This is a genomic window from Streptomyces sp. NBC_00442 (assembly GCF_036014195.1).
Taxonomy (GTDB): domain Bacteria; phylum Actinomycetota; class Actinomycetes; order Streptomycetales; family Streptomycetaceae; genus Streptomyces.
In genome coordinates, this window is the sequence record NZ_CP107918.1 from 6,847,114 (window position 1) to 7,075,941 (window position 228,828).

A 228,828-nucleotide genomic window follows, 5' to 3' on the forward strand; every position below is an offset into this window, starting at 1 on the left:
CGTGCAGGGCCTCGGCGAGCAGCGGATGCGGGCCGAGCACATCGGTCAGCTCGGCGGCGGCACGGCTGTCCATGACGGCCTGCCGTATGCGGCGGATCAGGGCGCTGTCGGGACCCGCGAGCAGCGGCACGACCACGGCGTCGAGCCCGCCGGGCCCGGAGGTCTCGGCGCTCTCGCGGCCCGCCGCGCGGGCCTGCTCGGCGCGCGCGGCGCGCTCGGCGGCGGTGCGGGCGAGAACGGCGTCGAGCGTGGGGTACTCGGCGGAGTCGGCGTCGGTGCTGTCCAGGTAGCCGATGCGGGCGTGCAGGCCGGGCAGCTCCGAGCGGGCGATGCTGATGACCTCGTCGGCCAGGCTGCGCACGGCCGGGCCGGGGGCGCCGGGAACGGCGAGAACGAGCGCGGGTGCGCCCTCCGGAGCAACCACCGGTTCCGGGCGGCGGTGCCGGCCGGACTGGCGGGGTCGCGGCATTCGTACGGGCAGGCCGGATGCTGGCCCAGTGGGGGTGCTCATGGCGTCGCATGCTACTGGTTTTGCGTGGGCGGCTGTTCGGGGAGGGGACAGCTGAGCGGTATCTGTCCCGATTTACCCGGAGAGTGGCATAAAGATCAACTGTCCCGATCCGTCTCGGCCCCTACTCGGTCGCGATCCACAGCAGGCGCGGGTCGGGCGGAAGCCGCCATTCCCCTCCCGCGAGACCCTCCGCGATGACCAGGCAGCCGTCGAGCGGGTCCCCGGCCGCCTCGACCGTGCGCGCCTGCGGCAGGAGTCGCGCCAACTCCCGTCGCAACGGCGCGAGAAGGGGCTCACCCACCTTGAACAGGCCACCGGTGAGCGCCACGTGAGACGTCTCGCCCAGGCTCGTGGGGCAGACCGCGGCGGCGGCCCCCGCGATGTGCCGCGCCGCGTCCTCCAGGATGCCGGCGGCCACCGGGTCGGACCCGGCGCAGCCCGCGACCTCGGGCGCGAACGAGGCCAGCACCGCGGGCCGGTCGCCGCGCGGATACAGCAGGCCCGGCAGTTGTGCGGGCGGCCCGAACACCGCCTCCAGACGGGCCAGCAGCGGCGCGGAACCTCCCGGCCGTCCGTCGTGGTGGCGCAGGGCCGCGTCGAGACCGGCCCGCCCGATCCAGGCTCCGCCGCCGCAGTCGCCCAGCAGATGTCCCCAGCCGTCGGCGCGGCGCCACGTCGTCAGATCCGTGCCGAGCGCGATCATCCCGGTCCCGGCGGCGACCACCGCGCCGGCCCGCTGACCCAACGCGCCCGCGTAGGCGGTGACCGCGTCGGCCGCAAGGGCGAGCCTGCGCACCCCGAGCGCACGGGACAGGGCGCCCGGCAGTTCGGCCCGCAGGCCGTCGCCGAGGGTGGCCATCCCGGCCGCGCCCACCGCCGCCGCGGTGATCCGGACGGCCCCGGTGCTTTTCCTCAACTCCTCGACGGCCGGGAGCAGTTGCTCCAGAAGATGGCCGGGGTCGATCCCGGCGGGTCCGGTCCGTACGGGCTCCTTCGAGACGACCGTCGCGACGGGGCCGCCGGAGCGGTCGGGTTGGCCTGAGCGATCGAAGTGGTCGGACCGATCGGCGCGGTCGGAGTGCCCGGGGCGCCCGGAGTGCCCGGCGCGCGCGCCCGGCTCGGCCCGGCGCAGCGCGAACCGCACCCCCGATCCACCCGAGTCGACCCCGAGCACCCAGGGCGCACCGGCGTCCGTCACGGCAGTTGCCAGTCGACGGGGCGGGCGCCCTGCCGCTCCAGAAGTTCGTTCGTACGGCTGAAGGGCCGTGAGCCGAAGAACCCGCGGTCGGCCGACATGGGGGAGGGGTGCGCGGACTCGATCGCCGGGAGATCGCCCAGCAGGGGCCGCAGATTGCGGGCGTCCCGGCCCCACAGCACCGAAACCAGCGGGGTGCCGCGGGCGACCAGCGCCTTGATGGCCTGCTCGGTCACTTCCTCCCAGCCCTTGCCCCGGTGGGCGGCCGGTTTGCGGGGTGCCGTGGTGAGCGCCCTGTTGAGCAGCAGCACACCCTGCTTCGTCCACGGTGTCAGGTCACCGTTGGACGGGCGCGGGGCGCCCAGGTCGGAGTGCATCTCGCGGAAGATGTTCTCCAGGCTGCCGGGCAGCGGCCGCACCTCGGGCGCCACGGAGAACGACAGCCCCACGGCGTGCCCCGGTGTCGGATACGGGTCCTGGCCGACGATCAGGACCCGCACGTCGGCGAAGGGCTGCTGGAAGGCCCTGAGCACATGCGGCCCCGACGGCAGATAGGTGCGCCCCGCGGCGATCTCTTCGCGCAGGAAGTCGCCCATCGCGGCGACCTTTCCGGCGACGGGCTCCAGTGCGTCCGCCCAGCCGGGCTCGACGATCTCTTTCAACGGTCGTGCTGCCACGGGCGTCACTCTACTGGCGCAGCGACCGGCACGTTCGCCCGCCGCTCAACCGAGCACCGCCGCCCGCACGCACAGCACGTCCGGCAGATGGGAGGCGAGCAACTGCCAGCTGTCGCCGTCATCGGCGCTCGCGTACACCTCCCCGTTGCGGTTGCCGAAGTAGACGCCCGCGGGCTCGGCGTCGTCCGTGCAGAGCGCGTCGCGCAGCACCGTGCCGTAGTGCGCCTCCTGCGGCAGGCCCGCCGAGAGCGGCTCCCAGTTCCTTCCGGCGTCCTCGGTACGGAAGACCCGGCACTTGTTGTCCGCCGGGACCCGGTCGGAGTCGGCCGTGATCGGAAAGACGTAGGCCGTGCCCGAGCGCCGGGGGTGGGCGGCGGCCGCGAAGCCGAAGGTCGAGGGCAGGCCCGCGCCGATGTCCGTCCACTGCTCCCCGGCGTTGTCGCTGCGGTAGACGCCCCAGTGGTTCTGCAGATAGAGGCGGTCCGGGTCCACCGGGTCCTGGGCGACCTTGTGCACGCACTGCCCGAACTCCGGGTCGGGGTCGGGCAGAAAGACCGCCGAGACGCCCTTGTTGGCGGGGGCCCAGCTCGCCCCGCCGTCCCGTGTGCGGAACACCCCCGCCGTGGACACGGCGACCGTGAGGGCGCGGCTGTCGCGCGGGTCGGTGACGATGGTGTGCAGCCCCTCGCCTCCGCCGCCGGGGACCCAGCGGGAGCGCGTGGGATGCTCCCACAGCGGCCGTACGAGCTCGAAGCTCTCGCCGCCGTCCTCGGAGCGGAACAGCGCGGCCGGCTCCGTCCCCGCGTACACGACGCCCGGTGCCTCGGGCCCGGCCGGGCGCAGCTGCCACACGCGCTCCAGGGAGGCCCCGGTGAACTGGGGGAACTTCACGGCCGGTTGCTTCGGCTCGGTCCAGCTGCGGCCCAGGTCGTCGGAGTGGAACACCGACGGCCCCCAGTGCGCGCTGTCTCCGCCGGCCAGGATCCGGGGGGTGGCGGCCCGCCGGGTGTCGATGGCGACGGAGTACACCGCCTGGGCGTTGAAGTGGGGGCCGTCGAACGTCCACGTCCCGTCGCGCCTGCGGCCCAGAAAGAGCCCCTTGCGCGTACCCACAGTGAGCAGTACCTCGGTCATGCCGGTCCCTCCAAAACGCCGTTGTTCCGGATGTGGCCCAGTGTGCACCCGGCCACTGACAACAGCCTCCGCGGCGGGAAATTTCCAGCTCAGCCGGGGTCGTCCGCGGGTTCGGTCACCGCGTCGAGCAGGAACGGGAGGAACTGCCCCGCCAGCGCGCCGGGCGCGAGGACGTCCGGCTCCACATAACTCTGCCCGAGCGCACCCTCACGCAGCGCCACCACGACGCGCACCAGTTCGGCCAGGTCTCCGCGGGCCCGGAGTCCGGCGCGTGCCAGCAGGGCGCCGAGCAGGGCCGCAGCCTCCTCGCGCAACCGGGCGTCGTGCGCGGCGAGCCGGACGGCCGCCCGCGGATCGCGGATGGCGTACAGGGTGAACTCGGTGGTCACCAGGTACCAGGTGCGCTCGTCGGGTTCGACGTGCGCGAGCAGGGCGGCGATCCGCGCCACCGACAGGTCCCGGTCGTCGGTCCGGGCGGCCAGGCGTCCGATGCGCTCCAGTTCGCGCGCCGCGTGCGCGTCGAAGAGGGCGAAGAAGAGCTCCTCCTTGGAGGAGAAGTTGGAGTAGAACGCGCCCCGGGTGTAGCCCGCGCGCCGGCAGACTTCCTCGATCCTGGCCGCGCCGAACCCCGACTCCGCGAACACCTCGAGCGCGGCGTCGAGCAGCCGGGCCAGCGTCTGCGGCCGGCGCTTGGTCGTTCCCTTGGGCACTGACGACTCCCGGACCCTTGACAGCGCGGACGCGCTCGGAAAGCATCCAGGCGCGTATCGGATACGTGAATGTATCCGATGACCGCGCCCGCCCACCCCGTCACGCACCCCTTTGCCGCATCTCTCCGACGCGGCCCCCCGGGCGCGCCCCCCACTCCCTTCAGGAGGAACGCACATGACCGACCACGTCACGGCTCCCGCCCCCGCCGAGGTGATCGCGGGCGCCGCCGGCCCGGTGCCCGAAGGGGTCACGATTCCCATGCCTCCGGTCTTCGACGGCATCGAGGCCGAGCGCCGCTACCGCAAGGAACAACTCGCCGCCGGATTCCGGCTGTTCGGCCGCTTCGGGTTCTCCGAAGGCGTCGCGGGACACATCACCGTCCGCGACCCGGAACACCCCGACCGGTTCTGGGTGAACCCGTTCGGCATGAGCTTCGGCCGGATCAAGGCGTCCGATCTGATCCTCGTCGACCACGAGGGCAACCTCCTGTACGGGTCCCGGCCGGTCAACCGCGCCGCGTTCGTCATCCACGGCGCCGTCCACCAGGCCCGCCCCGACGCCGTCGCCGCCGCCCACTCGCACTCCCTGCACGGCAAGGCGTTCTCCTCCCTCGGCATCCCCCTGGACCCCATCACCCAGGACGCCTGCGCCTTCTTCGAGGACCACGGCCTCTACAGCGACTACCGGGGCGTCGTCAGCGACGCCGAGGAGGGCAAGCGGATCGCGGCCGCGCTCGGCGCGTACAAGGCGGTGATCCTCCAGAACCACGGCCTGCTCACCGTCGGCCACTCGGTCGCCGAGGCGGTGTGGTGGTTCATCACGATGGAACGCTCCTGCCAGGCCCAGCTCCTCGCCATGGCCGCCGGCACCCCCCGGCACATCGACCGCGAGACGGCCCTGCACACCCGGGGCCAGCTCGGCGGCCACTTCGCGGGCTGGTTCCAGGCCCAGCCGCTGTACGAGCAGATCGCCGACTCCGACCCGGACCACGTCAACTAGCCTGCTCCTCATGGGACTTCGGGCGGGGCGCGGCATCGCCGACATCACCGGGGAGGTCGCCGAGTGCGGCATGCTCGGCTACGGCAAGGCGGACCAGCAGAGCGCGGGCCTGCACACCCGGCAGCGAGCCCGCGCCTTCGCCTTCGAGGAGGGCGCGGTCCGGCTGCTCCTGGTGGTGTGCGAGCTGCCGCTGATCTCCGACGCGGTCGTGCGGGAGGTCCTGCGGCGGCTGCCCGAGGGGTACGGCGCCGCCCAAGTGATGGTGACCGCCACCCACACCCACTGCGGGCCCGGCGGCTACTTCCACCACGCCCTCTACAACGGCAACACCGGCGGCTTCCGTGAACTCACCTTCCGCGCGATCACCGACGGCATCACCGAAGCGGCCCGCGCGGCGATCGCCGACCTCGCCCCGGCCCGACTGAGGCTGGCGCACGGCGAGTTGACCGACGCCGGCGTCAATCGCTCACCGCGCGCCTTCGCGCGCAACCCGGCGGCCGACCGCGCGCACTTCCCGGACGCCATCGACCCCCGGACCACGGTGCTCGCCGTCGAACGCGACGGCAGGCTCGTCGCGGCCGTGAACTGGTTCGCCACCCACAACACCAGCATGACCAACCGCAACCGTCTCGTCAGCTCGGACAACAAGGGCTACGCGGCCCTGCACTGGGAGCGCACGGTCGCCGGCGTCGACCATCTCGCGGGCGGCACACCGCGGTTGGTGACGGCGTTCGCGCAGACCAACGCGGGAGACATCTCGCCGAACCTGGGGCTCGCGCCGGGCCGCGGGCCGACCGACGACCAGTTCGAGAACACCCGGATCATCGGGACCCGCCAGTACGAGGCCGCCGCCGCGCTCACCGGCGGCAGGCCGGTCCTCGGCGGGCTCGACGTCCGCACCACGGACATCCGCCTCTCCGCCGTGGACGTGGGCCCCGCGTTCACCGGCGACGGCCGCTCCCACCGCACCTCGCCGCCCGTCGCGGGAGCGGCCGCGTTCGCCGGCGCCCACGTCGACGGCCCCGGATTCAAGGGCTTCGGGGCCGGAGCCAATCCGCTGTGGGACGCGCTCTCGCGGCGGCTCGTCTACCCCTTCGCGCCGGCCCTGCGCGATGCCCAGCACCCCAAGGCGCTCGCCCTGCCCGCGGGCCCCGTCAACCGTTTCCTGCCCATGGTCCAGGAGCACGCCAGGGTTCAACTCCTGCGCATCGGACCGCTGTTCCTCATCGGTGTGCCCGCCGAGGTCACCATCACCGCGGGCCTGCGACTGCGCCGCACGGTCGCCGCGATCCTCGGCGCGGACCTGCCCGACGTCCTGGTCGCCGGATACAGCAACGGATACGTGCACTACGTGACGACGCCCGAGGAGTACGACGCCCAGGAGTACGAGGGCGGCAGCACCCTGTTCGGGCGCTGGGAGCTGCCCGCGCTCTGTCAGACCGTGGCGGGCCTCGCCACCGCGATGCGTGACGGCGTCCCGGTGGATCCCGGCACGCCGGAACCCGCGGTGCCGGCGCGCCCGCGCAAGCCCCGGCCCGCCGCACAGGTCCCGCACCCGGGCCGGCGGTTCGGCGACCTCCTGGACTTCTCCCTGATCGGCCGCCGTGCCACGGCTTCCTTCGTCGCCGCACACCCCTCCAACAACCTGCGCAGGAACGGCAGTTACCTCGCCGTGGAGCGTAGCGAGGACGACGGGCCGTGGAGGCGCGTCGCGGACGACGGGGACTGGGCCACGGTGTTCCGCTGGGCGCGCTCCGGCGGCGCGACCTCGATCGCCACGATCACCTGGAACATTCCCGCGGACACGGAGCCGGGCACCTACCGCCTCGTGTACCACGCGGACGACGCGGCGAAGGGCCCGTTCACCGGGGTGAGCGAGCCCTTCGGCGTCGGCTGAGCGTGCGGCCCAACGTCAGACGGCCCAGCCGTACGGGTCCGGTATCCGCACCTCGGCGCCCAGTTCGCGGGCCGCCCTGAGCGCCCATGACGGGTCGCGCAGCAGTTCCCGGCCGAGCAGGACCGCGTCGGCCTCGCCGTTGGCGAGGATCTTCTCGGCCTGTGCGGGCTCGGTGATCAGGCCGACGGCCGCGACCGCCACGGGGCTTTCGCCGCGCACCCGCTCGGCGAACGGCACCTGGTAGCCGGGCCCGACCGGGATGCGCACGCCCGAGGCGTTGCCGCCGCTCGACACGTCGATGAGGTCCACACCGTGCTTCCCGAGCAGCGCGGCCAGGCGCACCGTGTCGTCGGGAGTCCAGCCGCCCTCGGTGAGCCAGTCGGTGGCGGAGACGCGGAAGAACAGCGGCAGTTCCTCGGGCCACACCGCCCGCACGGCGTCGGCGACTTCGAGGGCGAAGCGGGTGCGGTTCTCGAACGATCCGCCGTACTGGTCGGTGCGCCGGTTGGAGTGCGGCGAGAGGAACTGGCCGATCAGATAGCCGTGCGCGCCGTGGATCTCGACGACCTTGAAGCCCGCGTCGAGCGCCCGGCGGGCCGCGTCCGCGAACTGACCCACGACGTGCTTGATGTGAGGGACCGTCAATTCCGTGGGAACGGTGTGCTTCTCGCTCCAGGCAACCGGGCTCGGGCCGACCGGCTGCCAGCCCTCCGCGCTCGCGGGGGGCAGCGGCGCGCCGCCGCGCCAGGGGCGGTCCGTCGAGGCCTTGCGTCCGGCGTGTGCGATCTGGATGCCGGGGACGGTGCCCTGGCTCTCCAGGAACGAGGTGATCCGGCGCAGCGGGGCGACCTGGGCGTCGTTCCAGATGCCGAGGTCCGCCGGCGAGATCCGGCCCTCGGGGCTGACGGCGGTGGCTTCGAGGAGGATCAGGCCGGTGCCGCCGGCCGCGCGGGCCGCGTAGTGCGCGAAGTGCCAGTCGCCGGCGACGCCGGCGTCGGGCCCGAAGACCTCGGCCGAGTACTGGCACATCGGCGCCATCCAGACCCGGTTCGGGATCGTCAGGGACCGCAGGGTGTAGGGCTCGAAGAGGGCACTCGCAGCAGACACGGCAGACTCCAGTCGACACGGCCCGGGGCGCCGGTGCGGCGCCGGGATCGCTTCGTACGATACTCGTCGTAGTACGGGAGGTGTCAAACTACGACGCTCCTCGTACAATGAGCTCCGTGACCACCACGACGAACGCCCGTGAACTCGCCCACCCGGCGCGCGAGGAGATCCGCCTGGACGGCGTCCTGCACGCCCTGTCCGACCCGATGCGGATGCGGGTGGTCCGGGCGCTGGCCGCCGGCCGGGGCGAGCTCTCCTGCTCGTACTTCGTGCTGCCCGTCACCAAGTCGACGACCACCCACCACTTCCGGGTGCTGCGCGAGAGCGGCGTGATCCAGCAGGCCTACCGGGGCACCGCCAAGATGAACGGGCTGCGCCGCGCGGACCTGGACGCGCTCTTCCCCGGCCTGCTCGACAGCGTCCTCGAGGCGGCGGACCGCGAGGCCCTGCGCCTGGGCGACGACTCCTGACTCCGCCCGGCGCGAGGCCCCGGCCCGCGCCGGGACCGCGGCCGCCCGCAGGGCTGCGCCGCCGTACCCGCGGCGGACGGACGCCCGCCGCCGGTCAGGGAGCGGGCCGCGGCGGCAGGCCCTGCTCCCAGTCGAGCCCGTAGCGCTGGAACAGCTCCGCCCGCAGGGTCACCGCGTCCATGGGGGCGCCCGGCAGGAGCGCGGCGAAGACGGCGCCCATCAGATTGGCGCGCAGCATCGGATACTCGTGCTCCACGTCCCGCGAGCCGTACCGCTCGATGGTGTCCCGGAGGAGGGCGGCCAGGCGCTGCTGCTCGGGGCACCGCACGAACCCCTGGGCCTGCAGGATGCCCGCCATGTGCGCCCGCATGAGGACCGGCTGGGAGTGGGTGAGACCGAGGATCGCGTCGATGGCGCGGGCCAGGCGCTCACGCCCGTCGGTGGTCCGCGGCTCGCGCTCCAGGCCCGCCTCCAGGGTCAGATGCATGAGGCGGTGCACGGCGGACTGGAGCAGCTGCCGCTTGCCCGGGAAGTAGTACGACACGAGGCCGCGGGCCGAGCCCGCCCGGTCCGCGATGGCGCCGAGCGTCGTCGATTCGTAGCCCCGTTCCGCCACCAGCTCCACAGTGGCCTGCAGCAGCCGCTCGCGAGAACGTCTGCGCAATTCTTCATTGACCGATGCGCTGCGCGGGGACATGCTGTAACTCCTGCGTTGACTGGCTCGGAGCCAATATACTCAGGCTGTCGCGGGGCGGTACCCCTTTCACGGGGTCTGACCTGCGCACGGGCTGCTCGTTCGGGGTGACGCGGGGGATCACCTCGGACGAGTGGCCCCTTTTCGCCCCCGCGGCGGCCCCCTCCGTGATCTCCCCCGCCGGCCCTCCCCGGCCCCGCTCGGCGGCCTTCGCCGACGCCGCTCAGCGGCCCTGCCCGGCCCCGCTCAGCGGCCTTCGCCGGCGAGCGCGAGCACCGCCCGCAGGCCGTCCGGGCGCTCCCGCACCGGCAGATGGTCCACGAAGTGCACCGCGCAGCCGAGCGCCGCGGCCCCGCCGTCCGCCCGGCGGTCGTCGCCCACCATCAAGACGCCGCCCGGAGCCTGCCCGAGCGCCTCGCAGGCCACCTGGAACAACCGCGCGTCGGGCTTTTGCACCCCGTGCTCGAAGGACAGCGCGTACGTGTCCACGAAGTCGTCCAGGCCGTGCGCGCGGAAGACGGGCCGCAGGTCCCAGCCGATGTTGCTCACCACGCCGATCCCGATCCCGCGCTCCCGCAGCCCGGCGAGGACCGGTCCGGCGTCGGCGTACGGACGCCAGGCGGCCGGGGTCATGTGACGGTCGTAGAGCAGGTCGTACAGGCGGGGGTCGGGCAGCCCCACCGTGCGGGCGAGACCCGTGTACGCGCGCCGGTGCAGTTCGCCGTCCCGGTCGCGCACGCTCCACAGCTCCGCGAGATGCGCGGGCACGCGCAGCGGGTTGGCGCCGCCGGGCAGCGCACCGGCCTCCTCCAACTCCCGCGCGCACCGGGCGAATTCGGCCTCCGGCAGCGTGATGGCGCAGGCGTCGAGCGCCGCGGAGAGCCAGTCGCCCACGGGCTCGACGCGAAAGAGGGTGCCGGAGAAGTCGAAGAGAACGCCCTTGATCGTCATGCCCGTGATCCTCGCCTGCTCAGCGTGGCCGGTTCAAGACCAGACGCTGATATGCCGCCGCGCTCAGCATGACGACGGCCACTCCCGTCAGCCAGCCGCCCACCACGTCCGAGAACCAGTGCACGCCGAGGAACAGCCGCGTGAACCCCACGCCCAGGGCGCTGACGACCCCCGCCGCCGTGACGGCCGCCCGCACCACGGGCCGGGCATCGTGCAGCACCAGGAGCCAGACGATCAGCCCGGACGCGACCGTCACGCCCAGCGCGTGCCCGGACGGGAAAGCGGCGTACGAGGCGGTGGCCACCGGGTCCGGCCAGTGCGGCCGCTCCCGGCCCACGGCCGCCTTCAGGCCCTGCTGCACGGCCGTGCCGCCCGCGCTCGTCGCGGCGACCCACAGCGCGAGCAGCCGCTCGCGGCGCCACAGCAGGAGCGCCACGACCGCCGCGAGCAGGGAGCGCATCGTCCAGGGATCCCACACCCAGTCGCTCAGCAGCCTGTTCGCATGGGTGAGTCCGGGGTCGGTGACCGCGCGCCGGTGCAGCGCATCGGCGACCGCCCGGTCCCACGCCATCAGCGGACCCCACTCGGCCGCCACCAGGATCAGCAGCAGCGCCGCGAGCGCGGCGCAGACGAGACCGGCGCGGAGCGGCGCGGTGGGGCGCGCGGAGACGGGAGCGGGAGCGAGCAGCATGCCAGTGATCCAACCCGATACCGAGTGGCCCGGCTAGCCCAGGGCGTGCAGGCCCGGTACGAGGGCCACGAGCAGCGGCACGGCCGGGACGAGAGCGGCGTACGCGGTCAGGCGCAGCCGGTGGCTCGCGGGGAGCCGTGGAGCGGCCGACAGGAGGCGGTGCACGCGCCGGGGGAGCTGGCCGTCCGGGGCGGGACAGGGCCCGAACACCCCGCGGTCCTCGTTGAGTTCGACCAGGGCGAGCGCGATCGTGAGGCGCCCGAAGCGCCTGGAGGCCACATCGTCGGCTGCCAGCTCCACCAGCCGGTGCATCTCGTCGCGGAACGCCGCGAACACCGGCACCTGCGGGAACCCGCGGGCGAGTGCGCCCGAGCAGTGCAGCAGCCAGTCGTGGCGGGCCCGCGCGTGCCCCAGCTCATGGGCGAGCACCGCATCGAGCTGACGGCCCTTCAGGCGTCGAAGTGCCGCGGTGGTGATGACCAGTTGGGGCATCTGGCCCGGCAGCCACCAGGCGTCGGGCCGCGCCGCCTCAAGGACCACGAGGCGCTCGCCCGACGGCTCCTCGCCGGGCAGCAGCGGAGAACGCAGGCGAAGCTCGGCGCGGCGCCGGCGCCGGCGCGCCCAGCTGTCCCTGATCTCCCGGGTGAGCATCGCTCCCGTCCAGGCCCCGCCGAGGAAGAGCACCACGGCGAGCGCCGCCGACCACGGGCCGTAGGGACCGAGCGCGTACGCCTCGACGACGGCCCGGGGTGCGGGCGCGAACACCTGGCCGCGCACGGTCCGCCACGCGGACGCGGCACTGAGGACCATCGCGAGGCCGAAGCACAGCAGGACCGCCGCCACCACGCACTGCCAGACCCACAACGCCACCACCGGCTCGCGCTCGACCCAGTCGGCACGGGCGAGCAGTCGCGGGGCGGCGACGGCGGACACCAGGCCGAGCACCAGCAACGCGAGGGAGACCGTCATGGTCTCAGCCTATGAGCGGGGCCGCCGTCATAGGTATGTCCGCGGGCACCAAGTGACGTACGCCACGACGCGCCACGGGCGGCGGGCTCAGACGGTCACCAGCATCGCGAGCATCGCGATCCCCATCGACAGCCGGCACGCCAGCGCCAGCTCCGGCCGGGCCCCCCACGGCACGGACGGCACGCCGCCCCCCGGTGCGCCGCCGCCCGCCGACGGCAGCAGCCGCGCCCCGGCCGACAGGACATAGCCCGCGAAGTACACCAGCAGCGCCCCCGTCAGCAGCGGAATGCCGCCCCCCGGATGCCCGGCATGCCCCGCGTGTCCCTCGGGGTGGGTGCTTCCCGGTGCCATCGCGAGCGCCATGTAGACCATCGCGAGCGAACCCACCACGTGGTGCAGATGGTGCGCGCCGCCCCGCGCGAGCCACAGGGCGCGCAGAGCGCCGCCGCCGAAGACCACCGCGTACGCCGCCGGCATCCACACCCCGGGCGGGGCGAACGCCGCCGGCACGGCCATCGCGGCCATCCCGAACCCCATCACCGCCTCGCCGCCCGCCGCCCTGCGAGCCGGCTCGGAGCCGCTGCGCAGGCGCAGCAGACAGTACGAGCCCGTCGCCGCGCACAGCGCGACGAGCAGCCAGCCGGGCACCACCGGACCGTGCACGGCGTACCTCCCCGCTCGATGTGACGCCTGCCGCCCAGTCGATGCCCATCCACGGGGCCGCATACGCGGGCGCAGGGACACACAGGGGGAGCGCGCGGGGGATCACCGCGGGCCGCCGCGGGGTGCCGGCCGGCCGGGGCCCGCGGCCTTCGGCGAGGACGGCCCCCAGGTCAGGGCCGAAAGCGCAGCGGATGATCGTCCGGGATCTCCACCACCACGATGCGGACCCCGTCCGGGTCCTCGATCCACATCTCGACGAGCCCCCACGGCTCGCGCACCGGAGGCCGCACGACGTCGACCCCGCGCTCCACCAGTTCCTCGTGGGCCAGCGCCACGTCGGCGACCTGGAGCCACAGCTGGAGCCCCGGCGCCGGCGGGCGGTCGGCGCGGCCGGACACCTCGAGGAATCCGCCGCCCAGGAAGTAGACCGTGCCGCGCTCGGGTCCCTTACCGAACTCGCGGTACACCGCGAGCCCCAGGTGCTCGCCGTAGAAGGCGCGTGAACGCTCGGGGTCGGTGGGGCGCAGAAGGGTCCGGCTGCTCAGTACGTGCACCATGGCAGAGGACCCTAACCGCCGGGATACGCTCCAAGGACCGCCCCGCACCACCGATCAGCAGGGAGACGCGCACGATGGACACCGCCGGACACGCCACCGCGGAGCTGAGCTACCGGGACGCCACGGAAGCAGACGTCGAGGCGCTCGTGCCGCTCATCGAGTCGGCCTATCGCGGGGACGCGAGCCGTGCCGGCTGGACCACCGAGGCCGACATCCTGCAGGGGCGGCGCACCGACCCCGAAGGGGTGCGCGCCGTCATCACCACACCCCGCAGCAAGCTGCTCACCGTGACACGGGACGGCGTGCTCGTGGCCTGCTGCCAGCTGGAACACCGGGGAGAGGCGGCCTACTTCGGCATGTTCGCGGTCTCGCCCGCCCTCCAGGGCGCGGGCCTCGGCAAGCAGATCATCGCCGAGGCCGAGCGCGTCGTGCGGGCCGAGTGGGGTGTGCGCGAGATGCACATGACGGTGATCTCGGTCCGGGAGGAACTCATCGCGTTCTACGAGCGGCGCGGCTACCGCCGTACGGGAAGGATGTCGCCCTTCCCGTACGGCGACGAGCGCTTCGGTGTGCCGCAGCGCGACGACCTCGAATTCGAGCTCCTGGTCAAGGAGTTGGGCTGACGGCGCGCCTTACGCAGTGAAGCGGCCGGTGCGGCGGATCTCCGGGTGGTCGGTCGTCGCGCCGTCCAGTTGCAAGGCCCGTGCCAGACGCAGATGGTCCTGGGTGTTCACGGTCCAGCCGATCACCTTGAGCCCGGCCGCGTGAGCCCGCTCGACCGTTTCCAGGGTGATCCGTTCGATGCTGAGCACCAGGCTCCGCGCGCCGACCGCACGGGCCCGGTCGATGAGGTCGGGCCCCCAGTCGTCGTCCACGAGCCCGGTGCGCACGCCGGGCACCAGCGTCGCGATCTCGGCGAGCGCCGTGTCGTGGAAGGAGATGACCTCCACCCGGCCCACCAGGTCGCGCCGCTCGATCACCTCGGCGAGCGAGCGGGCCGCGGCGACGTCCTTGATCTCTGCCTGGATCGGGGTCTTCACCGCGTCGAGGACCTCCTCGAACACGGGGATGCGCTCGCCCCGGCCCGCGTCCAGCTCCCGCAGCTCGGCGAGGGTCATCTCCCCGACGGGCCCCCTGCCGTCCGTGGTGCGGTCGACCTCGGCGTCGTGCAGGACGACGAGGGCGCCGTCCTTGCTGAGACGCAGATCGAGTTCGATGACGTCCATGCCCGCGCGTTCTGCGTGGACGAAGGAACGCAGGGTGTTCTCCGGCTCGACACCCATGACCCCGCGATGACCGATGGTGAGGAACGTCAAGACAGGCCTCGCTTCCGTCGACGGCGGTAGGCGTGCGCGACGCGGTCCCGTGCGCACGCGGCAGCCGCAGCCTAACGGCCCGCCACCGCTACGGACCCCGGCTCGCGCGGGCCGGCGGCGCGGTCCGTACGAGTTGACGCGATCCCGAGGACGAGGCCGGTGATCAGGGCTGCGACTAGGACGGCGCGGGTGCTCATGGGCGCGGCTCCGGGATGCGCTCGGGGGGCGGGGGAACTCCGTCCTACCTGTGCGCACCCGTCGCGGGCCACTTCGCGTCACCCGCCCGTGGGCGATTCCTCCGGGGCTTGACGCGGCTGACGCGGCGGCCTCATCCGGGGCCCGGCCACCCGTCGTGACTGTCCGGTTCTCCACCCGGCGGCGGCGCGAGACGGCCGAGGTCGGTCAGCATCGCCCGCGCCAGCTCCAGCTCGGCCAGCCCCCGCAGCTCGCTCCAGCGCAGCGCGATCCGCGGATGCGCCCACTCCTCGTTCTCCTCCGCGTGGACCAGCGCCTTTCTGATCTCCCTCAGCTCGGTCTCGGTGCGCACCACGTGGTCCTCGACGAGCGAGCGCAGCCGGTGCGGGGTGGCGAGGTGTCCCAGCCAGATCCGCAGCACCAGCGGATGCTTGAGGACCGGCGGCCCGCTCGTCTCGGCGGAGTCGGCCCATTCGGCGAGCGCGCTGCGGCCGGCCTCGCTGATCGCGTACCGCCGCTTGGCGCGTGGCTCCTCGGGCCCCGTGCGCCGCGAGGTGGCGTATCCCAGCGCCTCCAGGCGGCGCAGTTCGGCGTAGACCTGGCTGATCGCGGGCGACCAGTAGAAGAAGCGCAGCGACGCGTCGGCCCACTTCTTCAGCTCGTAACCGGTGCGCTCGCCGGGGAAGGAGAGCAGCCCGAGCACTGCCCATGCCGTCGCCGGCAACGGCCGCGCCGTCTCGTGTCGGTGGGGGGACTGACGACTGGTCATAAGGCGAATTGAAGTGAGCGGGAGGCGCCGCCACAACCCCAACCCGGCCCGTGAGAATCTCCGTGATCTTGAGATCGCGCTTGGTGGATCCCACCGCCGGGGTGCCGGGCCCCGCGCGGGCGGGGCACCCGCGTCCCGCGGCCCCGCCCCCGCGGGCAGTCTCCGTGCCTGCCGCGCTCGGCTCGCCATACCGCAGTCATCGCCGCACCATTGCACCAATGCAGGAAGAAGAGCGGTCCAACAGGAAGAGGGCAGGATAATTTACTGATCCCCCTCTTGAGCGAGAGAACCGAACACCGATACGGTGTCTTGACGCGAGGTTCTCCTGTGGAGGAAGTGACATGACGGAAATTCTTGTGCAGGACCCGGCCGTGGGGGGCGCAGTAACCGACCGGCGGGTGGTCGACCACCCCGCGTGGCCCGCGCTCAAGAATGCCGTCGAGGAGATCCGGCCCTGGCAGTCGAAGGACGGATCCATCGACTTCGACGCCGAGGGCGCCCCCGCGCGCGCCACCGTCGAGGCGACGCTGAGCCAGGTGATATCCGCGGTCGAGCAGCTCTCGCCGCTGCTCCCGCACGACGAGCCCTATCACCGCGCGCTCGTCGCCGACCTGCGCAAGTGGGCCGACAGCGCCTTCGACGTGCCGGACTTCCTGGACTCGCTGCTCCAGTTCCACCCGGCCGCCGACCGCGCCGACGGACTCCAGCGCCTGGTCGTCTTCCCCATGTACACGCAGAACGGCAACCCCGACCGCAACCTCGAAGCGGTCGTGCTGCGCATGGTGTGGCCCGAGTGGCTCGCCGAGCTCGAAGCCACCCGCTACGACAACCCGCTCTTCTGCGGCATCACCTTCGAGGACTTCACCGCGGGCTACGACACCCACTCCGCGGTCCTCTTCCCCGAGACCATCGCCGTGCGCGAGGCCCCCGAGCGCTTCACCTGGGGCGGCATCTTCTGCGACCGCGAGGCGGCCCGCTTCCGCGCCGTCACCGAAGCGTCCGTGGGTATCCTCGGGCTCGAACTCCCCCAGGACATCGGCGAGTTGGTGGCCGATCAGGAGCGCTGCGAGAAGGCCTTCGTGCTGTGGGACATGGTCCACGACCGCACTCACAGCCACGGCGACCTGCCGTTCGACCCCTTCATGATCAAGCAGCGCCAGCCGTTCTGGATGTACGGCCTCGAAGAGCTGCGCTGCGACCTCACCGCCTTCAAGGAGGCCGTGAAACTGGAGGCCGAGGGCAACCAGCACGGCCGCGACGTCCAGTACGCCGTGCTCTTCGACCGGATGTTCCGCTTCCCGGTCTCCGGCGACCGCGTCCGCAACTACGACGGGCTCGGCGGCCAGCTCCTGTTCGCCTACCTCCACAAGCACGACGTGGTGCGCTGGACCGACAACAAGCTGCACATCGACTGGGACCGCGCCCCGCAGGTCACCAACCAGCTGTGCGCCGACATCGAGAAGCTCTACCGCGACGGCATCGACCGCCCCAAGCTCGTCCACTGGTTCGCGGCGTACGACCTCGTCTCCACCTACCTCGCCCCGCACCCCGGATCCCGCTGGGCCAAGGGCCCCGACGCGCTGGACCTGACCCTCCCGCCGCGCAAGCTCGTCGACGACGTGCTTCCGGACGAGTTTCCGCTCAGCATGTTCTATGAGGCGCTCTCCAAGAAGCTGAAGAACGTGATCGCCTCCACCAAGGGGATCACCGCCGCTTCCGCTCCGGCCGGGGCCGCCGCGTGAGCTCTCGTACCGAAGGCTCGGAAGGTTCGGAAGGGGCGAGGAAAATGAACAACGGACCTCTCAACGGCGCCGTCGTCGCCGTGGCGGGTGCCGCGGGACCGGCAGGCCGTGCCGCCCTGCTGCGGCTCGCGGAAGCCGGCGCGGTCGTGGTGGGCGCCGACTCGGACGTCGAACGTCTGGCCTCGGCCGTGGACGCCGCGCGGTACGCGCACGGCGGGGCCACCGTCACCGGCGAGACGGTCGACCTCCTCGACCTGCAGGCGACGCGCGACTGGGCCGACCGCATCGAGAAGGACTTCGGACGCGTGGACGGCATGGTCCACCTCGTCGGCGGCTGGCGCGGCGCCACCTCCTTCCCCGAGACCGACCTGGCCGACTGGGAGCTCCTGGAAAAGCTGCTGATCAAGACGGTGCAGCACACCTCGCTCGCCTTCCACGACGCCCTGCTGCGCAGCGACCGCGGCCGCTTCGTCCTGGTCAGCCAGTCCGGCGCGCACAAGCCCACCGCCAACAACGCCGCCTACAACGCGGGCAAGGCCGCGGCCGAGGCGTGGACGCTGTCGCTCGGCGACGCCTTCCGCAAGGCGGGGGGCGAGGACGGCCCGCGGTCCGCTGCTGCGATCCTGGTGATCAAGGCACTGGTGCACGACGCGATGCGCGCCGAGCGACCCAATGCGAAGTTCGCGGGCTTCACCGACGTCACGGAGCTGGCCGACGCCATCGCCGGCGTGTGGGACAAGCCCGCCCAGGAAGTGAACGGACAGCGCCTGTGGCTGACCCCCAAGCCCTGAGGACGGACGCCCGAGCCCATCACGACCCGGCGGTGCGCGGCTTCGCCAGCGACAACTACGCCGGTGCGCACCCCGAGGTCCTCGCGGCCATCGCCCTCGCCAACGGCGGTCACCAGATCGCCTATGGCGAGGACGACTACACCGAGCATCTCCAGCGCGTCATGCACAGCCACTTCGGCGCGGGCGCCGAGGCCTTCCCCGTGTTCAACGGGACCGGGGCCAACGTCACCGCGCTCCAGGCGCTGACCGACCGCTGGGGCGCCGTGGTGTGCGCCGAGAGCGCCCACATCAACGTGGACGAGGGCGGCGCCCCGGAGCGGATGGCCGGGCTCAAGCTGCTCACGGTGGCCACCCCCGACGGCAAGCTGACGCCCGAGCTCATCGACCGGCAGGCCTGGGGCTGGGAGGACGAGCACCGCGCGATGCCGCAGGTCGTCTCGATCACCCAGAACACCGAGCTCGGCACGGTCTACACGCCCGCCGAGATCAAGGCGATCTGCGACCACGCCCATGAGCGCGGCATGAAGGTCCATCTCGACGGGGCGCGGATATCCAACGCCGCCGCCTCGCTCGACGTGCCGATGCGCACGTTCACCAATGCGGTCGGTGTGGACGTCCTGTCGTTCGGCGGCACCAAGAACGGGATGCTCTTCGGCGAGGCGATCGTCGTCCTCAACCCGGACGCGGTGCGCCAGATGAAGCACATCCGCAAGATGTCGATGCAGCTCGCCTCCAAGATGCGCTTCGTGTCGGTGCAGCTTGAGGCGCTGCTGGCCAAGGACCTGTGGCTGCGAAACGCCCGCCACTCCAACGCGATGGCCCGGCGCCTGGCCGAGGGTGTGCGCCAGGTCGACGGCGTGGAGATCCTCCACGAGGTGCAGGCCAACGCGGTGTTCGCGCGCCTTCCGCACGACGTCGGCGAACGGCTCCAGAAGCGCTACCGCTTCTACTTCTGGGACGAGGGGGCCGGCGATGTCCGCTGGATGTGCTCCTTCGACACCACCGAGGACGACGTCGACGGGTTCCTGATGGCGCTGAAGGAAGAAATGGCACGCTAGCTCCGACCCCGGGCAAGAGTGTACGAGTGCATGAATATGCGGTCGACCGTAAAGTCATTGACTTGCGGTCGACCGCATTCGTACGCTCCCGTGCCATGGAGCTCCTGCAGCACAACCCCCAACTCTCCGCCTATCTCGCGGCGGACGAGGTCGTCGACCATGAGCACCCCCTGGTGCGCGCCACAGCGACCCGGCTCGCCTCTCGCACCCACGACGCATACTCATACGCCAAGGCGGCCTTCGAGTACGTGCGGGACGAGATTCCGCACTCCTCGGACTCGGGGGAGCCGCGGGTGACCTGGCGCGCCTCCGACGTGCTCGCGCTGCGCACCGGGATCTGCTGCGCGAAGGCCCACGCCCTCGCCGCGCTGCTGCGGGCCGAAGGCATCCCGGCCGCGTTCTGCTACCAGCGCCTGACCGAGGAGGGCGCCGACCCGGCCCTGCACGGCCTCATCGCCCTCAAGCTGCCCGGCGCCCACGCCTGGGCGCGCCAGGACCCGCGCGGCAACGTGCCGCCGGGCGTGGACGCCCAGTTCTCCCTCGGTACGGAGCGGCTGGCGTGGCCCGTGCGCACGGAGTTCGACGAAGTGGACTACCCGGTACTTTTCGATAAACCGCACCCGGGGGTGGTGGCCGCGCTCAGGGCCGCTCCCGACCGGCCCTCGCTCTGGCCGATCTACCCGACCGAGCTGTGAGGCGCCACCGACCAGGAGTGGCGGTCGCGCCCGTACACCGACCGGCAGTGGCGGTCGCGCCCATACACCAGGAGTGACGATTCAGCCCGTCGCCTCGCGACTCTTCACCTGCTCGGGCGTCGGGGCCGTACCGCCGAGGTGCGCGGGCACCCACCAGGTGTCGGCCGCGTCCTTCGGCCGTACGGGATAGGCGCGCTGGGCCGCTTCGAGGAGCTCCTGGCAGCGCTCGCGCAGCCGCCGCGTGATGGCGCCCGCGTACTGGTCGGCCGGCGCCTCCAGGGGCTCGCCGACGCGGATGGTGACGGGAATGTGGCTGCGCTTGAAGTTGCGCGGCCGGCCCTTGGTCCACACCCGCTGGGTCCCCCACAGCGCCATCGGGATCAGCGGGACCCCGGCCTCCTGGGCCAGCCGCGCCGCACCGGACTTGAAGCTCTTCAGCGTGAACGACTGCGAGATCGTCGCCTCGGGGAACACGCCGATCACTTCACCGGAGCGCAGCGAGGCCAGCGCGTGCTGGTAGGCGTCCTCGCCCTGCTTGCGGTCGACCGGGATGTGCTTCATGCCGCGCATCAGCGGGCCCGAGATCTTGTGCCGGAACACCGACTCCTTGGCCATGAACCGCACGAGCCGCTTCTGCGGCAGCGTGACGAGTCCCGTGAAGATGAAGTCGAGATAGCTGATGTGGTTGCTGACGAGCACCGCCCCGCCGGTGCGCGGGATGTTCTCCGAACCCTGGGTGTCGATCTTCAGGTCGAGCGCCTTGAACATCGCGCGTGCGGCGCCGATGACCGGTCGATAGACGAGTTCTGCCATCTCAGGGGAGACCCTTCGTGTGCCCGGGGAGGGTGCTCCCGGAGAAATAAGTTACGCAGCCGTAGGTTTTAGGCTGTGGGCAGATGGTGCCCGATGCGCGCCGGGCTGGCCAGTCCTGGCACGGGGCCCGGGAGAGATTCTCATCACGTCTTCGCAGGCCGAGGACCTGGGAATCAATGCGGAGCGGTGCGCGCTGCAACCGTACGACAGTGCAGGTAGTGGCGGTGTGAAGAGGCGAGGGGGAGCGATGGTGGCGGGAGGCGGTGTGCGGGACGGAAGCGGGCGCAGGCTCGGCGAGGCCGAGTTGGGGATCCCACTGGGACGGCGGGCCACGCTGGTGCAGTTCTCCAGCGCCTTCTGCCAGCCCTGCCGGGCCACCCGGCGCACCCTGACGGAGGTCGCGGCGATGGTCGAGGGCGTCGCCCACGTGGAGATCGACGCCGAGGAACGGCTCGGTCTTGTGCGGGAGCTGGAGATCGCGAGCACCCCGACGGTGCTGGTCCTCGATGCGCGGGGAGCGATCGTGCGCCGGGCGAGCGGGCAGCCGCGCCGCGCGGACGTCATCGCCGCGCTGGGGCGGGCCGTGTGAGCCGCGCGTCGCCGGAGTCCTGTGTGAGCCGCGCGTCGGCAGTGGTCCGTGTGAGCCGCCCGTCGGGGGCCGGCCGCCGTGCGAGGGGTCCGGCAGTGAGGGATCTCCCACATCACGGAAGGCACTTGACTGGGAGCGCGCCGGATCGTCAGTCTGACGACGTGCCGACAGACCTCCTTCTTCACGGACGCGCCCACGTGGATCTCGCTCGCTGTGCGAGCGCGCGCTGTCCGGGCCGCTGAACACCCGCAGCCCCCGTCGCACTCACCGCAGAAGGACAGTTCCATGACGGCTTCGCCCGAGCTCGGTACCCCACAGACGGCCTCTCCCGACCTGCTCAAGTCGGTCTTCCGCCAGCACGCCGCGGGCGTCGCGGTGATCACCGCGCAGCGGGGCGGCCGCCTCGCCGGTTTCACCGCCACCTCCCTCAACTCCGTTGCCGCCGACCCCCCGTTGATCTCCTTCGGGATCGGCACCGGCTCCTCCAGCTGGCCCGTCGTCGCCGAGGCCGACCACATCGGCGTGCACATACTCGGCGAACACCAGCAGGAGCTGGCCGCCACGTTCGCCCGCAGCGGCGCCGACCGCTTCGGCCCGGCCACCGACTGGCGCACCGGGCCCGAGGGCGTCCCCGTCCTCGGCGGCGTGCTGGCCTGGCTGGTCTGCAAGGTCGTGGCCCGTGTCCCGGCCGGTGACCACCGCATCGTGCTCGGCCAGGTGGTCGTCGGCGACCCCGCGGGCGCCGGCCGCCCGCTGCTCTACCACCAGGGCCGCTTCAACGCGCTGCGCGACTGAAAGTTCCCTGATCGCGGCGATTACTCACCGTTGGCAACGTCACAGTTCAAAGCGCTTGCTTACTGGGAACAAGCTGGGTGTACTGACGAGTAATATTTCGTTCGGAGCGCCGGTCGCCCCGACCGGAAACCGCCCCATCAGGCGCCTATGCTGCGTGCATCAAGGCAGCCCAGAAATGACGATGCAGTAGGAGAGCCGGCGTGAGCTTGAGGATCGTTGTCTGTGTGAAGTACGTGCCCGACGCCACCGGCGACCGGCACTTCGCCGATGACCTGACCGTCGACCGCGACGACGTCGACGGCCTCCTTTCGGAGCTCGACGAGTACGCGGTCGAGCAGGCACTGCAGATCGCCGACGAGGCGGACGACGCGGAGATCACCGTGCTGACCGTCGGCCCCGAGGACGCCAAGGACGCGCTGCGCAAGGCGCTTTCCATGGGCGCCGACAAGGCCGTCCACGTCGAGGACGACGACCTGCACGGCACCGACGTGATCGGCACCTCGCTGGTCCTGGCCAAGGCCGTCGAGAAGACCGGCTACGACCTGGTCATCTGCGGCATGGCCTCCACCGACGGCACCATGGGCGTCCTTCCGGCGCTGCTCGCGGAGCGCCTCGGCGTCCCGCAGGTCACGCTGCTCTCCGAGGTCTCGGTCACGGACGGCACCGTGAAGGGCCGCCGTGACGGCGACGCCGCGTCCGAGCAGCTGGAGGCCTCGCTTCCCGCCGTCGTCTCGGTCACGGACCAGTCGGGCGAGGCCCGCTACCCGTCCTTCAAGGGCATCATGGCCGCCAAGAAGAAGCCGGTGGAGTCCCTGGACCTGGGCGACCTGGACCTGGAGGCCGACGAGGTCGGCCTCGAAGGCTCCTGGACCGCGGTCGACTCCGCGGCCGCGCGCCCGGCCCGCACGGCCGGCACGATCGTCAAGGACGAGGGCGAGGGCGGCAAGCAGCTCGCCGAGTACCTCGCGAGCCAGAAGTTCATCTAAATGCCCCGCCGGCCCGGGAACCTTCCCGGCCGACGCCGCATTTAGGGCTCGCCGAGCCCCTCAACCGCCCGCCGTTTCTTCGCACTTGCAGGAGATTGAAGTCCCATGGCTGAAGTTCTGGTCTACGTCGACCACGTGGACGGTGCCGTCCGCAAGCCCACCCTCGAACTGCTGACGCTGGCCCGCCGCATCGGCGAGCCCGTCGCCGTGGCGCTCGGCGCCGGCGCCGAGAACACCGCGGCCGCGCTCGCCGAGCACGGCGCGGTCAAGGTCCTCACCGCCGACGCCCCCGAGTTCGCCGACTACCTCGTCGTACCCAAGGTCGACGCCCTCCAGGCCGCGTACGAGGCCGTGTCGCCCGCGGCCGTGCTCGTCCCGTCCTCCGCCGAGGGCAAGGAGATCGCCGCCCGCCTCGCGCTGCGCATCGGCGGCGGCATCATCACCGACGCCGTCGACCTCGAAGCCGGCGACGAGGGCCCGGTGGCCACGCAGTCCGCGTTCGCCGCCTCCTTCACCACCAAGTCCCGCGTCTCCAAGGGCACCCCGGTCATCACGGTCAAGCCGAACTCGGCCGCCGTGGAGGCCGCCCCGGCCGCGGGCACCGTCGAGGCCCTCTCCGTCACCTTCTCCGAGCTCGCCTCCGGAACCAAGGTCACCTCGCGCACCCCGCGCGAGTCGACCGGCCGCCCCGAGCTGACCGAGGCCGCGATCGTGGTCTCCGGCGGCCGCGGCGTCAACGGCGCCGAGAACTTCGCGGTCATCGAGGCCCTCGCCGACTCGCTCGGCGCGGCCGTCGGCGCCTCGCGCGCCGCGGTGGACGCGGGCTGGTACCCGCACTCCAACCAGGTCGGCCAGACCGGCAAGTCCGTCTCGCCGCAGCTCTACATCGCCAACGGCATCTCCGGCGCCATCCAGCACCGGGCCGGCATGCAGACCTCGAAGACCATCGTGGCCGTCAACAAGGACTCCGAGGCCCCGATCTTCGACCTGGTCGACTACGGCGTGGTCGGCGACCTGTTCCAGGTCGTCCCGCAGCTGACCGAAGAGGTCAACAGCCGCAAGGGCTGACCTGCGAGTTCAAACCGGACCCGGGGCCGCGTGGTGATCTTCACCGCGCGGCCCCGGGCTGTTTCGGACAACCATTGACGCAGGAGGACCGGCCTATTAACTTCGCTATACGGATTGTTGATTCCGTGAAGCGGAAAAGTTTCGACCGTGTGGAGGATGCAGGATGGGTCAGCAGGAGCAGGTGGCAACGAGCCTCGCCGGCGTCGTCAGCGAGGAGATCAGTGCCTCGCTCGTCGCCGTGGACGAGGAACTCGCCCGCCGTTACCCGGGCGACCCCGGCACCCGCCAGCCCGTGCACACCGTCTACGTACCCGGAGACGTCTTCGACGCGGGCACCATCCGCTCCTGGGGCGACCAGGCACTGGCCGCCCTCGACGAGCACGCCCCCGACGCGGCCTCCTTCGCCAAGGTCCTCGGCATCTCCGACGAACTCGCCGGACCCGTGTACGACCGCGTCCGCGCCAAGCTCCAGCGCGAACCCATCGAAGACCTCCGCGTCGACTTCGAGGACGGCTACGGCCCCCGCCCCGACGCCGAGGAGGACGCCGACGCCGCCCGCGCCGCCCGCCTCATCGCCGAAGCCTTCGCCAACGGCACCGCCGCCCCCTACATGGGCATCCGCATGAAGTGCATGGAAGCCGCCGTCCGCGACCGCGGCATCCGCACCACCGACGTCTTCCTCACCACCCTCATGCACAACGGCGGCCTCCCCGACGGCCTCGTGCTCACCCTCCCCAAGGTCACCTACCCCGAGCAGGTCACCGCCTTCGTCCGCCTCCTCAGCGCCTTCGAGAAGGCCCACGACCTGCCCGAAGGCCGGCTCGGCTTCGAGATCCAGATCGAGACCAGCCAGTCCATCCTCGCCGCCGACGGCACCGCCGCCGTCGCCAAGATGATCGACGCCGCCCAGGGCCGCGCCACCGGACTGCACTACGGCACCTTCGACTACAGCGCCTGCGTCGGCGTCTCCGCCGCCTACCAGGCCAGCGACCACCCCGCCGCCGACCACGCCAAGGCCGTCATGCAGGTCGCCGCCGCCGGCACCGGCGTCCGCGTCTCCGACGGCTCCACCAACGTCCTGCCCATCGGCACCACCGAGCACGTCCACGAAGCCTGGCGCCTCCACTACGGCCTCACCCGCCGCGCCCTGGCCCGCGCCTACTACCAGGGCTGGGACATGCACCCCGGCCACATGCCGACCCGCTACGCGGCCGTCTACGCCTTCTACCGCGAAGGCCTGGAACAGGCCGCGGGACGCCTCGCCGCCTACGTCGCCAAGACCGAGGGCGACGTCATGGACGAGCCCGCCACCGCCAAGGCCCTCAGCGGCTACCTCCTGCGCGGCCTCGACTGCGGCGCCCTGGACACCGCCGAAGTGGCCCGACTCACCGGCCTGACCCGCACCGACCTCGAAGCCTTCGCCTCACCCCGCCGGGGCAGCCTCACCGTCACCGCCCCGTAGCCCAACCGGGACCGGGCGCACCAAGCCCCCTCACCCCCGCCCCGTACTCTGTACGCGACCACAATCGCCACAGGGGAACGGGGCAGCGGTGTCTACGGGGGAGAGCCAACTACTGGCCGGCCGGTACCGGATCGTCGAGCAACTCGGCCGCGGCGGCATGGGCGTCGTGTGGCGCGCCCACGACGAAGTCCTCGGCCGCGAAGTCGCCGTCAAGGAACTGCGCGCCTATAACGACGCCTCCGCACCCGAACTGGGCGACCTCTGCCTGCGGATGCAGCGCGAAGCACGCGCGGCCGCCCGCGTCCGCCACCCCTCGGTCGTCGCCGTCCACGACGTCACCGAACACGAGGGCCGCCCCGTCATCGTCATGGAACTCATCGACGGACCCTCCCTCGACGACGTCCTGAGCGAGCGCGGCGTCCTGGAGCCCACCGAAGCCGCCGCCATCGGCGCCAAGGTCCTCCAAGCACTCGCGGCCGCCCACCGCGCGGGCGTCCTGCACCGGGACGTGAAGCCCGCCAACATCCTGCTCGACGCCTCCGGCCGCGTCGTCCTCACCGACTTCGGCATCGCAGCCATGGACGACCCGGGCGACGGGGAAACCCCCCGCCCCCACAAGCTCACCCGCACCGGCGAACTCGTCGGCTCCCTCGACTACCTGGCGCCCGAACGTGCCCAGGGCCAGGACCCCGGCCCCGCCTCCGACATCTGGGCCCTCGGCGCCACCCTGTACGCCGCCGTCGAAGGCGCCGCGCCCTTCCGCCGCACCTCCACCTGGTCCACCCTCAACGCCATCGTCGTCGAACCCCTGCCCCAGGCACGCCGCGCAGGCCCCCTCGGCCCCGTACTGCTGCGCCTGATGGACAAGGACCCCGCCCGCCGGCCCGACGCCGAGACCGGCGCCCGGCTCCTCGCGGAGGTCACCGCGAACACGGGCACGACCGCGCCAACGGCCGTACGGACCGCGCAGATACGCGCCACGCCGGCACCGGGCACAGCCGCACCGGCCACCGCCGCCGCACAACCCGCCCAACCATCGCGCAGCGCGACCGTACGCGATGTCCTGCCGCACCGGCCCGAGGGCTTCGGACCGGCACCCGCAACCGCACCCCCCGCACGGCCCAGCACGGCCCCCCAAACGGCTCCCGCACCACCGTCCTCGGTGGACCATGACGAGGCACGGGGCGCGCAGACATCGCGTCACGACGGGTCGGGACCGGTCGTACGCGACATCGCCGAGCCGCGGCCGGCCCCGAAACGCGGGCGCCGCACGGCATGGATCGCGGCCGCGGCTGTCGCGCTCGCCGGCGGCGGTGCCGGATACGCGCTCCTCGGCCAGAGCGACACCGGCGACCGGCCGCAGGCCGCCGGAGCGCCGGCCGGCGCGAGCCCGGACGCGGCCGACGACCAGATCGGCTCCACCGGCCCGACCACACCGGGCCCCTCCGCGCGGACCGCCTCAAACTCGCCCGCACCAAGGGCGAGTTCTAGTACGAAACCGTCCCCCAAAAGCGACACGGGAAAGACGGACGACGCCAAGGCGGGGGCCACCGGAACGCCCGCCCCGAACAAGAGGACCCCCGGCGCCCCGGGCACGGCCACTCCCGGCGGCCCGGCGGGCGGCGCCGCGCCGCCCGCAGGCAGCTGCCGGCCCACCGCCGGCGGCAGGTTCGACTGCCAGGTGTGGCGCACCGCGAAGTCCACCCAGCGCGACGGCGCCCCGGCCGGCGTACTCAAGGCGGGCACCAACTACTTCTACTGCCAGACGAACCTGGGCCGCCGCGAGACCTACGGACAGTGGACCAACACCTGGTGGGCCAGGACCGACGACGACAGCGGCCACACCAACGTCTACGTCAGCGTGGTCTACGTGAAGGGCGGCGACAACAACCAGCCGGTACCCGGCCTCAAGGTCTGCTGACCCGGCTTCCCCCGCCCGGCCGCACCCCGAGCCCTACGCGTCCGGGGGCGGCGCGATCTCGCCCGAACCACGCCGGATCAGCACCGTCGGCAACACCACCCGGGCCGGCGTCCCGTCCGCGCCGTCGAGCCGCCGGAACAACAGCTCCGCCGCCGTACGCCCCAGAGTCGCGGCGTCCTGCGAAATCACCGTGATGCCCAGCAGATCGGCGAGCTCGATGTCGTCGAAGCCCACCAGGGCCACCGGACGCTCACGGCCCGCCAGGACCCGTACCGCCGTCACCGTCACCCGGTTGTTCCCCGCGAACAGCGCGGTCACCCCGCCAGGCCCCGCCAGCATCGCCTCGGCCGCGTCCCGCACCCGCTCGGGCCCGGTCGAACCGAGCGACACCCAGGAATCCTCCACCCGCAGCCCCGCGTCCGCCATCGCCGCGTGATAGCCCCGCAGCCGCTCCGTCGCCGTGTGGATGCGCGGCTGGTCACCGATGAAGCCGATCCGGCGGTGCCCGTGCGCGATGAGATGCGCCACCCCGGCCCGCGCCCCGCCGAAACTGTCCGACAGCACCACGTCGGCGTCGATCCCGCCCGCCGGCCGGTCCACGAACACCGTCGCCACCCCGGCCTTTATCTCCGGCTCCAGATAACGGTGGTCGGACCCCGCCGGAATCACGATCAGCCCGTCCACCCGGCGAGCACAGAACGCCAGAACCAGCTCCTGCTCACGATCCGCGTCCTCGGCACTCGACCCGTTGATGAGCAGCGCCCCGTGCTCCCGCGCGACCTCCTCCACCGCACGGCTGAGCGGCCCGTAGAACGGGTCGGCGAGATCTTCAAGGACCAGCCCGATCGAGGCGGTACGGCCCTTGCGCAGCACCCGCGCACTGTCGTTGCGGCGAAAGCCGAGCGCCTCGATGGCCTCCTGCACCCGGCGCTCGGTGTCGGGGGTCACCCCGGCCTCGCCGTTGACCACCCGGGACACCGTCTTGAGGCCGACTCCGGCGCGCGCCGCGACGTCCTTCATCGTCGGACGGTTGCCGTAGCGGGGCTCGGGGTGGCGGGCATTCTCGGCCACAGTGCGCTGTCCTGTCGTCGTCGGGAGCCGTCCGGCGCGCTCTGCTGCGCGGGCGGTAGGTGTGGCGTCGAGCATAGGCCCTGGACAACGTTGTCACATCCAGGGAGACTCTCATCTTGACCTGCTGTTACCCGTCTTCCGCCAGGAGATCCGTCCTCGATGCACACCGACCTCGTCGCCGCGCTCGACATCGGCGGCACCAAGATCGCCGGAGCCCTGGTCGACGCCGAAGGCCGCCTTCTCCTGCGCGCACAACGGCCGACTCCCGCCCATGCGGACGGCGACACGGTGATGGGCGCGGCCGAAGAGGTGCTGGCCGAGCTGACCGGATCCCCCCTGTGGGAGCGCACGAGCGCCGTCGGCATCGGCAGCGCCGGCCCCGTGGACGCGTCGGCGGGCACGGTCAGCCCCGTCAACATCCCCGGCTGGCGCGGCTTCCCGCTGGTCGAGCGGGTGCGCGCGGCAACCGGCGGACTCGACGTCGAACTCGTCGGCGACGGCGTCGCGATGACCGCCGCCGAGCACTGGCTCGGCGCGGCCCGCGGCTACGACAACGCCCTGTGCATGGTCGTGTCGACCGGAGTCGGCGGCGGTCTCGTACTCGGCGGCACACTGCACCCCGGCCCCACCGGAAACGCCGGCCACATCGGTCACATCAGCGTCGACCTCGACGGCGACCCCTGCCCCTGCGGGGCGCGCGGCTGCGTGGAGCGGATCGCCAGTGGGCCCAACATCGCCCGCCGCGCCCTGGACCACGGCTGGCGCCCCGGCCCCGACGGTGACACCTCGGCCGCCGCCGTCGCCGCGGCCGCCCGGTCCGGGGACGCGATCGCCCAGGCATCCTTCGAGCGCGCGGCCCAGGCGCTGGCCGCGGGCATCGCCGCGACCGCCACCCTCGTGGAGATCGAGATCGCCGTCATCGGCGGGGGAGTGGCGGGCGCGGGTGACGTCCTCTTCGCCCCCCTGCGCCGCTCCCTGCGCGAGTACGCCACGCTCTCCTTCGTCCAGGGCCTCACCGTCGCACCCGCGTCGATGGGTAGGGACGCGGGGCTGGTCGGAGCGGCGGCCGCGGCGTGGGCACGGCGCACCGAGCGCGGCGCGGCGGCGTTGCTCAAGTGACGGATGACGTCTGACAGTCGCGGACCGACAGCTACTGTCATCCGTCGCCGACGACGATGCCGGCGCTCCGACCACTCCTCGCCGTCCGTGCCGCACGGACCGTCCCGGGCCGCCTCGAAACGGCGAGCGTTTCCGGTAGGGCTTGTTGAAGTCTGTTGGAAGAGCGGCCGTAACGGTTGCTCGCCTTTGCGTCAAAACCCTTGACGGCACCCGGAGTTGGGGGTGTGATCCAAGCCTCGCGTTTGGTTGTGTTGGGTTGCACCCCGGAGGAGGGGGACATGGCGCAGTCATCGTTCAACGGTCCCGCCACGCCATGTGGCGTGAGCGGACATCGGATGTCCCGGCGAGGTCTTCTGCGGGGCGCGGCGGTCGGTGCCGGCGCGGTCGCCCTGCCCTCGCTGCTCACCGCGTGCGGCAGCGGACCCGGCGGCGACACCAAGACGGTCCGCCTCGGCTCCAACGCGTCGGACGCCGTGCCCAAGAAGGCGTTCGCCGACGCGTTCGCCGCGTACGAGAAGCAGTCCAAGGAAGGCCGGACCATCAAGGTCAACACCGTTGACCACAACACCTTCCAGGAGAACGTCAACCGCTATCTGCAAGGCAAGCCGGACGACGTCTTCATGTGGTTCGCGGGCTACCGCATGCAGTTCTTCGCCCAGAAGGGGCTGCTGTACGACATCAGCGACCTCTGGCAGGGCTTCCACGGGTTCTCCGACGCCCTGAAGGCGCAGTCCACCGGCGCCGACGGCAAGCAGTACTTCGTGCCGTACTACTACTACCCGTGGGCGGTCTTCCACCGCGCGAGCCTTTTCCAGGAGCACGGCTACACCGCGCCCAAGACCTTCGACCAGTTCGTCGACCTCGCCAAGCAGATGCGCAAGGACAAGCTCGACCCCATCGCGCTCGGCGAGAAGGACGGCTGGCCCGCCATGGGCACCTTCGACTACCTCAACATGCGGACCAATGGATACGAGTTCCACAAGAACCTGATGGCCGGCAAGGAGGCGTGGACCGACAAGCGGGTCAAGGACGCCTTCGACAGCTGGCGAAGGATCCTCCCGTACTGTCAGCAGGGCGCCAACGGACGCACCTGGCAGGAGGCCGCGCAGAGCCTGCAGAGGAAGCAGTCCGGCATGGCGGTGCTCGGACTGCCGCATGTGGGACAGCAGTTCCCCGCCGCCGACCAGGGCGACATCGCGTTCTTCCCGTTCCCCGAAATGGACCCGCAGTACGGGCAGGACGCCGTAGAGGCGCCCATCGACGGCTTCCTGCTCGCCAAGAACGCCAAGGAGCTCAAGAACAAGCAGTCCATGGCGAGCGCCAAGGACCTGCTCGCCTGGCTCGCCACCCCCAAGGCGGAGGACGCCTACCTCGCCGGAGACCCGAACAACATCGCGGTCAACAGCGGCGCCGACACCGCGACGTACACCCCGCTGCAGAAGAAGGCCGTCGAACTCGTCTCCGGGGCGCGGCAGATCTCGCAGTTCATGGACCGCGACACCCGACCCGACTTCGCGTCCACCGTCATGATCCCGGCGATCCAGAAGTTCATCGGCAACCCGAACGACGTGGACGGCCTCGTCAACGACATCGAGCGCCAGAAGAAGTCCATCTTCGCCTCCGAGGGCTGACGACACCGACGACGGCCGACGACGGCCGACAAGGGCCGACGCCGGCCGACAAGGGCCGATGACGGCCGGCGAAGGCCCCGCCAACCGACCGACTCCCGCTTCGACTTGGAGTACTCAGCCGTGGCGCTCACCACCGTGCGGCGCGCGGGGCGACGGCGCTCGGGGCGGTTCACCGCCCGCGACCTCGTCGTCCTCGGCCTGCTGCTTGGCCTGCCCGTCCTGCTCGACCTCGTCATCGTGTGGGGCCCGACCTTCGCCTCCGTCGTCCTGTCCTTCACCAGCTGGGACGGCGTCGGCGACATCACCTGGGTCGGCACGCGCAACTACACCGACCTCTTCACCAACTATCCGCCGTTCTGGCCTGCCGTGCGGCACAACCTGATGTGGCTGGGCGTACTCGGCTTCGTGGCAACGCCGTTCGGGCTGCTGCTGGCCGTCGTCATCGACCGGGGCGTCCGGTTCAGCCGGTTCTACCAGTCGACGCTGTACATGCCGGTGGTGCTCTCCCTCGCGGTCGTCGGGTTCATCGCCCAACTCGTCTTCTCGCGCGATCAAGGCGCGCTCAACGCCCTGCTCGGAGCCCGCGACAACCCGACGGACTGGCTCGGCGACCCCGACCTCAACATCTGGATGATCCTGCTGGCCGCGGCATGGCGGCACACCGGCTACGTGATGATCCTTTACCTCGCGGGCCTCAAAGCCGTCGACCCCTCCCTCAAGGAGGCGGCGGCCATCGACGGCGCGAGCGAACGCCAGACCTTCTTCCGGGTCGTCTTCCCGACCCTCCGCCCGGTCAACGTGATCGTCGGCGTCATCACGGTCATCGAGTCGCTGCGCGCGTTCGACATCGTGTACGCCGTCAACCACGGGCGCAACGGCCTCGAAGTGCTGTCCGTGCTCGTCACCGACAACATCATCGGCGAGGCCAGCCGCATCGGCTTCGGCTCGGCGATCGCGGTGGTCCTGCTGATCGTCTCCCTCGGGTTCGTCCTCACGTACCTGGTCCAGGAGATCCGAGGGGAGAAGAACCGGTGACCACCGACACGGCGCCCGCGCCCACGACCACCGTCCGCCGCCCGGCGCCCGCGGCCCGCAGGCGCCGCGTCCGGCCGGGACGCCTCGGCGTGCACGCCTTCCTGCTGACCGTCTCGCTCGCCTTCCTCGCGCCCCTGCTGCTCGCGGTCTACGCGTCGCTGCGCCCCTACGAGGAGACCTCGCGCTACGGATACTTCTCCCTCCCCAAGCACCTCTCCTTCGCCTACTACCGGCAGGCCTTCAGCGACGCGGGCATGACGAAGTACTTCGTCAACACGCTGATCATCGCGGTGCCCGGCGTGCTCATCGTGCTGTTCCTCGCCTCGTTCGTCGCCTTCGCCGTCTCCAGGCTGCGGCTGCGGGGCGCGATGGCCCTGCTGATGCTGTTCACGGCGGGCAACCTGCTGCCCCAGCAGGTGATCGTCACGCCCCTGTACGTCGTGTTCAACCGCATCCCGCTGCCCTACTGGATGTCCGACTCGCTGACGCTGTTCGACTCGTACTGGGCCGTCATCGCCGTGCAGGTCGGCTTCCAGCTCGGCTTCTGCGTCTTCGTGCTCGCCAACTTCATGCGCACCCTGCCGCTGGAGATCCTGGAGGCGGCGATCGTCGACGGCGCCGGGGTGTGGACGCAGTACTGGCGCATCACGCTGCCCCTGTGCCGGCCCGCGCTCGCGGCGCTGGCGACGCTCCAGTTCACCTGGATGTACAACGACTTCCTGTGGGCCCTGATCTTCATGTCCGACGGCGACAAGCTGCCCATCACCTCCGCCCTGAACAACCTCCGCGGCCAGTTCTTCACGGACTACAACCTGTTGGCCGCCGGATCGGTGATTGTCGCGCTGCCGACCCTGATCGTGTTCCTGCTGCTGCAACGGCACTTCATCGCGGGGCTGACCCTCGGGTCGAGCAAGGGGTAGCGGCAGTCGGCGCTGGACCCTCAAGGGCGCCACGGATCCGGCGTCAACTCCCGCTCCCATCCGACTCGTTGGCTGCACGAGCCGGACTCCTCACGCCCGCGACCAGGCATCGAGCACGGCTCGACCGGTGATCGAGCGTGCCTCAAGGCGAGCGTCACAAGGTCTGCGGCCTCAAGCAGATGCGCGCCTGCCGCGGGCCCGCCGTCGAGGCTCCCGCGCGGCTCGACTCCGGAGGCCACCATGACCGTCGAACTGCACGTCGCCACCGCTCTCCTGCACGACTTCGACACGGCACACCACTCGCTTCCCGGCCGCGAGGTCGCCCGCCGGCCCAGCCCCGTCGACCCCGCCGTCACCATCGTCGACCTGGACACCGCGGACGCCCCCGAAGGAGCCGCCCTGATCGACCCCATCTTCCGGCGCACGGGACCGCGCGCGTTTCGCATCACCGAGATCCGCTGGTACGACCGCGACGGCTACTTCATCGCCCCCAGCATCCCGCTCGCGGCCTGAACGGCCGCCCGCGCGGCGCCACTGGCGGCGAGGGCTCTCCCGGCTCGGCGACGGGCACCCGGCGCCGGCGGTTCGAGCGGCCGGCGGCCAGACCATAGCCGCAGCTCAGCCCCGTCGGCCACGGGTTTTCCGGTGGGCCGGGGCCCGATCGAAAATGGTTCGCCACGCGTCCGAGTACCGGTCAGGCTGCTGGGGAAAGCCCCCTTCCCAGGAGCACCCAGTGACCGACCTCGACCTTCTCGTTCCGCCCGCCGGCCTCGCCGCCGCCATCGACGCCGGGCACGTCGTCCGCAAGGCCCACCCCCAACTCCCGCTCTCCATCTACTCGTACAGCAGGACCTGCCAGTACGAGCAGGCGTGGAACGAGGTCACCACGCGCTGCCGGGGTCTTGTCGCCGACGACACGAGCGGGGCCGTGGTCGCGCACTGCCTGCCCAAGTTCTTCAACGTGTCCGAGCATGCCCTCGGCCGCCCCTACGCGCCGCCGCTGCCCGATGAACCCTTCGAGGTGTACGACAAGGTCGACGGCTCGCTCGGCATCGTCTTCCACTACGCCGGCCGCTGGCGGGCCGCCTCCCGCGGCTCGTTCACCTCCGAGCAGGCGACCTGGGCCACCGCGTGGCTCGACGCACGGGACTCCTCGGCGCTGCGGCCCGGCGTGACCTACCTGGCCGAGATCCTCTACCCGGAGAACCGGATCGTCGTCGACTACGGCGGCCGCCGCGACCTGGTGCTGCTCGCCGCGTACGACGCGAGCGGCGAGGAGCTCGCCCTGTCGCGCGCCGCAGGCCACTGGGCACGGGTCGGCTCCGTCGCGCGGACGTGGCCCGCGATGCCGCTCGCCGAACTCCTGGAGCACACCGGGGCCGACGCGCACGCCGACGGCCGTGCGGCACGGGGAACGGACGCCGAGGGCTATGTCATCCGCTACGCCTCGGGGCTCCGCGCCAAGGTGAAGATCAGCGAGTACGTGCGGCTGCACAAGGTGCTCACCGGCGTCACCGAACGGGACGTCTGGCGCTTCCTCGGCATCCGCCGGTTCGCCGGCGAGGACCCCAAGCGGGTGGCCCAGGCCATCGGCTGCGGCCCCGGCGAGATCGCCGAACTCATCGCGGACGGCGGCGACCCGCTGGACGTTATGCTGCGGCAGGTCCCCGACGAATTCGACGCGTGGGTGCAGGACGTGGCGGCCCGCCTCGACGGCCGGGCCGCCGAACTGGCCCGCCTCGCCGAGCGGCGGTTCGACGAGATCGCGCACCTCGCCCAGGACCGCGGCGCGTTCGCCCGTGCCGCCCGGCTGATCCCCGAGCGCACCGTGCGAGCCGCCGTGTTCCACCTGCTCGACGGCCGCGGCATCGACCTGATGATCTGGCGGGCCGTCAAACCGGCCGCCGCCAACCCGTTCACCAACGACGAGGAAAGCTGAATTCCCGATGCCCACCGTGCACGTCATGACCGGACTGCCCGCCTCCGGCAAGACCACCGCCGCCCGCAAGCTCGTCGAGGAATCGGGCGGCCAGTGCCGCCGCGTCAACCTCGACGACCTGCGCGGCATGTTCGACCCCGCGGGCCGCGGGCGCGAGCGGTCGCACACCGCCGAACAGAGCGTCCTCGCGGTCCAGGACTGCGCGGTGCGCGAGACGATCGCGGCGGGGTTCGACGTCGTGGTCGACAACACCCATCTCACCCCGCACATCCCCAAGCGGCTCAAGGCCGCCGTGGCGGGCCGGGCGCGGTTCGTCGTGCACGACTTCACCGATGTGACCGTCGAGGAGTGCCTGCGCCGTGACGCGGCCCGCGCGGAGCCCGTCGGCGAGGACGTCATCCGCCTCCTCGCGGACAAGCACGCCAAGGCCGTGCGGGGCGGCTGGCGGCTCACCGACGCCTGGCTCAACGACACCGTCGTGCTGGCCGAGGCCGAGCCGTACATCCCGGACGCGTCCCTGCCGAGCGCCGTGATGTGCGACATCGACGGCACGCTCGCCCTCAACGAGCACCGCAATCCGTACGACTTCAGCCGCTGTGAACAGGACGGCCTCAACGGCTCGGTCCGCGACGCCCTGATCGGTTTCCGGCAGGCGCACGGGGACACGATCGTGCTGCTGTCGGGCCGCGGCGAGGAGTTCCGGCCGCAGACCCGGGCCTGGCTCGCCGCGCACGACGTGCCCTACGACGAGCTGTGGATGCGGCCGGCCGGTGACGGGCGGCGCGACGACGTCGTGAAGGCCGAACTCTTCGACGCGCATGTGCGCCACCGGTTCCACGTGCGCGTCAGCCTCGACGACCGCGACCGGGTCGTCGCGGTGTGGCGCGCCATCGGCCTGCCCACCTGGCAGGTCGCCTACGGCGACTTCTGATCCGGCCGACACCCGGGGCGTGGGCAGGCCCGTTCCGGCACCCGGGGGCGTCAGCCGACGCGTTCCGGCACGGAGTGCGTGACGACGACGAGGAACGCGTCGCTCTCCAGGTCCATCACGACCTCCGCCGCGAGGCCTTCGTTCCTGCGCTCGTGCGCGAACGCCTCCGCGGGCCAGTGGCCGCGCGGATCGCCGGCCGGAAAGCGTTCCAATACCGTACGACGCATTTCGTCGCACCCCCTTGTTTCTCTCTTCGGGCACTCGCACAACGACGCTCGCGCCGCCGGCGTTACGGCCCCCCGTGGCCGGTGCTCACCGACCAGGACGCGGCGGGACGCCCGATGGTGGCACCCGGCAGGCAACAGCCCGGCCACAGTTGTGATGTGACCGAGGAGGCCCCGGGCCACCCGGGCGTTTCCGTGGCAGGGTGTTGCGGGCAGTCCACTGGGGGCTACGAAGAGGGGGAACCGTGATTGTGTGGATCAACGGTGCGTTCGGCGCGGGCAAGACGAGCACCGCGCGCGAGCTGATCGACCTGATCCCGAACAGCACGTTCTACGACCCCGAGGTGATGGGCGGGGCACTACGGCAACTGCTGCCGCAGAAACTCCTTGCACAGGTGACCGACTACCAGGACCTGCCGATCTGGCGACGCCTCGTGGTGGAAGGCGCCGCCGCGCTGCACGCCGAGGTCGGCGGCGTACTCGTGGTGCCGATGACGCTCCTGAGACAGGAGTACCGGGACGAGATCTTCGGCGGGCTGGCCTCCCGCCGCATACCCGTACGCCATGTGGTTCTCACCCAAGAGGAAACGATCCTGCGTGCGCGGATCGCGGCCCGCGTGGAGTTCCCCGACGACCCCGCGGCCGATGAACAGCGGGTCCGCAAATGGGCGTACGACCACATCGAACCCTTCGGGCGCGCGCTCGGCTGGATCGCCGCCGACGCCCACGCCGTCGACAACAGCGTGCTCACCGCGCGCGAGAGCGCCGAACGAATAGCCGGCGCGGTCCGCTCCGGAGCGGCCCGCGTCTGCGAGATCGTGCAGACCCCCGAACCCACCGCCGAGACGCTCGCCGCCGGGGTGCTGCTCTTCGACGAACACGACCGCGTGCTCCTGGTCGACCCCACCTACAAGCCGGGCTGGGAGTTCCCCGGCGGAGTGGTCGAACGCGGGGAGGCCCCCGCGAGGGCCGGGGTCCGCGAGGTCGAGGAGGAGCTGGGGGTCCGGCTCGACCGCGTACCACGGCTGCTCGTCATCGACTGGGAGCCGCCGAAGCCCCCCGGGTACGGGGGCCTGCGCCTGCTGTTCGACGGCGGCACCCTGGATGCCGCGGCCGCCGCGCAGGTGCTGCTGCCCGGCGCCGAGCTGCGCGGCTGGCGCTTCGTGAGCGAGCAGGAGGCGGCGGGGCTGCTGCCGCCCGCCCGCTTCGAGCGGCTGCGCTGGGCGCTGCGGGCGCGCGAGCGGTCAACCGTGCTCAACCTGGAGGCCGGAGTCCCGGTCGGCTGAGGCCGTCATGACGGCCGCCGCGTTCTCGGTCAGCGGGTCGCCGTGCCCGAAGCAGACGGTGTCCGCGCCGAGCGCGGCAAGACGGCGGAACGACGCGAGCGCCCGCTCCCGGTCGGTGTTGAAGACACCCAGCATCACCTGGCCGACCCCGGCCACACCGTCACCGGTGAACAGCACGCCGTGGTGCGGCAGATGGACCGCGATCGAACCGCCGGTGTGACCGGGACAGTGGATGGCGACCGCGCCGTCACCGAAGCCCAGCGCCTCCCCGTCGCCGACCTCGCGGTCCACCCGTGTCGGCGGCGCCTCGGGCACCGTCAACGCTCGTTCGTAGAAGGGGAGTTCCCACTCCAGGAGCACCGGCTCGGCCATCGGGGCCTCGCCCCGGATCGCCGGCGCGTCGAGCCGGTGCGCGATCACCTCGGCGCCGTGACGCGCGGCGAGTTCACCCGCCGCGCCGTAGTGGTCCCGGTGGCCGTGCGTGATCACGATCCGGCGGATCGCGGCGGGGTCGAGCCCGAGGCCGCGCACCGCCTCCTCGATCGGCGCCGCCGCGTTCACATCACCCGCGTCGACAAGGGTCAGTCCGTCCTCGTCGCGCCACAGATACGCCTGGCCGACCGGGAAGCGGAACATGTGCAGCCGGGAAGTGACTTCTACGAGATCCATGTCCATGCGGCGAACGTACGTCCGGGACGCCGGCCGCCGCACGGATCTACGCTCTCGGCGATGTCCGCCGAGCGCGCAACCTCGCTGACGGGCGATCAGCTCCGCTTGGAATGCGCGTAGTTGACCAGGAAGTGGGCCTCCGCGACCGACAGGCGCTCCAGCTCCTCGGGCGAAACGCTCTCGTTCACCGCGTGGATCTGCGCCTCGGGCTCGCTGAGGCCGATCAGGAGGATCTCTGCCTGCGGGTAGAGCGTGGCCAGGGTGTTGCACAGCGGGATCGAGCCGCCCATGCCCGAGGACTGCATCTTCTCGCCCGGGTAGGCCACCGCCATCGCCTCGGCCATCGCGGTGTACGCAGGGCTGTTGACGTCCGCGCGGAACGGCTGGCCCTGGCCGACCTGCTCGAAGGAGACCCGGGCGTTCCAGGGCACGTGCTTCTCGATGTGGGCGCGGAGCAGCTTCGTCGCCTCCGCGGCGTCCTGGCCGGGCGGCACCCGCAGACTGATCTGCGCGCGCGCACTGGCCGGGACGGACGGCGTCGCGCCGGCCACCGGGTGGCAGTCGATGCCGATGACCGTGACGGCCGGCCGGGCCCAGATGCGGTCGGCGACGGTGCCGGTGCCCGGCAGCTCCACGCCGTCCAGGACCTTGGCGTCGTGCCGGAACTCGCCCTCGGGATACTGCAGTCCGTCCCACTCCGAGTCCGCGGCGAGGCCGTCGACGACCGTCTGCCCGTGCTCGTCGCGCAGCGAGTCCAGGACGCGGATGAGCGCGGCGAGCGCGTCCGGTGCGGCGCCGCCGAACTGGCCCGAGTGCAAGTTGCCCTCAAGGGTGTCCACGCGCACGCGGATCATCGTCATGCCGCGCAGGGTCGACGTCACCGTGGGCAGGCCGACCCGGAAGTTGCCGGTGTCGCCGATCACGATCGCGTCGGCCGTCAGCAGCTCCGGGTGCGCCTCGGCGTACCGCTCGAGACCGCCCGTTCCCTGCTCCTCGGAGCCTTCCACGATCACCTTGACCGCGACGGGGACACCGCCGTTGGCCTTGAGGGCGCGCAGCGCGAGCAGGTGCATGATGAACCCGCCCTTGCAGTCCGCGGCGCCCCGTCCGTACCAACGGCCCTCACGCTCGGTCAGCTCGAACGGCGGGCTCACCCACGCGGACTCGTCCAGCTTCGGCTGCACGTCGTAGTGCGCGTAGAGCAGCACCGTCGGCGCGCCCTCGGGGCCGGGCAGCAGCCCGTACACCGACTGCGAACCGTCGGGGGTGTCCAGCAGCGCCACGTCCTGGAAGCCCTCGGTGCGCAGGGCGTCCGCCACCCAGTTGGCGGCCGCCTCGCACTCGCTCCTCGGCGCCACCGCCTCGTCCGCCACCGACTGGAAAGCGACCAGCTCCGTCAGCTCCGTCTTGGCGCGGGGCATCAGCGAGGCGACGGTCTCGGCGATCGGATGTGCGGTCATGGGCACGCTCCTCGTGGGTGCGACGTTGTCAGTACACATGCGTGAGTGCACATGTGTGTACGGCGGAGATATGGCCGATCCTCCCACAGCGGGCCAGGACGGCAGGTCGGGGCTACTGCACCGTAGGATGCGGTCGTCAAGAGGACACTGGTCTGATGGGGAGCACAGGCACATCGTGAGCAGCGAGAACACAGACGCCGGGACGGACGGACCCCTGGGCGGGCACGAGGGCGAGCCCAGCGCCGAGCCGACTGCCGAGTCCGCCGCCGAGGCGGTGACGGAGCCGGCGCCGGGGCTGGTGACGGAGTCGGCGACGGGGCCCGTCTGGGACGTCGTCGTGGTCGGCGCCGGGCCCGCGGGCGCCTCGGCCGCTCACGCGGCGGCGGACGCGGGGCGCACGGTACTGCTCCTGGAGAAGGCCGAGCTGCCGCGGTACAAGACCTGCGGCGGCGGCATCATCGGACCCTCGCGCGACGCCCTGCCCGCAGGCTTCGACCTGCCGCTCCAGGACCGGGTGCACGCGGTGACCTTCTCCCTCAACGGGAAGCTAGCGCGTACCCGCAGGTCGAAGAAGATGCTGTTCGGCCTCATCAACCGGCCCGAGTTCGACGCGGGTCTCGTGGCGCTCGCCGAGAAGGCCGGGGCCGTGGTCCGTACCGGCGTCACCGTCTCCAAGGTCGAGCAGCACGGCTCGGCCGTCCCCGACCGCCGCACCGTGGCCGTCGTCCTGTCCGACGGGGAGACAGTCCTGGCCCGTGCCGTCGTGGGCGCCGACGGCAGCGCCGGCCGCATAGGAGCACACGTCGGAGTCAAGACCGACCAGGTCGACCTGGGTCTCGAAGCCGAGATCCCGGTGCCGCCGAGCGTGGCCGAGGACTGGGCGGGGCGGGTCCTCATCGACTGGGGCCCCATGCCCGGCAGTTACGGATGGGTCTTCCCCAAGGGCGACACCCTGACCGTCGGCGTGATCTCGGCACGCGGCGAAGGTGCCGCCACCAAGCGGTACTTGGACGACTTCATCGCGCGGCTCGGCCTTGCGGGCTTCGAACCGGCCATCTCCTCGGGCCACTTGACGCGCTGCCGCAGCGACGACTCGCCGCTTTCCCGCGGCCGGGTCCTGGTCTGCGGCGACGCGGCGGGCCTGCTGGAGCCGTGGACGCGGGAGGGCATCTCCTTCGCGCTGCGCTCGGGTCGCCTCGCCGGCGAGTGGGCGGTGCGCATCGCCGAGTCGCAGGACGCCGTCGACGCGCGCCGTCAGGCCCTGAACTACGCCTTCGCCATCAAGGCCGGGCTCGGCGTCGAGATGGCGGTGGGCCGGCGGATGCTGACCCTGTTCGAGAAGCGCCCGCTGCTGCTGCACGCCGCGATCACCGGACTGCGGCCCGCGTGGAACGCCTTCGCGGACATCACCCGCGGCGCCACCACCCTGGCCGGCCTGGTCCGCACGCACCCGCTGGCCCGGCGCGCCCTCAACGCCGTCGACCGCTGACCCGCCCCGGCGGGGCCGGACACCCCTGGCCCCGCCGGCCCGGCGGCCTCACGGGGTGGGGGTGACGCGGAAGACGGGGTGGTCGGGGGCAATGCGGCGCAGCTCCGCGTCGCTGGAGTCGGGGCCCACGCCGTTGAAGAAGACGCCCACCTCCGCCTTCCAGCGCTTGAGGTAGGCGCGCAGCAGGGCGGGCTTGTCGTCGTCGGCGACCTCGACCGCGGTGAACACCTCGGTCTTCTTGCCGAGGTGCAGCTCGCCGCCGCCCGCCGCCCGCATGTTGTGCGTCCACTGGACGTGTCCGCGCGGAGCCACCAGATACCGCGCTCCGTCGACCGTCAGCAGGTTGACCGGGGTGCGACGCCACTCGCCGCTCTTGCGGCCGCGGACGGCGAGGACGCGCGAGCCCCAGACGCTGATACCGCGGCGGGTCACCCAGGCGACGGCCCGGTTGAGGACGTTGACCGTGAACCAGCCGGGCTTCTGGACGTGTGCGGATGAGGACATCGGGTGTCTCCCCTTGAAGCTGACGCGGTCGATGAGGCTGGAGGCCGAGAGAGCGGTGCTCTCGTTCGTGAGCAGTGTGCACTGAATCGGCGCTCTCAAGCAAGAGCGGCGCTCTCGAAAAGGCGCGGTGATCTGTTTTGTGTGCGGCGGTCGCGTTCGTGGTCGGTGCTCTCACACCTGGCAGACTGGTGCCATGAGCACCGGTCAGGGAGCCCGCGCACGGGCACGGATCGAAGTCACCGCGGCCATCAAGGACGAGGCGAGAAAACAACTGGCGGCCGACGGCGCGACCAAGCTCTCGCTGCGCGCCGTGGCACGCGAACTCGGCATGGTCTCGTCGGCGCTCTACCGCTACTTCCCCAGCAGGGACGACCTCTTGACCGCCCTCATCGTCGACGCCTATGACGCCGTGGGCGAGGCCGCCGAGCACGCCCTCGCCCAGCAGCGGAAGTCCGCGTCGCCCGCGGCCCGGTGGACCGCCGTCTGCCGCGCGGTGCGCGCCTGGGCCCTGGCGCACCCCCACGAGTACGCGCTCATCTACGGCACCCCCGTTCCCGGCTACACCGCGCCGCAGGCCACCATCGGCCCCGCCGCGCGCGTCGGGCTCGCCCTCCTGGCCATCGTCCGCGACGCCCATGAGGGCCGGGGCATCGCGCCGCCGACGCTCGCCGCACCCGTGCGCGCCGAGGCAGGTCGGATGGCCGCGGACCTCGCTCCCGACCTGCCCCCCGCCGCTGCCGCCGCCCTCGTCGCCGCCTGGGCGCAGCTGTTCGGGCTGATCTCCTTCGAGTCGTTCGGCCAGTTCCACCGGGTCGTGGAGGACCGGGAGGCGTTCTTCACGCACGCCGCTCAACAGCTCGCCCACTCCGTCGGCCTCGTACTCCCCGCGTAGTACGCGCGATCACCTCGTGCGGCGGACGACCGGGCCCACCGCTCCGGTCTAGCGTGGCCGGTATGGAAGAGCAGCAGGCGCCGCGCGCCGACCGCCGCGGCGGGCCGCCCCGGCGGCGGGAGGGCGCGGGACCGCCGTGGCCGCTGCGGCGCCGGGCGTGGAACGCCAAGGACACGGCGGACGCGAAGGACACGGCGGGCGCGAAGGACACGGCGGGCGCGAAGGGCGCTGCGGACCCGGCGGGCGAGGCGTCGCGGCTGCCGTGGGCGTCGACGGCGGCGCTCACCGTGTTCGTGCTGGTCGGCACCCACTTCGCCGCGCACGCCCAGTCCCACCGCACTCCGCTCGACGCCTTCGCGCAGGTGCTGCTCGTCGCCGGGTGCGCGGTGCTCCTGCTGCGTCTGCGCCATCCCGTCGTCGCCGTCTTCGCGACCTCGGCGGCCGCCCTGCTCTACCTCGGGGCGGGCTACCCCTACGGCCCGGTCTTCGTGCCCGTCGCCGTCGGCTGTTTCGCCGCGGTCGTCGCCGGCTGTCGTCGGCAGGCCTGGGCCGCGGTCGGCATGCTCTGGCTCGGACACCTCCTCGTCGCGCACTGGCTCTACCGATGGCTGCCGCCCGAAGGGGACGCCGCGGCGTCGTGGGGGCAGGAACTGGGCATCGCCGCCTGGGCGGTGGCCGTCGTCGCGGTCGCCGAGCTGCTGCGCGCCCGCCGGGAGCAGTGGGCCAGGGAGCGCTCCGCGCGGCTCGCCGCCGCCAAGCGGCGCGCGGACGAGGAGCGGCTGCGGATCGCCCGCGAACTGCACGACGTGCTCGCCCACAGCATCTCCGTCATCAATGTCCAGGCCGGCGTCGGCCTCGCCCTGATCGACTCCGACCCGGAGCAGGCACGCACCGCCCTGACCACCATCAAGTCCGCGAGCAAGGAGGCGCTCGGCGAGGTGCGCCAGGTCCTGGAGACGTTGCGCGCGCCCGGAGAGGCGCCGCGCTCCCCGGCTCCCGGCCTCGACCGGCTGCCCGAACTCGTCGAGCAGGCCGCGAGCGCGGGGCTCACCGTCACGACCACGACGAGCGGACGGCGAAGGGCGCTGCCGCCCGGCATCGACCTGGCCGCCTTCCGTATCGTTCAGGAGGCCCTCACGAACGTCGTGCGCCACTCCTCCGCACGCTCCGCGCACCTCACGGTCGGCTACGAACCGGACGCCCTGGTGCTGCGCGTCGACGACGGCGGCCCGCCGTCCGGCGGTGACGCGGGAGGCAGCGGCAGCGGCCTGATCGGCATGCGCGAGCGGGCCGCCGCGCTCGGTGGCACCATCGACGCGGGACCGGTCACGGGCGGCGGTTACCGCGTCGCCGCCAGGCTTCCGCTCGCCACCGGACCCGGCACCCTGCGGATGCCGGACGGCCGGCCAGCCACCCCGCCCCCATCGGCCGGCGACCCCGAGGAGGGGCCATGATCCGCGTACTGCTCGCCGACGACCAGATCCTGGTGCGCGCCGGGTTCCGGGCGCTGCTCGACGCGCAGGGCGACATCGAGGTGGTGGGGGAGGCCGCCGACGGCGCGCAGGCGCTCGCCCTGGTGCGCGACGCGCGGCCCGACGTGGTCCTGATGGACATCCGGATGCCGCGACTCGACGGCCTCGCCGCGACCCGGCGCATCACCTCCGACCCGGAACTCGGCGGCGTCAAGGTGGTCATGCTCACCACCTTCGAGCTCGACGAGTACGTCTTCGAGGCGATCCGCTCCGGCGCCTCGGGCTTCCTGGTGAAGGACACCGAGCCGCAGGAACTGCTGCGCGCGGTCCGTGCGGTGGTCGACGGCGACGCTCTGCTCTCGCCCGGGGTGACCCGGCGCCTGATCGCCGAGTTCGCCGCGCGCTCGAAGGAGCCGACGGCCGCCGACGCCCTGGCCGGACTCACCGACCGGGAACGGGAGGTGATGGCGCTGGTGGGCCTCGGGCTGTCCAACGAGGAGATCGCCCGTCGCCTCGTCGTCAGCCCGCTGACCGCGAAGACCCATGTCAGCCGCGCGATGGTGAAGCTCGGCGCCCGGGATCGGGCCCAACTGGTCGTACTGGCCTACGAGTCGGGGCTCGTACGCCCCGGCTGGCTCGGCTGACGCGGCCCGCGGCCCGAGCCGTGGGGAAAGCGCCACAGGACGTGCACGGTCCGCCAGACGAAGACGATGAGGGCGCAGCCGCCACCGAGCAGGAGCAGCACCCGCCGCAGCGGGTAGGGGAGTTCGAGCGCGTAGCCGGAACCGGCGATCGCGCCGAACACCACTGCGGCTGCGAAGAGGGCGCTGGCCAGCGCGTATGCGATCTCGATGGTGATGGCGTCCCGCTCGGCCCGACTCCGTGTCCCCATGCGCGAAGTCTCACAGCAGGGACGCCCGGGGAGCAACCGCCGCCCGTCGGCCGCGCCCGCGGAATTGGCCGAGGACGACCCGGCCGCATGCTCACTCGCCCCACCGCGCGGCTCACGTCCTGGAGTGGTACGCCGCCCACCGTGCACCGTGCACCGTGCCCGCCCCCGTGCACAGGTCATGTCCCCTGTGGCAGACCGCACGCGCCGCACCGTGCCCGCCGCCCCGCACAGGCCACGTCCCACCCGTCACTCCGCACGAGCCCGTGGCCCCGGGTCACCCGCCCATGTGCCGGACGCACACGTGCCGTCTGCCCATGTGCCGGACGCACACGTGCGCCACGCCTCCATGCCCCACGCCTCCATGCCCCACGCCCACATGTCCCGAGCCCACGTGTCACCCACCCTCGTACGGTCGGCACACGGACCACATGCCCCCGCACCACATGCCCCCGCACCACATGCCCCCGCATTGAATGCGCCCGCATTAAATGCGAGCGCATGAAAACCGGCCACCTCTGCTACGGTGCGGCCATGGCAGCTGAGAAGCCCGAGCGCCTGCTCGTGGAGGAATGGCGGGACATCCTCGCGACCCACGCGCGTACGACCTGCGAACTCGATCGGGAGCTGCACGCGTACGGGCTCTGCGCGAGCGATTTCGAGGTCCTCGACATGCTGGCCGAATTGCGCGAGGACGAGTCGGCCTGCGGGCTCCGCGTGCAGGAGCTGGCCTCGCGGATCCATCTCAGCCAGAGCGCGCTGTCCCGGCTGATCGGCCGGCTGGAGAAGGACGGCCTGGTCGTCCGGAGGATGTGCCGCGAGGACAGGCGCGGCGTGAGCGTGTCGATCACCGAGGCCGGCCGTTCCCGCCACACCGAGGTGCTGCCGTTGCAGCGCGCGGTGCTCGCCAGGATGCTGACGGCCCGGCCCGAGGCCTGACCAGTGGCGTAACCGCGGGGTCGCCCGCGCGGTGCGAGCCCCGCTGGCGGCGGTCGCATCCTCGCATCCCTTGTCCCTCCAGCCCCCAGCCCCCAGCCTCCTAGGCCGTCGCGTGGCGGGCGGTGCAGGCGATCAGCGAGGCGCCCGCCGCCAGCGCGGCGACCGTGGTCAGGGCGACCGGCAGGGAGGCCCATTCGGCGAGCAGCCCGATCGCGGGCGGGCCGAGAAGCATGCCGCCGTAGCCGAGCGTGGACGCCGCCGCGACACCGCCGGGGCCGGCGAGGGCGCCCGCCCGTGCGACGGCGACGGGGAAGATGTTGGCGAGCCCGAGCCCCATCACGGCGAAGCCGGCCAGGGCGAGCCAGATCTGTGGTGCGAGCGCTCCGAGCAGCATCCCGGCGCAGGCCGTGAGCCCGCCCACCACCAGGGTGCGGGTCTGGCCCAGCCGCTCCAGGAGGACGGTGCCGGAGAGACGGCCGGCCGTCATGGCGAGGGCGAACAGCGAGTAGCCGACGGCCGCGATGCCGGGCGCCGCCGCCAGGTCCTGCTCCAGGTGGAGGGCGCCCCAGTCGGCCATCGCTCCCTCGCCGTACGCCGTGCAGAGCGCGATCGCGCCGAAGAGCAGCACCAGCCGACGGGAGCGTCCGTCGAGGCGCCGGCCCCGTGCGTGCGGGGTGCTCGGGTGTACCGGAGCCGGATGCCGCAGCAGCACCCGCCCCGCCAGCGCGGTCACCAGGAGACCGAACCCCGTCAGGGCCATCAGGTGCGAGGTGGCGGAGAGGTTTCCGGCGACGAGCGCGCCGACCCCCGCGCCGACCATGCCGCCGAGGCTGAACGCCGCGTGGAAACTCGGCATCACCGGGCGGCGCAGCGCCGCGACCAGGTCGACGGCCGCGCTGTTCATCGCCACGTTGACGCCGCCATAGGCGGCACCGAACAGCAGCAGGACCAGGCCGAGCGCCAGGGCGGAGTGGGTCTGCGGAGGGAGCGCGATGGCCAGGGCCATGAGGCCGCCGCACGCCACGGTCACCCGATGGCTGCCGAAGCGGCGGCAGAGGCGGCCGGTGAGCACCATCGTCACCACGGCACCGGCCGAGACCCCGAGCAGGGCGAGCCCGAGCTCGCCCGCGGAGGCGCCGGTCTGCTGCTTGATCGCGGGGATACGGACCACCCAGCCGGCGAACAGGAAGCCGTCGAGGGCGAAGAACACGGTCAGGGCGGAGCGGAGGCGGAACAGGGTGGGTGTGGCGGTGTGTGAGCCATGGCCCCCCGGAACGGCCGTCCGCACTTTGTTTAGTAGCGGCACAAAGTCAGGATAGGGGTAGCTCGGGGCGCGCTTCAACCACACGGACGGCAGGAGGCGGACGGCCCGCGCCGCCGTGGCGCACGGCCTTCGGCGGAGGGACGGCTTCCGTCCGGGATCATGGGAGACTCGCCCCCATGAACGGCAAGGTGACCAGCACCCGGACCAGGCTCGACAGGGGCCGCGGCGCGCTCGGACCCGCCCTGGAGCTGGTGCACACCGGCCGCGCGCCCACGCGTGCCGTCCTCACCGCGGAGCTCGGCGTCACCCGCGCCACCGCGGGCGCGGTCGCCGCCGAACTCGAAGCGCTCGGCTTGATCCAGGTCGATTCCCGGCCCGCGGCGGCAGGTTCCCAGGGCCGCCCCTCGCACCGCCTCGCCGTCCACGAAGCGGGCCCCGTCGCGCTCGCCGCCCAGGTGCACGCCGACGGCTTCCGGGCCGCGCTCGTCGGCCTCGGCGGCGAGATCGTCGCCACCGACGCGGGTCGTGTCATCGTCTCCGCCGACCCGGCCCAGGTGCTTGGTGACGTCGTCGACGCGGGCGCGGCTCTCCTCAAGGGCAGCGGCCGGCGCTGTGTGGGTGCGGGTCTCGCCGTGCCCTCCGCCGTCGCCGAACCGGAGGGGACCGCGCTCAACCCGCTGCACCTGGCCTGGCCGGCCGGCTCGCCGGTACGCGAGATCTTCGCCGAACGGGTGCGCGCGGCAGGCATCACGGGCCCCGCCTTCACCGGCAACGACGTCAACCTCGCGGCGCTCGCCGAGCACCGTCACGGCGCCGGCCGCGGAGCCCGGCACCTGCTCTGTGTCGCCACCGGCCACCGCGGTGTCGGCGGGGCCCTCGTCCTCGACGGCCGCCTGCACACGGGGAGTTCGGGCCTGGCCCTCGAAGTCGGCCATCTCACCGTCAACCCCGACGGCCGCCCCTGTTACTGCGGAAGCCGCGGCTGCCTCGACGTCGAGGCCGACCCGCTCGCCTTCCTCGCCGCGGCCGGCCGCGCGCCGGGGCCCGAGGTCTCGCTCCTCGAACAGTCGCGGGCGCTGCTGCGCACCGAGTACGAGGACGTCGCGGTGCGGCGCGGCGCAGAGGAACTCATCGACCGGCTCGGCCTCGGTCTCGCCGGACTCGTCAACATCCTCAACCCCGACCGGATCGTCCTGGGCGGTCTGCACAAGGCGCTCCTGGAGGCGGACCCGGACCGCCTGCGCGCCGTGGTGGCCGACCGCAGCCTGTGGGGCCGGAGCGGCGGCGTCCCGATCCTCGCCTGCTCCCTCGACCACAACAGCCTGGTGGGAGCGGCCGAGCTGGCCTGGCAGCCGGTGCTCGACGACCCGCTGGGAGCGCTGGCTCACCAGGCGTAGACGCGCCCCGGATTGCTGACGAGGATCCGCTCCACCAGCTCGTCGCCCAGGGCGAGTTCCAGCCTCGGCCGCACCCGGCGCATCAGGTACGGCATCCCCGGCGTGTCCGGTGTCACGGTGTCCCCGCCGAGCAGCAGCCGGTCGGCGAACCCGGCGTCCGCCAGCGCCGCCAGCGCGTCGGGCATCCGCCAGTCCGTGGCGTGGTTGGCCCTGGACGGCCCGTCGAAGGCGAGGTACGCGCCCGCCTCGGCGGCCAGGCGGTGCACGGTGAAGTCGGGGGAGCGGTTGAGATGACCGAGGATCACCGAGCGGGGCGCCACCTCCAACTCCCCGCACAGCAGGTCCAGCACGTCCAGCGCGCCCGTGCCCAGCTCCAGATGGACGGCGATCGGCGCACCCGTGACGTGGTGCGCCTCGGCGGCGGCGCGCATCGTGCGGGTGGCGTGGTCGTCGAGCCCGTGGAAACCGCCCGCCACCTTGATCATCCCGGCCCGTACCCCGGTGTCGCCGATGCCCTCGGTCAGCTCGCCGACGAAGAGTCCGGTGAGACGGTCCAGGACGGAGCGGAGTACCTCGTCCGCGTAGTGGGCGGCTTGGTGCAGCCCGGTGGCGGCGACGATGTGCACCCCCGACTCCCTTGAGAGCGATGGGAGTTCGCCGGCCCGCCGGCCCATTCCGTACGGCGTCCACTGGACCACCGTGCCGCCGCCCAGCTCACGGAACGCGCCGAGCGCTTCCGCTGCCCGCCCGACGTCGTCCAGTTCCTGGCCCGGCAGTCGCGGGCTGCGGATGAAGAGGTGGTCGTGCGCGTCGACGGCACCGAGCGCGGCGGGCTCCACCCTGCCGAGGACCGTGCGTACCGCGCTCACCAGTGCCGTCCCGAGCGCAGCCCGGCGCGTCCGGGCTGCGACAGGTGCAGCACCTGGAACCGGTCGCCGGGCTCGGACGGATCGGCTTGTTCCCAGAGGGTGAACCGCACCAGCTCCCAACGGCTCGGGTCGATGGCCACGGCGCTCGCCACCACCCCGGGCGCGAGCGCCCTGTCGGCCTCCCGCGCCGCGAACGCGGCGGGTTCGACCCCGTCGGGGACCGGCACGCACAGACGGGTCGCGGTGGCCGGCACCGCCGAGGACGCGGGCCCTTCGGCGTAGGCGAGGCCGGCCCAGTGGCGTACCCGCGGCCGCCCGAAATCGTCGACGATGCCCTGGAATCCGGGGCCGCACAGGAAGGAGTTCATGCCGTCGGACGTGGCCCAAAGGTAGAACGGGGCATAGGAGTTGACCGGGGAATCGACTCCGCGCTCACGCATCAGATAGGCCTTGAGGCCGAGCCCGGGGAAGTCGTCCAGGAGGTGGCCCCGGGTGGCGACGCGCTTGCGGATGATCTCCATGTCGTAGTCGGCGGGCAGAGTGATCTCGTACTGCATGGCCTGCACGGCGTTCGTTCTCCTCGGGCAGCGGGCAGCGGGCAGCGGGCAGCGGGCAGCGGTCGCGGGGCCGGTGGGCGTCGGCTGCGGGTGGTCACCCGGGGGCGAGCAGCGAGAGCAGGCCGCGCACTCCCGCGTCGAACGCGTCCGGCGAACCGGATGCGCGCGCCAGCACGTAGCCGCCCTGGACCGTCGCCACGACGGCCGCGGCGATCTCGCCCGGCACCACGTGTGCGCCGAACTCGCCCTGATCCAGGCCCTCTTGGACGATGGCCGCGATGCGTCCGCGCAGCCAGTCGAGCGTCTCGTCGACGGGTGCGCGCAGCGCGGGGTCTGCGATGATCTCGGGGTCCATGGTGAGGCGTCCGACGGGGCAGCCGCGCAGCACGTCGCGTTCGCGCAGCAGATAGGCCGCGATGCGCTCGTACGCCGTGCCGTCGCCCCCGAAGGTGGCCTCGGCCGTGGCTCGCATCTCCTCGGCGGTGCGCCGGATCGCGGTCAGGGCCAGATCGGGCTTGCCGGCGAAGTGGTGGTACATGCTGCCCTGGCCCGCGTCCGCCCGCTGCTGGATCGCCTTGGGGCTCGTGCCCACGTATCCACGCTCCCACAGCAGCTCGCGGGTGGCGGAGATCAGACGCTCGGAAGTGCTCATGACATCAATGTACATACCAGTAGGTACAGAATCCAGTAGGTGCAGAATCCAGATCCAGGGCGGACGCCTCACGCGGCGAGCCGAAGGCGAAGGGCGGGGGCGAAGGGCGGAGGCCGCAGGCGGAGGCCGCAGGACGTGGGGCGGAATCCGGCTACTCCGGCGGGGGTAGCCCGACTGCCGCCCGCCGTACGACGACGCGCACCCCACGGCGGCGGGAGGCTCGAAGCATGAACCGGCCGTCCCGTCGAGGAGCGCCGGAGGACAACGAGGGAGCTGAGCGAGATGAACACTCTGGCCTACGCGGGGCCCGGACCCTGGATCCTCTTCTTCCCGCTGATCTGGGCCGCCGTGATCTTCACCGTCGTCACCGTGGCGCGGCGCGCCGGATGGCGGGGCCGTCGCGGTCCCTGGCGCCCGCCTCTGGACGACCGTTCACCCATCGCCGTGCTCGGCCGGCGGTTCGCGGCGGGCGAGATCGACGAGGAGGAGTACTGGCGCCGCATCTCCGTGCTCGAAGAGCACTTCGGGCGGACCGGCCTCACGGGTACGGGCAAGGGCGGCGCGCCCTGAGGCCGGGCCCGGCCGTGCGGGGCCGTGGCGGGGACCGGGTCCGCACGGCCGGAGGCCCTCCGCGCGGGATCGGCGCCGCGACGTGCGGCGCGTCCCTGCCCGGTCAGCCCGCGACGGACGACCTGGCGGCGGCCTTCACCCGCTCGCGCACCGGACGCGGACGGCTCTCCTTGAAGGCGGGCGTCGCCGTCGGTTCGTACAGCGGGTACGAGGAAAGGGGTGGTGCGGGCGAGGGGGCGGCGAGGGTGAACCACACGGTCTTGCCCAACTCGCCCTGTGGGCGCACCCCCCACGCCTCGCTGACCGCGGCGATCAGCGCGAGCCCGCGGCCGCCGGTGGCCATGGTGTCGGCCTTGCGCACCGCGGGGGGAAGCGTCGGATCGTGGTCATGGACGGAGATGGTGAGCCGGTCGAGCAGCAGCTCGATCTCCACCGTGCACATCTTGTCCGGCTCGGCGTGCCGGTGGACGTTGGTCAGCAACTCGGTGACGCCGAGCGCCGCCTCGTCTATCAACGGATCCAGATGCCAGTAGCGCAACTGCGCCGACACGATTCTGCGGACCTGTCCGATCCGCGACGGCAGGGCTTGGAGCTCCACCGTGCACTGCCTGTTTGGCTGGCTGATCACGGTTGCGACTCCCCGATTAGGTCCGGAAGTAGCTGTCTGGTCCGGCGGCCTTGCTCGGAGCGTCACCGCCGGTAAACCCTCAGTGATGTGACACCAGCGTGGACCAGGGGTGGGGAGTGCGCAACTCGCACCCGCCGGCGCACGCACGTTCAGTGCTGCGCTCCGTGCGCCGTCTGCCGCATGGCCTGCAGGAATCGCTGCGTCAGATCGGGTCCGCGCGAACGGCCGGGATCCTGGTCCATCGTCAGCCGGTAGCGGGTGCCGTTCAGCCGCGCCACCGTCCGGTCCTCCTTGGCGAGCCAGGGCAGCCAGGGTCGCGCCGTGCTGACCGCGTCGACGGGCGCGCTGTCGATCTCCCGCCCGTTGCTGGTGAGCAGGGCGAGCCGGCCGTCCTTGATGAGGACCTCGCCGGCTCTCGTCAGCGAGCGCGTCCACCGCTCGATCCGTACGCCCTTCGCACTGAACTCGGGTTCGGCCATGACCATCCGGCCCCCTTCGCATCGCTCCTGGTGGGCAGTCTGCACAACGTCGAGCCTACGCACCAGGGTGCGTGGGGGATCGGGTCCGGGCCAGCGCCGTCCGGTGCTCATCACCCGTCCCACAAGCCACTCCTATGGCTCCCCAAAGGCAACGTTTGTGCAGGTGAGAGCGGTATCGTCAGAAGCGGGGGCGGCACGCAGACACGACGAGGAGTGGCATGGAAACCATCGATGTGGACCGCAGCGATCCGCGGTACCGGGCCTGGCTGAAGGAAGCCGTGCGCAAGGTCCAGGCCGATGCCAACCGCTCCGCCGACACCCACCTCCTGCGCTTTCCGCTGCCCGAGGCGTGGGGCATCGACCTTTACCTCAAGGACGAGTCGACCCACCCCACCGGCAGCCTCAAGCACCGCCTCGCCCGTTCGCTGTTCCTGTACGGCCTGTGCAATGGCTGGATCCGGCCGGGCAAGCCCGTCATCGAGGCGTCCAGTGGCTCGACCGCCGTCTCCGAGGCGTACTTCGCCAAGATGATCGGCGTCCCGTTCATCGCCGTCATGCCCCGCACCACGAGCGCCGAGAAGTGCCGCCTGATCGAATTCCACGGCGGCCAGTGCCACTTCGCCGACGACTCCATGAAGATCTACGAGGAGTCCGCGAGGCTCGCCGCGGAGACCGGCGGCCACTACATGGACCAGTTCACCTACGCGGAGCGGGCCACCGACTGGCGCGGCAACAACAACATCGCCGAATCCATTTATCAGCAGCTGAAGTTGGAGCGCTATCCGGAACCGGCCTGGATCGTCGCCACCGCGGGCACCGGCGGTACCTCGGCCACCATCGCGCGCTACGTGCACTACATGCAGCACGACACGATGATCTGCGTGCCCGACCCCGAGAACTCCTGCTTCTTCGACGGCTGGACCCACAACAACCCGCTCGCCTCCAGCGACTGCGGCTCGCGCATCGAGGGCATCGGCCGGCCCCGCATGGAGCCGAGCTTCGTGCCCGGCGCCATCGACCGGATGATGAAGGTGCCGGACGCGGCGAGCGTCGCGGCCGTGCGCGCCCTGGAGAAGGCGATCGGCCGCAAGGCCGGCGGCTCCACCGGCACCGGCCTGTGGAGCGCGCTGCGCATCGTCGCGGAGATGGTCGACGAGGGCCGCACCGGCAGCATCGTCACCCTGCTCTGCGACCCGGGCGACCGCTACCTCGACAAGTACTACTCGGACACGTGGCTCGCCGAGCAGGGCCTGGACATCGCCCCGTACGCCGCGACCCTCGACACCTTCCTGGAGAGCGGGGTGTGGGCCGTCCGGTAACCGGCCGCACCGGGACCTTCTGCCCGTGCGGGACACCGCGGCGCGTGCCAGGGTGACGTCATGGACACGCGCCCGGTAGCCGTAGCCGTAGACGGATCCGACCACAGCCTGCGAGCCCTGGAATGGGCCATTCCCACCGCCCGCAGGCTGGCCGCCGAGCTGGTCATCGCGCACGTCCTGCCCGACCACACCCAGCTCTGGGCGGCTCGCAGGTCCGCGCTCGGTCCCGGTCCCGCGCTCAACGATCCGGTGACCGACCGGGTCCGCGCCGCGCTCTCGGGGCGCGACGAGCTGCCCTCCGTGCGCTTCGACTCGCTGGTGGGCGAAGTACCGGACGCGCTGCACGCGTTGGGGGCCGGGGCGCGGATGCTGGTGATGGGCTCGCGCGGGCGCGGCGGCTTCGCCAGCCTCCTCCTCGGCTCCAACAGCCTGGCCGTGGCGACGCGGGCGCCCTGCCCCGTGGTGGTGGTGCCGCGCCTGGCACGTACGGGGGCGGACGAACGCACCTCGGGACGGGTCGTGCTCGGGCTCCACCTGGGCGAGACCGCCGACGACGTCATCGAATTCGCCTTCGTGGAGGCCGCGGCCCGCGGTGTGCCGCTCCAGGTGCTCACCGCCTACCCCGCCCCGCCGCCAGCCGCGCTGATGGTCGCGGGCGAGTACCCGCCGGGCCCGCTCGATCCCGACCAGTACGAACCCGCCGAGGACGATGTGACCCGCGAACAGGCCGAGCGGATCGGCCCGTTCGAGGCCCGCTTCCCCGGCGTCGAGGTGGACGCGCTGATCGCACCGGCCGACGCCGCGGGCCATCTCGTCGACGCCTCCGCCTCGGCCGCCCTGATCGTGGTCGGCCGCCACCGCAGACGCCTCAAGTCGGGTTCCCTCCTGATGGGCTCGGTGGCCCACGCGGTGCTGCACCACACGGAATGCCCGGTGGCGGTGGTGCCGGCCCGCGAGGACGACTGACTCTCGGGGGCGACTGACTCGCGGGGACGACTGGCCCCGGGGGCGGCCGGCCCGCGGGGGCGGACGGCCTGTGCGGGGCGGCCGGCCCGCACACCGGCGGCCTCGGCCCACCATCAAGTGCCGCTCGCCGACGCCGTGTTGAGGTGACCCGGCATTGACCCGCAGTTTGCCCCCGACGCCCCCTTCGCTGTCTACGGTAGGAAAGATCCACCGAACGGCAACGGGGAAAAGCGGGAGCTGCCATGCCATCTGTACTGATCGTCGGCGGGGGACTGGCCGGTCTGACCGCCGCCCTGTGCCTGGAGTACCACGGGGTGGACTATGTCCTGGTGGAGCGCAACACCGAGCCGACCGTGCTGCCCCGTTCCCGCGGCATGCACACCCGTGCCGTGGAGATCTTCCGGCAGATCGGGGTCGAGGACGCCGTGCTGGCGGCGAGCGCGACCGCCCTGAAAATGGGGCGGTTCGGCGGCGCGCGCACCGGGCGCAGCATCGTGGACTCCGAGGCGCTCGACCTGCGGCACGTCTACGCCGGCGGCGCCATGGTCGGCGCGGACGAGAGCCCCTCGGCGTTCTGCTTCTGCCCCCAGGTCCTGCTCGAACCGGTCCTGCGCGACCTCGCCGAACAGCGGGGCGGCGACATCCGCTTCGGCACCGAGCTGACTGCGTTCACCCACGACGCCGACCGGGTCACGGCCACCCTCACGGACGTCACCACGGGGCGCGCCAAAACCCTGCACGCCGACTACCTCCTGGCGGCCGACGGAGGCGGCAGCCCCGTGCGCACCGTCCTCGGCATCACCAGCACCACCCGCCCCGCCACCCACCACTACCTCAATCTCTACTTCCGCGCCGACCTCACCGACATCGTGCGCGACCGCACCTTCAGCCAGTGCGAGATCGCCGGGCCCGAGGTGTCCGGGCTGTTCCTGGCCAAGAACAACACCGACGAATGGTCCTTCCACCTCGCCTACGACCCCGAGCGCGAGAGCCCGCGCGACTACCCCGACGAACGCTGTACCGCCCTGCTGCGCGCGGCCATCGGCGTGGACGACCCGGCGCTCCGCGTCGACCTGCTCGCCCGCGGGGCCTGGGACACCGGCACCGCGGTCGCCGACGCCTACCGCGTCGGCCGGGTCTTCCTCGCCGGTGACGCCGCCCACCGCCACGCCCCCTGGGGCGGGTTCGGCGCCAACACCGGCATCGCCGACGTGCACAACCTCGCCTGGAAGCTGGCCGCCGTCCTGCGCGCCGAGGCGCCGGAAACCCTCCTGGACACCTACGAACCCGAGCGCCGCCCGCGCGGCCTGCTCGTCGCCGAACAGGCCTGGCTGCGCACCGACTTCTTCGCCCGGTACGCCATCCGCACGCCGGACAACGCCGAGGCCCTGGCGCGCCAACTCGACACCGGCGAGATCATGACCTGCTACCGGTACGCGTCCGCCGCGGTCCACGGCGCACCGGCCGGGGACACGGTCGAGGCGCTCGCGGGCCAGACCGGCACCCGCCTCCCGCACCTGTGGCTCGAACGCGACGGCGGCCGGCTCTCCACCCTCGACCTGTGCGGTCCCGGCTTCACACTCCTCACCGGCGCGGACGCGCAGGCGGGCATATGGGCCGACGTCGCGGACGACTTGCCGGTGACGGTGCATCACATCAGCTACGGCAAAGCGGACGTGGACTCCGGGCGGACTGCTCTGCGGGACACCGAAGGCGCCTGGCCGGCTCTGGTGGGTCTCGCTCCGCACGGCGCCCTTCTGGTGCGGCCGGACGGTTTCGTCGCCGCCCGGTCCGACGAGGGCCTCACCCCGGAGGGCCTCGTGTCGACGTGGCGGGCTCTCAACTCGCTTCAGGAGGCGCCTTCGTGACCCCAGAGGGTTTCGCGAAGGGGCGGGGTGGAGGTGGGACCCGCCTCAGGGCTTGGGCGCGCTCGCCAGCAGGCGGTCCAGTGCGCGCATCGCGCCCTTGAAGGACTGGCCGACGCCCGGCCCGGCGGCCCGCATCGTCAGACGGAACAGAGCGGGCCCCCCACTCGCCATCGTCCAGCGCACCGCCGTGCCCTCCCCGACGGGAGCCAGCCGCCAGTCCTCCAGCATGGCTGCCACGCCGGGCACGTTGGTCTCGTCGATCCGGTAGGCGTAGCGCGCTCCCGCGTCCCTCGCCATGATCGTCTCGCGGAAGAAGACGCCGCCGCGCAGCCTGATCTCGCGTCCGGCCCCGCCGTCCAGGGGCCGGGCCGCCACGACCGAGGAGAACCAGGCGGGCATGTCCGTCACCTGGTCGGCCAGCGCGCGGTAGACGGCGTCCGGACCGGCCGAGAGCCGGGCGGTGAACACCAGGCGCACCGGCGCCGACTCGGCGAAGTCGAGTTCCACGGACCTGAGTCGGCGAGCCATGACGCGTTCCTCCTGGCGGTTCGGCGCGGCGGAACCCGTACCGGCAGCGGATGCGCGAGAGCCCGTACCGACCGGTAGGGGAGGGCCCGCACACCATAGCCGCCCGGCCGTCAGATGTCTGCGGAGCCGCCGTTGTCGGGGCCGTTGTCGGAGCCACTGTCGGGGCTTTCCCCCGCCACCACGACGTCCCGGAGATGCTCGGTCATCTCCGCGCGGGACCGGTCCGAAAGGCCCGCGTCCGTCACCAGCGAGTCGACCTGGTCGAGCGTGGCGAACGAACTGAGCCCCACCGTGCCCCACTTGGTGTGGTCGGCGATCACCACGACCCGCCGCGCCGAGTGCACGAACCGGCGATTGGTCTCCGCCTCGGCCAGGTTGGGCGTGGACAGGCCGGCCTCCGCCGAGATGCCGTGCACGCCGATGAACAGCACGTCGAAGTGGAGGGAGCGGATGGCCGCGTCGGCGACCGGCCCCACCAGCGTGTCGGACAGCGTGCGCACCCCGCCCGTCAGGACCACCGTCGCCGCACCCGGCCGCGGCCCGGAACCGGCGGACGAACGCTGCGCGGCATGGAACACGTCGGCGACCTGCACGGAGTTGGTCACCACCGTCAACTCCGGGACGTCCACCAGCTCCTGCGCCAGGGCGTACGCCGTGGTGCCGCCGGCCAGCGCGATGGCGCTGCCGGGCACGGCCATCCTGGCCGCCTCCCGCGCAATGTCCTGCTTGGCGCTCAGTTCGAGGGCCGACTTCGCCTCGAAGCCCGGCTCGTGCGCCGTGGCCTCCGCGACGGGCACCGCGCCGCCGTGCACCTTCTCGATGACGCCCTGGCGGGCCAGCGCGTCCAGATCCCGGCGGACCGTCATGTCCGAGACGTTGAGCCTGCGGGTGAGTTCGTTGACCCGGACCCCACCGCGCCGTCTGACCTCGTCGAGGATCAGAGCACGACGCTGCTCCGCGAGCAGATTCTGGTGGTCGCTCACTGCCGGGCCGGTCCTTCCACATCGTCGAACACACACGCCGGGCACACCTGCCCCCCCCCGGCTTACGGCACCCCATCCTGTCACGGGGAGATTCCGTGAGAGCACTGCACCGGGGCACCCGGATCCGAGATCCTTGTGCTCCGTGCCACCCGCGCCGCCGATCCTGCCACCACGAGAGCGAGCCGCAGACGTGTCCCGTGCCACACCCGCCGTCGCAGCCGGTGCTCCCACGGCCGAAGGCGCCGGCCCCGCCCTCGAGCTGCTGGTCCACGGCGTCGGCGGCACCACACCGCAGAAGATGCTCGGCGACCCGCGCACCGTGTGCGTCACCGGCGACGACACCGCGGCTATCTACCGCTGCGCCGAGGACGCCGACGCCGAGGCCCACCCCGAGCGCTACCGGGGCCGGCCGGTGCCCGAGGCGTACGTCTGGTGCAATCTGACGTCCGGCAACAGCGCCCGCGCCCTGTGGCTGCTCCTGCTGCCCTTCATGGTCGTCAACCTCGCCCACTGGATGCGTCCGCCCGCCAAGGACCCGCTCTGGGCGATCCGCCTGTACGGGGTGTTGGTGCGGCTCGTCGCGCTCAGCCTCACCGCGCTGCTCGTGGCCGCGGCCTGCGAGGTCGCGCTCGATCTCACCGCGTGGCAGTGCGCCGGCACTGCGGGCTGCTCCCGCTCGTGGTACTGGCTCGGCTTCACGTCCGTGGCGCATCACGGCTGGTGGTCGCAGCCGGGCCGGCGCCTGGCCCTCGCGGCCCTCGTCCCCGCGGCCCTCGTCGCCCTGCTCTGGTACCTCTCCAACCGCACCTGGAGCGCGTACGAATCCCAGCGGCCGCTGAACACCGAGCCCCCCGACGACCCCCGGTCCCCCCAACCGGCCTTCAGCCGCCCCGGGTTCTGGTACGGCAGGCGTCTGGTGGCCCGGCTGCGCGCCGCGCACACCGCCGCCGGCTTCCTCACCACCGGCGCGGGCGTGACGCTGGCCGCCGCCCGCCACGACCACGCCGACGGCGGCGGCCCCGCCGCGCTGGGCCTTGTCCTCGAATGCGCTCTCGCCCTCGCGGGCCTCGTCGTGGTGTGGGTGGTGTGCCGTCGCGGGCGCACCGAATCCCACCGCGACGAGCGGCTCGACCGCGCCCTCACCTCCTGGCTGCCCGTCAGCTCGCTCGCCCTGCTGGTGCTCGCCCTGGTGTACGCGTCCTGGGACCGCTCCGACTGGGCCTCGGCCGGCACCCTGCCCGGGGACCGCGCCTTCGGCCTGCTCGCCCTGGCCCAAGGCGTCCTGGTCGTCGCACTTGCGGCCGTGGCCGGCCTGCTGCGACGCCGCGCGCAGGGCGGGCGCACCGCCCTGCGGGGCTTCGGCGGCCCCGCCGTCGCCATGCTCGCCTGCGCGCTCGGCGGGGTGATGACCGGCGGCGTCGCCCAGCGGGTCGCCGACTGGGTGGACCACGGCGCGACCCCCGGCATGAGCCGCTCGGCCTACCACGGGCCGCCTCCGCTGCTGACCTGGCAGGCCTCGGTGATCCCCGCCCTGATCGTCGTGCTCCTGCCCGTGGTGCTCTTCTTCGCCGTACGCACCTGGCGCACCGCCCGCGCGGACGCGCCCCGCATCATGGCCGACTACCCCGGCGAGCGACCCGACACCGCCCGCACCCGCACGATCGCCGCCGCCCGCGCGATGGCCCGGCTCACCGACCACGCCCCGCTCTTCCTCGGCATCCTCTCCGGCGCCTCCCTGCTGCTCGGCGCCGCGGCCCTGGCGGGCGCCTGGTGGACCGGCCAAGTGCCGGCCAGAGCGGCCGGCACCGCCCCCGGCCCGGTCGCCTTCGGCGCCGACGCCGCGCAGTCGCTCGGCTCCTGGTGCACCGGCGTCGGCTTCCTGCTCTTCGTCACCTGGGGCCGGCGCGCCTACAAGGACGCCGCGGCCCGCCGCACGGTCGGCATCCTGTGGGACGTCGGCACGTTCTGGCCGCGCGCCGCCCACCCCTTCGCGCCGCCCTGCTACGCCGAGCGGGCCGTCCCCGACCTCGCCTGGCGGATGAACACCTGGACCGAGCGCACCGGCGGGCGCCTGGTGATCTCCGGCCACTCGCAGGGCAGCGTCCTCGCCGCGGCCGCCGTGTGGCAACTGCCCGCCGCGACCCGGCGCCGGGTCGCCCTGCTCACCTACGGCTGCCCCGTCGAGCGCCTCTACGGACGCTGGTTCCCCGCCTACTTCGGGCCGGCCCCGCTCGAAGCCCTGCACCGGGAAGTGCACTGCTGGCGCAACCTGTGGCGGGCCACCGACCCGATCGGCGGCCCGGTGCGCACGGGAGGCGACGTGGACAATGGACCGCTCCTGGACCCGATGGCCTACGGGCGGACCCGCGAACACCCGCTGCCCGCCCCGATCCTGGGCCACTCCGACTACCAGGCCGACCCGGCCTTCGGCCGCGAACGGGCCCTGCTGCTGGCCGAGTTGGCGTCGTCGCTGCCGAACCAGCGCGCGGATCAGAGCAGTTCGGGAAGATCGTCCGGGTAGAGCAGGGTCAGATCGTCGGTGCTGGCGTCGGCCAGCTGGGCGACCCGGCCCGCGTGGCGCTCCACCATCGACTCGAACGTCTGGCGCGCGGTGCGTCCGTTGCCGAACGCGGCGCCCCTGGGCAGCGCCGTGAAGTACTTCAGGAGGCACTCGGCGGTCCCCGTGCCGAGCCGGTACTCGTGCTCGTCCGCCTGCTGCTCCACGATGCGCAGCAGCTCGTCCGCGGAGTAGTCGGAGAATCTGATGGTCCGTGAGAAACGGGATGCCACACCGGGGTTGACGCTCAGAAACCGTTCCATCTCCGCCGTGTACCCGGCGACGATGACGACCACCGCCTCACGGTGGTCCTCCATCAGCTTGACCAGCGTGTCGATGGCCTCCCGGCCGAAGTCGCGGCCGGAGTCCTCGGGAGACAGGGCGTACGCCTCGTCGATGAACAGCACCCCGCCGCGCGCCCGGTCGAAGGCCTCCTGGGTGCGGATCGCGGTGGACCCGATGTGCTCGCCCACCAGATCCACCCGGGACACCTCGACCAGGTGCCCGCGCTCCAGGACGCCGAGGGAGGCCAGGATCTCCCCGTACAGGCGTGCCACCGTGGTCTTTCCGGTGCCGGGTGAGCCGGTGAAGACCAGGTGACGGCGGGCCGAGGCCGCCTTGAGGCCGGCCTGCTGCCGCCTGCGCCCGACCTCGATCATGTCGGTGAGCGCCCGGACCTCGCGCTTGACGCTCTCCAGGCCGACGAGCGTGTCCAGTTCACCGAGCACGGCACCCGACGGGCGCGCGGGTTCCGCCGCAGGCTCGGGAACGGCGGGCTCCACGGGGCGCTGACCGGGGACGGCGGAGAGCAGCCCCATGGTCTGGGTCGCGCTCTGCACGGCCGGCGCGTCGCCGGCGGCCGGCTGCGCGCCGCTCTCGTCGCTGGTGCAGTCCTCGACGACCGCGCCGTCCTCGGAGAACTCGTAGCCCCGGCGCGCGCACCGCTCGGTGCGGCAGCGCGTCAGCGTCGTACGGCAGCCGTCGATGACGTGGAAACCGAAGCCGCCGCTGCCGGTGACGCGACAGCCGTGGAAGGTGCCGCGGCCCTGAGCGGACACGTAGAAACCGGCCTCGGCGGGCGAGGTGACCGTGACGCGCTCGATCCGCGGATCGGCGCCCTTGGTGACGATGACGCCGGTCTGCGCGCCGTCGATGGTGCAGCCCGCCAGGGTGCCGCCGCTGCCGTGGTCACGGAACCAGGCGCCCGTGGAGGCCTGGCTGATGCGGCAGTCGTCGAGCTGCGCGGTCGCTCCGTCGCTCACCGACACGGCCGTGTTGCGGACCTGGGTGAGATCGCTGTCGACGACATCGGCGCGCGAACCCCGGTCGAGCACGAAGATCGCGTCCGGAACGTCGTGGACGCGGCACCCGTCGAGGACCGCGGCGGCGCCGTCGCTGACCCACACCGCCGGATAGTCGCCCGTACTGTCGTGGATCTCGCACTGGTTGGCGTCGACCCGGGTCCCGGGATCCCACACCGAGAGGCCGTTGCGCCCGAAGCGGCGGACCTTGGTCCGGGTCAGAGTGAGCACCGAACGCGAGCGCAGATCGACCGCGTTCTCCGGGATGTCGTGGATGTCGCAGTCGGCGAGCGTGAGGACCGCGTCGGTGTCCAGGGTGATGCCGTCGGCCGATGTGCGGTGCACCGTGCAGTCGGTGAGGTGGGCCGTGGCGCGCGACGCGATCTGCACGCCTGCGCCCTTGATCTCGTACACCTCGCAGCCGAGCGCCTCGAGCCCCGCGCCCTCGCCGCTCACGGACAGCCCGGCGCCGCTGGAATGGTGCACCCTGCACCGTTCAAGACGGGGGTGGCCGCCGCCGTGCACCGAGACACCGGACTGGCCGGCCGCCACGACCTCGCACTCCTCGAACAGGCCGCCCGCGCCGTCGAACACGCCGATGCCGACGCCGCCCGGATTGTCCACGGTGCAGCGCCGCACCGTGGGCCGGGCGCCGCCCCGCACCTCGATGCCGACGGCCGAGCGGGTCACCACCCGCAGATCCACGAGTTCGGGCGCGCCGTCCTCCACGAGGAGCGCGGGCGCCGCCGCGTCCTGACCCTCCAGATACAGGTCCCGCACGGTCGCGGAGGCGCGCACGGTCAGCGCCACTCCGTCGGCCGGCGCGATCCGGACCGAGCCGACCGCGCCCTCGGGGCCGCGCAGCGTCACGGGGCGCTGGAGCACCAGATTCTCCCGGTAGGTGCCGGGGGCGATGGTCAGGACGTCGCCGTCGCCCGCGGCTTCCAGGGCCGCGGCCAGGGAGGCGTACTCGCCCGTGCGGCGGCGCCACCTCGACGTGCCCGTGTGCGTCACCTGGACCGTGCCCTGAGCCATGGTGCTGTCGTGCCCCCACCTCGTGCGTACGCCCTCGCACATACATCGACCGTGATCTCGTATGCGCGACTGATGGTCCACCGTAGCGCGCGCGGAGCCGCTGAGTTGACCGGTCAGCTGCCCGCGCCCGTGCGGCCCCAGTCCGGACCGTATCGGGCCCATGCGCGGTCCAGTCGCTCGTACCGCCGGCGTATCAGACGCCATACGATCAGCCGCCGGATCGCCTCGATGAGGCCGGCGGCCGTCACGGCCGCGCAGATCCCCGCGAACACGGCGTGCGTACGGGCCGCGGTCGGGGCCATCGGCGGGGGCGCCGGACGCCCGTGGTCGTCGGTCCATATCGGGAAGGTGGAGCCGGGAGCGGGCGCCTGCCGCGGCGATGCCAGTGTGCCGTGGTGTGAACTGCCGTCGTACGCCGTCCAGTTGGCGACGACCCTGCTGCCGGTGGTGCGCAGCGACGTGCCGTCCGGCTCGGCGAGCGGCGCCCGCCGGTCGGCGTTGTGTACGACGACGGCCGTGGTGACGTGCCGGTGCCGGCGCTGGTCGGCGACCGCCCTGCGCAGCGTCGTGTCGGTGAGCGAACCGCACAGGAACCCGACGGCGGGTGCGGCGAGCACCATGAGGGCCAGCGCCACGAGCGCCAGCCAGGCTTCCACGACATCGGTGCGGCGACGCAGCGGACAGCGCCGCCAGCGCCACACCCCGACCACGGCTCGCACGGGCCATCAGCCCCTTCCCCTCACCCTGTCCAACGCGGCTGCTGCCCACAGGAGTTCCCGCGCCGCGCGCAGGTATGCGACGCGGGGCGCGGGTACGCGGACGAGTCGGAGGGGCGGGACGGGCCGGGCGGGCTAGGCGAGGACCTTCAACGGGTCGCCCACGCGGATGACGCCGGTGTTCTCCGGCAGGACCAGCACGCCGAACGCCAGTGCCTTGCCGATGCGGCGGTGCCGCGCCAGGCTGCGCAGCGGCTCCTTGCCGCGCTCCGCGGTGGCCTGGTCGGTGGTGGTGATCACGCAGCGGCCGCAGGGCTTCGCGAGCCGGAAGGAGACCTCGCCGATGGAGATCCGCGACCATGTGTCCTCGGCCCACGGCTCCGTGTGGCCGAGCACCACATTGGGCCGGAACCGGTTCATCGGCAGCGGCCCTTCGACGGCATGATCACCCTGTGCGATCAGCGCGTTGAGGGCGTCCAGTGAGGAACGCGTGGCGATCTGGAGCGGAAAGCCGTCGGCGAAACTCACCGTCCGTCCGTCCGGCGCGTACGTGGGATCGACGGCCCTGCGGTGTGCCGGGTCGTCCAGGTGCATCAGTCGCACCTCGGTGTCGAGGTAGGAGCTGAACCACTGGTGCGCCTCGACGGTGGCGGGCACCGCCTCGAACGTGCCGCCGAAGAGCGAGACCGTCTCGGCGGCCGCCGTCCGCGGCGGCTCCACCACCAGATCGTCGCAGCCCGGCGCGGACAGCCGCACGCCGCCGCCCGGCAGTGTGGCGGCACTGCTCAGGGCCAGGGCGGGCCGCTCCCGCTGCGTGACGGCGACGCCCTCGGTGTTCACAAGCATCCAGCGGCGGTCCCCGGCGAGCCCCCATGGCTCGACCGCCGCTTGCCCGCTGTCGTATCCCCCGACCGACTTGACGGGATGGATGTGGATCCCGTCGACGACAGCGTTGAGCCCGTTGTTCATGAACACATTCTGCCAGCAGCGTCGGACAGGTGTCCGAGCGGCTCGACCCGGGTTCGGTCAGTACCCGGTGCCCTGGTAGGGGCGGTTGTACGGATCCTCGTACGGAGCGGGCGCGGGCCGGGGCGCGGCGGGCCGCATGGCCTCGTACCCGGTGCCCGGCGCCGGACGCTGCGGCATGGACTGCTGCCCCTGATAGCCGCGCGGGGCCGAGGGCTGCTGCGGGATGTACGGGGTGGCGGCGTGCTGCAGCGGCACCGGCTGCTGCATCTGCTGCTGGTACCCGTACGACGAAGCGTAGGAAGGGCTCTGCTGCGAAGGGGCGGCCGGCAGCGCGGGCAGCGCCGACGGAAGGGCCGGCAGGTAACTGCTGCTGCCGGTGTCGTAGAGGGAAGGCACTCGGATCGGGGCGATCTGAGGCGTGCCCCTTTCTGCGACGAGGGAGTCGTAGATGGGGGTGTCCGGGAAGAACGGCGCGGAGTAGTAACCGCCGCCATAGGTGGAGCGGGGGGAGGTCATGGCACATAAGTTAAGCCCACGATGTGGCCGTTGGGGAGCCCCAATCTCTGGGTCATCCGTTTTACGCCGGTTTTGGCCGCTTGACCTGCCGAAACATCCAACGACCGACCCTTCTCGGCCGGCCGGCCCGGGGTGCGAGGTGTGGCCCGCACACACTCCGGTCCACGGCCGTGTGTGCGTGAGACCGAAGGGCACACAGCGCGCCGACAACTCCCGTGACCTGTGCGGGAGTTGGCGGTCGCAGCCGGCGGATGGCGACGGGTGACGGCGCACGGGCCGCAGCACGGCCGCGTGCGCTCACGGTTCGGACGTGGGTGTGCTTCAGTTCTCGAAGTAGGCGTCGAGCACCGCTTCGAGGTGTTCGCCCCATCGGGCGAGCTCCGCTCGATCGGCGGCGTCGACATCGTGGGAGAAGCGTCGGGGCGCAGGCGTGTACACGGCGATGTGGAACCGCCGCGACCACCGAGGGGTGCGATATTCGACCGCGCTGACCTCGTCCCACCGGAAGTCGGCCTCCTCGTCGCGCAGCCGCAGCCGGATGCCCCGGTGGTCGGCGACGATCGAGCCCTGCCGGTCGGACATCTCGCATGCGGGCCGCTCGCCCGTGCCGGCGTCGCCGTCCGTGTCCGCGTCGGACTCCGCGGCGGCTTCGGCCGCGGTGTCCGCGCCGGCCTCGGTACCGGTGTCGGCTTGGGCGTCCGCGTCGCCGGGGCGGGCTTCGCCGCCCGTGTCCGGTTCGGCGGCGCCCGGATCCGCGGCGTCCTCGTTCGCCCGCCCCGCGCCGTCCGCTTCGGAGGCCGCGCCGGACAGCAGCTCCTCCGGCGCGGACGCGCGTGGCGGTACGAGGCCGGGGACGTACGCGGGATCCGTCGCGGCACCGGTCAGGGGCATGTACTGGTGTTCTGATCGCTGCTCCACGGGCGGAAGTATGGCCGAGGAACCTGTGTAGCCGTGAACCCGCCGGCCCTGTCGCCGGGGTCGGGCGCACCAATCGGACGCGAAGTCGTCCGTCTGGCTCAAAGGTCACATCCGCCCGGGATCCCCGCAGCCGGGGCCCGCCGACCCCCGAATGTCGAGCTCGGACTCGGCCGGACGCCTCCGCCGGCCGGCGCCCAGGCGCTCCTCGCCGCCCGGCCCACACGCCCCGCTCGAATAGCGCGGCCAGCCCCTTTGGGCTGATATAGGGCTGTATGTGCGTATCCCATGACGCACCGTGACAGCCGGAAGAAGCTGGCGTCGCGTCGAGGCACAACGAAGGAAGCCGAGTGATGTCATCCGATCAAAACCCTCCCCAGGACGAGCAGATCCCCATAGGTCCGGGTGACGAGCCCGGATTGCTTCTGCTCCGCACGGTGGTCGCCTCGCGCCCCATGCACGAGGTCGCCTCGCTCGTACACCTTCTGAACGAGGCCGGCGGCTACCCGCCGCCGGGCGACCAGGCGCTCCGCCTGGCCGCCGTCACGCGCTCGGTGAACGAGGTCCATCAGCTGATCTCCCTGGTGCAGGAGCCCCCCGGTACCGCCGAGGACGCCGGCACCGCCCTGCACGCCGCGGCGACGGAGCGGCCCATCGAGGACGTGGCCGCGCTGATCGCCAGGTTCGGCTCCGGCGACGACGAGCTCCGCGTGCGCGTCACCGAGGCCGCCGAGCGCCGCGCACGGGAGGCTGCGGAAGCCGGCCCCCCGGTACGGCCGGCCGGGACCGCCGACCCGCGTGGCCAGGTGGCTGAATCCGGTGACTCGCGTGTGCGGGCGGCCGGGGCCGGTGACCCGCGCGGGCATGTGGCCGAGGCCGGCGGGGCTCCGGCGCGGCCGGCCACGGCCGTCGACGCTCTGGAGGCTCCCGTGCGGGCGGCCGACGGCGCCGAGCGCCACGCACCGTCCGTCGGACCCACCGAATCCGCCGCGGCCGCCGAAGTGGCTGAACTCCCCGAAGTGGCCGACCCCGTGGGCTCAGCCGGCTCAGCCGGATCAGCCGACGAGCGGATGGCCGTGGCGCTGTCGGCGTCGCGAGCCGCCCCCGGTGGACCGGAGCCCATGGCTCCGTTCGCCCCGGCGCAAGCGGAGGCCCCTGCAGCGGGTCCGTCGGAAGCCCCGGCAGAGGTCCCGGCAGAGGTCCCGGCCGCGGCCCCGGCCGCTCCGGCCCCCGCCGCCGCGGAGGCGACGGCGCCTCCCCGCCCCGACGTGCCCCCCGCCCAGGCGTCGCCCGTCCCCGAGCCGGCCGCCGCGGCCCGGACACGCTCGTCCGCTTCGCTGCCCGTCCGGTCCGTCCTGAGGTGGCCGGCCGCGGTCGCCCTGCTGGTGATCGGCGCGATCCACCTGCCGACCGACCTCAGGGAGCTGCGCTCCGGCGACCTGGCGGCCGGTGCCTCCCTGGGCATCGCCGCCGTCTGCATCGCCCTGGCGTGCCTGCTGCCCCTCTACGACCCGCTGTGGGCCTGGATGGTCGGCGCGGCAGCCGCCGTCGGCATCGTCATCGCGCACTCCCTGGCGACCGAACTCAACTCCGTCCATCTGCTCAGGGACAGCCTGGGCAGTACGTTCACGGGCGCGACCCGGCTCATCGTGCTCTGCGCGGTGATCGCCGCCGCGCTGGCCGCGACCGTACTGACACGCAAGCCCAAGGTGCGCTCGGCCAACGAAGCCTGACCGCACCTGCCGTTGCGGCGCCCCGAACTCCGGTTGAATCCAAAGGAGTTCGCGGGCGCCGCGGCCTGTTCGGCGACGCGGCCCGTCCGAGCGGCCCGGCCGCGGTCCGGGGGCCGCGGCCGGGAGAGATGCTGGGAAGGCGGCCGGGGATTAAGTTGACGGTGCAGCATCTTTCGTCGCGGCGACGAGCGAGTACCGCGACCAGTGATGGGGGAGAGCATGTCCATGCTTAAAGGAGCCAACGTCCCGGTGCCGGCGCACTCGGTGCGCGTCGAGCTGGCCTGGCGATCCGGCCCCGGCGTGCCCGACGTCGATGCCTCGGCCCTCCTGCTGGCCGACGGCCGGGTCCGCTCGGACGCCGACTTCGTCTTCTACAACCAGCCGGCCCACTCCTCCGGCGCGGTGCGCCACGAAGGCAAGCGCTCGCAGCCCGACGCCGTGACGGACACCCTGGTCATCGACCTCGCGCAGATGGAGCAGGCCGTCGAGCGCGTCGTCCTGGCGGCGTCGGCCGACGGCGGCACCTTCGGCCGGGTTCCCGGGCTCGGCATCCGCGTCCTGGACGCGGCCACCGGCGCGGAACTCGCCCGCTTCGACAGCCAGGACGCCACCGTCGAGACCGCCTACATCCTCGGCGAGCTCTACCGGCGTCAGGGTGCCTGGAAGTTCCGCGCCGTCGGGCAGGGCTACGACAGCGGGCTCGAAGGCCTGGCGACGGATTTCGGCATCACCGTCGACAAGCCCCAGCAGCCGCCCGCTGCGCCCCCGGCCCCCTTCACGCCCTCGCTCCAGCCGCCCGCGCGGCCCGCCACGACCGCGCCGGCACCCACCGCGCAGGTACCGGTCGCGCCCACGCCTCCGCCGCCGTCCGCGGCGCCCGTACGCCTGTCCAAAGTCACCCTCACCAAGGAGGCCCCCCGCGTCTCGCTCGCCAAGCAGGGCGGTTCGTCCGGTGCGATGCGCGTCAACCTCAACTGGCAGACACGCAAGCAATTCAGCGGCTGGGGAGCCAAGTTGGGGCGCGCGGCCGCCAACCACTCCGACCTCGACCTCGACCTGTGCGCCCTGTACGAGCTCTCCGACGGCCGCAAAGGCGTCGTCCAGGCCCTGGGCAACGCGTTCGGCGCGCTCCACCAGCCCCCGTACGTCCACCTCGACGGCGACGACCGGACCGGCGCCGTCGAGTCCGGCGAGAACCTCACCGTCAACCTCGACCAGAAGGACAAGTTCCGCCGGCTCCTGATCTTCGTCACCATCTATGAGGGCGCGCGCAGCTTTGCCGACCTGCACGCCACGGTGACCCTCCAGCCGCAGTTCGGGGCCCCGGTCGAGTTCTTCCTCGACGAGTGCACCGTCCCGTCCACGGTCTGCGCGCTCGCGCTCATCACCAATGACGGCGGCGACCTCATCGTCCAGCGCGAAGCCCGCTACCTGGTGCCCGCCCGTGGGGTCAGCCCCCAGCGCACCGTCGACCAGACCTATGGCTGGGGCATGAACTGGACGCCAGGACGCAAGTGAGCGCCGGCCTTCACGACTGCTCGGGGGCGGCCTCGGGCCGGGCGTATGTGCGCCCCTTCCAGGCCGCGCCCCGGCCCCGGTAGTGCTGCACCGCCGAATCGACGGTCATCAGCAGGTAGAGGAGCGCGGTGAACGGCAGCGCAGGAGCGAGCCAGAGCGGTTGGCGGTAGTAGCGCAGCATCGGCACGTACGTCCCGGACATCACGAGCCAGGCGAGCCCGCCCGCCCAGGCCGCGCCCGCGCTGTCGAAGGCCAGGCCGGCCAGGCAGGTGAGCGGCGGCGCCAGATAGACCAGGGCGAGCCCCGCGACCGTGCCCACCAGCATCAGCGGGCTGTGCCGCAGCTGCGCGTACGCGCTGCGCGAGACCATCCGCCACAGGTCCCCCAGGCGCGGATAGGGGCGCACACTGTCCACCCGGTCCGCTAGGCCCAGCCAGACCCGCCCGCCCGACCCGCGCACGGCGCGCGCCACGGACACGTCGTCGATCACCGCGTGGCGCACCGCGTCGGGCACGCGCGCCCGCTGCGCCGCGTCGGCGCGCAGCAGCACGCAGCCGCCCGCCGCGGCCGTGGCACGGGCCTTCGCTGCGTTGATCCAGCGAAACGGGTACAGCTGGGCGAAGAAGTAGACGAACGCCGGGACGATCAGGCGCTCCCAGCCGCTCGCCACGCGCAGCCGCGCCATCTGCGACACCAGGTCGAAGCCGCCGCCCCGCGCCGCGGCCACCAGCGCACGCAGGCTGTCCGGCGCGTGCGCGATGTCGGCGTCGGTGAGCAGCAGGTACTCCGGATCGCGCAGGCGCGCGAGGGCGATGCCCTGGCGCAGCGCCCACAGCTTGCCCGTCCAGCCCGCTTCCGGCTCGCCCGGGGAGACCACGTTCAGCGGCAGACCTCCGTGCCGCTCGGCGAGGGAGCGGGCCAGTGCGCCGGTCCCGTCCGAGCTCCCGTCGTCCACGAGGAAGATCTCCGCGCGCCCGGGATAGTCCTGGGCGAGCAGGGAGGGAAGACTCATCGGCAGCACCTCCGCCTCGTCGCGGGCGGGCACCACGACCGCGACATCCGGCCACGTTCCGAGCTCGGCGGATCCGGGCTCGGCGCGGGGAGGCAGACGCTGGTCGGTGCGCCAGAAGAAACCCTGCCCGAGCAGCAGCCAGAGCCAGACGATCAAGGACACCAGGGCGATCCATACGAGGGCGCTCACCCGCCGCAGTCTGCCCCACGGGCCGGTCCGCGCACGGGACCTCGGCCGAAATCGCCGGGGGCCGTCGACTATGGTGACCGGGTGAAGATCGCGCTCATGGACTCCGGAATCGGCCTGCTCGCCGCGACCGCCGCGGTGCGTCGGCTCCGCCCCGACGCCGACATCGTGATCTCGTCCGACCCCGACGGCATGCCATGGGGTCCGCGCACCCCCGACGACATCGCGGAGCGCGCTCTCGCCGTGGCCGGGGCCGCCGCAGCCCAGGAACCGGACGCCCTGATCATCGCCTGCAACACCGCATCGGTGCATGCGCTGCCCGCGATCCGCGCCGCCCTGGAACCCCGGATCCCGGTGATCGGCACGGTGCCCGCGATCAAGCCGGCCGCGGCGGGCGGCGAGCCCTTCGCGATCTGGGCGACCCCGGCCACCACCGGCAGCACCTACCAGCGCGGACTGATCAGCGAGTTCGCCGCCGGTGTTCCCGTCACGGAGGTGCCCTGCCACGGTCTCGCCGAAGCCGTGGAGCACGCCGACGACGCCGCGATCGACGCCGCTGTCGCCGCTGCCGCGGCGCTCACCCCGAATGGCGCAAGGACCGTCGTCCTCGGCTGCACCCATTACGAGCTGGTGGCCGGACGCATCCGTACGGCCCTGCGCCCCGGGGGCGGGCCGCTCACTTTCTTCGGCAGCGCCCAGGCGGTGGCCGCCCAGGCGCTGCGCCGTGCGGGCATCGCCCCCGCGCCCGACGCCGCCCAGGTCGGGGCCCTGACCGTGCTGCTCAGCGGCCGCGTCGGCGCCCTGCCCGATGTCGCCCTCGCCTACCCCGAAGGGCGCCTGCTCCAGACCGTGAGCACCGCTCACTGAGAGCCGAGCGGTGCCCTGACGGCGGAACGTGAGTACGCTGCTAGGCATGAGGGAAGCGTTCCCGGAGTACCCCACGCCCCCCGAGCCCCGTCCCGGATCCGGTGCCACCGAGCAGCCGCCCGAGGTCTGGATCGGCCGGGCCACCAACCGCGTCCAGTGGCTCCTCGCGGCCGGCGGCGCGGCGTGCATCGCTCTCGGCGTCGAGCTCGCCGTCGACTCCACCTGGACCTCGGGCGTCCTCCCGCTCCTGATGTCCGTCATCGGCTGTCTCGCCGCCGGGCTCCTCGTCCTCTTCGGGACCCTCGCGTTCGTCCATGTGGCCGTCCGGGTCGAGGGCGACTGTCTGGAAGTGCGCTGCGGCCACATCGGGCTGCCCCGCCGCACCATCCGCCTCGACCACGTGGTCGGCGCCGACTTCGTGCCGCGCGTCACCCCGCGCCAGTGGGGCGGCTGGGGCTACCGCTGGCGTCCCGAGATCGGCACCGCCGTCGTCGTACGGCGCGGCGAGGGCATGGCGCTCAAGCTCGGTGACGGGCGCGTCTTCACGGTCACGGTCGACGACGCCGAAGCGGCCGTCCGGATCATCCGCAACCGGCTGCGGCTGCTCGGCACCGCAAAGCCCCTCGAAGCCTGACGCCCCGCGCCGTCCGCCCCGCGCCGTCCCGTCCGGACTCCCGCGCACACAGCGAGCGGCCGTAGACTCCGCCGGGTGAGCACCACCAAAGCCCCCACCACCGCCCCGGGCCGGCCCGGCGCGCGGCCCGCTGCCACCTCGCGGCCGCGCCGGCTGCTGAACCGTCTCGTCAGGCCGGGGGTGGCCGCATTCGGCGGGGTGCTCCTGTATCTGAGCTTCCCTCCGAGGCCCCTGTGGTGGCTGGCGCTGCCCGCGTTCGCCGTCTTCGGCTGGGTGCTGCGCGGCCGGAGCTGGAAGGCGGGCCTCGGCCTCGGCTACCTCTTCGGTCTCGGCTTCCTGCTGCCGCTCCTGGTGTGGACCGGTGTCGAGGTGGGCCCCGGGCCGTGGCTCGGGCTCGCCGCGATCGAGGCGCTGTTCATCGGCGCGGCGGGAGCGGGCACCGCGGTGGTCTCCCGGCTGCCCCTGTGGCCCCTGTGGGCCGCCACCCTGTGGGTCGCCGCCGAGGCCGTCCGCGCCCGCGCCCCCTTCGGCGGCTTCCCCTGGGGCAAGGTCGCCTTCGGCCAGGCGGACGGGACCTTCCTGCCGCTCGCCGCCCTGGGCGGCACCCCCGTGCTCGGCTTCGCCGTGGCGCTGTGCGGATTCGGACTGTACGAATGCCTGCGCCAGGCGCTGCGCCTTCGCCGCACGGGAAGCCTGCGCAAGGGCGCGGCGGCGACCGCGCTGCTCACGGTCGTCGTGCCGGTCGCGGCGTCGTTCGGGGCGCGCGGCCTGGTCAGCGACTCCGCCGAGGACGGCACCGCGACCGTCGCCGTGATCCAGGGCAACGTGCCCCGCCTCGGCCTCGACTTCAATTCCCAGCGCCGGGCCGTGCTCGACTACCACGTACGGGAGACGCTCCGGCTCGCCGACAAGGTCAAGGCGGGCAAGGAGCCCCAGCCCGACTTCGTCCTGTGGCCGGAGAACTCCTCCGACGTCGACCCCTTCGTCGACGACGACGCACGCGCGATCATCGACCAGGCCGCCAAGACCATCGGCGCACCGATCTCGGTCGGCGCGGTGGTGGGCGGCTACGGGACGAAGCTCTACAACGAGCAGGTCCAGTGGGACCCGGAACTGGGGCCCGTCGCCACCTACGACAAGCGGCAGATCCAGCCGTTCGGCGAGTACATTCCACTGCGCGGCCTCATCGGCACCTTCGCCCCCGGGTACACCTCCATGGTGCGCCAGGACTTCAACCGGGGCACCAAGCCGGGCGTGTTCACCATGGCGGGCACCAAGGTCGGCATGGCCACCTGTTACGAGGCCGCCTTCGACTGGGCGGTGCGCGACACCGTCACCGCGGGCGCCCAGCTGATCTCCGTGCCGAGCAACAACGCCACCTTCGACCGCAGCGAGATGACCTATCAGCAGCTCGCCATGAGCCGGGTGCGGGCCGTCGAGCACAGCAGGACCGTCACCGTCCCCGTCACCAGCGGTGTCAGTGCGGTGATCATGCCCGACGGCAAGGTCGTCCGGAAGACCGCTCTGTTCACCCCGGCCTCGCTCGTGGCGAAGGTGCCGCTGCGCTCCTCGCAGACGCCCGCGACGCGACTGGGCACGCTGCCGGAGTGGGCGCTCGTCGCGGCCGCCGCGGCGGGCCTGGCCTGGGCGATCACCCGGAACGTGCGCGGGCGCCGCGACTCCAGGGGCTGACCGGCCGGTCCCCGGTGGCCGTTAGGGTCGAGAGCATGGCAACTCCTGACTTCATCCGAGACATCCGGGCCGTCGCCGGGCACCAGCTGCTTCTGCTGCCGGGCGTGAGCGCGATCGTCTTCGACGACGAGGGCCGGGTCCTGCTCGGCCGCCGCGCGGACACCGGCCAGTGGTCGACGATCGGCGGGATCCCCGAGCCGGGGGAGGAGCCGGCGCACACCGCGGTGCGTGAGGTGTACGAGGAGACCGGCGTACGGTGCGTCGCCGAGCGGGTCGTCCTTGTGGAGGCGGCGCACACTCCCGTCGTCTATCCCAACGGTGACGTGTGCCAGTTCATGGACATCGCCTTCCGCTGTCGCGCCACCGGGGGCGAGGCCCGCGTCAACGACGACGAGTCGCTCGACGTGGGCTGGTTCACCATGGACGCCCTGCCGAAGCTCAGCGAGTTCGCGCTGTTCCGCATCAAGCAGGCACAGGCGGACGGCCCCACATGGTTCCAACCCAGCACCGAGCTCTGAAGTGTGTGCGCTGACCACATGGGTGAGGGTGGGGCGGACTGCCTAGGGTCGAGAGCATGACCGCGCCCCTCACCCCCGCCCACTCCGTCACCGTCGACCTGCGAGGACGCGGCGCACTCGTCACCGGCGCGGCCGGCGGCATCGGCCGCGCCTGCGCCCTGCGGCTCGCCTCGGCCGGAGCCGAGGTCAGGGCGGTGGACCGGGACGCGGCAGGGCTCGACGACCTCGTGGCCCGAGCGGCCGGGCTCAGCGGCACCGTGCACCCCCTCGTCCTCGACCTCACCGACCTCGACGCCGCCGAACGGGCCGCAGCGGGCACCGACATCCTGGTGAACAACGCCGGGCTCCAACTGGTGCGCCCCATCGAGGAGTTCCCGCCCGACGTCTTCCACACGGTCCTCACCGTCATGCTCGAAGCCCCGTTCCGTCTGATCAGGGGAGCGCTGCCCCACATGTACGCGCGGGGCTGGGGGCGCATCGTCAACCTGTCGTCGGTGCACGGGCTGAGGGCCTCCGCCTTCAAGTCGGCCTATGTGGCCGCCAAACACGGCCTCGAAGGCCTCTCCAAGACCGCCGCCCTCGAAGGCGCCCCGCACGGCGTCACATCGAACTGCGTCAGCCCCGGCTATGTGCGCACGCCCCTGGTGGAACGGCAGATCGCCGACCAGGCCGCGGCCCACGGCATACCGGAGGAACGCGTGCTCACCGAGGTCCTCCTCAAGGACGCCGCGCTCAAACGACTCCTCGAGCCGCACGAGGTCGCCGAGGCCGTCGCGTATCTCTGCACCCCGCAGGCGTCGTTCATCACCGGCACCTCGCTGGCTCTCGACGGGGGATGGACCGCCCACTGAGCCGCCGGCCTCCGCGGTGGCACCGCTCGCTCCGCTCGTTGTCCTGCACCCCTCAAGAGTTGTCCACAGGCCTGGCGAGGCCGCACGTCCGGCAGGTATCCCTGTGACCATGACCCACCACCACGCGCACGCCGGCGACCATCCGGAAGCCCCCTACCTGGAACTCCTCGCGCGCGGCGCGCCGGCCGAGGCGTACGACAGCCCGGCCCTGATCGCCCGCGCCGACGGCGCGGGCCCCGACACGCTCGCGGACCTGGACTCGATGCGCCGGCTCGCCCTGCGCGTACGCGCCGACCTCGAAGGACGCAGACGCCGCGAGGCCGAGCTCTCCGCCCTGTTCGAGACCGCCCACGACCTCGCGGGACTGCGCGACCTGGACGCCGTGCTGCGCGCCATCGTGCAACGCGCCCGCTCGCTGCTGCGCACCGAGGTCGCCTACCTCAGCCTCAACGACCCCGCAGCGGGCGACACATACATGCGCGTCACCGAAGGATCGGTGGCCGCCCGCTTCCAGCAGCTGCGGCTCGGCATGGGCGAAGGCCTCGGCGGGCTCGTCGCGCAGACCGCCCGCCCGTACGTCACCTCCAGCTACTTCGACGACGAACGCTTCCAGCACACCAGCGCCATCGACACCGGCGTACGCGACGAAGGCCTCGTCGCGATCCTCGGCGTTCCCCTGATGCTCGGCAGCACCGGCAGCACGGTCATCGGGGTGCTGTTCGCGGCCGACCGGCACCCCCGGGTCTTCGCCCGCGAGGAGATCGCCCTGCTCGGCTCGTTCGCGGCGCACGCCGCCGTCGCCATCGACACCGCCAACCTCCTGGCCGAGACCCGCTCGGCCCTCGCCGAACTGGAGAGGGCCAACGCGACGATCCGGGACCACAGCGCGGTCCTCGAACGGGCTTCGGAAGCGCACGACCGGCTCACCGAACTGGTCCTGCGCGGCGGCGGAGTCCACGACGTGGCCGAAGCGGTGTCCGAAGTCCTGGCCGGCACCGTGGAGTTCGCCGACGCCGACTCGCCCCATACCGCCGTCCTGCGGCTCAGCGGCACCGACGGCCACGCGATGCGCCACGGCGACGACTGGCTCGCCGGAGTGTCGGCCGGCGGCGAACTCCTGGGCGCCCTGGTCCTGCACGGCCACCCCGGCCTCGATCCCGTCGACCGGCGCACCCTGGAACGGGCCGCGATGGTCACCTCGCTGCTCCTGCTCGCCCGGCGCTCGGCGGGCGAGGCCGAACAGCGGGTGCGGGGCGAGCTGTTGGACGATCTCCTGGACGCGCCGGGCCGGGACCGGCAGGTGCTGCGCGAACGCGCCGCCCGCCTGCACGCCGACCTCGACGCCCCGCACGTGGTGCTCGCCGCGCGCATCGACGGCCCCGTCCCCACCCCCGCCGCCCGCCGCACCGCGGACCGCCGGCGCATCGGCTCCGCCGCCGCGTACCTGGCCGCCACCCGCCACGGCCTCGCCTCGACACGGGACGGCGGTACGGTGCTGCTTCTGCCGCTCGGCCCCGGCGACACCCCGGCCGAGACCGCCCGCCAGACCGCGAAGCAACTCGGCGGCGCGCTGCGCGAGCCCGTCACGGTCGGCGCGTCCGGCGCCGTCGCGGCCCCGGCCCTGACACCCGGGGCCGTCGCCGCCGCCTACGCCGAGTCCCGCCGCTGCCTGGAGGCCCTGCGGCTGCTGGGCCGCACGGGCGAGGGCGCCGCCGCCCAGGAACTCGGCTTCCTCGGGCTGCTGCTCGCGGACACCCAGGACATCCACGGATTCGTCGAGCGCACGATCGGCTCGGTCGTGGCGTACGACAAGAAGCGCGGCACCGCCCTGGTCCGCACGCTCGACGCCTACTTCGCCAACGGCATGAGCCCCGCCCGTACCAAGGAGCATCTCCACGTCCATGTGAACACCGTGGCCCAGCGGCTGGAACGGATCGGGCGGCTCCTCGGCCCCGACTGGCAGACACCGGCCCGCGCCCTGGAGATCCAGCTGGCCCTCCGCCTCCATGTGGCGGGCCCGGCCACAAGGCCCTGAGGAGCGGGGCGTCACCACGCCGGTGCCCCGCTCCAACGGGCCTTTGCGGCAAGGCAGTTCAGGCAGTTCAGGCGGTCCGGGCATCGCCGCCCGGCGCCGGTGCCGGGGCCGCGTGCCGCACGGTCCCGCCCGTCTCGACGTGGTCCAGATCCCGCCGACGCGTCTCCTGCGCACAGCCGACGGCGAGCAGTGTGAGCAGCACGGCCGCGATGACGTACAGGGCGATGGGAGTGGAGGTGCCGTAGTCGGACAGCAGCGCCGTCGCGATGAGCGGGGCGGGCGCACCGGCCGCGACGGAGGAGAACTGGGCGCCGATCGAGGCCCCGGAGTACCGCATCCGGGTCGCGAACATCTCGGCGAAGAACGCCGCCTGCGGCGCGTACATCGCCCCGTGGAAGACCAGACCCACGGTGACGGCCAGGATCAGGTGTCCGAAGCTCCCGGTGTCGATCAGCGCGAAGAACGGGAACATCCAGGCGCCCACGCCCACCGCCCCGATCACATACACCGGCCTGCGTCCGATGCGGTCGGAGAGTGCGCCCCACGCCGGGATGACCACGAAGTGCACGGCGGAGGCGATGAGGACGGCGTTGAGCGCCGTCTGCTTGGCCATCCCGGCCGACGTCGTCGCGTACACGAGGATGAACGCGGTGATCACGTAGTAGCTGATGTTCTCCGCCATCCTCGCCCCCATGGCGACGAGGACATCGCGCCAGTGGTCGCGCAGCACCGCGACGAGGGGTGGCCGCTCGGTCGCGCCGTCGGACGTCCGGGCCGCGGCGCGCGCCAACGCGGCCTTGAACACCGGCGATTCGTCGACGGAGAGCCGGATCCACAGGCCGACCAGGACGAGCACACCCGACAGCAGGAACGGTATGCGCCAGCCCCATGCCGAGAAGGCGTCGTCGCTCAGCAGGCCGGTCAGCGCGGACAGCACCCCCGCGGCGAGCAACTGCCCCGCGGGCGCGCCGGTCTGCGGCCACGAGGACCAGAACCCGCGCCGCCGGGCATCCCCGTGCTCCGACACGAGCAGCACGGCACCGCCCCACTCGCCGCCCAACGCGAACCCCTGCACCAGGCGCAACGCGGTGAGCAGCACGGGAGCCGCGGCGCCGACGGTGGCATGGGTGGGCAGCAGCCCGATGCCGAAGGTGGCGCCGCCCATCATGACCAGACTCACCACGAGCAGCTTCTTGCGCCCGAGCCGGTCCCCGAAGTGCCCGAAGACCAGGGCCCCGAGCGGCCGCGCCGCGAACCCGACGGCGTAGGTGAGAAAGGAGAGCAGGGTGCCGACGAGGGGCGCGGAGCCGGGGAAGAACAGCTTGTTGAACACGAGCGCTGCGGCCGACCCGTAGAGAAAGAAGTCGTACCACTCGATGGTGGTCCCGATGAGACTGGCGGCGACGATGCGCGTGAGGTTGGCGGGTGGTGGGGGAACGGCTGCGGGGGAGGACATCGGCACCACTTCCCGGGGTTCGACGGGGACGATTGACGTGTTGCCACACCGTAGGAACACGCAGGTCAGCGGCGTATGTGGTGGGACACCACAGTTCCGTGCCCGGGGGTGGGCGAGGCTGTCCGGGGACATGAGGGCGGTGAGCCCTGTGAAGAGGCCTGGAGAGGATGCCGGAAAGCTCGCGGGCGAGGGTGTGAGCCAGGTCTTTCGCCGGACGGACGCCGGTGTGGGCCGGCTCCGGCGGGGATCCGCCCCCGTGCCCGCCCCGGCCGAGAGCGCGCGGCCGCCCTCGGCCCAGGCGGGAACGCGGGCGAATGGGTAGAATTCGGGTCATGGGAGAGTGGCGGCCCCGTGCGGCGACCGCGCCCGAACTCGTCCTGGAGACGGACACCGGCTCCACGGTGATGAGTCCGAGCCGGGACTATCACGTGGGGCGCGACCCTTCGGGCGACATCGTCCTCGACGACGCCCGCGTCTCGTGGCATCACGCCGTCCTCCATGCCGAGTTCGATCACTGGACGATCGAGGACGAGCACAGCACCAACGGCACGTACGCCGACGGACGGCGCATCCAGGAGTGGGACATCGGGCCGGGCAGCGTCATCCGCTTCGGCAACGTCACGGACGGCCCCCGAGCGGTGCTCGTCGGCCGTGCTCCTGCCGAGCCGGTGCCCGCCGAGCGTCCGTCCTCCGTCAGCATGCCCTCGGCCACGGGCACGTTCCGGCAGCCGACGACCGTGCGCCCGTTGCCCGCCCGCACGGTCCGCATCGGCCGCGCCGACGACAACGACGTGGTCATCGACGACCTGCTCGTCTCCCGCCGGCACGCCGAACTGCGGGTCCTCGCGGACGGCACGTACGAGATCGTCGACGTCGGCAGCCACAACGGCACCTACCTCAACGGCCAGCCGGTGGCCCGCGCACCGGTCGCGCCGGGGGACATCGTCGGCGTCGGCCACCGTGCCTACTGCCTCGTGGGGGACGAGCTGCAGGAGTACGTCGACACGGGCGAGGTGTCGCTCGACGTCCAGGACCTGACGGTCACCGTCGACCGCGGCCGCAAGACGCTCCTCGACCAGGTGTCCTTCCCCGTGGGCGAGAAGTGTCTGCTGGCCGTCGTCGGGCCCAGCGGCGCGGGGAAGTCCACCCTGCTCAACGCTCTCACCGGGCTGCGTCCCGCTGACGGCGGCACCGTCCTCTACGACGGCCGCGACCTCTACCGCGACTACGCGGAACTCCGCCAGCGCATCGGTCTCGTACCGCAGGACGACATCCTGCACGCCCAGCTGACCGTGCGCCGCGCCCTCGGATACGCAGCCGAACTCCGTTTTCCCCAAGACACCGAGAAGGCGGAACGCCAGGCCAGAGTCGACGAGGTCATCCGCGAACTCGGCCTGGAACAACGCGTCGACCAGCCCATCCACAGCCTCTCCGGCGGCCAGCGCAAGCGCGTCAGCGTCGCACTCGAACTGCTGACGAAACCGTCGCTGCTCTTCCTCGACGAGCCGACGTCCGGGCTCGACCCCGGCATGGACCGCTCGGTGATGCACATGCTGCGCGGCCTGGCCGACGACGGCCGCACGGTCATCGTCGTCACGCACAGCGTGCTCAGCCTCGACGTGTGCGACCGGCTCCTGGTGCTCGCCGCGGGCGGCAGGATCGCCTACTACGGACCGCCCCACGACGCGCTCCTGTTCTTCGGCTTCACCCAGTGGCCGGAGGCGTTCGAAGCCTTCGAGGGGGACCGTGACCGGGACTGGGCGCGGGACTACCGGGAATCGCCGTTCCACCAGCGGTACATCGCCAACTCCTCCGTGCAGCCGTTCCCCGGGCCGCCGGCGCGGACCGGCGACCCGGCGCCCGCGCCCTTCACGCCGCCGCCGAAGCCGCAGAGCTGGGGATCCCAACTGCGCACCCTGGTAAGGCGATACGCGGCCGCGCTCGGCGCGGACCGGACGTTCCTCGCGATCATGATCGCGCTGCCGTTCGTGATGGGCGCCATGGCGCGCGCCCTCGCGGGGAGCCGGCTGACGCAGGAGACGGCGATGAACGCGCTGCTCATCCTCTGCGTGGGCGGAGTCCTGACCGGTGCCGCCAACGCGGTCCGTGAGCTGGTCAAGGAGCGCGTCATCTACCGGCGAGAACGAGCGGTGGGGCTGTCCAGATCGGCGTACCTGATGTCCAAGGTCGTCGTACTGGGAACGATCACCGTGCTGCAGGCCGTCGTTCTGACCCTGGTCGCCCTGCTCGGTGTCGATCTCAACGCACCCGGCGGCAAAGGCGTGCTCCTGCCGCCGCTGGCGGAAGTCGCCTTGGCGGTGGCCCTGCTGGCGTTCACCGCCATGATGCTGGGACTCCTCGTATCGGCGCTCGTGCGCAAGGAGGAGGTGACGATGCCGCTGCTCGTGCTCCTCGCCATCGTCCAAGTCGTGTTCTGCGGCGCACTCCTGAAACTGAACGGGGTGCCCGGTGTGGAACAGCTCGCGTGGCTCGTGCCGTCGCGCTGGGCGCTCGGCGCCATGGCGGGGACCATCGGCCTCGGCAGGATCGTCCCGGGGGACCTGACCACCGACCCGCTGTTCGCGCACTCCGCGGGGGTCTGGCTGCTCAACATGGGCATGCTCGTCGTGCTCTCGCTCGTCTTCGGATACGCGGTCGCGAGGCTGCTGCGCCGCCACGAACCCGCCGTCATGCGGAAGTAGGAGCACCGGCGATGACCACTGCGGACTTCCGCCCCACACATGTCGTCCCCCAGGACGGGCTGCCCGCCTGGGAGGCACCGGACGTCGACGGTCCGACGACGCCGCTGGACGCGCTGCTGCCCGTGCAACTGGTCGACCGGCTCGGCGACTGGGGCCGGATCGTCTGCGCCAACGGCTGGTCGGCATGGGTCGACGGCCGGCTCCTGCTCGCGGTGCCGCGGGATCCGCCGGGCGCGGGCGGGCCGCTGACCCGCACGGCCGACCCGCGCCCGCTGCTTGCCAGGGCCGAGGACGCGGTCGCCGGCTACCGGCGCGCGACGGAGGACCTGGTGGGCGGCAGCGCCGACGGCCAGTCCTTCCGGCGCCGGACGCGCGGACTGCGGGTGGGGGTGGTCGTGGACGGCGAATCGGTATGGCTGTACGACGCCGAACACGAGCGGTGGGTGTACTGCGACGGGGCGCGGCTCACCACGTACGCGGCGGGGGAGGGGCCGAGCGTCGAGGGAGCCGGGGCGGGAGAGCGCGCTGGCGAGGGTGTGGAGGTCGGTGGCGGGGAGGGGCCCGCCGGGCCGGAAGCGACGCGGGTGGTCGGGTCGGGGGCCCGTTCGCCCGTCGAGGAACCCACCGCCGTCGTCCCGGCCGTGCCGGGCGCGGCCGACGACGGTGACGGCGGCGGGGCGGGGCCGGGGGAGACGCGAGTGGTCGAGGCGGCGGCAGATCCCGCGCCTCCGCTCCGGCCCGGTGACGGCTGATGGCACCCGTACCGGGGGAGCCCGGCACGGGCCCGCACTCCGGGCGGCCCTCCGAGCTGATCGGGAAGCAGATCGCGGGCTACCGGATCGAGGGTGAGATCGGCCGGGGCGGCATGGCCGTCGTCTACCGCGCCAAGGACCTGCGCCTCGACCGGACCGTCGCCCTCAAGCTTCTCGCGCCCGAACTCGCCCGCAACGACACCTTCCGGCAGCGCTTCACGTACGAGTCACGCGTGGCCGCCTCGATCGAGCACCCGCACATCGTGCCGGTCTTCGAGGCGGGGGAGACGGACGGGGTGCTCTACATCGCCATGCGGTACGTCCCCGGCCGCGATCTGCGCCATCTGCTCGACCACACGGGCCCGCTCTCCGTCACCGCCGCCCTCCGCATCGCCACGCAGGTCGCGTCAGCGCTCGACGCGGCGCACGACCACGGGCTCGTCCACCGCGACGTCAAACCCGGCAACATCCTCGTGGCCAAGGGCACGGACAGCGACCATCCGGAGCACGCCTACCTCACGGACTTCGGCCTCACGAAGAAGTCGCTCTCGCTGACCGGGTTCACGACCGTGGGCCAGTTCGTCGGCACCCTCGACTACGTGGCCCCGGAGCAGATATCGGGCCGGCCGGTGGACGGCCGATGCGATGTCTACAGCCTCGCCTGTGTCGTGTACGAGACCATGGCGGGCGGGCCGCCGTTCCGGCGCGACGACGACATCGCCCTCCTGTGGGCCCATCAGTACGACGAGCCGCCCCGCCTGACGCAGGAACGACCCGGTGTCGCCGCCGCCCTCGACGGGGTCCTCGCGCGGGCGCTGGCCAAGAGCCCCGAGGACCGGTACGGCTCCTGCCTCGCATTCACCGCCGCGCTGCGGGCCGCGGCCACGGCGGGCGCCGCGACGGGCCACCCCGCGACACGGGTGGACCGCCATGTCGTGGGAATGCCGGCCGGTCCCGGCGCGCCTCCCGAGCCGCCCCGCTGGGCCCGGCCGGTCTTCCGGGGCCTGAACGGCTGACCCGCGCCCCGCTCAGGCGGGATCCACCTCGCCCCGCCGGTGCACCCGCCGCGCGCACAGGCCGCCGAGGAACCCCGAGACCAGGCCCCAGGCCACGGCCAGGAGCAGGGCCCGCCACAGCTGCGGCCGCAGCTCCACCAGGCCGGACAGACCGCCGCCGAGATCCCCGATGCCGAGGAGCGAGAGGCCGGCGTGGGCGGACACGCCGGCGAGAAGGCAGACGGCGAGGACCGTGAGAGTCAGCGCCACCGCCATGTGCACGGCGTGCTGCCAGGCCCGCATCCGCGCCGGGGACCGGGCCGCCGTCAAGAACGCGGCGCACAGCACCAGGACCGCCGCGACGACAAGCAGCACCCACGCCCGGCCGTCGTGGTCGGCGAGCGTCCTCAGGCTGAGCGTGGCGTCGTCCGGTGTGCGCAGCACCTCGTCGAGGACCCGCGGCATGGGCAGCCCGAACGGTCCGTTCACCCGGCCCTCCCAGGACGCGCCGAGGCCGAGGGTGAGGGCGAGCCAGACGAGGTTGGGCAGCCCGAGCAGCAGGACCGCGAACGTCTCGGCGGTATGCCCTTGCGTCGCCGCCACGACGAGGCCGACGACGAGCCCCAGGGCGACGTAGGCCAGCAGCAGGACCACCATGGCGAAGGCCGCGGGCCGTACCGACTCCTGGAAGCGCAGCAGGCGGGCGGGGAGCGGCGCCCGCCGCGATACGAGCAGGACCACGACGACGACGCCCGCGAGCCACAGCAGACCGAAGAGGAGGGTCAGCGGCACGTCGGTCTCGAATCCGACCTTGGGCGAGGCGTCCAGGATGCCGCCGATGTCGCCGGCGGGGCCGTCCCCGAGCGAGATCGTGAAGCGGTGCCTGGCCATGAGGCCGAGGCCGATGAGGAGCAGGAGCCAGAGCGCCGCGATCCGGGCGGCCCAGCCGGCGAGTTCCCTCGCGTCGGCGACGGCCCGGTGCCGCAGCGGCCGGAGGAATCCGGCGGCGATCGCCAGAGCCCCGGCGAGACTGACGGAGAGCGGGAGCACGGAGAGCCCGGCGTTCGTCTCGGCGATCGTCCCGGCGTCACCGGAAAGCCCCACCGAACCCCCGACCGCCATCACGACGACGGCCGCCACGACACTCGGGAACGCTCCGCCGGGCAGGTCACCGGCGCCTGCGGCCCACAGGCCGAGTCCGGCGACGACGGCCATGGCCACCAGGGAGGCGAACACGGCCACCAGGGCGTGGGGCCAGCCATGCGGCGCCCGTCGCCCCTGTTCCGCGCGTTGCGCCGCTGTCCGCCGGGGCGGTGTCTGCTCGCTCACGTTGTCACGCTAAGCAGCGCCGGACCGGCCCGCCCGTCGGGAGGGCCGACCGCGTCAGCTTGCGGGCCCCCGGGAGCCGATGCACACAATGGGCGCGCAAAGGGATAAAACGCACACCGCGCATCCCTTCGCACCAGATCCCCTCCACCGGACCAGCCGCCACCAGATCCCTCTCCTCCAGGTCCCGCCTACGCAGGGAAGAAGTGTTCGTGAGCGTCGAACCGCCGTCGTCAGGACGCCCCACAGGACCGCCTTCGGGCCCACTTTCGGGCCCCTCGCAGCCGAGCCCCTCCGGGGCGGGCGACACCCAGGCGGGCGCGACCCGCGCCGGTGCGACGCCCCCTCCGGGGGCCGAGCGGCCGTCGGGGCCGCCGAGCGGCGGCCCGCCGAGCGGGCCGGGCGGCGGCGGGCGCGGCGACGGGCCCCAGGAGCCGGACAAGGGCTCCGGTGCGAGCCCCGGGCGGGGCCGGCCGTGGTGGAGGTCCGCGCCCCGCGTCGCGGCGATCGCCGCCGTCGTGGTCGCGGCGGTGGTGGTGACCATCGTCCTGACCCGCCCCGACGGCTCGTCGCAGGCCGGTGGTGAGGTGCTCCTCCAGCCCGCGGGAAGGACGGGGCCCGACCCCTTCACCGAGTCGACGGCCCGTGGGGACTCGACGCCGGCTTCTCCGAGCGCGCTGCCGAGCTCGTCGGCCTCGGCCAACGTGACGCGCGGAGTCGACGGCGCCGCACCCGGCCTCTACGGCGGAACGCGGAAGGTCGGCAGCTGCGACGTGGAGAAGCAGATCGGCGCTCTCCGGAAGGACCCGGCCAGGAACAAGGCGTTCGCCTCCGTGCTCGACATCGAACCGTCCGGCGTCCCCGGCTATCTGCGCGCGCTCACGCCCGTGCAGCTGCGGTTCGACACCCGCGTGACCAACCACGGCTACCGCGACGGTGCCCCCACCAGCTACCAGGCCGTGCTGCAGGCCGGCACCGCGGTGCTGGTCGACGACCGCGGGGTTCCCCGGGTGCGCTGCGCCTGCGGCAATCCGTTGCTGCCGCCCGTGGCGCAGAAGGGCACGCCGAAGCGGACGGGACAGGCGTGGCCCGGGTACACCTCGTCGAACGTCGTGGTCGTGGCGCCCGCCGCGCAGGTGGTGAAGGAGTTCGTCGTGTACGACCCGGACAGCGGCGGCTGGTTCGCACGGCACAAGGGCGACACGGCGGGCACCGGCGACACGAAGACGAAGCCGCCGGTGACCGCCCCGTCCTCACGCCCGCCCGGCTCGCCGTCCCCCGACGAGTCGTCCTCGACGGGCAGCCCGCCGCCGTGCGATTCGCTCTCGGAGAGCTCCTGCCCGCCCACGTCGGTCCCGCCGTCCGCCCCGCCCTCCTCGCAGCCCCCCTCGTCGCCCGCCTCGCAGCCCCCGTCGTCGCCCGCCTCGCAACCCCCCGCCTCCGCGGCGCAGAAGTCGCCCGCGTCGTCGAAGCCGCCCGGGTCGTCCGAGCCCGCGCAACCGGTTTCGCCCCCCGCGTCGGAGGGAGGTTCGTGACCCAGGAGGCGTCTGTGGGCGCCGACGTGATCACGCGTCGCCGGTGGGGCCGGCCGGGCCACCGCGCTTGAGAGGGGTGGCCGGACCGGCGGCGGATGATTTTCCTGGGGCGTAAGAGCTCGTAAGGCCTCGCAAACCCTTCGTCACGCATCGCGGGAGCGCCCTATGGAACGTGCAGGCCGCAGCGCCCGTCGCATGTCGCGCCTGTCCCGCGCGGCTCATGTGGTGCGCGCCCTGATCACGGCGGCCCTGGTGACGGTTCTGTATTACGTGGCGCCACTCGACTGGGGAGTGGGCGTGGGCACGGTGGTGATGCTCCTGGGGGCGCTGGTCGTGTTCGGGTGGCTGCTCGTGTGGCAGCTCGGAACCATCACCCGCGCGGCCTACCCGTGGTTTCGTGCCATCGAGACGATGGCCACCACCGTGCCGCTCTTCCTGGTGCTGTTCTCCGCCACGTACTTCCTGCTCGGCCATGACGTCCCGGGATCCTTCTCGGAGCCGCTGACCCGGACCGCCGCGCTGTATTTCACCATCTCGGTGTTCGTGACCGTCGGCTTCGGCGACATCGTGCCCACCAGTGAGGCCGCCCGGGGCCTGACCAGCGTGCAGATGATCGTGGACCTGATCCTGCTGGCGGTGCTGGGCAAGGCGGTCATCGGGTCGGTGAGGGTGGGACTGCGCCGCAGACGGACGCCGCCCGACACCGGGCCGGAGCCCGAGCCGGACTGGGGGCGCGAGGACCTGCCGTGACGCCCGAGTGCAACGTCGTTCAGCATGAGGTGAGTTGAGGTGGCGAGCCCTCCGAGCGGCGCGGGGCGTGTGCGGCCGTCCGCCCTTCGAAGGGAACCCGCCCGTCATCCGGGAGGAACCACCCGACATCCGAAGGGAACCCGCCCCACCTGGACAGGCCTCACGCGGCCCAGGCGACGCGTGCGGCCGCCGGCGGGTGGAAGCGGCCCGTGTGTCCCGGGTGGGCGGATCGTCGTGAGAGGTCAGACTTGAGACACCGGCCCGGGTCCCGGCCCGAGCTCCTCCGAACCGAGGGAACACCATGACCTGGGCATCTTGGACCACCGTGGGCATCCATGTCCTCCCCGGCGTCGTACAGGCCGAGGAGTTCGGCCCGATGCAGGGGGACCTGACCATCCACACCACCTGGTCGGGGCACGAGGCTGACCTCGCCGTGCAGTACTCGGGCGCCGCCGACTGGTACACGCTCGTCGGCAGCCCCGTGCCCTGCCACTCCGAGGAGGACAGCCGCTCCTACCACCAGGCCGTCGTCGACGGGGTCCGCGAGGGCGAGAGGGCCCAGGACGTGCTGAGGAAGCTCGCCCGCACCGCCTAGCGGCGGGGGCTCGAGAGGGCGCGGGGCCGCGGTCGGCCCGCCCCGGGGGCGCCGGTGAACGCCGGTGGCCGGACGGGCCGTCGAACAGGCCGTCGGACGGGCTGTCGGCCCGGCCGCTCATGACGGCCGGGTGCCCACGCGCTCCGCTGGGCGGGTCACTTCGGGGGACGGGGCGTTTCGGGCGGCCGCCGACAGGTGATGCATGGCCAACCGGCGGCCCCGGTTCGGCGGCCGGAGCAGCAGCCGTTCCCGCTCCACCGTCGTCAGGAGGCCGTCGTGTCACTGAGTCACCGTCGTCTGCCGTTGCCCCGCCGCGGCGGGCACGTGATCGTCGCGCTGCTCACCGCCTCACTGGCGCTGGCCGGCCCGGCCGGGGCCGCACCCCGAACCGACGGTGACGGCGCGCTCCGGGCCCGGCTGCGCGAGCTGGTCGAGCGGCCGGACGGGCCGCCCGGCGCCATCGCGGTGCTGAGGGACGGAGATCGCGTACGGGTCGTGCAGGCCGGCGTGGCCGAACTCGGCACCAACCGGCCGCCGCGCGCCACCGACCACATGCGCCTGGCCAGCGCCGCGAAGGCCTTCAGCGGCGCCGTCGCGCTGCGCCTGGTCGACTGCGGAATGCTCTCCCTGGACGACACCCTCGCCAAACGGCTCCCCACCCTGCCGGACGCCTGGGGCTCGGTGACGCTGCGTCAGCTCCTGAACCACACCAGCGGTCTGCCGGACTACAGCGCCGCACCGGACTTCATCGACGTGATCAGGGCCGATCCGCACCATGTGTTCGACTCCCGGCACCTGCTCGACTTCGTCGCCGACGAGGACCTGGAATTCGCCCCCGGCTCCCGCTTCCAGTACTCCAACTCCGACAACATCGCCGTGGCCCTGATGGCCGAGGCCGTGACCGGGCAGCGCTACGAGGACCTGCTGGCCTCGAAGGTCTACCGGCCGCTGGGGCTCACCGGGACCAGCCTCCCGGCCGGCTACCGCCTGCCCGAGCCCTACCTGCACGGCTACGACGTCGAGCCCGGAGCCCCGACTGAGGACGTCTCCACCTTGTTCGGCGCCTCCGGTTCCTGGGCCTCGGGCGGCCTGGTCTCCACTCCGGCGGACTTCAACACGTTCATGGCCGCCTACGCGGGCGGCACGCTGATCGGTGACGCGACCCGCAGGCAGCAGCGGACCTTCGTCGACGGAGCCTCCGAGCCGGCCGGCCCCGGTACCAACAAGGCCGGGCTCGCGATCTTCAAGTACACCACCCGGTGCGGGGTGGTGTACGGGCACACCGGCAACACCGCCGGGTACACCCAGCTCGGCGTGGGCACCCCGGACGGCCGTCGGAGCCTCACCGTCTCCGTCACGTCGCAGGTGAACCAGGGCTCGAACCCGGACCTGCTGGCACACCTGCGTGCCGTCGAGGAAGACTTCGTCTGCGCCCTGCTGAAGGGCCAGGGTCCGCATTCCCCGGGCCACTAGCCGATCGCGAGCGCCGCGGCCGGCGCCGCGTCGACTCCGCGCGGTGACGTCGGCCCACGCCGGCCGGGGGTTGTCCTCACCCCGGTCCTGGCGGCACCCCTGGCGCGGCCGGCCTGTCTCCGGACACCATGGGTGTGGCCCGGCACCATGACGGCACGCACCACGAGGACGCACACATGGCCCGATTCCGACGCATGTGGGGCGTCCTGTTCGCCGTGGCCGGGGTAGCGGTCGCCGCGGTGGCCGGCGGGGCGGCCTGCGAGCGGGGCGACGGCGCACCGGCCCGGCGGAGCGCCGCGCGGCCCACCACCCCGGTGCACGCCACGAAGGACCGGGCCGCCGTGGGCGGTCACGCCGCCGATCACACCCCCGTCCGCGCGCTCCTGCACCGGCTGACCACGCGGGACGGCGGTCCCGGCGCTGTCCTCGCGCTCGGCGGCGAGCCGGACGGCGCCGTCCTGAGCAGCGGCCTCGCCGACGTGCAGAGCGACACCCCGATGCGCGCGGACAGCCGGTTCCGGATCGGCAGCCTGACCAAGCCGTTCGTGGCGACGGTCGTGCTCCAACTGGTGGGGGAGGGCCGGGTGGCCCTCGACACGCCCGTGGAGCGCTATCTGCCCGGCGTCGTACGCGGCCACGGCAACGACGGACGACGCATCACGGTCCGTCAACTCCTCCAGCACACCAGCGGCATCCCGGACTACCTCGACCACATCGAACCGGAGGACGTCCTCCGCGCCCCGCTGACGCACTACGACCCGCGCGCCCTCGTGCGGCTCGCCCTCGCCCACGCCCCGGACTTCGAACCCGGCACCAACTGGCGCTATTCCAACACGGGTTACCTCCTCGCAGGCATGCTCATCGAGCGGGTGACCGGGCATCCGTACGGTGACGAGATCCGCCGGCGCGTCATCGGACCGCTCGGCCTGCGCCGGACGTCCGTTCCGGGCGACGGCTCGGAGATCCCCGGGCCGCACGCGCGCGGCTACGCCAGAACGGCGAAGGACGCACCGCCGATGGACATCACCGCGCTCAACCCCACGGTGGCGGGTTCCAGCGGCTCCATGATCTCCAGCGCCGCCGACTTCGACCGTTTCCTGGACGCGCTCCTGCGCGGCAGGCTGCTGCACCCGGCCCAGCTCCGCCAGATGATGCGGACGCGTCCGACCGGCAGTACGGACGGCGGGGCCTACGGCCTCGGCCTGGAGAGCCACCCCCTGCCCTGCGGCGGCCTCGCCTGGGGGCACGACGGCGGCATCCCCGGTTACGAGACCGCGGGGGCCGCGACGGCCGGCGGCCGGCAGGCGACGGTCATGGTGAACCTCTACCCGGGCAACACCGGCGCCCAGAACGCCGACATGACATCCGCGATCCGGACGGCGCTGTGCGAGGGCCGCTCCTCGAACCCGTCGCCGGGGCACGGCTGACGGGGCGGCGACCGCCCGTCCGCCGGGGTGGCCTCGCGGATCAGGGCCACGTTCGGCGGCGACCGGCGCCGAAGCCCTCACTCCCGCGGAGGGCCGCGTCACCACGGCACCAGCCGAGCGCGGAGCCCGCACCGAGCGTCCGTCAGCCGGGCGTGCTCGGGCTGGGTGTGCTCGGGCAGGGCGTGCTCAGGCAGGGCGTGCTCGGGCCGGGGGTCGTGCCGGGCGCCGGCGCCCGCTCGTGGCGCTCCATCAGGGACAGGAGCGGACCGGTCATCGAGGTGGTGACCACCGCCGTCACCAGCAGCGCCAGGTACAGCCCGGGGGTGAGCACCTTCGCGCTGTACCCGACCTGGAGCAGGACGATCTCGGTGAGCCCGCGGGTGTTGAGCATGACGGCGACACGGAGCGCCTCCGTGCGCTCCTCGCCGCCCAGGCGGGAGACCGCGTAACCGCCGCCGATCTTGGATACGACGGCCAGCGCGGTCGCGGCGATCGCCACCGGCCAGGGGATCCCGCCGGAAGCCCGCCACACCTGCAGGCCCGTGGCGATGAAGAAGACCGGCACCAGCCACAGGCCGAGCGTGGACACCCTGCGGACCGGTGCGTCCCAGTGCGGTGAGCCCGGCGGGATCATGAGACCCACCACGAACGCGCCGAAGATCGCGGTGAGTCCATGGGACTCCGCCCCGTCCGCGGCCCGGAGCACACAGACGCCCAGGACCACCGTGATGAGCCAGGGACGGCGGGCGCACAGGCGTTGTGCCCATGGCGCCTTCAGCAGACGGCGCCCCACGGTCGCCGCCAGCGCCCCCACCACCAGCACGACGACCGCGCTCCACATACCGTTCGAGCCGGGTGTGGCGATGCCCACCACCACGGCCAGGAGGAGCCACGCGACGGCGTCGACGAGCGCCGCCGAGGTCAGCGAGAGCCGCCCGGCGCGGGTGGCCGTCAGACCGCGGTCGGCGAGCACCCGCGCCAGGACGGGCACCGCCGACACCGCCATCGCCGTGGCGAGGAGCAGCACGAACGCGGCGGTCGGCGCGGTCCCCCGCAAGGAGGGCCCGCCGTACCGGACGAGGCAGGCGCCGAACGCCGCGCCGGCCGCCAGGGACGGCACGAAGGTGCCGAGCGCCGTCCAGCCGACGGCCCTGTCCCTGATGCGGGAGGCGTCGAGCCGCAGTTCGTGGGCCACGCCCACGAGGAACAGGACGAGCCCCGCGTGCCCGAGATCGCGCAGTGGTCCCAGCACATCGGCCGGCAGCAGGACGGCCTGCGCCCCCGGCCCCGCCAGGCCGAGGACCGCCGGACCGAGCAGCATGCCGAAGGCGATCTCGCCGACGACGCCGGGCTGCCCGATCCGGCGGGCGAGAACGCGCCCCAGGAACCCGAAGGCCAGGAAGGCGCCGAGCGCGGCGACCACGTGCGCGGCCAGGAGCGGCGTCATCGGCCCGGGACTCCGCCGTCCGCCGCGCCGACGCCGTCCGCGGAGCCGTCGCCGGCGGGGTCGCCCGTCAGGAAGTCGACGGCGCGCCGGATGACGGCCTCGTCGCGCAGCACCTTGGTGTGGCCCAGGTCGCGCACCCGCATCAGCTCGGCCTGCCCCCAGGCCGCCACCAGCGCCTCGCTGTCGGTGATCGGAGACTCCGGGTCGTTCTCGTCGTGGACGACGAGCAGCCGGCTCGTGAACCCCGGTGCGGCCAGGGCCGGTTCGATGGCGTCGAAGGAGACGCCGAGCCATTCCTGCGCACGGGCGCGGACCAGTGCGATCGCCTCGGGCGTCACCTGCATCACCTCGCCGGAGCGGCGCCACAGGCTCGTGTAACTGCTGATGGGGTTGACGAACACCGCCCGCTCCGGCGTGAGTCCGTGTGACATGGCCAGCGTCGTGGCCGCTGCGCCGAGGGAGTGGGCGACGACGGCGTGGAAGGGGCCGAACCGCTCGTGGGCTGCCTCGACCGCCCGCGCGAAGTGGATGACGGAGGACTCCGCACCCTCGGACTCGCCGTGGCCCGGAAGGTCGGCGACGACCACCGCGCAGCCTGCCCGGACGAGCGCCTGCGCCAGGACGGTCAGGTGGCCCGCGTTGCCCGCCCAGCCGTGGACCAGCAGGATCCGCCGCTCTCCCGCGCCCCACAGGTAATGGACCACCTTGCCGCCGTCGACGACCTCGACCTCCTTGGCGGCCTGATCCAGGATCGGCCGGGTCGCGTTCGGAGGCTGCGTCCGCATCGGCGTGAAGGCCAGTCGGCGCAGCTTTTCCGTGGTGTCGGTGTCCAATGGATTGCCCCTTACTCCGGTTCTGTTCCGGTTCTTCGGAACGGTCTTTTCTGCACGGCCGAGACGGCGTCCTCACGACGGTGTCTTCCTGACCGTGTCCTCACGATGGCGGATCTTCAAGACCGCGCAGGTAGGCGGAGACGACTTTCCGTACCTCGGGCGACTCCACCATGTCGAAATGACCGGCTCCTTCGACGAGTTGGAGCGTGGAGTTCCGCCAGTTCGCGTGCAGGCGCACGGCGTGTGCCACGGGCACGTGATCGTCGGCCGTGCCATGGATGACGAGTCCGGGCTCCTCGATCGTCCGGACGGCCGAGAGCGCCGAGTACTCCTCCCACACCGTCGCGCCGAACCGTCTCTCGATCTCCTCGGCCACCGCCCGGACCCGGTCGTCGTCGAGGCCGTTCATCTCGGCGAAGCGCTCGACCAGGAACCGGGTGGAGGGCGGCGAGGAGATCGAGACCATCGCACGGCCGGCCACCCCGGCCTCCCACGCCGTCAGGGCCCACAGCCCGCCCATCGAGTGGCAGACCACCGCGTGCAGGCCGGACAGCCTGGCGTACAGGGCGCGCAGCACGGCCCGTATCTCCGCGGGGTCGGCCGTGCCGCCCAGCGCCTCGCCGTGCGGCGGCACGTCGAAGAGCACCACCCGGTAGCCCTGGGCGAGGAGTTCCTCGGCGATCGTCACCATGCTGCCCAGATTGGTGTTGAGGCCGTGGACGAGCAGGACGGTGGGGCCGCTGCCGCACTGGAAGTACTTGTAGAACCGCCCGCAGGCCTTGAGCGTGTGGGAACGGCACCGATTGAGGAACGCCTTCGCGAACGGATCGTGGGGCAGCCGGACGACCGTGTAGAAACGCTCCACGAGATCGTCCACGGATTCGGTTCGGCTCACGGCGCGTTCCTCGATCGGTGTCGGTACTGACAGGGCGTGGGCGGGCGGGGAGTCAGGTGCCGGGCTGCTCGCTCAGCGCCGCCAGGCACCGCCTGGCCCGCTCCGGCAGCACGTACTCCCCTTCCTTCGCGATGCGGTCGTACAGGGCCTCGACCCGCTCGTAGTGATCGTCGAGGTTCTGGTCGAGCAGGTGGTACGCGGACCGGTTGTAGATGCCGAACTGGAGGTCGGTCATCAGGCCGAACGGATCGATGTCCGCCGCGCGCCGCGACCCGCCGAACACCACGCGCAGGAACTCCTCCACGCTCTCGTAGCCGAGCGTGGCCAGGAGGAACTCGATCGACGCCCACTTGCGCCGGACCTGGTGGGCCCGCTGGTCGGGATCCACGATGAAGTCCAGACCGCTGGTCATGCCCTTGGGGTAGTGCACCTTGTTGAAGCAACGCAGGTCGATGGTGAGGCGGTCCTTGGTGGTGCGGGGCAGCGTACTGTCGGCGTGCGCACGGTAGTTGTCGAAGACCAGGGCGTCGCCCACCCGGCTGTCGCAGTAGTAGCCGGGCGAGGGCGTGTCGGCGTACGTCTTCGACCAGTACATCGCCATGAGGAAGTCCCGCACCGACGGCAGGTCGATCTCGGACAGCTTCCCTTCGAGGAACAGGTACAGCGCCTTGTCGACGGCGTCCTTCTCCTCACCCTCCAGGCCGCACTCCAGCATCTTCTCGTACACGTACGGCAGGTTGGGTGCCTCCAGCTCGGCCTCCTCGAAGATCACGAAGGGCTGCCGGCTGAGCGGAGTCGGGGTGAGCGCGGTGTGGAAACTGCGGTACTCGGTGGGGAAACCGAGCTGCTTCTTCACCAGCGACGGGATCTGCAGGGCGATCGAGCTGGCCGCGTGCGTACCGTACGGCCGCTTCTCGGCCGGCACGGTGAACGCGTTGACGACGGCGGTCTCGACCTCGGGGAAGTGCTCCTGGACGATGTCCCGGTTGAGATCGTAGAAGCGCTTCGCCGACGGTACGAACAGCACACAGTTCTCGAACATGGTGGAGACCGGGAAGTAGCTGCCGATCGAGGCGGCGGCGAAGCTCTCCTGGATCACCGCCTGACAGCGCAGCTGGCGTGCCAGGTTGTCCGCCAGGTCGTCGTCCAGGTTCATCCGGACAACGTGGGTGGGGTGCGACTCGGGCAGGAAGCGGCTCGCGTTCAGCGACCGGTTCGGAGGCAGCCGCACCTCCCAATCCCCCTTCTCCACAAGGTACTTGTCGAGGACGGGGGACAGCTGCTCGGCGTGCACCGCCGCCGAGGAGTGCAGGAAGGTACCGGTCTTCTGGTAGGTGCCGGTGACGGTGGCGTCGTCGTCCACCGCCACGCCCGGCGTACGGCTCGCGTCGCTCATGACGTGGTGTTCTCCGATCGGTCCGAAGTGGTGATGCGGTGCACGTAGGTGCGGACGAAGCCCTCGTCCACGGGCGGGGACGGATAGTCCCGCACACCGAGGACGGCGCCGCCCACCGGGAGCGCGGCAAACATGTCCGCAAGGCCCCGCGCCGTCAGGCCGTCCACCAGGGCGGCGATCCGGGCGAGCGGACCTGTCGGGTGCTCCGCGGCGAACGCGAGCGCCCGGTGGCGCCACTGGTCGAAGGGCACGAGCTGCGCTCCGCCGGCGGCGGAGCCGAGCATCTCGAAGAAGCGGTCGAAGGTGGGGGCGCCCGCGTTGACGAAGTCGTAGTCCTGGCCGATGCGCGCCAGGTCCTCCGTCATCGCCGCGGCGATCGTCCGGCACAGGTAGTCGACCGGCAGTACCGTCGTGAGATCGGCGTCCAGCGCCGGGAAGCTCCCGAGTTCGAGGCTGCCCGTGATCAGGTTGTGCAGGAAGTCGCCCCGGTCGAGCCGGAAGTGCCCGGTGCGGGTCGACGCGCCCACGAACGGCAGCCGGTACGTCGACGCCTTCGCGCCGCGCCAGCGGGCGGCGGCCACCATCTGCTCCGCCTGCCACTTGGACGTCAGATAGCCGAACTCCCGGTCGTCCTCGCTGACTTCGTACCCGAGGTACTTGGGGAGCGTCGCGAAGGTGGACACGAAGTGGAAGGCCTTGCCGCGGCCGCGCGAGGCCAGACGCAGCGCCTCGTGCGTGCCGACCACATTGGGCCCGGTGTAGTCGTCGAGCGGCCGCATCCAGTCCACCAGGGCGCCCGAGTGGCAGATGGCGTCCACCTGGTCGGCCAGTTCGTCGAAGTCCTCTTCGGGCAGGCCGAACAGCGGCCGCGTAAGGTCGCCCACGACCGGGTTCAGGAGCGGCGCGAACTCCTCCCTCCACAGGCCGTAGCCGTCGAGCGAGTCGACAAGGCGCTCCATGCCCCGGCGGGTGTCCTCCGCCCGCACCAGGCAGTAGGCGACCACATCGGACGCCAGCAGCTCGTGCAGCAGATAGGCGCCGACGAACCCGGTGGCGCCGGTGACGAAGACCGACTCCGGCCGGACCGGCGCCGCGGCCGCGTTGTCGAACCGGAGGTCGGGGTGGAGGCAGCCCTTGCGGGCCGTGGAGAGATCGACGCCCGGGGATCCGGCCGCATCGTCCGTCCCCGTGGCCGGCTCGCCCGTGGCCGTCGCCGGCGCCGCGTCGAGACCCGCCTCCAGGAGCCTCTCCAGCAGGAAGTCGCCCAGCGAGGTGAGGTTGGGGTGGTCGAAGGCGATCTTCGCGGGCAGCGCGAGCCCGGTCAGGTCCGCGAGCTGGTTGCGCATGAGCACCGCGGTCAGCGAGTCGATGCCGATGTCCTGGAGCGACACGCTGACGTCGACGGCCTGCGGTGAGGCGAAGCCCAGCGTCTTGGCCACCTCCGCGCGCACCACGCCGAGCACCACGTCCTGATACTCCTCGGGCGCCGCCTCACTCAGGAGCTTGCGCAGGTCCGCCGCACCGCCCGCCCCGGAACGCTTGCCGGCGCCGGCGCTGAGCAGCGACCGGAACAGCGGTGGAATGCCGCCGCGGCTCTCGTAGTAGTGCTGTACGCGGTTCAGGTCGAGCGCGGCGGACATGGTCAGCGCGCGGCCGCTCCTGACGGCGAGCTCCAGCAGTTCGAGGCCCTCGTCCGGGGCCAGCCGGTCGAGGCCGAGCTGAGCGAAGCGGGCCCGGTCGAACTCGCTGAGCCCGGCGGCCATGCCCTCGCCCTCCCAGGGGCCGAACGCCACCGACGTGGCCGGCAGGCCCTTGGCCCGGCGCAGATGGGCGAGCGCGTCGAGGAAGGCGTTGGCCGCGGCGTAATTGCCCTGGCCGGGCGCCCCCAGGACGCTCGCGATGGAGGAGAACATCATGAAGAAGTCCAGCTCCATGTCCTGGGTCAGCTCGTGCAGATGCCACAGGCCGTCCACCTTGGGCAGGAGGACCGCGTCGAACCGCTCCGGTGTGAGGTCGGTCAGGGCGCCGTCGTCCAGCACCCCCGCCGCGTGGACCACGCCGCGCAGCGGACGCTCGTCGCCGAACAGCGCCATCACCGCGGCGACGTCCTCACGGACGGCCGCGTCGCAGGCCACCACCGTGGCCGTGACACCCCGCTCGGCGAGCTCCTCCACCAGGGCCTCGGCCCCGGGGCTCTCCATCCCGCGGCGCGAGGTCAGCACCAGATCCCGTACGCCATGGGTGTCGGCGAGCCACCTCGCCACCCGCCGCCCGAGGTCGCCGGCGCCACCCGTGACGAGCACCGCGCCGTCCGCCCTCACGAACTGCCGCTGCCGGGCCGGGACCAGGACCACCTTGCCCACGTGCCGCGCCTGGGCGATGAAGCGCAGCCCGTCGGAGGTGTGGGTCATGGGGAAGGACCTCAGCGGCAGCGGCACCAGCTTGCCCTGGCCGAACAGCTCGGCGATGGAGACCAGCATCCGCTGGATGAGGTCGGGGCCCGCCTCGGGCAGGTTGTAGACGGTGTAGGTCACACCCGGGTGGCTCCGGTCGACGGCCGCCTGCTCGCGCACATCGATCTTGCCCATCTCCAGGAACCTCCCGCCGCTGCCCAGCATGCCGAGGCCGGCGTCGATGAACTCGGTGGCCAGGGAGTTCAGGACGACGTCGAAGCTCCCGCGGGTCTCCCCGCCGCCGGCGCTCCGGGCGAAGTGCTCGACGAACCCCAAGTCGCGCGAGGACGCCAAGTGGGCGTCGTCCAGGCCGAGTTCGCGCAGCGCCGGCCATTTGGGCTCGCTCGCGGTGCCGTACACCTCGGCGCCGTGGAGCTGCGCCAGCTGCACCGCGGCCATGCCCACGCCGCCGGCCGCGGCGTGGATCAGGACCCGCTCGCCCGGCCGCAGCGCGCCCAGCTCGTGCAGGCCGTACCAGGCGGTGAGGAAGGTCATCGGGATGGTGGCGGCCTCCTCGAAGGTGAGGTGCTCGGGCATGCGCACCACCTGGCGCGCGTCCGTCACGACCTCGGAGGCGAAGGAGCCCCGGGCCAGGCCGAGCACGGCGTCGCCGACCTTCACCTGGTCGACGCTGCCGCCGACTTCGGTGACCACACCCGCGAACTCCAGGCCGAACGCCGGGATCTCCACCATCCCGAGGGCGTTGAGGACGTCGAGGAAGTTCACCCCGGCGGCCCGCACCTCGGCCCGGATCTCACCCGACGCGAGGGCCCGCTCCGGCAGCGGCGTGACCTTCAACGGCTCGTCCAGACGGCCCTTGGCGGCGATCTCCAACTGCCAGCGGCCCTCGGCCGGGAGCTCCAGGTCGCGGGCCGAACCCACCCGCAGCAGCTGCGGCACCAGCACCTCGCCGCGCCGCAGCGCGCACTCCGGCTCGGCTTCCAGCATCAGCGCGGCGGGCAGCGCCGCGCGGTCCGCCTCCTGCTCGCCCAGGTCGATCAGGCGAAGCCCCAGCTCGGGGTGTTCATTGCGTGCGGTCCGCAGCAGACCCCACAGCGGGCCCGCACCCAGACCGGACACCATGTCGTCGGCGCCGGTGCCCACCGCACGACGGGTGACCCAGACCAGGGGCGTGCGGAACTCCCCGTCCACCGCTTTCTGGAGCTGTGCGAGCCCCGTGGCGGCGAACGCGTGGGCCTGGGCGGGCACGTCCGCGTCGGAGTCCCACAGACACACGAGGCCGTCCAGGTCCTCGGCGTCCTGCAGCTCCCGGACCTTGATGACCTGGATGCCGGCGCGGGCGAGGACCGTCTTGACCTCGCGCTCCCACGCGACGTTCCCGACCGGGGCCATCAGGCCCCAGGAGCCTCCCAGTTCGACGTCGGAGGTGTCGGCGGGCCGCCAGTCGACATCGAACTGGAACCGGTCCACCCCCGCGGCGGCGAGACGGCGCAGCACGGCCCGGTCCACCCGTCGCGCGTGCAGCCGGTGCAGCCGGCCGACCGGGACGCCGTCGCCGTCGTGGATGTCGAGCGAGGCCCAGAACTCGCCGTCACCCAGCTCGAATGCGGCGACCCGCACCCAGATCTCCGACAGGCCCTTGACGCGCAGCGAAAGGCGCTCCGCCTCGAACGGCACGAACAGGTCGTCGCCGGTGCGGTTCTGCAGCCGCTGTGTCAGGAGCAGCGAGTGCATCGCCGAGTCCAGCAGCGCGGGATGGAGAACGTAGCCGGCGGCGGAATGCTGCGCGTCCTCCGGCAGCGCGGCCCTCGCCCACACCTCCCCGCCGACGTGCCATGCCTCCTTGATGCCCTGGAACGTCGGCCCGTAGCCGTAGCCGAGGGCGTCCAGGTCGCGGTAGAGGGCGGACGCGTCGAGGGGCTCGGCGCCGGGCGGCGGCACCGTCACCGACGCGCCGGCGGCGGCCCGCTCCGCGGGCGTGAGACGGCCCTCGGCGTGCAACTGCCAGGCACCGTCCTCGCCTTCGGGTGCGCTGTAGACCTGGACGGGGCGGCTCTCGCCGATCCTCGGGCCCACCGTGACCTGCATCCGCACCGGCACCCCGGAGGCGAGCACCAGCGGCGAGGCGATGACGACGTCCGACAGGTCCCACTCGCCGTCGTGCGCGGCGTCGCCCGCCGCCCGCATGGCCTCGAAGAAGGCCGTGCCCGGCATCAGCACGGCGTCCATCACCCGGTGCTCTCGCACCCACACTGGCTGATCGGCCGCCACCACATTGGTGAACAGCGACAGTTCGGTGCCGGCGATCTCCACCCCGCCGCCCAGCAGCGCGTGCCCGGTGGGGTTCAGACCGGCGCCGATCTCGCGGGACATCGGCGGCTCGAACCAGAACCGCTCGCGCTGGAAGGCGTAGGTCGGCAGGTCCACCCGGGCCCCGCCGAACGGCGTGAAGTAGCCGTCCCAGTCGACCGGGACGCCCCGCACGTGCAGCTCGGCCAGGCCCCGCTGGACGACCGTGGCGCCGTTCTTGCCCGGCGCGCACGACGGTACCCACGACACCGGGCCCTCGTCGGCCAGGCAGGCCGCGCCGAGACCGGAGAGCACGGGGCGCGGGCCGAGCTCGAGGAAGGTGTTCGCGCCCTCGCGGCGCAGGCTGCGCATCCCGTCGCTGAAGCGGACCGCCCGGCGCACCTGGCGGACCCAGTAGCCGGGCTGCTCCAGTTCGCCCGGGGCCGCGAGCTCGCCGGTGAGGCTGCTGACGAGGGGGATCACGGCGGGTCCGTAGCCGACGCCCTGCGCCACGGCCCGGAACTCGTCGAGCATGGCGTCCATGTGGTGCGAGTGGAAGGCGTGCGACACCGTGAGTCGCTTGGCCCTGCGGCCCCGTTCCGTGAAGTGCGCGCCGATCGCCGCGACGGCGTCGGTGTCACCGGAAACCACGGTCTGGGTGGGGGTGTTGAGCCCCGCGACGTCCAGTTTCCCGCGCAGCCCGAGCGCGTCGAGGGCGGCCTCCGCCTCATCGCCGGTGGCTTCGAGGGACACCATGGCGCCGTCGCGGGCGGGCAGCGCCTGCATCAGACGACCGCGGGCCGCGACGAGCCGGCACGCGTCGTCCAGGTCGAACACTCCCGCCACATGGGCGGCGGCCAGCTCGCCGATGCTGTGCCCGAGCAGCAGCTCGGGTCGCACCCCCCAGCTCTCCCACAGCCGCCACAGCGCGACCTGGAGGGCGAACAGGGCGGGCTGGGTGAAGTCGGTGCGGTGCAGCAGCTCCTCCTCCGCGCTGCCCGGAGCGGCCCACATCACCTCCAGGAGAGGTTTGTCGAGGCCGGTGAAGCGCGCGGCGATCCCGTCCAGCGCCTCGCGGAAGACCGGGTGGACGTCGTAGATGTCCTTGCCCATGCCCGCCATCTGGCTGCCCTGGCCCGTGAAGAGCAGGGCCAGGCGGGGTTCCTCGGCATGGTTCCCGGTGCGCACCGACTCCGCGGGCAGCTCCCCGGTGCGGGCGAACGAGGCCAGTTTGTCGAGGAGTTCGGCCTTGTCCTTGACCGGGAGCACCAGCCGGCGGCGGAAGTGACTGCGCGTGGTGGCCAGCGAGCGGGCCACGTCACCGAGGCGGTCCTGGATGTTCATGCCCAGGTGCAGGTGCAGGTTCTCCGCCTGCCGGCGCAGCGCGGCGTCACTGTGCCCGGACACGACGAACGGCACGGTGGGCGGCAGCGGCGCCGGCGCGGTCTCCTCGGCGGTTCGCCCGGCCGGCCGCGGCGGCTCCTCCACGATCACGTGGGCGTTGGTGCCGCCGATGCCGAACGAGCTGACGCCCGCGCGGCGCGGCACGTCCTTCGCCGGCCAGGGGCGCCGGTCCCGGACCAGCGCCATGCCGGCGCCCTCCCAGTCCACGGCGGGGGTGGGCTCGGCGATGTGCAGGGTCTTGGGAAGCGTGTCGTGGCGCATGGCAAGCACGACCTTCATCACGCCGGCCAGGCCCGCGGCGGCCTGCGTGTGACCGAGGTTGGACTTGGCGGAACCGACCCACAGCGGCTCCGCGTGGGAGTGGCTGCCGCCGAAGACCTCGCCGAGCGCGGTGCCCTCGATGGGGTCGCCCAGCTTGGTGCCGGTGCCGTGCGCCTCCAGGTAGTCGATGTCGTCCGGCTGAAGCCCGGAGGCGGCCAGGGCGGCCCGGATGACACGCTGCTGCGCGGGGCCGCTGGGCGTGGTGAGGCTGGCGGCGTGGCCGTCGTGGTTGACGGCGGTGCCGCGCAGCACGGCCAGCACGGGGTCGCCGTCGCGCTGGGCGTCGGAGAGCCGCTTGAGGACGACCGCGGCGGACCCCTCGCTCCAGCCCGTGCCATCGGTGTCGGAGGAGAACGACCGGCAGCGGCCGTCGGCCGACATGCCGCGCAGGCGGCTGAACTCGACGTGCAGTTCGGGGGTGAGCATCAGGCTCACACCGGCCGACACCGCCAGATCGCACTCGCCGTTGCGCAGCGCGTTGCACGCGAGGTGGGTGGTGACCAGGGAGGAGGAGCAGGCCGTGTCCAGGGTGAGGGTCGGGCCTTCGAGGCCGAACACGTACGACACCCGGCCCGACATGGTGCCGCCCGCGGAACCCGGGCCCACATAGCCGTCGAGGTCGGTGAGCGTGCCGGCCATGGTGAGCCCGTACTCGTGGTACGCCGAGCTCTTGCCCACACCGATGAACGCGCCGGTCTGGCTGCCGCGCAGCTGGTCCAGTGTGTACCCGGCCCGCTCGAACGCCTCCCAGGTGGTCTCCAGGACCATGCGCTGCATGGGTTCGAGGGAGCGGGCCTCGCGCGGGGAGATCCCGAAGAAGGGGGCGTCGAAGAGATCGATGGGGCCGACGAACCCGCCCCGGCTGCAGTACGAGGTGCCGGGCACGTCCGGGTCGGGGTCGTACAGGGCCTCGGCGTCCCAGCGGTCCTTGGGGACCTCGACGATGCCGTCCCCGCCGCGCTCCAGCAATTCCCAGTATTCCTCGGGGGTGTTGGCGTCGCCGGGCAGGCGGCAGGCCATGCCGATGACGGCGATGGGTTCGTCCTGGACGGCGTGCCTGCGGTCGGGCACGGCCCCCCGGCCCGTATTCGTCGCGCCGGCCAGATAGGCGGCCAGGGACTTGACGGTGAAGTGCTCGAACAGCTTGGCGCCGAAGACCGGCCGCCCGAGGAGCTCTTCGAGGCGGGTCTGGACGCGGACGACCCGCAGCGAGTTGCCGCCGATCTCGAAGAAGTTCTGGTTGACGCCGATCCGGTCGTGGCCGAGCACCTCGGCCCAGACGGCGATGATGTCCCGCTCCAGCTCGGTGGCGGGTCTGGCGGACGCTTCGACCTCCACCACGGGGTCCGGCAGGGCCTTCTCGTCGATCTTGCCGTTGGGGGTCAGCGGGAACGCGTCCAGCTCCACGATGAACGCCGGGACCATGTATTCCGGCAGCCGCTCGGCCAGCCAGGGGCGCAGCACGCGGTGCAGCGGCGTCCTGGGCGGTTCGCCGACGGCGGGTGTGTTGGCGTAGCGGCGGGAAACGTCGAGGTCGGGGGCCCCGGCGGGGGGCGGGCTCAGGTCGGGGCGCGTGCCCGGCCGCCAGAACAGGGCGTCGCAGTACCAGGGGGAGCCCGAGCGGCCGGGCAGCAACGCCATGCCCAGGCCCGCCTGCTGGGCGGCGTCGGCGAGGTCGGCGGGGTCGGTCCAGGACGTGGGCGGCCGGGTGTCGGTGCCCTTGGCTCCCAGGGCCGGGGCGACCCGGCCGTATACCTCGGCGAGCCGGCCGTTGGGGATGTTGTTCAGGCGCAGCGGACGGTCGGTGACGGAGTCCAGCTCGGCGCGGAGCGCGGCCGGGCCGAAGCCGCCGGCCTGCCAGTCCTTCTCCGTCGCCGGCGCGGCGGCCCGTGCGTCCTCGCCGATGTGCAGGGTGACGTCGTAGCGGTAACGCGTCATCTCGTTGACGTGGCGGCCGTCGCGCAGGGTGATGTCGACACGGGTGATCTGCGGGAACAAACGGGGCAGGTTCGCGAAGTAGTCGCGGCTGAGGACCAGTTCGCGTTCCGCGCGAATCCCGCGCTCGGTGCGGCGGGCCAGCTCGTCGGCGGTGAGGGCGCCGCTCTCGCCGTCCGCACGGAAGTCGGCCACGTCGGCGTGGAAGACGTCGAGCGTCGACAGGTCGCGTACGTCGCCGAGGAAGACGCGCCCGTTGGTGACGGCCCTGGTCGCCCAGGCGAGGACCGAGGTCAGGTAGTCGACATCGGGGAAGTACTGGGCCACCGAGTTGACGACCACCGTGTCGAAGGAGCCCCCGGCCACCTCGGGCAGGGCGTGGGCGGCGCGCTGTTCGCAGGTCACGTGCGGCAGCGACGCAAGGTGGCGCCGGGTCATGTCGACGGCCGCGGCGGAGGCGTCCACGGCGTGGTAGGTGCGGCAGTGCGGCGCCAGGCCGAACAGCATCAGACCGCTGCCGGAGCCGATCTCGAAGACGTTCTCCGGCGCGTAGGAGAGGATGCGCCGCACCGAGCTCTGCTGCCAGTCGCGCATCTCCCCGTGGGAGAAGGGGAGCCCGTCGTAGCTGTTGCGCCAGCCCGCCAGGTTGAACGTGGCGTCGGCGCCGGGCTCGGAGGGAGCGCTGTCGCCGCCGGATTCGTAGGCGCGGTCCCATGCGGCGGCCCACTCGGCCAGGGCGGCGCCCTGGTCCACGGGGGCGGGACCGGCGCCGCCGGACGTCTCGCGGACGCAGTAGGCGACCAGGTGCTCGTCCCGGCCCACCACCACGGCGCGCCGGACCGACTCGTGGCGGCTGACGGCCGCCTCGACATCGGCCGGTTCGATGCGGTGGCCGCGCAGTTTGACCTGCCGGTCGTTGCGTCCGATGAGGGTGAGGCGGCCGGGGCCGGCGAAGCGCGCCAGGTCGCCGGTGCGGTACAGGGCGCCGGGACCGAAGGGGTTGTCGGCGAAGCGCAGCCGCGTCTGCTCGGGGTCGTTGCGGTAGCCGCGGGCCACCCCGGCGCCGCCGATGCACAGTTCACCCGGGAAACCGATCGGCACCGGCGCGAGGTTCTCGTCGAGGACGTAGACCTGGGTGTGGTCGATCGGACCGCCGACGAGGATCGCGTCCTCGTCGGCGCGGGCCGCCACCTCCCAGGCCGTGGACCACACGGTGGTCTCGGTGGGGCCGTACATGTTCCACACCGAGAGCCCGTCCTGGGTGGTGAGCAGCCGGTCCGCCAGATCGCGGGGGAGCGCCTCACCGCCGCACAGGATCTTCCTGAGCGTCGGGGTGCCCCGCCAGCCTCCGTCGAGCAGCAGCTGCCAGGTGGCGGGGGTGCCCTGCATCATCGTGATCGCGTGCCGCTCCAGCAGCCCGCTCAGCGCCTTCGCGTCGAGCGTCTCCTGGGCTCGGGCGATGACCGTGGTCGCGCCGCAGAGCAGCGGCAGGAACAGTTCGAGTACGGAGATGTCGAAGGACACCGTGGTGACCGCGAGGAGCCGGTCGTCGCCTGCGCACCCCGGGCGCCGGCGCATGGCGGCGAGGAAGGCGGTGAGGGCGCCGTGGGTGATCTCGACTCCCTTGGGGCGGCCTGTGGAGCCCGAGGTGTAGATGACGTACGCCAGATCGTCGGCGCGCACCTCGACCGCCAGGGTGCGCCCGGCGTCCCGCTCGCCGCCCGCGTCGACGCTCACGCAGCGGGTGCTCCAGGCGGCGAGGGCGGTGGGTACCGCGGCGGGGGTGACGATGAGACGGGGGTCCGCGTCGTCGAGCATCTGGCGGATGCGCTCGGCCGGGAACCGGGGGTCGACTGGCACGTAGGCCGCGCCCGTCCTCAGGACGGCGAGGAGGGCGACGACGAGGTCGATCGAGCGGTCCAGGGCCACGCCCACGAGGTCGCCCCGGCCCACGCCCCGCTCGCTCAGCTCCCGCGCGAGCCGGCCGGAGCGGGTGTCGAGCTCGGCGTAGGTCAGGCTGTCGTCCGCGCACACCAGCGCGGTGTCCTCGGCGTGGTCGCGAGCGGCCTCCTCGAAGAGCTGGGGCAGGCCCTGTCCGGGAAGCGGCGCGGAGGCGCCGGTGTCGTTGAACTCATCTACGAGCAGCGCGAGTTCGTCCGCTTCGAGCAGGTCGACGGCGGCCGGACGCAGCTCGCCGGCCGCGGCGAGACGGCCGCACCACGCGGCGAACTGCCCGGCCAGCCGGGTCACGTCCTCGGCGGACAGGCGCGCGGCGTCGTGGTGCAGTGCGACGAGCGCGCCGCCCTCGGATCCGTCCTGCTGGACGTGCAGTTCCAGCTTCGGCCGGTGGCCGTCGGGCTCGACGGCATCGCGGTCGCCCCAGGAGATCAGCACGTCCGGTGTGAGCGCGCCGCTGGCCCAGCGTTCCCGGAGCGCCTCGTCCCGGCCGACCGCGTCGCGGCGGATCCATCCACGGTCCTGCCCGCTGGTGAACTCCTCGCGCACGGTCCGCAGGTTGTCCGCGACCGTCGCGCCGGCGTCGATACGGCACGGCAGGGGCAGCCATGCGGCGAACAGGTCGCGGTGTGCGGCGTCAACTCCCTTGCGGGGGGCGGCGACCGCGAGATGGACGTCCTGCTGCCCGCCCGCCCGGCCGAGGAAGAGGGCGAGGGCGCCCGCGAGGTGGGCGGCGGCCGCCGCGGAGGCGTCCAGGCCGTCCTCGTGACCGAGGTGCGGGACAGGACAGCGTACGAGGACGGGATCCGGCCGCCGCGCGCTCCCCGCGAGGTCGGGCGCGGTCTTCGGGCGGGGTCCGGGGTAGGGCAGCCGGCAGGGGTGGTCGCCGGCCTCGATCAGACGGGCACGCCAACGGGTGGCGGCCTTGAGGCCCTGAGGCCCGCGTCGGTGAGGCGCGCGCTCGCGTCCCCGCCCGGAACGTCCAGGACCGTACCGAGCGCAATTCCCATGGTCCTTGCGGCAGTTGAGCAGTCCAGCTCCTCGCCCTCCAGGGTGCACAGCCGGGTCAGGATGACGCTTCCGGCGCCCGTGGCCACCCGCAGGCCCGACGCATCGTCGCAGGAGAGGACCGTGCCGGGTGCGGCGGTGGCATCGTCCGGGGCGACGCCCCTGTCGACGCGGGCTTCCCGGACGGCGTGGACATGCCCGCCGAGTGCGATCTTGGGCCATACCAGCGGGCTCGCGAACGGGCCGTAGTCGGTGGCCCGGACCATGGCGGCGACGCGCTGCGCCGGCAGGCGCCAGTCGATGAGCCCCTCGGCGGGGAACTGGGTGTGCCGCGAGAAGTAGCGCCGCGCCGCCGTGTCCTGCGGGGTCGCCGTTTCGCGGCCCTGCGTGATGTCGTCGATCAGCGCGGCCAGACTGGCCACGGCCGCCTCGTCGCACTTCAGGCCGAGCGACAGCGCGGTGTCCTCGGGCCTGATCACCACCGGTACGCGGCCGAGCACCGCACCGCCGTCGACCGTCTCGGCCATGCGGTGCCAGGTGATGCCGTACTCCCGCGCCTCCTCGGCGATGGCCCAGGACGGGGTGTGCAGGCCGGAGTAGTGGGGGAGCGGACCGTAGTGGTAGTTGACGGCGCCCCGCGTCGCGCAGTTCAGCAGCGCATCGGGCACCACCGCGTAGTTGCCGACGCTCAGCAGGAGGTCGCAGGTGAGCGTCGGTGCGAGCGCCACCGCTTCGGCGAGTTCGTGGTGCGCGATGCCCGCCTTGACCGCCCAGGCCCGCGCGGTGGCGTCCCCGGTCACCACGGCGGTGACGCGGTGCCCTTTCGCCACCAGTATCTCGCCGCAGCGGACGAGCACGCTGCCGCCGCCGATCAGGACGGAACTCAAAGAAGTCAAAGCCATGTCTCCCCCGTGATGATCCACGGCGCGTCCATGAGCGCCGGCCGTCCCGGGGGGCGGGAAGCGTCGGCGCCAAGGGCGGCCCGTCGAAGAGGGCCTCCAGGTGCCGGATCCAAGCGCGCGCACGGGGTCGGTCCCCCCCATGCACCCGTGCCGATTCCCCCGAGATCGAGTGGCGTCGACCCACGCGCCGCCGTGCGGGCGTGAGGTGGTCGCGCTGTCAGGATTGCCAGTACGCAAGTGCTGAACTGCCGAAGTGCGTCGGTGCCGTAGTGCAGGAACGCTGTCGTGCAGGCGTGCGCAAGTACCGGAGTGCAGAGGTGTGTTGTCGTGCGGTCGGGCCGTGACGTCCCCCGCCCCGGCGCCGGTTCCTCCCCCTGGCGCCCCGCCCATCATTCGTCATCGGACCGGCCGCGGGTGGCCTCCTGCTGCGCGCCTTCGGCTGGCGCTCCGTGTTCTACATCAACCTGCCGCTGTGCGGCGCGATGCTGATCGCTGCCGTGGTGATCCTGCCGAAGCGGCGCTGGCTCGGCACCGGGGACCGGTTGCCGGACCCGGTGGGCAGCATCGCGCTCGCCCTGGGCATCGGCGGCGTGGTGAGCGCCCTTACCGAGGGTGATACCTGGGGCTGGACGGACGTCCGCACCGTCGGACTCGGCCTTGCCGGACTCGTGCTCGTCGCGGTGACCGTGCTGCGTTCGCGCAGCCACCCCGCTCCGGCCCTGGAGATGTCGGTGTGGCGCAGCCCTGTCTTCCGCACCGCCAACGTGGGCCTCGGGCTGCTCAACATGACGATGTTCGCGTGGATGCTGGCGGCCCCGCTGTTCGCCGCCGACATCTGGCACTGGTCGGTCCTCCGGGCGGCCGGGGCGCTGAGCGTCGGCGCGGTCTCCTCGATGGCCGGCTCCCTGGCCGCCGGGCGGCTCACCCGTCCCGCTACCCAGGTGAAGGTGACGGTCCTCGGCGCGCTGTCCTTCACCGGCAGCAACGCCATCTGGGCCTCCGGCCTCTTCGGCGCGACGCCCAACTTCCTGGGCGGCTGGCTTCCTGCCGCGATCCTCGGCGGCGGCGGGCTCGGCCTCGCCATCACCTGCCTGTCGTCGCTCGCGGCCGGGACGGTGCCGCCCGCGAAGTTCGCGGGCGGCCTCGGCATGACCCTGACGGTCCGCCAGGTCGGCGGCTCGGTCGGCGTCGCGGGATTCGCCTCGATCATGGCCTCGGGACCGGCGCCCGGCGGCATCTCGTCCTTCCATCACGTGTATGTCGGGGCGATGGCCGTCAACATCCTGTGCGCGGCCGTGGTGTGCACCATGCTCCTCGTGCTCCGGCCGAAGCCGGCGCCGGCGGTCGCGGCGCCGGCGCCGGCCCCGCAGGACCGGGGGGCCACCCCGGCCCCGTAACACCCGGTACCCCAATAGCCTTGCAGCGCAAGGGTATTGGGGCGACACCGAAAAGGGCCCTCTGGCCGCGACCGCGATGGCCGCGCCCAGAGGGCCTGTTGTCGACTCCGTCTGCTCCGGCGGCCACCGGCCGCGCCGGCGCACCGCCCCCGTCAGGCGGACGGCACGCGGATCAGCAGCGCGTCGCCCTGCCCGCCGCCGCCGCACAGCGCCGCCGCGCCGAGACCGCCGCCGCGACGGCGCAGCTCGTACGCCAGATGCACCACGAGCCGGGCGCCGGAAGCGCCGATCGGGTGGCCGAGCGCGATGGCCCCGCCGTCGACGTTCACGATGTCGGGGCTGAGGCCCAACTGCTCGGTGGAGACGATGCCGACGGCGGAGAACGCCTCGTTGATCTCCACCAGGTCCAGGTCGGACGCCTCCAGCTTGGCCTTGGTCAGCGCAGCCCTGATCGCGTTCGACGGCTGTTCGTGCAGGCTCGCGTCCGGGCCGGCCACCACGCCGTGGGCGCCGATCTCGGCGATCCAGGAGAGCCCGAGCTCCTCGGCCTTGGCCTTGCTCGCCACGACCACGGCCGCGGCGCCGTCGGAGATCTGGGACGCGGTGCCGGCCGTGATGGTGCCGTCGGCGTCGTACACGGGCCGCAGCTTGGCCAGGACCTCCGCGGTGGTGTCGGGACGCACACCCTCATCGGTGTCGCACACCACCGGGTCGCCCTTGCGCTGCGGGACCGTGACCGGCGCCATCTCCTCGGCGAACCGGCCGGCCGCCGCCGCGGCCGCGGCCCGCTGGTGCGAGGCCGCGGCGAAGGCGTCCTGCTTCTCGCGGGTGACCCCGTCGTAGCGGCTGTTGTACTTCTCGGTCGAGACGCCCATGCCCACTTGGTCGAAGGGGCAGAACAGGCCGTCGTGGATCATGTGGTCGATCATCTGCACGTCACCGGCCTTGAAGCCGGCACGCGACTGGGGAAGAACGTGCGGAGCCTGCGACATGGACTCCTGGCCGCCCGCCACGACCAGGTCGAACTCGCCGGCCCTGATCAGCTGGTCGGCCAGCGCGATGGAGTCGATGCCGGACAGGCACACCTTGTTGACGGTCAGCGCCGGAACGCTCATCGGGATGCCGGCGGCCACCGCGGCCTGGCGGGCCGGGATCTGGCCGGCGCCCGCGGTGAGCACCTGCCCCATGATGGTGTACTCCACCTGCTCGGGAGCCACCCCGGCCTTCTCCAGGGCCGCCCTGATCGCGATGGCTCCGAGCTGAGCACCGGAGAAGTCCTTCAGAGCCCCGAGCAGGCGACCGGTGGGGGTACGGGCCCCAGCCAGGATGACGGAACCGGACACGATGTCCTCCGTGGGTTGGAAGTGGTGGGCCACAACACGGCTACATTACCCACGAGTTGGGCCCGCGAAGTGCACGCTGCGACGGTGTGAGCGAGGGCACAGCCGAATGGCGGAGTGCCGCATGTCCACCCGCGGGAACGTCGACTACGGCGCCGGAACCACCTGTTCGTCGACGGCCCTCGCCGTGGCCGGACGGCCGTCCTGGAGCTGCTGCAGACGCTTCAGCGTCGCGGCGAGCGTGGCCTGCGCGCCCGAGGGGTCGTCCCCGGTACCGCCCTCGACCCTGACGCGCACCACGACCCTGCCCGAGCGGCTGTATCCATAGACGCTGTCCTCGCTCGCTCCGGGGTTGACGACCAGCGTGCTCTCGTCCCCCACGGGCGCCGTGGGGGACTGCTCCTTGGCCGTCTCGGTGCCCTTGCGCGCCACGTAGGAGGTGTGTGCGTTCTCGGCCGTGTCGAAGAGGCAGATGTCCACGTAACTCATGTTGCGCGTGGACCCGTTGTATTCGTACGAGGCGTCGCCGCCGCGGATCCACCCCTTCGGCGCGGACTCCGCGTCCCTCACGTTGCAGTACTCGCCCTTGATGACCTTCTTGTCGCCGTGCGGGGACCAGCCGCGGGTCATCTCGCCGTAGCCGGGCAGGGATTGAGTGATGGCGGCCTGGGAGAGCTCCTTCGTGATCGGCTTCGGGGCGGGGGAGGAGAGGTGTTTGTTGCCGTCCGACGCGCTGGAGGGCGCACTCGAACCGCCGCCGGAGGAACAGGCGGTGAGCGCGGCGGTGCCGACGAGCGTGGTCAGGAGGGCGAGGCGTACGCGTGACATGGGCGCAGCCTATGCAGTCGTGATCATGGGTCGGGGCGGGTGCGAGCAGGTGTTTGTTCGTGCACATGTGCCCGTGGGGCGGAAGGGGTGTGCCGACCTATAGTGGCCGCTGTCCGCCGGGTCGGCGTCGAGGGAGGCCCCGCATGGCCAGCGCGTTTCAGGTACACAAGCTCAAGGGCATGTTCGCCGCGTTCGACGCGGACGGTGACGGTTGCCTCCGCGAAGAGGATTTCACCGCGCTCGTCGCCCGGTGGCGGCGGATGCCGGCCGTGGCCCCCGGGACGGAGCTGCACGAGCGGGTCGAGGCGCTCCTGATGGGATGGTGGGCGGCGCTGCTCGACGCCGGGAACACCAAGGGCGACGGCACGGTGGACATGAGCGAATTCCTGGGCCTGGTCGATGAGTTGCCCGCCAGGGTCGCCGAGGTCACCGCGACGGCCGACACCCTCTTCGACGCCGTGGACGCCAATCGCGACGGCCGCATCGACGCCGACGAACACCGCACCCTCGTCGAGACGTGGAACGGCCGCCCCGTGGACATGGCCGGCGTCTTCGAGCTGCTCGACCTGAACGGCGACGGCCACCTCAGCCGTGAGGAATTCGCCCTCCTGTGGCGCCAGTTCTGGATCAGCGACGACCCCGCGGAACCGGGCAACTGGCTCTGCGGCCGTATCCCCGCGCGGTAGGCCGGCCGGCCCCCGGGCCGACGGGTGCGGGCCGCGCGGCCGGGGCGCGGATGGCAGGGTGTCGGGGGCCCGTACCGCTCACCCTGGGAGGCCCCCGGCATGGCCGTCATTCACCGAACGGTCCTGACTCCGACAGAGGTGGAACTGCTCGCCGCGTGGCTGCCTTCGCGCCCGTGGTACCGCGGTACGGGCACCCCGGAGTTGGCCAAGGCCGGCGGCTTCCGCGTGGACGACCCGCAGGGTGAGGCGGGGATCGAGTTCGTCGTGGTGACCGACGGCCCCGGGAACGGCCCGGGATCCGAGGCGATCACCTACCTGGTTCCGCTCACCTACCGCGGCGCTCCGCTCGAGGGGCCGCCCCTGCCCTCGTCGGCACGATGGAGCACGGCGTGCTGGGGCGGCGCTGGGCCTACGACGCGTGCCACGACCCGGTGGCGGTCGCCCGGATGACGGCACTGATCTAGGGCCGGGCCCAGGCCCAGGACCAGAACGCCAGTGACGTACCGGACCGGGACGTCATGCGCTCCTTCACCGGCCACGGTCCGGCCTTCGACGCCGTCCCCGCCGCCGTGGACGACCAGGAGGGAACCACGCCGTCGGCCGGGCAGGACGGCCCGGTCCTCCACCTGCGCCGGGTGCTGCGGTCGGTGCGGGACGGCCCGTCGGCCCTCCCGGAGGGCGCGACCGGCCACATCCGCGGCCCCTGGCACACGCCGGCCGGCACCCGGACCGGCGGACTCTTCGCCGTCCTGTACGCCAACCCGCCGGCCTAGGGCGTCTACGCTCTGGTCACCGACACCGGAACAGGCCCGCGTGTACGGAGACGATCCGTGTGCGCGGACGAGGGGGGAAGCTCCGTGACCGACGACCAGAGCGGCGTGGTCCTGTACTGGCGCCCCATGTGCGCCTTCTGCATCAGACTCCGTCTGCGGCTGCTGTTCACGCCGCTGCGCTACGTCAAGGTGAACATCTGGCGGGACCCCGAGGCGGCCGCGTTCGTCCGGTCGGTCGCGGACGGGAACGAGACCGTGCCCACCGTGACGGTGGCCGGGCGCCCGATGGTGAACCCGTCGAAGAAAGAACTGCTCGCCGCGGTCGCGGCCCACTCCCCGGGCTCGATGTCCCGCACCGGCCGGCCGGCCACGTCCGCGTCCGACGTGCCCGACTGAGCGGTCGGGCGGTCGGGCGGTCGGGCGATCCCCGTGCGACGGCCTTCGCTTTCCCGCACGGCGGCCTTCGGCTTTCCGGCGCTGCCCGCCCCGTCCGCGTACCGCCGGAACGTCGTGTCCGAAAAGCGCCAGTGATGGGCGCGGGAAACACGGATCGTGGAGGTGCACAGCACCCAGCACGCCCCACCTCTCACGCGTGCCGCGCACGTGGCCGGGCACCCGCCCGAGCGCCCGATCGTACGACGGCCGCCGCGGGGTGCCGTACCGCAAGGGAGGCAGCACCATGAGCACCACCACCGCACGCACGGCCGTCGGAGACCGCCCCGCCGCCGACGACTGGAGCGCCCTGGCCGGCGAACTCGACGCGCACGGGCACGCGTTGACCCGGCAGCTCCTCACGCCCGGCGAATGCCGGGAGATCACCGCCCTGTACGACGACACGGAGCGGTTCCGCACCACCATCGACATGGCCCGCTACCGGTTCGGCTCCGGCGAGTACCGCTACTTCACCCATGAACTACCTCCTGTCGTAGCCGAGTTGAGGGCCGCCTTCTATCCGCGTCTGCTCGTCGTCGCCCGCGACTGGGCCGAGAAGCTCGGTAAGCCCGCGCCTTGGCCCGACAGCCTCGACGAGTGGCTGGCGATGTGCCACGCGGCAGGTCAGGACCGCTCGGCGCAGATCCTGCTGCGCTACGGACCCGGCGACTGGAACGCACTGCACCGCGACGTGTTCGGCGACATGCTCTTCCCCCTCCAGGTCGTCATCGGCCTGGACGCACCGGATGTCGACTACAGCGGGGGCGAGTTCCTGATGACCGAGCAGCGCCCACGCGCCCAGACCCGCGGCTCGGCCACCGTCCTGCCCCAGGGGCACGGCCTCATCTTCACCACCCGGGACCGGCCCGTCGCGAGCAGGCGCGGCTGGTCGAACGGGCCGATGCGGCACGGGGTGAGCACCGTGCGCTCCGGGCGGCGCCACACCCTCGGCCTCGTCTTCCACGACGCCGCGTGACCCGACCGCCCCTGCCCAGCCCGCGCATGCGGGCGATGGGGCCGGGGCCACCGGGCCGGAGGGCGGCCGACGGGCGGGACCGCCTGGGGCCCGTCCGATGGGTCGGTGAACGTTGTGGGCAGGGTCCGCCACACGGCTGCTACGGAAACGATTCGGTGTCCACGGACAGGTGACAGCACACCACTCCCGCGTTGAGAGCGTGACGGCATGGAGAGCACTGGGGTGGAATCTGTCACTCCGCATAAGGATGCCCCCATGCGTCTTCGTTCCTCCCTCGCCGCCGCCGTCGGCGCCCTCGCGCTCGCCGTCACCCTGCCGGCCTCGTCCGCCGGCGCCGCGACCGGCCAGTTCGTCTTCACGTACGAGCGTGACGGCAAGACCATCGAGGACAAGCTGCACGACCCGCGGGCCCGGTTCTGCATCAACCTGGACGAGGTCTCCAAGCCGGGCACGACGCCCGCGCACTCCCCGCGCAACCGGACCAACAGCCGCGCGACGGTCTACCCCGAAATCGACTGCGAGGGCGAGGGCGTCGGCCTGAAGGCGCTCAGCGGTAAAGCCGGCCCGGAGGTCAAGGTCCGTTCCGTCATCTTCAACCAGTAGCTCACTGCCGACGACACTCCCGGTGGGACCGCGGCCCAGGCGGGTGCGAGGAGCTCCACCGGTGAAGCGGGGTACTCGCACTCGCTCCGCCGTAGACGGTCAGCCGGGCATTGCTCCTAGCGGGTGGCCTGCTGCTGGATGCGGATCATGTTGCCCGAGGGGTCGCGGAACGCGCAGTCCCGGGGGCCCCACGGCTGGTCGATGGGCTCCTGAAGAACCTCGGCGCCCGATGCCCGTACCTTCTCGAAGGTCGCGTCGAGATCGGCCGTCCTGAACACGAGCGTCGGCAGGACGCCCTTGACGAGGAGTTCCTGCAAGGCGTCCCCATCGTTCTGGGACCGGCCGGCGTGCGGCTCGGACAGGACGATTTCGAGCCCCGGCTGGGTCGCGCTGCCGAGGGTCACCCAGCGGAAACCGCCCGAGGCCACGTCGTTGCGGACCTCAAGGCCCAGCGCGTCGCGGTAGAAGCCGAGCGACTCGTCCGGGTCGTTGACGGTGACGTGGCAGTACTGGAGTGCGATGGTCATGCCGCACACGTTAGGCGGCGGCGTCGCCGTCCGCTGCTCGGACCGTGGCCGTGCCCGTGGGGGTGCGCGTCGGGCGGGTGTGCAGCTTCGCCACGCACGGGGGCATGGCCGCCACGGCGCTGTGCTCCCGGGCCCGGTACGAGCTCGGCGTCTCGCCCACGATTTCGGTGAACCGGGAACTGAACGAGCCGAGCGACGTACAGCCGACCGCCATGCACGCGTCGGTCACGCTCGTCCCGGCCCGCAGCAGCGCCATCGCGCGCTCGATCCGGCGGGTCATGAGGTAGCTGTAGGGCGTCTCGCCGTAGACGGCACGGAACCGGCGGGAGAAGTGGGCCGGCGACATCAGGGCGTGCCGGGCCATGGCCGGAACGTCGAGGGGCTTGGCGTACTCCCGGTCGATGAGATCCCGCGCTCGGCGCAGGTGCACGAGGTTGGCGAGGTCTTCCGGGGTCATGTCACGACGCTACCACCGGGCCGCCGGCCCGGTCGTCGAGACCGCCCGCGCACCGGGTGGCCCGCGCACGCGGGTTGCCCCGGCCGCCCCGACCGCCCCGGGAGGGCGGCCGGGGCCGGTTTCAGTGCCGGCCGTCCGGCAGCGGCGACGGCGGGGCCTCGCGCTGGTGGGGGAACGGCGAAACCTCGGGCTGCTCCCGCTGGAGCGAGACGGTCCGGGCCGGAGCGGGTATCGAGATGCCCTCGGCGCGGTAACGACGGTGCAGCCGCTTGATGAACTCGTGCTTGATCCGGTACTGGTTGCTGAACTCACCGACGCCGAGGATCACCGTGAAGTTGATCCGCGAATCCGCGAACGTGTGGAAGCGAACGGCGGCCTCGTGCCCCGGCAGCGCCCCGGTGATGTCCGTCATCACGCTGTCCACGACGTCCAGTGTCACCCGCTCGACGTGTTCGAGGTCGCTGTCGTAGCCGACCCCGACCTGCACCACGATCGACAACTCCTGTTCCGGGCGCGTGTAGTTGGTCATGTTGGTGCGGGCGAGCCGCGCGTTGGGGATGATCACGAGGTTGTTCGACAGGTTGCGCACCACCGTGTTGCGCCAGTTGATGTCGACGACGTACCCCTCCTCGCCGCCGCTGAGCCGGATGTAGTCCCCGGGCTGAACGGTCTTGGACGCGAGGATGTGCACCCCCGCGAAGAGGTTGGCGAGGGTGTCCTGGAGCGCGAGGGCCACCGCGAGGCCGCCCACACCGAGGGCCGTGAGCAGGGGCGCTATCGAGACGCCGACGGTTTCGAGGGCGACCAGGATGCCCATCGCCACCACCACGACGCGCGTGATGTTGACGAAGATCGTGGCCGAGCCCGCGACGCCGGTCCGCGAGTGCGCCAGGGACTGCACGAGCCCCGCGACGACCCGGGCCACGGCGAGGGTGGTGATGAGGATGATGAGGGCGGTCAGCGCGTGGTTGACGATGCCCGAGACCCGCGCGGTCAGCGGCAGCTGCGCCGCGGCCGCCGCCGCGCCTGCGACCGTGGCCGCCCACGGGGCGATGGTGCGCAGCGCGTCGACGATGATGTCGTCCCCGCTCCACCGCGTCCTGAGCGCGTGCTTGCCCAGCCACTTCAGCACGATGCGGAGCAGCAGCCCCGCGGCGACGCCCGCCACCATCGCTATGGAGGCCGCCACCCAGTCGTGCAGGACAACGCCTCGGTTCAACGCACACCCTCCGGGCGCCGGGGGAGGGGTGGCCGGCCGGAGGGCGCCGTCGAGCGCCGTATGTGATGTGTCGTCACCTTGTCACCTGTCAGATCGTGCTGCCTGGAGCCTCGTTCGGAGAGCCGCCCCTCGGAACGGGCTGCCATCCTGCCCCATGCCCGGAGCGTCCCCGCAGCTGGGCGGCGCCCTTCCGTGGGCACCCTCCGCCGCGCCGTGGGCACAGGCGGTGAGGGGAGGCATCAAATGCGGGGCGCGACGGTATACCTACCAGTAGGGAACCCGCCCGCTGCGGCGGCCGGCGCCGCCGCCCGGTATCCGGTACCGCGGAATCCGGTACCGCGGACGGTTCCCTTCCGGGGCGGCGGGAGCCCCTCGGCGGGCAGGCCCGCTTCCTTCCCGCGCGGGAGCCCGCGCCCCGTCGTGGCCCCGGTGGAACCGGCCGGTTCCTCATTCCCGGCCCCAGCCCGTGACCGGCCGCAGAATCGATCACGTGAGGAGCGAGGCGATGAGCGAGCGATGCGACGGGATCGTTCAGTACTTCGACCGTGAGAAGGGCTACGGGTTCGTCGTGCCGTTCGGCCGGCGTGATGCCATCTACGTGCGCCGGGAGGACATCGAGGGAGAGATACGGACCCTGTCGGAGGGGCAGCAGGTGTCCTTCGTCATCGAGCTCGGCCTGGGCCGCTTCGAAGCGCGCGCGGTGCGCCCGTGACCGATGGCCCGGCGGCGGCTCCCGGCGGCGGCTCCCGGGGGGAGGCGGGGGCCGCGCTGCGTGCCCCCGCGGGCACCCCCCGCGAACACCCCGCCGTGACCGTCCCGCCACCCCGGGTCACCGTGGCCGGGGCCCCGTCATGACCCGGGGCGATCAGGAGATATCTTGATGTCGAGCAATGTTGCAGACGTGGAGCGGAGCACCCGGTGACTGACTCGACCATCATCTATACCCACACTGACGAGGCGCCGGCCCTGGCCACGTACTCGTTCCTGCCCGTGATCCAGGCGTACGCCTCGACCGCCGGTGTCACTGTGGAGACCCGTGACATCTCGCTCGCGGGACGCATCATCGCGAGCTTCCCCGAGTTCCTCGAGGAGAGCCAGCGGATCGACGACGCGCTCGCCGAGCTCGGCGAGCTGGCCAAGACGCCCGGCGCGAACATCATCAAGCTGCCGAACGTGTCGGCCTCCATCCCCCAGCTCAAGGCGGCCGTCGCCGAGCTGCAGGGCCAGGGCTACGCGCTGCCGGACTACCCGGACGACCCGAAGAGCGACCAGGACAAGGACGTCCGCGCGCGCTACGACAAGATCAAGGGCAGCGCCGTCAACCCGGTCCTGCGCGAGGGCAACTCCGACCGCCGCGCCCCTGCGTCGGTCAAGAACTACGCCAAGGCCCACCCGCACCGCATGGGCAAGTGGACCTCCGACTCGAAGACCAACGTCGCCACCATGGGCGCCAACGACTTCCGGTCCACCGAGAAGTCCACGGTCATCGCCGCCGACGACACGCTGCGCATCGAACTCGTCGCCGACAACGGCAGCACCGTGGTGCTGCGCGAGTCGGTACCGGTCCTCACCGGTGAGGTCGTCGACGCCTCCGTGCTGCGCGTCGCCGTGCTGCGCGAGTTCCTCACGGAGCAGATCGCCCGCGCCAAGGCCGAGAACGTGCTCTTCTCGGTGCACCTGAAGGCCACGATGATGAAGGTCTCCGACCCGATCATCTTCGGCCACGTGGTGCGCGCCTTCTTCCCCAAGACGTTCGCGAAGTACGGCCAGACGTTCGCCGCCGCGGGCCTGACCCCGAACGACGGCCTCGGCGGCATCTACAAGGGCCTGGAGTCGCTGCCCGAGGGCGCCGAGATCAAGGCGTCCTTCGACGCCGAACTCGCCGAGGGCCCGGAGCTCGCCATGGTCGACTCCGACCGCGGCATCACCAACCTGCACGTCCCCTCCGACGTCATCGTCGACGCCTCCATGCCCGCCATGATCCGTACCTCGGGTCACATGTGGGACCGGGCGGGAGCCGAGGCCGACACCCTGGCCGTGCTGCCGGACAGCAGCTACGCCGGTGTCTACCAGGCCGTCATCGAGGACTGCCGGGCCAACGGCGCCTACGACCCCTCGACGATGGGCTCCGTGCCGAACGTCGGCCTCATGGCACAGAAGGCCGAGGAGTACGGCTCGCACGACAAGACCTTCGAGATCCCGGCCACCGGCACGGTGCGCCTGGTGGACGCGGCCGGCAACGTCGTCCTGGAGCAGGCCGTCGCCGAGGGCGACATCTTCCGCGCCTGCCAGACCAAGGACGCCCCGATCAGGGACTGGGTCAAGCTCGCCGTCACGCGGGCCCGCGCCACCGGCGACCCGGCCGTCTTCTGGCTCGACGAGGGCCGCGCCCACGACGCCCAGCTCATCGCGAAGGTCAAGGAGTACCTGGGCGAGCACGACACCGAGGGCCTGGACATCCAGATCCTCACGCCGGTCGAGGCGACCAAGCTGTCCGTGGAGCGCATCCGCCGCGGCGAGAACACGATCTCCGTCACCGGCAACGTGCTGCGCGACTACCTGACCGACCTGTTCCCGATCCTGGAGCTGGGCACCAGCGCCAAGATGCTCTCGGTGGTCCCGCTGATGAACGGCGGCGGCCTCTTCGAGACGGGCGCCGGCGGCTCCGCCCCCAAGCACGTCCAGCAGCTGGTCAAGGAGAACTACCTGCGCTGGGACAGCCTGGGCGAGTTCCTCGCGCTCGCGGTCAGCTTCGAGCACCTCGCGACGACCACGGGCAACGCGCGCGCCCAGATCCTCGCCGACACCCTCGACCGCGCCACGGGCACCTTCCTCAACGAGGACAAGTCGCCCAGCCGCAAGCTCGGCGGCATCGACAACCGCGGCAGCCACTTCTACCTGGCCCTGTACTGGGCGCAGGAGCTGGCCAAGCAGACCGAGGACGCACAGCTCGCGGAGGCGTTCGCGGCCCTGGCCAAGACGCTCTCGGAGCAGGAGAGCACCATCGTCGACGAGCTCGTCGCGGTGCAGGGCTCGCCGGTCGAGATCGGCGGCTACTACCAGCCGGACGCTGCCAAGGCGACCGAGGTGATGCGCCCCTCCACCACCTTCAACCAGGCCATCGCCACCCTCGCCTGACCCCGACTCCCCTCGCGGGGAGCCCAGTTGAGCACGCCGCTGCCCCGGCCGGATCCGTTCCGGCCGGGGCAGCGGCGCATGGGCGGTGCGGCCCGGCGCGGGTCAGAGGTGCCGCGGCAGCCGGACCGTCAGCGCGTACAGGCGGGTGGTCTGCACCGGGTTCTCGTTGTCGTCGCTGACCAGGAGGAGCCGCAGCCGGCCGTCCCGGGAGCGGCCGGTGACGGCAAGCCCCTCGATGTTGTCGAGCAGCGGGTTGGGCTGCGGCTGCTTGGCCGTCGCGCCCAGGGACGGACAGGCGGCCAGGTCGGCCAGCAGGGTCTTGCGCACGACGCGGGCACGCCCCGGCAGGTCCTGGACGCCGCTCACGTCGCTCGCGCCGCGCGGGTCGGCGAGGAAGAGGCGCACCGAGTTGCCGACACCCGCGGTGAAGCCGCGCTCGAGGACGAGCAGCCGGCCGTCTCCCGTCGCGGTGATCTCCGAGACGCCCGCGTTCGGATCGGCGGGATAGGCGTACTGCCCGGCGAGCCGGAACGCGCCCTTCACGCTGCCCCGTTGCCAGGTCTGGAACCGCAGGAGCGTGCGCCCCGCCGCGTCCTTGGCGTCCCCCGCAAGAGGAGCCTCCATGGAGGCGATGAGCGTGCGGCCACCGGGCTGCAGGGCGAGACCCTCGAACGTCGCGTTGGCGATGGCGCGTCCGGCCGGCGCGACCCGCAGGGCGTCCGGGACGGGAAGCCGCCCCAGGAGACGGCCGTCGCGGTCGTAGCGGCGCACGGACGGTTCGAGCTCCGAGGTGATCAGACGGGTACCGTCCCGCTCCACGACGACGGCCTCCGAGTCGAGCGGCGCGCCCTTCTCGTCCGCGAGCGGCACGACGCGGGCCGGCGCGGCCGCCAGGTGGCCGCCCACCTTCAGGGAGAACAGCTGCGAGCGGTCGGACAGTGCGGCGATCCTGCCGTCGGTGTCCACGGCGAGCCCGGACAGATTGCCGACCACCGTGCCCTGGAACATCGTCTTGTCCAGGACGTCGGAGAAGCCGTCGAGCACCGTAGAGGCGGAGCAGGCGTCGCGGCCGCCCGGGGACGGGCCGGCCGCGGCGCTCGCGTCCATGGCACCCATGGAGACGACGACGGCCAGCGAGAGGGTCGCAGCGGCGGTGACGGTGGGCAGGCGCACTAGTTCCTCCGAAGTCGGGGGCGGGGCCCCGACACCGTAAACCGGCGTGTGTGACGGGCGCGTTGACATCCGCGATCCCGCGCGCAAACACCCGATCACCGGTCGAACCGGGCCCGGAGCGGCCGGCGCCGGAGCACACCGCATGTGAGCTGCGCCCCTGGCGGACCGTGAGCGGCCCCGGGCCACTTATCCTGAGCGACCCGGTCCGTACCCGGTGTCCTGGCCGCACAACCTGTCCTTGGAGTCCGACTTGAGGGTAAATCTCCGTTCCCGAGTCACGATGTGGCTCGGGCGTACCTACCTTGCCAGGATCCAGAAGCGCGGTATCGGGCCGGCCACGATCTCGCTGCTGCCCGACGCGCTGCTCATGCCGCTGCGCCGTGACGGACTCGACCCGGTCCCCGAGCTCACCGCGCGCCAGGCCGACGAGCCGGTCAGCAAGGTCCCGCTGCCGTTCGGCATGGACGCCTGGGTGGTGACGGGACACGACGCCGTCAAGGCCGTCCTCGGCTCCGCCGACGGATTCAGCAACGACTTCACCCACCTCGCGGGCAACGCGGGTGTCGTGGAGGAGCAGCATCCCGGCGGGCTCGGATTCAGCGATCCGCCGGTGCACACCCGGCTGCGCCGCATCCTGACGCCCGAGTTCACCATGCGCAGGCTGCGCCGCCTGACCCCGCGCATCGACGCCCTCGTCGAGGAGCGGCTCGACGCGATGGAGGCGGCGGGCGGCACGGTCGACCTGGTCGAGGCGTTCGCGCTTCCCATACCCTCCCTGACCATATGCGAGCTGCTCGGCGTGCCCTACGAGGACCGCCACGACTTCCAGCAGCTCGCCATGGAACGCTTCGACCTGTTCGCCGGGGCGACCGCGCCCCTCGGCGCGATGTCCGCCTCGCTGTCCTACTTCCGGGACGTCGTCAAGCAGCAGCGCGAGAACCCGGGCGACGGCCTCATCGGCATGATCGTCAAGGAGCACGGCGACAGCGTCGGCGACGACGAACTCGCCGGGCTCGCCGACGGCGTCCTGACCGGCGGGTTCGAGACCACCGCGAGCATGCTGGCGCTCGGCTCCCTGGTCCTGCTCCAGGACCCGGACGCCTTCGCGCGGATCGCCCACGACGAGGCGGCCGCCGCGACGTTCGTCGAGGAGGCGCTGCGCCATCTCACCGTCGTCCAGCTGGCCTTCCCGCGCTTCGCCCGCGAGGACGTCGAGGTCGCTGGTGTGGTCATTCCCAAGGGCGACATGGTTCTCTGCTCGCTCAGCGGCGCCAACCGCGACGCCTCGTTCACCGCGGACGGCGCCCGCTTCGACCCGCAGCGCAAGGCGGGCGGCCACCTCGCCTTCGGTTACGGCATCCACCGCTGCATCGGCGCCGAACTCGCCCGCATGGAACTGCGCGCTGCCTTCCCCGCCCTGGTCCGCCGCTTCCCCGACATGCGCCTGGCCGTACCGGCCGAGGAACTCGCCTTCCGCAAGCTGTCGATCGTGTACGGCGTCGAAGCGCTGCCCGTGCGCCTGCGGGGCTGACGGCAGCCGCCCGGACCGTGGACCGGGCGGCGCGAGGCGTGCGGGCCGTGCGCGCGGTCAGCTCACCGTGAGCGCGGTGTCGTCCAGGACGAACGACGTCTGGAGCTTGGAGCCCTCCGTCGCGGTGAACCTGAGCGTCACCGTCTGCCCCGCGTAGGCGCCGAGATCCACGGTGCGCTGCGCGTAGCCGCTCGCGGCGTTGAGGTTGGAGTACGTGACGGGAGTGGCGAGGACCGTGCCGCTGGCGTTCACGACCTGGACCTTGAGGGTGTCGTACGCGGTGCCTCCGGTCTCCGCGGTGTCGATGTGCAGCTGGAAGCCCAGCGAGGCGGCGCAGCCCGCGGGGATCGACACCGTCTGGGCGAGGGTGTCGGTGTGCGCGGTTCCCTTGCCGCCGAGCCAGGCCTTGTAGGCGCCTGTGCGGGCGGGCTCGCCGGCGTTCGTGTTGATGATGCCGCTGGTCGCGGACCACCCCGAACTGCCGGATTCGAAGCCGGGGTTGGCGAGCAGCTGGGCCGCGGTGCACGAGCCGGTGCCGCCGCCCGTGGACGCGCCGGAGAGCCACTCGGTGGCGTTGAGGGCGAGCGCGGCGTCGGTGCCCGCGGGGTCGTTCCAGCCGTCGTACAGGGTGTTGCCGGACTGGCCCGTGCCGTCGTCGATGGGCGAGCTGTCGCCCCAGAAGGCGACGCGGCCGCTGCCGAAGGAGCTGGTGGCGAAGAAGGCGCCGGTGTTCCCCGAGGATCCGGTGCGGTAGACCTCGCCCTTGGCGGCGGCGTTGTCGGCCGGCTTGAGGGTCACGGTGGTGCCGTTGCGGATGATGCTGCCGGTCACCTTGCCGAACGAGCCGTTGAGGACCGGGTCGGAACTGTCGCTGACGGCCCTCGGGTTGTCGGTGGCGATGTTGAGCGAGTCGACCGAGAAGCCGAACGGGTCGGTGGAGTCGACACTGTTGTTGGACATCAGGTCGTTGATGACCTTCACCGCGTCCGCGCCGTCGTTGTTGCGGTCGGAGCCGGTGTGGTCGGAGATGAGGAAGAGCCCGCCGCCGTTCTTCACGAACTGCATCACCGCGGTCTTCTCGGCGGCGCTCAGCAGGACGTTCGGCTCGGGCAGGACGAACGTGTCGAAGTTCTTGAGGTCGAGCGCGGACGACGTGCCGTAGGTGATGGTGTTGCCCGAAGGCAGCGTCTTGAGGGCGTAGCCGCCGCTCTTCTGGAGCGCCACGCCCCACGAGGACAGGGCGCCGGTCCAGTCCTTGTCGGCGCCGGGGGAGGGGTTTTGGGCCAGGGGATCCGGCTGGCTGGTACTGATGATCCAGTCGGCGTTGCCCGCGGTCTCCGCCTTGGAGTTGTCGAACAGCACCCGGTGCGGGGCGGTGGCGGCCGGGTGGGCCGTGGCGGCCGGCGGGGTGGCGGCTTCGGCGGCCGCGCCACCGGCGACGACGAGCGCGCCGATCGCGGCCAGGGCGCCTGCGGTCCGTCGGCCCGAGCGGCCGGAACGTGTGGCTCCGAGCATCCTGCGTACCTCCGTCAAAGGTGGGGAGAGGTGGTGGGGACACCAAGTCTGCGCGCGTAGAACGTCGTTGTACGGTCGCCCGTGCGGCGCGCGATTGAACCGTACATGGCGAAAACGCGCCGCGGCAGGGGGCGGGCGGTGGCCGGTTCGCCCGCCCGGTGGCCGACCGGCGCCCCTTCGCGCGGACCGTCCCCGCGATCGTCTCCGCCCGGGGTCAGGGGTCTGGGGCACGGGCTGCGCCGTCCCAGGAGCGGCAGCGGCGCCCCGCCCCGAAGCCGAGCCCCTATGCTGAGCAGCCATGTTCGCTCCCCAGGGCCCCACCTTCCGGGAACTCGCCGTCCAGGCGCTGTCGTCCGTCGAGCACGGCTACGACCTGCTCGCCCCCAAGTTCGACCACACCCCCTTCCGCACGCCCGAGGCGGTCCTCGCGCCGGTGGCGTCCGTGCTCGACGCGCTCGGCCCCTTCGGCCGGGGGCTCGACCTGTGCTGCGGTACCGGCGCGGGCCTCGGCGTCCTTGGCGAGGTGTGCCGCGAGGAGGTCACCGGGGTCGACATCAGCGCCGGGATGCTGGCCGTCGCCGCCCGCGCCCACCCGAGGGCACGGCTGATCCGGGCCGACGCACGCGCGCTGCCGCTGCGTGCCGCGTTCGATCTGGCCGTCAGCTTCGGCGCGTTCGGGCACTTCCTGCCCCGGGAGCGCCCCGGCCTCTTCGCCCAGGTGCACGCCGCGCTGCGGCCCGGCGGCAGGTTCGCCTTCCCGGTGGTGGCGCCGCCGCGGCCCGGCGGCCCGGCGCACCTCGCCCTGCTGGGATTCGACACGGCGATGCGGGTGCGCAACGCGCTGTGGCGTCCCCCGTTCGTCATGTACTACCGCGGGTTCGGGCTCGCGGACGTGCGCCGGGAACTCGCGGCCGCCGGCTTCGGCGTCGAGCTGTACGCGCTCGAGGAGCTCGGCCGACGCGCGGACGGCAGCCCACGCGCCCGGCTTGTGGTGGCCACCAGGTAGCGGGCAGGAGAAGGCGCCGCGCACGAACGGGCCCCGCCGTAGGAGCGGGGCCCGTTGTGACGTCCTCGTGAGCCCTCGAACGAGGGCGTCAACCTCCGTCTGCTTCTTCGGGCAGTTCCGTCAACCTCCTTCAGGAACAGGTGAGGTGGGGCGCCGCCCAGTCGGCGTGGTCGTAGTCGATGCCGTCCCCGGAGTCCGTCACGACCAGCTTCAGCTCGTCGGCTCCGGTCAGATCGGCGCCGATCGTTCTCGCCGCGTCGGCGCCGGTGACCCGGCCGCTGGCGGCGACCGGCACCCCGTCCCGGTAGACCTGGAAGACGACCGACCCCTTCGCGCCCACCTCGTCGTCGAGACCCACGTCCGCCCTGAACGCGGTGCAGGTGCCGCCGAGGTAGTACGTCAGCGTGGACGAGGCGTGGACGCCGAGGCCCTTGGTGTATCCGGCGCCGTTGAGGGTGAGGCTCCGGCCGTCGCCCGTGGCCTGTTCGCCGTTGCTGCGGTCGCGTTCGACCGGACCCCAGCCGTTCTCCGCCGATGTCCACGACAGATCGCTGAGCTGGTGGAGCCCCGGCGCCGGTGACGTCCTGGGGCCCGGCGTGACCCGGTACATCACCGTGCCGTGCGCGGGCACCGACGCGCCGATGGCGCCCGTGGTGACGCTGGTGCGATGGGACCACAGGTCCTTGAGGGTGTACGAGGACGACCCGCCGAGCCCGATGGCACCGATCGACGTCGAGACCGTGCGGGCGGAGGCGGTCTCATTGGTGAGGGTCACCGAACGGCCGCCGTCCGCGAGGGGCTTGGTCATCACGACCAGGCCGCCCGAGCTGGACACGACCGTGCCCTGCCGACCGAGCGGATCCTGGTCGACGGCGATGACGTCGGTGTTCTTCAGGATCGCGAGGGTGGCCGCGCTCGGGGCGCGCAGGTCGCTCCCGATGAGGAGCGGCGCCGCCATCTGCGACCACAGGCTGAAGTGCGTGCGGTACTCGGTGTCGGTCATGCCGCCGTTGCCGACCTCCAGCATGTCCGGGTCGTTCCAGCCGCCCGGCCCCGCGGCGGCGGCCAGCGGCTGGTTCTGGTGCGCGATGCCGATCATGCTCGACCAGGAGTCGCTGATGTCGCCCGTGGTGCGCCACGAGTTGCCGGTGCCCGACGCCCACGTCCAGGGCTGGTTCTGGCCCCACTCGCAGATGCTGTAGAGGATGGGCCGGCCGGTGGCCTTCAGGGCGTCGCCCATCGCCCGGTAGCGCTGTCGGGCGTCGACGCCGCCGTTGTTGCAGTTGTCGTACTTGAGGTAGTCCACACCCCACGACGCCCACAGCTCGGCGTCCTGCCGCTCGTGCCCGAGACCGCCGGGGAAGCCCTGCGTGTCGCAGGTCTTGGTGCCGGCGCTGGAGTAGAGGCCGAACTTGAGCCCCTTGGCGTGCACGTAGTCCGCGACGGCCTTGATGCCGTGGGGGAAGCGCGCCGGGTCGGGCACGAGATTCCCGGCGGCGTCACGGTCGGGCAGCGCCCAGCAGTCGTCGATGTTGACGTAGGTGTACCCGACGTCCTTGAGGCCGTCGGCGACGAAGGCGTCCGCGACGCCCTCGACCATCGCCTCGTTGAACTCGGCCCGGCAGTGCGTGGAGTTCCAGTTGTTGAACCCCATCTGCGGGGCACGCGCCAGACCGTTGTCCACGGCCGCCGCCTCCGGCGCGGCGGCGACCTCCACGGCGGCCGTCAGGCCGCCCGAGAAGAGGGCGACGGTGCCCAGGAAGGCGACGAGACGGTGTCTGAAACTGTGCAGTTCGGTAGTCAAGTGCGACTCCAGTGGGGGTATTTGGCGCACAAGCGAACGACGTCGAACGAAAGCAACCACATCTCAGCGGTCGGACCCGTGCATGTCAAGGGAAGCGGGCGCCGTGTCGGAATACCGGGCCCCTGCCGGGCCGGCTGCTCTCCTTGGCCTCGCTGCCCGAGGAGAGCAGCCGGCCCTGGAAGAGCAGCGGCCCGGATTCCTTCAGCGCCCGAGGGCCGAACCGGCGGTCCGGGACGCGGCGCCGGTCCCTCGGGTGACGGTCAGGCCGAGCGGTCGAGTTCGAGCAGCGACGTCACCAGCCGGTCCACCTCCTCGGGCGTGTTGTACAGGGCGAACGAGGCGCGGGCGGCGGCTGCCAGGCCGTAGTGGGCCAGGGCGGGCTGCGCGCAGTGATGGCCGGCCCGGATCGCGATGCCGTCGCGGTCGAGCCACGAGGCGATATCCGCCGGATCCCGGCCCGCCATGGTGAACGTCAGGACCGCGATCCTCCGTGCCTCAGGACCCAGGATCTCCAGGCCCGGCACGTTCCCCATGGCTTTCCGCGCGTACGCCGTGAGGGCCTCCTCGTACGCCGCGACCGCGGCCAGGTCGAAGGAGGTGAACCAGTTCAGCGCGGCGAGCAGTCCGGCCACGCCCGCGATGTGCCCGGTACCGGCTTCCAGGAGATGGGGCGCGGGGGCGAACGTGGTGCGCTCGAAGGAGACCGAGTCGATCATGTTGCCACCGCCCTGCCAGGGCCGGAGCTCCCCGAGCACGCCCGGCTTCACATAGAGCGCGCCGATGCCCGTCGGGGCGTACAGCTTGTGCCCGGAGAAGGCGTAGAAGTCGGCGTCCAGGGCGGTCACGTCGACGGGCAGGTGGGCGACGGCCTGGGCGCCGTCGACGAGAACCCTGGCCCCGTAGCGGTGGGCGAGCGCGGTCATCTCGCGGACCGGCGGTACCGTGCCGAGGACGTTGGACGCCTGCCCGAGCGCCACCAGGCGGGTGCGCGAGGAGAGCAGGCCGGCGTAGGCGTCCTGGTCGATCCGGCCGTCCGCGAGGAGGGGCACCGGCACCACCCGGGCCCGGGTCTCCTTCGCGATCAACTGCCAGGGAACGATGTTGGAATGGTGTTCGAGGGCCGGTACGAGGATGTCGTCGCCGGGGCCGAGGCGGCCGCGGCCCCAGCTCTGGGCGACCAGGTTCACCGCCTCCGTCGTGCCGCGGACGAACACGATGGAATCGGGGGACGCCGCCCCGAGGAAGTCCGCGACGGCGGCCCGGCCCGCCTCGTAGAGATCGGTGGCCTCGCGCGCCATGGTGTGTGCGCCCCGGTGGATGTTGGAGTTCGCCGTGCCGTAGTAGCCGGCGACGGCCTCGATGACCTGGCGCGGCTTCTGCGTGGTGGCCGCGTTGTCGAGCCACACCAGCGGATGCCCGTTGACCGTACGGTGCAGGATCGGGACGTCCTTGCGGGCCGACTCGGGCGTGAACGCATCCGGGGTGCGGCCCGGGGCGTCGGCCGGGCCCGTCTCCGGGCGGCTGTCCGCCGGGCGGCTGTGCGCCCGCGGGTCCGCGGTCTCAGGAATAGTCATGGTAGGTGGACACCTCGACGTTCTGGAGCACCGCGATGGCGTCCTCCACCAGGACGGCCGTGTTGAAGTAGGCGGTCATCAGGTACGAGCTGATGCCCTTCTGGTCGACGCCCATGTTCCGCATGGACAGGCCCGGTTCGATCTCGTCGGGGACCGCGGCCGGACGCAGCCCGACCACTCCCTGCTCCGCCTCGCCCAGGCGCATCAGCAGGATCTCCGTGGTGCCGACCGCTCCGCCGCCGGAGAACCGCATCTTGTCGGAGGGCAGCAGCGGCACCCCGCGCCAGGTGAGCAGCGGGCTGCCGAACCGGGTGTCGGTCACCGGCGGCACACCCCGGCGCGTGCACTCGCGGCCGAACGCGGCGATCGCCCTCGGATGTGCGACGAAGTACCCCGGCTGCTTCCACACCCGGGCGAGCAGCTCGTCGAGGTCGTCGGGGGTCGGTGAGCCGGTGCGCGACTGTACGCGCTGACCGGCGGACACGTTGTTCACGAGGCCGAATTCGGGGTGGTTGAGCAGGGCGGCCTCCTGCCGCTCCCGCAACGCCTGCGCCGTCAGGTTCGCCTGGGCCCGGGTCTGGTCGATGGGGCCGTTGTAGAGGTCCGCCACACGGGTGTGGACGCGCAACACCGTCTGGGCCAAGGTCATGTGGTACTCGCGCGGCGCATCCTCGTAGTCGACGTAGGTGCCGGGCAGGTCGACCTCGCCGACGTGGCCCGAACTCAGGTCGATGGGCGCTTCCGTGCCCGGCCGGACGCCGTCGCCGGCGACGAACGCGTCCATCGCATCCCTCAACCGCTCGTCCCGGGAGGTGAGTTGGGTGAGGGCGGCGCGGTCGGCGCACAGGGCGGTGCCGGGGGTGAGCGCCTTGACGCGGTAGGGCATCGGTTCGCCCCGGGTCCACGCGTCGAGGTCGAAGAACTGGCCGTCGCCGGCCACGTCGAGCAGTGCGTCCTCGCCGTACCGTCCGGTGACGCGCTTCTCGGCGCGGCCCTCCACAAGCACCCACAGCCGCTCTGCCGGGTCCCCTTCCTGGACCAGGACCTGGCCGGCGTCGAACGTCAACGGTGCGAAGGCGGCGGCGAGTTCGTCGAGCGCGGCGTCCTCGGCGTCGCGTAAATAGGGCAGTTCGCGCAGGTCGCCCGCCACCACGCGCGGGGTGCCGTTGTCGTCGTACGTGCTGATCCGGTCGTCGCCCAGGATGAAGGAGCGACGGCGGTTGACGCGGTAGACGCCTGATTCGATATCCACCCAGGGCAGGGCGCGCAACAGATAGCGCGGGGTGACCCCGCGCATTTGCGGAACGGTCTTGGTGGCGGTGGCGAGTTGCCGTGCGGTGTCCGGGCTCAGGCTCATTCGCTGGTTGTTCACAGGAACGTTCACCGGTACCTCCTCGACGGGACGTGACGAGGACCGATCGTGTTCCTGGAATCCGGACACCACAAGAGGCATGTGCCAGGGGCAGTCCTGAAATAGCGGGATTGGCGGCGCGAAAAGCGGCTACACCGCAGGTGGCGTGGTCTCCGGCCGTCGCGGAAGCGACTCAATCCCAACTGGTTACATTCCCTAATAGATTCCTAAAGCCCGACTTATGGGAACATGTTTTCTGGTTGGGATTCCGGGGTGCGCGGCATGCGTTTCCCCGGCTCCAAAGGTTCTGAAGAAGAAAGGATCCTCCCGAGGGGATCTCCGGAGAAATGCCTTCGCGATGGATCCACGATAAAGATCCCAGATAAAGATCCCAGATAAAGATCCCCGATAAAGATCTGCGAGGAAGATCCGCGAAAGAGATCCACGCATGAGGTCTCCGGGCAGGGCCTGCGGTAAAGGTCTGCGGGAAAGGCCTCGAAGGTCAGCGGGCGGTGCGCTCCGCCACGGACGTGCGCCAGCCCGCCCTTTCCGCGGGGGGCTCCTGTTCGGTGGTGGGCGCGCTGTGGCCGCCACGGGTGAAGAAGCCGGCCAGCGGCAGGGTGGCGGCGCCCACGGTGACGGCGTCCGGGCCGAGCCGGCCGAGCTCGATGGTGACGCGCTCGGCAGGATGGCGCAGCGCGTAGGCGGTCGCGTGGCGGCGCACCGACTCCAGGATGTGCGGTCCGAGTTGGAGCCCGGCCCAGCCGCCGATGAGGATGCGCTCCGGGTTGTAGAGGTTGATCAGATCGGAGAGACCCGCGCCCAGGTACTCCGCGGTCTCCTCGACGACCGCACAGGCCGTCGCGTCGGCGGCGGCACCCTGTTCCGCCGGGAACGCGGCGGTGAGCAGCGCGGTGAGCGCCGTCTCCTCGGTCGCCCGGGGCGGCAGTTCGGCCCCGGCCTCACGCCAGCGTTGGATGACCGCCTCGGCGCCCGCGTACGCCTCCAGGCAGCCGAGCGCCCCGCAGCGGCAGCGCCGTCCGCGTACGTGCACGGTGGTGTGGCCCCATTCGGCGGCGCTGCTGTGCGCGCCCCCGTAGATCGCGCCGCCCGACACGATGCAGGCCCCGACGCCCGAGCCGAACAGGACGATCACCGCGTCGGTGGCCCCGCGGCCCCCGCCGAACCACATCTCCGCCTGGCCCAGCGTCTTGGCGCCGTTCTCGATGAAGTACCGCGTTGTGTCCGGAAGGTGGAGCGACTCGCGGAGCAGGGACTCCAGCGGCACCGCGTCCCAGCCGATGGTCTGACCGTGCACCACGGCCCCGTCGGGGGAGCTGCGGTCGACGATGCCGGGCACGCCGACCCCCACGCCGAGCAGCCGGGCGGGGTCGAGGCCGCTCTCGCGCAGGACCTCGGCCACGCCGTCGCGGATGTGGCCGACGATGTGGCCGACGTCGTAGCCGCCGACGTCCAACGACAGCTCCACGCGCGCCAGTTCGCGCAGCACGAGGTCGAACAGCTCCACCCTGACCCGGGTCTCGCCGACGTCCACGCCGATGAGGTGGCCGCTGTCCGGGGCGACCCGGAGCAGGGTGCGCGGCCTTCCGCCGTCGGAGTCGACCACCCCGGCGTCCTGGACGAGCCCGTCGGCCGCGAGTTCCGCGACGACATTGCTGATGGAGCCCGAACTCAGCCCGGTGGCGGGGCCGAGCGCCTGGCGGCTCATCGGGCCGTCGAAATACAGCCGTCGCAGTACCGCGCCGCGGTTGTCCCGACGCAGGTCGCGGACGGTCCTTCTGTTCGGTGTGGCCATGTGGCTCCCTCCCTGCGTGCAACATACCGGTGCGCGAGCGTCCGACGGACAGCATGACGCGTCTTAACTCACGTACTAAATTAAGGCATGAATCCAGAGGGTGGGATGCCGGGCTCCCCGCGGGAGCCGGCTAGCCGGTCAGGTGCCGGACGAGGCGGTCGAGGAAGGCCTCCTGGCCCCGGACGAGCAGGGGGGCGGCCGCGTCGGGGGAGAGCCAGGCGAAGCGGTCCATCTCGGGGAACGCACGCACCGTGCCCGACCCGCGCGGCCACTCCATGGTGAAGGTGCCCGGCACCGCGTCGGCCGGATCGAGGTCGGCCTCGATCGCCCACACCGTCACGGTCTTGCCGCCGCGCTGCACGATGTCGCCCAGCGGCACCAGGAGGCCCTCGGGAGGCGGCAGCCCCAGCTCCTCCTCGAACTCGCGCCGCGCCGCGTCCTCGGACCGCTCCTGCGGGCCGTACTCTCCTTTCGGCACCGACCACGCGCCCGTCTCACGTCCCATGAAGAACGGGCCGCCCATGTGCCCGACCAACACCTCGATGCCGTCCTCCCGCGTGCGATACAGCAGGAGGCCCGCGCTGCGCCGTGCGCCCATGCCGCCAGTCTGCGGGTCCATGGGGCGCGGCGCCACGGGGCGGCACGGGCGAGGGGGTTTCAGTTGCTATGTATGGGTATTCGCACGCGAGGGAGGTGGTGCACATGGTGGATTCGGGGCGGAACGAGACGGCCGAGGAACGCGCCGATCGCAGGTGGGGCGATCTGCTCCAGGAGCTGAGGGTCGCGCAGACCGGCGTCCAGATCCTGTTCGGGTTCCTGCTCGCGGTCGTGTTCCAGCAGCGGTTCACCTCGCTGAGCTCCACCGACCGGGCCATCTACGTCGTGACGGTGGTCCTGGGCGCGGCGACGACCGGCGCGCTCATCGGTCCCGTCTCCTTCCACCGCATGCTGGCGGGGCAGCGACTCAAGCCGCAGACGGTGACCTGGGCCTCGCGGCTCACCGTGGTCGGTCTGGTGCTGCTCCTGTGCACGGTGGCGAGTTCGCTGCTCCTGATCCTGCGCGTCGCCCTGCACAACGCCCTCGCCCCCTGGCTGGTGGCCGGGGTGGTCTGCTGGTTCGTCTGCTGTTGGTTCGTGCTGCCGGCCCTCGCGCACCGGCGTTACCGCGATCGTGACCGCGACCCGTCCGAGGGGTGACGCCGGGCCCGGTCGGCGACCGGGCCCGCACGGATCACCGGGCCCGCACGGATCACGGGTCACGCACGGATCACAGGTCACGCCGGCCCCGATGCCGCGGCGACCCCGGTGCGGGGCTAACCGCGGGACTCCTCCGCGCGCTTGGCGGAGACGGCGAGGGTGAAGGAGTGGCCGGCCGGGTCGGCGTAGACCCGTTCGTCGCGAGGCCCGTTGTTGTCCTTGGTGTCGACGGGCGTCCCGCCCAGGGTGATCACCTCGCGCTCGGCGGCGTCCATGTCGCCGTAGGCCACCACGATTCTCAGGTGCGCCTGCTGGGAGTCCTCGGGCCGCGGCCAGCTGGGCGGTGCGTACCCGTGGTCGCGGTGGATCGCCAGATGGACGCCGTTTCCGCCGATGACCTCGACGAAGTCCGAGTCGCGGCCGATCTCGATCTCACCGCCGAGCAACTTGGCGTAGAACTCGGCCAGTTCGACCGGCTCGGCACAGTCAAGGACGAGGATGCTGGTCTTGGAAACACTCATGCGGGGCGAGTTCCCCCTCCGGGCCCCGCCTAACGCCCGCTCGCTCCGGGGTCCGCCCGGCATCCGCTCCCGCGAGGCCGGCGTGCCGTCACCGGCCCACGCGGGAGGAGGGCCGGCGGCCGAGGAGTTCGGCGAGCCCGCGCCGGGTCGCGGCCAGCACGATCCGGTCCTCGGGCCGCAGGACGTAGTTCGGCGGGATGCGCCACACCAGGTCGCCGGGGCGGCGGGTGGCGCCGAGGTCGGGCACCCGGTCGGCGGGGGAGGAGGTGTCGAGCGCGAGTACGCGCCACGCGCCCTCGCGGAACGCCTCCTCGACGGTGCGGCCCACCAGCTGGGGGTGGCCCGCCACGTCGACGGCCGCGAAGAGCAGTACCTTGCGCTCCACCGGGATGGCGCCCAGGATCTGACGGCCCATCATGGCCCCCGCGAACGCGGGCGCCGCCAGGTGCGAGACGCTGCGGCTGCGGGTCATGGCCTGGGGGTGGGCGGCCCGCAGGGTGCGGTAGACGGCGGTGGCGAAGTCGTCGTCGTACAGCCGCATCACCACCCGCAGATCGGGCTTGACCGAGCGGGCGTACAGCGCGGCCTCCAGGTTGGTGGTGTCCGAACTGGTCAGCGCGAGCAGGGCATGGGCGCGGTGGATGCGGGCCGACTCCAGGATGCCTTCCTGCGTGACGTCGCCGATGACCGTGGGCACCCGCAGCCGGCGGGCCAGCGCGATGCCGCGGGCCTGCGGGTCGGCCTCCACGCAGACGACGGGGATGTTCAGCTCGCGCAGCCGCACCAGGACCCGGGCGCCGATCTTGCCCATGCCGAGCAGCACCACGTGCCCCGAGAGGCCGCGTGGGGGGCGGGGCAGCGCGGAGGCGTTGCGGAACGTGCCGAGCCCTTCGAGGACGGCCGCGATCAGCACCGGCAGGAGCAGCAACCCGGTTAGTCCGGAAAGGAGTTGGAGGATCTGACGGCTCACCGGGGCGCCGACGGCGGGATCGTCGATGGCGAAGATGTCGAGCAGGGTCAGATAGGCGGCGTGCAGCGGGTCGTCGCCCGTGGTGAGCCAGGTCGCGACGGCCAAGGCGACCACGGATGCGACCACCCCCGCGAGCGACCAGCGGAGCCTGCGCGAGAAGAGCCGGCCGAGCGGTGCGCCGAGATCGGTGAGGCGGCCGGGCGACTGGGCGGGGCCCGTGTAGGTGACGGTCTCCAGGACGACCCGGCCGCGATGGCCCGCCCCGTCGAGTGATCGTTCGTCGGGCAGCAGCCGTGGCCCTTCCGAGCCACTGCGGTCCGAACCCTCCGCCCCCGCCGGGTCGTTGGTGGTCGACGACAGCAGTGCCAGGGTGCACAGGCCCGGGTCGGCGACCTCGCCGCGCCGCGGCGGCGGCCGCTGCCCGGCCCGCAGCAGTACCCCGTCGGCGTGGACGACCTTGCTGGTGCCGGCGAGCGCGGTGGCGGCGAGGGCGGGCGCAGCGGTGTCCGCGTCGGACAGGACGGTCGTCGAGGACTCGGCGCCCGACGGCCCCGGACCGGGGGCCGTCAGGGCCGCCGCCTGGTCGAGCAACTCCTGGAGGTACTGGCCGAGTTTGCGGTTGTAGAGCCGGATGACCAGTCGCACGCGGGGGTTGAGGCGCCGGGCGGTGAGCGCGGCCCTGATGTTGGTCTCGTCGTCGCGGTGGACCAGCGCGAGCGCCGCGGCACGTTCGACCCCGGCCTCGACGAGGGCCGCGTCGGTCGGTTCCGATGCCTCCAGGAGCCGGGCGCCGTCCTGCCCGTCGGGTCCGGGCGCCGTGGTCCGCAGCATCGCCGACGACACCCGGCCGAACAGTGCCGAGGCCCTGGTGAGGCCGTTCGCCGGGATCCGCGCGGCGGCGGCCCCGGCCTCCGGGGGTACGACGAGGACGACGTGTTCCCCGTACACGTCGCGCAGTTCGCCGGCGAGCCGGTGGGCGAGGGCGTCGTCCCCGCTGACGATCATGTGGCCGACGGGCGGACCGGTCCACGGCTGGGGCGCGGGCGACTGGGGAGGCAGTGAAGGCACGCAGAAGACCTTGCCTCATCGAGGGGCGTCGCGTCGACGTCCCGATGTCCCGGAGCGAGGACTGTCGCCCGGTCAACCGCCGCTCTCCGCATGGCTGTTGTAGCGCAGCAGATACTCGGCGAACCGGTCCAGGTCCTCCGGCGCCCAGTCGGCGAGCCGCTCGTGGAAGGCCTGACGGCGCAGCTCCGCCGCCTCCGCGAGCTTGGCGGTGCCCGCGGGGGTCAGCCGGAGCAACTGGATGCGCTGGTCGTCGGGGTCGCTGATCCGCTCGATGAAGCCGAGCCTCTCCAGGCCCGCGATCTGCCGGCTGATCGTCGACTTGTCGAGCATGTAGTAGGCCGCCAGGTCGGTGGCCCGGCAGCCCTGCTGGTCCTCCATGTGCGAGAGCAGGGTGAACGAGACGAGCGAGAGCTCCGGATGCATCCGGGCGGCGGCGGCGCGGGCACGCCGGGCGAACGCGGTCAGCTCACGCTGAATGGTGACGACCGACTGGTCTCGGCTGAGCACGGCTGATCCCCTTTCCGGTCCAACGGATCAGTTGTACAATACAACGTCAGACGGGGTGGCGGGTCGCGCCGCGCCCGGCGACGGTCTCACTCGGGCGACGGGTCCTCGCCGAGGGTGTCGAGCGCCTCGGTGAGCCAGCCGATCCAGAACGTCTCCAGTTCGATGCCGCCGCGCAGCACCAGATGGCGCAGCCGGTCCTGCTCGCCGTCCCGCTCCGGCGGGAAGTCCTTCGTCTCGATCGCCAGATACGTCGCCAACTGGCCCCGGTGCAGCGCGAGATGACGCTCCAGTTCGGCCCGCAGACCGCGTCCGCCGATCACGGCCGCCGCGCGCACGCGCAGCAGCAGCGGGTCCCGCATCGGCTTGGGGTCCTGGCCGGCCGCCGCCCACTGGGCGAGCTCCGAGCGGCCCGCGGGCAGCACCTCGTACTCCTTCTTCTGCCCCCTGGCCGGCATGGCGGACGGCAGGGCGCGGATGAATCCGGAGTGCTCCAGCTTGCCCAGCTCGCGGTAGATCTGCTGATGCGTGGCCGACCAGAAGTAGCCGATCGACTTGTCGAAGCGGCGCGTCAGTTCAAGCCCCGACGAGGGCTTTTCGAGCAGTGCGGTCAGGATCGCGTGCGGGAGGGACATGACCGCATCCTAGGTTCGGCCATGCCCCGCCCGGTGCCCCCGGCCCGTCAGAGCGTCGCGGCCAGACGGGTGCCCTGGTCGATGGCGCGCTTGGCGTCCAGCTCGGCGGCCACGTCGGCGCCGCCGATCAGATGCACCGTCGCGCCGGCCGCGCACAGCTCCTCGTACAGGCCGCGCCGCGACTCCTGGCCCGCACACAGCACGACCGTGTCGACGGGGAGCACGGACGACTCGCCGTCCACGGTGATGTGCAGGCCCTCGTCGTCGATCCGGTCGTAGCGCACGCCCGGGACCATGGTCACGCCCCGGTGCTTGAGTTCGGTGCGGTGGATCCATCCCGTCGTCTTGCCGAGCCCCGCGCCGACCTTTGTGGTCTTGCGCTGCAGCAGGTGGACCTGGCGCGGCGGCTTGGGCCGCTCGGGCCGGCGCAGCCCGCCGCGCTCGGCGTACGTGGTGTCGACGCCCCACTGGCGGAAGTAGGTCTCGGCGTCCAGGCTCGCCGCGTCCCCGCCGTCGGTGAGGAACTCGGCGACGTCGAAGCCGATGCCGCCCGCGCCGACCACCGCGACGCGCTCGCCGACCGGCGCACCGTCGCGCAGGACGTCGAGGTAGGTGACCACGCTCGGGTGGTCGCAGCCGGGGATCTCGGGGGTGCGCGGGGTGACGCCGGTCGCGACGACGATCTCGTCGTACGCGCCGCCGGTGAGGTCCCCGGCAGCCACCTCGGTGTTCAACTTGACGTCCACGCCGTGCAGTTCGAGCTGTGTGCGGTAGTAGCGCAGCGTCTCGTCGAACTCCTCCTTGCCCGGCACCCGCTTGGCGATGTTGAGCTGGCCGCCGATGCGGTCGGCCGCGTCGAAGAGGGTGACGGCGTGGCCGCGTCCGGCCGCCGACACGGCGAAGGCGAGCCCGGCCGGCCCCGCGCCGACCACGGCGAGCCGCTTGCGCAGCTTCGTGGGGGAGAGCACCAGCTCGGTCTCGTGGCAGGCGCGCGGGTTGACCAGGCAGGAGGTGATCTTCCCGCTGAAGGTGTGGTCGAGGCAGGCCTGGTTGCAGCCGATGCAGGTGTTGATGGTCTCGGCGCGCCCGGCGCTCGCCTTGGCCACGAACTCCGGGTCGGCGAGGAAGGGGCGAGCCATCGACACCATGTCCGCGCGGCCCTCGGCCAGCAACTGCTCCGCCACCTCGGGGGTGTTGATGCGATTGCTGGTGATCAGCGGGATCGACACCGACCCCATCAGCTTCTTCGTCACCCAGGTGTAGGCGCCCCGTGGCACCGAGGTCGCGATGGTCGGGATGCGCGCCTCGTGCCAGCCGACGCCGGTGTTGATGAGCGTGGCGCCGGCCGCCTCGATGGCGCGGGCGAGGGTGACGACCTCCTCCAGCGTCGAACCGCCGGGCACCAGGTCCAGCATGGAGAGCCGGTAGATCAGGATGAAGTCGGAGCCGAGGCGCTCGCGCGTGCGGCGCACGATGTCGACCGGGAAACGCATCCGGTTCTCGTAGCTGCCGCCCCAGCGGTCGCTGCGCCGGTTGGTGGCACCCGCGACGAACTCGTTGATCAAGTAGCCCTCGGAGCCCATGATCTCGACGCCGTCGTAGCCGGCGGACCGCGCGAGTTCGGCCGCCCGCACGAAGTCCTCGACGGTCTGCTCGACCTCGTCCTCGCTCAGGGCGTTCGGCACGAAGGGGCTGATCGGGGCCTGGAGCGCGCTCGGCGCCACCAGGTCCTCGTGGTAGGCGTACCGGCCGAAGTGCAGGATCTGCATCGCGATCCGGCCGCCCTCGCGGTGTACCGCGTCCGTGACGGTCCGGTGCTGCGCGGCCTCCGCCTCGGTGGTCAGCCGGGCACCGCCCGGGTAGGGGCGGCCCGCGTCGTTGGGGGCGATGCCTCCGGTCACCATGAGTCCGACCCCGCCGCGGGCCCGCTCCGCGTAGAACGCGGCCATCCGCTCGAACCCGTTCTCCGCCTCTTCGAGCCCGACGTGCATGGAGCCCATCAGCACCCGGTTGGGCAGTGTGGTGAACCCGAGGTCCAAGGGGCTCAGCAGGTGGGGGTACGCGGTCATGGGGGCGCCTCCGGGTGGGATGTCGTCGCCTCCGTTGTAGACCAGCACACCCGCTTATGCAACAAGTTGCATAACACTGAGGCGCCGCTCACACCCTGATGCTCACGCCCTGACGCGCGCTCCGATGCTCATACCCAGGGCGGGGGCCCCTCGGGGATCAGCTGGTGCACGTCGAAGAGCACCGCGGCCTCCACGCCCATCGCCGACCCCGCGGCGCGCGCCAGCCAGGTCAGGAACGGCCGCGGCGCGAAGGCGTCCGCCTCCGCGCCGAGCCCCTTGGTGTACTCGGCGTGCGCCGCCAACGAGGCGATTCCGCGCTCCAGGGGCTCACCGGTCACCTCCACCCCGTGTGTGGGCCGCTCCGCCCCCGCGAACGCGACGAACCGCACGCCGGGCCATGGTTCGAGGCCCTCATCCATGAGCTCGGGGAAGATCCACCGGTTCCCCGCGTCCCGCGCGGCGTCGAGCGCCGCGAGGCCGACGGCGCGGTGGTCGGCCTGATTGACGAGCCCGCCGATCATCCGCTCCGTGTACGCGCCGGAGAGCACGACCTCGGGGCGGGTCCTGCGCATGACCCGTACGATCTCGCGGCGCAGCTCCGTCCCGTACTCGACGACACCGTCCCGGTGTCCGAGGAAGGCGACCTCCGTGACCCCGACCTCGCGGGCCCCGGCCCGTTCCTCCTCCTCACGAAGGGGCGCGGCCCGGTCCGGGGGCACCGCGTCGATGCCGGCCTCCCCGCGCGTCGCCAGGAGATAGCCGACCTGTTTGCCCTGCGCGGTCCAGCGGGCGACGGCGGACGCGGTGCCGTACTCGATGTCGTCCGGGTGCGCCACGACGGCCAGCGCCCGGGTCCAGTCCTCCGGCAGCGGGGGGAGCGGTGGCCCGCCGGTGCCGCCCAGCTCGTTGAAGGCACTCATGTCTCCATGATGGCTCCACCCCCCACCAGCCGCCCCTTCCCACCCGGGGCTCCGCCGAAAGCGGGTTGAGGGGCGCGGGAGCCGCCCCAGACACGGGCACGGTCCGCAGCCGAAGGCGGGCTCGGAAGGGGCGCGGGGGCCGGACGACTCACACCTTGCGGTAGTCGTACGCCTCCGAGGCCGCCGCCTCCACCGCCGCCAGATCCGCCCCGGCCGACGCCGTGACCACGGCGGCCACCGCGCCCTCCACGAAGGGTGCGTCCAACAGCCGTGCCCCCGAAGGGAGTTCGCCCTCGGCGAGCAGCGCCTTGACCGTGAGGACCGCGCTGCCGAGGTCGGCCAGGACGGCCACGCCCGAGCCCCGGTCCACCGACCCGGCCGCCGCCACGATGAGTTCCTCGCTGGTGCCGAACCCGCCGTCGGGCAGGCCGCCCGCGGGGGCGACGGGGGCGGTGGCCCCGCCGCCCGCGAGGCCCCGGGCCAGGTCGGCCACCGCCGCCGCGACCGCCGCGCTGTGCGAGACGAGCACCACCCCGACCGGCCCCTTCGCCCCGCTCACGCGGCGGCCTCCACGAGCGCGCCGACGAGCAGCGCCGCCGATGTCGCCCCCGGGTCCTGATGGCCCACCGACCGTTCGCCGAGATAGCTGGCCCGCCCCTTGCGGGCCCGCAGCGGCACGGTCGCGAGCGCCCCGGCCTCGGCCGCCTCGGCCGCTGCCGCGAAGGACCGTCCCAGCGCCTCGACGGCGGGCAGCAGCGCGTCCAGCATCGTCTTGTCCCCGGCCGCCGCCCCGCCCAGCTGTCCGACCGCGGCCACCCCGGCCCCGAGCGCCTCGGCGAGCTGCTCGCGGGTGACCTCGGCCGCGTCCCCGAGCGCCTTGCCCGTACGTCGCAGCAGCGTCCCGTACAGCGGGCCCGACGCGCCGCCGACCGTGGAGATCAACTGGCGCCCGGCGAGGGCGAGTACGGCCCCGGGGGTGTCCGGGGTCTCCTTGTCGAGCGTCGCCGACACGGCGGTGAAGCCGCGCCGCAGATTGGCTCCGTGGTCGGCGTCGCCGATCGCGGAGTCGAGATCGGTCAGGCGGGTCTCCTCCCGGCCCACCGCGGCGGCGGTCGCGGTCATCCAGCGGGACATGAACGCGGCGTCGAGCACGGCCTCTCCTTCCGTCATGGTCAGCAACCCCAGCGCAGTGCGGGCGTGTTGACGGGCGCGTCCCACAACCGGAGCAGCTCTTCGTCCACTTGACAGAGCGTCACCGAACAGCCCGCCATGTCCAGTGAGGTCACATAGTTCCCGACGAGCGTACGGGCCACCGGCACGCCCCGTTCGGCGAGCACCCGGTGCACCTCGGCGTTGAATCCGTACAGCTCCAGGAGCGGGGTGGCGCCCATCCCGTTGACGAGCAGCAGCACCGGGCTGGTCGGCCGAAGCTCGTCGAGGACGACGTGCACGGCGTAGTCCGCGATCTCCCGCGACGTCATCATCGCCCGCCGCTCGCGCCCCGGCTCCCCGTGAATGCCGACCCCCAACTCCAGCTCACCCTGCGGGAGTTCGAAGGTCGGACTGCCCTTGGCGGGGGTCGCGCAGGCGCTCAGTGCCACCCCGAAGCTGCGCGCGCTCGCGTTGACCCGGCGGGCGATCGCCTCGACCCGCTCCAGCGGGGCGCCCTCCGCGGCGGCGGCCCCGGCGATCTTCTCGACGAACAGGGTGGCGCCGGTGCCGCGCCGGCCCGCCGTGTAGAGGCTGTCGGTGACCGCCACATCGTCGTCCACCAGGACCTTGGCGACGCTCACCCCCTCGTCCTCGGCGAGTTCGGCCGCCATGTCGAAGTTGAGGACGTCGCCGGTGTAGTTCTTGACGACGAACAGGACTCCCGCACCCCCGTCCACGGCCGCCGCGGCCCGTACCATCTGATCCGGCACCGGTGAGGTGAACACCTCACCGGGACACGCGGCGGCGAGCATGCCCGGTCCCACGAAACCCGCGTGCAGCGGCTCGTGACCCGACCCGCCGCCCGACACGAGGGCCACCTGCCGGGCCACGGGTGCGTCCCGTCGCAGCACCACCCGGTTCTCCACGTCGACGGTGAGCGAGGGATGCGCGGCGGCGATTCCGCGCAGTGCGTCGGCGACGACGCTCTCGGGCACGTTGATGAGCATGTTCACCATGACCTCCAGGCGAGGCGTGCGGAGTATGACGGCCCCAGTATCACGCGCGCCCCGGCTCGCGGGCCGCCTTCTCGATGACGTCGGGCCGGTCGGTGATGATGCCGTCGACGCCGAGCCTCACCAGCGCGGTGGCGGCGCCCGCGCTGTCGACGGTCCAGGCGTTGACGCGCATCCTCGGCCAGTGCGGGCTCTTGAGGGCGTGCACCGCGTGGACGTACTCGGACGTCACCGCGCGCTGCTCGGTGTTGATCTCGTCCACGTAGGCGGCGTACTGCTCCAGTCGGGCGGCGGGCGGGGTGCCCAGGAGGCCGGTGCGCACCGTGGGGCGCAGCCGGTGCGTGGTGCGCAGTGCGGGGGCGCTGAAGCTCTGGATGACCAGGCGGCCGGCGAGATGCGGCCCGTCGAGCCAGCCGGCCCTGCCGAGGGCGTCCAGGGTCTGGCGCTCGATGCCCGGATAGAGGTCGGGCCGCTTCAGTTCGAGCAGGAGGCTCTGGCCGGTGCGGTCGAGCAGGGCCAGGTACTCCTGGAGGGTGGGGACGCGTTCGCCGCGGAAGCGCGGTGCGAACCAGCCTCCGGCGTCGAGCTTCTTGATCTCGGCGAGCGTGAACGAGCCCACCGCCCAGGGGGAGCGCCCCGGATCGCGCTGCTCGGCGTCGGTGGTGCGGTCCAGGGTGGTGTCGTGGATGACGACGAGCGCTCCGTCGGCGGTGCGCTGCACATCGTTCTCCACCCAGTCCACGCCGAGGGCCGCGGCGCTGCGCACCGAGGGGAGGGTGTTCTCCGGTGCGCGGGCCGGAGCCCCACGGTGTCCGAAGACCGTGAGGTGCCCGGCCGCCGGGGCGGCCCGCGTCGTGTGGACGGGCAGGGCGAGGGCGATGACCCCGCAGAGCGCGCCGACGACGGTGGACACGGCGATGCGGTGACGCATGGGCATTCCTCACGACGACTCGGATCGACGTCCGCGAGGGTGCCAGTGCGCGGGGCGCGGCAGCGGTTGCGCCGGGGAGCGGCGGGCCACGAGGCGGCCGTGTTCCCCGGTGAGGGTGGCTTCCGTTCGGTCACAGGGCCCAGGGGCGAGCACATGAACGGCCGGGGAGCCGGGTCACTCCTTGCCCTCGTAGCGCCGCTCGAAGCGGGCGATCCGGCCCTCCGTGTCGACCGTCCGCGCCTTGCCCGTGTAGAAGGGGTGGCTCTCGGCGGAGATCTCCACGTCGATGACCGGGTAGGTGTTTCCGTCGTCCCAGTCGATGGTCTCCTCGCTCGTCGCGGTCGACCGGGTCAGGAAGGCGAATCCGGCGGAGCGGTCACGGAAGACGACCGCCTGGTACGGGGGCTGCTTGTCGCGCTGCATGGGGACTCCGGGGGGTGTCGGTCGCCGCGTGTCGCCGCGGGGTCGGGGTCGGGTCGTGCGGGGCGGGGGCTGCCGGGCGGTCCGGACGGTCCGGGCGGTCCGGTAGGCCCGGTAGGCCCGGACCGTCCGGTAGGCCCGAGGGCTCCGGAAGCCGGCCTGCTCCCGGCCTGCTCACCGTGCCACCGTCGCCGGCGGGGTTCGTGGGCCTCCTGATGTCATCCGGGACTCACGTGGTCTCGAAACCGTCGAGGTTCTCGATGTCGTCCTCGTCGACGACGTGCATGGCCGCCTCTTCGGCTGAGGCGGCGGCCCCGTCCAGGCCGATGTCCGTGGCGAGCATCCGCGTCTCCTCGTCGGGGTGTGCGCCCTCGTCGGGGGCGACGAGCCGCCCGGCGCGCGCGCCGCCGACCTCGTTGTCGCGCGGCTCGCCGTCGGTGTCCCAGGTGTCGCCCATGCCGTCGCCGTCGGCCACGGCCACCTCCGGGACCTCGTCGAAGAGGCGCTGCTCCAGGCTCTCGCCGCGCAGCCGCTCGGTGGCCGTGACGCCGGAGCGCTCCACCGCCCAGGGGCGTTCGGGCGGTGAGTAGCCCGTGTCGAGGGGATCGGCGGGGCCGTCGTCGAGGGTGTCCTCGGCGCCCAGGATGCCTTCGTCGTCCTGCACTTCGGAGCCGTCGGGCTGGTAGACGTCGTCCCCCCACGTCTCGCTGTCGACCACGGCTACCTCCTGGGTCGCGACCAGTGGTGCGCACGCCGCGGGGTCCGGCCCGGCCTGCCTCTCCAGTCTCGGCCCGGCGGGCGCCGACGACCACCGCACGCGAGCCGGGCGGGTGACCGGTACACCACTTTGAACGCGTTCAAGTTCTTGCGATAGGATCGGTTCCACCTACTGAGGGGGCGCCATGAAGGTAGTGATTCCCGGCGGCACGGGGCAGGTCGGCTCGATCCTGGACCGGGCGCTGACCGCCGCGGGCCATGATGTCGTGATCCTCACGCGGCGGCCGCACGGTCCGCGCCAGGTGGGCTGGGACGGGGAGACACCCGGCGGGTGGGCGGACGTGGTCGACGGCAGCGACGTCGTCATCAACCTGGCCGGCCGCAGCGTGAGCTGCCGATACACCGAGAAGAATCTGCGGGCCATGATGGATTCGCGGGTACGTTCCGCCCGAGCCGTCGGCGAGGCCATCGGCGCGGCCGCGCGGCCCCCGAAGCTGTGGCTCCAGATGAGCACCGCCACCGTGTACGCGCACCGCTTCGACGCCGCCCACGACGAGGCGACCGGGATCCTGGGCGGCTCCGAGCCGGACGTCCCGGGCTACTGGGCGTTCAGCGTGGAGATCGCCAAGGCGTGGGAGGCGGCTCAGGCGGAGGCCGTGACGCCGGGCACCCGCAAGGTCGCCCTGCGCTCGGCGATGGTGATGAGCCCCGACCGTGCGGGCGTCTTCGACGTGCTCCAGAAGCTGGCCGTGCTCGGCCTCGGCGGCCCGGTCGCGGGCGGGGCGCAGTACGTGTCCTGGATCCACGACCGTGACTTCGTCCGGGCGGTCGACTTCCTCGTGCGGCGCGAGGACATCACGGGACCGGTGAACCTGGCCGCCCCCCACCCGCTGCCGCAGCGCGCGTTCATGCGCGCCCTGCGCGGCGCCCGGGGCATCCCGGTGGGGCTGCCCGCCACCAAGTGGATGGCTGAACTCGGCGCGTTCGCGCTGCGCTCGGACACCGAACTCCTCCTCAAGAGCCGCCGGGTGGTGCCCGGCCGCCTCCTGAACGCCGGCTTCGCCTTCGCCCACCCCCAGTGGCCCGCGGCCGCCGCCGATCTGGTCGTCCGGGCGCGCGCGGGCCGGCGCGGGGGAGCGGCCCAGGGCCCGCCCGACCATTGATCAGTTAGTGGGGCGTGGCGAGCCGCCATTGCCGCCGCAGGGACCATCCCCGCGTGCGCGGGGAACAGGGCGATCAGGGGGTTCAGGCGGATCCGGGGGGGGGCATAGAGGGAGGGCGAACGCAGACCCATGCGCGGTTCGGGGCAGAGGCGGCGCTGCCCGACGGGGTTCGCCTCAGTCGGCTGTCCGGCCGGTCCATCTGGTGAAGCGCCGCAGGCCCCTTCGGCTGCGCTTGAGCGGCGTGTCCTCCGGGGCGGCGGAGCCCTGGGCCGCGGTGAGAGCCGCGGCCGGACGTTCCACCGGGGCTTCCAGGTACTGGCTGCCCTGTTCGAGCCGGTTCCGGACCGCGAGCGCCATGGTCTGGTGGGCTTGATGCTGTACCAGGCCCGCAGCGGCCAACCGGTCCCACATGTACAGCAGTTCCTGCCCTCGGGCCGCCACTTGGCTCGCGTCCTCGAGTCGTTGCCAAGCCGCGGTGGCGCGCGCGACCTCGGGCGCGGCCCGGCTGAGGTCGGTACGGCACCGGATGCGCGCGACGGTGAGCGCGAGCACGGTGGAGACCGTGTAGTCGCCGCGCAGGAACGCCATGTAGGCCTCGATCGCCCGCGCCTCGAGCGAAAGGTCGTCCTCCACGCCCCGGCGCAGCGTCAGGTGCTCGCGCAGAGCGCTGGCCAGGACGAACGCCGCGTGCAGCTCCTCCCGCTGCGCGTGCTGGATGATCCGCTCGACGCGGGCGAGCGGGGGGAACGCCTGCTCCTCCGCCTCGGTTCGCTCGCGGCCGGGCGGCAGGTCCTCCTCCTCGGCGATCGTGTAGCTGGAGCCGTCCGGGTGCACCCGGACCCGAGCGACCTGCTGCGCGGTGCGGTCCACGACCGTTGCCGCCACCGGAGCCCCCAGGGTGCGGGCGAACATCGCCACGGCGTCGAGGATCGCCTCGTTGGGCGGCCTGGTGCCGCCCATGGTCAGCAAATGACCGTTGACCACGGTCGATCCGTCCTCGGCGACGTACGCGTCCAGGCGGATCAACGGCTGCGCGCTGAGCGCGGGCAGATTTCCCTCGTCACGGGATACGGGCAAGTGGGGCATATCCGCTCAGCCTCCGGGTCGGACCACGCCGAGGATCGGCATGGATGCGGCCGGTGCGGTCGTGATCGTACGTCCTGGTCGAGGAGCGTGGACGATCTGTCCGCCTCCGATGTACATGCCCACGTGCGTGGCATCGTTGAAGTAGATGATCAGATCGCCGGGTTGGGCGGACGAGAGGCTGACGTGGCGCAGTCCCTGCCACTGGGCCTGTGAGGTACGGGGTATGGGATGTCCGGCATGGGCCCATGCCACGGAGGTGAGCCCCGAGCAGTCGTACGACGAGGGGCCCACATCACCCCACCCGTAGGGCTTGCCGATCTGGGCCATGGCGAAGGAGACGGCCTGTCCGGCCCTGCCGCTCACGGCCGGCGCGCCGCCCGAAGGTCCGTTGCCGGAAGGCCCGTTGCCCGTGCCACCCTTGTTGGCCGGCCCCGCGTTCGCGCCGGGACCGGGCCACTTGGACGTGGCCTCGTTCTCCTTCTGCTTCTCCAACTGGGCCAGCCCATTGGCCTGTTCGGACTTCAGGCCCGCCTCGATCCGCTCGGCGTCGGCGATCTTGTTCTGGATCTTTTCCTTCGCGTCGGCCTTGTCGGCGAGGGTCTTCTTGAGGTCACGCAGGTTCTTCGTCGCGGCCTCGGTCTGCCGGTCGAGCTCGGCGCGGGCAGTCTTCTGGTTCTCGTAGATGTTGTGGAGCGTGTCGCGGGTCCGGGCGGCCTGCGCGGCGTCCGGGAGCGCGTTCTCGGGATGGTCACCGAGTATCAACTGGAAGCCCGCGGAGCTGAAGTAGTCCCCGCGGTACTGCGCTCGGGCCGCCGCCCCCGCGAGGTCGTGCAGGGCCTGCGCCCGGCCCTGGGTACGGGCGAGGTCGCTCTGGAGGGACGCCAGTCGCTTGGACTGCCCGGTCGCCTTCTCGTTGGCGGCGTCGTACGCCTCTGTCGCCACCTCTGCCTCGCGGTAGAGGCCGTCAAGCTGACTGCGGATCTCTTCCAGGGGGCCGCCGTCGGCAGGTTTCGGGTCGTTGGGAGCCGCGTAGCTTGGGCCCGGTACGAGGATGACCGCGCCGACAAGGGCTGCCAGAGCGACCCGGCTTCGCAGCTGTCTACCGCCGGTCGACAGGTTCATCAGCGCCACTTTCAGGAGGCCGGGTACGAGAGTTCGGATCACGACCTACCATCAGGGTGGTCAAGTTGGGTCATACGGAGATCCGTTCAACCCATGAACACACTATCCGCACGCGAACGGTAGATCCTCGTACCCCCACCTGGGTCACCGTGTACGCGTCCGATTCTTCGGCCACAGTTGGCCGATTCCCGTCGTGACTGGTGGTGGCCCGTGGTGGCTCCCGGCCCACCGTTTCCACGAGAGCGAGCCGGCCGAGCTCCCGCTACGGGGCCGCAGTCGACCTCGCCCCGCTCGTCTTCCGGCGCGGCGAACCCACCCGAGAACCTTTGCCCGAGAGCCCTTGCCCGAGAACCTTGGTCGGACAGGAACTACCCGAGAACCTTGGTCGGACAGGAACTAGGGGCCGCCCGGCCCGGGGTGCGGCTCTGCCCGCGAGCGGCTCCTTCGGCGCGCGAACCCGGCGAGCGTGAGCAGCCAGGCCGCGACGGCGGCCCACAGGATGATCTCGCCGAGCGTGCGCAGCCAGTGGACCCCGGCGGCCGTCGAGGCGGTCAGCGCGGCCACCGCGGTCATGCCGAGCGGGAAGACGGTGGACCAGCGCCGGATGTCGTAGCGCGGCCGGGGCCGGCACACCTCGGCGACGAGCAGCGCCGCGCACGCGGTGAGGTTGGCGGCGAGCAGGACCAGGGTGGTGGTGCGCAGGGCGGTGTGCGCGGCTCCGGTCCACAGCGGGGACGCGGTCAGTTTCGCCGAGGCGAGCGCCGAGATCGCCAACGCGCCACCGCCGATCCACTGGTCGCCCGCGCCGGCGTACACCTCGCGGACATCGAACCGGACCAGCGCCTCCCCGTAGAGGAAGAGCCCGAGGACGAGTGCGGCCAGGGCGGCCCGCGCGAGCCAGGCGCCCGTGGCGGTCAGGGAGAGCGTCGCGGCCAGGACCGCGAGCCCCTGCGTGGCGACGCACACCAGGAAGGCGGCCCCGGGCATCCGCCGGTGCCAGTGGCGTACGACCGCGAACAGGAGCCCCGGCCAGATCGCGGCGGCGAGGGCGAGCAGTGCCAGGGCCGTTTCCGTCAGGCCGAGCGCGCTCAGGCGGGTGCCGAGCACCGTGGTCGCGGCGACGGCGGTCAGGGCGGGCGGTGTGTCCGCCTCGCCGGACCAGCGGGCCCGGTTTCCCAGGAGCCGCCGCGCGAAGTCCCAGGCGAGCAGCACCCACAGCAGCGCGGCGATGACGAGCCACGCCCGCGAAAGGATTTCGTGGCCCGTCAGGTGCAGCCCGATGGAGATGATCGCGGTGGCCATGACGGCGCCACCGGCGGCCGGGGGCAGTTCGGCCCACCACGGGGCGCCCTGGCGGTTCATCGCGGGGCGCCCTGGCGGTTCATGGAGCCATCTCAACGCGGCCGGGGCCGCGTCGCCACCGAGGTGGCGTTCCGGTGGAAATGCTTGTACAGTACAACTGATAGAAGTTGTAAAAGCCAACCATCGGGTGGTGGCCGGGTCCCGGTCCCGCACCCGGTCAGAAGGGTCCGCTGATGTCCGGAGGTCACAAGGCCGGCCGCCCCGGCGCGTCGGGCGACGTGCGTACGGCACCGTCGCAGCCCGCGCTGCGACACGTCCTCACACATCTGATCACCCCCCTGCTGATGTGCCTCGGCATGGGGCTCGCCTATCTCGGCGCGTTCGCCACCCCCGAGCCGCACCACCTGCCGGTCGCGGTCGTCGGCGCGGGCCCCGAGGCGAAGGTGTTCGCGCAGACGGTGAAGGACAAGGCGGGCGACGCGCTCGACGTCCGTACGCTGCCCGACCGCGCCGCCGCCGTGGACGAGCTGACGTCCCGGAACATCTCCGGCGCCTACGTCCCGGACGCCAGGGCGCCCGAACTGATCGTCGCCTCGGCGGGTTCCGACATGAGCGCCACCGCCGTCGAGAAGGTCTTCACCCCGGTGGCCGCCGCACAGGGCGCACCCCTGAAGATCACCGACGTCGTGCCGCCGGTCTCCGGCGACCCCACGGGCTCGGGCATCTTCTTCCTGCTCATCGCGGTGAGCATCGGCTCCTACGCCTCCGTGGCCGTGCTCGGCGCGGCCGGTGCGGGACTGCCGTCGCGCACGCGGGCCTGCCTGGTGGCCGGGGTCTCGTTCGTGGTCTCCCTGATCGGCGCCGCCTTCGCCGGACCGCTGTTCCACCTGGTCGACCACGGCCTGTGGGGCGTATGGGCGATGTCCTGGCTGTACTCGGCGGGCATCCTCTTCCTCGGCGCCGGACTCCACACCTTCCTCAAGCGCTGGACCACACTCGCCGTGATGGTGCTCTTCGTGATGCTCAACTTCACCAGCTCGGGCGGTCTGTTCCGGCCCGAACTCCAGGACGGCTTCTTCGGCGGACTGCACGCCTTCTGGAACGGCGCGGGCCTCGTCGAGGGCATCCGCGACCTGGTCTACTTCGGCGGGCACGGCCTCGCCCGCAACGTGTGGGTGCTCGCCGCCTGGCTGGTTCTCGGCCTCGCCGTGATGATGGTCGCGGGAGCGGTCGAACGCCGCCGCGCCCCGGCCGCCACCCCCGCGGCACCCGCGCCCGCCACGGCGCCCGCCCCGGCCGGCGAAACCGGGCAGGCGGCCGGGCGGGCCACGCGGGACGCCGCGGAGGAAGAGGAGATCGAGGAGACCGTCGGCGTCTGAGACGGCGGCGACACCCGGGAGGCACCCCATGCCGGCACAGCACACACCGCGGGTCCGCCGCGTCTACGACCCGCCCGAGGACGCCGACGGCGTACGCGTCCTCGTCGACCGCCTCTGGCCCAGGGGGCTGTCCAAGGAACGCGCCGCCGTCGACGAGTGGCCCAAGGACGTCACCCCCTCGACGGAACTGCGCCGCTGGTACCACGAGGACCGCGCCCGCTTCGCCGAGTTCCAGGAGCGGTACGAGGCCGAACTGGCCGAGCCCGGTCCGAGCGGCGCCGTCGAGCGGCTGCGAGGCCTCGCCGAGGACGGCACCCTCACCTTGGTCACCGCCGTCAAGGACATCGACCACAGCCATCTGCCGACGCTCCTCGCCGCCCTCGGGCCCGGCCGGTCCCGCTGAGCCGGCGCCCGTCCGGCCGAACCCGGCAGGCGCACCGCCGCCGTCCCGGCTAGGCAGGGCACATGGCACCGATGTCACGGATGGGCACGATCGACCGTCGCTGGTTCGAGCGGGTGGCCGGCGCACGGCTGCCCGGCGCGGACCAGGTGCTGCCCCGCCTGAGCCGCGCCGCCAACCACGGGCGGCTGTGGTTCGCGACCGCCGCGGTGCTCGCCGCGGCCGGGGGGCCCACCGCCCGACGGGCCGCGCGGCGCGGGGTGGGCGCCCTCGCGCTGGCCTCGCTCACCACCAACACCGTCGCCAAGTACGCCACCCGGCGCGGGCGTCCGGTCGTGGACACCGTCCCGCTGGTGCGCCGCCTGGCCAAGGCGCCGCGCACCTCCTCCTTCCCCTCCGGGCACTCCGCGTCGGCCGCCGCCTTCGCGGCCGGGGTGGCCCTGGAATCCACCCGGTACGGGGCCCTGGTCGCGCCGGCCGCCGCGGCCGTGGCGTTCTCCCGCGTCTACGTCGGCGTCCACTACCCGGGCGATGTGCTCGCCGGCTGCGTGCTCGGCGTGGCCGCCGCGGCCGCCACCTGCTACTGGTGGCCGCCCCGGCCGCAGCCAGTCCATCCGCTGCACACCCGTGCCGCGGCGCCCACGGTGCGGCGCGGGCAGGGCCTCGTGGTGGTCGTCAACGGCGGCTCCGGCAAGGGAGTTCCGGGCCGGCTGCCCGCGCAGGACCATCTGCGGCTGCTGCTGCCCGAGGCCGAGATCGTCGAACTCGGCCCCGGCGAGGACCTGGGCGAACTCCTCGACGAGGCCGTCGCCCGAGCGGGCCGGCTCGCCGGAGTGCTCGGGGTGTGCGGCGGCGACGGCACCGTGAACGCAGCCTGCGAACGGGCCGCACGCGCCGGGCTCCCCGTGGCGGTGTTCCCCGGCGGCACCCTCAACCACTTCGCGCTCGACGCCGGCGTCGCCGCCTTCGAGGACACCGTCCACGCCCTCGAACACGGAGAGGCGATCCGCGTCGACCTGGCCCGGGTGCACGACGGCGGCGGCCAGAACGTCGCGGCCTTTCTCAACACCTTCAGCGTCGGCTTCTACCCGGACCTGGTACGGGTGCGCGAGGGCCTGGAAGACCGCATCGGCAAGTGGCCGGCGGGCGCCATCGCGCTCCTCCGCGTGCTGCGCACCGCAACCCCCCTGCACCTGCGCGTCGACGGCCGCCCGCGGGTGCTGTGGCTCCTGTTCGCGGGCAACGGCCACTACCGGCCCGACGGACTCGCCCCCTCCTACCGGCCCCGCCTGGACGAGGGCCTGCTCGACCTGCGCACCGTCGACGCCGAGGTGCCGCTGGCCCGGGTCCGTCTCGTCGTCTCCGCCCTGGCCGGCGCGCTGCGGCGCTCGCACGTCTACCGCGCGGAACGCGTCCGCTCGGTCCGCCTGACCGGCCTCGAAAGCGTCAACTCCCTTGCGTACGACGGCGAGACGGCGCCCGCACCCGACGCTCTCGTCCTCGACAAGGAGGACCGGGCGCTCACCGTCTACAGCCCGGCCGAAGCGCAGGACGAGCTCGCCCAGCGAGCCCGCACCGCGACGGCCGCCCTCGCCGCGGGAGCCACGGCGACCCGGGCGCGGCGGACCCCCTAGGGGCAGGTGTGTCTCGCCCAGCCCTGTGGGTCGGGTTTGCCCGAGGGGCCTCACCCGCCTCGTGCCTCCAACGGCGCCGCGTCGGGCCCGACCCCTTCGGCCCCTTCGGGCGAGGCCTCTGTCGCATCCGGCCCTGGGGGAGCGGCCTCCGCTGCCGCGGGCTCCGGCCCCGCCACCTCCGGCCCTGTTGGCTCCGGCAGGGCTCGGGCGAGGAGCCACGCCAGGGCGGGGAGGGAGATCAGCGGGGCGAGGGCGGCCTGCAGCGACGTTGCGTCGGCCGCGGCCCCGATCAGCGGACCGGCAAGCCCGCCCACGCTCACCGTCAGGCCCAGGGTCACGCCGCTCGCGGTGCCGATCCGGGTGGGCAGATAGTCCTGCCCCAGCGTCACCTGGAGTGAGAACGGCACGTAGAGCGCGGCCGACGTCAGCGCGACGAAGAGGTAGAAGGCGGGGCCGGGCACGAACACCACCCCGGCGACGGCGGGCACCGCGGCCGCGTACGACCACCCCACCACCCGCACCCGGCCCCAGCGCGCGGCGAGCCCGCCGCCCACGACCGTGCCCGCCGCGCCGCCCGCGTACAGCACGAACAGGGCCGCCGAGCCCGCCACTTCACCGCCGCCGACCCGCTCGCGGGCGTACAGCGCGATGAACGCGCTCAACCCCACGAAGACCAGGGAGCGGCAGACGACGACCAGGGACAGTTTGAGGAACGAGGCGCCGTCGTCCCGCACGGCCCCGCTCACCACCCGCGCCCCGGCCCGTCCGGGCATCCGGGTCGCGCGCAGCGCGAGCACACACAGCACGCTGCCGAGCGCGGCCGGCACCACGAGCAGCGGCGCGGCACGCAGGCCGCCGGCCCCCACCACCGCGGCGACCAGCAGCGGGGCGGCCGCGAAGCCGAGATTGCCCCCGAGCGAGAACCAGCCCATCGCGGTGTGGCTCCCGGCGCTCGCCACGCGGGCCACCCGGGCGGACTCGGGATGGTAGGCGGCCACACCCGCCCCGGAGACGGCGACCATTGCCAGCGTCATGGCATACGTGCCACCGCTTGCGCTCAGCGCGACGCCGATGCCGGCCACCGCCGTGCTCACCGGCAGCAGCCATGGCATCGCCCACCGGTCGGCGAGCGCCCCGAACAGTGGCTGGACGACGGAGGAGAGCAGGGAAGCGGCGAGTACGATGCCGGAGGCCGCCGCGTAGGAATACCCGCGCTCGGCGACGAAGAACGGCACGAGGGCCGCCACGGCCCCCTGGTACACATCGACGCAGGCGTGCCCCACGGCCAGCAGGAACACCGGCCGCGTCAGCGGCCCGCCGCCCCGGCCCCGCGCCCGCCACCGCCCGCCCTCACGGCCCTGTCCCCGCGGCGCACCCCGCGTGGGCACTCCCTGCCGTGCCGGCTCGTCCCGCACGGTCGGCTCGTCCCGCACGGTCGGACCGTTGTGCCCAGTCGGATCGCTCCGCCCTGTCGGCTCGTCCCGCGTGGTCGGCTCGGCCCGTTCGGACGCATCACCCCGCCCAGCAGGATCCCCCTGGCCCATCGGATCCCCCCGGCCCGTGGGGCGGCACCGGCCCGTCGGTCGAACTCGGCCCGCCGGGCGGCCCCGGCCCATCCGTTCGTCTCGTCTGTTCGGCACCGTTCGATCATGGCCGGGGCCGCTCCTGTCGCGCTTCCGATAAATTGCCACATGATGCCGAACATCCGCCACACGCCCGCCGCTCCCACCCGCGCCCAACAGATGGCCCCCGGGGACAGCATCGACGCGCACCGGCACGACGATCACCAGCTGATCCACGCGAGCCGCGGCGTCCTGGCCGTCACGACCGGATCCGGGACCTGGGTGGCCCCCGCCACGCGCGCGATCTGGGTGCCCGCCGGCACCGTGCACTCCCACCGGGCGCACGGCGGGGTCGAGCTGCACCTGGTGGGGATCGCGGCCCACGAGGACCCGCTGGGCCGCGACGCGCCCACCGTCCTGACGGTCGGTCCGCTCTTGCGCGAGCTCCTCCTCGCCCACACGCGCGCGCCCGACGAGCGCAGCCCCGAGGGGGAGCGGCTGCGCGCCGTCCTGCTCGACCAGGTCCGAGCCGCGCCCCAGTGGCCCGTCCACCTGCCCGCGCCGAGCGATCCCCGGCTCGTCGCGGTCTGCGCGATGCTGTGGGCCGACCCCGCCGACCGGCGCGGGCTCGCGGAACTGGGCGCGCGGGCCGGCGCGAGCGAACGCACCCTGACCCGGCTGTTCCGCGCGGACCTCGGCATGACGTTCCCGCAGTGGCGCACCCGGCTGCGGCTCTACCACGCGCTGCACCTGCTCGCCGACGACCTCCCGGTGACCACCGTGGCCCAGCGCTGCGGCTGGTCCTCCACCAGCGCGTTCATCGACGTGTTCCGCCGGGCCTTCGGCCACACTCCGGGTGCGCACGGCCGCTTGCGTTAGAGCACGCTCCAACTCGTAGCGTCTGAGACATGAACAGCGCAGACCACATGAAGAACGCAACGGGCCACGCCATCGCCGCGGACGGCACCGAGACGACCGACGAGCGGTTCGAGCGCGGGCTCGCACTGCTGCGCACCATCGGCGGACAGGAACACCCGGCCGTCCTGGACAGCCTGGCCGACATCGCGCCCGGCCTCGGCCGGATGACCGTCGCCTTCGCATACGGCGACCTCCTCGCGCGCCCCGGACTCACGCTGCGCCAGCGGCAGATCGCCACGGTCGGCGCGCTCGCCGCGATGGGCAACGCCGCTCCCCAGCTGCGCTTCCACATCGACGGCGCGCTCAACGTCGGGGTGAGCCCGGCCGAGATCGTGGAGCTCCTCATCCACACGGCCGTGTACGCGGGTTTCCCCGCCGCGCTGAACGCCATCGCCGCCGCCCGCGAGGTGTTCGAGAGCCGCCCCGGCACCGAGGCGCCGCCGGTGGACACGGCGCCGCCCGAGGGCGACCGGTACCAGCGCGGGCTCGCCAGGCTCGCGGAGGTGGACGGGCACGCCGGTGAACAGGTCGTCGCCTCGATGCGGGACATCGCGCCCGATCTGACGCGCTACATCGTCGAGTTCGCCTTCGGAGACATCTACTCGCGCTCCGGGCTCGACCTGAAGTCCCGCGAACTGGCCACCGTCGCCATGTGCACGGCGCTCGGAACCGCCGCCCCGCAGCTGCGCGTCCACATCCACGGCCTGCTCAACGTGGGCGGCACCCGCGAGGAGGTCGTCGAGGTCATCACGCAGATGGCGAGCTACGCCGGGTTCCCCGCGGCGCTCAATGGCATCACCGCCGCCCGCGAGGTCTTCGAGGAGCGCGCGGCGAACTGACCGTACCCGCGCGGCGGCGCGTGGCCCAGGGCCGGGCGGCGGGGGAGGGCAGCGGCCCCGGGCGATCCTGTCGGCCCGGGGCCGCAGCCCCCTGCTTTCCCCCTCCGCCCCCCGGGGTGATCCCTTCAGGGAAGCAGCTTGTCCAGGGCGGCGGGGCCCTCGGCGGCCAGCTTGCGCTCGGCCCAGGCCAGGTTCTGCGGGGTGATGTCACGCCCGGAGGCCAGCACCAGGTCCTCCGCGCTGACCTCGCCCCCGGCTCCGGTGTGCAGCAGCGCGTCAGGGGTCACGGGGTCGGACTGCGAGCTGGAATCGGACCGGTCGTTCATGCCGCCTCCTACGTTCGTCCAGTAATGCACCATTCTGGTCCCCGCCTACCCGGTCCGCATCCGGCCCACACGCCCCTCCGGCACCGGCGTACGACCCCGGCACGGCCCACCGGCACCAGGGGTCCGGGCGCCGCCCGCGCGCACCACTCCGGCCGCCGCGGACAGCCGCCCCGGCCGCCCCGCACAGGCGTCTCCGGCCGGCCGCCACAGCCGCCCGCGGCCGCCGCGCACAGTCGCCCCGGCCGCCGCGCACGGTCGGTTCGTGGCGGTGCGCCCGCCCGGTTCAGGACGCCGCGTACACCCGGCCCGCGTACGTCGCGAACGTCTCCGCGGTGAGCTTGCGGGCCAGGTCCGCCTCGGTGATCATGCCGACGGGCATACCGTCCTCGACCACCACGATCCGCCGGATCCGCGCGTCGCTCATCGCTCTCACCGCGAGTGCGGCGTCGGCCCCGGCGTCGACGGTGTGCACGCCGCCCTCGGCGAGATCGCCCGCGGTGACCTTGGCGGCGTCCTTGCCCGCGGCGAGCGCCTTCACGACGATGTCCCGGTCGGTCACGATGCCGGTCAGGGTGCCGTCGGCGCCCTTCACCGGCAGCGCGCCGATCCCGTGGTCGCGCATCAACTGGGCCGCGCGGTCGAGGGTTTCGGACGCGGGAACGCACCGCACGTCGGCGGTCATCAGGTCGCGGGCAGTGGTCACGGGAGGCCTCCGGTTCAGGGGTGCGCGAGGAGCACGGATGCGGAACACACGCCTCGGCCATGCTCGCCGCGCGCGGGGCTCCCGGCGACCGGTCGGCGCCGTTCGAGTGAAGGCTCCCGGCCGGGCACCGGCGAGACGGTCAAGTCCCGTGTCAGCAGTCGAAGTTGGCTCCCCGGCCGCCGGCTCGCCCGGCGGCCCCCACCCCGGGCGGGCGGCCGCCGGGCGAGCCGGTGAGAAGCCGGTGAGAAGGACGACGACGGCGCCCCTTCCAGATTCTTGTAACACGTTCTACTGTGTGCGCCGCCGTACCGCGACCGTCCTGGAGGGGCCGTGCACCTCGCATACACGCCTGAGCAGCAGCAGTTGCGCACCGAGCTGCGGACCTACTTCGCCGGGCTCGTACCGGACAACGTCTACGCCCGGTACGCGGATCCGGCCGCGCAGAAGCAGTTCTACCGCGAGACCGTGCGCCGGCTCGGCGACGACGGCTGGCTCGGGGTTGGGTGGCCGACGGAGTACGGGGGGCGCGGCCTGACGCCCATGGAGCAGTTCATCTTCTTCGACGAGGCGGCGCAGGCCGGGGTGCCGCTGCCGCTGATGGCCCTGAACACCGTGGGCCCGACGATCATGCGGTACGGCACGGACGAGCAGAAGGCGTACTTCCTGCCGAAGATCCTCTCCGGTGAGATCGACTTCGCCATCGGCTACAGCGAACCCGACGCCGGCACCGACCTCGCGGCGCTCAGGACCCGCGCGGTGCGCGAGGGCGACGAGACCGACGGCACGTACCTCGTGAACGGGCAGAAGATCTGGACCACCAACGGCGACACCGCCGACTGGGTCTGGCTCGCCGTGCGCACCGATCCGGACGCCCCCGCCCACAAGGGCATCACCATGCTCCTCGTGCCGACCTCCGACCCCGGCTACAGCTGCACCCTCATCAACACCCTCGCCTCGCACGACACCACCGCCAGCTACTACGAGAACATCCGGGTCCCCGCGGCGCACCGGGTCGGCGAGGAGAACAAGGGCTGGCGGCTGATCACCAACCAGCTCAACCACGAGCGCGTCACCCTGGCCGCCCACGGCACCATGGCGATCCGCGCCCTGCACGACGTCCAGCGCTGGGCGGCCGACACCAAGCTCGCCGACGGCCGCCGCGTCGTCGACCTCGGCTGGGTCCGCAAGAACCTCGCCCGCACCCACGCCCGCCTCGACGCGATGAAGCTCCTCAACTGGCAGATGGTCAACGCCGTCCAGGAAGGGACCCTCACCCCCCAGGACGCCTCCGCCGTCAAGGTGTACGGGTCCGAGGCGCGCCGGGACGCCTACGCCGCGCTCATGGAGGTGGCGGCGGCCGCCGGCCCCCTGAAGGAGGGCTCGGCCGGCGCGGTCCTGCACGGCGAACTCGAACGCGGCTACCGCTCCGCGGTGATCTTCACCTTCGGCGGCGGGAACAACGAGATCCAGCGCGAGATCATCGCCTGGATCGGCCTGGGCATGCCGAGGGTCCGCCGCTAGGTCCACCGTGACGCACACCGACAGTCGGCAGGTGACGACGCCATCGCACATCCGGGCCCGCGGTGGCGAACGGGCCCGCTCGGGCGGTCACTTCAGGCCGGAGAGCGTGAACACGGTGCGGGCGGTCTCACGGTCGATGTGCGCCGCCATCCGGCTCAGGGCCGTGGCACCGCACAGCAGGGTGCCCCGCCGGATCGAGGTGCGGGTGTCCTCGTCGAAGCGGCGCCACATGGCGGGATTGCGGACCAGGACGGTCGGGTCGATCTCGACCCCGTTGCCCTCCGTGTCGCGGAGGATCATGTGCTGGGCCACACCGTCGGACCACCTGATCGAGACGAGGCTGTCGGTACGGACCGTGTGCCTCGTCAGCGGGCCGCGGGCGCTCAGTTCGCCGGGGGCCGTGGAGACCCGGGGCGGCAGAAGGATCACGAAGACGAGGGCCGCCAGGCCGGTCCAGAGGGCGCCCCGCGTCACGTCGAGCGTGCCGAAGCCCGCGTCCGTGGCGAGCAGCGCCGTGAACAGGAGGCCGGTCACGCCGATGGCGGTGCGCCGCTCGCGGGCCCAGTCGATGTCGTGCGCGAGGGGTCCTGGAGGCTCCGCGACGGCGGTCCGTGTGCCGGTCGTGGACCGTGTGAATCGTCGTCCCATGGTGCGACGGTAGGGCGGTTCCGGGGCCATGGACCGGTTTCTGACGCACCGCTGACGCGGTGGCTACGGCATTGTGATGACGACGGTTCGAACCTGGGTCACGCGAGTACCGCCCTCGCGTCGCCCCGCTCGATCCGGCGGTGTCCATCAGGGTTCGAAGCGGTACCCCATACCGGGTTCCGTGATCAGATAACGGGGATGGGAGGGGTCCGCTTCCAGTTTGCGCCGGAGCTGGGCCATGTAGACGCGCAGGTAGTTGGTGTTCGCTCGGTACGTCGGCCCCCACACCTCCAGCAGGAGCCGGCTCTGTGTGATCAGACGGCCGGGGTGGGTGATGAGGATCTCCAGCAGGTGCCATTCGGTCGGGGTGAGCCGCACGCTGCGCTCGCCCCGCCTCACCCTCTTCGCGACCAGGTCGATGGTGAATTCGTCGGTCGTGACGACGGAGACCTCGGTGACCCGAGAGGTTGTCGGCGCCTCCTGTCTACGCGTGGCCGCCCGGAGGCGGGCCAGGAGCTCGTCCATGCTGAACGGTTTCGTCACGTAGTCGTCGGCGCCGGCGTCCAGCGCCCGGATCTTGTCCTCGGAGGTGTGGCGTGCGGAGAGGACCAGGATGGGGACCTTGCTCCAGCCACGGACGCCCTTGATGACGTCGAGGCCGTCCATGTCGGGCAGGCCGAGGTCCAGCACGATGACGTCCGGCCTTCCCGCCGCCGCGAGCCGCAGGGCCGCGCTGCCGTCGCCGGCCTCCTCGACCTCGAACCTGCGCGCCTGGAGGGTGATCCTCAGCGCGCGGACGAGCTGGGGATCGTCCTCCACCACCAGCACCCGGGTCATCGGTGTGCAGCCTTTCCTTCGGTACGGGCACGGCGGGAGCCGGCGGGGCGTTGCCGCCCTCGGAGGATGCCGGGGGAGCGGCGCGCCCCGCAGGCTCACGGAGGTGTGCGTCGTGGAACGTCAGCTCTTGGAGAGAGCCTTCAGGGCGATGTTGAGTTCGAGGACGTTGACACGCGGTTCGCCCATGAAGCCGAGGGTGCGGCCCTGGGTGTGGTCGGCGACGAGTTTGTCGACCTGCTCGACGCCGAGTCCGTTCTGCTCGGCGACCCGGTGGACCTGGAGCTTGGCGTAGGCGGGGGAGATGTTCGGGTCGAGGCCGGAGCCGGAGGAGGTGACGGCGTCGGCGGGGACGTCCTGCGGCTCGATCCGGTACGCGGCCGTGGAGTTGTCCGCGATGACGGCTTTCCTGGCGGCGAGGACCTGGGCGCAGAGGGTGCCCTCCTCCGCGTCCTTGGTGCAGACCCCGTTCACCGCGCCGCTGTCGGCGGCCTTGTTGGTGGCGCCGGAGAGGATCAGTGAGTACTGGGTGTTGACGCTGTTGCTGCCCAGGCCGTTGGAGGGGCGTGGCTGGAACCACTTCAGGTCCGGCCGGGCCGCCTCCTCGGCGTTTTTCGGATCGTTCTTCGGGAGGTTGTACGTCTGCCCGATGAGGGAGGAGCCGACGACCTGGCCGCTCCTGTCCTTGATCTCGGAGCCGTTGGCCCTGTCGTGGAAGAGGGCCTGGGCGATCCCGGTGACGGCGAGGGGATAGATGACGCCGCAGATCACGGTCAGGACGAGGAGGGCGCGCAGGCCCGCCCCGAGCAGCCGTGCCGCGTTTCCTACGGAACTGTTCATGGTCGATCAGCCGATTCCGGGGATGAGGGTGATGAGCATGTCGATGATCTTGATGCCGATGAACGGGGCGACGAGCCCGCCGAGTCCGTAGATCCCGATGTTGCGGCGGAGCATCCTGTCGGCGCTGGTGGGCCGGTACTGGACGCCCTTGAGGGCGAGCGGCACGAGCGCGATGATGATGAGCGCGTTGAAGATGACGGCGGACAGGATCGCGGAGTTCGGCGAGTGCAGGCCCATGACGTTGAGCTTGTCGAGGCCCGGGTAGACCGCGGCGAACATGGCCGGGATGATCGCGAAGTACTTGGCGACGTCGTTGGCGATGGAGAAGGTGGTCAAGGCCCCCCGTGTGATGAGGAGTTGCTTGCCGATCTCGACGATCTCGATGAGCTTGGTGGGGTTGGAGTCCAGGTCCACCATGTTCCCGGCCTCCTTGGCGGCCGAGGTGCCCGTGTTCATCGCCACGCCGACGTCCGCCTGGGCGAGAGCCGGGGCGTCGTTGGTGCCGTCGCCCGTCATCGCCACGAGCTTGCCGCCGGCCTGCTCCCGCTTGATGAGGGCCATCTTGTCCTCGGGCGTGGCCTCGGCGAGGAAGTCGTCGACGCCGGCCTCCTGTGCGATGGCCTTCGCCGTCAGCGGGTTGTCGCCCGTGATCATGATCGTCTTGATGCCCATGCGGCGCAGCTCGTCGAACCGCTCGCGCATGCCTTCCTTCACGACGTCCTTGAGGTGAATGACACCCAGGACCCGGGCACCCTTGTCGTCCTTGACCGCGACGAGGAGGGGCGTGCCGCCGGCTTCCGAGATCCGGTTGGCGAGCGTGTCGGCTTCGTCGGAGACCTGCCCGCCCTGTTCCCGCACCCAGGTGATGACCGAACCGGCGGCGCCCTTGCGGGTCTGGCTGCCGTCCACGTCGACGCCCGACATGCGGGTCTGCGCGGTGAAGGCGATCCACTCGGCCTGGGACAGTTCGCCCTGGTGGCGTTCGCGCAGCCCGTACTTCTCCTTCGCGAGGACCACGATGGAGCGGCCCTCGGGGGTCTCGTCCGCGAGGGACGACAGCTGGGCGGCGTCGGCGAGTTCGGCCTCCGTGGTGCCCTTGACCGGGACGAATTCGGAGGCCTGCCGATTGCCCAGCGTGATCGTGCCGGTCTTGTCGAGCAGCAGTGTCGACACGTCGCCGGCGGCCTCCACCGCACGTCCGCTCATCGCCAGGACGTTGCGCTGGACGAGCCGGTCCATGCCCGCGATGCCGATCGCGGAGAGCAGGGCGCCGATGGTGGTCGGGATCAGACAGACGAGCAGGGCCGTGAGCACGATCATCGACTGTTCGGCGCCGGCGTAGATCGCGAACGGCTGGAGGGTGACCACGGCGAGCAGGAAGACGATGGTCAACGAGGCGAGCAGGATGTTCAGCGCGATCTCGTTGGGCGTCTTCTGCCGGGCCGCGCCCTCGACCAGGGCGATCATGCGGTCGATGAAGGTCTCGCCGGGCTTGGTCGTGATCTTGATGACGATCCGGTCGGAGAGGACCTTCGTGCCGCCGGTGACGGCCGAGCGGTCACCGCCCGACTCCCGGATCACGGGCGCGGACTCGCCGGTGATGGCGGACTCGTCGACGGACGCGACGCCTTCCACGACGTCACCGTCGCCGGGGATGACGTCCCCGGCCTCGCAGACCACCAGGTCGCCGATGCGCAGCTCGGCTCCCGGGACCTGCTCCTCACTCCGGCCGTCCGTCAGGCGGCGGGCGACGGAGTCCGTCTTGGCCTTGCGCAGGGTGTCGGCCTGGGCCTTGCCGCGCCCCTCGGCGACGGCCTCGGCGAGGTTGGCGAAGATCGTGGTCAGCCACAGCCAGGCGGTGATGGCCCAGCCGAACCAGTCCGTCGGGTTCTTGACCGCCAGCACGGTCGTGACGACGGAGCCGATGAGGACCACGAACATGACAGGCGACTTGACCATGACGCGCGGGTCGAGCTTCCGCACCGCGTCGGGGAAGGACTTCAGCAGCTGCTTGGGATCGAAGAGCCCGCCGCCGACCCGTCCGGCGCCCGGCTTGTGGCCGGTGGATACGTCCTGGTGCGGAGCCCTGGTGGGCGTGGCGGTGCTCATGAGGCGAGCCCTTCGGCGAGCGGTCCCAGCGCGAGGGCCGGGAAGTAGGTCAGACCGGTGATGATGATGATCGTGCCGACGAGCAGTCCGGCGTACAGAGGCTTGTCCGTCCGCAGCGTTCCCGCGGTCTCGGGGACGGGTTTCTGCTCGGCGAGGGAACCGGCGAGTGCGAGGACGAAGACCATGGGCAGGAAGCGGCCGAGCAGCATGGCGATGCCGATGGTCGAGTTGAACCACTGCGTGTCGGCGTTCAGGCCCGCGAAGGCCGAGCCGTTGTTGTTGGCGCCCGAGGTGTAGGCGTAGAGGATCTCGGAGAAGCCGTGGGCGCCGGCGTTGGCCATCGAGGTGACCGGCGTGGGCAGCGCCATCGCGGCGGCCGTGAAGCCGAGGACGAGGGTGGGGGTGACGAGGATGTAGCAGGCGGCCAGCTTGATCTGGCGGGTGCCGATCTTCTTGCCCAGGTATTCGGGGGTGCGGCCGACCATGAGGCCGGCGATGAACACGGCGATGATCGCCATGATCAGCATGCCGTAGAGGCCGGAGCCGACACCGCCGGGTGCGATCTCGCCGAGCTGCATGCCAAGGAGCTGGATGCCGCCGCCCAGGCCCGTGTACGAGGAGTGGAAGGAGTTGACCGCTCCCGTCGAGGTCAAGGTCGTGGCCACCGAGAAGATCGCGGATCCGCCGATGCCGAAGCGCGTCTCCTTGCCCTCCATGGCGCCGCCCGCGGCTTGGAGCGCCGGGCCGTGGTGGGCGAACTCCGTCCACATCATCAGCGCGGTGAAGCCGATCCAGATGACGGCCATGGTCGCGAGGATCGCGTAGCCCTGCCGCAGGTTGGCGACCATGCGGCCGAAGGTCCGCGTGAGGGCGAAGGGGATGAGCAGGATCAGGAAGATCTCGAAGAGGTTCGAGAACGGGGTGGGGTTCTCGAAGGGGTGGGCGGAGTTGGCGTTGAAGTAGCCGCCGCCGTTGGTGCCCAGCTCCTTGATGACTTCCTGCGAGGCGACCGCGCCGCCGTTCCACTGCTGGCTGCCGCCCAGGAACTGGCCGACGTCGTGGATGCCGGCGAAGTTCTGGATGGCGCCGCAGGCGACCAGGATCACCGCGCCGATCACGGAGATGGGGACAAGGATGCGGAGGGTGCCGCGGACCAGGTCGGCCCAGAAGTTGCCGAGTTCGCCGGTGCGCGAGCGCGCGAAGCCCCGTACCAGGGCCACCGCGACGGCCATGCCGACCGCGGCGGAGACGAAGTTCTGGACCGCGAGGCCGCCGGTCTGCACGACGTGGCCCATGGCCTGCTCGCCGTAATACGACTGCCAGTTGGTGTTCGCCACGAACGAGGCGGCCGTGTTGAAGGCCTGGTCCGGGTCGATCGCGGAGAAACCGAGCGAGCCCGGCAGGACGCCCTGGGCGCGCTGCATCAGGTAGAGGAACAGGACGCTCACGGCGGAGAAGGTCAGGACAGCGCGCAGGTAGGCGGGCCAGCGCATCTCGGCCGACGGGTTCGCGCCGATGGCCTTGTAGATCCACTTCTCCGGCTTGTAGTGCTTCTCGGAGGAGTAGACCTTCGCCATGTACTCACCGAGGGGTCGGTAGGCGAGCGCGAGTGCGGCGATCAGCGCGATCAGCTGGAGCACTCCAGCGGTTACGGGGCTCATAGCAGTGCTCAGAACCTCTCCGGGTACACGAGGGCGAGGATGAGGTAACCGAGCAGGGAGACGGCGACCACCAGACCGACGATGTTCTCGACGCTCACAGCTTGGTCACCCCCTTGGCGATGAGGGCCACCAGCGCGAAGACCGCGACCGTGGTGACGACGAAGGCCAGATCGGCCATCGTGAGCTCCTGAATGAAGAGGGAAGTAATGAATCGGCCACATGGCCGATGACGACATAACCGTGTCTTCATCCCGGCGCTAAGACGCTTTGACGGGGTCCATACGGCCGCCGGGGGACTCTTGACGGCACCCTTACGTGAGGGGCCCTGAATCGCCGCTCAGCCCTGGTGGGACAGGCCGGCCGTGTCCAGGGCCGTACCGGCCTGCGCGGCCAGCGCGACAGCCACCAGGCAGGCCTCTTCGGGCGGCAGGGGGCGGCCGGGGAGCGGGTCGAGGAGGAAGCGGCCGTAGTAGTGGCCTCCGCCGAACACCCGCAGCTCCGTCTCCACGTCCGGCCACTCGGCGTACTGGGTGATCCGGTCGCCGCGGCGCAGCCACAGGCCGCCGTCGTGTTCGAGGCGGGGGAAGTGCCCGACGAGACTGCCGTACTGGAAGCGACAACCGCGAAGCCCCAGCAGGCCGACGAGCTCCCGGCGCACGTACTCGACGACCTCTTCCGGTGAGCCGCCGTCCTCGGCCATCCGGGCAGATTCCCGGAGGCTGGTCAGGTGCGCGGTATCGGCGACCACGACGGTACGGAGCCGGCGCACGCGGACGGCCAGCCGCGAGACGATCAGACCGACGACGAGCAGGAGAACGACCGTCAGCATCTCCTCGCCGTTGTCGATGACGAACCGCCCGTACGGCCGGGTGAGGAAGAAGTCGAACCAGGCGGCCGCCGAGAGCGCCGCCAGCGCCCCGGCCGCCGAGGTGCCGAACGCGGCGACCGCGACCACCACGACGACCATGACAAGCGCCTCGTTCGTCACAGAGAGCTCCGTGCGGAACGGCACGAGCGCGCGCGCCACGAGGAAGGGAGCCACGAGCCCCGCCAGCAGGGCAGTGGGGTCGTGGAGTCGGTACCCGGACATGTGATGCCTCCTGTCCGGAAGGCGGAGTGCAGAGCCCTGGATCAGAACCTCTCGGGCCTGATCAAAGCGGCCACGAGGTAGGCGAGCAGGGCGACGGCGACGATGAGCCCGACCACGTTTTCCACGTCCATCCGCTGCTTCTCCTTCGATGTGTGCGCCCAGGCCGCGTCGCCCACCTTCAGCGTGCCCCTGGGGGCACGCGCAACCACGCACCCTGGCGGGGTCTTGACGTACCCCATATGGCATTAGGGCCTCGGCGTCAGGAGCGCGTGAAGAGTGGACCGGCTGGCGTATGGATCGCGCCAGGCACCCTGGTCATCCGGCCACCGCCTTCGGACGCTGTCCTCACTTTGTCCAATGGAGGAACAGCGAAGATGGCTATGCACACGCGCAAGCCGGCCACGGCAGGACAGGCGCCGAACCAGGAGGAACCTCCTGATACCGGCGTCACGACGCACGCCGCAGGCGACGGACACCGGCTGACCGCCCTCCAGGGTTTGGCCGCGCTGTCCCTCGACGCGATGGCTTCCGTTGCCTACGGGCCCGAGTCGATCGTGCTGGTCCTGGCGGCGGCCGGTGCCCACGGCCTGGGGTTCACCCTCCCCGTGACCCTGGCGATCGCGACGCTGATGGCCGTTCTGGTGGCCTCGTACCGGCAGGTGATCGCGGCGTTCCCGGACGGCGGCGGCTCGTACGCCGTCGCCAAGAAGCACCTGGGCCGCCGCACGAGCCTGGTCGCCGCCGCCTCGCTGATCCTGGACTACGTCCTGAACGTCGCCGTCTCCGTCACCGCCGGCGTGGCCGCGCTGACCTCGGCCTTCCCGGGGCTGTACGGCGAGCGGGTGTGGATCTGCCTCGGGGTCCTCGCCCTGGTCACGGCGATCAACCTGCGCGGCGTCGTCGACTCCGCCAAGGCCTTCCTCGTCCCGACGGCCGTGTTCGTCGGGACGATTCTGACCATGGTCGCGGTCGGCCTCTTCCGTGACGGTCCGGTGAGCACCGCCTCGGCCGCCGGACACGCCTCGGCCCTGAGGGAGGGGGCCACCGCGGTCGGTGCGCTCCTGTTGCTGAAGGCATTCGCTGCCGGCTGTTCCGCCCTGACGGGCGTCGAGGCGGTCGCCAACGCGGTGCCGTCCTTCCGGGCGCCGGCCGCCCGGCGCGCCCAGCGCACCGAGGTCGCCCTCGGCGCCCTCCTCGGCGTCATGCTGATCGGGCTGGCGGTCCTGATCGGCCGGTTCCACCTCCAGCCGGTCGAGGGAGTGACCGTCCTCGCCCAGCTCGCGGACGCCTCGTTCGGGCACAACGCGGCCTTCTACGTGGTCCAGTTCGCGACCATGGTGCTGCTGGCCCTGGCCGCGAACACCTCCTTCGGCGGGCTCCCGGTGCTCATGAGCCTGCTCGCACGCGACAACTACCTGCCGCACGTCTTCGCCCTCAAGGCGGACCGCCAGGTGCACCGCCATGGTGTGGTCTGGCTGGCGCTGGTGTCGGCCGCCCTGCTCGTGTTCTCCGGCGGCGACACCAACACCCTCGTCCCGCTCTTCGCCATCGGAGTCTTCGTAGGCTTCACGATCTGCCAGGTCGGCATGGTCCGGCACTGGCACGGCGAGCGCCCCAGGGGCTGGCGGGCGAAGGCCGTCCTCAACGGCTTCGGTGCGCTGCTGACCGGTGTCTCAGCGGTCGTGGTGACCGCCACCAAGTTCACCGGAGGTGCCTGGCTGATCGTCGTCGCCCTGCCGCTGCTCGTCCTCGGCTTCGGACGCGTCCGCCGTGCCTACGCGCAGATCGGCGAACGCCTGGAACTCGGCCGCATCCCGCAGGCGCCCCACAGCTTCCGCTCCCTCGTCGTCGTACCGGTCTCCGGCCTCTCCCGGCTCACCTGTCAGGCGCTCACCGCGGCCCGTTCGCTCGGCGACGAGGTCGTCGCCGTGACCATCACGCACTCCGCCCCGGAGGACCGGCAGGCAGCCGAAGCGCTGCGCCGGGACTGGGAGTTGTGGAAGCCCGGAGTCGAGCTGACCGAGATCGCCTCGGAGAGCCGCTCCCTCGGCCGGCCCATGTCGGCCTACGTGCGCGAGCTGACGCGAACGCACCCGAATGCCCAGGTGACCGTGCTGATCCCGGAAACCGAACCCGCTCACCTGTGGCAGCGGGCGCTCCAGAACCAGCGCGGTTCCGTCGTCGCCCACGCCGTGCGTCGCGACACCGACGCCGTCATCTGCCGGCTGCGCTTCCGCATCACCGACGACGCGCGCCGACCCGCGTCGACGCGCCCTTGACGGCGACCTGACGCGACTCGTAGCCGCCGTGCGAGAAGGTGCCCGTCCCTCTGCCTGGCCGGGCCGGTTCGGCTACCGGGTGGCGCCCGCCGGGACGGGGGGCCGTTGGATGTCCTCCGGGTGGGCCGTGGACAGCACGGCCTCCTCGTAGGTGATGGTGCCTGCCGCGACGAGTGCGTTGATGCTGCTCTCCAGGGTCTGCATGCCGTCACGGTGGCCGGTCGAGATCATGTTGCGGATCTGGCGGGTCTTGCCCTCCCGGATCAGGTTGCGGATCGCCGACGTGCCCACCAGCACCTCGAAGGCGGGCACCCGGCCCCCGCCGGTGCGGGGGATGAGCGTCTGGTTGAGGATGCCGACCAGGGTGTGCGCCAACTGCAGCCGGATCTGCGGCTGTTGCTCGGCCGGGAACACATCGACGATGCGGTCCAGCGTCTGCGAGGTGTCGTTGGTGTGCAGGGTGGCGAACACCAGGTGCCCGGTCTCCGCGATGGTCAGGGCCGCGGAGATGCTCTCCGGGTCGCGCATCTCGCCGAGGAGCAGGACGTCGGGATCCTCGCGCAGGGCCGAGCGCAGCGCGGCGGGGAACGAGTCGGTGTCGGTGCCGACCTCGCGCTGGCTGACCGCGGAGCGCTTGTGCCGGTGCAGGTACTCGATCGGGTCCTCGATGGTGAGGATGTGCACCGGACGGTGCGTGTTGACGTGGTCGAGGAGCGCCGCGAGGCTCGTCGATTTTCCCGACCCGGTCGGCCCGGTGACCAGCACGAACCCGCGCGGCATACCGGCCCAGCCGATGACGACCGGGGGGAGCCCGAGCCGCTCGGACGACGGGACGTCGAACGGGATGATCCGCAGCGCGAGGGCCGACGCGCCGCGCTGCACGAAGGCGTTGCCGCGCAACCTGGCCTTCTCCCCCCAGCTGAACGAGAAGTCGACCTGCTTGTCCCGGCGGAACCGTTCCGTGAGTTCCTCGCCGAGCACCCCGGTCACCAGACGATCGGCCTCCGGCTCGGTCAGCGGGGCCCCCTCGACCGCCCGCAGGGCGCCGTCGACACGGAGGAACGGCGCCGATCCGGCGGTGAGCAGCAGGTCGCTGCCGCCCCGCCGCCACAGCTCGTCGAGCAGGTGGTCGATGTTCGCGGAACGCGGCCCGGACACGGTGGCCTCCAAAGGGGCGTGCTTGTTCGACATGGCGTGCTGGTTCATGGCAGGACCGTCCACTGCTTGACGGTGCCGGCGTGGCCGTCGAAGGACACGGCCGCCCTCAGGAGCGGGCCCGACAGCAGGTCGATCCCGGTGCCGCCGAGATGTTCGGCCGCGCCGCCGCTCCCGGCGGTGACGGTGAAGGCCACGGTCAGCCCGTCCAGCTGGGACGCTTTGGTCAGGCCGCACGGAGCCAGGTCGACCTGGTCGGTCACCCGACCGCCCGCGCCGGGATGGACCGGCACGTCCAGCGAGCCGGCGCCGGTGCAGGTGCTGCCGGTGAAGTCCACCGACATCTTCACCGACTCCACGTCACCGTCGTCGCGGTGGGTCACGTGCAGGGTGATGTGGTCGAGCGGTCCGGCCGTAACCGGCGGAGCGTAACCGCCGAGGGTGAGGGACGCCCGGCCACCACCGGGGATGGTGGCGTCCGTGACGTCGACGGGCGCGCCGGGAGCCGGGGGCGTGAACCCGGTGATCGCGGTGACCGACGCCGGTTTCGCGGTCACGGCCGGATAGGCCGTGAACTGCACCGGTTCCGGTGGGACCCCGATCACCGGGCGGAGGTATCCGGCGGCCGGCCCGATGCCGAGACCGATGGTCCGGGCGATGATGCCGCGGGTGACGACCTGCGAGGCGACCTGGCTCATCGACAGGTCGACGGCGGCGGTCGGCACGTAGACGGTGCCGTTGATCACCAGGCGGCTGTGCGCGGTGGCCGTGTCGGCGTCGTCGGTCGACTTCAGCACCGCGCAGCCGTCGCCGGCGGTGAGGCAGCCGGACAGGGCCCTGATGGACGGGGCTCGGAACACGATGTCGAGCTCGACGCCGTCGAGCCGGTCGGTGGCGCCGGTACTGCCCGCGCCCAGCCTCGCCGCATAGCCGACGGCGAGCCCGGACACCTGGTCGTCCCGCGTGACCCCGCACGCGCCGAGGTCGACCACGTCGACACCGAGTGCCCCTTCGTGTGCGGTCAGGGCGTGCTCCGCGTCGCAGGAGGTACCGGTTCCGGAGACGCTCAGCGCGGCCGTGGGCGGCTCGGCCGGCGAGGGTGGTGCCGGGGTGGTGTCGTCGTCCTGGTGCGCCACGCGCAGGACGACCTTGTCGATCACCGCGCCCGTCGGCAGGGGCAGCATCGTGAACGCGCCGAGCCGGATCGTCGCCGACGGGGCGGCCGTGGCAAGCGTCGCGGTCGACACGGCGGTGGTGTCGATCGCCTGCGCGTTCTTCGGGTCGAGGAACGCCGCGGCGGTGGACGTCGCGCCGCTGACCGCGGTGGTGGGCCGTACCGGGACCGGCGGCCGGTAGGACAGTTCCAGGGTGACGCCGTCGAGCTGATCGGTGGCGGTGGTGCCGCCGGCGCCGAGCGTGGCGCTGTAGGTGACGACCAGGCCGGTCAGCTGGGCCGGGTCGGTCAGCCCGCAGAGGGCCGGCAGGTCCAGGGTGTCGGTGGCCAGACCGTCCGGGTGCACGGCGAGGTTGCGCGAGGTGGTGCAGGAGGCGGGCAGGCCGGGCCCGGTCAGGGTGAGCGAGACCGTCGGCGGCGGGCCTCCGCCCGCCCCGGGCTCGTCGCGGTGCGCGATGTGCAGCAGGGCCCCGTCGAGGACCGAGCCGGGCGCCACCGCAGGGGTGTCGTAACCGCCGAGGCCGATGGTGGCGGTCGGCATGGTGACCGGGTCGAGGGTGGCGTGGGCCGTGCGGGCACCGTCGATCGCCTCGGCGTCGGCCGCGGCGATGAACGTCGTCGACTCCGCGCTGGTCGCCGGGCGGGGCGCCGGCGGGTCGTAGACGACTTCGAGCCCCATACCGTCCAGGGAATCGGCGCCCGCGGCGCCACCCCCCTCCAGCCCGGCGGCGTAGGTCGCGGTCAGGCCGGTCAGCTGTGCGGCGTCGGTGATGCCGCAGGCCTTGAGGTCGACACGGTCGTCCCCCAGGACGGGCCGAGCGGTGAGCGGCAGGCCGGCGCAACTGCCGCCGCCGCCCGCAGGGTTGACGTCGATGGTGGGCGCCGCCGCGTCGCCGGTCTCCTGATGGGCCACCCGCAGCACGGCGGAGTGGATAGTCGATCCCGGCGGCACGGGCGGCAGACCGAACCCGGCCAGGGTGAGCGACGCCGACGGGGCCGCCGTGGTCAGATCGGCGCCGGCCACCGACGGTGTCGGCTGTTCGCCGGTCTCCAGGGCGTTGCCGGGGTGGGTGCCGGTGGCGGTGAACCCGGTCGACGCGGTCACCGCGGTCGGCTTGAACGTGGTCGGCGTGCGGTAGGCGACCTCCAGCCAGATGCCGTCCAGGCGTTCCGTGGCGGTGGTGCCGTCGGCGTCCAGGGTGGCGGCATAGGTCACGGTCAGGCCGGCGAGACGGGCCGGGTCGGTGAGCCCGCACGTGCTCAGCAGGTCGATCGCGGGATCCGTGGCGGATGCCGTGTGCGGGGGCGGGTCGTCGGTGCGGCAGGTGTCCCCGCCGACGGCGGTCGTGACCTTCACCGCGCCCGGGGCGGTCAGGTCGCCGTCGTCCTCGTGCCGGACACGCAGGGTCGCGCCGGTGATGACCGAGCCGGGCGGCACCCGCGGGGTGAAACCGGCGAGCTGCATCGAGGCGGACCGGCGTTTCGACGGATCGAGGACGGCGTCTGCCGTGCAGCTCGCGGTGCCCGTCGGCTGCGAACACCCGGGCAGGGCAGGCCGTTCGCCGCCGGTCAGGGCCTGTCCTGGGTTGACGAAGCCGGTGTTGGCGGCCACCGCTGTCGGTGTCAGAGTGTGTGACGGCTTCGGCGGCTCGACCCCGTACACCGCGACCTGTTGCGCGTCCGGGCTTACCGGGGCGCACAGTTCCGCATGCCCGCGGTCGACCTGGAATCGGCTGCCGCCGCCCATCATGACCGCGACGCCACCGGGCCGGGTCCTGTCGCACCCGCCCGGGTCGGGCACGGCGGGCCGGGCGGGTGCCCCGGGGTCCCAGCCCGCCGGTGTGCCGCCGACCACGCTGACCGTGGGGTCGTCGACCGTCCAGACCGCGGCGTTGCCGGTGAACGTGAAGTCGAAGTAGTAGGTACCCGGTTGCAGCCACACGACGGCGTTGGGGCAGTCACCACCGGTGAGGCGGCTCAGGGCGCGGGCGTCGTCGTAGTAGCCGGGCCGCAACCGCACCAGCCAGGAGCCGGGGGCGGGGCACGCGGGCACCGTCCGCAGGACCGGCACGGCCGTGGCGGGCGGGGTGTAGTCCGGGTCGGCGCCCACGGCCTCGTCGGCGGGAGCCGGTGGGGTGTCGTTGGCGCAGGCGTGCGCGTACGGCGCCTGAGTCGTGGGGAGCCGGGTCTGTGACACGGCACCGGAGCAGTCGCCGACGGCGGACACGTCGCCCGACACCACCATCGAGGCGCCGGCGCCGGTGGTGATGTCCGACCGGGAGAACACGCCGCCCTGCACGCGCAGACCGGGCGTGCTCACACCGATGCCGTCCTTCGTCGTCCGGCCCAGGCTGCGCAGCGCGTCCTGCGGCTGGGTCGCGCGCGCGGCCGCGGGCGAGGAGTTGAGGGGGTCGCAGTGGACGGTCATCCGACGGCCGTTGATCGGCGGGGCGGTGTAATCGGCGCACGGGTTGCCCTGCGAGAAGTTCTCGATCGCGAGCTGCGTGGCCCCGTCCGCGCTGTAACTCCGCTTGCCCTGGCCGACGTACACGCTCGCGGCTTTGAGGCCCGTACCGGCGAAGGACAGGACCGCCACGGTGACCAAGCCGAAGACGACGACGAAGGCCAGCGCGAGGATGAGCGTCGCGCCCCGTTCGTCGCGGGGCGGCCGACGTGGGCGGCGCGGGCGGAGCGGGCGACGTGGATCGGTGCGGCCGGTCATGACGGGTTCGATCGTCGGACGGCGGTGAGGGCCGTCGGGGGCGCGGCGGGGTCGCTCTGCACGGTCAGCGTTACCTCCTTGGGCGAGGTGCACGAGGTCTCGGCACCGCAGCTCAGAGTCACCGGACGGGTTGACGTGGTGGTGTCGAACCGGCCGAGCACCGTGGTGACTTCGCCCGTGCCGGTGCACTTCAGCCGGGTCAGGGCGCCGGTCGGCCGGTCGTAGGTGTAGACGATGTCGGCGCCGGGCCGGCTCAGGTGGACGATCACGTCGGCGGCGCCGCACGCGGGGTCGGTCGTGACGGTGTCCGCGCTCTGCACGTCGCCGTAGAAGTAGCGGTTGAGCGTGCCCACCGCGCCGGTGGCGGCCACCCGCTTCTCGGTGCCCGTGGTGAACCGCAGCCCGAGGACGATCGCCTTGGGCAGCAGCGCCCCGATGACGGCCACGATGACGATGGTGACGAGCAGCTCGGTCAGGGTGAACCCCAACTCCTCGCCCCCGTTCGGTTGTTGCGTCCGCTGCGTCATGACAGCATCGACTCCCGCTTGACCACATCGAGCGTCGCGTCCCGCACGGGGTGCGGGCCGCTCCGGTGCACGGTGAGCGTCACCTTCTGCACTCCGGTGTCCACCGCCGGGCAAGGCCGGCCGAACGCACCCGCCCCGTCCCAGTACTCGATCGTGACGGTCACCGTGTATCCGGCCGGCGGCGTCGGAGTCGCGTACGTGGTGGCGCAGGAGACGTACGGGTCGGCGACGACCTTCTCGGCGGCGCTGCGGATGACCGAGTCGGCGCCGGTCACCTTCTGCTGCGCGACCGAGCTGATGATCGCGGTGCCGATGCCCCCGAGGATGGTCACGAAGGCGACCCCCATGAGCACCACGGCGACCAGAACCTCCACCAGCGTCTCGCCCTCTTCGCCGCGGCGGAGGCGATGCGGGCGGCGCGGGCGCTGTGCCGGGCCGCTCATTGGACGCTGACCTGGTTGTAGACGCCGTAGATCGCCGAGATGAGGGCGACGGCGACGAACCCCACGACGACCCCGACCATGATCACCACGGTCGGCTCGAACAGGCTGGTCAGTCGTTTGAGTTTGTGCTGCAGTTCCTTCTCGTAGTACTCCGAGACGTTTTCGAGCTGGTCGTCGAGCGTCCCGGTCTCTTCCCCCACCCGCATCATCTGGGTGACCGCCCCGGGGAACAGCTTCGTGCGGGCGATCGGCTGGGAGATGCCGCCGCCTTCGAGCATCTCCGTCCGGGCCGTCCCGATGGACCGTTCGTACACCCGGTTGTTGGCCCCCGCACTGGCCAGGCCGAGCGCCTCCGGGATGGGCACCCCCGCCTTGATCATCGAGGTCAGGATGCGACAGAACCGTTCGATGACCATGAAGCGGACCACGTCGCCGACCACGGGCGTCGCCAGCAGGAAGCGGTCGCGCAGCATCCGTCCCCGCTCGGTCCGCAAACCGGCGATCAGTGCGACGACGAGCGCGGCGCACACGCCCACGATGACCGGATACCAGGCCGTGACGAAATCGGTGAAGCCCAGCAGGATCCGGGTCGGCAGCGGCAGTTTCGCGTGGAAGGACTCGAAGAACACCTTGAAACGGGGCAGTACGAAGATGACGAGCACGAGGACGACGGCGACGGCCAGGCCCATCACCAGGATGGGATAGGTCAGCGCGGAGCGGATACCCCGCCGGCCCTCGACGTCGCGCTCGATGTAGCGCCCCAACTGGGCCATTACGACGTCGAGTTCACCGGTCGCCTCCGCCGAGCGGAGGACGGAGATGTAGAACGGCGGGAGCGCCTTGGTGTGGGCGGCCATCGCGGCGGCGAAGCTTTCGCCGAAGCGCAGCGAGTCCATGACGTCGACGAGCATCCTGCCCAGCTTCTTGTCCTTGGTCTCGGCGCGGATGATCTCCAGGGCGTCCAGGATGGGCACGCCGGCCTTGATGAAGGCGGCCATCTGGCGGGAGAAGTTGCTCAGCTCGACCAGGTCGACCTTTTCCGCGGTGAGTTCGAGCTGCAGCAGGCCGCGGCCCGCGGCCTTGACCGACCGGACCTCGTAGCCCTGTCGGGTCAGGCCGTCGGTGACCCCGTCGACACTGGAGCCCTTGAGCACGCCGGTGGCCCGCTTGCCGTCCGGGCCGACCGCGACGTACTTGAAGGTGGCCATGCCGATGCCCTCCTGGTTTCCGGGTGTCCGAGGTTCGTGCGGTCTGTGGTCTGTGGTCTGTGGTCTGTGGTCTGCGGTCGGGTGCTTCGCGCTTCGGTGGTCGGGCGCGGGATCCAACGAGCGGGACGGACCGGACGGGCCCTAGACCACGTACACGCTGGACATGATCTCGGCGATGGTCGTGACGCCCTCCTCCACCAGACGGACGCCGCCGTCCAGGAGGCTGTCCATGTGCTGTTCGCGAGCGGCCTGGCGCAGGCTGCCGATCGGTGCCTTCTCGACGAGCAGCCGCTTGACCGTGTCGCTCATCACGAGCAGCTCGAAGACGCCGATGCGCTCCTGGTAGCCGGTGCGGGAGCAGTAGTTGCAGCCCCGGCCCTGCCAGAACGCGGTGTCGGTCGACCCGCCGGCCTTGGCGAAGAAGGCCAGTTCGTCCACGCCCGGCCGGCAGGGCTCGCGGCACTCGTCGCAGATCCGCCGCACCAGTCGCTGGCTGACCACGCCGGCGACGGTGGAGGTGATCAGGAACGGCTCGATGCCCATGTCGGTGAAACGGTGCAGCGCGGAGCAGGCGTCGGCGGCGTGGATGGACGACAGGACGAAGTGGCCGGTGAGAGCGGACTCCACCGCGATCCGCGCCGTCTCGGCGTCCCGGATCTCGCCGACCAGGATCACATCGGGGTCCTGGCGCAGGATCGAGCGCAGCCCGGTCGCGAAGGTGATGCCCGCCTGGTCGTTGATCTGGATCTGGTTGACCGACGGGAACACGTACTCCACCGGGTCTTCGATGGTGGTGATGTTGCGCTCGCTCTGGTTCAGCTCACCGAGCGTGGCGTACAGGGTGGTCGTCTTGCCGCTGCCGGTGGGGCCGCCGCAGGCGACCATGCCGTAGGGGGAGCGCAGCAGGGACGAGAAGCGTTCGTAGGTCGCGGGGGGCATGCCGAGTTCGGCGAGGCGGTACAGGGTGCGGTTGCTGTCGAGCAGCCGGAGCACCGCCTTTTCGCCCCAGATGGTGGGGCTGGTCGCGACCCGGATGTCGACCGCCCTGCCGTCGATCTCGGTGGAGATCTGCCCGTCCTGCGGGCGCCGCCGGTCGACGATGTTCATGTTGGCCATGATCTTGATCCGGCTGACCACGGACGGGCCCATGTTCTCCGGCAGGCTCAGCACGTCGTGCAGCGCGCCGTCGATGCGGTACCGGACCCGGACCCGGTCGCCGTGCGGTTCGATGTGGATGTCCGAAGCGCGGTCGCGCAGGCCCTGGGTCAGCATGAGGTTCACCAGGTGCACGACCGGGGCGTCCTCGCTCACCACCCTGGCCCCGGCGTTGGCGTTCCGGCCGGACTCGGTCGCCTCGAAGGCCTCGACCAAACTGCTGACGCCGGCCAGTGCCCGGTAGGCGCTGTCGATCGAGCGCCGGATGTCCGAGGGAGCAGCGATCGCCAGCTCCACCCGGTCCGGCGCGACGGCCCGGCCCACCTCGTCGAGCACCCGCGGGTCGCCCGGGTCGCCCGCGGCGATCACCAGCGTGCCCTCGGCCCGCCGCACCGCGACGACGCCCAGCGAACGGGCCAGCGCCTCCGGCACCCGGGCGGCCGCCTCGGGATCGGGCTCGCTCTGGCGCAGGTCGGCCACGGGGACGCCGAGTTGGACCGACAGCGCCTCGGTCAGTGACTGCTCGTCGACCATGGCGAGTTCGACCAGCAGCGCCCCGAGCCGCTTGCCCGACGCCGACTGCTGCAGGAGCGCCTCGTCCACCTGCGCCGGGGTGAGCAGCCCACGCCGTACGAGGAGTTCCCCGATACGCGGCCGCTCGTGGCCCGCGGGCGACGACTGACCCGCTGGCGAAGACTCCGCCGCGCCGGACGCCGCGTCCCGGACCCGTTCGCCCGCCGGGCCCGCGGACCCCGCGGGGCTCCGCGCGCCATCGGGCAGGGTGCCGTCCGCGCCCGCAGGGCCTGTCGTCTCCGCGCGGCGTCGGAGAAGGCGGCGATTCGCCAAGGAACCCACCCCTTTCACGTATCCGGAACAGCGGCCGGTCGCCGCGGACACGTCCGCAGTACTGTCAGCCGCTGATTAGTCAGCCGCACACTACAGCACCTCATCGTGCCGGAATCCGCCGTCGTCTCTACGGCGATCGGCGGGGCCGGACCCTGGTGGATCCCCTTGTAACCCCAGCGCCCGCTGCGTAGTCTACCGCTGATTAATCAGGTAGTTACTATCGTCCGGTTCAGCTTGCGCCGGTCGCTGCAGATGGAGAAAGATGCTCACTTACCCGCATGACACTTTGCGTCAGCGAACACACGAACGGAACGAGACGGCGGAAGCCGGCTTCACGCTCATCGAGCTTCTCGTGGTCATCGTGATCCTCGGCATCCTGGCCGCCGTCGTCGTCTTCTCCGTCCGCGGCATCAATGACAAGGGCCAGAGCTCGGCGTGCAAGACCGACAAGTCCACGATCGCGACCGCGGAAGAGGCGTACTTCGCCAGTGACAACCGCGGCGTCTACGGCTCGATGGACGACCTGTTCAACACCGGGTTCCTGTCCACCAAGTCCAGCTGGTACGAGGTCACGGGCGGAGCCACGTACGAGATCACGGCGCCGCCCAAACTCGCGAACGGCCAGGCGAATCCATGCTCTTGATGCAAGGGCCTCACCTGACGTGGCCGTCCGGCGGTTGTCGGACGGCCGGGGCGGCCGGATGCGTCGGCCGGATGGGTCGCGGCGACGGTCGCAAAGGCCTGGAGTGCCGGTCCGAACCATCCCTATTGCGCCTGTAGCGGATGACATGCGATGTACGGCACTATTGCCCGCATGTCGCCCATATTCGTAGTAAACATCGGCCTGTTGGGGCTCGCGGTGGGGTCGTTCCTCAACGTCGCCGTCTCCCGGGTGCCGGCCGGCCTCTCGGTCGTGCGGCCTCGCTCGGCCTGCCCGAGATGCGCCACGCCGATCGCGGCCCGGGACAACATCCCCATCGTGTCGTGGCTCCTGCTGGGCCGGCGCTGCCGCGCCTGCCGGGTTCCCATCCCCGCGCGCTACCCGCTCATGGAAGCGCTCACCGCCGTCCTCTTCTGCGCCGAGGCGCTGCACTTCGGCCGGTCGGAAGCGCTGCCGGCCGTGCTGGTCTTCACCGCGGGGCTGCTGGCCCTGGCCGCCTGTGACGCCGAACAGTTCCTGCTCCCGCGGCGGCTGGTCTATCCGACGCTCGGGCTCACCGCCGCCTGCCTGCTCGGGGCCGCCGCGACCACCGGCCAGTGGCATCGGCTCGGCGTGACCGCGGCCTGCGCGGTGGGCGCGTTCGCCGTCTTCTTCACCTTGCACTGGATGCGGCCCGCCTGGCTCGGATTCGGCGACGTGCGCCTGGCCGGCCTGCTCGGCACCGGGCTCGGCTGGCTGGGCCCCTGGTATCTCGTCTTCGCGCTCCTCGCCGGCAGCCTCGCCGGGCTCGTGGTGGGCATCGCGCTCATGGCGACGGGCAGAGCGACCCGCCACACCCGCCTCCCCTTCGGACTGTTCCTCGCCGCGGGCGCCATCGCCGCCATCCTCGTCGGCGCTCCCGCCATCCACTGGTACGCGAGCACGAATGACCTGTACGCGATGGGCGGGCCGCTCGGCACGGCAGGCCATCGGCCATGACCCCCGGGCCGGAGGCCGGTCGCGCGACCGCCTGCCGGACCCATCGGTCCGTTCCCCCGGGATCTCGTCCTTGTGCCGGCGTTCCCGGCGTTCCCCGCGTTTGCGGATCCCGGCTCGGGCGACATCGCCAACGCCGGCGACGATCCTTACCCTGGTTACCATGAAGGAACTTGATCTGCCCCTGGCCGAGTGGATTGTGCTCGCACTCATCGCCGAACGACCCAGCCACGGCTTCGCCATCGCAGCCCTCACCGCCGAGGGCGCGGAAATCGGTGAGTTCTGGTACATCTCTCGGCCCATGGTCTACCGGTCGATCACGCGGCTGGTAGAGCGCGGGCTGATCACGCCGGTCGGCGCCGAGGAAAGCGATCGCGGGCCGCAGCGCATGATCTACGCCACCACCCGCGCGGCGAAGACGGCGGTCGGCCGGTGGCTCAATGAACCCGTGGTCCAGCTGTTCGACGTGCGCGCCGAGCTCACGAGCAAGCTGCTGCTGCTCCAGCGCCGCGACACGAGCCCGGCCCGCCTGGTCGAGCGTCAACGCCTCGTCATCGACGAGATCGAGGAGTCGCTGCGCGCCAAGGAGCACGCCGGCGACCATCTTGTCCGCGCGATCTACGCCTGGCGCCTGGAACACGTCCGCGCCGCGCGCCGGTTCCTCGACGCCGTCGACGTCGGCGCGACGCGGCCGGCGGTCAAGACCGGCTGACGTCACGTTCGTCCGGCCCTCCCGGTGAACGACGGGATGGCTCGGCGATCGCACCATCGTGATCGCCGAGCCCGCGCCGCATGCCGGCGCCTTCCGGTCGGCCGGGAAAACGGCCCGTCGGCTACGGCACCTCGACCACGGTCTCGCAGGAGCCGCCGGACGCGATCGAATCCGTGCCCGGAAGCGTCGGACCGCCGTCGGCGTCACCCGCGCAGACGTCCGTGCCGCTGCCGCCGGCGAGGCTGTCGCTGCCGGCCCCACCGACCACGATGTCGGTGCCGGCGCCACCGGAGAGCGCGTCACTTCCGGCCCCGCCGTGGACGATGTCGTTGCCGTCACCGCCGCTGATCGCGTCGTTGCCGCCACCGCCGTCGATGTAGTCGTCGCCGCTGCCCGCCGACACGGCGTCGTTGCCACCGAACGTGCAGATCGTGTCGTTGCCGCCGTTCCCGCTGACACTGTCGCTCCCGTCGCCGGTGACGATCACGTCGGCCCCGTTCGTCCCGTTCACGACTCCGTTGCCGGTGATCGTGGCGGCGAGACCGCGGCAGCCGGGGGTGACGGCGATCGTCACGGTCGCGATGTCCGAGTCGTCCGTACCGTCGGTCGCCCTGTACGTGAAGGTGTCGCTTCCGACGTAGGCGCCGGCGGGCTGGTAGGCGAACGAGCCGTCCGGGTTGAGCGTGAGGGTGCCGTGCGCCGGCCCCGTCACGACCGATGCCGTCAGGGTGTTGCCGTCGGCATCCGTGTCGTTGCCGAGGACACCGGGTGCGCCGACGACGAGCGGGGTGTCCGCCCCGATGTGGCCGTACGACTCGTTCGCGGCCGCCGGTGGCCGGTTCGTCGTGTTGTGCAGCACCGACACGTCGTTGACGAACGTCGCCGAGCTGTTGCTGTTGGCCGTGGCGACGTCGGGGCGCCCGTCCCCGTCGAGGTCGCCCGCCGCGGTGGCCTGCGGATTGCTGCCGGCGCTCAGCCCGGACGCGATCGGGCCGGCGAACGCGCCCGTGCCGTCGCCTTCGAGCACCAGGACCTCGTTCGAATTGGCGCTGGAAACCACCAGATCGGCGTGGCCGTCGCCATTCAGGTCGGCCACTGACGCGGAGCTGAGGTTGCTCCCCGCCGACAGGACGTTCGCGGTGCCGAACCCGCCCGCGCCGTCGCCGAGCAGGACGGCGACGCGCCCCGGTGAGCCGGGCGCCACGATGATGGCGTCGAGCTTGCCGTCCGCGTCGATGTCGGCGAGCTGGAGCCTGGACGGCAGGGTCACACCGGCCGGGACGCTCGACGCCGGGCCGAAGCCCCCGTGCCCGTCGCCCGGCAGCACGCAGAGCGTGCCGGTCGACGAGTTCGACGTGACGAGATCCAGGTGGCCGTCGCCGTCGAGGTCGGCGGCCGCGATGCCCTGCGGGTTGGTACCGCCGCCCAGGGAGAACTGCGTGGCAGCGCCGAACGTGCCGTTGCCGTTGCCGGGCACCACCGAGACGTTGTTCGTGTTCGCGTTGGACGTCGCCAGGTCCGGTGTGCCGTCCTCGTCGAAGTCGCCCACGGCGACATCGGTCGGGAAGCGCGCGACACACGGGTTGTCGCCCGTGGTGTCGCACCCGGCCGTCGGGTTGAGCTGCGTCGCCGCTCCGGCGCCGAGAGCGCCGGAGCCGTCGCCGAGCCAGACCAGCGCGACATTGCCGCGCGAGTCCTGGCTGACGACGTCCATGTGCCCGTCGCCGTTGACGTCGCGGATCACCGCCGAGCCGATGAAGACGCCCGACACGGTGTGCGGCGCCGCGTATTTCGTCACGGCGCCGAAGCCGCCGCCCGAGCCGAGGAACACGCCGAGGCCCTCGGCGCGGATCGCCGTCACGAGGTCCGGCCTCCCGTCGCCGTTGAGATCGCCGATCGCGACGGCGGAGCTGCCGCGGCCGTTGTTGTCGAGGTTCACCGCCGGACCGAAGCCGGTCGTGTCGGCGACGGCCGCCGAGGCGGGGCCGCCGGCCATCACGATGGTCGCCACCGTGAGGACGAGCGCCGCAACTCGCCGCGGCCGACCGCGCGTGAGCGCGACTGCGCGGCCGTCGGGCGTGAGACGCCGACGTGGGGATCTGCTCATGGGTGAGGCCCCTCCTCAGGGCCTGCCGAACAAGAGTGGGTGGCGCGCACTGCGGCGGTCCCCGCAGCCGATCGGCAGGGGGGACCGCCGGCGGGGAGCGGCGGGCCGGGACCGCCGGCGGACGGTGTTCGTGCCCGGCCGGCGCCCCGCGCTCCGGATCTCCTAGTAGCCGTAGGCGGCGAGGGTCGACTGGATGGTGGAGTCGTTGTCCCACTTGGTGTTGAACAGGTTCTCCCAGGCGGCCTCCGCGCCGGTGCTGCCGCCGTTCAGGGCGACGCCGTACTGCTCGATGTCTCCGTAGGCCGAGTACGCGTTCGGATCGACGTCGGTCCACGTGTTGGGGTCATTTCCCGTGGTGCCGTTCAGCGAACTCGACGTCCAACCGACGTGCATGATGTTCGACTTCGCGACCAGGCCCAGCTGGGTGTTCCCGCCGGCGTTCGCCGTCACCGCGCCGCGCACCTGGCTGATGCCCGATTCCAGGCGGACCTTGCAGGCCGTGCCCGCGGTGTCGCACGCGCTTCCGGTGAACACGTTCTGACCCGCCCCGCTGGTGGTCCACGTGAACCCGTTCTGGATCAGCGCCTGCTTGGACGCCGCACCGAACGGCGCGGAAGCCGGGTCGGCGACCGCGATCCGGTGCCCGCTCGTCGCGAGCCAGGTCACCACCGCCGGGATCGTCGTGGGCGCGCCGCCGGAGACGGGGGATGCGTCACATCGAGGCGACTGCGCCTTGCCGTTGCCGCTGCCGTTGGCGTCCGCGCCGGACGCCAACGGCGGAGTCCCGCCGTTGGACGGGTCGTCGCCGTGCGTCGAGCCCGCCCAGCTGCCGCTGCAGCTGTAGATCGCCAGGTGCCCGATGGCCACGGGGTGCTTGCTCGCGATGGCGCCGTTGCACTCGACGCTTCCGCTCGCCGTGCACGTCCCGCCGTCCGTGGTCGGGATGACCGCGTCCACATTGGTTTCGTCCGCGGACAGGAACGCGTCAATGTGCAACGGCCCGTTGACGCAGTTGTTGGACGACGACGGGTCGCACGTGGTGTACGGGCCGGCGCTCTTCAACTGCTGGCGCAGGCTTCCCGACGTGATGCCCCGCATCGTCGACGTGTCGATCGCGGGCTTGTTCCAGAACCCGCCGACCTGCGACGCGGTGTTCGCCGAGAACGTCGTGAACGACCCGAGCGACTCGATCGTGCCCTTCATGTCCTTCACCGCGGGATACATGTTGTTCGCGATGCCGACCTGAGAACCGGTCGTGGCGAACCCCGCCGGTGCGGCGGCGGCGATCAGCGCCGTCGCGAGGGCACCCACGGCGAGCGCGGTCCGTACCCGGTGCATCGCGGTGGAGCCGGAGTTCGGAGCGCTCCGGTTACGTCTGGATCGAATTTGCATCTGCTACTCCTTGTTGATTCGGTCGGTGGCGGCAGCCGTACGAGCGCCCTGCCGGTGGGACAGGGCGCATGTCCGTTAAGTCCTAGGCATGTGCGAGGTCTTACTGGGTGACGGTGCCGCACATGCCTAGATGGTGGTCACTCGGGGACCCAGTAGTCAATCATTGACAACCGGCCGTGCTCTGTATCTAATGCACCTGTCCAGCCCGTGGCGGGGCCGACGAGCGAACGCCGTCGGCCCGCTGCGGGACGTATCGAAGGGGCTGGCGGCACGATGGGCAGAGGCGTGGAATGGCAGTGTTGAGCAGACTGTGGGGCTCGCGCGCCGCCAGGCGGGGGGTGTTGGTGCTCGCGGTGCTCGCGGTGGCGGTGGCCGCCGTGACTCTTGCGCGCGGCGGATCGGACAGGGCGGCCCCGGGCCGGAAGTCCGACCCCGCGTGGTGCACCCCGGGCACCCAGCGCACCGCGCTCTGCCCGAACAGCAAGGTGTTCGACGCCAAGGAGTACGCCGTGCACGGCAACTCCTTCGAGTGCATCAATTTCGCCAGTCAGGCTGATGCCCAGGCGGTGCTGCGGGCCAACCCGAGCGATCCGAACCACCTCGACGACGGCGGCGGCGTCGCGTGCCGCGGACTGCCGGCGCCGCGCGACATCACACCGGTCACCGGCACGGCACAGCACCACACGTGCGGTCCCGGTGACACCCGCAGCGCGCTCTGCCCGCAGCCCGAGCGGTCCTTCGACCCCCGCTACTTCCTGCGCTACGGCAACGACGCCTACGACTGCCCGGACTTCGCCAGTCAGGCGGACGCACAGGCCGTCCTGCGCTTCGAGCCGACCGACCCGAACCACCTCGACCACGACGGAAAGGGCATCGCGTGCCCGGACCTGCCCGGGGCCAGGGACGTCAAGCCCGTACGTCGGGGAACAGCGTGACGCGGCGAGGGCTCGCGCGTGCGCTCGGGCCGCATGTGACCCATCCATCGAAGGAAACCCCGACTGCCATGACACCGGACCATCGCCCGTTCTCCGTGCGCGCCAGACGCCAGGACGGCTTCACGCTCATCGAGTTGCTCGTGGTCATCGTGATCCTCGGTGTCCTCGCCGCGATCGTGGTGTTCTCCGTCAGGGGCATCGGCGACAAGGGCCGGGCGAAGGCGGTCGCCGCGGACGCGGCCACGCTGCGCACGGCGGAGGAGTCCTACTGCGCGAAGCACGGCCGCTACGCGACAGCCGACGACCTGACGGCCGACGGGCTGCTGTCCGGCCGGCCGGTCCACAACGTGGTGGCGGTCGGCGACGAGAACAAGTGCGGCAAGGGCGAGGCGTCGTCGTACACGCTGCATGACCCCTCCATACCGACGGAGAGCGGAGCGGACGCGATCCGGGTCGGCACGAATCCGGCCGACCTCGCCGTCGACGAGAAGGCCAATCGTGTGTACGTCGTGGCCGCCGGCAGCAACGACGTGACCGTGATCGACGGCAGGACCGACACCCCGATCGGCGATCCGATCGACGTGTCCAGCGCCGTGTCGAACCCCACCCGCATCGCGGTCGACCCCGGCACGGGGCAGGTCTACGTCGGGGGTACGGGCGGCGTCGCGATCATCGACACGACCCACTCCGGTCGCGTGACGCACGTCAGCGGTTTCACGACGACCGTCTCTGCCCTTGCCGTCTCTCCCGAGAACGGCGACGTCTACGTCGCGGGTGGTTCGGTGGGCAGCTCGGCGGTCGCCTACATCGCGGCCGGCGGCTCGGCGGCGACGCCGATTCCCCTGCCCGCCCCGGGAGTCGTGCCCGCGAGCATCGGCCCGGACTTCGCCTTCGACCCCGTGCACCACGCGGTGTACCTGGCGAAGTCGAATCTCGGCACGGGCACGACCCTCGCCGCCGGCATCGGCCTCTTCGCCATAGCGTCGGGAACCCACGACGCCCACGTCGTGGCGCAGTTCCCGACGAAGGGGACCTGCGGCACCAACGCCGGGGACTTCCTCGTCTCGAACTCCGCCTATGGCAGCATCGCCGTCGATCCGGGCCGCAACCTCGTCTACCTCCTCGCCAAGAGATGCGTCGTGAACCCGGCGAACCCCTCGGGTCAGTGGAAGACGGTCGCGACGACGATCGCCATCAACCCGGGCGACGGCAGCTCGACAGCGATCAACGACCCGGTCGGAACGGCCTACGGCCCCAACTCCATGGTCTACGACGCCGCGGCAGGGGCGGTCTACGTCTATATGGACGGCGGAGCGAGCTGCGGCGGCTCCGGGGGCCGCGTCGACCGGATCGTCGGAACCACGGTCACGGGACAGGCATCCCTGTGCGCCGTGTCCACTCCCTCCGGGAACCGGGCGCACAAGATGACCGTGCTGAAGAACTTCAACAGGATCTTCGTCGCCCAACAGAACGTCGGCGGCGCGCCGGGCGGCCTCGGGGTGGCCGACGGCAGCACACTGCTGCCGCGGGATCCGCTCGGCACGCCCCGCCAGTTCGGCGCGCTGGCCACGAACAACACCACGGGGAAGGTCTACGCGGTCGATCCGGCCGGCGGTACGGTCGCGGTGTTCCGGACGGGATCGGCTTAGGGCCCGTCGCGAAAGTCGATCGCCTGTCGGACCCGCCTGGGGTGCTCCGAGCATGGAGCTGACAGCGCAGGTGACGATCGACTGTTCCGATCCGCAGAGAATGGTGACGTTCTGGGCCGAAGCCCCGCGCCCGACCGTGTGCCGCTGCTTGTATCCATGCGGCCGTGGCGGGACTCGTGACGCAGTCCTTACGAGGGCGGGCGCCCGCCCCGTAGAATCCGGGGCGGCCCCGGCCGAGGGCACACCCACTGGAGGTGTCGGATGGCGGACGATCCCGACCCGGGCTACTTCGGCCCACGATCGGTCACCTGGCAGGTGCACAGTGACCCCATGATGTGGATCGCGGGCATCAGGGCGCTGTACCTCCAGGCGCTCCACCCCCGCGCGGTGCGTGCGGTCCTGCAGAACTCCGACTTCCGTAAGGACGCGTGGGGCCGGCTCCTGCGGACCGCCGACTTCGTCGGGACGCTCAGCTACGGCACCAAGGACGCCGCCGAGCAGGCCGGTGCCCGGGTCCGCCGCATCCACGCCCTGCTCACGGCGGACGACCCGCGCACGGGGGAGCGGTTCGGGATCGACGACCCCGAGCTGCTCCTGTGGGTGCACTGCGCCGAGATCGACAGCTATCTCACCGTGGCCCGGCGCTCCGGGCTGTGGATGAGCGAGGACCAGGCCGACCGCTACGTCGCCGAACACCGTGTGGACGCCCGCCTGGTGGGTCTGGACGAGGCCAAGGTGCCCGCCAGTGTCGCCGGACTCGCCGCCTACTTCGACGCGGTGCGGCCCCAACTCGCCGCCACCGAGGACGCGCGTACCGTGGACGACTTCCTGCGGCGCCCGCCCACGCCCGCCCTCCTGGTCCCGGCGCGCGCACTGGTGTGGCGGCGCGTGGCGCGCCTCGCCTACGCCTCGCTGCCGCCGTACGCCCATGAGCTCTACGGCCGGCCCGCCCCCGCGGCGAACACCGTGGACCGCCGGCTGACCCGCACGGGAACGGCGCTGCGGCGCATCCCCGCACGGGTGCGCTGGCAGCTTCCCCCGCGGCACATCCTCCGGGCGATCGACCGGCTCGGCCCGGAAACCCGGCCGGCGCCGCACACACTCCGCGAAGGGACGGCCATACTTGGAGGGCCGCAGAGGACACACGGTCAGTAACGGGGGCGACGGCACCACATGGCGGACAGCAGGCTGATCCACGACCGTTACCGGCTGCTCGACCTGATCGGGCGCGGGGGCATGGGCGAGGTGTGGCGGGCCCGGGACGAATCCCTGGGCCGGCAGGTGGCGGTCAAGCTCCTCAAACCACCGGCGCCCGACCACGAGAAGTCCGTCACCCGCGTGCTGCGGGAGCGGTTCCGGCGCGAGGCCCGGGTCGCGGCGGCGCTCCAGCACCGCGGGGTCACCGTCGTCCACGACTTCGGGGAGCACGAAGGCGGGCTCCATCTCGTCATGGAGCTGCTGTCGGGCCGCGATCTGAGCCAGCTCCTGGACGACAACGACCGGCGCCCGCTGCCGGTGTCCGACGTCATGGACATCGCCGAACAGGTCGCGGCGGCCCTCGCCTACACCCACCGCCAGGGCATCGTGCACCGGGACCTGAAGCCGGCGAACATCATGCGGCTCGACGACGGCACGGTGAAGATCTGCGACTTCGGCATCGCCCGGCTCGACGACGGCAGCGGCCTCGCCAACCGGCTCACCGGCACCGGCATCGCCATGGGCACCCCGCACTACATGGCACCCGAGCAGATCGGCGCCGTCGACGTGGATCACCGCAGCGACCTCTACTCGCTCGGCTGCGTGCTGTACGAGATCTCGACGGGGGCGCCCCCGTTCGGCCAGGAGGACACGTGGGCGGTGCTCGTCAGCCACCGGGACACCCCGCCCCGCCCGCTGCGCGAGCACCGCGACGACCTCCCCGAGTTCTTCGAACGGGCCGTGCTCGACCTGCTCGCCAAACAGCCCGCCCAACGCCCCGCGGACGCCGCGGAGTTCGGTCGACGACTGGCCGAGGGCCGGGCCTCGGGCGGCCGGCTCGGTGAGCCGGTCCCGCTGTCGCTGCGGCGGACGCCCGCGCCCTTGCCGTGGACCCGCGGCATGACCACCGGCCGCAAGGCCACGCGCCCCGTCGCCGATACCGGGCCCTCGGACCCCACCGCGGGCCTCACCGGCCCCTGGACGACGGCCACGACGTACGCCGACCGCGCCACACCGTCGTGACCACCGTGCGGGCCCGCCGTCCGGTCCGGGACGGGGTTCCGCGCCGGATCGTCCCGTGTTACCAAGGGGCATGACCGCACGCACCGCGTTCACCCGTGACCTGTACGACGCCGTCATCGTGGGGGGCGGCCACAACGGCCTGGTCGCCGCCGCCTACCTGGCGCGGGCCGGGCACTCCGTCCTGGTCCTCGAACGGCTCGGCCACACCGGCGGCGCGGCCGTCTCCACCCGACCGTTCGACGGCGTGGACGCCCGGCTCTCGCGCTACTCCTACCTGGTCTCCCTGCTGCCCCAGAAGATCGTCGACGATCTCGGGCTCGCCTTCACGGTCCGCAAACGGACCATCTCGTCCTACACGCCCACCCGCCGCGACGGGCGGCCCGGCGGACTCCTGGTCGGCGGCGGCCGGGACCGCACCGCGGCCTCGTTCCGCCAACTCACTGGATCGGACGCCGAGTTCAGTGCCTGGCAGGAGTTCTACGACGCGACGCGCCGGGTCGCCGAACGGGTCTTTCCCACCTTGACCGAGCCGCTGCCCACCGCGAGCGCACTGCGCGCCCGGATCGGGGACGAGGCGGCCTGGCGGATGCTCTTCGAGGAACCGATCGGCGTCGCCGTGGAGGACCGCTTCCGCGACGACCTCGTCCGGGGTGTCGTCCTCACCGACGCCCTGATCGGCACCTTCGCCGACGCCCACGATCCCTCGCTCGCCCAGAACCGCTGCTTGCTCTACCACGTGATCGGCCGGGGGACGGGCGACTGGGACGTGCCGGTGGGCGGCATGGGCGCGCTCACCGACGCACTGGCCGCGGCCGCCCGCGCGGCCGGGGCGGAGATCGTCACCGGGCACGAGGCGACCGCGATCCGCACCGACGGCGCCGAGGCCGAGGTCGACTACGCCGCCCGTGAGGCGTCCGGCACGGTCGCCGCCCGGCACGTCCTGGTCAACGCCTCCCCGCAGTCCCTGGCGGACCTGCTCGGTGACCCGGTGCCCGAGCCCGCCGAGGGCGCCCAGCTCAAGGTCAACATGCTGCTCTCGCGGCTGCCGCGGCTGAAGGACACCGGTGTCGATCCACGCGAGGCGTTCGCCGGAACCTTCCACATCGCCGAAGGCTACGGCGCGTTGGCGACGGCGTACGCCGAGGCGGCGCGCGGCGAGCTGCCCTCCGCCCCGCCCAGCGAGATCTACTGCCACTCGCTGACCGATCCCTCGATCCTCGGGCCCGGCCTCGCCGCACGCGGCTACCAGACCCTGACCCTGTTCGGTCTGCACACCCCGGCCCGGCTGTTCGCCGAGGACAACGACAAGGCGCGCGAGCTTCTCCTCGCCGCGACGCTCGCCCAGCTGGAGGCCCATCTGGACGAGCCGCTCGCCGACTGCCTGGCGCGCGACGCGCAGGGCCGTCCCTGTATCGAGGCGAAGACCCCGCTCGACCTGGAGCGCGATCTGAGGCTGCCCGGCGGCAACATCTTCCACCGCGCGCTCGCCTTCCCCCACGGTGACGGGTCGACCGGCCGCTGGGGCGTCGAGACGAGCCACCCGAACGTGCTGCTGTGCGGGGCGGGCGCCGTACGGGGCGGCGGTGTGAGCGGCATCCCGGGCCACAACGCGGCGATGGCGGTGCTCGGCCGCTGACCGGGGCGGGCATGGAGGCCACGGAGACCCATGGAGGCCCAGGGAGAGCCACGGAGACTCGCGGAGATCCACAGATCCACAGATCCACAGATCCACAGATCCACAGATCCACAGACCCCCAGACCCACAGACCCACAGACGCACGGACCCACAGACGTACGGGTCCTCGACCAACTCCCCACCGCGACAAGTCAGTCGGCGGACCGGGTCCAGCCCGAGGTCTCGATCCGCGCCGCGTCGCCCGGCCGGGCCTCGTCGAACAGCACCCGCTCGCCGTCGACGATCCGCAGCGCGTCGGCGTACGCCCCGCGACCCACGTACCGGGGTCCCGTCGTGTAGCGCCAGCGCAGCCGTACCGAGCGGCCCTGCCACGCCGCGAGGTCCGCCGTCACCCGGTGCCAGGCCCGCCCGGACCAGCCCGTCACCGACCCCGTCGGGTGCTGGACGGGTGCGTGCCCCGCCCGCGCGGCCGTGAAGGGCACGGGATGCCAGCCGGCCCCCGTATCCGCCGACGCCTCCAGGGCGACGACGCCCACGCCGGGCTCGGTGTCCCACCACAGGCAGCAGTCGAGGCGGGCCCCGCCGCCCGCGACGGAGAGTCCGGGCAGTGTGAGCGTCGCCGTCCTTGCGGGCTCCATGCCCGCGAACCAGGACGCCCCGCCGTGTGCGGGGCGCACCGGGACGGCCCGCGCCAGGGCGTTGCCCGCGGCCACCCGCGGCGCCGAACCGGAGCGCCAACCACGCACCGGATGAACGGAGTTGGAGAGCAGCACGAGGAACGTGTCGGTGCCGGGGTCGAGCACGATGCTGGTGCCCGTGAAGCCCGTGTGGCCGGCGCTGCGCGGCGTCGCGAGGGCACCCATGTACCAGTGCTGGTAGAGCTCGAAGCCCAGACCGTGCTCGTGGCCGGGGAAGGCCGTGTTGAAGTCGGTGAAGAGGAGGTCCACGAAGGCGGGGGAGAGGATCCGGGCCCGGCCGTAGGTGCCGCCGTTCAGCAGCGTACGGGCGAGGACCGCGAGGTCCCAGGCGCAGGAGAACACGCCGGCGTGCCCGGCCACGCCGCCGAGGCAGTACGCGTTCTCGTCGTGGACCTCGCCCCACACCAGGCCCCGGTCGAGCCCGGACCACGGCCTGCGGGCGTCCTCGGTGGCGGCGATCCCCGGCTTCCAGGACGCGGGCGGGTTGTAGCGCGTGCGGTGCATCCCGAGCGGAGCGGTGATCTCGTCGTGGAGCAGGGCGTCCAGAGTGCGACCGGTGATCTCTTCGAGGACCAGTTGGAGCGAGATCAGGTTCAGGTCGGAGTAGAGGTAGGCGCTGCCGGGCGGGCTCGTCGGGGGCTGGTTCCAGAGGAGCTTCAGCTTCTCCTCGTACGCCGGCGCCCCGTAGAGCGGGATCCAGGGCGGCAGGCCCGAGGTGTGGGTGAGCAACTGCCCCACGGTGACGGCCTGTTTGCCCGCCGTCGCGAAGGCGGGCAGATACGAGGCGACCGTGCGGTCGAGGGCGAGGGCGCCCCGCTCGATCTGCTGGACGGCGAGCAGGGAGGTGAACAGCTTGGACAGGGAGGCGAGGTCGAACACCGTGTCCCGGTCCGCCGCGATGCGCCGCCCGGCCGGAAGCTCCACCGCGGTGTCGTTCTTGTCGTCGTACGCCGTGTAGCGCACCGCGCTGCCGATGGCGTGGTGCAGCGCCACGGTGCCGCCCCGCCCCGCGAGCAGGACGGCCCCCGCGTACCAGGGGTGTTCGGGGGAGGGGCCGAGGAACGTCTCGGCGTCCGCCACGAGGCGGTCCAGGTGCTCGGGCAGCAGCCCGGCCTCCCGCGCGGAGCCGCGCCGCAGCGTGCGCTCCCGCGCTCCGGCCTCCGCCACGTCCGACGAGCCCGTCATCAGCGCACCTCCAAGCCCCAGGGCCGCACCGGCCAGCCGCCGCCTGCTCACGCCCCGGACGTCCCCGGTCATCGTCACGCACTCCCTCTCGGCCGGTCGGCCCGGCGCGTTGAAAGTATCTTTCGCGATCGCATCGGACACCGGAAACTTTCTTCCCCGACGCCGCCCGTGTCAATGATCGGGGGCACGCCCGGCGGCGCGGCGCGCGGAATCCGGCACGGAAAACTGACGCAGCATCAGAAAATCTCTTCCCTCGTCGCCCCCGCTGCGGCATCCTGCGCCCCATGCAGACGGAGCTGAGCAAGAAACTGGGAGTCGAGCACGCCGTCTTCGGCTTCACGCCGTTCCCGGCGGTGGCCGCGGCCATCACCCGGGCCGGCGGCTTCGGTGTGCTCGGCGCGGTCCGCTACACCGCGCCCGACGACCTCGCGCGCGACCTCGACTGGATGCAGGAGCACACCGACGGGCTGCCCTACGGGCTCGACGTGGTGATGCCCGCCAAGAAGGTCGAGGGGGTCGGCGAGGCCGAAATCGAGGCCATGATCCCCGAGGGGCACCGGCAGTTCGTGCGGGACACCCTCGCCAAGCACGGTGTGCCCGAACTCGCCGAGGGCGAGGCCTCCGGATGGCGCATCACCGGCTGGATGGAACAGGTCGCCCGCGACCAGCTCGACGTGGCCTTCGCGTATCCGATCAAACTCCTCGCCAACGCCCTCGGTTCGCCGCCGGCCGACGTCGTCCGGCGCGCCCACGACCGGGGCGTGCTCGTGGCCGCGCTCGCGGGCAGCGCCCGGCACGCCCGCCACCACGCGGAGGCGGGCATCGACGTCGTGGTCGCCCAGGGCCACGAGGCAGGCGGCCACACCGGGGAGATCGCCACCATGGTGCTGGTCCCCGAAGTCGTCGACGCCGTCGGCCCGTTGCCCGTCCTCGCGGCCGGCGGCATCGGCAGCGGCGAGCAGATCGCCGCCGGACTCGCGCTCGGCGCCCAGGGCGTCTGGCTCGGCTCCCTCTGGCTCACCGCCACCGAGGCCGACCTCCACTCCCGCGCACTGACCCGCAAGCTCCTCGAAGCGGGCTCCGGCGACACCGTGCGCTCCCGCGCGCTGACCGGCAAGCCCGCGCGCCAGCTGCGCACCGAGTGGACCGACGCCTGGGACGATCCGGCGGGGCCCGCCACCCTGCCCATGCCGCTCCAGGGACTCCTGGTCGCCGAGGCCGTCTCGCGCATCCAGAAGTACGAGGTCGGACCGCTCCTCGGCACCCCCGTCGGCCAGATCGTCGGCCGGATGACCGCCGAGCGCAGCGTCCAGGAGACCTTCGACGAGCTGACGCGCGGCTTCGAGCGCGCCGTCGACCGGATCAACCGCATCGCAGGGAGGGACGCCCGATGAACCAGCCCCCCAACGGCTTCTGGGCCCAGGCCGACGCCGACCCCGACCGCCGTGTCCTGATCGCCCCGGACGGCGAGGAGTGGAGCGCGGGCCGGCTGCACGCCGCCGTCAACCGGCTCGTCCACGGGCTGCGGGCCGCCGGTCTCGAACGCGGCGACGCCTTCGCCGTCGTGCTGCCCAACGGCGTCGAGTTCTTCACGGCCTACCTCGCCGCGTCCCAGGCCGGGTTCTATCTCGTGCCGGTCAATCATCACCTCGTCGGACCCGAGATCGCCTGGATCGTCGCCGACTCCGGTGCCAAGGTGCTCATCGCCCACGAGCGGTTCGCCGAGGCGGCGACCACGGCGGCCGACGAGGCGAAGCTGCCCGCCTCGCACCGCTACGCCGTCGGCACGGTGCCGGGCTTCTCCCCGTACGCCCAACTCCTGGAAGGACAGCCAGAATCGGCGCCCGAGGCCCGCACGCTCGGCTGGGTCATGAACTACACCTCCGGCACCACGGGACGCCCGCGCGGCATCCGGCGTCCACTGTCCGGCAAGCTCCCCGAGGAGTCCTACCTCGGCGGCTTCCTCGCCATCTTCGGCATCAAGCCGTTCGACGACAACGTCCACCTGGTGTGCTCGCCGCTCTACCACACGGCGGTCCTCCAGTTCGCCGGCGCCTCGCTGCACATCGGACATCCCGTGGTCCTCATGGACAAGTGGACGCCCGAGGACATGCTGCGCCGCATCGACGAACACGCCTGCACCCACACCCACATGGTGCCGACCCAGTTCCACCGTCTGCTCGCACTGCCCGACGAGGTGAGGGCGCGGTACGACGTGTCCCGCATGCGGCACGCCATCCACGGCGCCGCGCCCTGCCCCGACCACGTCAAGCGCGCCATGATCGACTGGTGGGGGAGCTGCGTCGAGGAGTACTACGCGGCCAGCGAGGGCGGCGGCGCCTTCGCCACCGCCGACGACTGGCTCAAGAAGCCCGGCACCGTCGGAAAGGCCTGGCCCATCAGCGAACTCGCGGTCTTCGACGACGACGCCGAGCGGCTGCCCGCAGGGGAACTCGGCACGGTCTACATGAAGATGTCGACCGGCGGCTTCAGTTACCACAAGGACGAGGGAAAGACGCGCAAGAACCGCATCGGCGACTTCTTCACCGTCGGCGACCTCGGCTACCTCGACGAGGACGGCTACCTCTTCCTGCGCGACCGCAAGATCGACATGATCATCTCGGGTGGCGTCAACATCTACCCGGCCGAGATCGAGGCGGAGCTCCTGACCCATCCGGCCGTCGCCGACGCCGCCGTCTTCGGCATCCCGCACCCCGACTGGGGCGAGGAGGTCAAGGCGGTCGTCGAAGTGGCCGACGGTTTCGAGTCGGGCGACGCGCTCGCCGCGGAACTGCTCGCCCACTGCGAGGGCCGGCTCGCCGCGTACAAGCGGCCCAAGTCGGTCGACTTCATCACGACGATGCCGCGCGACCCGAACGGCAAGCTCTACAAGCGACGGCTGCGCGCGCCCTACTGGGAGGGCCACGACCGCGCGATGTGACGCCGCGGACACCGCACCGGCCGAACTGGCGCCCCGGCCCGCCGTCGAGTTGAATGACGCGGCGGCCGCCGGGGCACGATCCGGCGGCGCCCCACGGGAGGTGTCGGGCGCCATGACGGAGCATGCCGAGGAGTTCGAGACCCACCGGCCGGTGCTGACCGGACTCGCCTACCGGCTCCTCGGCTCCCTGTGGGACGCCGAGGACGTCGTCCAGGACGCCTATCTGCGCTGGAGCCGCGTCGACCGCGACGAGATCAGGGACGCCCGGGGTTTCCTCATCACCGTCACCTCCCGGCTCGCCATCGACCAGCTGCGCTCGGCGCGGGTGGTGCGCGAGGCCTACGTCGGACCGTGGCTGCCCGAACCCGTCGCCACCGACGCGCTCGGCCCGCTGGACACCGCCGAACTGCGCGACACCGTCTCCTACGCCACGGTCCACCTCATGGAGCGCCTCACCCCGCCGGAGCGCGCCGTGTTCGTGCTGCGCGAGGCCTTCCAGCTGCCGTACGAGGAGATCGCCTCCATCGTCGGGGCCGGCGTCGCCAACTGCCGTCAGATGTACAGCAGGGCGGGGCGCCACCTCGCCGCCGGCCGCGACCGCTTCCCGCTCTCCGGCGACGACCACACCAAGCTGCTCACCCGCTTCCTGGAAGCCGCCCGGGGCGGCGACCTCGGCGCGCTCACCGGCCTGCTCGCCGAGGACGTGGTCGCCTGGAGCGACGGCGGCGGCAAGGCCAGTGCGGCCCGCCGCCCGGTCGTCGGCCGCACCAAGGTGCTCGCCTTCCTCACCGGACTGCTCAACCGGTACGAACTCCAGGCCTTCGACGTCGTGGACGTCAACGGCGGCCCCGCCCTTGCCATCACCGCCGCCGGACAGCACCAGATCGCACTGGCCGCCGTCCGTGACGGCCGGATCGAAGCCGTCTACACCATGCGCAACCCCGACAAGCTCACCCGGTTCTTCACCGGACCGTAGCGTCCTGACCGCTGGAACAGGTGCCTGAGCGCCAGGAGTTGACCGTTGCGGCCCGTCGCTGATCCGCCTCGGCCGGGTGGAGCATGGCGGGCCTCTCGCGGCGGATCCGCTCAGTACCCCAGGCGCCCAGCGAGTCGAGTGCCCTGTTCAGCGTGTGCCCGTGCGCGGTCAGGGAGTACTCCACCCGGGGCGGCACCTCGGCGTACACCTCGCGGTGCACGAGGGCGTCCTCCTCCATTTCGCGCAGGTGCTGCGTCAGCATCTTCTCGCTCACCCCCGGCAGCCCGCGCCGGAGCTGGGCGAAGCGGCGTACGCCGTGCTTGTCGAGTTCCCAGAGGATCAGTCCCTTCCACTTGCCGTTGACCACATCGAGTGCGGCGTCGATGCCGCAGACGTAAGGCCCGCTTCTCGCTGCCCTGGCCATCACAACTCCCCTTACTAAATGGTAAGTACCGCAGAAAATAGTGCGTACTCCCGAGACCGGTGTTCCTGTCCGAGCATGGAGGAGTGACCGAACAGAACCCCACCACCAGCCATAACCCCACCATCAGCCGGAACACTCCCGTCACCGTGATCGGACTCGGCCCCATGGGCCGGGCGATGACACGGACCCTGCTGGCCGCGGGCCACCGGGTCACCGTCTGGAACCGCACGCCGGGCCGTGCCGACGGTGTCGTCGCCGACGGAGCCACGCTCGCGGCGACCCCCGCCGAGGCGCTCGACGCGAGTGACCTCGTCATCCTCAGCCTCACCGACTACCGGGCGATGTACGACATCCTCGACGCTGCCACCGCGTCGCTCGCCGGCCGGACCCTGGTCAACCTCAGCTCCGACACCCCCGATCGCACCCGCGAGGCCGCGGCCTGGGCGGCGGGTCACGGGGCAGGCTTCCTCACCGGCGGCGTCATGGTCCCGGCGCCGATGATCGGCACGCAGGCGTCCCACGTCTACTACAGCGGCGGTCCCGAGATCATGGACCGTCACCGGCCGGCCCTCGCAGTGCTGGGCGCTCCGAGATATCTGGGGCAGGACCCGGGTCTCGCCCAGATGATGTACCAGGCCCAACTCGCCGTCTTCCTGTCCTCGTTGTCCGCGCTGATGCACGCCACCGCGATGCTGGGCAGCGCCGGGATGAAGGCGCAGGAGGCGCTGCCGGACCTGCTCGCCTTCACCGACTCGATCGGTGCCATCGTGCGGGCCGGAGATCCGACGTCCGGCGCCGGACTGGACGCCGGAGAACATCCCGGCGCCCTCAGCACGGTCACCATGATGGGCGCGACGGCCGACCACATCGTGGAGACGAGCACCTCCCTCGGGCTCGACCTCGCGCTCCCGCTTGCCGTACAGGCCCACTACCGCCACGCGATCGACAACGGCCACGGCGGCGACAAGTGGACCCGCATCATCGACAGCATCCGCGAACCGCGCTGACCCGCCGAGGCGAACGGCCCGGCCCCGCCGCACCGGGGCCGCACCCCGCCGGGACAGGGGCCGCACCCCCGCCACCCGGTGGGCCGTGGCGCGCGCACCTTGACCCCGGCCACCGCGCCGCCCAGGATCCAGCCATGGACGAGGTACGCAGCAGCACCGTCGACGGCATCGTGCGCCGCAGCGCCCGCCGCACCCCCGACCGCACCGCCCTGCGGTACGCGGACCGCACCTGGAGCTACGCCGAACTGGACGCGGCCGTCTCCACCGCGGCCGCCTTCCTCACCGACCGCGGGCTGACCAAGGGCGACCGGGTCGCCGCCTACGGGCACAACTCCGACGCCTATCTCATCGCGTTCCTCGGCTGCGCCCGAGCCGGACTCATCCACGTGCCCGTCAACCAGCACCTCACCGGCGGCGACCTGACGTACATCCTGGAGCAGTCCGGCGCCGCCCTCGTCCTCGCCGACCCCGTGCTCGCACAGCGGGTGCCCGCCGGCCGGCCCGTGGTCGCGCTGCGCGACGGCGCAGACTCGCTCCTCGCGGCGACGGCCGCGCCCGTTCCGTACGAGGGCGGGGGCGGGGCGGGCGACATCGTCCAGCTGCTCTACACCTCCGGCACCACCGCCCTGCCCAAGGGCGCGGTGATGACGCACCGCGCCCTCGTCCACGCGTACATGTCCGCCATCGCGGCGCTCGACCTGCGGCCCGGTGACCGTCCCGTGCACGCGCTGCCGCTCTACCACTCGGCGCAGACGCACGTCTTCCTGCTGCCCTATCTCGCGGTGGGCGCCGACAACACGCTCCTGGACGCGCCGGACCCGGGACGGATCCTCGACCTGGTGGAGGCCGGCCGCGCGGACTCGTTCTTCGCGCCGCCCACCGTGTGGATCGCCCTCGCCGCCCATCCGGAGTTCGCCGAGCGCGACCTCGGCGGACTGCGCAAGGCGTACTACGGGGCCTCGATCATGCCCGTCCCGATCCTGGAGCGGCTGCGCGCACGGCTGCCGGGCCTCGCGTTCTACAACTGCTTCGGACAGAGCGAGATCGGGCCGCTCGCCACGGTGCTCGGGCCCGACGAGCACGAGGGGCGGATGGATTCGTGCGGGCGCCCCGTGCTGTTCGTCGAGGCGAAGGTCGTCGACGAGAGCGGCGAGGAGGTCCCCGACGGCACGGCGGGCGAAGTGGTCTACCGCTCGCCGCAGTTGTGCGAGGGCTACTGGGACAAGCCGGCCGAGACCGAAGAGGCATTCCGCGACGGCTGGTTCCGCTCCGGCGACCTCGCGGTGCGCGACCGCGAGGGCTACTTCACCGTCGTTGACCGGGTGAAGGACGTGATCAACTCCGGGGGCGTCCTGATCGCCTCGCGCCAGGTGGAGGACGCGCTCTACACCCACCCCGCGGTCGCCGAGGCGGCCGTCGTGGGCCTGCCCGACGCGCGCTGGATCGAGGCGGTCACCGCCTTCGTGGTCCGCGGCGGGGAGGTGACGCAGGCTCAGCTCATCGACCACGCGCGCACCTCGCTCGCGCCCTTCAAGGCCCCCAAGCGCGTGGTGTTCGTGGACGAACTGCCGCGCAACGCGAGCGGAAAGATCCTCAAGCGGGAACTGCGCGACCGGTTCGCCTGACGCCCCGACCCGGCCGCCCCGACCCGGCCGGGGAGCGGGGCCCGCGGGACTCAGCTCTCCTTGCCGCGCAGGTCGACGATCCGCTTGAACTTGCCCACCGAGCGCTCGATGGTCTCGGGATCGACCACCTCGACGTCGACGGACACACCGATCCCGTCCTTGACCGCCGCGACGATCGACCGGGCGGCCGCGTCGCGCCGCTCGGGCGGTGTGTCCGCACGGGCCTCCACCCGCACCGTCATCGCGTCGAGGCGGCCCCGGCGGGTCAGCCGCAACTGGAAGTGCGGGGCGACGCCCGGCGTGCGCAGCACGATCTCCTCGATCTGAGTGGGGAAGAGATTCACGCCGCGCAGGATGACGAGGTCGTCGCTGCGCCCGGTCACCTTCTCCATGCGCCGGAACACCCGGGCGGTGCCGGGCAGCAGACGCGTCAGGTCCCTGGTCCGGTAGCGGATCACCGGCATCGCCTCCTTGGTGAGAGAGGTGAAGACGAGCTCGCCGCGCTCCCCGTCCGGCAGGACCTCGCCGGTGAGCGGATCCACGATCTCCGGATAGAAGTGGTCCTCCCAGATGTGCAGGCCGTCCTTGGTCTCCACGCACTCCTGCGCGACGCCGGGCCCCATGACCTCCGAGAGGCCGTAGATGTCGACCGCGTCGATGGCGAAGCGCTCCTCGATCTCGCGGCGCATCTCCTCGGTCCACGGCTCGGCGCCGAAGATGCCCACCTTGAGGGAGGTGGTGCGCGGGTCGACGCCCTGCCGTTCGAACTCGTCGAGCAGGGTGAGCATGTAGGACGGGGTCACCATGATGATGTCGGGCCTGAAGTCCTGGATCAGCTGGACCTGACGTGCCGTCATGCCGCCGGACGCGGGAATCACCGTGCAGCCGAGCCGCTCGGCGCCGTAGTGCGCGCCGAGACCGCCGGTGAACAGGCCGTACCCGTACGCCACATGGACCTTGTGGCCGGGCCGCCCGCCCGCCGCGCGGATGGAACGGGCCACCACGTCGGCCCAGGTGTCCAGGTCCCGCTGGGTGTAGCCGACGACGGTCGGCCGGCCGGTCGTGCCGCTGGAGGCGTGGATCCTGCGGATGTCGGACTCGGGGACCGCGAACATCCCGAAGGGGTAGTGGTCGCGCAGGTCGGACTTGGCGGTGAACGGGAAGCGCGCGAGATCGGCGAGCGAGACGCAGTCCTCGGGCCGCACACCGGCCTCGTCGAAGGCCTTGCGATAGAACCCGACGTGGTCGTACGCATGGCGCAGGCTGGCGCGCAACCGGTCGAGCTGCAGGGCCTTGAGCTCCGGCCGGCCCAGCCGCTCCGCCTCGTCCAGCAGGGGTGCCATGGGTGCGCTCCCGTCCTCGCCCCGCTCCGAGCGGGCGACGAAATCGGACGACCGATCATTCGGTCGCTGTGTGTCGGATCAGTAATTCAGCCGCCCGAGGGGTCCGTCAAGACCTGTGGACAACGCGGAGCGCCCCGCCCCCGGCAAGGTGGCCGGTCATGATCGCGCCCTGAGCGAAACGGGATTGCCGGGCGCCCCGGGCCGCTGTGAGGATCGGCCGTATGCCGAAGTTCACGACGTGCGACGGAGTCCGGATCGCCTACCACCTGCGGGGTGACGGCGAACCGCTGCTCTGTCTGCCGGGCGGGCCGATGGGCGCCTCGGCGTACCTCGGGGACCTCGGCGGGCTCACCGCGCACCGCCGGCTGGTGCTGCCCGATCCGCGCGGGACGGGCGATTCGGACGTCCCGGACGACCCGGCGTCCTACCGCTGCGACCGCCAGGTGGCCGACATCGAGGCGCTCCGCGTCCATCTGGGCCCGGACCGGGTCGACCTGCTCGCCCACTCCGCCGCCGGAAACCTGGCGCTGCTGTATGCCGCCCGCCACCCCGGCCGGGTCCGCTCGCTCACCCTGGTGGCACCCGGAGTCCGCGCCGTGGGCATCGACGTGACGGACGACGACTGGCGGGCTGCCGTCGCCCTGCGGGCCGGCGAGCCCTGGTACGAGGAGGCCCGCGCGGCCTTCGAGCAGGTGTGGGCGAAGAAAGCCGCCTGGGGAGAGGTCGTGGACGTCATCCGGCCCTTCGCCTATGGGCGCTGGGACGCGGCGGCCCGGCGGCACGAGGCCCTCACCCGGGCCGCACGGAACCAGGAGGCGGCGGCCGGCTACTACGCGGACGGCGCCTTCGACCCGGTGGCCACCGTCGCCGCGCTCGCCGCCATGGCCGCGCCCGTCCTCGTGCTCGCGGGCGCACACGACGGCGGACCGACGCCCGCCCGCGCGGCCGAGCTGGCCGCGCTCTTCCCGCGGGCCGAGCTCGTCGTACAGCAGGGCGCAGGGCACTCCCCGTGGGTCGACGACCCGGAGGCCTTCGTCCGTGCCGTCGCCGCCTTCCTCGCCCCCGATGTCCGCACGCTTGTCGTCAACGGCGTCCGGCTCGCCTACCGGGTGCGAGGCGCCGAGGGTGCGCCGCCCGTGATCCTCGTGCACGGCAGGTGCGGCGACAGCCGCGACTGGGACCACATCGCCGAACGGCTCGCGGCAACCCACCGGGTGTATGCCCTCGACCTGCGGGGCCACGGCCTGAGCGACTGGCCGGGCGGCTACTCCTTCGAGTCGTTCCGCGACGACCTGCACGGCTTCATCACCGAACTCGGCCTCGAAGGGGCCGACGTGGTGGGCCACTCCATGGGCGGCGCGGCCGCCGCGCTGCTCGCCGAGGAGGCGCCGGGGCTGATCGGCCGCCTCGTCCTGGAGGAGATCCCGCCGCTCTTCCCTCTCGACCCGCCGCGCGGCCCCGTCGAGCGCCCCGAGGGGGCGCTGGATTTCGACTGGCCCGTCATCGAGGCCATCGATGCCCAGCTGAATGATCCCGACCCGGCCTGGCGGGACCGGTTCGCCGCCATCGCCGCGCCCACGCTGGTTGTCGCGGGTGGCCCGGCCGGCCTCATCGACCAGAAGAAGCTGGCCTGGATGGCCTCGCGCATACCGGACGCCCGCCTGGTCACCATCGACGCCGGCCATCTCGTCCACACCGAGTGCCCCGGGCAATTCCTGTCCGCGCTGGGCGAGTTCGGCATCGGGCAGCACGCGCGGCCCTGACCGGTGCCGCCGATCAGGTGCCGTCGGCCTCCGCGGCCACCGACCGCGCCCAGCGGTAGTCCGCCTTGCCGCTGGGGGAGCGCTGGATGCTGGGGGCGATCACCAGCTGGCGCGGGACCTTGTAGCCGGCGATCCTCGTGCGGCAGTGCGTCTGGATGTCGTCCAGGGTGGGCGCCGCCGCGCCGTCGCGGATCTGGACCACGGCCGCCACATGGTTGCCCCACCGAGCGTCCGGCACCCCGGCCACCAGCGCGTCGTACACGTCCGGATGCGCCTTGAGGGCCTGCTCCACCTCCTCGGGGTAGACCTTCTCGCCGCCCGTGTTGATGCACTGCGAACCGCGCCCGAGGACCGTGACGATGCCGTCCTCTCCGACGGTCGCCATGTCGCCGAGCAGCACCCAGCGCTCGGTGCCCTTCTGGAAGAAGGTCTCGGCGGTCTTCGCCGGGTCGTTGTAGTAGCCCAGGGGGACGTGCCCGCGCTGGGCGAGACGCCCCACTTCGCCGGCCGCCACCGGCTCGTACGTCGCCGGATCCACCACCTGCGTACGTTCGTTGACCTCCAGACGGAAGCCCTTTTCCGGGCCGGAGTCGTCGGTGGCCTTGCCGTTGGAGCCGGACTCGGACGAGCCGAAGTTGTTGAGGATCAGCGCGTTCGGCACCAGCGCCTGCAATTGGTCGCGCACCGTCTCGGACATGATCGCCCCGGATGAGGACACGCTGAACAGCGAGGACAGGTCGGTGTCCTTGAGCGGGCCGTGCAGGGCGTCGACGAGCGGCCGCAGCATGGCGTCGCCCACCAGGGAGACGCTGGTGACCTTCTCCTTCTCGATCGTGCGGAGCACCTCGCGCGGCACGTACTTGCGGTGGATGACCACCCGCTGCCCGTAGTTGAAGGCGACGAACGAGGTCAGTGTCGAGGTGCCGTGCATGAGCGGGGGCGCGGGGAAGAAGGTGAGACCCGAGCCGCTCCTGGCGACCCGCTCGGCCAGCTCCTCGGGCCGCCGCACCGGCTCGCCCGCCGGTTCCCCGCCGAACAACCCGGCGAAGAAAAGGTCCTCCTGACGCCACATCACCCCCTTCGGCATGCCGGTGGTGCCACCGGTGTAGATGATGAACAGGTCGTCGGCCGAGCGCGGAGCGAACCCCCGCCCGGGGGAGCCCGCCGACTCCGCCTCGGCGAACGGTGTGACCGCGAGGGGCGGCGCACCGTCCGGGACGCTTCCCACCCGGACCAGGTGGCGCAACCTGTCGGTCTGGGGCAGGGCGCCCGCCACCCGCTCGGTGAACTCGGCGTCGAAGACGAGCGCCGCCAGATCCGCGTCCCGGTAGAGGTAGACCAACTCCTCTTCCACATAACGGTAGTTGACGTTGACCGGGACCAGGCGGGCCTTGAGGGCGGCCAGCACGGTCTGGAGGTATTCGACGCCGTTGTAGAGGTGCAGTCCCAGGTGTTCGCCGGGCTTCAGGCCCGCCTCGATCAGGTGATGGGCCAGCCGGTTGGCCGCCGTGTCCAGCTGACGGTAGGTCAGACGCCGCTCCGCGCCCGTCCCGGGATGGTCGACGTACACGAGCGCTTCCCGGTCCGGGACCACGTCGACGACGGACTCGAACAGGTCGGCAAGGTTGTACTCCACCATTCCTCCTGACGCCGGCCCCCGACTGACTCGGGGGTCATCAGAGCAAAGCCGTGCACAACTGGGAAGGGGTGCCGCAGAAGAAATCTGACTGCCTGTCAGAAAACTATTGAACTGCCGCCGCCACTACTGCAACCTGTTCTAGGTCGTGAGACGGGAGGACGGCAATGGGCGGAACGGAACACCTCACGGTGCGGCGCGAAGGCGCCACCTTGGTGCTCACCCTGAACCGGCCGGAGGCGAAGAACGCGCTGTCGCTTCCGCTGCTGGTGGGGCTCTACGACGGTTGGCTGGAGGCCGACGCGGACGACTCGATCCGCTCGGTCGTCCTCACCGGGGCGGGCGGCGACTTCTGCGCCGGCATGGACCTCAAGGCCCTGGCGGGCCGGGGCATGGCGGGCGAGCGGTACCGCGACCGGCTCAAGGCCGACCCCGAGCTGCACTGGAAGGCGATGCTCCGCAACCACCGGCCCCGCAAACCCGTGATCGCAGCGGTCGAGGGGTACTGCGTGGCCGGCGGCACCGAGATCCTCCAGGGCACGGACATCCGGGTGGCGGGCGAGGGCGCCACGTTCGGGCTCTTCGAGGTGAAGCGCGGGCTGTTTCCCATCGGGGGCTCCACGGTCCGCCTCCAACGGCAGATCCCGCGCACCCACGCGTTGGAGATGCTGCTCACCGGGCGGCCCTACAGCGCGCGGGAAGCGGCGGGGATCGGGCTGATCGGGCGGGTGGTGCCGGACGGTACGGCGCTCGACGTCGCGCTGGAGATCGCGGCGCAGGTCAACGCGTGCGGGCCGCTGGCGGTCGAGGCGGTCAAGGCGTGCGTGTACGACACGGCGTCCATGAGTGAGGCGGAGGGGCTGGCGGCGGAGTTGGAGCGGGGATGGCCGATATTCGCCACGGCCGATGCGAAGGAGGGGGCGCTGGCCTTCGCGGAGAAGCGGGCCGCCGTCTATCGGCGGGCCTGAGTTTTCCCCACCCCGCCCCTTCCCGCTGTGAGGCTCTGCGGCTCCGCCGCGCGGCCTCGGGGGTGACAAGGGAACCCGGGGCTCTGCCCCGGACCCCGTTCGCGCCTCAAGGGCGCTCGTCCTCAATCTCCCCCAAGGCCTTGAGGGCCACGAGGGAAGCCCCACGACGGGCTGTAGGCGGCCCGGATCGCAGGAGTAAAGGAGTTCGCCCGTGACAAGCTCTGCCGCGCCCGAGGTGCTGCGTGCGCCGCTCGTCGTCGAGTTTCCGTTCACCCGGTCCCTCGGGCCGGTCCAGAGCGCCTTCCTCACCGGGCTGCGCGAGCGCACCGTGCTCGGCGTTCGGACGGGGGACGGGCGGGTGCTCGTGCCGCCCGTCGAGTACGACCCCGTCACCGCCGAGGAGATCCGCGAACTCGTCGAGGTAGCTCCCACGGGCACCGTCACCACCTGGGCCTGGAACCCCACCCCGCGCCGCGACCAGCCCCTCGGCCGGCCCTTCGCCTGGGTGCTCGTGCGGCTCGACGGCGCCGACACCGCGCTCCTGCACGTCCTGGACGCGCCGGGCCCCGAGGCCGTCCGCACCGGGATGCGCGTCCGGATCCGGTGGGCCGGCGAACGGACGGGCGCCATCACCGACATCGCCTGCTTCGAACCCGGCGAGGCCGAGGAGGATCATCAACCCGGCCCGCACAGCGGCCGGTTCGAGGATCTCGTCACCGGGATCGTCGCGCCCGCCCGGCTCGACTACACCTACAGCCCCGGCCGCGCCCAGTCCGCGTACATCAGCGGCCTCTCCGCCCGTAAGACCGTGGGCGAACGTTGCCCCTCGTGCCAGAAGGTGTACGTGCCGCCTCGGGGGGCCTGCCCCACATGTGGTCTCGCCACACAGGAACGCGTCGAGGTCGGCCCCGCCGGGACCGTCACCACGTACTGCATCGTCAACATCAAGGCGAAGAACCTCGACATCGAAGTGCCCTACGTCTACGCGCACATCGCGCTCGACGGCGCGGGCCTGGCTCTGCACGGCCGGATCGGCGGCATCCCCTACGACCAGGTCCGGATGGGGCTGCGGGTCGAACCCGTGTGGAGCGAAGGCGGTCGCTACCCCGACCACTACCGGCCCACCGGCGAACCCGACGCCGACTACGACACGTACAAGGAGCTGATCTGATGGCGCCCACCCCTCCCGCAAGGGACGTGGCGATCGTGGCGTTCGCGCAGAGCGACCACCGGCGCCGCACCGACGAACTCTCCGAGGTCGAGCTCCTGATGCCGGTGCTGCACCAGGTCCTCGACGCGACCGGCCTGAAGACCAGCGACATCGGATTCACCTGCTCCGGCTCCAGCGACTACCTCGCCGGGCGCGCCTTCTCGTTCACCATGGCGCTCGACGGCGTCGGCGCCTGGCCGCCCATCTCCGAGTCCCACGTGGAGATGGACGGCGCCTGGGCGCTCTACGAGGCCTGGGTCAAGATCCTCACCGGTGAGGCCGACACCGCGCTCGTCTACGGATACGGCAAGTCCTCCCCGGGCGAGGTCCGCGACGTCCTGACGCGGCAGCTCGATCCCTACTACGTCGCGCCGCTCTGGCCCGACTCGGTCGCGCTCGCCGCCCTCCAGGCGCAGTCCCTCATCGACGCGGGCGACACCGACGAGGCGGCGCTTGCCGCCGTCGCCGCCCGCAGCCGCGACTCCGCCACCGCCAATCCCCACGCCCAGGTGCGGGGTTCGCGGCCCCAGGGCGACTACCTGGTGCGCCCGCTGCGGACCGGCGACTGCCCGCCGGTCGGCGACGGGGCGGCGGCCGTGATCCTCGCCGCGGGGGACCGGGCCCGCGACCTGTGCGCGCGGCCCGCCTGGATCCGTGGCATGGACCACCGCATCGAGGCGCACTCCCTCGGCGTCCGCGACCTCACCGACTCGCCGTCCGCCCGTATGGCCGCGGAGCGGGCCGGTGCGTTCGAACGGCCCGTCGACACGGCCGAGTTGCACGCCCCTTTCAGCGCGCAGGAAGTGGTCCTGCGCAAGGCGCTGCGGCTCGGCGACGACGTCACCGTCAATCCGTCGGGGGGAGTGCTCGCCGCCAACCCCGTCATGGCCGCCGGGCTCATCAGGCTCGGCGAGGCCGCCGCCCGCATCCACCGCGGGGAGTCCGACCGGGCCCTCGCGCACGCCACGTCGGGCCCCTGCCTTCAGCAGAACCTGGTCGCCGTCCTGGAGGGGGAGTCATGAGCAAGGAACCCGTGGCCGTCGTCGGCGTCGGCCAGACCAAGCACGTAGCCGCCCGGCACGACGTCTCGATCGCCGGGCTCGTGCGCGAGGCCGCCCAACGGGCCCTCGACGACGCCGCGTTGACGTGGTCCGACATCGATGCCGTGGTCATCGGCAAGGCGCCCGACTTCTTCGAGGGCGTCATGATGCCCGAGCTCTACCTCGCCGACGCCCTCGGCGCGGTGGGCAAGCCCATGCTGCGGGTGCACACGGCGGGATCGGTCGGCGGCTCGACCGCGCTCGTCGCCTCCAACCTGGTCGCCGCCCGCGTCCACACCACCGTCCTCACCCTCGCCTTCGAGAAGCAGTCCGAGTCCAACGCCATGTGGGGCCTCTCCCTGCCGGTGCCCTTCACCCAGCCGCTGCTCGCCGGAGCCGGCGGTTTCTTCGCCCCGCACGTGCGGGCCTACATGCGGCGCACCGGCGCCCCCGACACGGTGGGCTCCCTCGTCGCGTACAAGGACCGCCGCAACGCCCTGAAGAACCCCTACGCGCACCTCCACGAGCACGACATCACCCTGGAGAAGGTCCAGGCCTCGCCCATGCTGTGGGACCCGATCCGCTACTCCGAGACGTGCCCCTCCTCCGACGGGGCCTGCGCGATGATCCTCACCGACCGGGCGGGCGCGGCCCGCGCGCCGCGCCCCGCGGCCTGGGTGCACGGCGGCGCCATGCGCAGCGAGCCGACCCTGTTCGCCGGCAAGGACTTCGTGTCGCCCCAGGCCGGCAAGGACTGCGCGGCCGACGTGTACCGCCAGGCCGGCATCGCCGATCCGCGCCGGGAGATCGACGCCGTCGAGATGTACGTCCCGTTCTCCTGGTACGAGCCGATGTGGCTGGAGAACCTGGGCTTCGCCGCCGAGGGCGAGGGCTGGAAACTCACCGAGTCCGGCGTGACGGAACTCGACGGCGACCTGCCCGTGAACCCGTCGGGCGGTGTCCTGTCCACCAACCCCATCGGCGCCTCCGGCATGATCCGCTTCGCGGAGGCGGCCCTCCAAGTGCGCGGCGAAGCGGGCGAACACCAGGTGGAGGGGGCCCGCAAGGCGCTCGGCCACGCCTATGGCGGCGGCGCCCAGTTCTTCGCCATGTGGCTCGTCGGCGCCGAACCCCCCACCCGCTGACGGCGGTTCGTGACGGACGGGTCCCGGTACGTCCATCGTGGCCTGTCCGCCACGGCGGGCGATCGCTAGTGTGGCCCCGGACGAGAAGAACCGGGGAGGAGCACGGACGTGGCTGACACCACCATGACCCAGCACACCTTGCACAACCTTGCGGGGCACACCCCTTCCGGCTGGGACAAGCCGGAGCTCGATCTCAGCGAGGCCGAGTGGCGGTCGAGCAGTCAGGGGGCGGGGGACGTCCAGATCGCCTTCGTCGAAGGCTTCATCGCCCTGCGCAACAGCGGTAGCCCCGGCAGCCCGCCGCTGATCTTCAGCCCGGCCGAGTGGCGGGCCTTCGTGATCAACGCGCGGGACGGCGAGTTCGACCTCACCTGACCGCACTTCGACCTCACCCGACCGCACCGGGACATGGACGCGCGCCCCACCCCTCGCCCCGCGGCGACGGACGGGGCGCGCACCCGTTGTCCCTCAGCCCTCGGCGGCCTGCTCCGGGAACAGCTGGGCCCAGGGCCGCTGGCGGCCCTCGCTGACGGCGGCGATGCCCGCCTCGCCGTACCGCGCGGTCTCCAGGGACCAGGCGAGATTGCCGCTCATCAGGGCGCGCATGCCGTCCACGTAGTCGTCCACCTGCCACCGCAGCTGCTCGGGGAGCGCGGTCGCGTCGAGCTGTGCGCCCAGTTCGACGGTCAGCTCCTGGAAGCGGGCGACCCGCGCGTTGGCCAGGGTGGCCACCCGCCGCAACGCCTGCTCGACCGTGCACATCTCCTGCCGGAGCAGAATGATCACGCTGTTGTTGACGTCGCCCGCGGCCAGCTCCTTGTCCACGGAGACCATGTCGTTGACGAAGATCACCACATCGGCGGTGATCTCGCGCATCTCGGCCAGCGGCTCGCCCTCGTGCAGCTCCTTGGGCAAGGTGTAGCCGCCACACCGCTCCACCAGGTCCAGGCAGGGCTGCACGCCTATGGAGTCACGCCGTCCGCGCAGGAATCCGGGGAGCGACAGGGTGCCGTTGCGGGTCCGGTTCAGCGCCTCCCAGTGATACGCCGTCAGATACTGTCGCCAGTGGGTGCGGAAGCGGTCCTGCCACAGCAACGGCGTGTCCGCGGTCACCCGCTGCCACAGATCACGGAAGCTCGCCGCCAGCCGGTTGGCCGTCTCGCCGGGCACCGGCGGCTCGTCGCCCATGGTGCGCAGCACCGTGTCGATCTGGCGCAGCACCACATCGGGACGCTTGCCGAGCGGGCCGTCGAACTGGTCGTCGAAGACGAAGAACCAGGCGTTGAGATCGGTGGCCAGCGCCAGATGCGTGTCCGAGGCGTCGGGATAGAAGTACGCCATCAGCCGTTCCAGGCCCATCGCGTCGTATTCGGCCGTCGCCTGCTCGCCGGCCAGCATGCCGAACGTGTGCAGCCAGTCCAGCGTGTGCCGCCGGGCGAGCCCGTGGCGGGGGTGCCGGCGTGCGGGGAAGGGAATGCGGATGAGCCCGGTCCGCGTCCGGGCCGACCGGACCTTGCCAGTGCTGCCCATGCGGTACCGCCTCCTAGGTACTTCGCTACTCCAGTACTCCATACGTTCTTCAATCATCAACGGGCCGGGGGCCGGGGTGAAGTCGTACGACGCCGGAGCCTTACAGCGCACAGGGGCGTACGTGCGGGTCCTGGCGCCCCTCCTCGATGATCCGACTCAACCATCCCTGATTTCAGCCAACTTAATGGGTCAACGAGAAGACGGAGGGCGGATATTCATGTCACGGTACGTGTTCGGAGCGTAGGCTCGGTGCTACTGCCAGAAGGGGACCGCTGTGGCGGATATGAAGGGCCGGGGCGGGGTCTCGCGCCGGATGCTCTTTGAGCGCGACGAAGAACTGCTGCTGTTCGACAGCATGTTGGACGATCTGTGCGGCCGGGCGGGCGAGGGGAGCGCGCCCAACGGAGGCCTGCTCGCCATCGCCGGATCGGCCGGCCTCGGCAAGACGACGCTGGTGGCCGAGGTCCGCCGCAAGGCCGCCGCGCGCGGCTGCACCCTGCTGGCCGCCCGCGGCAGCGAGCTGGAGGAAAGCGTGGCCTTCCACGTCGTACGCCAGCTCGTGCAGCCGGTGCTCGCGGCGACGACGGAGGAAGAACACCGCAAGATACTGGGGAGTTGGTACGACATCGTCGCGCCCGCGGTCGGCCTGGTCGCGGGAAAGAGCGGCGTGGCACCCGACCCGCAGGGCGTCCGGGACGGTCTCGACTGGCTCGTCACCCGCTTCGCCGTCCAGTACGCGCCGGTCGTGCTCGTGGTGGACGACGCGCACTGGGCGGACGAGGAGACGCTGGCCTGGCTGACATCGTTCGCGCTGCGCGCCGGTGACCTGCCGCTCCTGATCGTCGTCGCCTACCGGCCCGAAGAACTGCCGCGGCACGCCGCCGAGTTCCGCCGGCTCGCCATGCGGCACGGCTCGCGTCCGCTCGACCTCTCGCCGTTCACACCCGCCGCGGTCGCCGACCTCGTGCGCGACGTACTGGGCGAGGACGGCGACGACCTGTTCGCCCGCGAATGCTGGACCCTGACCGCGGGCAACCCGTACGAAGCGGTCGAGCTCGTGGCCAGGATCCGCGACCGCGGCATCAAACCCCAGTACGTCAACGCCGGCGAACTGCGCGAACTGGCCTCCGCCGTCAGCGGCAGCGGGCTCATCGAACGCATCGACCGGCTCGGCCCCTCCGCGGGCCGCCTCACCTGGGCCGTCGCGGTGCTCGGCACCGACGCGGGCCACGAGATGGCGGCCGGCGTCGCCGGGCTCGGCGCCGAGGAAATGGCCGACGCCGTCGACCGGCTGCGCGAGGCCCGCATCTTCGCGCCCGAGCACGACCGCTCCGACCGGCTCGACTTCTTCCACCCGCTCGTCGGCACCGCCGTCTACCGGGCCATCCCCGCCGCCCTGCGCGTCGCGATGCACGGGCAGGCCGCGTTCGCGGTGAGCGAGGCCGGGCTCGGTCCCACGTCCGCGGCCCGGCACATCCTGGAGATGCACCCCGAGAGCGACCGGTGGGCCGTGCGCCAGCTGCGCGCCGCCGCCCGCGACTACCTGCGGGCCGGCGCACCGGACGCGGCACGCCGCTGTCTCGCCCGCGCCCTGCGCGAACCTCCCGCCCTCGACGAACGCGCGGAAGTCCTCTTCGAACTGGGCTGCTCGGCGCTCCTGAACGAGCCCGCCACCACGGTCAACCACCTGAAGGCGGCCCTCGAAGAGCCCGAACTCGCCCCGGAACTGCGCGAAGCCGTCACCTACCGGCTCGCCCAGGCACTCGCGCACACCGATCGCATGGCGGAGGCCGCTGCCGTCGTCGCCGCCGAGGCCAAGCACTCCACCAGTGCCCGCACCCGGCTTCGGATGCAGGCCGAGACCTTCCAGTGGAACGCGTTCCGCGCCGACGAGGAGGACTCGCCGACCCGCTCCCGCAGCCTGGCCCGGCTCGCCGACCACCTCACCGGCCGCGGCAAGGCCGAGCGGTACATCCTGGGCCTGCGCGCCTGGGACGCGATGGTGCGCGGCGAACCCGCCGAGACCGCCCTGCGCTACGCCGAGGAGGCGCTGGAGGGCGGGCTGCCCTGGACCGACGACAACTGGGGCTTCGAGGTCCCCGTCCTGGTCGCCCTCACCTTCATGTACTGCGACCAGCCCGGCCGCGCCGACGAACTGTTCAACGAAGGCATCGCCGAGTGCGAACGCAAGGGCTGGCGCGGCGCACACCTCTCGTTCGGCCTGACGCTGCTCGGCTACATCAAGTTCCACCGCGGCCGGCTCGCCGAGGCCGAGGACCTGGTGCACAGCGGCCTGCGGATCGCCGACCGGGTCGGACAGCAGGTCCCCGCCCAGTGGTTCGCGCTGGGCATCCTCATCGAGATCCTGCTCGCCCGCGGCCGGGTCCAGGAGGCCCAGGAGCTCTCCGACGACTACAACTACGGCCAGGTCGTGCCCAACGCCGTCGTCTACCCCGACTCCGAGACCGTCTACAGCGAGCTCCTCATCGCCCGGGGGCTGCGCACCGACGCCGAGGAACGGCTGCGCGCGGTGGGCCGCAGGCTGGAACCGCGCGGCATGCGCAACCCCATGTGGTGCCCCTGGCGGCCCCTGCTCGCGCAGACCATCGCCCACACCGATCCCGCGGAGGCCGCGGCCGTCGCGCAGGAAGCCGTCGACATCGCCCGGCGCTTCGGCACCCCGGGCGCCATCGGACGCGCCCTGCACGCGGCGGCCAAGGTCACATCGGGCGCCGACAGCCTGGCCCTGATGGCCGAGGCGGTCCGCCAGCTCGAACGCTCACCGGCCGCCTACGAGCTGGCCCAGGCCCTCATCGACCACGGCGCGATGCTCAGCCGGGCCGGCCTGCCCCAGGACGCGGCCGACCTCCTGATGCGCGGTCTGGAGAACGCGGCGCTGTGCGGGGCCGACGCCCTGGCGGCGCGGGCCCGTGAAGAGCTCGCCGCCTCCGGACTTCGCCCGCTGCAGCTGCGTGCCACCGACTCCGACCTGCTGACCTCGCAGGAGAAGGCGGTGGCAGAGCTGGCCGCGCTGGACTGGGAGAACCGGCGTATCGCGGAGGAGCTCGGCTACAAGGAACGCACCGTGGAGCTGCTGCTTTCCGGCGCCTTCCGCAAGCTCGGCACCGACCGCGGCGGCCTGGCGGGGCTCCTGCCCCATCAGGCGCGCGGCTCCGGCATCCGGGGCGTGCCGGGACGCTGAACCGCCCGACGAGGGCCCCGCCTCCTCAGCCCTGTCACGGCCGAGGAGCCGGGGCCCTCGCCCGCGGCGGGCGCCGACCCGCCCAGGGCCCCGGGCCCGGCTCCGCCGACCGGCCCGGGGCACGTACCATTGACGGCATGTCCTTCCTCCGCCGCCGTAGCGCCGCCACTCCCGCGGGCCCGGACTTCGACGTCCTGGCCATGGACCCGGGGGACTGGCCCGGCAACCTGGGCGCCGGACTGCTCCCCGCCCCCGACGGCAGCTGCCAGGGCGTCTTCCTGCGGTACGACCTGTTCGGCGGCCGAGGCCCCGCGATGATCATCGGCAATCTGCCGGAGGGCTCACCGGCCCGCGAGATGGCCGAGGGACAGGTCCCCTTCGAGGTGGCCCAGCTCCTGGTCGCGCTGGAGAACGACGAGCCGATCGAGGTCGTGAGCGCCGAGGACATGCCGGTGATGCAGGGCGACAACCTGCTCATCGTGCGCCGCCTCAAGCTCTCCGAAAGCCGCATCTCCTGCGTGCAGTTCGACCGCAGCGACAACGTCCTCGTCACGATCGCCAGCTGGGACCGGCCGATCACCGACGACCTGTACGCCCTCCTGAAGCCGCTGCCCGCCGAGCTCTTCCAGCAGGGCTGAGCGCGACACACCCGGCGCTCGCGCCCCACGGCCCGGCACCGTCCGTCCACGGTGCCGGGCCGTTCCATGCCCCGGTACGTGAACGCGCCCTGCCCCGGTAGGTGAACACGCCCTGCCCGGCGCCGTGTTGTGCGCTCCGCGCCACCAGCAGGTCACAGCGGCCGCCAGAGGTCTGCGCCACTGACACAAGTCGCGCCACCCGAGAGGTACTTGACGAGGCGTCATCCGAGGCCACACTGTGTCCCGCGCGCATCCGCGCGCCGCCACGGCGAGAGTGCCCCGGCACACCTTTCGGCTGGAAGGGTCGTTCATGACGTCCAAGCAGAGGATCACCCGCGTGCTCGCGACGGCGACGGCCGGCGTCCTGGGCCTCGCCCTGGCGCCCGCGTCGCCCGCGAGCGCGGCCGGAGCCGCCGCCGAATGCCCCCGCGTCCTGAGATGCGACTGGGTCCCGGCTGCCTACCGGCAGACCGGCGACCCGGCCGACAAGGAGACGTACGGCAACTACGACCTGTCCGACCGGCCCCACACCAACAAGATCAAGTACATCGTCCTGCACGACACCGAGGAAACCTTCGACACCACCCTGAAGATCTTCCAGGACCCCACGCGCGCGGCCTCCGCCCACTACGTCGTGCGGTCGAGCGACGGCCACGTCACTCAGATGGTGAAGGACAAGGACGTCGCCTGGCAGGCCGGCAACTGGTACCTCAACTCCGACTCCATCGGCATCGAGCAGGAGGGCTACGCAACCGAGGGCGGCACCTGGTTCACCCCCGCCATGTACCGCTCGACGGCGGCGCTCGTGCGCTACCTCGCCGCCAAGTACGACATCCCGCTCGACCGCCAGCACATCCTGGGCCACGACAACGTGCCGCCGACCACGGCGGGCGGCACCGCGGCGATGCACTGGGACCCGGGGCCGTACTGGGACTGGAACCACTTCATGTCCCTGCTCGGCGCGCCCACCGAACCCACCGGCCGTCCCGGCGGCCAACTGGTCACCGTCAACCCGGTGTTCAAGGACAACCTCCAGGCCTTCCGGGACTGCGAGAAGAACACCGACCTGCCCGCCCAGCCCAGCAGTGCCGTCCCGCTGTACACACAGCCCTCCACCTCCGCACCGCTGTTCGCCGACCCGGGGCTCCACCCGCCCGGCCAGGCCGGCACCAACTGCGCGAGCGACTGGGGCAGCAAGGTCAGTGCCACCCAGCAGGCCGTCGTGGCCGAGCGCAAGCCCGGCTGGACGGCGATCTGGTGGTACGGCCAGGAGGCGTGGTTCCCGACCCCGGCCCACACCCGGGTCACCACCCCCACCGCCGGATACGTCGTCCGCCCCAAGCCGGGCCTGACCGACGTGCCCGTCTACGGAACCGCCTACCCCGCGGCCACCGACTATCCGGCGGACTTCACGGCCCCGCGGGTCAGTGCCCCGCTCGGCTACACGATCAAGGCCGGCCAGTCCTACCCCGGCGGCGGCCAGGCGCCCGCGGGCTACTACTACGCCCCGACGATCGACTCCTCGTACCCCTACGACCACACGTACTTCCCCGGCAGCACCCGCTATGTGACGGTACAGATCGGGCACCGGGTCGCCTTCGTGCGGGCCTCCGACGTCGACATCGTCCGCACGCGCTGAGTCGCGCTCCGGCCGGCGGACTCCTGCCGCCGGGGGCCCCGACGGCGGCGCGGCGCGCGCCCGGTGTACCGCAACCGGGCGCGCGCCGCGCCGTCCTGCCTGTGACGGTCAGCGCGTGCCGACCGCCGCCCGCACCGCCCGCCGCGCCATCGCGCAGTCGTCGTGCAGCCTGCGCAACAGCAGCCGCTGCTGCTCCCCCGCGCAGAGCACACCCGGCGGGGGGTTCTGTGCCGCGCTCGCCGGCGGGGCCTCCCGCATGGTGCGCTGCACCGCCGTCTCGTACGTCCGGATCTCCCGGGTCAGCACGAGCATCAGGTTCACCAGGAAGGCGTCCCTCGACGCGGGTCCCGCGGCCTGCGCCGCCTGGCTGATCCGCCGCCGCTCCATCGGGGCGTCGCCGAGGATCGCCCACAGCGTCGCCAGGTCGTACCCGGGCAGGTACCAGCCCGCGTGCTCCCAGTCGACGAGGACCGGTCCGGTCGGCGAGAGGAGGATGTTGGACAGGAGCGCGTCCCCGTGCGAGAACTGCCAGTCGACCCGGCCCGCGAGGGCCAGACCGTGCACCAGCTTCTGCAGGTCGCTCAGGTCCCGGTCGGTGAAGAGGCCCAGCTCGTGGTAGCGGGTGATCCGCGACCCGTAGTCCAGGGGACGGCCGAACATCTCGGCGGGCGGACGCCAGTCGTTGAGGTGACGGATCGCGCCGAGGGCCGCCCTGACATCGGCGCGCGGCGGGGCCTGGACGGGGTGGCGCGTCAGGGCCGCGGCGCGGCCCGGCATCCGCTCGATCACCAGGGTGCAGTTGTCCGGGTCGGCGGCGATCAGCCGCGGCACCCGCACCGGCGGACGGTGCCGGACGAACGCGCGGTAGGCAGCTATTTCGTGCCGGAACCGCTCGGACCACCCGGGGGAGTGGTCCAGTAAACACTTGGCGACGGCCGTGGTGCGTCCTGTCGTGCCGACGATCAGCACGGAACGTCCGCTGTGCCGCAGCACCTGCACGGCGTTGAACTCGGGACAGATGCGCTGCACCGAGGCGATCGCGATGCGCAGCTGCGACCCCTGCGGGCCGGACAGGTCGATTCTCCCGCTGAGCGGCTGGGTTCCGGTTCCCGTACGGCGCGGCATCCGGCCGGCGCCGTAGGGCGACGGCGCGGCGTGCGTCGGATCCAGGTACGGTCCGCCACCCGCTCCCAGAGGTCGGTAGGGCCGGGGCGGCGCGGACACGGAGGACGATGCTGTGTACATGGGGGTGACAGATCCCTTCGTGTGCCGACAAGGTGCGTGCGCTACCCGTCCCGGTGGCCGAGCCGCACCCTGGGGAATGAGGTCCGGCCCCCGGGTCGGGGTGGCGCTCTCATACCTGACACCCGGCCGCGGGTGGCACACCATCTGGCGTGCCCTGGCGAACCCTGGCGAATAGTCGCGCCGCATCTGACAGGGGGATTACTGTCAACTCAGCCGAGAACCTGGGGGCTTGACGTGAGCGGACAACCCAACACCCGCCTGAACGACCTGTTCGGCCTTGCCGGATGGTCCAAGGGCGAACTCGCGCGCATGGTGAACCGGCAGGCGGCGGCCATGGGCCACCCGCAACTGGCCACCGACACCTCGCGGGTGCGGCGTTGGATCGACATGGGGGAGTCCCCGCGCGATCCGGTGCCCAGGGTGCTGGCGGCGCTGTTCACCGAGCGGCTCGGCCGTGTCGTGACCATCGAGGACCTCGGGTTCGACCGGCACGGGCGCGCTGGAAAGCGGAACGACGTCAGGAACACCAAGAATCCGGACGGCCTTCCGTGGGCGCCCGAACGGACGGCAGCGGTCCTCACCGAATTCACGGGAATGGACCTCATGCTCAACCGACGCGGTCTGGTGGGCGCGGGCGCCGCGCTCGCCTCCGGCTCCGTACTCAGCAGCGCCATGCACGACTGGCTGCACACCGACCCCGTACTCGCGGCCGACGCCCCACGCTTCGACGATCCTCTGCACGCCGATCCCGCCGGGTTCGACCGCTACGAGGCAGCCCCCGTCGGATCGCAGGAGATCGACGCGCTGGAGCGTTCCGTCGACGTCTTCCGCGCCTGGGACGCCTCCCGTGGGGGCGGGCTCCAGCGCAAGGCGGTGGTCGGTCAGCTCAACGAGGTGGGCGGCATGCTCGCCTACCGCCACCCCGACCATCTCCAGCGGCGCCTGTGGGGCGTCGCCGCCAACCTGGCCGTGCTCGCCGGCTGGATGTCCCACGACATCGGTCTGGAGCCGACCGCGCAGAAGTACTTCGTGATCGCCGCGCACGCGGCCCGCGAGGGCGGCGACCGTCCGCGCGCCGGCGAGGCGCTGTCGCGCGCCGCACGGCAGATGGTGCACCTGGGCCGCCCCGGCGAAGCCCTCGACCTGATGAAGCTCGCCAAGTCCGGCTCGGGCGAGGAGACCCTGCCGCGCACTCGCGCCATGCTGCACACCATCGAGGCGTGGGCCCAGGCGTCCATGGGGCGCGGTCAGGCCATGCGCCGCACCCTCGGTGAGGCGGAGGAACTCTTCGTCTCCGACAAGGGCGATGTGCCACCGCCCAGTTGGATGCAGATGTTCGACGAGGCGGACCTGCACGGCATGAAGGCCCTCGCCTTCCGTACGCTCGCCGAGCACGATGCGTCCGCGGCCGTCATCGCGCAGCACCACGCCAAGCAGGCCCTGGAGTTGCGCGAGGGCGGCCGACAGCGCTCGAAGATCTTCGACTACATCTCGCTGGCCTCGGCCTGCTTCATCGCCGACGACCCGGAACAGGCGGACCGCTACGCCCGCCTGGCGCTGGTGTCGATGGGGGAGACCTCCTCGCACCGCACCTGGGACCGGCTGCGCGAAATGTACCGGCTCACCGCCCAGTTCGGGAGCCACGGCAAGATCCAGGATCTGCGGGAGGAGATCGCACTCGCGCTGCCCCAGGCGCCGTCGAAGCGGAGTCGGAGCGCGGACATCTAGAAGGGGCTGTACGTGTCCACGTACAACCCCCCGTTCAGCGGCCCGCGTTGGGCCGTGCCCTGCCTGCCGCTGTGTCAGGACCCGATGCGGGCTACCAGCACACAGGCGTCGTCCTCGCGCTCGTGCTCGCCGAACTCCTCGACGATCGTCCGCACGCAGTCCTGGGCTGTGCGGCCACCGTCGAAGAGCGGGGCGAGTGCGAGCAGCCGGCGCCGGTGCGCCTCGTCGGGCGCGCCCTGCCGGGTCAGCCCGTCGGTGTGCAGGACGAGCAGGTCGCCCGCGCGCAGCGTGACCTCGGCCTGGTCGTAGGAAGCGCCGTGGGTGGCGCCGAGGAGCACTCCGTCCGGTGCGCCGAGCGCCTGCCCCGTCCCGTCGCGGAACAGCAGCGGGGCGGGGTGGCCGGCCCGGGACCAGGAGAGCTTGCGGCCGGCGGGCTCGTAACGACAGCAGACCGCGCTGCCCAGAGCGGGCTGCACGGTCGTCTCCAGAAGTTGGTTGAGGTGGCCCATCAGAGCGGCCGGGCCGATGCCCGCGACGGCCATGCCGCGCAGCGCGCCGAGCAGCATCGCCATGGCGCCGGTGGCCGTCGCGCCGTGGCCGGTGAGGTCGCCGACGGTCAGTAACGAGGCGCCGTCGGGGAGTTGGAGCGCGTCGTACCAGTCACCGCCGATGAGGGCGCTGGAGGAGGACGGCAGGTAGTGCGCGGCGATGTCGAGCGCGCCGGGGCCGCCGTGCGGCATGCGCAGCGAACCGCGCCACGGGGGCAGCACGGCTTCCCGGAGCTCGACCGCGAGGCGGTGCTCCCGCTGGGCGATGTGGTGCTGGCGCCGCAGGGTGTCGCCGCTCTCCCGCACGGCGCGCTGCGTGCGCCGGAGCTCGCTCACATCGCGCAGGACGGCCCACATGGACGCGGTGCAGCCGTCGGCGTCGAGCACTGGCTCGCCCATCATGTGGACCGTGCGGATGCCGCCGTCCGACCGTACGATCCGGAACTCCCCGTCGATCGGCCTGCCGTCCACCAGGCAGTTCGTCACCATCGAGGTGAGGAGGGCCTGGTCGTCGGCGTGGACCACGGCGGGCAGTTCGTCGAGCGACATGCCGCCGCTGCCGCGGGGCCGGTCGAAGATCTCGAAGAGCTCCTCGGACCAGCTCACGGCGTCGGTGAGGAGATTCCACTCGGCGCTTCCGACCCGGCCGAGCGGGCCCGCGGGGCCCGGGGCCGTACCGAACGCGCTCTCGACGGCGAGCGCCGCCGCGTCCTCCTCCTCGGGGGTCAGCCCTTCGCGCAGAAGGTCCAAGTGCGAGCCCAGATCATCGAGTTGATGGACCGCCAGATCGCACAGGGCGCGCTGCCAACGGCCCTGCGGGTCGTCGTCGTCCACGAGCGCGTCACGACGCACCGCGTCCACGCCTCCGCGCAGCCTGCGGGTCTGCGTGATCAGTGCGTCGACCGTGCCCCGCTCGGGTGGCTGGGGAGCGGGACGGTCCGCGAACAGATGGGACGGCATGAGGTTCTCCGATGCGGCCGCGGCAGAGCCTGGTCTGGCGAAGTGGACCGGTAACGACTGTTGCACAGGGAGCGATGCCCCGTAAGGGATTTGGCAACACTCGATACGGTGGTGCTCGTGACATATGCCAACGGCGACCGGATTCGCCCGCCGTGAACGGGAGCCGCCGCCGGGCATATGCAGGACGAGCGCTCGCACCCGACGAACGGTCCGCACGGACACCCGGACCCGTGGCCGCGGGCTCAACCGCTCATCGGCGTGCCAGGAACGCGAAGGCCGCCACGCTGAGCGCGGCCCCGGCGGCCCCCGCCGCCGCGGAGCAGCACCAGACGACGAGCGAGGTCACGGCCGCCCCCAGGACCACGGCCCCGAGCCGCCCCGCCACCCAGCGGTCGGCCTGCTCCGCCTCCCGCTTCCCGAGCCGGCCCGCGAGCTTCATGAACGTACCCGTGAAGTACGTGGTCGGCGTGCCCCAGGTCCGCGCCTGCACCCCCATCGCGAGGGCGATCGCGAGCAGCAGCACCAGCTGGGAGCCGAAGGAGTGCCCGAAGCCGAGCGCCCAGCCGGCCGCCGCCAGGGCGAGCAGCGCGCTCTCGGCGACGAGCAACGGCCGGGGCGTCAGGCGCGAGGTGGCGGCGGCCGCCGCGGCGGCTCCCAGCGCGTATCCGGCGAGGCCGGTCAGGGCGCGCGGCACCACCTCGCGGTCCCCCGCGCCCACCGACGCGCCGACCAGGACGAGGTTGCCGGTCATGACTCCGGCGAACACTTTTCCCAGACAGAGGAAGGCGAACGCGTCGGTGGCCCCGGAAGCCGCCGAGAGCACGAGGAGGAAACGCTCGTCGGCGCGGGCGGCGGGCGGTGTCGGGATCGCGGTGCTCATCGGCGCATTCTCGCCTCCGCGAGGGGCGGACCCGGCGACGGCGCGCGTGTCACGGCACCGGGACGACCCCGTGGCAAGTCCACGACAAGAGTCCACTACGGTCCCTGTGAGCACATCGGCCCGCGACGTGTCGCGGGCCTCACGGGAGGAAGAGCATGAAGATCGACTGGGACCGGCGCACCTGCGCGCGCCGCGGCCATGTGACGTACGCGCCCCAGGAGGCCGTACTGCGTGACCGGTTGCGCGCCGAGACCGGTCTGGGCGAGGCCTGGCGCTGTCTGCGCTGCGGCGACTTCGCCCTCGGCGCACCGCACGGCTCGGGGCCGGCCGAAGAGGCGCCGCTCGTGCCGCGCGGCAAGGTGCTGCGCGACCTGTTCATCCTGCGCTTCCTGGCCATCGAGCGGGCCGTGCGCGGCGTGTTCATCGTCCTGGTGGCGATCGCGGTGTGGAAGTTCAGCAACAGCCAGGACGCGGTGCGCCAGTTCTTCGACGAGTACCTCGACGTGTTCCGGCCGGTCTTCCGCCACTTCCACTACGACCTCGACCACTCGCCGGTCGTCGGAACCATCCAGAAGACCTTCGACTACAAGCACTCCACCCTGGTGATCGTCGCGGTGGCCCTGCTCGTGTACGCGCTGATCGAGATCGTCGAGGGCGTCGGCCTGTGGCGCGCCAAGCGCTGGGCGGAGTACCTCACGGTCGTCGCCACGGCGATGTTCCTGCCGCTGGAGATCTACGAACTCACCGAGAAGATCAGCTGGGTGAAGATCGCCACGCTGACCATCAACATCCTCGCGGTCCTCTACATCCTGCTCGTCAAGCGCCTGTTCGGCCTGCGGGGCGGGCACGCGGCCTTCGAGGCGGAGCGCCACAGCGCTTCCCTGATCGAGGTGGAGACCACGGCGGGAGTCGCGGCGCACCACTGAGGCATACCCGTCCCTGTCGGGGTACAGATACACGACAGCATGCGGCGGATCCGCCGCACCGAACGTCCTTGGGGGATGACACACCATGAACGAACCACGTTCCACGCCCGCCGCGAAGCGCGGTCCCGGAGCGTTGCGCCGGGCGGCGGTAATGCTCGCCGTGGTGCTCGGCGCCACGCTCGTGGCCGGACCGGTGACGGCCGAGGCCGCGCCGCGCACCGCGGTCGTCGCCGAGACGGCCCGACAGGCCGCGCCCGTACAGGACTCGGGCCGGGCGGTTCAGGCGGCGCAGGCCGGCCGGCACGCCGTCGCGGCCAAGTCCCAGGTGCTCTCGTCGAAGAAGTCCAAGAAGTCGAAGAAGAAGAAGAGCGGCTTCTTCAAGAAGGCCGGGATCGTCCTGCTGGTCCTGGTGATCCTCTTCATCGCGCTCGTCGTCTTCGTCATCTGGTTCATCGTGAGCCGGCTGCGCAGGCGCCGCGACCGGCACTGACCGGTCAGTCGCCGGGCCGCCGCGGGCGCATCCGCTGCCCGACCGCTCCGCCGTCGGTCTCCCACCAGGGCCGTACCAGTTCCGCCTCCTCCGGCCGCCCCCGCACAGGGGCGGCCGGAGCCAGTTCGGCGTCCAGACGGCGGTCGAGCACCACGCGCTGGGCCCGGTCGGCCCGTGACCACTGCACGAGGACGGCGAGCAGGAACGGCAGCGACACCAGCTCGGCGATCGTGACCATCGCGCCGCCGCCGAGCTGCTGGTCCCGCTGGACGTCGGGCGCCCAGGCGGGCGCGTGGTGGAGGTACCAGGCACCCGCGATCAAGGTGCTGTGGGTCATCACGACGATGCCGGGCACCGCGTCGATCAGGCCGTCGACAAAGACGAGGGCGGCCCGCACCGGATGCGTGCACCAGGCGGGCAGCGCCTCCTCGCGGGTGAGCACCGGAAGCACGAACAGGCTCCCGGCGAGCAGCAGTTGGAGGTACATCAGCTCGTGCAGCGCGCCGTGGCGCAGGGCGGTCTCGAAGTACGGCGTGAAGTAGACGCAGAGCTCGGACGCGAGCACCAGGGCGCTGCTGACCAGCGGGAACGTGAGGAAGCGCACCAGGCGTCCGCTCATCGCGCGCTTGAGGCGTCCCGCGCCGCGCTCGGGGAGCGCGAGCATGCCGAGCCGCAGCGGATCGCCGAGCGCGAGGCCCAGCGGTGCGATCAGGTCGAGCAGGACGTTCTGCACGGCGGCCGGCCAGAACAGCTCGGTGTCGTACACCGCGAGCGCCGACATGGTGGCGACGGCCAGGGCGCCGAGGCCGAGCAGGGCGAACGCCGCGGTGCGCACCGCGGGCCAGCTCTCGCCGCGCCGACGCAGCCGCAGCACGCCCCAGCCGTACAGCGCGGCCAGGACGACGATCAGCAGCAGCGCCGCGGGGTCGGGCCGCCACACCGTCAGCAGGCGCGCCCCGGTCAGCTCGGGCAGGGCGGCGGCCGCGCCGTCACTCAGGGCCATCGTGGACATCGGGGTCGCTCCTCACCGGCCCGTGACGTACGACGGGCCGCACACACGCTAGCCCCGCCGTCCCCCGGCTCCCGCACCGGCCCCGGGCGCGCTCCGCCGAAGGAATGGAATCGGCCGAAGAACGTGTAGACGTCATAGGTGCCTGAGGCATGTAGTGGAGATCGGCAAGACGGATCCCTTCGCTTGCGAGGTCTACATGACAGGCAGCAACACCGGCGTCACCACGGACCACACCGCCATCGACGGCGACAGCGTCGCCTTCCCGCAGGACCGCAGCTGTCCCTATCACCCGCCCACCGCATATCAGCCGTTGCGCGACGAGCGCCCGCTCGCCCGCGTCCGCCTCTACGACGGCCGGACCGTGTGGATGGTCACCGGGCTCGCCGAGGCGCGCGCCCTGCTCGCCGATCCCCGGCTCTCCACCGACCGCGAGAACGAGGCCTTCCCCTCGCCGACGGCCCGGTTCGCGGGTGTCGCCCGGCGCAGGACCGCGCTGCTCGGGGTCGACGATCCCGTCCACGCCACCCAGCGCCGGATGCTGATCCCCAGCTTCACCCTCAAGCGGACCGCATCGCTGCGGCCGCAGATCCAGCAGACCGTCGACTCCCTGCTCGACCGGATGATCGCGCAGGGACCGCCCGCCGACCTCGTCGGCGCCTTCGCGCTGCCGGTGCCGTCGATGGTGATCTGCGCCCTGCTCGGCGTCCCCTACGAGGACCACGAGTTCTTCGAGGGCCAGTCGCGCAAGCTGCTGCGCGGCCCCGAGTCCACCGACATCGAGGCGGCCCGTGACGCCCTGGAGGACTACTTCCTCCGGCTGATCGAGCGCAAGCAGGAGGAGCGCGGTGACGGCCTGCTCGACGAACTCGTCGCACAGCGCCTGAACGAAGGGACCCTTGATCACAGGGAGTTGGTGGACTTCGCCACCATCCTGCTGGTCGCGGGCCACGAGACCACCGCCAACATGATCTCGCTCGGCACCTTCACGCTCCTCCAGCACCCCGAGCAGCTGGCCGAACTGCGCTCCGACGAGACGCTGATGCCGGCCGCGGTCGAGGAGCTGCTCCGCTTCCTGTCGATCGCCGACGGAATGCTGCGGGTGGCGCTCGACGACATCGAGATCGGCGGGCAGACCATCCGGGCCGACGAGGGCGTGGTCTTCTCGACCTCGGTCATCAACCGGGACAGCGCAAGCTACGAGGAGCCCGACCGGATCGACTGGCACCGCTCCAGCCGGCACCACGTGGCGTTCGGCTTCGGCGTCCACCAGTGCCTCGGCCAGAACCTGGCCCGTGCGGAGATGGAGATCGCGCTGCGCTCCCTCTTCGCGCGGCTGCCCGGTCTGCGTCTCGCGGTACCCGCCGAGGAGATCCCGTTCAAGCCCGGCGACACCATCCAGGGAATGGTCGAGCTCCCCGTCGCCTGGTAGCGGACGCGGAAGCCGAAGAACCAAGGGCGGCAAGGACACACGGACGGCACGGACGCACGGACGACAAGGAGCCGCACATGCGGATCGATATCGACAAGGACGTCTGCATCGGCGCGGGGCAGTGCGCGCTGACCGCCCCCGGCGTCTTCACTCAGGACGACGACGGATTCAGTGACCTGCTGCCCGGCCGCGAGGACGGCGCCGGCGACCCGCTGGTGCGGGAAGCCGCCAGGGCCTGCCCGGTGGGGGCCGTCACCGTGCACGACTAGAGGGTGTTCCGCTGCTTGTGGACGTCGGCGTCCCAACCAGGCGGGCGGCCGCCTCGCGGCACGCGAATGCGGGGCATGACCGCTTCGAAGACCGGTGCCTCGCCGGCCTGTCCGGCGGTGACGGTCAGGGACACGGGCGTGCACGGTCGCGTCTGGCCAGGCGGACCTTCGAGGCCGCCGACGAGAAGCAGCCGGACAAGACCATCGCTCGCCAAGGCCGGCTGACCTCTGCCCGGCCCCACTCGGCGGTTCGCCACTCGCACGGGAGGAGGACCGCCGTTCGCTCAGCTCGTGACGGTCGCCTGGTGGAAGTACATGCGCCAGCCGGTTTCCGTCAGGCGCCACAAGGAGCTCCGCCACGCTTGGAGCCCCTTGCTGTCGGCGAGGTACGTCAGATGAACGATGCCCGGAGCCAGTACGACCCCGGACATCTTCCTGACCTTGACCGGAGACTCCGGAACCACTGAACCGGCACGCGTGACGGTGAGGATCGACGTCGCGTCCCATCGCCTCCCGGACGCTCAAACTCGGTGAACTCCGGGTCCAGAAGCGCCGTGACCATGACAGGGGAAGCCCGCACGTCCGCTTCCCACGATGTCTGGTCGACGGACATCCGGTGCTGACCTCTCTCGTCTTCCGTCAGGGCTTGAGGGCACGACGTCATGACGGTGAACGGAGGAGTGCGGCCACTGGCGGGGCGGATACGGGTGTCGAGCCCCCTCACGTCATGAGCCCGGTCCTTCGGGCCGCGTGCCGCCAGGCGGCCCAGGCAGGCCCCGGACACGACCCCTGGCGGTCAGGCCCCGCTGCCGGTGACCAGGCGCTGCACACCCGGCGCGTAGAGATCCGCAAGCTGCTCGGGCGTGGCGCGTTCCCCGGCGCCCGGCCGGTGCAGGCTGAGGGTCGCGCCGAGGCCCAGCAGCAGACCGGCGATCAACTCGGCCCTCAACTCGCTGTCCCCGCCGTGCAGTTGACCCGCCAGCCGAGACGTGACCTGCTCGCGGAACCGCTCCCGCAGCAGGGTGCGTTCGTCCATGTTGCCCAGCGAGAACACCGCGCGGAGCAGCGGATCCCCCTGGTCCTCGCGCCGCATCCGCACCATCGTCAGGACCATGTGCCGTCCCAGGGCGTCCAGCGGCGCCGCGAACAGCGCGTCGGCGGCGGGCCCGAAGTCGGCGACCGTGTGGAACAGCCGCTCCTTGCTGCCGAACCGCTTCACGATGAGGGAGGGGCTCACGCCGGCGTCGGCCGCGATCGAGCGCATCGTGACCTCCGCGTACGGGCGCAGCGTGAAGGCCCGCCGGGCCGCCCGCAAGATCGCGTCCCTGCCGGTCTCGGTGTCGGTACCGGTGGCCTGCTGGCCCGTCATGCGCTCTCCTCGGCCGTCGCGCGTCCCGCCGCGCCCTCGGCGCGCTCCGGCCCGACGGTACCGCCGGCGGGGGCCGCTGTGCCCGGCAGGCACAGCGTGGCGACGAGCGCCGCGAGTGCGGCGCCTGCGGCGATCAGGAACACCAGGAGGTAGGCGTGCAGGGTCGGAGCGGTCTGGCCGCCGGCCTGGAAGGTGACGTTGGCCAGGACCGCGGCGACCACCGCGCTGCAACAGGCCTGACCGACCGAGCGCATGAGGGTGTTGAGCCCGTTGGCGGCGCCGGTCTCGCTCACCGGGACCGCGCGCATCACCAGGGCGGGCAGCGCCGAGTACGCGATCGCGGTGCCGCAGGCCACCACCGTGGCCCCCGCGATGATCAGGGGCATGCTGTGGCTGGTGAAGAAGCGCACCCCATAGCCGACCGCCATGACGGCGGCCGCGAGGGCGAGCGCCGCCTTCGGCCCGTACGCCGCCGAGATCTTGGCCGACACGGGGGAGAGCGCCACCATCGCGAGGCCGCCCGGCAGCAGGCAGAGCCCGCTGACCACGATGGAGGCGCCGAGCCCGTACCCGGTGGCCTTGGGTTCCTGCATCATCTGCGCGGTGACGAGCGAATTGGCGTAGAAGGCGAAGCCGATCAACAGGGCCGCCACATTGGTGAGCAGGACGGCGGGCCGTGACGAGACGCGCAGATCCACCAGAGGGGAGCGGGTGCGCAGCTCGTACGCGCCCCACAGCGGCCAGATCACCACGGCCGCGCCGAACAGGGCGAGGGTGCGCGGCGAGGTCCAGCCCCAGTCGGCGCCCTGGGTGATGGCGAGCAGCACCGCGACCAGCGCCGCCGAGAGGCCGAGCGCGCCCACCGCGTCGAACCGGCCGCGGGAGCGCAGCGGCGATTCGGGCACGCACCACAGCACCAGGGCGATGTCGAGCAGTCCGAGCACGGCCGAGGCCCAGAACATGGTGTGCCAGTCGAAGTGCTCGACGACCAGGGCCGCGACCGGCAGGCCGACGGCCGCGCCGATACCGAGCGTCGAACTCATCAGGGCGACCGAGGAGAGGACCTTCGCGGGCGGCAGTTCGTCCCGCATGATGCTGATGCCCAGCGGGATCACCGCGAGCGCCGCCCCTTGCAGGGCGCGGCCCGCGATCAGCACGCCGATGTGGGAGCTGACCGCGCACATCACCGAGCCGGCCGTGAGCACGCCGAGCGAGATGATCAGCAGCCGCCGCTTGCCGTACATGTCGCCGGCCCGGCCGAGCACCGGGGTGAAGACCGCCCCGGTCAGCAGGGTGATGGTGACGAGCCAGCTCGCCGCGGCCGGGGTGCTGCCGGTGAGGGCGGGCACGTGGGGCAGCAGCGGCACCACCAGTGTCTGCATGACGGCCACGACCACGCCGCAGAACGCCAGGACCCCGACGAAGAACCGGGGGCGTGCCGGGTCGGCGGACTCGGGTATCGCTGGGGTCATGATTCTCCGTACGGCTGGAACGCGGGCAGGGGTGCACAAATGTTCACCCCTAGGGTAAACGCTTGTGCACCCCTTGGTTCCCGCCCGGCCGGAAGTTCTCGGCCCGGTTCGGGCATCAGCCCAGCGCGGCGGTGGGCTCCGGCAGCGGCACCCCGGCGCACGTGGTGTCCTTCGCGGGCAGCGAGCCCGTCAGGAGGTAGTCCTCCACGTAGCCGTCCGCGCACGCGTCGCCGTGCTGGAACTGGCCGTGGTCGCCGTCGTCCACCGTGACGAGACGCGAGCCCGCGAAGGACCGGTGGACGCGCAGGGCGCCCTCGTAGTACGTCGCCGGGTCGTGCGTCGCGTTGAGCATCAGGACGGGCGGCAGCCCCTTGCCCGTCACCTCGATGTGCGGCGCCTTCGGCCGCGGCCAGTTCGCGCAGATGGCGGCGAACGTCAACTCACGTGCTCCGACCAGGGGGTTGACGCGGGTCGCCTCGGCGCTGCGGTCCACCCAGTACCGGCCGTCGCGCTTCCAGGGGCCGTCGCCGCACGTGACCGCGAAGAAGTCGGCGAAGTACCCGGCGCTCATGACCGGCGCCAGCTCCCCGGCTGCGTCCTTTTTCGCCTGCGCCGACGCGCTGTCGGGGTGCTCCAGCAGACCCATCAGCGACGCCAGGGCCGGGAACCCGCCCCGCGCGCTGTAGAGGTAGTTCGTCGCGGTGGCGTCCAGATGGTTGGGCGTGACCCGGACGCCTTCCAGGTCGAGGGGGTGGTCGCGCAGCGCGGCCCGCAGCCGCTCGTAGGAGGCCTCGGCCTCGGCGGGCGTACGGCCCTGGTGGTACGCGGCGTCGTTCTTCGCGAGCCACGGCAGGAAGTCCCGCTCGTACCGGCGCTGGAAGCTCGCGGGCTGCCCCGTCATGTACGCCTGCCAGCCCTGCGTGAAGTCGACGGTGCTGTCCAGGACGACCCGCTCTACGCGGCGCGGGAACTCCGTCGCGTAGTACGCCCCGAGCACGGTGGCGTAGGACGGCCCGTAGTAGGAGATCCTGTCCACGCCGAGCAGCGCGCGGTACAGGTCCATGTCGTGCACGGCCTGGTCACTGGTGATGTAGGGCAGCAGCCCGCCGGACTGCCGCTCGCAGTCCGCCACGAAGGCCCGCGCCCGGTCGAACACGGCTCCGATCGCCCGGGGTGAGCGGTCCCTGAGATCACCGCTGGAGAAGAACATGTCGACCGTGGCCTGGTCCGAGCAGACCACGTTGGTGCTCGCCCCCACCCCGCGCTGGTCGAAGCTGACGACGTCGTAGGCGGCGGCGAGCTTCGGGCTCAGCCCCGTCAGGGTGGCCGGCCGCTTGAGCCCCGAGGAGCCGGGACCGCCCGCGGCCATCATCAGGACACCGCGCCGCTCGGCGGGGTCGGCCGCCCGGTGGCGCGACACCTTGATACCGAGGCTCGGGCCGGCCCCGGGGTGGTACCAGTCCCGGGGGACGGCCATGGTCGCGCACTCCAGCGTGCCGGAGAAGCACGGCTGCCAGTCGAGGTGCTGGAGGCGGTAGCGGTCCGGCACGGGCGGTGTCGCGGCGTGGGCGGCGGCGTTCGCCGCCGCGGTCGGCAGGGCGGTGGCGAGCAGGGCGCAGGCGGCGGCCGCGGCCCACCGGGCCGGCTTCTGGAACAACTGCATGTCGGTGTCTCCCCGTTGGGATCGCTCCCCTTGCGGTGCATCGGTCGCATCGATCGTCCACCGCCGCCACCCCCCGACTCGATCCCGCCACCACCCCGAAACGGGGTGGCGCGCGTGCCACCCCCGTGGTGGTCCGGGTGCCCGCCTCCCGGGCCCGGCTCAGGGGGCGAGCGTGTTCCAGAACATCGACTCGTACCGCTGGAGCAGCCGTCCGTAGTGCGCCCCACCGCCCACGCCCTCGCCGTGCGCGTCGTCCGAGCCCGCGGCGACCGCCGCCACCGCCCGCTCGTCGAGTTCCGGGGCCGGGCCCGCGAAGAAGTCGAAGAAGCCGCACGCCGCGTCGCTGAAGCCGTACCGGCCGCGCAGCGCGGCCGCCATCCGGGCGCAATAGCCGCCCCAGGCCGCGAAGTTGGCGGTCAGGGCGAGGGCCACGCTCGGTGGCTCGCCGTTCAGGGCCAGCCACGCCACGTACGCGGGGTAGGCCTGGCAGCCCGCCCGCGGAAGGTACTGCCCGACGGCCTCCGGAGTGAGCCCGCAGGCGCTCTCGTACGCCGCGAGCCGTTCGAGCGCCATGGCCTCGCCCTCGGCGAGCGAGCCGAAGAAGGCGGCGCACGGCGTGCCCCTGCCCGCACGCTCGGCGAGGAAGAGGAAGGCGCGGCGATCGGCGGCGATGATGTGGCGCTGCTCCAGGGCGAGCCCGGCGAGCGCGGAGAGCGGCGCCTTGCCGGACTCGACGAGGGGCACGAGCCGGTTGTCGTCCGGGGAAGGGGCGAGCGCGGCGGACGTCGCCGCGATGATGTCCTTGGCCGTACGCGTCTGACGAGTCATGCGGGACCCTCTTCGCCGAGCTGCCGGTGCGGTCCCGCCCAGCCTCCCACGCGGGACCGCCGTCGCGCTGTCGGGCGCGTGACCCCGGGCCGGCGCGGCCCGCCCGGCCCCTGCCCGCGCCAGACCGCCCAGCGAGAGCGCCCGCGCGCGGCCCGGTCCGTCAGGCGGCGGCGACGGCCCGGCTCCTTCGCCGGCGGTCCCGGGTCCTGTCGCGCTGCGGCCACAGCAGCACGTACGCGGTCGACACGATCACGAACGCCAGCCGGATCAGCCCGCGCGCCGCGTCGTCCGTCACCACGAACACGCTCCCGTACAGGGCCAGCAGGGCGAGCCAGCTCCACCACGGCACCAGCCTGCGCTGCCCGATCACGTCCCACAGCAGCGTTCCGAGCAGGACCGACGCCGTGTAGTACGTGTACACGCTGGGGTCGAGGACGATGCGCGCGTTGGCCCCGAGCAGCACCACCGCGGCCCACCGCCCGCGCCACACCGCGACGGCCCCGAGCAGCAGACCGAGCAGCGCCTGGGCCGGACGGTCCCAGCCGGGCGTCTCGGGATCGGCGACACCGAGCCAGCGCAGCGCGGACGCGGGCTGGTTGGGTATCGCGAAGCCGGCGGCCGACATCGAGTGGGGATTGCTGAGGAAGAACGGTGCCCAGGCCACGGCGACCACCAACGCGCACCACAGCCCGGCCCGCAGCCACTGGCGCCGCGGCAGCGCGAAGAGCAGCGCGGCGAAGGTCACCGCCGTCGGCTTGGAGTCCATGGCGAGCGCCAGCCACACCCCCGTACCGACCGGGCTGCCGCGGGTCACCGAGCGTACGGCCAGCGCGGTGAAGAACAGGGCGAGCACGTCGTCGAGGTGCCCGAAACGCACCGACACCTCGATCCACATCGGGATGAAGGCGAGACCGGCGATGAGCACGCGTTGGCGCAGGCGTTGGTGATTGGTGCCGGTGCCCAAGAAGTACCAGGCCGCGCTGCGCCCGGCGATGACCACG

197 protein-coding genes and 3 pseudogenes (2 of these 200 cut by a window edge) are annotated in these 228,828 nt (G+C 72.2%); 95 read left to right on the plus strand and 105 right to left on the minus strand.

From position 1 onward, the window contains the following. The 5 genes from OG432_RS30810 to OG432_RS30830 all read right to left on the minus strand — a co-directional run. Positions 1-511 carry the 5' portion of a sirohydrochlorin chelatase gene (locus OG432_RS30810; protein WP_328314225.1) on the minus strand. The gene continues 428 nt to the left of window position 1, outside the view, so the window shows 511 of its 939 coding nt (coding positions 1-511); its start codon is at positions 509-511; its stop codon lies beyond the left edge, outside the window. 121 nt (positions 512-632) lie between these two features. Further along, positions 633-1,709, minus strand: a complete 1,077-nt coding sequence (locus tag OG432_RS30815) for an N-acetylglucosamine kinase (protein ID WP_328314226.1) — start codon at positions 1,707-1,709, stop codon at positions 633-635. Further along, positions 1,706-2,383 (minus strand): uracil-DNA glycosylase, encoded by a 678-nt coding sequence (locus OG432_RS30820; protein ID WP_328314227.1) that lies wholly within the window; start codon positions 2,381-2,383, stop codon positions 1,706-1,708. The genes OG432_RS30815 and OG432_RS30820 overlap by 4 nt, the downstream gene beginning before the upstream one ends. Positions 2,384-2,428: 45 nt before the next feature. Beyond that, positions 2,429-3,517 carry a WD40/YVTN/BNR-like repeat-containing protein gene (locus OG432_RS30825; RefSeq protein WP_328314228.1) on the minus strand — a complete coding sequence of 363 codons (1,089 nt, stop codon included), beginning with the start codon at positions 3,515-3,517 and terminating at the stop codon, positions 2,429-2,431. Between the two features lie 89 nt (positions 3,518-3,606). Next, complete coding sequence (locus OG432_RS30830; RefSeq protein ID WP_328314229.1) at positions 3,607-4,227, minus strand: TetR/AcrR family transcriptional regulator; 621 nt, start codon at positions 4,225-4,227, stop codon at positions 3,607-3,609. A gap of 175 nt (positions 4,228-4,402) precedes the next feature. Here OG432_RS30830 and OG432_RS30835 point away from each other — a divergent pair, with 175 nt between their 5' ends. Then, positions 4,403-5,227, plus strand: coding sequence for a class II aldolase/adducin family protein (locus OG432_RS30835; protein ID WP_328314230.1), 825 nt, complete (start codon positions 4,403-4,405; stop codon positions 5,225-5,227). 10 nt (positions 5,228-5,237) lie between these two features. Further along, positions 5,238-7,124, plus strand: coding sequence for a neutral/alkaline non-lysosomal ceramidase N-terminal domain-containing protein (locus OG432_RS30840; protein WP_328314231.1), 1,887 nt, complete (start codon positions 5,238-5,240; stop codon positions 7,122-7,124). A gap of 15 nt (positions 7,125-7,139) precedes the next feature. Here the strand turns inward: OG432_RS30840 and OG432_RS30845 are convergent, their stop codons facing one another. After that, positions 7,140-8,231, minus strand: a complete 1,092-nt coding sequence (locus OG432_RS30845) for an NADH:flavin oxidoreductase/NADH oxidase (RefSeq protein ID WP_328314232.1) — start codon at positions 8,229-8,231, stop codon at positions 7,140-7,142. A 107-nt stretch (positions 8,232-8,338) separates the two neighbouring features. Between OG432_RS30845 and OG432_RS30850 the strand changes: the two genes are divergently transcribed. Continuing rightward, positions 8,339-8,701 (plus strand): ArsR/SmtB family transcription factor, encoded by a 363-nt coding sequence (locus OG432_RS30850; protein ID WP_328314233.1) that lies wholly within the window; start codon positions 8,339-8,341, stop codon positions 8,699-8,701. A gap of 94 nt (positions 8,702-8,795) precedes the next feature. On the opposite strand, the gene OG432_RS30855 is transcribed toward OG432_RS30850, so the two are convergent. The 6 genes from OG432_RS30855 to OG432_RS30880 all read right to left on the minus strand — a co-directional run bounded on the left by OG432_RS30855 (position 8,796) and on the right by OG432_RS30880 (position 13,226). Next, entirely contained in the window at positions 8,796-9,398 is a 603-nt protein-coding gene (locus tag OG432_RS30855) for a TetR/AcrR family transcriptional regulator (protein ID WP_328314234.1), read from the minus strand. A gap of 243 nt (positions 9,399-9,641) precedes the next feature. Then, complete coding sequence (locus OG432_RS30860; RefSeq protein ID WP_328314235.1) at positions 9,642-10,346, minus strand: HAD family hydrolase; 705 nt, start codon at positions 10,344-10,346, stop codon at positions 9,642-9,644. Positions 10,347-10,365: 19 nt separating this feature from the next. Continuing rightward, entirely contained in the window at positions 10,366-11,037 is a 672-nt protein-coding gene (locus OG432_RS30865; RefSeq protein WP_328314236.1) for a phosphatase PAP2 family protein, read from the minus strand. Between the two features lie 33 nt (positions 11,038-11,070). Continuing rightward, the gene (locus OG432_RS30870; RefSeq protein ID WP_328314237.1) at positions 11,071-12,006 is read right to left on the minus strand and encodes a M56 family metallopeptidase; all 936 of its coding nucleotides are present in this window, start codon (positions 12,004-12,006) and stop codon (positions 11,071-11,073) included. Between the two features lie 87 nt (positions 12,007-12,093). Beyond that, positions 12,094-12,669 (minus strand): DUF5134 domain-containing protein, encoded by a 576-nt coding sequence (locus OG432_RS30875; protein ID WP_328314238.1) that lies wholly within the window; start codon positions 12,667-12,669, stop codon positions 12,094-12,096. Between the two features lie 170 nt (positions 12,670-12,839). Further along, positions 12,840-13,226 carry a VOC family protein gene (locus OG432_RS30880; RefSeq protein ID WP_328314239.1) on the minus strand — a complete coding sequence of 129 codons (387 nt, stop codon included), beginning with the start codon at positions 13,224-13,226 and terminating at the stop codon, positions 12,840-12,842. 74 nt (positions 13,227-13,300) lie between these two features. Here OG432_RS30880 and OG432_RS30885 point away from each other — a divergent pair, with 74 nt between their 5' ends. Then, positions 13,301-13,849, plus strand: coding sequence for a GNAT family N-acetyltransferase (locus tag OG432_RS30885; protein ID WP_328314240.1), 549 nt, complete (start codon positions 13,301-13,303; stop codon positions 13,847-13,849). A gap of 9 nt (positions 13,850-13,858) precedes the next feature. Here the strand turns inward: OG432_RS30885 and OG432_RS30890 are convergent, their stop codons facing one another. The 3 genes from OG432_RS30890 to OG432_RS30900 all read right to left on the minus strand — a co-directional run bounded on the left by OG432_RS30890 (position 13,859) and on the right by OG432_RS30900 (position 15,506). Beyond that, positions 13,859-14,542 (minus strand): glycerophosphodiester phosphodiesterase, encoded by a 684-nt coding sequence (locus tag OG432_RS30890; RefSeq protein ID WP_328314241.1) that lies wholly within the window; start codon positions 14,540-14,542, stop codon positions 13,859-13,861. Between the two features lie 71 nt (positions 14,543-14,613). Then, complete coding sequence (locus OG432_RS30895; protein WP_328314242.1) at positions 14,614-14,739, minus strand: hypothetical protein; 126 nt, start codon at positions 14,737-14,739, stop codon at positions 14,614-14,616. Between the two features lie 131 nt (positions 14,740-14,870). Beyond that, on the minus strand, positions 14,871-15,506 hold the full coding sequence (locus OG432_RS30900) for a PadR family transcriptional regulator (protein WP_328314243.1): 636 nt from the start codon (positions 15,504-15,506) through the stop codon (positions 14,871-14,873). A gap of 341 nt (positions 15,507-15,847) precedes the next feature. Here OG432_RS30900 and OG432_RS30905 point away from each other — a divergent pair, with 341 nt between their 5' ends. The 4 genes from OG432_RS30905 (at position 15,848) to OG432_RS30920 (ending at position 19,792) form a co-directional block, all read left to right on the plus strand. After that, entirely contained in the window at positions 15,848-17,248 is a 1,401-nt protein-coding gene (locus OG432_RS30905; protein WP_328314244.1) for a DUF6421 family protein, read from the plus strand. 44 nt (positions 17,249-17,292) lie between these two features. Beyond that, a complete protein-coding gene (locus tag OG432_RS30910) occupies positions 17,293-18,039 on the plus strand; it encodes an SDR family NAD(P)-dependent oxidoreductase (RefSeq protein ID WP_328314245.1) in 747 nt (248 codons plus the stop codon). After that, entirely contained in the window at positions 18,036-19,097 is a 1,062-nt protein-coding gene (locus OG432_RS30915; RefSeq protein WP_328315310.1) for a threonine aldolase family protein, read from the plus strand. Before OG432_RS30910 ends, OG432_RS30915 begins: the two co-directional genes overlap by 4 nt. A gap of 95 nt (positions 19,098-19,192) precedes the next feature. Continuing rightward, positions 19,193-19,792, plus strand: a complete 600-nt coding sequence (locus OG432_RS30920) for a transglutaminase family protein (RefSeq protein ID WP_328314246.1) — start codon at positions 19,193-19,195, stop codon at positions 19,790-19,792. 81 nt (positions 19,793-19,873) lie between these two features. Here the strand turns inward: OG432_RS30920 and OG432_RS30925 are convergent, their stop codons facing one another. Next, positions 19,874-20,605 (minus strand): lysophospholipid acyltransferase family protein, encoded by a 732-nt coding sequence (locus OG432_RS30925; protein WP_328314247.1) that lies wholly within the window; start codon positions 20,603-20,605, stop codon positions 19,874-19,876. 247 nt (positions 20,606-20,852) lie between these two features. Here OG432_RS30925 and OG432_RS30930 point away from each other — a divergent pair, with 247 nt between their 5' ends. The 6 genes from OG432_RS30930 to OG432_RS30955 all read left to right on the plus strand — a co-directional run bounded on the left by OG432_RS30930 (position 20,853) and on the right by OG432_RS30955 (position 27,426). Further along, positions 20,853-21,194, plus strand: coding sequence for a TlpA family protein disulfide reductase (locus tag OG432_RS30930; protein ID WP_328314248.1), 342 nt, complete (start codon positions 20,853-20,855; stop codon positions 21,192-21,194). Positions 21,195-21,479: 285 nt separating this feature from the next. Next, positions 21,480-21,989 carry a flavin reductase family protein gene (locus OG432_RS30935; protein WP_328314249.1) on the plus strand — a complete coding sequence of 170 codons (510 nt, stop codon included), beginning with the start codon at positions 21,480-21,482 and terminating at the stop codon, positions 21,987-21,989. A gap of 200 nt (positions 21,990-22,189) precedes the next feature. Next, on the plus strand, positions 22,190-22,975 hold the full coding sequence (locus tag OG432_RS30940; protein ID WP_328314250.1) for an electron transfer flavoprotein subunit beta/FixA family protein: 786 nt from the start codon (positions 22,190-22,192) through the stop codon (positions 22,973-22,975). 105 nt (positions 22,976-23,080) lie between these two features. After that, positions 23,081-24,043 (plus strand): electron transfer flavoprotein subunit alpha/FixB family protein, encoded by a 963-nt coding sequence (locus OG432_RS30945; protein WP_328314251.1) that lies wholly within the window; start codon positions 23,081-23,083, stop codon positions 24,041-24,043. A gap of 163 nt (positions 24,044-24,206) precedes the next feature. Next, entirely contained in the window at positions 24,207-25,505 is a 1,299-nt protein-coding gene (locus OG432_RS30950) for a DUF6986 family protein (protein ID WP_328314252.1), read from the plus strand. Between the two features lie 88 nt (positions 25,506-25,593). Beyond that, positions 25,594-27,426 (plus strand): serine/threonine-protein kinase, encoded by a 1,833-nt coding sequence (locus tag OG432_RS30955; protein WP_328314253.1) that lies wholly within the window; start codon positions 25,594-25,596, stop codon positions 27,424-27,426. A 33-nt stretch (positions 27,427-27,459) separates the two neighbouring features. Here OG432_RS30955 and OG432_RS30960 read toward each other — a convergent pair whose 3' ends face one another. Then, positions 27,460-28,497, minus strand: a complete 1,038-nt coding sequence (locus tag OG432_RS30960) for a LacI family DNA-binding transcriptional regulator (protein WP_328314254.1) — start codon at positions 28,495-28,497, stop codon at positions 27,460-27,462. Positions 28,498-28,656: 159 nt separating this feature from the next. Here OG432_RS30960 and OG432_RS30965 point away from each other — a divergent pair, with 159 nt between their 5' ends. The 7 genes from OG432_RS30965 (at position 28,657) to OG432_RS30995 (ending at position 36,072) form a co-directional block, all read left to right on the plus strand. Further along, positions 28,657-29,616 carry an ROK family protein gene (locus OG432_RS30965; RefSeq protein ID WP_328314255.1) on the plus strand — a complete coding sequence of 320 codons (960 nt, stop codon included), beginning with the start codon at positions 28,657-28,659 and terminating at the stop codon, positions 29,614-29,616. 335 nt (positions 29,617-29,951) lie between these two features. Then, positions 29,952-31,247, plus strand: a complete 1,296-nt coding sequence (locus OG432_RS30970) for an ABC transporter substrate-binding protein (protein ID WP_328315311.1) — start codon at positions 29,952-29,954, stop codon at positions 31,245-31,247. A gap of 120 nt (positions 31,248-31,367) precedes the next feature. Beyond that, positions 31,368-32,282, plus strand: coding sequence for a carbohydrate ABC transporter permease (locus tag OG432_RS30975; RefSeq protein ID WP_328314256.1), 915 nt, complete (start codon positions 31,368-31,370; stop codon positions 32,280-32,282). After that, a complete protein-coding gene (locus tag OG432_RS30980; RefSeq protein ID WP_328314257.1) occupies positions 32,279-33,202 on the plus strand; it encodes a carbohydrate ABC transporter permease in 924 nt (307 codons plus the stop codon). Before OG432_RS30975 ends, OG432_RS30980 begins: the two co-directional genes overlap by 4 nt. 240 nt (positions 33,203-33,442) lie before the next feature. Then, complete coding sequence (locus OG432_RS30985) at positions 33,443-33,715, plus strand: hypothetical protein (protein ID WP_328314258.1); 273 nt, start codon at positions 33,443-33,445, stop codon at positions 33,713-33,715. Between the two features lie 220 nt (positions 33,716-33,935). Further along, positions 33,936-35,141, plus strand: coding sequence for an RNA ligase (locus OG432_RS30990; RefSeq protein ID WP_328314259.1), 1,206 nt, complete (start codon positions 33,936-33,938; stop codon positions 35,139-35,141). Positions 35,142-35,166: 25 nt separating this feature from the next. Further along, entirely contained in the window at positions 35,167-36,072 is a 906-nt protein-coding gene (locus OG432_RS30995; protein WP_443058490.1) for a phosphatase domain-containing protein, read from the plus strand. Positions 36,073-36,122: 50 nt separating this feature from the next. Here OG432_RS30995 and OG432_RS31000 read toward each other — a convergent pair whose 3' ends face one another. Further along, complete coding sequence (locus tag OG432_RS31000) at positions 36,123-36,299, minus strand: hypothetical protein (RefSeq protein WP_328314261.1); 177 nt, start codon at positions 36,297-36,299, stop codon at positions 36,123-36,125. 242 nt (positions 36,300-36,541) lie between these two features. Here OG432_RS31000 and OG432_RS31005 point away from each other — a divergent pair, with 242 nt between their 5' ends. After that, positions 36,542-37,582 (plus strand): NUDIX hydrolase, encoded by a 1,041-nt coding sequence (locus tag OG432_RS31005; protein ID WP_328314262.1) that lies wholly within the window; start codon positions 36,542-36,544, stop codon positions 37,580-37,582. Here the strand turns inward: OG432_RS31005 and OG432_RS31010 are convergent. Together OG432_RS31010 and OG432_RS31015 are read right to left on the minus strand one after the other, a co-directional pair. Continuing rightward, positions 37,541-38,251, minus strand: coding sequence for an MBL fold metallo-hydrolase (locus OG432_RS31010; RefSeq protein ID WP_328315312.1), 711 nt, complete (start codon positions 38,249-38,251; stop codon positions 37,541-37,543). The two genes, OG432_RS31005 and OG432_RS31010, sit on opposite strands and share 42 nt — an antisense overlap. Before the next feature lie 95 nt (positions 38,252-38,346). After that, positions 38,347-39,711 carry a dipeptidase gene (locus tag OG432_RS31015; RefSeq protein WP_328314263.1) on the minus strand — a complete coding sequence of 455 codons (1,365 nt, stop codon included), beginning with the start codon at positions 39,709-39,711 and terminating at the stop codon, positions 38,347-38,349. A 127-nt stretch (positions 39,712-39,838) separates the two neighbouring features. On the opposite strand from OG432_RS31015, the gene OG432_RS31020 reads away from it, so the two are divergent. Next, positions 39,839-41,200 (plus strand): geranylgeranyl reductase family protein, encoded by a 1,362-nt coding sequence (locus OG432_RS31020; protein ID WP_328314264.1) that lies wholly within the window; start codon positions 39,839-39,841, stop codon positions 41,198-41,200. 48 nt (positions 41,201-41,248) lie between these two features. On the opposite strand, the gene OG432_RS31025 is transcribed toward OG432_RS31020, so the two are convergent. After that, the gene (locus OG432_RS31025; RefSeq protein WP_328314265.1) at positions 41,249-41,704 is read right to left on the minus strand and encodes a nitroreductase family deazaflavin-dependent oxidoreductase; all 456 of its coding nucleotides are present in this window, start codon (positions 41,702-41,704) and stop codon (positions 41,249-41,251) included. Positions 41,705-41,897: 193 nt separating this feature from the next. Here OG432_RS31025 and OG432_RS31030 point away from each other — a divergent pair, with 193 nt between their 5' ends. From OG432_RS31030 to OG432_RS31040, 3 genes are all read left to right on the plus strand, one after another. After that, positions 41,898-42,596 carry a TetR/AcrR family transcriptional regulator gene (locus OG432_RS31030; RefSeq protein WP_328314266.1) on the plus strand — a complete coding sequence of 233 codons (699 nt, stop codon included), beginning with the start codon at positions 41,898-41,900 and terminating at the stop codon, positions 42,594-42,596. Positions 42,597-42,658: 62 nt separating this feature from the next. Beyond that, positions 42,659-44,050, plus strand: a complete 1,392-nt coding sequence (locus OG432_RS31035) for a sensor histidine kinase (protein WP_328314267.1) — start codon at positions 42,659-42,661, stop codon at positions 44,048-44,050. After that, positions 44,047-44,712 carry a response regulator transcription factor gene (locus OG432_RS31040; RefSeq protein WP_328314268.1) on the plus strand — a complete coding sequence of 222 codons (666 nt, stop codon included), beginning with the start codon at positions 44,047-44,049 and terminating at the stop codon, positions 44,710-44,712. Before OG432_RS31035 ends, OG432_RS31040 begins: the two co-directional genes overlap by 4 nt. Here the strand turns inward: OG432_RS31040 and OG432_RS31045 are convergent. Continuing rightward, a complete protein-coding gene (locus tag OG432_RS31045; RefSeq protein ID WP_328314269.1) occupies positions 44,673-44,960 on the minus strand; it encodes a DUF6332 family protein in 288 nt (95 codons plus the stop codon). The two genes, OG432_RS31040 and OG432_RS31045, sit on opposite strands and share 40 nt — an antisense overlap. 531 nt (positions 44,961-45,491) lie before the next feature. Between OG432_RS31045 and OG432_RS31050 the strand changes: the two genes are divergently transcribed. Further along, positions 45,492-45,896: a MarR family transcriptional regulator gene (locus OG432_RS31050; RefSeq protein WP_328314270.1), complete on the plus strand. Its 405-nt coding sequence runs from the start codon at positions 45,492-45,494 to the stop codon at positions 45,894-45,896. Between the two features lie 100 nt (positions 45,897-45,996). On the opposite strand, the gene OG432_RS31055 is transcribed toward OG432_RS31050, so the two are convergent. Next, on the minus strand, positions 45,997-47,202 hold the full coding sequence (locus OG432_RS31055; RefSeq protein ID WP_328314271.1) for an MFS transporter: 1,206 nt from the start codon (positions 47,200-47,202) through the stop codon (positions 45,997-45,999). A gap of 134 nt (positions 47,203-47,336) precedes the next feature. Here OG432_RS31055 and OG432_RS31060 point away from each other — a divergent pair, with 134 nt between their 5' ends. Beyond that, a complete protein-coding gene (locus OG432_RS31060; RefSeq protein ID WP_328314272.1) occupies positions 47,337-48,557 on the plus strand; it encodes an ROK family protein in 1,221 nt (406 codons plus the stop codon). Here OG432_RS31060 and OG432_RS31065 read toward each other — a convergent pair. The 3 genes from OG432_RS31065 to OG432_RS31075 all read right to left on the minus strand — a co-directional run bounded on the left by OG432_RS31065 (position 48,545) and on the right by OG432_RS31075 (position 50,650). Next, complete coding sequence (locus OG432_RS31065; RefSeq protein WP_328315313.1) at positions 48,545-49,429, minus strand: phosphotriesterase family protein; 885 nt, start codon at positions 49,427-49,429, stop codon at positions 48,545-48,547. The two genes, OG432_RS31060 and OG432_RS31065, sit on opposite strands and share 13 nt — an antisense overlap. Continuing rightward, positions 49,423-49,992, minus strand: a complete 570-nt coding sequence (locus tag OG432_RS31070; protein ID WP_328314273.1) for a DUF4865 family protein — start codon at positions 49,990-49,992, stop codon at positions 49,423-49,425. The genes OG432_RS31065 and OG432_RS31070 overlap by 7 nt, the downstream gene beginning before the upstream one ends. Positions 49,993-50,077: 85 nt before the next feature. Continuing rightward, on the minus strand, positions 50,078-50,650 hold the full coding sequence (locus tag OG432_RS31075; RefSeq protein ID WP_328314274.1) for a TetR/AcrR family transcriptional regulator: 573 nt from the start codon (positions 50,648-50,650) through the stop codon (positions 50,078-50,080). 267 nt (positions 50,651-50,917) lie between these two features. On the opposite strand from OG432_RS31075, the gene OG432_RS31080 reads away from it, so the two are divergent. Next, positions 50,918-51,205 (plus strand): SHOCT domain-containing protein, encoded by a 288-nt coding sequence (locus OG432_RS31080; RefSeq protein ID WP_328314275.1) that lies wholly within the window; start codon positions 50,918-50,920, stop codon positions 51,203-51,205. 103 nt (positions 51,206-51,308) lie between these two features. Here OG432_RS31080 and OG432_RS31085 read toward each other — a convergent pair whose 3' ends face one another. Both OG432_RS31085 and OG432_RS31090 read right to left on the minus strand, forming a co-directional pair. Next, the gene (locus tag OG432_RS31085) at positions 51,309-51,833 is read right to left on the minus strand and encodes an ATP-binding protein (RefSeq protein WP_328314276.1); all 525 of its coding nucleotides are present in this window, start codon (positions 51,831-51,833) and stop codon (positions 51,309-51,311) included. 149 nt (positions 51,834-51,982) lie between these two features. After that, on the minus strand, positions 51,983-52,312 hold the full coding sequence (locus OG432_RS31090; protein WP_328314277.1) for a hypothetical protein: 330 nt from the start codon (positions 52,310-52,312) through the stop codon (positions 51,983-51,985). 218 nt (positions 52,313-52,530) lie between these two features. Here OG432_RS31090 and OG432_RS31095 point away from each other — a divergent pair, with 218 nt between their 5' ends. The 3 genes from OG432_RS31095 to OG432_RS31105 all read left to right on the plus strand — a co-directional run bounded on the left by OG432_RS31095 (position 52,531) and on the right by OG432_RS31105 (position 56,465). Then, on the plus strand, positions 52,531-53,631 hold the full coding sequence (locus OG432_RS31095) for a PLP-dependent cysteine synthase family protein (RefSeq protein ID WP_328314278.1): 1,101 nt from the start codon (positions 52,531-52,533) through the stop codon (positions 53,629-53,631). A 60-nt stretch (positions 53,632-53,691) separates the two neighbouring features. Next, a complete protein-coding gene (locus OG432_RS31100; RefSeq protein ID WP_328314279.1) occupies positions 53,692-54,597 on the plus strand; it encodes a universal stress protein in 906 nt (301 codons plus the stop codon). A gap of 242 nt (positions 54,598-54,839) precedes the next feature. Further along, the gene (locus tag OG432_RS31105) at positions 54,840-56,465 is read left to right on the plus strand and encodes an FAD-dependent monooxygenase (RefSeq protein WP_328314280.1); all 1,626 of its coding nucleotides are present in this window, start codon (positions 54,840-54,842) and stop codon (positions 56,463-56,465) included. 45 nt (positions 56,466-56,510) lie between these two features. Here the strand turns inward: OG432_RS31105 and OG432_RS31110 are convergent, their stop codons facing one another. Beyond that, the gene (locus OG432_RS31110) at positions 56,511-56,993 is read right to left on the minus strand and encodes an SRPBCC family protein (protein WP_328314281.1); all 483 of its coding nucleotides are present in this window, start codon (positions 56,991-56,993) and stop codon (positions 56,511-56,513) included. A gap of 110 nt (positions 56,994-57,103) precedes the next feature. Continuing rightward, entirely contained in the window at positions 57,104-57,976 is an 873-nt protein-coding gene (locus tag OG432_RS31115) for a DeoR/GlpR family DNA-binding transcription regulator (protein WP_328314282.1), read from the minus strand. A 190-nt stretch (positions 57,977-58,166) separates the two neighbouring features. On the opposite strand from OG432_RS31115, the gene OG432_RS31120 reads away from it, so the two are divergent. Then, positions 58,167-60,497, plus strand: coding sequence for a hypothetical protein (locus OG432_RS31120; protein ID WP_328314283.1), 2,331 nt, complete (start codon positions 58,167-58,169; stop codon positions 60,495-60,497). Here OG432_RS31120 and OG432_RS31125 read toward each other — a convergent pair. The 5 genes from OG432_RS31125 to OG432_RS31145 all read right to left on the minus strand — a co-directional run bounded on the left by OG432_RS31125 (position 60,467) and on the right by OG432_RS31145 (position 65,988). Beyond that, positions 60,467-62,869 (minus strand): right-handed parallel beta-helix repeat-containing protein, encoded by a 2,403-nt coding sequence (locus tag OG432_RS31125; protein WP_328314284.1) that lies wholly within the window; start codon positions 62,867-62,869, stop codon positions 60,467-60,469. The genes OG432_RS31120 and OG432_RS31125 overlap by 31 nt on opposite strands. A gap of 113 nt (positions 62,870-62,982) precedes the next feature. Then, positions 62,983-63,588 carry an Rv1733c family protein gene (locus OG432_RS31130; RefSeq protein ID WP_328314285.1) on the minus strand — a complete coding sequence of 202 codons (606 nt, stop codon included), beginning with the start codon at positions 63,586-63,588 and terminating at the stop codon, positions 62,983-62,985. A gap of 132 nt (positions 63,589-63,720) precedes the next feature. After that, on the minus strand, positions 63,721-64,554 hold the full coding sequence (locus OG432_RS31135) for an MOSC domain-containing protein (RefSeq protein WP_328314287.1): 834 nt from the start codon (positions 64,552-64,554) through the stop codon (positions 63,721-63,723). A gap of 57 nt (positions 64,555-64,611) precedes the next feature. Then, positions 64,612-65,070, minus strand: coding sequence for a DUF6643 family protein (locus tag OG432_RS31140; protein WP_328314288.1), 459 nt, complete (start codon positions 65,068-65,070; stop codon positions 64,612-64,614). Between the two features lie 321 nt (positions 65,071-65,391). Continuing rightward, positions 65,392-65,988 carry a hypothetical protein gene (locus tag OG432_RS31145; RefSeq protein ID WP_328314289.1) on the minus strand — a complete coding sequence of 199 codons (597 nt, stop codon included), beginning with the start codon at positions 65,986-65,988 and terminating at the stop codon, positions 65,392-65,394. 350 nt (positions 65,989-66,338) lie between these two features. On the opposite strand from OG432_RS31145, the gene OG432_RS31150 reads away from it, so the two are divergent. Then, positions 66,339-67,718, plus strand: coding sequence for a hypothetical protein (locus OG432_RS31150; protein ID WP_328314290.1), 1,380 nt, complete (start codon positions 66,339-66,341; stop codon positions 67,716-67,718). Between the two features lie 219 nt (positions 67,719-67,937). Further along, the gene (locus tag OG432_RS31155; RefSeq protein ID WP_328314291.1) at positions 67,938-69,236 is read left to right on the plus strand and encodes a TerD family protein; all 1,299 of its coding nucleotides are present in this window, start codon (positions 67,938-67,940) and stop codon (positions 69,234-69,236) included. 10 nt (positions 69,237-69,246) lie between these two features. On the opposite strand, the gene OG432_RS31160 is transcribed toward OG432_RS31155, so the two are convergent. Continuing rightward, positions 69,247-70,437: a glycosyltransferase gene (locus OG432_RS31160; RefSeq protein WP_328314292.1), complete on the minus strand. Its 1,191-nt coding sequence runs from the start codon at positions 70,435-70,437 to the stop codon at positions 69,247-69,249. Positions 70,438-70,518: 81 nt separating this feature from the next. Between OG432_RS31160 and OG432_RS31165 the strand changes: the two genes are divergently transcribed. From OG432_RS31165 to OG432_RS31190, 6 genes are all read left to right on the plus strand, one after another. Then, positions 70,519-71,301, plus strand: a complete 783-nt coding sequence (locus OG432_RS31165; RefSeq protein ID WP_328314293.1) for a glutamate racemase — start codon at positions 70,519-70,521, stop codon at positions 71,299-71,301. Between the two features lie 46 nt (positions 71,302-71,347). Further along, positions 71,348-71,935, plus strand: a complete 588-nt coding sequence (locus OG432_RS31170) for a hypothetical protein (protein WP_328314294.1) — start codon at positions 71,348-71,350, stop codon at positions 71,933-71,935. Between the two features lie 75 nt (positions 71,936-72,010). Next, positions 72,011-73,627, plus strand: coding sequence for an apolipoprotein N-acyltransferase (gene lnt / locus OG432_RS31175; RefSeq protein WP_443058492.1), 1,617 nt, complete (start codon positions 72,011-72,013; stop codon positions 73,625-73,627). A gap of 35 nt (positions 73,628-73,662) precedes the next feature. Next, a complete protein-coding gene (locus tag OG432_RS31180; RefSeq protein WP_328314295.1) occupies positions 73,663-74,145 on the plus strand; it encodes an NUDIX hydrolase in 483 nt (160 codons plus the stop codon). A gap of 56 nt (positions 74,146-74,201) precedes the next feature. Next, positions 74,202-74,996, plus strand: coding sequence for a 3-hydroxybutyrate dehydrogenase (locus OG432_RS31185; protein WP_328314296.1), 795 nt, complete (start codon positions 74,202-74,204; stop codon positions 74,994-74,996). Between the two features lie 109 nt (positions 74,997-75,105). Further along, positions 75,106-77,031 (plus strand): helix-turn-helix domain-containing protein, encoded by a 1,926-nt coding sequence (locus tag OG432_RS31190; protein ID WP_328314297.1) that lies wholly within the window; start codon positions 75,106-75,108, stop codon positions 77,029-77,031. Between the two features lie 67 nt (positions 77,032-77,098). On the opposite strand, the gene OG432_RS31195 is transcribed toward OG432_RS31190, so the two are convergent. Then, on the minus strand, positions 77,099-78,487 hold the full coding sequence (locus OG432_RS31195; protein ID WP_328314298.1) for an MFS transporter: 1,389 nt from the start codon (positions 78,485-78,487) through the stop codon (positions 77,099-77,101). A gap of 332 nt (positions 78,488-78,819) precedes the next feature. On the opposite strand from OG432_RS31195, the gene OG432_RS31200 reads away from it, so the two are divergent. Genes OG432_RS31200 through OG432_RS31210 form a run of 3 tightly spaced genes read left to right on the plus strand, consistent with a single transcriptional unit; the run spans position 78,820 to position 82,957 of the window. Further along, positions 78,820-81,189 (plus strand): ABC transporter ATP-binding protein/permease, encoded by a 2,370-nt coding sequence (locus OG432_RS31200; protein ID WP_328314299.1) that lies wholly within the window; start codon positions 78,820-78,822, stop codon positions 81,187-81,189. Between the two features lie 11 nt (positions 81,190-81,200). Next, positions 81,201-81,941: a hypothetical protein gene (locus OG432_RS31205; RefSeq protein ID WP_328314300.1), complete on the plus strand. Its 741-nt coding sequence runs from the start codon at positions 81,201-81,203 to the stop codon at positions 81,939-81,941. After that, positions 81,941-82,957, plus strand: coding sequence for a serine/threonine-protein kinase (locus tag OG432_RS31210; protein WP_328314301.1), 1,017 nt, complete (start codon positions 81,941-81,943; stop codon positions 82,955-82,957). The genes OG432_RS31205 and OG432_RS31210 overlap by 1 nt, the downstream gene beginning before the upstream one ends. 12 nt (positions 82,958-82,969) lie before the next feature. Here the strand turns inward: OG432_RS31210 and OG432_RS31215 are convergent, their stop codons facing one another. Next, a complete protein-coding gene (locus tag OG432_RS31215; protein WP_328315315.1) occupies positions 82,970-84,151 on the minus strand; it encodes a streptophobe family protein in 1,182 nt (393 codons plus the stop codon). A gap of 323 nt (positions 84,152-84,474) precedes the next feature. Here OG432_RS31215 and OG432_RS31220 point away from each other — a divergent pair, with 323 nt between their 5' ends. From OG432_RS31220 to OG432_RS31240, 5 genes are all read left to right on the plus strand, one after another. Then, entirely contained in the window at positions 84,475-85,797 is a 1,323-nt protein-coding gene (locus tag OG432_RS31220; RefSeq protein WP_328314302.1) for a DUF6777 domain-containing protein, read from the plus strand. 165 nt (positions 85,798-85,962) lie between these two features. Beyond that, positions 85,963-86,547: a potassium channel family protein gene (locus OG432_RS31225; protein ID WP_328314303.1), complete on the plus strand. Its 585-nt coding sequence runs from the start codon at positions 85,963-85,965 to the stop codon at positions 86,545-86,547. 301 nt (positions 86,548-86,848) lie between these two features. After that, a complete protein-coding gene (locus OG432_RS31230) occupies positions 86,849-87,142 on the plus strand; it encodes a hypothetical protein (protein WP_328314304.1) in 294 nt (97 codons plus the stop codon). 282 nt (positions 87,143-87,424) lie between these two features. Then, positions 87,425-88,615, plus strand: a complete 1,191-nt coding sequence (locus OG432_RS31235; protein WP_443058618.1) for a serine hydrolase domain-containing protein — start codon at positions 87,425-87,427, stop codon at positions 88,613-88,615. A gap of 176 nt (positions 88,616-88,791) precedes the next feature. Beyond that, on the plus strand, positions 88,792-90,042 hold the full coding sequence (locus tag OG432_RS31240; RefSeq protein WP_328314306.1) for a serine hydrolase domain-containing protein: 1,251 nt from the start codon (positions 88,792-88,794) through the stop codon (positions 90,040-90,042). 142 nt (positions 90,043-90,184) lie between these two features. Here the strand turns inward: OG432_RS31240 and OG432_RS31245 are convergent, their stop codons facing one another. The 6 genes and pseudogenes from OG432_RS31245 to OG432_RS31270 all read right to left on the minus strand — a co-directional run. Further along, entirely contained in the window at positions 90,185-91,489 is a 1,305-nt protein-coding gene (locus OG432_RS31245) for a cation:proton antiporter (protein ID WP_328314307.1), read from the minus strand. Continuing rightward, complete coding sequence (locus OG432_RS31250) at positions 91,486-92,322, minus strand: alpha/beta hydrolase (protein ID WP_328314308.1); 837 nt, start codon at positions 92,320-92,322, stop codon at positions 91,486-91,488. The genes OG432_RS31245 and OG432_RS31250 overlap by 4 nt, the downstream gene beginning before the upstream one ends. 100 nt (positions 92,323-92,422) lie before the next feature. Beyond that, positions 92,423-93,217 (minus strand): alpha/beta fold hydrolase, encoded by a 795-nt coding sequence (locus OG432_RS31255; RefSeq protein WP_328314309.1) that lies wholly within the window; start codon positions 93,215-93,217, stop codon positions 92,423-92,425. A 52-nt stretch (positions 93,218-93,269) separates the two neighbouring features. Next, positions 93,270-94,613, minus strand: a complete 1,344-nt coding sequence (locus OG432_RS31260; RefSeq protein ID WP_328314310.1) for a hypothetical protein — start codon at positions 94,611-94,613, stop codon at positions 93,270-93,272. After that, positions 94,610-105,991: a polyketide synthase gene (locus OG432_RS31265; RefSeq protein ID WP_328314311.1), complete on the minus strand. Its 11,382-nt coding sequence runs from the start codon at positions 105,989-105,991 to the stop codon at positions 94,610-94,612. The genes OG432_RS31260 and OG432_RS31265 overlap by 4 nt, the downstream gene beginning before the upstream one ends. Before the next feature lie 26 nt (positions 105,992-106,017). Next, a pseudogene (locus OG432_RS31270) lies at positions 106,018-107,235 on the minus strand (formyltransferase family protein); the annotation flags it as partial. A 5-nt stretch (positions 107,236-107,240) separates the two neighbouring features. Here OG432_RS31270 and OG432_RS31275 point away from each other — a divergent pair. After that, a complete protein-coding gene (locus OG432_RS31275) occupies positions 107,241-108,239 on the plus strand; it encodes an MFS transporter (protein ID WP_328315316.1) in 999 nt (332 codons plus the stop codon). A gap of 152 nt (positions 108,240-108,391) precedes the next feature. On the opposite strand, the gene OG432_RS31280 is transcribed toward OG432_RS31275, so the two are convergent. Both OG432_RS31280 and OG432_RS31285 read right to left on the minus strand, forming a co-directional pair. Further along, positions 108,392-109,582 carry an acetyl-CoA C-acetyltransferase gene (locus OG432_RS31280; RefSeq protein ID WP_328314312.1) on the minus strand — a complete coding sequence of 397 codons (1,191 nt, stop codon included), beginning with the start codon at positions 109,580-109,582 and terminating at the stop codon, positions 108,392-108,394. Positions 109,583-109,726: 144 nt separating this feature from the next. Beyond that, positions 109,727-110,407, minus strand: coding sequence for a hypothetical protein (locus OG432_RS31285; RefSeq protein ID WP_328314313.1), 681 nt, complete (start codon positions 110,405-110,407; stop codon positions 109,727-109,729). Between the two features lie 143 nt (positions 110,408-110,550). Here OG432_RS31285 and OG432_RS31290 point away from each other — a divergent pair, with 143 nt between their 5' ends. The 5 genes and pseudogenes from OG432_RS31290 to OG432_RS31310 all read left to right on the plus strand — a co-directional run bounded on the left by OG432_RS31290 (position 110,551) and on the right by OG432_RS31310 (position 113,877). After that, entirely contained in the window at positions 110,551-111,093 is a 543-nt protein-coding gene (locus OG432_RS31290; protein WP_328314314.1) for an EF-hand domain-containing protein, read from the plus strand. Between the two features lie 99 nt (positions 111,094-111,192). Beyond that, positions 111,193-111,866 (plus strand): annotated as a pseudogene (locus tag OG432_RS31295) (maltokinase N-terminal cap-like domain-containing protein). Positions 111,867-111,950: 84 nt separating this feature from the next. Then, positions 111,951-112,262 carry a glutaredoxin domain-containing protein gene (locus tag OG432_RS31300; protein ID WP_328314315.1) on the plus strand — a complete coding sequence of 104 codons (312 nt, stop codon included), beginning with the start codon at positions 111,951-111,953 and terminating at the stop codon, positions 112,260-112,262. A gap of 283 nt (positions 112,263-112,545) precedes the next feature. Further along, positions 112,546-113,274 (plus strand): 2OG-Fe(II) oxygenase, encoded by a 729-nt coding sequence (locus tag OG432_RS31305; protein WP_328314316.1) that lies wholly within the window; start codon positions 112,546-112,548, stop codon positions 113,272-113,274. 255 nt (positions 113,275-113,529) lie between these two features. Next, the gene (locus tag OG432_RS31310; protein WP_328314317.1) at positions 113,530-113,877 is read left to right on the plus strand and encodes a hypothetical protein; all 348 of its coding nucleotides are present in this window, start codon (positions 113,530-113,532) and stop codon (positions 113,875-113,877) included. A gap of 116 nt (positions 113,878-113,993) precedes the next feature. Here the strand turns inward: OG432_RS31310 and OG432_RS31315 are convergent, their stop codons facing one another. The 3 genes from OG432_RS31315 to OG432_RS31325 all read right to left on the minus strand — a co-directional run bounded on the left by OG432_RS31315 (position 113,994) and on the right by OG432_RS31325 (position 116,080). After that, positions 113,994-114,404: a VOC family protein gene (locus tag OG432_RS31315; protein ID WP_328314318.1), complete on the minus strand. Its 411-nt coding sequence runs from the start codon at positions 114,402-114,404 to the stop codon at positions 113,994-113,996. 10 nt (positions 114,405-114,414) lie between these two features. Beyond that, complete coding sequence (locus tag OG432_RS31320; protein ID WP_328314319.1) at positions 114,415-114,861, minus strand: helix-turn-helix transcriptional regulator; 447 nt, start codon at positions 114,859-114,861, stop codon at positions 114,415-114,417. 121 nt (positions 114,862-114,982) lie between these two features. Then, positions 114,983-116,080: a mechanosensitive ion channel family protein gene (locus tag OG432_RS31325; protein ID WP_328314320.1), complete on the minus strand. Its 1,098-nt coding sequence runs from the start codon at positions 116,078-116,080 to the stop codon at positions 114,983-114,985. Between the two features lie 505 nt (positions 116,081-116,585). Here OG432_RS31325 and OG432_RS31330 point away from each other — a divergent pair. Then, positions 116,586-116,792, plus strand: coding sequence for a cold shock domain-containing protein (locus OG432_RS31330; RefSeq protein WP_328314321.1), 207 nt, complete (start codon positions 116,586-116,588; stop codon positions 116,790-116,792). Between the two features lie 206 nt (positions 116,793-116,998). Then, the gene (locus OG432_RS31335; protein WP_328314322.1) at positions 116,999-119,218 is read left to right on the plus strand and encodes an NADP-dependent isocitrate dehydrogenase; all 2,220 of its coding nucleotides are present in this window, start codon (positions 116,999-117,001) and stop codon (positions 119,216-119,218) included. 102 nt (positions 119,219-119,320) lie between these two features. Here the strand turns inward: OG432_RS31335 and OG432_RS31340 are convergent, their stop codons facing one another. Then, positions 119,321-120,391: an esterase-like activity of phytase family protein gene (locus tag OG432_RS31340; protein WP_443058494.1), complete on the minus strand. Its 1,071-nt coding sequence runs from the start codon at positions 120,389-120,391 to the stop codon at positions 119,321-119,323. A gap of 280 nt (positions 120,392-120,671) precedes the next feature. On the opposite strand from OG432_RS31340, the gene OG432_RS31345 reads away from it, so the two are divergent. Next, positions 120,672-121,922, plus strand: coding sequence for a cytochrome P450 (locus OG432_RS31345; protein ID WP_328315318.1), 1,251 nt, complete (start codon positions 120,672-120,674; stop codon positions 121,920-121,922). 57 nt (positions 121,923-121,979) lie between these two features. On the opposite strand, the gene OG432_RS31350 is transcribed toward OG432_RS31345, so the two are convergent. Then, on the minus strand, positions 121,980-123,437 hold the full coding sequence (locus OG432_RS31350; RefSeq protein WP_328314323.1) for a hydrolase: 1,458 nt from the start codon (positions 123,435-123,437) through the stop codon (positions 121,980-121,982). A 298-nt stretch (positions 123,438-123,735) separates the two neighbouring features. Here OG432_RS31350 and OG432_RS31355 point away from each other — a divergent pair, with 298 nt between their 5' ends. After that, positions 123,736-124,443, plus strand: a complete 708-nt coding sequence (locus OG432_RS31355) for a class I SAM-dependent methyltransferase (protein WP_328314324.1) — start codon at positions 123,736-123,738, stop codon at positions 124,441-124,443. Between the two features lie 130 nt (positions 124,444-124,573). On the opposite strand, the gene OG432_RS31360 is transcribed toward OG432_RS31355, so the two are convergent. The 5 genes from OG432_RS31360 to OG432_RS31380 all read right to left on the minus strand — a co-directional run bounded on the left by OG432_RS31360 (position 124,574) and on the right by OG432_RS31380 (position 131,586). Further along, positions 124,574-126,097 (minus strand): NPCBM/NEW2 domain-containing protein, encoded by a 1,524-nt coding sequence (locus OG432_RS31360; RefSeq protein WP_328315319.1) that lies wholly within the window; start codon positions 126,095-126,097, stop codon positions 124,574-124,576. Between the two features lie 410 nt (positions 126,098-126,507). Then, positions 126,508-127,821: a SufS family cysteine desulfurase gene (locus OG432_RS31365; RefSeq protein WP_328314325.1), complete on the minus strand. Its 1,314-nt coding sequence runs from the start codon at positions 127,819-127,821 to the stop codon at positions 126,508-126,510. After that, positions 127,808-129,178 carry a family 2B encapsulin nanocompartment shell protein gene (locus OG432_RS31370; RefSeq protein WP_328315320.1) on the minus strand — a complete coding sequence of 457 codons (1,371 nt, stop codon included), beginning with the start codon at positions 129,176-129,178 and terminating at the stop codon, positions 127,808-127,810. The genes OG432_RS31365 and OG432_RS31370 overlap by 14 nt, the downstream gene beginning before the upstream one ends. A gap of 496 nt (positions 129,179-129,674) precedes the next feature. Continuing rightward, positions 129,675-130,988, minus strand: a complete 1,314-nt coding sequence (locus OG432_RS31375) for an ROK family transcriptional regulator (RefSeq protein WP_328314326.1) — start codon at positions 130,986-130,988, stop codon at positions 129,675-129,677. A 130-nt stretch (positions 130,989-131,118) separates the two neighbouring features. Beyond that, on the minus strand, positions 131,119-131,586 hold the full coding sequence (locus tag OG432_RS31380) for an NUDIX domain-containing protein (RefSeq protein WP_328314327.1): 468 nt from the start codon (positions 131,584-131,586) through the stop codon (positions 131,119-131,121). Between the two features lie 104 nt (positions 131,587-131,690). Between OG432_RS31380 and OG432_RS31385 the strand changes: the two genes are divergently transcribed. Then, positions 131,691-132,185, plus strand: coding sequence for a DUF6328 family protein (locus OG432_RS31385; RefSeq protein WP_328314328.1), 495 nt, complete (start codon positions 131,691-131,693; stop codon positions 132,183-132,185). A gap of 116 nt (positions 132,186-132,301) precedes the next feature. On the opposite strand, the gene OG432_RS31390 is transcribed toward OG432_RS31385, so the two are convergent. From OG432_RS31390 to OG432_RS31445, 12 genes are all read right to left on the minus strand, one after another. Continuing rightward, positions 132,302-132,706, minus strand: a complete 405-nt coding sequence (locus OG432_RS31390) for a VOC family protein (RefSeq protein WP_328314329.1) — start codon at positions 132,704-132,706, stop codon at positions 132,302-132,304. 88 nt (positions 132,707-132,794) lie between these two features. After that, on the minus strand, positions 132,795-134,681 hold the full coding sequence (locus tag OG432_RS31395) for a potassium channel family protein (protein ID WP_328315321.1): 1,887 nt from the start codon (positions 134,679-134,681) through the stop codon (positions 132,795-132,797). Between the two features lie 135 nt (positions 134,682-134,816). Further along, a complete protein-coding gene (locus OG432_RS31400) occupies positions 134,817-135,251 on the minus strand; it encodes a MarR family winged helix-turn-helix transcriptional regulator (protein ID WP_328314330.1) in 435 nt (144 codons plus the stop codon). Between the two features lie 86 nt (positions 135,252-135,337). After that, positions 135,338-135,883, minus strand: a complete 546-nt coding sequence (locus OG432_RS31405; RefSeq protein ID WP_328314331.1) for a PadR family transcriptional regulator — start codon at positions 135,881-135,883, stop codon at positions 135,338-135,340. Positions 135,884-135,930: 47 nt separating this feature from the next. Beyond that, on the minus strand, positions 135,931-137,952 hold the full coding sequence (locus tag OG432_RS31410; protein ID WP_328314332.1) for an NADPH-dependent 2,4-dienoyl-CoA reductase: 2,022 nt from the start codon (positions 137,950-137,952) through the stop codon (positions 135,931-135,933). Positions 137,953-138,080: 128 nt separating this feature from the next. Then, positions 138,081-138,872: a PIG-L deacetylase family protein gene (locus OG432_RS31415; RefSeq protein ID WP_328314333.1), complete on the minus strand. Its 792-nt coding sequence runs from the start codon at positions 138,870-138,872 to the stop codon at positions 138,081-138,083. Between the two features lie 148 nt (positions 138,873-139,020). Next, positions 139,021-139,431, minus strand: a complete 411-nt coding sequence (locus tag OG432_RS31420; protein ID WP_328314334.1) for a PTS-dependent dihydroxyacetone kinase phosphotransferase subunit DhaM — start codon at positions 139,429-139,431, stop codon at positions 139,021-139,023. Next, positions 139,428-140,024, minus strand: coding sequence for a dihydroxyacetone kinase subunit DhaL (dhaL, locus tag OG432_RS31425; protein WP_328315322.1), 597 nt, complete (start codon positions 140,022-140,024; stop codon positions 139,428-139,430). Before dhaL ends, OG432_RS31420 begins: the two co-directional genes overlap by 4 nt. A 20-nt stretch (positions 140,025-140,044) precedes the next feature. Continuing rightward, positions 140,045-141,037 (minus strand): dihydroxyacetone kinase subunit DhaK, encoded by a 993-nt coding sequence (dhaK, locus tag OG432_RS31430; protein ID WP_328315323.1) that lies wholly within the window; start codon positions 141,035-141,037, stop codon positions 140,045-140,047. 43 nt (positions 141,038-141,080) lie between these two features. Further along, positions 141,081-141,968 carry a glycerophosphodiester phosphodiesterase gene (locus tag OG432_RS31435; protein WP_328314335.1) on the minus strand — a complete coding sequence of 296 codons (888 nt, stop codon included), beginning with the start codon at positions 141,966-141,968 and terminating at the stop codon, positions 141,081-141,083. Between the two features lie 174 nt (positions 141,969-142,142). Further along, positions 142,143-142,391, minus strand: a complete 249-nt coding sequence (locus tag OG432_RS31440; RefSeq protein WP_328314336.1) for a type B 50S ribosomal protein L31 — start codon at positions 142,389-142,391, stop codon at positions 142,143-142,145. Between the two features lie 226 nt (positions 142,392-142,617). After that, on the minus strand, positions 142,618-143,106 hold the full coding sequence (locus tag OG432_RS31445) for a DUF5709 domain-containing protein (RefSeq protein WP_328314337.1): 489 nt from the start codon (positions 143,104-143,106) through the stop codon (positions 142,618-142,620). A gap of 184 nt (positions 143,107-143,290) precedes the next feature. Here OG432_RS31445 and OG432_RS31450 point away from each other — a divergent pair, with 184 nt between their 5' ends. Next, on the plus strand, positions 143,291-144,268 hold the full coding sequence (locus OG432_RS31450; RefSeq protein WP_328314338.1) for an epimerase: 978 nt from the start codon (positions 143,291-143,293) through the stop codon (positions 144,266-144,268). Between the two features lie 174 nt (positions 144,269-144,442). Here the strand turns inward: OG432_RS31450 and OG432_RS31455 are convergent, their stop codons facing one another. The 3 genes from OG432_RS31455 to OG432_RS31465 form a co-directional block, all read right to left on the minus strand. Continuing rightward, entirely contained in the window at positions 144,443-145,345 is a 903-nt protein-coding gene (locus OG432_RS31455) for a hypothetical protein (protein WP_328314339.1), read from the minus strand. Positions 145,346-145,360: 15 nt separating this feature from the next. Beyond that, a complete protein-coding gene (locus OG432_RS31460) occupies positions 145,361-146,476 on the minus strand; it encodes a C40 family peptidase (protein WP_328314340.1) in 1,116 nt (371 codons plus the stop codon). 396 nt (positions 146,477-146,872) lie between these two features. Then, complete coding sequence (locus OG432_RS31465) at positions 146,873-147,838, minus strand: tellurite resistance/C4-dicarboxylate transporter family protein (protein WP_328314341.1); 966 nt, start codon at positions 147,836-147,838, stop codon at positions 146,873-146,875. Positions 147,839-148,011: 173 nt separating this feature from the next. Here OG432_RS31465 and OG432_RS31470 point away from each other — a divergent pair, with 173 nt between their 5' ends. From OG432_RS31470 to OG432_RS31480, 3 genes are all read left to right on the plus strand, one after another. After that, positions 148,012-149,157 carry a hypothetical protein gene (locus OG432_RS31470; protein ID WP_443058495.1) on the plus strand — a complete coding sequence of 382 codons (1,146 nt, stop codon included), beginning with the start codon at positions 148,012-148,014 and terminating at the stop codon, positions 149,155-149,157. A 28-nt stretch (positions 149,158-149,185) separates the two neighbouring features. Continuing rightward, positions 149,186-149,560 carry a DUF488 domain-containing protein gene (locus OG432_RS31475; RefSeq protein WP_328314342.1) on the plus strand — a complete coding sequence of 125 codons (375 nt, stop codon included), beginning with the start codon at positions 149,186-149,188 and terminating at the stop codon, positions 149,558-149,560. A 71-nt stretch (positions 149,561-149,631) separates the two neighbouring features. Continuing rightward, positions 149,632-151,191 (plus strand): bifunctional phosphatase PAP2/diacylglycerol kinase family protein, encoded by a 1,560-nt coding sequence (locus OG432_RS31480; RefSeq protein ID WP_443058619.1) that lies wholly within the window; start codon positions 149,632-149,634, stop codon positions 151,189-151,191. Between the two features lie 50 nt (positions 151,192-151,241). Here OG432_RS31480 and OG432_RS31485 read toward each other — a convergent pair whose 3' ends face one another. Continuing rightward, positions 151,242-152,489 carry an MFS transporter gene (locus OG432_RS31485; RefSeq protein WP_328315325.1) on the minus strand — a complete coding sequence of 416 codons (1,248 nt, stop codon included), beginning with the start codon at positions 152,487-152,489 and terminating at the stop codon, positions 151,242-151,244. Between the two features lie 396 nt (positions 152,490-152,885). On the opposite strand from OG432_RS31485, the gene OG432_RS31490 reads away from it, so the two are divergent. Beyond that, complete coding sequence (locus tag OG432_RS31490; protein WP_328315326.1) at positions 152,886-153,632, plus strand: AraC family transcriptional regulator; 747 nt, start codon at positions 152,886-152,888, stop codon at positions 153,630-153,632. Between the two features lie 29 nt (positions 153,633-153,661). After that, positions 153,662-154,510 carry a carboxymuconolactone decarboxylase family protein gene (locus tag OG432_RS31495; protein WP_328314345.1) on the plus strand — a complete coding sequence of 283 codons (849 nt, stop codon included), beginning with the start codon at positions 153,662-153,664 and terminating at the stop codon, positions 154,508-154,510. Positions 154,511-154,635: 125 nt separating this feature from the next. Here OG432_RS31495 and OG432_RS31500 read toward each other — a convergent pair whose 3' ends face one another. Further along, entirely contained in the window at positions 154,636-154,836 is a 201-nt protein-coding gene (locus tag OG432_RS31500) for a hypothetical protein (protein WP_328314346.1), read from the minus strand. Between the two features lie 283 nt (positions 154,837-155,119). After that, a complete protein-coding gene (locus OG432_RS31505) occupies positions 155,120-155,539 on the minus strand; it encodes a CBS domain-containing protein (protein ID WP_328314347.1) in 420 nt (139 codons plus the stop codon). A gap of 330 nt (positions 155,540-155,869) precedes the next feature. Here OG432_RS31505 and OG432_RS31510 point away from each other — a divergent pair, with 330 nt between their 5' ends. Then, positions 155,870-157,060: an acyl-CoA dehydrogenase family protein gene (locus OG432_RS31510; protein WP_328314348.1), complete on the plus strand. Its 1,191-nt coding sequence runs from the start codon at positions 155,870-155,872 to the stop codon at positions 157,058-157,060. An 87-nt stretch (positions 157,061-157,147) separates the two neighbouring features. Here the strand turns inward: OG432_RS31510 and OG432_RS31515 are convergent, their stop codons facing one another. From OG432_RS31515 to kdpF (OG432_RS31550), 8 genes are all read right to left on the minus strand, one after another. Then, positions 157,148-157,708: a hypothetical protein gene (locus OG432_RS31515; RefSeq protein WP_328314349.1), complete on the minus strand. Its 561-nt coding sequence runs from the start codon at positions 157,706-157,708 to the stop codon at positions 157,148-157,150. Positions 157,709-157,855: 147 nt separating this feature from the next. Continuing rightward, the gene (locus OG432_RS31520; protein ID WP_328314350.1) at positions 157,856-158,545 is read right to left on the minus strand and encodes a response regulator; all 690 of its coding nucleotides are present in this window, start codon (positions 158,543-158,545) and stop codon (positions 157,856-157,858) included. A gap of 120 nt (positions 158,546-158,665) precedes the next feature. Continuing rightward, complete coding sequence (locus tag OG432_RS31525; RefSeq protein WP_328314351.1) at positions 158,666-159,382, minus strand: potassium-transporting ATPase subunit C; 717 nt, start codon at positions 159,380-159,382, stop codon at positions 158,666-158,668. A gap of 6 nt (positions 159,383-159,388) precedes the next feature. After that, on the minus strand, positions 159,389-161,491 hold the full coding sequence (gene kdpB / locus OG432_RS31530; protein ID WP_328314352.1) for a potassium-transporting ATPase subunit KdpB: 2,103 nt from the start codon (positions 161,489-161,491) through the stop codon (positions 159,389-159,391). Beyond that, positions 161,488-163,152, minus strand: a complete 1,665-nt coding sequence (kdpA, locus tag OG432_RS31535; protein ID WP_328314353.1) for a potassium-transporting ATPase subunit KdpA — start codon at positions 163,150-163,152, stop codon at positions 161,488-161,490. The genes kdpB and kdpA overlap by 4 nt, the downstream gene beginning before the upstream one ends. Positions 163,153-163,160: 8 nt before the next feature. After that, positions 163,161-163,250, minus strand: a complete 90-nt coding sequence (gene kdpF, locus OG432_RS31540; protein WP_328314354.1) for a K(+)-transporting ATPase subunit F — start codon at positions 163,248-163,250, stop codon at positions 163,161-163,163. Between the two features lie 239 nt (positions 163,251-163,489). Continuing rightward, the gene (locus OG432_RS31545; RefSeq protein WP_328314355.1) at positions 163,490-164,242 is read right to left on the minus strand and encodes a DUF4118 domain-containing protein; all 753 of its coding nucleotides are present in this window, start codon (positions 164,240-164,242) and stop codon (positions 163,490-163,492) included. A gap of 41 nt (positions 164,243-164,283) precedes the next feature. Continuing rightward, on the minus strand, positions 164,284-164,373 hold the full coding sequence (gene kdpF, locus OG432_RS31550; RefSeq protein ID WP_328314356.1) for a K(+)-transporting ATPase subunit F: 90 nt from the start codon (positions 164,371-164,373) through the stop codon (positions 164,284-164,286). A gap of 243 nt (positions 164,374-164,616) precedes the next feature. On the opposite strand from kdpF (OG432_RS31550), the gene OG432_RS31555 reads away from it, so the two are divergent. After that, the gene (locus tag OG432_RS31555) at positions 164,617-166,521 is read left to right on the plus strand and encodes an APC family permease (protein WP_328314357.1); all 1,905 of its coding nucleotides are present in this window, start codon (positions 164,617-164,619) and stop codon (positions 166,519-166,521) included. Positions 166,522-166,593: 72 nt separating this feature from the next. On the opposite strand, the gene OG432_RS31560 is transcribed toward OG432_RS31555, so the two are convergent. The 6 genes from OG432_RS31560 to OG432_RS31585 all read right to left on the minus strand — a co-directional run bounded on the left by OG432_RS31560 (position 166,594) and on the right by OG432_RS31585 (position 175,508). Beyond that, the gene (locus OG432_RS31560; RefSeq protein ID WP_328314358.1) at positions 166,594-167,727 is read right to left on the minus strand and encodes a type IV pilus twitching motility protein PilT; all 1,134 of its coding nucleotides are present in this window, start codon (positions 167,725-167,727) and stop codon (positions 166,594-166,596) included. Further along, the gene (locus tag OG432_RS31565) at positions 167,724-171,572 is read right to left on the minus strand and encodes a hypothetical protein (protein ID WP_328314359.1); all 3,849 of its coding nucleotides are present in this window, start codon (positions 171,570-171,572) and stop codon (positions 167,724-167,726) included. The genes OG432_RS31560 and OG432_RS31565 overlap by 4 nt, the downstream gene beginning before the upstream one ends. Then, positions 171,569-172,099, minus strand: a complete 531-nt coding sequence (locus tag OG432_RS31570; protein ID WP_328314360.1) for a type II secretion system protein — start codon at positions 172,097-172,099, stop codon at positions 171,569-171,571. The genes OG432_RS31565 and OG432_RS31570 overlap by 4 nt, the downstream gene beginning before the upstream one ends. After that, positions 172,096-172,542: a type II secretion system protein gene (locus tag OG432_RS31575; protein ID WP_328314361.1), complete on the minus strand. Its 447-nt coding sequence runs from the start codon at positions 172,540-172,542 to the stop codon at positions 172,096-172,098. Before OG432_RS31575 ends, OG432_RS31570 begins: the two co-directional genes overlap by 4 nt. After that, positions 172,539-173,750 (minus strand): type II secretion system F family protein, encoded by a 1,212-nt coding sequence (locus OG432_RS31580; RefSeq protein ID WP_328314362.1) that lies wholly within the window; start codon positions 173,748-173,750, stop codon positions 172,539-172,541. Before OG432_RS31580 ends, OG432_RS31575 begins: the two co-directional genes overlap by 4 nt. Before the next feature lie 141 nt (positions 173,751-173,891). After that, the gene (locus OG432_RS31585; RefSeq protein ID WP_328314363.1) at positions 173,892-175,508 is read right to left on the minus strand and encodes a GspE/PulE family protein; all 1,617 of its coding nucleotides are present in this window, start codon (positions 175,506-175,508) and stop codon (positions 173,892-173,894) included. Positions 175,509-176,013: 505 nt separating this feature from the next. On the opposite strand from OG432_RS31585, the gene OG432_RS31590 reads away from it, so the two are divergent. The 3 genes from OG432_RS31590 to OG432_RS31600 all read left to right on the plus strand — a co-directional run bounded on the left by OG432_RS31590 (position 176,014) and on the right by OG432_RS31600 (position 178,099). Then, on the plus strand, positions 176,014-176,394 hold the full coding sequence (locus tag OG432_RS31590; protein WP_328314364.1) for a type IV pilin protein: 381 nt from the start codon (positions 176,014-176,016) through the stop codon (positions 176,392-176,394). A gap of 171 nt (positions 176,395-176,565) precedes the next feature. Beyond that, positions 176,566-177,390 (plus strand): prepilin peptidase, encoded by an 825-nt coding sequence (locus OG432_RS31595; protein ID WP_328314365.1) that lies wholly within the window; start codon positions 176,566-176,568, stop codon positions 177,388-177,390. 160 nt (positions 177,391-177,550) lie between these two features. Beyond that, entirely contained in the window at positions 177,551-178,099 is a 549-nt protein-coding gene (locus OG432_RS31600; protein WP_328314366.1) for a PadR family transcriptional regulator, read from the plus strand. Between the two features lie 121 nt (positions 178,100-178,220). On the opposite strand, the gene OG432_RS31605 is transcribed toward OG432_RS31600, so the two are convergent. Further along, entirely contained in the window at positions 178,221-180,206 is a 1,986-nt protein-coding gene (locus tag OG432_RS31605; RefSeq protein WP_328314367.1) for an FG-GAP-like repeat-containing protein, read from the minus strand. A 162-nt stretch (positions 180,207-180,368) separates the two neighbouring features. Next, positions 180,369-181,598: a hypothetical protein gene (locus OG432_RS31610; RefSeq protein WP_328314368.1), complete on the minus strand. Its 1,230-nt coding sequence runs from the start codon at positions 181,596-181,598 to the stop codon at positions 180,369-180,371. A 299-nt stretch (positions 181,599-181,897) separates the two neighbouring features. Between OG432_RS31610 and OG432_RS31615 the strand changes: the two genes are divergently transcribed. The 5 genes and pseudogenes from OG432_RS31615 (at position 181,898) to OG432_RS31635 (ending at position 188,038) form a co-directional block, all read left to right on the plus strand. Then, positions 181,898-182,533: a hypothetical protein gene (locus tag OG432_RS31615; protein ID WP_328314369.1), complete on the plus strand. Its 636-nt coding sequence runs from the start codon at positions 181,898-181,900 to the stop codon at positions 182,531-182,533. A 68-nt stretch (positions 182,534-182,601) separates the two neighbouring features. Next, a complete protein-coding gene (locus OG432_RS31620; protein WP_328314370.1) occupies positions 182,602-184,182 on the plus strand; it encodes a prepilin-type N-terminal cleavage/methylation domain-containing protein in 1,581 nt (526 codons plus the stop codon). Positions 184,183-184,443: 261 nt separating this feature from the next. Next, on the plus strand, positions 184,444-185,337 hold the full coding sequence (locus OG432_RS31625; protein WP_328314371.1) for an oxygenase MpaB family protein: 894 nt from the start codon (positions 184,444-184,446) through the stop codon (positions 185,335-185,337). An 18-nt stretch (positions 185,338-185,355) separates the two neighbouring features. Beyond that, a pseudogene (locus tag OG432_RS31630) lies at positions 185,356-186,372 on the plus strand (serine/threonine-protein kinase); the annotation flags it as partial. 100 nt (positions 186,373-186,472) lie between these two features. Next, positions 186,473-188,038 carry a phytoene desaturase family protein gene (locus tag OG432_RS31635; protein WP_328314372.1) on the plus strand — a complete coding sequence of 522 codons (1,566 nt, stop codon included), beginning with the start codon at positions 186,473-186,475 and terminating at the stop codon, positions 188,036-188,038. A 191-nt stretch (positions 188,039-188,229) separates the two neighbouring features. On the opposite strand, the gene OG432_RS31640 is transcribed toward OG432_RS31635, so the two are convergent. After that, complete coding sequence (locus OG432_RS31640; RefSeq protein ID WP_328314373.1) at positions 188,230-189,993, minus strand: serine hydrolase; 1,764 nt, start codon at positions 189,991-189,993, stop codon at positions 188,230-188,232. 212 nt (positions 189,994-190,205) lie between these two features. On the opposite strand from OG432_RS31640, the gene OG432_RS31645 reads away from it, so the two are divergent. From OG432_RS31645 to OG432_RS31655, 3 genes are all read left to right on the plus strand, one after another. After that, a complete protein-coding gene (locus tag OG432_RS31645) occupies positions 190,206-191,315 on the plus strand; it encodes an NAD(P)H-dependent flavin oxidoreductase (RefSeq protein ID WP_328314374.1) in 1,110 nt (369 codons plus the stop codon). After that, positions 191,312-192,862 carry an acyl-CoA synthetase gene (locus OG432_RS31650; RefSeq protein ID WP_328314375.1) on the plus strand — a complete coding sequence of 517 codons (1,551 nt, stop codon included), beginning with the start codon at positions 191,312-191,314 and terminating at the stop codon, positions 192,860-192,862. Before OG432_RS31645 ends, OG432_RS31650 begins: the two co-directional genes overlap by 4 nt. A gap of 112 nt (positions 192,863-192,974) precedes the next feature. Then, positions 192,975-193,838: an RNA polymerase sigma-70 factor gene (locus OG432_RS31655; RefSeq protein WP_328314376.1), complete on the plus strand. Its 864-nt coding sequence runs from the start codon at positions 192,975-192,977 to the stop codon at positions 193,836-193,838. On the opposite strand, the gene OG432_RS31660 is transcribed toward OG432_RS31655, so the two are convergent. Then, positions 193,825-194,262, minus strand: a complete 438-nt coding sequence (locus tag OG432_RS31660) for a winged helix-turn-helix transcriptional regulator (protein WP_328314377.1) — start codon at positions 194,260-194,262, stop codon at positions 193,825-193,827. The two genes, OG432_RS31655 and OG432_RS31660, sit on opposite strands and share 14 nt — an antisense overlap. An 83-nt stretch (positions 194,263-194,345) precedes the next feature. On the opposite strand from OG432_RS31660, the gene OG432_RS31665 reads away from it, so the two are divergent. After that, on the plus strand, positions 194,346-195,269 hold the full coding sequence (locus OG432_RS31665; RefSeq protein WP_328314378.1) for an NAD(P)-dependent oxidoreductase: 924 nt from the start codon (positions 194,346-194,348) through the stop codon (positions 195,267-195,269). 134 nt (positions 195,270-195,403) lie between these two features. After that, the gene (locus OG432_RS31670; RefSeq protein WP_328314379.1) at positions 195,404-196,894 is read left to right on the plus strand and encodes a fatty acyl-CoA synthetase; all 1,491 of its coding nucleotides are present in this window, start codon (positions 195,404-195,406) and stop codon (positions 196,892-196,894) included. 50 nt (positions 196,895-196,944) lie between these two features. Here OG432_RS31670 and paaK read toward each other — a convergent pair whose 3' ends face one another. Continuing rightward, positions 196,945-198,237, minus strand: coding sequence for a phenylacetate--CoA ligase PaaK (paaK, locus tag OG432_RS31675; RefSeq protein WP_328314380.1), 1,293 nt, complete (start codon positions 198,235-198,237; stop codon positions 196,945-196,947). A gap of 221 nt (positions 198,238-198,458) precedes the next feature. Here paaK and OG432_RS31680 point away from each other — a divergent pair, with 221 nt between their 5' ends. Further along, positions 198,459-200,000, plus strand: coding sequence for an alpha/beta fold hydrolase (locus tag OG432_RS31680; RefSeq protein WP_328314381.1), 1,542 nt, complete (start codon positions 198,459-198,461; stop codon positions 199,998-200,000). Positions 200,001-200,013: 13 nt separating this feature from the next. Here the strand turns inward: OG432_RS31680 and OG432_RS31685 are convergent, their stop codons facing one another. Continuing rightward, positions 200,014-201,636 carry an acyl-CoA synthetase gene (locus OG432_RS31685; RefSeq protein ID WP_328315327.1) on the minus strand — a complete coding sequence of 541 codons (1,623 nt, stop codon included), beginning with the start codon at positions 201,634-201,636 and terminating at the stop codon, positions 200,014-200,016. Positions 201,637-201,803: 167 nt separating this feature from the next. Here OG432_RS31685 and OG432_RS31690 point away from each other — a divergent pair, with 167 nt between their 5' ends. The 5 genes from OG432_RS31690 (at position 201,804) to OG432_RS31710 (ending at position 206,374) form a co-directional block, all read left to right on the plus strand. Further along, positions 201,804-202,604 (plus strand): crotonase/enoyl-CoA hydratase family protein, encoded by an 801-nt coding sequence (locus OG432_RS31690; protein WP_328314382.1) that lies wholly within the window; start codon positions 201,804-201,806, stop codon positions 202,602-202,604. A 211-nt stretch (positions 202,605-202,815) separates the two neighbouring features. Then, complete coding sequence (locus tag OG432_RS31695) at positions 202,816-203,775, plus strand: Zn-ribbon domain-containing OB-fold protein (protein ID WP_328314383.1); 960 nt, start codon at positions 202,816-202,818, stop codon at positions 203,773-203,775. Further along, positions 203,775-204,836 carry a thiolase domain-containing protein gene (locus OG432_RS31700; RefSeq protein WP_328314384.1) on the plus strand — a complete coding sequence of 354 codons (1,062 nt, stop codon included), beginning with the start codon at positions 203,775-203,777 and terminating at the stop codon, positions 204,834-204,836. Before OG432_RS31695 ends, OG432_RS31700 begins: the two co-directional genes overlap by 1 nt. Continuing rightward, a complete protein-coding gene (locus OG432_RS31705) occupies positions 204,833-205,999 on the plus strand; it encodes a thiolase domain-containing protein (protein ID WP_328314385.1) in 1,167 nt (388 codons plus the stop codon). Before OG432_RS31700 ends, OG432_RS31705 begins: the two co-directional genes overlap by 4 nt. Before the next feature lie 108 nt (positions 206,000-206,107). Continuing rightward, entirely contained in the window at positions 206,108-206,374 is a 267-nt protein-coding gene (locus OG432_RS31710; protein ID WP_443058496.1) for a DUF397 domain-containing protein, read from the plus strand. Positions 206,375-206,467: 93 nt separating this feature from the next. Here the strand turns inward: OG432_RS31710 and OG432_RS31715 are convergent, their stop codons facing one another. Further along, positions 206,468-207,529 (minus strand): isoafricanol synthase, encoded by a 1,062-nt coding sequence (locus OG432_RS31715; RefSeq protein ID WP_328314386.1) that lies wholly within the window; start codon positions 207,527-207,529, stop codon positions 206,468-206,470. A 283-nt stretch (positions 207,530-207,812) separates the two neighbouring features. Here OG432_RS31715 and OG432_RS31720 point away from each other — a divergent pair, with 283 nt between their 5' ends. The 3 genes from OG432_RS31720 (at position 207,813) to OG432_RS31730 (ending at position 213,008) form a co-directional block, all read left to right on the plus strand. Further along, positions 207,813-210,731: an ATP-binding protein gene (locus tag OG432_RS31720; RefSeq protein WP_328315329.1), complete on the plus strand. Its 2,919-nt coding sequence runs from the start codon at positions 207,813-207,815 to the stop codon at positions 210,729-210,731. A 137-nt stretch (positions 210,732-210,868) separates the two neighbouring features. Continuing rightward, positions 210,869-211,369, plus strand: coding sequence for a hypothetical protein (locus OG432_RS31725; RefSeq protein WP_328314387.1), 501 nt, complete (start codon positions 210,869-210,871; stop codon positions 211,367-211,369). Positions 211,370-211,679: 310 nt separating this feature from the next. Next, positions 211,680-213,008, plus strand: a complete 1,329-nt coding sequence (locus OG432_RS31730; protein ID WP_328314388.1) for an N-acetylmuramoyl-L-alanine amidase — start codon at positions 211,680-211,682, stop codon at positions 213,006-213,008. Positions 213,009-213,116: 108 nt separating this feature from the next. Here the strand turns inward: OG432_RS31730 and OG432_RS31735 are convergent, their stop codons facing one another. Next, positions 213,117-214,253, minus strand: coding sequence for an aminoglycoside phosphotransferase family protein (locus OG432_RS31735; protein WP_328314389.1), 1,137 nt, complete (start codon positions 214,251-214,253; stop codon positions 213,117-213,119). 234 nt (positions 214,254-214,487) lie between these two features. Between OG432_RS31735 and OG432_RS31740 the strand changes: the two genes are divergently transcribed. After that, the gene (locus OG432_RS31740) at positions 214,488-215,981 is read left to right on the plus strand and encodes a DNA-binding protein NsdB (RefSeq protein ID WP_328314390.1); all 1,494 of its coding nucleotides are present in this window, start codon (positions 214,488-214,490) and stop codon (positions 215,979-215,981) included. A gap of 74 nt (positions 215,982-216,055) precedes the next feature. Here OG432_RS31740 and OG432_RS31745 read toward each other — a convergent pair whose 3' ends face one another. Then, a complete protein-coding gene (locus tag OG432_RS31745; RefSeq protein WP_328314391.1) occupies positions 216,056-217,489 on the minus strand; it encodes a PP2C family protein-serine/threonine phosphatase in 1,434 nt (477 codons plus the stop codon). 250 nt (positions 217,490-217,739) lie between these two features. Further along, entirely contained in the window at positions 217,740-218,369 is a 630-nt protein-coding gene (locus OG432_RS31750; protein WP_328314392.1) for a DUF1275 family protein, read from the minus strand. Positions 218,370-218,524: 155 nt separating this feature from the next. Between OG432_RS31750 and OG432_RS31755 the strand changes: the two genes are divergently transcribed. Continuing rightward, a complete protein-coding gene (locus tag OG432_RS31755) occupies positions 218,525-219,295 on the plus strand; it encodes a DUF2127 domain-containing protein (RefSeq protein ID WP_328314393.1) in 771 nt (256 codons plus the stop codon). An 85-nt stretch (positions 219,296-219,380) separates the two neighbouring features. Beyond that, positions 219,381-219,785 (plus strand): hypothetical protein, encoded by a 405-nt coding sequence (locus OG432_RS31760; protein WP_328314394.1) that lies wholly within the window; start codon positions 219,381-219,383, stop codon positions 219,783-219,785. Positions 219,786-219,789: 4 nt separating this feature from the next. Here OG432_RS31760 and OG432_RS31765 read toward each other — a convergent pair whose 3' ends face one another. Continuing rightward, entirely contained in the window at positions 219,790-220,797 is a 1,008-nt protein-coding gene (locus OG432_RS31765) for a cytochrome c oxidase assembly protein (protein ID WP_328314395.1), read from the minus strand. Positions 220,798-220,993: 196 nt separating this feature from the next. Between OG432_RS31765 and OG432_RS31770 the strand changes: the two genes are divergently transcribed. Together OG432_RS31770 and OG432_RS31775 are read left to right on the plus strand one after the other, a co-directional pair. Further along, the gene (locus OG432_RS31770) at positions 220,994-222,226 is read left to right on the plus strand and encodes a cytochrome P450 (RefSeq protein ID WP_328314396.1); all 1,233 of its coding nucleotides are present in this window, start codon (positions 220,994-220,996) and stop codon (positions 222,224-222,226) included. A 77-nt stretch (positions 222,227-222,303) separates the two neighbouring features. Continuing rightward, complete coding sequence (locus OG432_RS31775; protein ID WP_328314397.1) at positions 222,304-222,495, plus strand: ferredoxin; 192 nt, start codon at positions 222,304-222,306, stop codon at positions 222,493-222,495. Positions 222,496-222,779: 284 nt separating this feature from the next. On the opposite strand, the gene OG432_RS31780 is transcribed toward OG432_RS31775, so the two are convergent. The 6 genes from OG432_RS31780 to OG432_RS31805 all read right to left on the minus strand — a co-directional run. Beyond that, entirely contained in the window at positions 222,780-222,926 is a 147-nt protein-coding gene (locus OG432_RS31780) for a hypothetical protein (protein ID WP_328314398.1), read from the minus strand. Positions 222,927-223,291: 365 nt separating this feature from the next. Next, the gene (locus OG432_RS31785) at positions 223,292-223,864 is read right to left on the minus strand and encodes a TetR/AcrR family transcriptional regulator (protein WP_328314399.1); all 573 of its coding nucleotides are present in this window, start codon (positions 223,862-223,864) and stop codon (positions 223,292-223,294) included. Then, entirely contained in the window at positions 223,861-225,336 is a 1,476-nt protein-coding gene (locus tag OG432_RS31790) for an MFS transporter (RefSeq protein WP_328314400.1), read from the minus strand. Before OG432_RS31790 ends, OG432_RS31785 begins: the two co-directional genes overlap by 4 nt. 115 nt (positions 225,337-225,451) lie before the next feature. Beyond that, positions 225,452-226,999 (minus strand): alpha/beta hydrolase, encoded by a 1,548-nt coding sequence (locus OG432_RS31795; RefSeq protein WP_328314402.1) that lies wholly within the window; start codon positions 226,997-226,999, stop codon positions 225,452-225,454. 159 nt (positions 227,000-227,158) lie between these two features. Further along, positions 227,159-227,827, minus strand: coding sequence for a transcriptional regulator (locus OG432_RS31800; protein WP_328314403.1), 669 nt, complete (start codon positions 227,825-227,827; stop codon positions 227,159-227,161). Between the two features lie 160 nt (positions 227,828-227,987). Continuing rightward, positions 227,988-228,828, minus strand: partial view of a hypothetical protein gene (locus tag OG432_RS31805; protein WP_443058498.1) — the 3' portion only. The gene runs 296 nt beyond the window's last position; the window shows 841 of its 1,137 coding nt (coding positions 297-1,137); its start codon lies off the right edge, out of view; the stop codon is at positions 227,988-227,990.

What these genes read in the sequence shown, in the direction of transcription:
- OG432_RS30825 (WP_328314228.1), bottom strand. Translation starts at nt 3,517, where the DNA reads ATGACCGAGGTACTGCTCACTGTGGGTACGCGCAAGGGGCTCTTTCTG.
- OG432_RS30835 (WP_328314230.1), top strand. Translation starts at nt 4,403, where the DNA reads ATGACCGACCACGTCACGGCTCCCGCCCCCGCCGAGGTGATCGCGGGC.
- OG432_RS30840 (WP_328314231.1), top strand. Translation starts at nt 5,238, where the DNA reads ATGGGACTTCGGGCGGGGCGCGGCATCGCCGACATCACCGGGGAGGTC.
- OG432_RS30850 (WP_328314233.1), top strand. Translation starts at nt 8,339, where the DNA reads ATGAGCTCCGTGACCACCACGACGAACGCCCGTGAACTCGCCCACCCG.
- OG432_RS30855 (WP_328314234.1), bottom strand. Translation starts at nt 9,398, where the DNA reads ATGTCCCCGCGCAGCGCATCGGTCAATGAAGAATTGCGCAGACGTTCT.
- OG432_RS30860 (WP_328314235.1), bottom strand. Translation starts at nt 10,346, where the DNA reads ATGACGATCAAGGGCGTTCTCTTCGACTTCTCCGGCACCCTCTTTCGC.
- OG432_RS30865 (WP_328314236.1), bottom strand. Translation starts at nt 11,037, where the DNA reads ATGCTGCTCGCTCCCGCTCCCGTCTCCGCGCGCCCCACCGCGCCGCTC.
- OG432_RS30870 (WP_328314237.1), bottom strand. Translation starts at nt 12,006, where the DNA reads ATGACGGTCTCCCTCGCGTTGCTGGTGCTCGGCCTGGTGTCCGCCGTC.
- OG432_RS30880 (WP_328314239.1), bottom strand. Translation starts at nt 13,226, where the DNA reads ATGGTGCACGTACTGAGCAGCCGGACCCTTCTGCGCCCCACCGACCCC.
- OG432_RS30885 (WP_328314240.1), top strand. Translation starts at nt 13,301, where the DNA reads ATGGACACCGCCGGACACGCCACCGCGGAGCTGAGCTACCGGGACGCC.
- OG432_RS30895 (WP_328314242.1), bottom strand. Translation starts at nt 14,739, where the DNA reads ATGAGCACCCGCGCCGTCCTAGTCGCAGCCCTGATCACCGGCCTCGTC.
- OG432_RS30900 (WP_328314243.1), bottom strand. Translation starts at nt 15,506, where the DNA reads ATGACCAGTCGTCAGTCCCCCCACCGACACGAGACGGCGCGGCCGTTG.
- OG432_RS30905 (WP_328314244.1), top strand. Translation starts at nt 15,848, where the DNA reads ATGACGGAAATTCTTGTGCAGGACCCGGCCGTGGGGGGCGCAGTAACC.
- OG432_RS30910 (WP_328314245.1), top strand. Translation starts at nt 17,293, where the DNA reads ATGAACAACGGACCTCTCAACGGCGCCGTCGTCGCCGTGGCGGGTGCC.
- OG432_RS30920 (WP_328314246.1), top strand. Translation starts at nt 19,193, where the DNA reads ATGGAGCTCCTGCAGCACAACCCCCAACTCTCCGCCTATCTCGCGGCG.
- OG432_RS30925 (WP_328314247.1), bottom strand. Translation starts at nt 20,605, where the DNA reads ATGGCAGAACTCGTCTATCGACCGGTCATCGGCGCCGCACGCGCGATG.
- OG432_RS30930 (WP_328314248.1), top strand. Translation starts at nt 20,853, where the DNA reads ATGGTGGCGGGAGGCGGTGTGCGGGACGGAAGCGGGCGCAGGCTCGGC.
- OG432_RS30935 (WP_328314249.1), top strand. Translation starts at nt 21,480, where the DNA reads ATGACGGCTTCGCCCGAGCTCGGTACCCCACAGACGGCCTCTCCCGAC.
- OG432_RS30945 (WP_328314251.1), top strand. Translation starts at nt 23,081, where the DNA reads ATGGCTGAAGTTCTGGTCTACGTCGACCACGTGGACGGTGCCGTCCGC.
- OG432_RS30950 (WP_328314252.1), top strand. Translation starts at nt 24,207, where the DNA reads ATGGGTCAGCAGGAGCAGGTGGCAACGAGCCTCGCCGGCGTCGTCAGC.
- OG432_RS30965 (WP_328314255.1), top strand. Translation starts at nt 28,657, where the DNA reads ATGCACACCGACCTCGTCGCCGCGCTCGACATCGGCGGCACCAAGATC.
- OG432_RS30970 (WP_328315311.1), top strand. Translation starts at nt 29,952, where the DNA reads ATGTCCCGGCGAGGTCTTCTGCGGGGCGCGGCGGTCGGTGCCGGCGCG.
- OG432_RS30985 (WP_328314258.1), top strand. Translation starts at nt 33,443, where the DNA reads ATGACCGTCGAACTGCACGTCGCCACCGCTCTCCTGCACGACTTCGAC.
- OG432_RS30995 (WP_443058490.1), top strand. Translation starts at nt 35,167, where the DNA reads ATGACCGGACTGCCCGCCTCCGGCAAGACCACCGCCGCCCGCAAGCTC.
- OG432_RS31000 (WP_328314261.1), bottom strand. Translation starts at nt 36,299, where the DNA reads ATGCGTCGTACGGTATTGGAACGCTTTCCGGCCGGCGATCCGCGCGGC.
- OG432_RS31010 (WP_328315312.1), bottom strand. Translation starts at nt 38,251, where the DNA reads ATGGATCTCGTAGAAGTCACTTCCCGGCTGCACATGTTCCGCTTCCCG.
- OG432_RS31015 (WP_328314263.1), bottom strand. Translation starts at nt 39,711, where the DNA reads ATGACCGCACATCCGATCGCCGAGACCGTCGCCTCGCTGATGCCCCGC.
- OG432_RS31020 (WP_328314264.1), top strand. Translation starts at nt 39,839, where the DNA reads ATGCGGTCGTCAAGAGGACACTGGTCTGATGGGGAGCACAGGCACATC.
- OG432_RS31025 (WP_328314265.1), bottom strand. Translation starts at nt 41,704, where the DNA reads ATGTCCTCATCCGCACACGTCCAGAAGCCCGGCTGGTTCACGGTCAAC.
- OG432_RS31030 (WP_328314266.1), top strand. Translation starts at nt 41,898, where the DNA reads ATGAGCACCGGTCAGGGAGCCCGCGCACGGGCACGGATCGAAGTCACC.
- OG432_RS31035 (WP_328314267.1), top strand. Translation starts at nt 42,659, where the DNA reads ATGGAAGAGCAGCAGGCGCCGCGCGCCGACCGCCGCGGCGGGCCGCCC.
- OG432_RS31040 (WP_328314268.1), top strand. Translation starts at nt 44,047, where the DNA reads ATGATCCGCGTACTGCTCGCCGACGACCAGATCCTGGTGCGCGCCGGG.
- OG432_RS31045 (WP_328314269.1), bottom strand. Translation starts at nt 44,960, where the DNA reads ATGGGGACACGGAGTCGGGCCGAGCGGGACGCCATCACCATCGAGATC.
- OG432_RS31050 (WP_328314270.1), top strand. Translation starts at nt 45,492, where the DNA reads ATGGCAGCTGAGAAGCCCGAGCGCCTGCTCGTGGAGGAATGGCGGGAC.
- OG432_RS31060 (WP_328314272.1), top strand. Translation starts at nt 47,337, where the DNA reads ATGAACGGCAAGGTGACCAGCACCCGGACCAGGCTCGACAGGGGCCGC.
- OG432_RS31075 (WP_328314274.1), bottom strand. Translation starts at nt 50,650, where the DNA reads ATGTACATTGATGTCATGAGCACTTCCGAGCGTCTGATCTCCGCCACC.
- OG432_RS31080 (WP_328314275.1), top strand. Translation starts at nt 50,918, where the DNA reads ATGAACACTCTGGCCTACGCGGGGCCCGGACCCTGGATCCTCTTCTTC.
- OG432_RS31090 (WP_328314277.1), bottom strand. Translation starts at nt 52,312, where the DNA reads ATGGCCGAACCCGAGTTCAGTGCGAAGGGCGTACGGATCGAGCGGTGG.
- OG432_RS31095 (WP_328314278.1), top strand. Translation starts at nt 52,531, where the DNA reads ATGGAAACCATCGATGTGGACCGCAGCGATCCGCGGTACCGGGCCTGG.
- OG432_RS31100 (WP_328314279.1), top strand. Translation starts at nt 53,692, where the DNA reads ATGGACACGCGCCCGGTAGCCGTAGCCGTAGACGGATCCGACCACAGC.
- OG432_RS31105 (WP_328314280.1), top strand. Translation starts at nt 54,840, where the DNA reads ATGCCATCTGTACTGATCGTCGGCGGGGGACTGGCCGGTCTGACCGCC.
- OG432_RS31110 (WP_328314281.1), bottom strand. Translation starts at nt 56,993, where the DNA reads ATGGCTCGCCGACTCAGGTCCGTGGAACTCGACTTCGCCGAGTCGGCG.
- OG432_RS31125 (WP_328314284.1), bottom strand. Translation starts at nt 62,869, where the DNA reads ATGGCTCAGGGCACGGTCCAGGTGACGCACACGGGCACGTCGAGGTGG.
- OG432_RS31135 (WP_328314287.1), bottom strand. Translation starts at nt 64,554, where the DNA reads ATGAACAACGGGCTCAACGCTGTCGTCGACGGGATCCACATCCATCCC.
- OG432_RS31140 (WP_328314288.1), bottom strand. Translation starts at nt 65,070, where the DNA reads ATGACCTCCCCCCGCTCCACCTATGGCGGCGGTTACTACTCCGCGCCG.
- OG432_RS31150 (WP_328314290.1), top strand. Translation starts at nt 66,339, where the DNA reads ATGTCATCCGATCAAAACCCTCCCCAGGACGAGCAGATCCCCATAGGT.
- OG432_RS31155 (WP_328314291.1), top strand. Translation starts at nt 67,938, where the DNA reads ATGTCCATGCTTAAAGGAGCCAACGTCCCGGTGCCGGCGCACTCGGTG.
- OG432_RS31170 (WP_328314294.1), top strand. Translation starts at nt 71,348, where the DNA reads ATGAGGGAAGCGTTCCCGGAGTACCCCACGCCCCCCGAGCCCCGTCCC.
- OG432_RS31180 (WP_328314295.1), top strand. Translation starts at nt 73,663, where the DNA reads ATGGCAACTCCTGACTTCATCCGAGACATCCGGGCCGTCGCCGGGCAC.
- OG432_RS31185 (WP_328314296.1), top strand. Translation starts at nt 74,202, where the DNA reads ATGACCGCGCCCCTCACCCCCGCCCACTCCGTCACCGTCGACCTGCGA.
- OG432_RS31190 (WP_328314297.1), top strand. Translation starts at nt 75,106, where the DNA reads ATGACCCACCACCACGCGCACGCCGGCGACCATCCGGAAGCCCCCTAC.
- OG432_RS31195 (WP_328314298.1), bottom strand. Translation starts at nt 78,487, where the DNA reads ATGTCCTCCCCCGCAGCCGTTCCCCCACCACCCGCCAACCTCACGCGC.
- OG432_RS31200 (WP_328314299.1), top strand. Translation starts at nt 78,820, where the DNA reads ATGGGAGAGTGGCGGCCCCGTGCGGCGACCGCGCCCGAACTCGTCCTG.
- OG432_RS31205 (WP_328314300.1), top strand. Translation starts at nt 81,201, where the DNA reads ATGACCACTGCGGACTTCCGCCCCACACATGTCGTCCCCCAGGACGGG.
- OG432_RS31210 (WP_328314301.1), top strand. Translation starts at nt 81,941, where the DNA reads ATGGCACCCGTACCGGGGGAGCCCGGCACGGGCCCGCACTCCGGGCGG.
- OG432_RS31215 (WP_328315315.1), bottom strand. Translation starts at nt 84,151, where the DNA reads ATGGCCGTCGTCGCCGGACTCGGCCTGTGGGCCGCAGGCGCCGGTGAC.
- OG432_RS31225 (WP_328314303.1), top strand. Translation starts at nt 85,963, where the DNA reads ATGGAACGTGCAGGCCGCAGCGCCCGTCGCATGTCGCGCCTGTCCCGC.
- OG432_RS31230 (WP_328314304.1), top strand. Translation starts at nt 86,849, where the DNA reads ATGACCTGGGCATCTTGGACCACCGTGGGCATCCATGTCCTCCCCGGC.
- OG432_RS31240 (WP_328314306.1), top strand. Translation starts at nt 88,792, where the DNA reads ATGGCCCGATTCCGACGCATGTGGGGCGTCCTGTTCGCCGTGGCCGGG.
- OG432_RS31245 (WP_328314307.1), bottom strand. Translation starts at nt 91,489, where the DNA reads ATGACGCCGCTCCTGGCCGCGCACGTGGTCGCCGCGCTCGGCGCCTTC.
- OG432_RS31260 (WP_328314310.1), bottom strand. Translation starts at nt 94,613, where the DNA reads ATGAGCGACGCGAGCCGTACGCCGGGCGTGGCGGTGGACGACGACGCC.
- OG432_RS31285 (WP_328314313.1), bottom strand. Translation starts at nt 110,407, where the DNA reads ATGTCACGCGTACGCCTCGCCCTCCTGACCACGCTCGTCGGCACCGCC.
- OG432_RS31290 (WP_328314314.1), top strand. Translation starts at nt 110,551, where the DNA reads ATGGCCAGCGCGTTTCAGGTACACAAGCTCAAGGGCATGTTCGCCGCG.
- OG432_RS31305 (WP_328314316.1), top strand. Translation starts at nt 112,546, where the DNA reads ATGAGCACCACCACCGCACGCACGGCCGTCGGAGACCGCCCCGCCGCC.
- OG432_RS31310 (WP_328314317.1), top strand. Translation starts at nt 113,530, where the DNA reads ATGCGTCTTCGTTCCTCCCTCGCCGCCGCCGTCGGCGCCCTCGCGCTC.
- OG432_RS31315 (WP_328314318.1), bottom strand. Translation starts at nt 114,404, where the DNA reads ATGACCATCGCACTCCAGTACTGCCACGTCACCGTCAACGACCCGGAC.
- OG432_RS31320 (WP_328314319.1), bottom strand. Translation starts at nt 114,861, where the DNA reads ATGACCCCGGAAGACCTCGCCAACCTCGTGCACCTGCGCCGAGCGCGG.
- OG432_RS31330 (WP_328314321.1), top strand. Translation starts at nt 116,586, where the DNA reads ATGAGCGAGCGATGCGACGGGATCGTTCAGTACTTCGACCGTGAGAAG.
- OG432_RS31345 (WP_328315318.1), top strand. Translation starts at nt 120,672, where the DNA reads ATGTGGCTCGGGCGTACCTACCTTGCCAGGATCCAGAAGCGCGGTATC.
- OG432_RS31350 (WP_328314323.1), bottom strand. Translation starts at nt 123,437, where the DNA reads ATGCTCGGAGCCACACGTTCCGGCCGCTCGGGCCGACGGACCGCAGGC.
- OG432_RS31355 (WP_328314324.1), top strand. Translation starts at nt 123,736, where the DNA reads ATGTTCGCTCCCCAGGGCCCCACCTTCCGGGAACTCGCCGTCCAGGCG.
- OG432_RS31360 (WP_328315319.1), bottom strand. Translation starts at nt 126,097, where the DNA reads ATGGGGTTCAACAACTGGAACTCCACGCACTGCCGGGCCGAGTTCAAC.
- OG432_RS31365 (WP_328314325.1), bottom strand. Translation starts at nt 127,821, where the DNA reads ATGACTATTCCTGAGACCGCGGACCCGCGGGCGCACAGCCGCCCGGCG.
- OG432_RS31370 (WP_328315320.1), bottom strand. Translation starts at nt 129,178, where the DNA reads ATGAGCCTGAGCCCGGACACCGCACGGCAACTCGCCACCGCCACCAAG.
- OG432_RS31375 (WP_328314326.1), bottom strand. Translation starts at nt 130,988, where the DNA reads ATGGCCACACCGAACAGAAGGACCGTCCGCGACCTGCGTCGGGACAAC.
- OG432_RS31380 (WP_328314327.1), bottom strand. Translation starts at nt 131,586, where the DNA reads ATGGGCGCACGGCGCAGCGCGGGCCTCCTGCTGTATCGCACGCGGGAG.
- OG432_RS31385 (WP_328314328.1), top strand. Translation starts at nt 131,691, where the DNA reads ATGGTGGATTCGGGGCGGAACGAGACGGCCGAGGAACGCGCCGATCGC.
- OG432_RS31390 (WP_328314329.1), bottom strand. Translation starts at nt 132,706, where the DNA reads ATGAGTGTTTCCAAGACCAGCATCCTCGTCCTTGACTGTGCCGAGCCG.
- OG432_RS31395 (WP_328315321.1), bottom strand. Translation starts at nt 134,681, where the DNA reads ATGATCGTCAGCGGGGACGACGCCCTCGCCCACCGGCTCGCCGGCGAA.
- OG432_RS31405 (WP_328314331.1), bottom strand. Translation starts at nt 135,883, where the DNA reads ATGTCCCTCCCGCACGCGATCCTGACCGCACTGCTCGAAAAGCCCTCG.
- OG432_RS31410 (WP_328314332.1), bottom strand. Translation starts at nt 137,952, where the DNA reads ATGACCGCGTACCCCCACCTGCTGAGCCCCTTGGACCTCGGGTTCACC.
- OG432_RS31415 (WP_328314333.1), bottom strand. Translation starts at nt 138,872, where the DNA reads ATGAGTGCCTTCAACGAGCTGGGCGGCACCGGCGGGCCACCGCTCCCC.
- OG432_RS31435 (WP_328314335.1), bottom strand. Translation starts at nt 141,968, where the DNA reads ATGCGTCACCGCATCGCCGTGTCCACCGTCGTCGGCGCGCTCTGCGGG.
- OG432_RS31440 (WP_328314336.1), bottom strand. Translation starts at nt 142,391, where the DNA reads ATGCAGCGCGACAAGCAGCCCCCGTACCAGGCGGTCGTCTTCCGTGAC.
- OG432_RS31450 (WP_328314338.1), top strand. Translation starts at nt 143,291, where the DNA reads ATGAAGGTAGTGATTCCCGGCGGCACGGGGCAGGTCGGCTCGATCCTG.
- OG432_RS31460 (WP_328314340.1), bottom strand. Translation starts at nt 146,476, where the DNA reads ATGAACCTGTCGACCGGCGGTAGACAGCTGCGAAGCCGGGTCGCTCTG.
- OG432_RS31465 (WP_328314341.1), bottom strand. Translation starts at nt 147,838, where the DNA reads ATGAACCGCCAGGGCGCCCCGTGGTGGGCCGAACTGCCCCCGGCCGCC.
- OG432_RS31470 (WP_443058495.1), top strand. Translation starts at nt 148,012, where the DNA reads ATGTCCGGAGGTCACAAGGCCGGCCGCCCCGGCGCGTCGGGCGACGTG.
- OG432_RS31475 (WP_328314342.1), top strand. Translation starts at nt 149,186, where the DNA reads ATGCCGGCACAGCACACACCGCGGGTCCGCCGCGTCTACGACCCGCCC.
- OG432_RS31480 (WP_443058619.1), top strand. Translation starts at nt 149,632, where the DNA reads ATGTCACGGATGGGCACGATCGACCGTCGCTGGTTCGAGCGGGTGGCC.
- OG432_RS31490 (WP_328315326.1), top strand. Translation starts at nt 152,886, where the DNA reads ATGCCGAACATCCGCCACACGCCCGCCGCTCCCACCCGCGCCCAACAG.
- OG432_RS31495 (WP_328314345.1), top strand. Translation starts at nt 153,662, where the DNA reads ATGAACAGCGCAGACCACATGAAGAACGCAACGGGCCACGCCATCGCC.
- OG432_RS31500 (WP_328314346.1), bottom strand. Translation starts at nt 154,836, where the DNA reads ATGAACGACCGGTCCGATTCCAGCTCGCAGTCCGACCCCGTGACCCCT.
- OG432_RS31515 (WP_328314349.1), bottom strand. Translation starts at nt 157,708, where the DNA reads ATGGGACGACGATTCACACGGTCCACGACCGGCACACGGACCGCCGTC.
- OG432_RS31520 (WP_328314350.1), bottom strand. Translation starts at nt 158,545, where the DNA reads ATGACCCGGGTGCTGGTGGTGGAGGACGATCCCCAGCTCGTCCGCGCG.
- OG432_RS31525 (WP_328314351.1), bottom strand. Translation starts at nt 159,382, where the DNA reads ATGAACAGTTCCGTAGGAAACGCGGCACGGCTGCTCGGGGCGGGCCTG.
- kdpB (WP_328314352.1), bottom strand. Translation starts at nt 161,491, where the DNA reads ATGAGCACCGCCACGCCCACCAGGGCTCCGCACCAGGACGTATCCACC.
- kdpA (WP_328314353.1), bottom strand. Translation starts at nt 163,152, where the DNA reads ATGAGCCCCGTAACCGCTGGAGTGCTCCAGCTGATCGCGCTGATCGCC.
- OG432_RS31545 (WP_328314355.1), bottom strand. Translation starts at nt 164,242, where the DNA reads ATGTCCGGGTACCGACTCCACGACCCCACTGCCCTGCTGGCGGGGCTC.
- kdpF (WP_328314356.1), bottom strand. Translation starts at nt 164,373, where the DNA reads ATGGACGTGGAAAACGTGGTCGGGCTCATCGTCGCCGTCGCCCTGCTC.
- OG432_RS31555 (WP_328314357.1), top strand. Translation starts at nt 164,617, where the DNA reads ATGGCTATGCACACGCGCAAGCCGGCCACGGCAGGACAGGCGCCGAAC.
- OG432_RS31560 (WP_328314358.1), bottom strand. Translation starts at nt 167,727, where the DNA reads ATGAACCAGCACGCCATGTCGAACAAGCACGCCCCTTTGGAGGCCACC.
- OG432_RS31565 (WP_328314359.1), bottom strand. Translation starts at nt 171,572, where the DNA reads ATGACCGGCCGCACCGATCCACGTCGCCCGCTCCGCCCGCGCCGCCCA.
- OG432_RS31570 (WP_328314360.1), bottom strand. Translation starts at nt 172,099, where the DNA reads ATGACGCAGCGGACGCAACAACCGAACGGGGGCGAGGAGTTGGGGTTC.
- OG432_RS31575 (WP_328314361.1), bottom strand. Translation starts at nt 172,542, where the DNA reads ATGAGCGGCCCGGCACAGCGCCCGCGCCGCCCGCATCGCCTCCGCCGC.
- OG432_RS31580 (WP_328314362.1), bottom strand. Translation starts at nt 173,750, where the DNA reads ATGGCCACCTTCAAGTACGTCGCGGTCGGCCCGGACGGCAAGCGGGCC.
- OG432_RS31590 (WP_328314364.1), top strand. Translation starts at nt 176,014, where the DNA reads ATGCTCACTTACCCGCATGACACTTTGCGTCAGCGAACACACGAACGG.
- OG432_RS31595 (WP_328314365.1), top strand. Translation starts at nt 176,566, where the DNA reads ATGTCGCCCATATTCGTAGTAAACATCGGCCTGTTGGGGCTCGCGGTG.
- OG432_RS31600 (WP_328314366.1), top strand. Translation starts at nt 177,551, where the DNA reads ATGAAGGAACTTGATCTGCCCCTGGCCGAGTGGATTGTGCTCGCACTC.
- OG432_RS31605 (WP_328314367.1), bottom strand. Translation starts at nt 180,206, where the DNA reads ATGAGCAGATCCCCACGTCGGCGTCTCACGCCCGACGGCCGCGCAGTC.
- OG432_RS31610 (WP_328314368.1), bottom strand. Translation starts at nt 181,598, where the DNA reads ATGCAAATTCGATCCAGACGTAACCGGAGCGCTCCGAACTCCGGCTCC.
- OG432_RS31620 (WP_328314370.1), top strand. Translation starts at nt 182,602, where the DNA reads ATGACACCGGACCATCGCCCGTTCTCCGTGCGCGCCAGACGCCAGGAC.
- OG432_RS31625 (WP_328314371.1), top strand. Translation starts at nt 184,444, where the DNA reads ATGGCGGACGATCCCGACCCGGGCTACTTCGGCCCACGATCGGTCACC.
- OG432_RS31635 (WP_328314372.1), top strand. Translation starts at nt 186,473, where the DNA reads ATGACCGCACGCACCGCGTTCACCCGTGACCTGTACGACGCCGTCATC.
- OG432_RS31640 (WP_328314373.1), bottom strand. Translation starts at nt 189,993, where the DNA reads ATGACCGGGGACGTCCGGGGCGTGAGCAGGCGGCGGCTGGCCGGTGCG.
- OG432_RS31645 (WP_328314374.1), top strand. Translation starts at nt 190,206, where the DNA reads ATGCAGACGGAGCTGAGCAAGAAACTGGGAGTCGAGCACGCCGTCTTC.
- OG432_RS31650 (WP_328314375.1), top strand. Translation starts at nt 191,312, where the DNA reads ATGAACCAGCCCCCCAACGGCTTCTGGGCCCAGGCCGACGCCGACCCC.
- OG432_RS31655 (WP_328314376.1), top strand. Translation starts at nt 192,975, where the DNA reads ATGACGGAGCATGCCGAGGAGTTCGAGACCCACCGGCCGGTGCTGACC.
- OG432_RS31660 (WP_328314377.1), bottom strand. Translation starts at nt 194,262, where the DNA reads ATGGCCAGGGCAGCGAGAAGCGGGCCTTACGTCTGCGGCATCGACGCC.
- OG432_RS31670 (WP_328314379.1), top strand. Translation starts at nt 195,404, where the DNA reads ATGGACGAGGTACGCAGCAGCACCGTCGACGGCATCGTGCGCCGCAGC.
- paaK (WP_328314380.1), bottom strand. Translation starts at nt 198,237, where the DNA reads ATGGCACCCCTGCTGGACGAGGCGGAGCGGCTGGGCCGGCCGGAGCTC.
- OG432_RS31680 (WP_328314381.1), top strand. Translation starts at nt 198,459, where the DNA reads ATGCCGAAGTTCACGACGTGCGACGGAGTCCGGATCGCCTACCACCTG.
- OG432_RS31690 (WP_328314382.1), top strand. Translation starts at nt 201,804, where the DNA reads ATGGGCGGAACGGAACACCTCACGGTGCGGCGCGAAGGCGCCACCTTG.
- OG432_RS31700 (WP_328314384.1), top strand. Translation starts at nt 203,775, where the DNA reads ATGGCGCCCACCCCTCCCGCAAGGGACGTGGCGATCGTGGCGTTCGCG.
- OG432_RS31705 (WP_328314385.1), top strand. Translation starts at nt 204,833, where the DNA reads ATGAGCAAGGAACCCGTGGCCGTCGTCGGCGTCGGCCAGACCAAGCAC.
- OG432_RS31715 (WP_328314386.1), bottom strand. Translation starts at nt 207,529, where the DNA reads ATGGGCAGCACTGGCAAGGTCCGGTCGGCCCGGACGCGGACCGGGCTC.
- OG432_RS31720 (WP_328315329.1), top strand. Translation starts at nt 207,813, where the DNA reads ATGAAGGGCCGGGGCGGGGTCTCGCGCCGGATGCTCTTTGAGCGCGAC.
- OG432_RS31725 (WP_328314387.1), top strand. Translation starts at nt 210,869, where the DNA reads ATGTCCTTCCTCCGCCGCCGTAGCGCCGCCACTCCCGCGGGCCCGGAC.
- OG432_RS31730 (WP_328314388.1), top strand. Translation starts at nt 211,680, where the DNA reads ATGACGTCCAAGCAGAGGATCACCCGCGTGCTCGCGACGGCGACGGCC.
- OG432_RS31735 (WP_328314389.1), bottom strand. Translation starts at nt 214,253, where the DNA reads ATGTACACAGCATCGTCCTCCGTGTCCGCGCCGCCCCGGCCCTACCGA.
- OG432_RS31745 (WP_328314391.1), bottom strand. Translation starts at nt 217,489, where the DNA reads ATGCCGTCCCATCTGTTCGCGGACCGTCCCGCTCCCCAGCCACCCGAG.
- OG432_RS31750 (WP_328314392.1), bottom strand. Translation starts at nt 218,369, where the DNA reads ATGAGCACCGCGATCCCGACACCGCCCGCCGCCCGCGCCGACGAGCGT.
- OG432_RS31755 (WP_328314393.1), top strand. Translation starts at nt 218,525, where the DNA reads ATGAAGATCGACTGGGACCGGCGCACCTGCGCGCGCCGCGGCCATGTG.
- OG432_RS31760 (WP_328314394.1), top strand. Translation starts at nt 219,381, where the DNA reads ATGAACGAACCACGTTCCACGCCCGCCGCGAAGCGCGGTCCCGGAGCG.
- OG432_RS31765 (WP_328314395.1), bottom strand. Translation starts at nt 220,797, where the DNA reads ATGTCCACGATGGCCCTGAGTGACGGCGCGGCCGCCGCCCTGCCCGAG.
- OG432_RS31770 (WP_328314396.1), top strand. Translation starts at nt 220,994, where the DNA reads ATGACAGGCAGCAACACCGGCGTCACCACGGACCACACCGCCATCGAC.
- OG432_RS31775 (WP_328314397.1), top strand. Translation starts at nt 222,304, where the DNA reads ATGCGGATCGATATCGACAAGGACGTCTGCATCGGCGCGGGGCAGTGC.
- OG432_RS31780 (WP_328314398.1), bottom strand. Translation starts at nt 222,926, where the DNA reads ATGTCCGGGGTCGTACTGGCTCCGGGCATCGTTCATCTGACGTACCTC.
- OG432_RS31785 (WP_328314399.1), bottom strand. Translation starts at nt 223,864, where the DNA reads ATGACGGGCCAGCAGGCCACCGGTACCGACACCGAGACCGGCAGGGAC.
- OG432_RS31790 (WP_328314400.1), bottom strand. Translation starts at nt 225,336, where the DNA reads ATGACCCCAGCGATACCCGAGTCCGCCGACCCGGCACGCCCCCGGTTC.
- OG432_RS31795 (WP_328314402.1), bottom strand. Translation starts at nt 226,999, where the DNA reads ATGCAGTTGTTCCAGAAGCCGGCCCGGTGGGCCGCGGCCGCCGCCTGC.
- OG432_RS31800 (WP_328314403.1), bottom strand. Translation starts at nt 227,827, where the DNA reads ATGACTCGTCAGACGCGTACGGCCAAGGACATCATCGCGGCGACGTCC.